General features: G+C 70.5%; 164 protein-coding genes and 1 tRNA gene (1 of these 165 running past the window's edge). 101 read left to right on the top strand and 64 right to left on the bottom strand.

Annotation, left to right across the window (positions count from 1 at the left end; genetic code table 11):
* The 3 genes from KZC52_RS13245 to KZC52_RS13255 form a co-directional block, all read left to right on the top strand.
* Positions 1-548: the 3' portion of a DUF1684 domain-containing protein gene (locus KZC52_RS13245; RefSeq protein WP_247624515.1), read on the top strand. The gene continues 190 nt to the left of window position 1, outside the view; only the last 548 of its 738 coding nucleotides appear in the window; the start codon falls outside the window, past its left edge; the stop codon is at positions 546-548.
* Positions 549-679: 131 nt separating this feature from the next.
* Positions 680-1,729, top strand: a complete 1,050-nt coding sequence (lplAB, locus tag KZC52_RS13250; RefSeq protein ID WP_247624516.1) for a lipoate-protein ligase LplAB — start codon at positions 680-682, stop codon at positions 1,727-1,729.
* Positions 1,730-1,800: 71 nt separating this feature from the next.
* A complete protein-coding gene (locus tag KZC52_RS13255; RefSeq protein ID WP_372491582.1) occupies positions 1,801-2,745 on the top strand; it encodes a DNA-methyltransferase in 945 nt (314 codons plus the stop codon).
* 19 nt (positions 2,746-2,764) lie between these two features.
* Here KZC52_RS13255 and KZC52_RS13260 read toward each other — a convergent pair whose 3' ends face one another.
* The 3 genes from KZC52_RS13260 to KZC52_RS13270 are packed head-to-tail and all read right to left on the bottom strand — an operon-like array spanning position 2,765 to position 5,092.
* On the bottom strand, positions 2,765-3,178 hold the full coding sequence (locus tag KZC52_RS13260) for a cupin domain-containing protein (RefSeq protein ID WP_247624517.1): 414 nt from the start codon (positions 3,176-3,178) through the stop codon (positions 2,765-2,767).
* Positions 3,175-4,578: an NAD(P)/FAD-dependent oxidoreductase gene (locus tag KZC52_RS13265; RefSeq protein ID WP_247624518.1), complete on the bottom strand. Its 1,404-nt coding sequence runs from the start codon at positions 4,576-4,578 to the stop codon at positions 3,175-3,177. Before KZC52_RS13265 ends, KZC52_RS13260 begins: the two co-directional genes overlap by 4 nt.
* A 49-nt stretch (positions 4,579-4,627) precedes the next feature.
* A complete protein-coding gene (locus KZC52_RS13270; RefSeq protein WP_247624519.1) occupies positions 4,628-5,092 on the bottom strand; it encodes an Lrp/AsnC family transcriptional regulator in 465 nt (154 codons plus the stop codon).
* A 99-nt stretch (positions 5,093-5,191) separates the two neighbouring features.
* Here KZC52_RS13270 and KZC52_RS13275 point away from each other — a divergent pair, with 99 nt between their 5' ends.
* From KZC52_RS13275 to KZC52_RS13290, 4 genes are all read left to right on the top strand, one after another.
* A complete protein-coding gene (locus KZC52_RS13275) occupies positions 5,192-6,625 on the top strand; it encodes a gamma-aminobutyraldehyde dehydrogenase (protein WP_247624520.1) in 1,434 nt (477 codons plus the stop codon).
* A 220-nt stretch (positions 6,626-6,845) separates the two neighbouring features.
* Complete coding sequence (locus KZC52_RS13280; protein ID WP_247624521.1) at positions 6,846-7,994, top strand: ROK family transcriptional regulator; 1,149 nt, start codon at positions 6,846-6,848, stop codon at positions 7,992-7,994.
* A 25-nt stretch (positions 7,995-8,019) separates the two neighbouring features.
* On the top strand, positions 8,020-8,946 hold the full coding sequence (locus KZC52_RS13285) for a polysaccharide deacetylase family protein (protein WP_247624522.1): 927 nt from the start codon (positions 8,020-8,022) through the stop codon (positions 8,944-8,946).
* Complete coding sequence (locus tag KZC52_RS13290; RefSeq protein WP_247624523.1) at positions 8,943-10,295, top strand: MFS transporter; 1,353 nt, start codon at positions 8,943-8,945, stop codon at positions 10,293-10,295. The genes KZC52_RS13285 and KZC52_RS13290 overlap by 4 nt, the downstream gene beginning before the upstream one ends.
* Positions 10,296-10,438: 143 nt before the next feature.
* Here the strand turns inward: KZC52_RS13290 and galE are convergent, their stop codons facing one another.
* From galE to galT, 3 genes are all read right to left on the bottom strand, one after another.
* Positions 10,439-11,416, bottom strand: coding sequence for a UDP-glucose 4-epimerase GalE (galE, locus tag KZC52_RS13295; protein WP_247624524.1), 978 nt, complete (start codon positions 11,414-11,416; stop codon positions 10,439-10,441).
* Positions 11,417-11,516: 100 nt separating this feature from the next.
* Positions 11,517-12,731 carry a galactokinase gene (galK, locus tag KZC52_RS13300; protein ID WP_247624525.1) on the bottom strand — a complete coding sequence of 405 codons (1,215 nt, stop codon included), beginning with the start codon at positions 12,729-12,731 and terminating at the stop codon, positions 11,517-11,519.
* Entirely contained in the window at positions 12,728-13,921 is a 1,194-nt protein-coding gene (gene galT, locus KZC52_RS13305) for a galactose-1-phosphate uridylyltransferase (protein WP_247624762.1), read from the bottom strand. The genes galK and galT overlap by 4 nt, the downstream gene beginning before the upstream one ends.
* Before the next feature lie 117 nt (positions 13,922-14,038).
* Here galT and KZC52_RS13310 point away from each other — a divergent pair, with 117 nt between their 5' ends.
* Positions 14,039-15,016, top strand: a complete 978-nt coding sequence (locus tag KZC52_RS13310) for a LacI family DNA-binding transcriptional regulator (protein WP_247624763.1) — start codon at positions 14,039-14,041, stop codon at positions 15,014-15,016.
* A 36-nt stretch (positions 15,017-15,052) separates the two neighbouring features.
* On the opposite strand, the gene KZC52_RS13315 is transcribed toward KZC52_RS13310, so the two are convergent.
* Positions 15,053-19,366, bottom strand: a complete 4,314-nt coding sequence (locus KZC52_RS13315; RefSeq protein ID WP_247624764.1) for a type VII secretion EssC family protein — start codon at positions 19,364-19,366, stop codon at positions 15,053-15,055.
* On the opposite strand from KZC52_RS13315, the gene KZC52_RS13320 reads away from it, so the two are divergent.
* The 8 genes from KZC52_RS13320 (at position 19,247) to KZC52_RS13355 (ending at position 24,609) form a co-directional block, all read left to right on the top strand.
* Positions 19,247-19,534 (top strand): hypothetical protein, encoded by a 288-nt coding sequence (locus KZC52_RS13320; RefSeq protein WP_247624768.1) that lies wholly within the window; start codon positions 19,247-19,249, stop codon positions 19,532-19,534. The genes KZC52_RS13315 and KZC52_RS13320 overlap by 120 nt on opposite strands.
* Positions 19,535-19,806: 272 nt before the next feature.
* On the top strand, positions 19,807-20,100 hold the full coding sequence (locus KZC52_RS13325) for a WXG100 family type VII secretion target (RefSeq protein ID WP_247624526.1): 294 nt from the start codon (positions 19,807-19,809) through the stop codon (positions 20,098-20,100).
* Positions 20,101-20,196: 96 nt separating this feature from the next.
* A complete protein-coding gene (locus tag KZC52_RS13330; protein WP_247624527.1) occupies positions 20,197-20,466 on the top strand; it encodes a hypothetical protein in 270 nt (89 codons plus the stop codon).
* 10 nt (positions 20,467-20,476) lie between these two features.
* Positions 20,477-22,450: a hypothetical protein gene (locus KZC52_RS13335; RefSeq protein ID WP_247624528.1), complete on the top strand. Its 1,974-nt coding sequence runs from the start codon at positions 20,477-20,479 to the stop codon at positions 22,448-22,450.
* Entirely contained in the window at positions 22,447-22,974 is a 528-nt protein-coding gene (locus tag KZC52_RS13340; protein ID WP_247624529.1) for a hypothetical protein, read from the top strand. The genes KZC52_RS13335 and KZC52_RS13340 overlap by 4 nt, the downstream gene beginning before the upstream one ends.
* 44 nt (positions 22,975-23,018) lie before the next feature.
* On the top strand, positions 23,019-23,513 hold the full coding sequence (locus KZC52_RS13345) for a hypothetical protein (RefSeq protein WP_247624530.1): 495 nt from the start codon (positions 23,019-23,021) through the stop codon (positions 23,511-23,513).
* 98 nt (positions 23,514-23,611) lie between these two features.
* Positions 23,612-24,058, top strand: a complete 447-nt coding sequence (locus KZC52_RS13350) for a hypothetical protein (RefSeq protein WP_247624531.1) — start codon at positions 23,612-23,614, stop codon at positions 24,056-24,058.
* Entirely contained in the window at positions 24,055-24,609 is a 555-nt protein-coding gene (locus tag KZC52_RS13355) for a hypothetical protein (protein WP_247624532.1), read from the top strand. The genes KZC52_RS13350 and KZC52_RS13355 overlap by 4 nt, the downstream gene beginning before the upstream one ends.
* Before the next feature lie 203 nt (positions 24,610-24,812).
* On the opposite strand, the gene pgm is transcribed toward KZC52_RS13355, so the two are convergent.
* Positions 24,813-26,462, bottom strand: a complete 1,650-nt coding sequence (gene pgm, locus KZC52_RS13360; protein WP_247624533.1) for a phosphoglucomutase (alpha-D-glucose-1,6-bisphosphate-dependent) — start codon at positions 26,460-26,462, stop codon at positions 24,813-24,815.
* Between the two features lie 68 nt (positions 26,463-26,530).
* Between pgm and pheA the strand changes: the two genes are divergently transcribed.
* The gene (gene pheA / locus KZC52_RS13365; RefSeq protein ID WP_247624534.1) at positions 26,531-27,481 is read left to right on the top strand and encodes a prephenate dehydratase; all 951 of its coding nucleotides are present in this window, start codon (positions 26,531-26,533) and stop codon (positions 27,479-27,481) included.
* Positions 27,482-27,545: 64 nt separating this feature from the next.
* Here the strand turns inward: pheA and KZC52_RS13370 are convergent, their stop codons facing one another.
* The 4 genes from KZC52_RS13370 to KZC52_RS13385 all read right to left on the bottom strand — a co-directional run bounded on the left by KZC52_RS13370 (position 27,546) and on the right by KZC52_RS13385 (position 29,692).
* Positions 27,546-27,755: a methyltransferase gene (locus tag KZC52_RS13370; RefSeq protein WP_247624535.1), complete on the bottom strand. Its 210-nt coding sequence runs from the start codon at positions 27,753-27,755 to the stop codon at positions 27,546-27,548.
* Between the two features lie 70 nt (positions 27,756-27,825).
* Positions 27,826-28,866 carry an LLM class flavin-dependent oxidoreductase gene (locus KZC52_RS13375; protein WP_247624536.1) on the bottom strand — a complete coding sequence of 347 codons (1,041 nt, stop codon included), beginning with the start codon at positions 28,864-28,866 and terminating at the stop codon, positions 27,826-27,828.
* A 105-nt stretch (positions 28,867-28,971) separates the two neighbouring features.
* A complete protein-coding gene (locus KZC52_RS13380; RefSeq protein ID WP_247624537.1) occupies positions 28,972-29,202 on the bottom strand; it encodes a DUF2795 domain-containing protein in 231 nt (76 codons plus the stop codon).
* Positions 29,203-29,269: 67 nt separating this feature from the next.
* A complete protein-coding gene (locus KZC52_RS13385) occupies positions 29,270-29,692 on the bottom strand; it encodes an Hsp20/alpha crystallin family protein (RefSeq protein WP_247624538.1) in 423 nt (140 codons plus the stop codon).
* Between the two features lie 129 nt (positions 29,693-29,821).
* Between KZC52_RS13385 and KZC52_RS13390 the strand changes: the two genes are divergently transcribed.
* Positions 29,822-30,121, top strand: a complete 300-nt coding sequence (locus KZC52_RS13390; protein WP_247624539.1) for a MerR family transcriptional regulator — start codon at positions 29,822-29,824, stop codon at positions 30,119-30,121.
* 28 nt (positions 30,122-30,149) lie between these two features.
* Positions 30,150-31,880 (top strand): cation:proton antiporter, encoded by a 1,731-nt coding sequence (locus tag KZC52_RS13395; RefSeq protein WP_247624540.1) that lies wholly within the window; start codon positions 30,150-30,152, stop codon positions 31,878-31,880.
* Positions 31,881-31,961: 81 nt separating this feature from the next.
* On the opposite strand, the gene KZC52_RS13400 is transcribed toward KZC52_RS13395, so the two are convergent.
* On the bottom strand, positions 31,962-33,389 hold the full coding sequence (locus tag KZC52_RS13400; protein ID WP_247624541.1) for a dicarboxylate/amino acid:cation symporter: 1,428 nt from the start codon (positions 33,387-33,389) through the stop codon (positions 31,962-31,964).
* Between the two features lie 165 nt (positions 33,390-33,554).
* Positions 33,555-33,902: a hypothetical protein gene (locus KZC52_RS13405; RefSeq protein ID WP_247624542.1), complete on the bottom strand. Its 348-nt coding sequence runs from the start codon at positions 33,900-33,902 to the stop codon at positions 33,555-33,557.
* Positions 33,903-33,965: 63 nt separating this feature from the next.
* Here KZC52_RS13405 and KZC52_RS13410 point away from each other — a divergent pair, with 63 nt between their 5' ends.
* The gene (locus KZC52_RS13410) at positions 33,966-34,361 is read left to right on the top strand and encodes a YbjQ family protein (protein WP_247624543.1); all 396 of its coding nucleotides are present in this window, start codon (positions 33,966-33,968) and stop codon (positions 34,359-34,361) included.
* On the opposite strand, the gene KZC52_RS13415 is transcribed toward KZC52_RS13410, so the two are convergent.
* Genes KZC52_RS13415 through KZC52_RS13425 form a run of 3 tightly spaced genes read right to left on the bottom strand, consistent with a single transcriptional unit; the run spans position 34,358 to position 35,867 of the window.
* On the bottom strand, positions 34,358-34,597 hold the full coding sequence (locus KZC52_RS13415; protein ID WP_247624544.1) for a helix-turn-helix domain-containing protein: 240 nt from the start codon (positions 34,595-34,597) through the stop codon (positions 34,358-34,360). The two genes, KZC52_RS13410 and KZC52_RS13415, sit on opposite strands and share 4 nt — an antisense overlap.
* Positions 34,594-35,229 carry a DUF2975 domain-containing protein gene (locus tag KZC52_RS13420; RefSeq protein WP_247624545.1) on the bottom strand — a complete coding sequence of 212 codons (636 nt, stop codon included), beginning with the start codon at positions 35,227-35,229 and terminating at the stop codon, positions 34,594-34,596. Before KZC52_RS13420 ends, KZC52_RS13415 begins: the two co-directional genes overlap by 4 nt.
* Entirely contained in the window at positions 35,229-35,867 is a 639-nt protein-coding gene (locus KZC52_RS13425; protein WP_247624546.1) for a hypothetical protein, read from the bottom strand. Before KZC52_RS13425 ends, KZC52_RS13420 begins: the two co-directional genes overlap by 1 nt.
* Positions 35,868-36,078: 211 nt before the next feature.
* Between KZC52_RS13425 and KZC52_RS13430 the strand changes: the two genes are divergently transcribed.
* The 4 genes from KZC52_RS13430 to KZC52_RS13445 all read left to right on the top strand — a co-directional run bounded on the left by KZC52_RS13430 (position 36,079) and on the right by KZC52_RS13445 (position 40,735).
* Positions 36,079-38,607, top strand: coding sequence for an ATP-dependent Clp protease ATP-binding subunit (locus tag KZC52_RS13430; RefSeq protein WP_247624547.1), 2,529 nt, complete (start codon positions 36,079-36,081; stop codon positions 38,605-38,607).
* A gap of 128 nt (positions 38,608-38,735) precedes the next feature.
* Positions 38,736-39,239: an amino-acid N-acetyltransferase gene (locus KZC52_RS13435; RefSeq protein ID WP_247624548.1), complete on the top strand. Its 504-nt coding sequence runs from the start codon at positions 38,736-38,738 to the stop codon at positions 39,237-39,239.
* Positions 39,240-39,249: 10 nt separating this feature from the next.
* Positions 39,250-39,945, top strand: coding sequence for a hypothetical protein (locus tag KZC52_RS13440; protein ID WP_247624549.1), 696 nt, complete (start codon positions 39,250-39,252; stop codon positions 39,943-39,945).
* A gap of 379 nt (positions 39,946-40,324) precedes the next feature.
* Positions 40,325-40,735 (top strand): dehydrogenase, encoded by a 411-nt coding sequence (locus KZC52_RS13445; RefSeq protein WP_247624550.1) that lies wholly within the window; start codon positions 40,325-40,327, stop codon positions 40,733-40,735.
* A gap of 55 nt (positions 40,736-40,790) precedes the next feature.
* Here KZC52_RS13445 and radA read toward each other — a convergent pair whose 3' ends face one another.
* Complete coding sequence (radA, locus tag KZC52_RS13450; RefSeq protein WP_247624551.1) at positions 40,791-42,164, bottom strand: DNA repair protein RadA; 1,374 nt, start codon at positions 42,162-42,164, stop codon at positions 40,791-40,793.
* A 149-nt stretch (positions 42,165-42,313) separates the two neighbouring features.
* Between radA and KZC52_RS13455 the strand changes: the two genes are divergently transcribed.
* The 5 genes from KZC52_RS13455 (at position 42,314) to cydC (ending at position 48,872) form a co-directional block, all read left to right on the top strand.
* Positions 42,314-42,940, top strand: coding sequence for a helix-turn-helix transcriptional regulator (locus KZC52_RS13455; RefSeq protein WP_247624552.1), 627 nt, complete (start codon positions 42,314-42,316; stop codon positions 42,938-42,940).
* Between the two features lie 91 nt (positions 42,941-43,031).
* Positions 43,032-44,447, top strand: coding sequence for a cytochrome ubiquinol oxidase subunit I (locus KZC52_RS13460; protein ID WP_247624553.1), 1,416 nt, complete (start codon positions 43,032-43,034; stop codon positions 44,445-44,447).
* 14 nt (positions 44,448-44,461) lie between these two features.
* Positions 44,462-45,490: a cytochrome d ubiquinol oxidase subunit II gene (gene cydB, locus KZC52_RS13465; protein ID WP_247624554.1), complete on the top strand. Its 1,029-nt coding sequence runs from the start codon at positions 44,462-44,464 to the stop codon at positions 45,488-45,490.
* Positions 45,487-47,163, top strand: coding sequence for a thiol reductant ABC exporter subunit CydD (gene cydD / locus KZC52_RS13470; RefSeq protein ID WP_247624555.1), 1,677 nt, complete (start codon positions 45,487-45,489; stop codon positions 47,161-47,163). The genes cydB and cydD overlap by 4 nt, the downstream gene beginning before the upstream one ends.
* Entirely contained in the window at positions 47,160-48,872 is a 1,713-nt protein-coding gene (gene cydC, locus KZC52_RS13475) for a thiol reductant ABC exporter subunit CydC (RefSeq protein ID WP_247624556.1), read from the top strand. The genes cydD and cydC overlap by 4 nt, the downstream gene beginning before the upstream one ends.
* A gap of 314 nt (positions 48,873-49,186) precedes the next feature.
* On the opposite strand, the gene KZC52_RS13480 is transcribed toward cydC, so the two are convergent.
* Positions 49,187-49,963: a hypothetical protein gene (locus KZC52_RS13480; protein WP_247624557.1), complete on the bottom strand. Its 777-nt coding sequence runs from the start codon at positions 49,961-49,963 to the stop codon at positions 49,187-49,189.
* A 121-nt stretch (positions 49,964-50,084) separates the two neighbouring features.
* Between KZC52_RS13480 and KZC52_RS13485 the strand changes: the two genes are divergently transcribed.
* The 4 genes from KZC52_RS13485 (at position 50,085) to KZC52_RS13500 (ending at position 53,166) form a co-directional block, all read left to right on the top strand.
* On the top strand, positions 50,085-51,131 hold the full coding sequence (locus KZC52_RS13485; RefSeq protein WP_247624558.1) for a uroporphyrinogen decarboxylase/cobalamine-independent methonine synthase family protein: 1,047 nt from the start codon (positions 50,085-50,087) through the stop codon (positions 51,129-51,131).
* 59 nt (positions 51,132-51,190) lie between these two features.
* Positions 51,191-51,281, top strand: a tRNA-Ser gene (locus KZC52_RS13490).
* A gap of 164 nt (positions 51,282-51,445) precedes the next feature.
* Positions 51,446-52,306 (top strand): CPBP family intramembrane glutamic endopeptidase, encoded by an 861-nt coding sequence (locus tag KZC52_RS13495; RefSeq protein ID WP_247624559.1) that lies wholly within the window; start codon positions 51,446-51,448, stop codon positions 52,304-52,306.
* The gene (locus KZC52_RS13500) at positions 52,303-53,166 is read left to right on the top strand and encodes a CPBP family intramembrane glutamic endopeptidase (RefSeq protein ID WP_247624560.1); all 864 of its coding nucleotides are present in this window, start codon (positions 52,303-52,305) and stop codon (positions 53,164-53,166) included. Before KZC52_RS13495 ends, KZC52_RS13500 begins: the two co-directional genes overlap by 4 nt.
* A gap of 8 nt (positions 53,167-53,174) precedes the next feature.
* Here the strand turns inward: KZC52_RS13500 and KZC52_RS13505 are convergent, their stop codons facing one another.
* Entirely contained in the window at positions 53,175-54,314 is a 1,140-nt protein-coding gene (locus KZC52_RS13505) for a zinc-binding alcohol dehydrogenase family protein (RefSeq protein ID WP_247624561.1), read from the bottom strand.
* Positions 54,315-54,392: 78 nt separating this feature from the next.
* On the opposite strand from KZC52_RS13505, the gene KZC52_RS13510 reads away from it, so the two are divergent.
* Together KZC52_RS13510 and KZC52_RS13515 are read left to right on the top strand one after the other, a co-directional pair.
* A complete protein-coding gene (locus KZC52_RS13510) occupies positions 54,393-54,956 on the top strand; it encodes a TetR/AcrR family transcriptional regulator (RefSeq protein ID WP_247624562.1) in 564 nt (187 codons plus the stop codon).
* Positions 54,957-55,042: 86 nt separating this feature from the next.
* Positions 55,043-56,089, top strand: a complete 1,047-nt coding sequence (locus KZC52_RS13515) for an NAD(P)-dependent alcohol dehydrogenase (protein WP_247624563.1) — start codon at positions 55,043-55,045, stop codon at positions 56,087-56,089.
* A gap of 73 nt (positions 56,090-56,162) precedes the next feature.
* Here KZC52_RS13515 and KZC52_RS13520 read toward each other — a convergent pair whose 3' ends face one another.
* From KZC52_RS13520 to KZC52_RS13540, 5 genes are all read right to left on the bottom strand, one after another.
* Positions 56,163-56,708, bottom strand: coding sequence for a pyridoxamine 5'-phosphate oxidase family protein (locus tag KZC52_RS13520; protein WP_247624564.1), 546 nt, complete (start codon positions 56,706-56,708; stop codon positions 56,163-56,165).
* Positions 56,709-56,799: 91 nt separating this feature from the next.
* Positions 56,800-57,627, bottom strand: coding sequence for a galactosyltransferase-related protein (locus tag KZC52_RS13525; protein WP_247624565.1), 828 nt, complete (start codon positions 57,625-57,627; stop codon positions 56,800-56,802).
* Positions 57,624-58,640, bottom strand: a complete 1,017-nt coding sequence (locus KZC52_RS13530; protein WP_247624566.1) for a hypothetical protein — start codon at positions 58,638-58,640, stop codon at positions 57,624-57,626. Before KZC52_RS13530 ends, KZC52_RS13525 begins: the two co-directional genes overlap by 4 nt.
* Positions 58,637-59,821 (bottom strand): glycosyltransferase, encoded by a 1,185-nt coding sequence (locus KZC52_RS13535; protein ID WP_247624567.1) that lies wholly within the window; start codon positions 59,819-59,821, stop codon positions 58,637-58,639. The genes KZC52_RS13530 and KZC52_RS13535 overlap by 4 nt, the downstream gene beginning before the upstream one ends.
* Positions 59,818-60,948, bottom strand: coding sequence for a glycosyltransferase family protein (locus tag KZC52_RS13540; protein WP_247624568.1), 1,131 nt, complete (start codon positions 60,946-60,948; stop codon positions 59,818-59,820). Before KZC52_RS13540 ends, KZC52_RS13535 begins: the two co-directional genes overlap by 4 nt.
* A 56-nt stretch (positions 60,949-61,004) precedes the next feature.
* Here KZC52_RS13540 and KZC52_RS13545 point away from each other — a divergent pair, with 56 nt between their 5' ends.
* From KZC52_RS13545 to KZC52_RS13575, 7 genes are all read left to right on the top strand, one after another.
* Positions 61,005-61,934 (top strand): WcbI family polysaccharide biosynthesis putative acetyltransferase, encoded by a 930-nt coding sequence (locus KZC52_RS13545; RefSeq protein WP_247624569.1) that lies wholly within the window; start codon positions 61,005-61,007, stop codon positions 61,932-61,934.
* Positions 61,931-62,911 (top strand): hypothetical protein, encoded by a 981-nt coding sequence (locus KZC52_RS13550; RefSeq protein WP_247624570.1) that lies wholly within the window; start codon positions 61,931-61,933, stop codon positions 62,909-62,911. The genes KZC52_RS13545 and KZC52_RS13550 overlap by 4 nt, the downstream gene beginning before the upstream one ends.
* Entirely contained in the window at positions 62,908-64,206 is a 1,299-nt protein-coding gene (locus KZC52_RS13555) for a glycosyltransferase family 2 protein (protein ID WP_247624571.1), read from the top strand. Before KZC52_RS13550 ends, KZC52_RS13555 begins: the two co-directional genes overlap by 4 nt.
* Before the next feature lie 76 nt (positions 64,207-64,282).
* Positions 64,283-65,182 (top strand): SDR family oxidoreductase, encoded by a 900-nt coding sequence (locus tag KZC52_RS13560; protein WP_247624572.1) that lies wholly within the window; start codon positions 64,283-64,285, stop codon positions 65,180-65,182.
* The gene (locus KZC52_RS13565; RefSeq protein WP_247624573.1) at positions 65,179-66,564 is read left to right on the top strand and encodes an alpha/beta fold hydrolase; all 1,386 of its coding nucleotides are present in this window, start codon (positions 65,179-65,181) and stop codon (positions 66,562-66,564) included. Before KZC52_RS13560 ends, KZC52_RS13565 begins: the two co-directional genes overlap by 4 nt.
* On the top strand, positions 66,561-68,108 hold the full coding sequence (locus tag KZC52_RS13570) for a GMC family oxidoreductase (protein ID WP_247624574.1): 1,548 nt from the start codon (positions 66,561-66,563) through the stop codon (positions 68,106-68,108). Before KZC52_RS13565 ends, KZC52_RS13570 begins: the two co-directional genes overlap by 4 nt.
* Before the next feature lie 33 nt (positions 68,109-68,141).
* On the top strand, positions 68,142-69,152 hold the full coding sequence (locus tag KZC52_RS13575; RefSeq protein WP_247624575.1) for an alpha/beta fold hydrolase: 1,011 nt from the start codon (positions 68,142-68,144) through the stop codon (positions 69,150-69,152).
* A 14-nt stretch (positions 69,153-69,166) separates the two neighbouring features.
* On the opposite strand, the gene KZC52_RS13580 is transcribed toward KZC52_RS13575, so the two are convergent.
* Positions 69,167-70,555 (bottom strand): helix-turn-helix domain-containing protein, encoded by a 1,389-nt coding sequence (locus tag KZC52_RS13580; protein ID WP_247624576.1) that lies wholly within the window; start codon positions 70,553-70,555, stop codon positions 69,167-69,169.
* Positions 70,556-70,671: 116 nt separating this feature from the next.
* Between KZC52_RS13580 and KZC52_RS13585 the strand changes: the two genes are divergently transcribed.
* Both KZC52_RS13585 and KZC52_RS13590 read left to right on the top strand, forming a co-directional pair.
* Positions 70,672-71,769, top strand: a complete 1,098-nt coding sequence (locus tag KZC52_RS13585) for an alcohol dehydrogenase catalytic domain-containing protein (protein ID WP_247624577.1) — start codon at positions 70,672-70,674, stop codon at positions 71,767-71,769.
* A gap of 133 nt (positions 71,770-71,902) precedes the next feature.
* The gene (locus tag KZC52_RS13590; RefSeq protein ID WP_281731597.1) at positions 71,903-73,276 is read left to right on the top strand and encodes an APC family permease; all 1,374 of its coding nucleotides are present in this window, start codon (positions 71,903-71,905) and stop codon (positions 73,274-73,276) included.
* Positions 73,277-73,358: 82 nt separating this feature from the next.
* Here KZC52_RS13590 and KZC52_RS13595 read toward each other — a convergent pair whose 3' ends face one another.
* Positions 73,359-74,300 (bottom strand): LysR family transcriptional regulator, encoded by a 942-nt coding sequence (locus KZC52_RS13595; RefSeq protein ID WP_247624579.1) that lies wholly within the window; start codon positions 74,298-74,300, stop codon positions 73,359-73,361.
* Positions 74,301-74,420: 120 nt separating this feature from the next.
* Here KZC52_RS13595 and KZC52_RS13600 point away from each other — a divergent pair, with 120 nt between their 5' ends.
* Together KZC52_RS13600 and KZC52_RS13605 are read left to right on the top strand one after the other, a co-directional pair.
* A complete protein-coding gene (locus tag KZC52_RS13600; protein WP_247624580.1) occupies positions 74,421-75,413 on the top strand; it encodes a DUF1852 domain-containing protein in 993 nt (330 codons plus the stop codon).
* Between the two features lie 20 nt (positions 75,414-75,433).
* Positions 75,434-76,471: a methionine synthase gene (locus KZC52_RS13605; protein ID WP_247624581.1), complete on the top strand. Its 1,038-nt coding sequence runs from the start codon at positions 75,434-75,436 to the stop codon at positions 76,469-76,471.
* Between the two features lie 25 nt (positions 76,472-76,496).
* On the opposite strand, the gene KZC52_RS13610 is transcribed toward KZC52_RS13605, so the two are convergent.
* Positions 76,497-77,363: a DUF2510 domain-containing protein gene (locus tag KZC52_RS13610; RefSeq protein WP_247624582.1), complete on the bottom strand. Its 867-nt coding sequence runs from the start codon at positions 77,361-77,363 to the stop codon at positions 76,497-76,499.
* Positions 77,364-77,698: 335 nt separating this feature from the next.
* Between KZC52_RS13610 and KZC52_RS13615 the strand changes: the two genes are divergently transcribed.
* Positions 77,699-79,051 carry an MFS transporter gene (locus tag KZC52_RS13615; protein ID WP_247624583.1) on the top strand — a complete coding sequence of 451 codons (1,353 nt, stop codon included), beginning with the start codon at positions 77,699-77,701 and terminating at the stop codon, positions 79,049-79,051.
* Positions 79,052-79,201: 150 nt separating this feature from the next.
* On the opposite strand, the gene KZC52_RS13620 is transcribed toward KZC52_RS13615, so the two are convergent.
* Positions 79,202-80,212: a LacI family DNA-binding transcriptional regulator gene (locus tag KZC52_RS13620; RefSeq protein ID WP_247624584.1), complete on the bottom strand. Its 1,011-nt coding sequence runs from the start codon at positions 80,210-80,212 to the stop codon at positions 79,202-79,204.
* Between the two features lie 198 nt (positions 80,213-80,410).
* Here KZC52_RS13620 and KZC52_RS13625 point away from each other — a divergent pair, with 198 nt between their 5' ends.
* The 16 genes from KZC52_RS13625 to KZC52_RS13700 all read left to right on the top strand — a co-directional run bounded on the left by KZC52_RS13625 (position 80,411) and on the right by KZC52_RS13700 (position 94,347).
* Complete coding sequence (locus tag KZC52_RS13625; protein ID WP_247624585.1) at positions 80,411-81,181, top strand: LamB/YcsF family protein; 771 nt, start codon at positions 80,411-80,413, stop codon at positions 81,179-81,181.
* Positions 81,178-81,900, top strand: a complete 723-nt coding sequence (locus tag KZC52_RS13630; RefSeq protein ID WP_247624586.1) for a 5-oxoprolinase subunit B family protein — start codon at positions 81,178-81,180, stop codon at positions 81,898-81,900. Before KZC52_RS13625 ends, KZC52_RS13630 begins: the two co-directional genes overlap by 4 nt.
* A gap of 26 nt (positions 81,901-81,926) precedes the next feature.
* Positions 81,927-82,925 carry a 5-oxoprolinase subunit C family protein gene (locus KZC52_RS13635; RefSeq protein ID WP_247624587.1) on the top strand — a complete coding sequence of 333 codons (999 nt, stop codon included), beginning with the start codon at positions 81,927-81,929 and terminating at the stop codon, positions 82,923-82,925.
* A complete protein-coding gene (locus KZC52_RS13640; RefSeq protein WP_247624588.1) occupies positions 82,922-83,713 on the top strand; it encodes an SDR family oxidoreductase in 792 nt (263 codons plus the stop codon). Before KZC52_RS13635 ends, KZC52_RS13640 begins: the two co-directional genes overlap by 4 nt.
* Positions 83,714-83,744: 31 nt before the next feature.
* A complete protein-coding gene (locus KZC52_RS13645) occupies positions 83,745-84,431 on the top strand; it encodes a 4-carboxy-4-hydroxy-2-oxoadipate aldolase/oxaloacetate decarboxylase (RefSeq protein WP_247624589.1) in 687 nt (228 codons plus the stop codon).
* Positions 84,428-85,660: an aspartate transaminase gene (locus KZC52_RS13650; RefSeq protein WP_247624590.1), complete on the top strand. Its 1,233-nt coding sequence runs from the start codon at positions 84,428-84,430 to the stop codon at positions 85,658-85,660. Before KZC52_RS13645 ends, KZC52_RS13650 begins: the two co-directional genes overlap by 4 nt.
* Positions 85,657-86,721, top strand: a complete 1,065-nt coding sequence (locus tag KZC52_RS13655) for a D-2-hydroxyacid dehydrogenase (protein WP_247624591.1) — start codon at positions 85,657-85,659, stop codon at positions 86,719-86,721. Before KZC52_RS13650 ends, KZC52_RS13655 begins: the two co-directional genes overlap by 4 nt.
* A 16-nt stretch (positions 86,722-86,737) precedes the next feature.
* Complete coding sequence (locus tag KZC52_RS13660) at positions 86,738-87,505, top strand: glucose 1-dehydrogenase (RefSeq protein WP_247624592.1); 768 nt, start codon at positions 86,738-86,740, stop codon at positions 87,503-87,505.
* Entirely contained in the window at positions 87,505-88,542 is a 1,038-nt protein-coding gene (locus KZC52_RS13665; RefSeq protein WP_247624593.1) for a zinc-binding dehydrogenase, read from the top strand. The genes KZC52_RS13660 and KZC52_RS13665 overlap by 1 nt, the downstream gene beginning before the upstream one ends.
* Positions 88,542-89,075, top strand: a complete 534-nt coding sequence (locus KZC52_RS13670; RefSeq protein WP_247624594.1) for a gluconokinase — start codon at positions 88,542-88,544, stop codon at positions 89,073-89,075. The genes KZC52_RS13665 and KZC52_RS13670 overlap by 1 nt, the downstream gene beginning before the upstream one ends.
* Positions 89,072-89,800, top strand: a complete 729-nt coding sequence (locus KZC52_RS13675; protein ID WP_247624595.1) for a hypothetical protein — start codon at positions 89,072-89,074, stop codon at positions 89,798-89,800. The genes KZC52_RS13670 and KZC52_RS13675 overlap by 4 nt, the downstream gene beginning before the upstream one ends.
* A gap of 57 nt (positions 89,801-89,857) precedes the next feature.
* Positions 89,858-91,636: a DHA2 family efflux MFS transporter permease subunit gene (locus tag KZC52_RS13680; protein WP_281731264.1), complete on the top strand. Its 1,779-nt coding sequence runs from the start codon at positions 89,858-89,860 to the stop codon at positions 91,634-91,636.
* Position 91,637: 1 nt separating this feature from the next.
* A complete protein-coding gene (locus tag KZC52_RS13685; protein ID WP_247624597.1) occupies positions 91,638-92,093 on the top strand; it encodes a MarR family winged helix-turn-helix transcriptional regulator in 456 nt (151 codons plus the stop codon).
* A gap of 66 nt (positions 92,094-92,159) precedes the next feature.
* Entirely contained in the window at positions 92,160-92,669 is a 510-nt protein-coding gene (locus KZC52_RS13690) for a MarR family winged helix-turn-helix transcriptional regulator (RefSeq protein WP_247624598.1), read from the top strand.
* Positions 92,670-92,775: 106 nt separating this feature from the next.
* Positions 92,776-93,402, top strand: coding sequence for an MSMEG_1061 family FMN-dependent PPOX-type flavoprotein (locus KZC52_RS13695; RefSeq protein WP_247624599.1), 627 nt, complete (start codon positions 92,776-92,778; stop codon positions 93,400-93,402).
* Positions 93,403-93,420: 18 nt separating this feature from the next.
* Entirely contained in the window at positions 93,421-94,347 is a 927-nt protein-coding gene (locus KZC52_RS13700) for a PDR/VanB family oxidoreductase (protein ID WP_247624600.1), read from the top strand.
* 127 nt (positions 94,348-94,474) lie between these two features.
* Here the strand turns inward: KZC52_RS13700 and KZC52_RS13705 are convergent, their stop codons facing one another.
* The gene (locus KZC52_RS13705; protein ID WP_247624601.1) at positions 94,475-94,681 is read right to left on the bottom strand and encodes a hypothetical protein; all 207 of its coding nucleotides are present in this window, start codon (positions 94,679-94,681) and stop codon (positions 94,475-94,477) included.
* Positions 94,682-94,757: 76 nt separating this feature from the next.
* Here KZC52_RS13705 and KZC52_RS13710 point away from each other — a divergent pair, with 76 nt between their 5' ends.
* The 5 genes from KZC52_RS13710 (at position 94,758) to KZC52_RS13730 (ending at position 99,129) form a co-directional block, all read left to right on the top strand.
* Positions 94,758-95,150: a thiol-disulfide oxidoreductase DCC family protein gene (locus KZC52_RS13710; RefSeq protein ID WP_247624602.1), complete on the top strand. Its 393-nt coding sequence runs from the start codon at positions 94,758-94,760 to the stop codon at positions 95,148-95,150.
* A gap of 72 nt (positions 95,151-95,222) precedes the next feature.
* Positions 95,223-96,179 carry an ABC transporter substrate-binding protein gene (locus KZC52_RS13715; protein ID WP_247624603.1) on the top strand — a complete coding sequence of 319 codons (957 nt, stop codon included), beginning with the start codon at positions 95,223-95,225 and terminating at the stop codon, positions 96,177-96,179.
* Positions 96,180-96,186: 7 nt separating this feature from the next.
* On the top strand, positions 96,187-97,290 hold the full coding sequence (locus KZC52_RS13720) for an iron chelate uptake ABC transporter family permease subunit (protein ID WP_247624604.1): 1,104 nt from the start codon (positions 96,187-96,189) through the stop codon (positions 97,288-97,290).
* 4 nt (positions 97,291-97,294) lie between these two features.
* Positions 97,295-98,347: a FecCD family ABC transporter permease gene (locus tag KZC52_RS13725; RefSeq protein ID WP_247624605.1), complete on the top strand. Its 1,053-nt coding sequence runs from the start codon at positions 97,295-97,297 to the stop codon at positions 98,345-98,347.
* The gene (locus KZC52_RS13730; RefSeq protein ID WP_247624606.1) at positions 98,344-99,129 is read left to right on the top strand and encodes an ABC transporter ATP-binding protein; all 786 of its coding nucleotides are present in this window, start codon (positions 98,344-98,346) and stop codon (positions 99,127-99,129) included. The genes KZC52_RS13725 and KZC52_RS13730 overlap by 4 nt, the downstream gene beginning before the upstream one ends.
* Before the next feature lie 79 nt (positions 99,130-99,208).
* Here KZC52_RS13730 and KZC52_RS13735 read toward each other — a convergent pair whose 3' ends face one another.
* A complete protein-coding gene (locus tag KZC52_RS13735; protein ID WP_247624607.1) occupies positions 99,209-100,237 on the bottom strand; it encodes a LacI family DNA-binding transcriptional regulator in 1,029 nt (342 codons plus the stop codon).
* 128 nt (positions 100,238-100,365) lie between these two features.
* Between KZC52_RS13735 and KZC52_RS13740 the strand changes: the two genes are divergently transcribed.
* The 11 genes from KZC52_RS13740 (at position 100,366) to KZC52_RS13790 (ending at position 116,456) form a co-directional block, all read left to right on the top strand.
* Positions 100,366-101,601, top strand: coding sequence for an amino acid ABC transporter substrate-binding protein (locus KZC52_RS13740; RefSeq protein WP_247624608.1), 1,236 nt, complete (start codon positions 100,366-100,368; stop codon positions 101,599-101,601).
* Positions 101,602-101,611: 10 nt separating this feature from the next.
* Positions 101,612-102,496, top strand: coding sequence for a branched-chain amino acid ABC transporter permease (locus KZC52_RS13745; RefSeq protein WP_247624609.1), 885 nt, complete (start codon positions 101,612-101,614; stop codon positions 102,494-102,496).
* Positions 102,480-103,598 carry a branched-chain amino acid ABC transporter permease gene (locus KZC52_RS13750; RefSeq protein ID WP_247624610.1) on the top strand — a complete coding sequence of 373 codons (1,119 nt, stop codon included), beginning with the start codon at positions 102,480-102,482 and terminating at the stop codon, positions 103,596-103,598. The genes KZC52_RS13745 and KZC52_RS13750 overlap by 17 nt, the downstream gene beginning before the upstream one ends.
* The gene (locus KZC52_RS13755) at positions 103,595-104,347 is read left to right on the top strand and encodes an ABC transporter ATP-binding protein (protein WP_247624611.1); all 753 of its coding nucleotides are present in this window, start codon (positions 103,595-103,597) and stop codon (positions 104,345-104,347) included. Before KZC52_RS13750 ends, KZC52_RS13755 begins: the two co-directional genes overlap by 4 nt.
* On the top strand, positions 104,337-105,086 hold the full coding sequence (locus KZC52_RS13760; protein ID WP_247624612.1) for an ABC transporter ATP-binding protein: 750 nt from the start codon (positions 104,337-104,339) through the stop codon (positions 105,084-105,086). Before KZC52_RS13755 ends, KZC52_RS13760 begins: the two co-directional genes overlap by 11 nt.
* A 38-nt stretch (positions 105,087-105,124) precedes the next feature.
* Positions 105,125-106,327, top strand: coding sequence for a Gfo/Idh/MocA family protein (locus tag KZC52_RS13765; protein ID WP_247624613.1), 1,203 nt, complete (start codon positions 105,125-105,127; stop codon positions 106,325-106,327).
* Between the two features lie 5 nt (positions 106,328-106,332).
* On the top strand, positions 106,333-107,535 hold the full coding sequence (locus KZC52_RS13770) for a dihydrodipicolinate synthase family protein (protein WP_247624614.1): 1,203 nt from the start codon (positions 106,333-106,335) through the stop codon (positions 107,533-107,535).
* A gap of 13 nt (positions 107,536-107,548) precedes the next feature.
* Complete coding sequence (locus KZC52_RS13775; RefSeq protein WP_247624615.1) at positions 107,549-108,481, top strand: sugar phosphate isomerase/epimerase family protein; 933 nt, start codon at positions 107,549-107,551, stop codon at positions 108,479-108,481.
* Between the two features lie 10 nt (positions 108,482-108,491).
* Entirely contained in the window at positions 108,492-109,619 is a 1,128-nt protein-coding gene (locus tag KZC52_RS13780; protein WP_247624616.1) for a glycerate kinase, read from the top strand.
* A gap of 310 nt (positions 109,620-109,929) precedes the next feature.
* Entirely contained in the window at positions 109,930-114,102 is a 4,173-nt protein-coding gene (locus KZC52_RS13785) for a PQQ-dependent sugar dehydrogenase (protein WP_247624617.1), read from the top strand.
* 155 nt (positions 114,103-114,257) lie between these two features.
* Complete coding sequence (locus KZC52_RS13790) at positions 114,258-116,456, top strand: hypothetical protein (protein ID WP_247624618.1); 2,199 nt, start codon at positions 114,258-114,260, stop codon at positions 116,454-116,456.
* Positions 116,457-116,474: 18 nt separating this feature from the next.
* Here KZC52_RS13790 and KZC52_RS13795 read toward each other — a convergent pair whose 3' ends face one another.
* The 3 genes from KZC52_RS13795 to KZC52_RS13805 are packed head-to-tail and all read right to left on the bottom strand — an operon-like array spanning position 116,475 to position 118,701.
* Positions 116,475-117,068, bottom strand: a complete 594-nt coding sequence (locus tag KZC52_RS13795) for a DUF2238 domain-containing protein (protein ID WP_247624619.1) — start codon at positions 117,066-117,068, stop codon at positions 116,475-116,477.
* Positions 117,065-117,925, bottom strand: coding sequence for an endonuclease/exonuclease/phosphatase family protein (locus tag KZC52_RS13800; protein WP_247624620.1), 861 nt, complete (start codon positions 117,923-117,925; stop codon positions 117,065-117,067). Before KZC52_RS13800 ends, KZC52_RS13795 begins: the two co-directional genes overlap by 4 nt.
* Positions 117,922-118,701 (bottom strand): glycosyltransferase, encoded by a 780-nt coding sequence (locus tag KZC52_RS13805; RefSeq protein WP_247624621.1) that lies wholly within the window; start codon positions 118,699-118,701, stop codon positions 117,922-117,924. Before KZC52_RS13805 ends, KZC52_RS13800 begins: the two co-directional genes overlap by 4 nt.
* Before the next feature lie 172 nt (positions 118,702-118,873).
* Between KZC52_RS13805 and KZC52_RS13810 the strand changes: the two genes are divergently transcribed.
* Positions 118,874-119,962: an alkene reductase gene (locus KZC52_RS13810; RefSeq protein ID WP_247624622.1), complete on the top strand. Its 1,089-nt coding sequence runs from the start codon at positions 118,874-118,876 to the stop codon at positions 119,960-119,962.
* A gap of 164 nt (positions 119,963-120,126) precedes the next feature.
* Here the strand turns inward: KZC52_RS13810 and hxlA are convergent, their stop codons facing one another.
* On the bottom strand, positions 120,127-120,750 hold the full coding sequence (gene hxlA, locus KZC52_RS13815) for a 3-hexulose-6-phosphate synthase (protein ID WP_247624623.1): 624 nt from the start codon (positions 120,748-120,750) through the stop codon (positions 120,127-120,129).
* A 50-nt stretch (positions 120,751-120,800) separates the two neighbouring features.
* Positions 120,801-121,382, bottom strand: a complete 582-nt coding sequence (gene hxlB / locus KZC52_RS13820; protein ID WP_247624624.1) for a 6-phospho-3-hexuloisomerase — start codon at positions 121,380-121,382, stop codon at positions 120,801-120,803.
* A gap of 94 nt (positions 121,383-121,476) precedes the next feature.
* Between hxlB and KZC52_RS17435 the strand changes: the two genes are divergently transcribed.
* The gene (locus tag KZC52_RS17435; RefSeq protein ID WP_281731266.1) at positions 121,477-122,313 is read left to right on the top strand and encodes a helix-turn-helix transcriptional regulator; all 837 of its coding nucleotides are present in this window, start codon (positions 121,477-121,479) and stop codon (positions 122,311-122,313) included.
* A gap of 115 nt (positions 122,314-122,428) precedes the next feature.
* The gene (locus tag KZC52_RS13830) at positions 122,429-122,746 is read left to right on the top strand and encodes a DUF2277 domain-containing protein (RefSeq protein WP_247624625.1); all 318 of its coding nucleotides are present in this window, start codon (positions 122,429-122,431) and stop codon (positions 122,744-122,746) included.
* Positions 122,747-122,846: 100 nt separating this feature from the next.
* Here the strand turns inward: KZC52_RS13830 and KZC52_RS13835 are convergent, their stop codons facing one another.
* Positions 122,847-123,536: a DedA family protein gene (locus KZC52_RS13835; protein WP_247624626.1), complete on the bottom strand. Its 690-nt coding sequence runs from the start codon at positions 123,534-123,536 to the stop codon at positions 122,847-122,849.
* A gap of 104 nt (positions 123,537-123,640) precedes the next feature.
* Positions 123,641-125,188 carry a helix-turn-helix transcriptional regulator gene (locus tag KZC52_RS13840; RefSeq protein WP_247624627.1) on the bottom strand — a complete coding sequence of 516 codons (1,548 nt, stop codon included), beginning with the start codon at positions 125,186-125,188 and terminating at the stop codon, positions 123,641-123,643.
* Between the two features lie 191 nt (positions 125,189-125,379).
* On the opposite strand from KZC52_RS13840, the gene KZC52_RS13845 reads away from it, so the two are divergent.
* From KZC52_RS13845 to arr, 3 genes are read left to right on the top strand one after another with little or no spacing between them, the layout of a single operon-like run.
* Positions 125,380-125,868, top strand: a complete 489-nt coding sequence (locus tag KZC52_RS13845; protein WP_247624628.1) for a pyridoxamine 5'-phosphate oxidase family protein — start codon at positions 125,380-125,382, stop codon at positions 125,866-125,868.
* A gap of 16 nt (positions 125,869-125,884) precedes the next feature.
* Positions 125,885-126,526, top strand: a complete 642-nt coding sequence (locus KZC52_RS13850; protein ID WP_247624629.1) for a hypothetical protein — start codon at positions 125,885-125,887, stop codon at positions 126,524-126,526.
* Positions 126,527-126,572: 46 nt separating this feature from the next.
* A complete protein-coding gene (gene arr, locus KZC52_RS13855) occupies positions 126,573-126,983 on the top strand; it encodes an NAD(+)--rifampin ADP-ribosyltransferase (RefSeq protein ID WP_247624630.1) in 411 nt (136 codons plus the stop codon).
* 2 nt (positions 126,984-126,985) lie between these two features.
* Here arr and KZC52_RS13860 read toward each other — a convergent pair whose 3' ends face one another.
* The gene (locus KZC52_RS13860) at positions 126,986-127,258 is read right to left on the bottom strand and encodes a hypothetical protein (protein WP_247624631.1); all 273 of its coding nucleotides are present in this window, start codon (positions 127,256-127,258) and stop codon (positions 126,986-126,988) included.
* 113 nt (positions 127,259-127,371) lie between these two features.
* Between KZC52_RS13860 and KZC52_RS13865 the strand changes: the two genes are divergently transcribed.
* The gene (locus tag KZC52_RS13865; RefSeq protein ID WP_247624632.1) at positions 127,372-127,722 is read left to right on the top strand and encodes a DUF7882 family protein; all 351 of its coding nucleotides are present in this window, start codon (positions 127,372-127,374) and stop codon (positions 127,720-127,722) included.
* Between the two features lie 25 nt (positions 127,723-127,747).
* Here the strand turns inward: KZC52_RS13865 and KZC52_RS13870 are convergent, their stop codons facing one another.
* The 5 genes from KZC52_RS13870 to KZC52_RS13890 all read right to left on the bottom strand — a co-directional run bounded on the left by KZC52_RS13870 (position 127,748) and on the right by KZC52_RS13890 (position 134,107).
* Positions 127,748-128,704: a sugar kinase gene (locus KZC52_RS13870; RefSeq protein WP_247624633.1), complete on the bottom strand. Its 957-nt coding sequence runs from the start codon at positions 128,702-128,704 to the stop codon at positions 127,748-127,750.
* Between the two features lie 28 nt (positions 128,705-128,732).
* A complete protein-coding gene (manD, locus tag KZC52_RS13875; RefSeq protein ID WP_247624634.1) occupies positions 128,733-129,959 on the bottom strand; it encodes a D-mannonate dehydratase ManD in 1,227 nt (408 codons plus the stop codon).
* A gap of 112 nt (positions 129,960-130,071) precedes the next feature.
* A complete protein-coding gene (locus tag KZC52_RS13880; protein WP_247624635.1) occupies positions 130,072-131,463 on the bottom strand; it encodes an MFS transporter in 1,392 nt (463 codons plus the stop codon).
* A 71-nt stretch (positions 131,464-131,534) separates the two neighbouring features.
* Complete coding sequence (locus tag KZC52_RS13885; protein ID WP_247624636.1) at positions 131,535-132,539, bottom strand: L-idonate 5-dehydrogenase; 1,005 nt, start codon at positions 132,537-132,539, stop codon at positions 131,535-131,537.
* Positions 132,536-134,107, bottom strand: coding sequence for a mannitol dehydrogenase family protein (locus tag KZC52_RS13890; protein ID WP_247624637.1), 1,572 nt, complete (start codon positions 134,105-134,107; stop codon positions 132,536-132,538). The genes KZC52_RS13885 and KZC52_RS13890 overlap by 4 nt, the downstream gene beginning before the upstream one ends.
* 91 nt (positions 134,108-134,198) lie before the next feature.
* On the opposite strand from KZC52_RS13890, the gene KZC52_RS13895 reads away from it, so the two are divergent.
* From KZC52_RS13895 to KZC52_RS13910, 4 genes are all read left to right on the top strand, one after another.
* Positions 134,199-135,164, top strand: coding sequence for a LacI family DNA-binding transcriptional regulator (locus KZC52_RS13895; protein ID WP_247624638.1), 966 nt, complete (start codon positions 134,199-134,201; stop codon positions 135,162-135,164).
* A gap of 99 nt (positions 135,165-135,263) precedes the next feature.
* Complete coding sequence (locus KZC52_RS13900) at positions 135,264-135,812, top strand: hypothetical protein (protein WP_247624639.1); 549 nt, start codon at positions 135,264-135,266, stop codon at positions 135,810-135,812.
* Between the two features lie 4 nt (positions 135,813-135,816).
* Complete coding sequence (locus KZC52_RS13905; RefSeq protein ID WP_247624640.1) at positions 135,817-136,410, top strand: TetR/AcrR family transcriptional regulator; 594 nt, start codon at positions 135,817-135,819, stop codon at positions 136,408-136,410.
* Positions 136,411-136,549: 139 nt separating this feature from the next.
* Positions 136,550-136,762 carry a DUF6458 family protein gene (locus tag KZC52_RS13910; RefSeq protein ID WP_247624641.1) on the top strand — a complete coding sequence of 71 codons (213 nt, stop codon included), beginning with the start codon at positions 136,550-136,552 and terminating at the stop codon, positions 136,760-136,762.
* Positions 136,763-136,918: 156 nt separating this feature from the next.
* On the opposite strand, the gene KZC52_RS13915 is transcribed toward KZC52_RS13910, so the two are convergent.
* From KZC52_RS13915 to KZC52_RS13925, 3 genes are all read right to left on the bottom strand, one after another.
* The gene (locus KZC52_RS13915; RefSeq protein WP_247624642.1) at positions 136,919-137,107 is read right to left on the bottom strand and encodes a hypothetical protein; all 189 of its coding nucleotides are present in this window, start codon (positions 137,105-137,107) and stop codon (positions 136,919-136,921) included.
* Between the two features lie 113 nt (positions 137,108-137,220).
* On the bottom strand, positions 137,221-138,177 hold the full coding sequence (locus tag KZC52_RS13920) for a hypothetical protein (protein ID WP_247624643.1): 957 nt from the start codon (positions 138,175-138,177) through the stop codon (positions 137,221-137,223).
* A 91-nt stretch (positions 138,178-138,268) separates the two neighbouring features.
* Positions 138,269-139,090 carry an endo alpha-1,4 polygalactosaminidase gene (locus KZC52_RS13925; protein WP_247624644.1) on the bottom strand — a complete coding sequence of 274 codons (822 nt, stop codon included), beginning with the start codon at positions 139,088-139,090 and terminating at the stop codon, positions 138,269-138,271.
* Between the two features lie 105 nt (positions 139,091-139,195).
* On the opposite strand from KZC52_RS13925, the gene KZC52_RS13930 reads away from it, so the two are divergent.
* Together KZC52_RS13930 and KZC52_RS13935 are read left to right on the top strand one after the other, a co-directional pair.
* Positions 139,196-139,765 carry an NADPH-dependent FMN reductase gene (locus tag KZC52_RS13930; protein ID WP_247624645.1) on the top strand — a complete coding sequence of 190 codons (570 nt, stop codon included), beginning with the start codon at positions 139,196-139,198 and terminating at the stop codon, positions 139,763-139,765.
* Between the two features lie 124 nt (positions 139,766-139,889).
* Positions 139,890-142,085: a glycoside hydrolase family 10-like protein gene (locus KZC52_RS13935; RefSeq protein WP_247624646.1), complete on the top strand. Its 2,196-nt coding sequence runs from the start codon at positions 139,890-139,892 to the stop codon at positions 142,083-142,085.
* 225 nt (positions 142,086-142,310) lie between these two features.
* On the opposite strand, the gene KZC52_RS13940 is transcribed toward KZC52_RS13935, so the two are convergent.
* The 3 genes from KZC52_RS13940 to KZC52_RS13950 are packed head-to-tail and all read right to left on the bottom strand — an operon-like array spanning position 142,311 to position 145,179.
* Complete coding sequence (locus KZC52_RS13940; protein ID WP_247624647.1) at positions 142,311-143,720, bottom strand: MFS transporter; 1,410 nt, start codon at positions 143,718-143,720, stop codon at positions 142,311-142,313.
* A 49-nt stretch (positions 143,721-143,769) separates the two neighbouring features.
* Positions 143,770-144,903 carry a carboxylate-amine ligase gene (locus KZC52_RS13945; protein WP_247624648.1) on the bottom strand — a complete coding sequence of 378 codons (1,134 nt, stop codon included), beginning with the start codon at positions 144,901-144,903 and terminating at the stop codon, positions 143,770-143,772.
* Positions 144,904-144,912: 9 nt separating this feature from the next.
* Entirely contained in the window at positions 144,913-145,179 is a 267-nt protein-coding gene (locus KZC52_RS13950) for a DUF7218 family protein (RefSeq protein WP_247624649.1), read from the bottom strand.
* A gap of 154 nt (positions 145,180-145,333) precedes the next feature.
* Here KZC52_RS13950 and KZC52_RS13955 point away from each other — a divergent pair, with 154 nt between their 5' ends.
* A complete protein-coding gene (locus KZC52_RS13955) occupies positions 145,334-145,498 on the top strand; it encodes a hypothetical protein (protein ID WP_247624650.1) in 165 nt (54 codons plus the stop codon).
* Positions 145,499-145,598: 100 nt separating this feature from the next.
* On the opposite strand, the gene KZC52_RS13960 is transcribed toward KZC52_RS13955, so the two are convergent.
* From KZC52_RS13960 to KZC52_RS13970, 3 genes are all read right to left on the bottom strand, one after another.
* On the bottom strand, positions 145,599-145,805 hold the full coding sequence (locus KZC52_RS13960) for a CsbD family protein (RefSeq protein WP_247624651.1): 207 nt from the start codon (positions 145,803-145,805) through the stop codon (positions 145,599-145,601).
* Positions 145,806-145,916: 111 nt separating this feature from the next.
* On the bottom strand, positions 145,917-147,581 hold the full coding sequence (locus KZC52_RS13965) for an HNH endonuclease signature motif containing protein (protein ID WP_247624652.1): 1,665 nt from the start codon (positions 147,579-147,581) through the stop codon (positions 145,917-145,919).
* Positions 147,582-148,105: 524 nt separating this feature from the next.
* Positions 148,106-148,990, bottom strand: a complete 885-nt coding sequence (locus KZC52_RS13970) for a LysR family transcriptional regulator (RefSeq protein WP_247624653.1) — start codon at positions 148,988-148,990, stop codon at positions 148,106-148,108.
* Positions 148,991-149,134: 144 nt separating this feature from the next.
* Here KZC52_RS13970 and KZC52_RS13975 point away from each other — a divergent pair, with 144 nt between their 5' ends.
* Both KZC52_RS13975 and KZC52_RS13980 read left to right on the top strand, forming a co-directional pair.
* Positions 149,135-152,641, top strand: coding sequence for a bifunctional proline dehydrogenase/L-glutamate gamma-semialdehyde dehydrogenase (locus KZC52_RS13975; RefSeq protein ID WP_247624654.1), 3,507 nt, complete (start codon positions 149,135-149,137; stop codon positions 152,639-152,641).
* A 284-nt stretch (positions 152,642-152,925) separates the two neighbouring features.
* The gene (locus KZC52_RS13980; protein WP_247624655.1) at positions 152,926-153,411 is read left to right on the top strand and encodes an FBP domain-containing protein; all 486 of its coding nucleotides are present in this window, start codon (positions 152,926-152,928) and stop codon (positions 153,409-153,411) included.
* Between the two features lie 85 nt (positions 153,412-153,496).
* Here the strand turns inward: KZC52_RS13980 and KZC52_RS13985 are convergent, their stop codons facing one another.
* Genes KZC52_RS13985 through KZC52_RS14000 form a run of 4 tightly spaced genes read right to left on the bottom strand, consistent with a single transcriptional unit; the run spans position 153,497 to position 158,999 of the window.
* Positions 153,497-155,857, bottom strand: a complete 2,361-nt coding sequence (locus KZC52_RS13985; RefSeq protein ID WP_504915101.1) for a beta-xylosidase/alpha-l-arabinosidase — start codon at positions 155,855-155,857, stop codon at positions 153,497-153,499.
* A 46-nt stretch (positions 155,858-155,903) separates the two neighbouring features.
* Positions 155,904-156,785, bottom strand: coding sequence for a carbohydrate ABC transporter permease (locus tag KZC52_RS13990; protein ID WP_247624656.1), 882 nt, complete (start codon positions 156,783-156,785; stop codon positions 155,904-155,906).
* Positions 156,782-157,723, bottom strand: coding sequence for a carbohydrate ABC transporter permease (locus KZC52_RS13995; RefSeq protein WP_247624657.1), 942 nt, complete (start codon positions 157,721-157,723; stop codon positions 156,782-156,784). Before KZC52_RS13995 ends, KZC52_RS13990 begins: the two co-directional genes overlap by 4 nt.
* Positions 157,704-158,999: an extracellular solute-binding protein gene (locus KZC52_RS14000; protein WP_247624658.1), complete on the bottom strand. Its 1,296-nt coding sequence runs from the start codon at positions 158,997-158,999 to the stop codon at positions 157,704-157,706. The genes KZC52_RS13995 and KZC52_RS14000 overlap by 20 nt, the downstream gene beginning before the upstream one ends.
* Positions 159,000-159,166: 167 nt before the next feature.
* On the opposite strand from KZC52_RS14000, the gene KZC52_RS14005 reads away from it, so the two are divergent.
* Positions 159,167-160,180 carry a LacI family DNA-binding transcriptional regulator gene (locus tag KZC52_RS14005; protein ID WP_247624659.1) on the top strand — a complete coding sequence of 338 codons (1,014 nt, stop codon included), beginning with the start codon at positions 159,167-159,169 and terminating at the stop codon, positions 160,178-160,180.
* 24 nt (positions 160,181-160,204) lie between these two features.
* On the opposite strand, the gene KZC52_RS14010 is transcribed toward KZC52_RS14005, so the two are convergent.
* The 4 genes from KZC52_RS14010 to KZC52_RS14025 are packed head-to-tail and all read right to left on the bottom strand — an operon-like array spanning position 160,205 to position 164,031.
* On the bottom strand, positions 160,205-161,038 hold the full coding sequence (locus KZC52_RS14010) for a PaaX family transcriptional regulator (RefSeq protein ID WP_247624660.1): 834 nt from the start codon (positions 161,036-161,038) through the stop codon (positions 160,205-160,207).
* Positions 161,035-162,279, bottom strand: coding sequence for a kynureninase (locus KZC52_RS14015; protein WP_247624661.1), 1,245 nt, complete (start codon positions 162,277-162,279; stop codon positions 161,035-161,037). The genes KZC52_RS14010 and KZC52_RS14015 overlap by 4 nt, the downstream gene beginning before the upstream one ends.
* A gap of 1 nt (position 162,280) precedes the next feature.
* Complete coding sequence (locus KZC52_RS14020) at positions 162,281-163,240, bottom strand: amidohydrolase family protein (protein WP_247624662.1); 960 nt, start codon at positions 163,238-163,240, stop codon at positions 162,281-162,283.
* Positions 163,240-164,031 (bottom strand): tryptophan 2,3-dioxygenase, encoded by a 792-nt coding sequence (locus KZC52_RS14025; protein WP_247624766.1) that lies wholly within the window; start codon positions 164,029-164,031, stop codon positions 163,240-163,242. The genes KZC52_RS14020 and KZC52_RS14025 overlap by 1 nt, the downstream gene beginning before the upstream one ends.
* 213 nt (positions 164,032-164,244) lie before the next feature.
* On the opposite strand from KZC52_RS14025, the gene KZC52_RS14030 reads away from it, so the two are divergent.
* Positions 164,245-165,738 (top strand): glutamate-cysteine ligase family protein, encoded by a 1,494-nt coding sequence (locus tag KZC52_RS14030; protein ID WP_247624663.1) that lies wholly within the window; start codon positions 164,245-164,247, stop codon positions 165,736-165,738.
* Positions 165,739-165,770: 32 nt separating this feature from the next.
* On the opposite strand, the gene KZC52_RS14035 is transcribed toward KZC52_RS14030, so the two are convergent.
* Both KZC52_RS14035 and KZC52_RS14040 read right to left on the bottom strand, forming a co-directional pair.
* Positions 165,771-167,504, bottom strand: coding sequence for an amidase (locus KZC52_RS14035; RefSeq protein ID WP_247624664.1), 1,734 nt, complete (start codon positions 167,502-167,504; stop codon positions 165,771-165,773).
* Positions 167,501-168,559 (bottom strand): agmatine deiminase family protein, encoded by a 1,059-nt coding sequence (locus KZC52_RS14040; protein WP_247624665.1) that lies wholly within the window; start codon positions 168,557-168,559, stop codon positions 167,501-167,503. Before KZC52_RS14040 ends, KZC52_RS14035 begins: the two co-directional genes overlap by 4 nt.
* 64 nt (positions 168,560-168,623) lie before the next feature.
* On the opposite strand from KZC52_RS14040, the gene KZC52_RS14045 reads away from it, so the two are divergent.
* On the top strand, positions 168,624-169,328 hold the full coding sequence (locus tag KZC52_RS14045; RefSeq protein WP_247624666.1) for a TetR/AcrR family transcriptional regulator: 705 nt from the start codon (positions 168,624-168,626) through the stop codon (positions 169,326-169,328).
* Between the two features lie 10 nt (positions 169,329-169,338).
* Complete coding sequence (locus KZC52_RS14050) at positions 169,339-170,712, top strand: pyridoxal phosphate-dependent decarboxylase family protein (RefSeq protein ID WP_247624667.1); 1,374 nt, start codon at positions 169,339-169,341, stop codon at positions 170,710-170,712.
* 9 nt (positions 170,713-170,721) lie between these two features.
* Here KZC52_RS14050 and KZC52_RS14055 read toward each other — a convergent pair whose 3' ends face one another.
* The gene (locus tag KZC52_RS14055) at positions 170,722-171,777 is read right to left on the bottom strand and encodes an alpha/beta hydrolase (RefSeq protein WP_247624668.1); all 1,056 of its coding nucleotides are present in this window, start codon (positions 171,775-171,777) and stop codon (positions 170,722-170,724) included.
* 231 nt (positions 171,778-172,008) lie between these two features.
* On the opposite strand from KZC52_RS14055, the gene KZC52_RS14060 reads away from it, so the two are divergent.
* Both KZC52_RS14060 and KZC52_RS14065 read left to right on the top strand, forming a co-directional pair.
* A complete protein-coding gene (locus KZC52_RS14060; protein WP_247624669.1) occupies positions 172,009-173,709 on the top strand; it encodes an ABC transporter transmembrane domain-containing protein in 1,701 nt (566 codons plus the stop codon).
* Complete coding sequence (locus KZC52_RS14065; RefSeq protein ID WP_247624670.1) at positions 173,706-175,439, top strand: ABC transporter ATP-binding protein; 1,734 nt, start codon at positions 173,706-173,708, stop codon at positions 175,437-175,439. Before KZC52_RS14060 ends, KZC52_RS14065 begins: the two co-directional genes overlap by 4 nt.
* Positions 175,440-175,816: the final 377 nt, after the last annotated feature.

The raw sequence follows: 175,816 nt of genomic DNA on the forward strand, positions 1-175,816 counted from the left end.
GGGCCACCGTCACCCTGCGCCGGGGCGAGGCGCTGCGCTTCGGGCGACGCGAACTGCGGGTGTTCCCGCGGCGCGAGACCGTGGCGCTGCGGGTGTTCAACCCGGCCCGCCCGCAGCGCGAGCGGTTCAGTGCGATCGACGCCTACCGTCCCGATCCCGCCTGGCGGTTGCCGGCGACGTTCGAGCCCGCCACCGACGAGTCGATCACGATCGTCGCGATCGACGGCGACCAGCACGAGGCTCTGATCGCCGGGCGGCTGCGGTTCGAGATCCGCGGGGTCGCGCACGAGCTCACCGTGACGCGCAACGTGCGCGGTGGCCTCGGCGCCGTGTTCGCCGACGGGACCAACGGCATCGAGACGTTCCCGTTCCGCTTCCTCGCGATCGACGAGCCCGATGACGACGGCACCGCGGTGGTCGACTTCAACCGGGCGTACCTGCCGCCGTGCGCGTTCTCCGACCAGTTCGTGTGCCCGCTCCCGCCCGCGGGCAACCGCTTCACGGCACCCATCCGCGCCGGCGAGCGCGCCATCGTCCTCGGCCGCTGACCCCGTTTCGCGTGCGGGGACGCTTCGACAGGCTCAGCGACCCAGTTTCTGGACCTGGGTCCCTGAGCTTGTCGAAGGGCCCCACAACTTCGACCGCGACCAACAACCCCCGTCGGCCGTAGGCTGGGGAGGTGCACGGTGAATACAAGGTCCCCGGAGGAAAGCTCGTCGTCGTCGACCTCGAGGTCGACGACGGGAGGATCGCGCAGTTCCGGCTCGCGGGCGACTTCTTCCTCGAGCCCGACACGGCGCTCGATGCGATCAACGACGCCGTGAACGGCCTGCCGGTCGAATCGGATGCCTCCGTGATCGCGGCGGCCGTGCGCGATGCGCTCCCCGAGGGGGCTCAGCTTCTCGGCTTCACGCCGGAGGCCGTCGGAACCGTCGTGCGCCGCGCGCTCGTCACCGCTCCGGGATGGCGTGATTTCGACTGGGAGATCGTGCACGACAAGGCGGTCTCGCCGGCCATGAACCTCGCGCTCGACGAGGTGCTCACCTCGCGCGTCGGCGAGGGACGACGTCGCCCGACGCTGCGCATCTGGGAGTGGGACGGCTCGGCGGTCGTCATCGGATCGTTCCAGTCGTACCGCAACGAGGTCGACCCCGAGGGCGCCGCGCGTCACGGCTTCGACGTCGTCCGCCGCATCTCGGGCGGCGGCGCGATGCTCATCCCCGAGGGGCAGATCATCACGTACTCGCTGTACGTTCCGGCATCCCTCGTCGCGGGCATGACGTTCGCCGACTCGTATGCGTTCCTCGACGACTTCGCCCTGCAGGCGCTGCGCTCGCTCGGCATCGATGCGGTCTACCGCCCCCTCAACGACATCGCGAGTTCGACCGGCAAGATCGGCGGGGCCGCACAGAAGCGTCTCGCCAACGGAGGCGTGCTCCACCACGCCTCGCTGTCGTACGACCTCGACGGCCAGGTCATGACCGAGGTGCTGCGCATCGGCCGCGAGAAGCTGAGCGACAAGGGCACCACGTCGGCGGCCAAGCGCGTCGACCCGCTGCGCAGCCAGACCGGGCTCAGCCGCGAGGAGATCATCGACCGCTTCATCGAGACCTTCCGCTCGCTCACCGCGGCCGAGGACGGCACGGTCGCGGACGACGAGTACGCTGCGGCCGAGGAGCTGGTCGAGACGAAGTTCTCGACCGACGCGTGGCTGCACCGGGTGCCGTGACCGACCCGGTACCCACTCCGCCCGTCCCGATCGAACAGGACGTCTCCATCGCACCGGTGCGGGTCGGGTCGGTGTCGATCCTCGAGGGCGACAACCTCGCCGCCGTGCGCGCGCTGCCCGATGCCTCGTTCACGCTGGTGTACCTCGATCCCCCCTTCAACACGGGCCGCGCGCGCGAACGGCAGATCGTCACCGCGACGCGGACGCGCACAATTCCGGAAGAATCGGATGCCGAGGGGCAGATCGACCCGGAATCGGCGGGTTCGGAGGCATCCGTCCTGAATTATGACCGGCCGGACGCCGAGACCCCGCCCGCCGAGACCGCGCCCGCCGAGATCCGCCACGGCTTCCACGGCCACCGCTACGAGCGGGTGCGCGGGATGCTGCGCACCTACGACGACCGCTTCGACGACTACGGCGACTTCCTCATGCCGCGTCTCGAGGAGGCGTGGCGACTGCTCGCCGACGACGGCACGCTCTACCTGCACCTCGACTACCGCGAGGCGCACTACGCGAAGGTGATGCTCGACGCGGTGTTCGGACGCGACTCGTTCCTCAACGAGCTGATCTGGGCCTACGACTACGGCGCGAAGTCGCGCAGCCGCTGGCCCACCAAGCACGACACGATCCTCGTGTACGTGAAGAATCCGCGCGCGTACTTCTTCGACTCCGATGAGGTCGACCGCGAGCCCTACATGGCCCCCGGCCTCGTCACGCCCGAGAAGGCGGCGCGCGGAAAGCTGCCGACCGATGTGTGGTGGCACACGATCGTGCCGACGACCGGGCGCGAGAAGACGGGGTATCCGACGCAGAAGCCCGAGGGCATCCTGCGACGCATCATCCGGGCGTCGAGCCGTCCCGGAGACCGGGTACTCGACCTCTTCGCCGGCAGCGGCACGACCGGCGCGGTCGCATCGGCGCTGGGGCGCGACAGCGTGCTGGTCGACGACAACCCCGAGGCGATCCGGGTGATGCGCGAGCGGATGCCGCACGCCGAGGTCACCCGCGTCGGCTGAGCCCGAGCATCGGCTCGTCTCAGGCGATGTAGATCTTGCGCAGGGTCTCGGTGACGGTCCAGACCGTGCGCTGGCCCTCGGCCAGGCGCACGACGGAGCCGGGGGAGACGTCGAGATCGGGCAGATCGGGGTCGTCGAAGGCGATGCGCGCCCGGCCCGAGAGCACGACGAAGACCTCGTCGGTCTCGGTGTCGGATGCCGTTCCCGGCGTCATCTCCCAGATGCCGATCTCGGTGCCCCCGAGCAGGGCGAGCGGGTGCACGGCGGTGGTCGGGTCGCCCGAGACGACGTCGGATGCCGGCAGCGGCACGTGCACGAGCGCGAGGGTCGCGGCATCCGCTCCCGTGCCGGGGGTGAGCCCCTCGGCCGGTTCGGGGGTGAGCCCCTCGGCCGGTTCGGGGGTGAGCCCCTCGTCGGGGATCGTGTCGCTCACGAGTCGAATCCCATGCCGAGCGCGTCGAGCGTCTTGAGGAAGAGATTGCGCTTGCCCCCGTTGTGATCGGCGCGATCCATCGCGGCGCGCACGAGGTTGATGCCCACCGCGGCGGCGGGTTCGGGCGGGAAGGGCACCGGGCGCTGCCGCACCATTTGCAGCGCGGTGCGTTCGGTCTCCTCGCCCGCGAGCTTGTCGAGCATGACGTCGGCGGCGAACCGCGCCGCGCCCACACCGAGTCCGGTGAACCCGGTGGCGTAGGTCACCCGGCCCTTGCGTGCGGTGCCGAAGAACGCGCAGAAGCGGCTCGACGAGTCGATCGCCCCGGCCCAGCGGTGCGTGAAGCGCAGCCCCTCGAGCTGGGGGAACGTGGTGAAGAAGTGCGAGGCCAGCCGCCGGTGGCTCTCCATCCGGTCTTCGTACTCGGGGCGCACCTTGCCGCCGTAGTGGTAGACCGCGTCGTAGCCGCCGAACAGGATGCGGTCGTCGGCGGTGAGCCGGTAGTAGTGGAACTGGTTGGCGCTGTCGGCGAGGCCCTGCCGGTTCCGCCACCCGATCGAGGAGAGCTGCTCGGTGCTCAGCGGCTCGGTCATCAGCACGTAGTCGTACACGGGCACCGTCATCAGACGGTTGCGCTTGAGCAGCGAGGGGAAGACGTTCGTGGCCAGCGCGACGGCATCCGCCACGACCCGGCCGTCGCGGGCCTCGACGGTGATCGCGCCCGATCCGTCGCCGAGGATGTCCTGCACGAGAGTGCGCTCGTAGATCTCCACGCCGAGGTCGGTCGCGACGCGGGCGAGCTCGAGCCCGAGCTTGGCGGGGTGCACGAGGGCGGTGGTGTCGCGCTCCCACGCGCCTGCGAGGAACGTGGGGGAGTGCACCTCGGCCTGCACGGCATCCTGGTCGAGGAATCCGTCCTCCTCGCGCAGCCACTCGACCTGGTGCGGTTCGACCGCGACGGCGAGCTGCCCGGTGCGTTCGAACTCGGCATCCATCCCGTAGCGCGCGACGGTGTCGGCGATGCCGTCGAGGTTCTCGAGCCCGAGCCGTTCGAGCTGCGCGATCTCGTCGGGCCAGCGGTTCACGCCGTTCTCGTGACCGTGGGTGATGCTCGCCTCGCAGAACCCGCCGTTGCGGCCGGAGGCCGCCCACGCGACGCGCGACGCCTCGACGAGCACGACCCGGCGATCGGGGTCGCGCTCCTTGGCGCGGATCGCGGTCCACAGCCCCGCGTACCCGCCGCCGACGATCGCGAGGTCGGCCTCGATCGCACCGGTCAGTGTCGGGTACTCGGTGCGCTGCACGTCGTCGAGCCAGAACACGGCGAACGAGGTGTCGCGCAGGGACTCGTCGATGACGGAGTCCTGCGGGCGGCGGCGTTCGAAGACGGTGGTTCCCATGCGCGCTCCCTTGTTCTCAGTTGGTTCTCTCAGTGGATGAGGTGCGCGGTCAGCGCGTTCCCCAGTTGTAGAGGTCCTTGTAGAGCCCGGCGTAGAGCAGGCTCTCGGTGTGCACGATGCCGGGGATGGTGCGGATGCGCGTCGCGATCAGTTCGAGCAGGTCGGCGTCGCTCTCGCACACGGCCTCGACGAGGATGTCGAAGCTGCCGAGGGTGACGACGACGTAGGCGAGTTCGGTGATCTCGGTGAGCTGCTCGGCGACCGCACGCGGGTCGCCGGTGACGCGGATGCCGATCATCGACATCCGGTGGAATCCGAGCTGCAGGGGGTCGGTGACCGCGACGATCTGGATCGTTCCGGCATCGGTCATGCGCTGCACGCGCTGGCGGGTGGCGGCCTCGCTGAGACCCACCTCCCGCCCGATCTCGGCGTAGGGGCGCCGGCCGTCCTCCTGGAGCAGCTCGATGATCCGCTTCGAGATGTCGTCCAGCACCGGCTGTGTCTTCGTGCCCATGCGTCGATATTGACAGGCGGATGCCGGTGGTGCAACCGATTCAGTCGTCGGTGGCTTCCGGGCCTTCCGATTCCGAAAGTGCCGCGCTACTGTGGCCGCATGCGCACTGAGAGCTTGCAGAACTTCATCGGCGGTCGGTTCGTCCCCGTGTCCGGCGCAGGCGACCTTCCGCTCATCGACCCCGCCACCGAGGAGGAGTACGGCCGGCTCCCGGTGTCGGATGCCGGTGACGTCGATGCCGCCTACGCCGCGGCATCCGCTGCCTTCCCGCTGTGGCGCGACACGACACCCGCCGACCGGCAGCTCGCCCTCTTCCGCATCGCCGACGACATGGCCGCGCGGGCCGAGGAGTTCGCCGATCTCGAGTCGCGCGACACCGGCAAGCCGCGCGCGAGCCTCGTCGAGGACGAGATCATGCAGTCGGTCGATCAGCTGCGGTTCTTCGCCGGTGCCGCGCGGTCGCTCGAGGGGCGCGCGGCGGGGGAGTACCTCGCCGGGCACACGTCGTTCGTGCGCCGCGAGCCGATCGGCGTGATCGGGCAGGTCACGCCCTGGAACTACCCGCTGAACATGGCCGTGTGGAAGATCGCGCCGGCGCTCGCCGCGGGCAACACCGTCGTGCTCAAGCCCGCCGAGACGACCCCGCTGTCGACGTTGCTGCTCGCCGAGATCGTGGCGCTGCACACCCCGGCCGGAACGTTGAACGTCGTGCTGGGCGACCGCGAGACCGGCGTCGCGCTGGTGGAGCATCCGACACCGCAGATGGTCGCGATCACCGGCTCGGTGCGCGCAGGCATGGCGGTGGCGCGGTCGGCGGCGAACGACGTCAAGCGCGTGCACCTCGAGCTCGGCGGCAAGGCCCCGGCGATCGTCTTCGCGGATGCCTCGGTGTCGAAGGCGGTCGAGGGGATCGTGACCGGTGCGTTCTTCAACGCCGGGCAGGACTGCACCGCGGCGACGCGCGTGCTCGTGCACGAGTCCCTGCACGACGAGCTCGTGGCGGCGCTGGTCGCGCGGGCGGAGTCGGATGCCCGCACCGGCGGACCACGCGAGGACGGCGTGCTCTACGGCCCGCTCAACAGTGCGGCGCAGCTGGAGCAGGTGTCGGGATTCGTGTCGAGGTTGCCCGCGCACGCCCGGGTGGAGACCGGGGGAGCGCGGCAGGGAGATCGCGGCTACTTCTGGCCCGCGACGATCGTGTCGGGGGTGCGGCAGGACGACGAGATCGTGCAGGGCGAGGTCTTCGGGCCGGTGCTCACGGTGCAGCCGTTCTCCACCGACGAGGAGGCGCTCGAGCTGGCGAACGACGTGCCGTACGCGCTCGCCGCGTCGGTCTGGACGAGCGATCACGCCCGGGCGATGCGGTTCTCGCGCGACCTCGACTTCGGGTGCGTGTGGATCAACACGCACATCCCCTTCGTCTCCGATATGCCGCACGGTGGGTTCAAGCACTCCGGCTACGGCAAGGACCTCTCGCAGTACGGCTTCGACGACTACACCCGCATCAAGCACGTGATGAGCGCGTTGGACTGAGCGCGCCCCCGTCGAGACACCATCTCCGGCGCGAGACATCACGCCTCTCGTGGTGTTTCGCGCTCGGAATGATGTCTCGGTGCTCGGCGCGCGCCGCACGTCCGAATGCGACACGAAGTGTCGACCCGTGGGCCTCCGGTATGCCATGCTCGATGAAGCCGATGGGGGATCGGCCACTCTCACCAATCGAACGTCTCACAGAAAGACCGACCGGAGCGCGATGAGCAGGCCCCTCGCCGGACCGCAGACACTGTTGCGCTCGATCAACGGGCGCGCGATCCTCGAGACGCTCGCCAGTGAAGGTCCGCAGACGCGCACCGATCTGATGGAGGCCACCGGGCTGTCGCGCACCGCCGTGACGCAGGTGCTGCGCATGCTCGAGAGCGCCGGCGCCGTCGCGCCCGACGGTGTCGACCGCAGCTCGCGCGGACCGGCCGCCGGCAAGGTCGGACTGCACCCGCACCTCGGATTCGCCGCCGCCGTGCACGTCGACCACCGCGCGGCGCACGTCGTGCTCGTCGACGCGACCGGGGCGGTGCGTGCCGAAGCGCACGGCGACTTCCCGCGGAAGGACGACAACGAGACCCGGGTCGCGCACATCGCCGCGCTCATCGACCGCTGCAATGCGACCGTCGCCGGACCGCTGCACCTCGCGCTGATCGGCGTGCCCGGCATCGTGACCGCCGACGGCAGCATCCGCAACGATCAGGGGCCCGACGGCGGCGCGTTCCGCTCGGCTCTCACCGACCGGCTCGGCTGCCCCGTGCGCATCGAGAACGACGTGAACCTCGCCGCCCTCGCCGAACTCACCGCCGGTGCAGGCGCCGAGCTGTCGAGCTTCTCGCTGCTGCTGCTCGACGAGGGTCTCGGCGCCGGAACCGTGATCGACGGCGCCCTGCACCGCGGGTTCTCCGGCGTGGCGGGCGAGGTCATGTACCTGCCGCAGACGCCCCTGCCCGTCGGCGCCCCCGTCGTGAACGACCAGGTCGTCGCCGACCTCGCGCTCATCAACGGCCGTGACCAGAACACGCCCCTCGAAGAGCACCTCGATGCCGCGGCCGCCGGCGACGAGGCGGCGATGCAGATGGCGATCGAGCTCGGCAAACGCCTCGCGCTCGTCGCCGGCAGCATCGGTCTCGTCCTCGACCCCGAAGCGTTCATCCTCAGTGGGCAGGCCGCGCACCCCGTGCTCGTCGACATCATCCATCAGGTCGCCGAGCAGTACTCCGCCCGCCTTCCGCTGCGGTTCGTCGTCTCCAGCTTCGGCCCGGAGGCGCCACTCGTCGGCGCGGTCGGCGAAGCGGCATCCGCCCTGCGTGCCACGCTCTTCGCCCGCGTTCTCACCACACCCGAAAAGCCCGGCCGGTGACCGGCACTCCCGACAGGACCCGACGATGACCGCACCCTCCGACCTGATCGAACGGCTGGGGCACGCCCCCGGAACCCGCGCCATCATCCTCAACGCCGATGACTTCGGCATGTGCCATGCGGCCAACGTCGCGATCGCCGAACTGCTGGATGCCGGCCACGTCGACTCCGCCACGATCATGGTGCCGTGCTCGTGGTCGCCCGAGGCCTTCGCGTTCGCGGCATCCCGCACCGACCTCGACGTCGGCGTGCATCTGGTGCTCACCAGCGAGTGGACCCGCTACCGCTGGCGCCCGCTCACGGCCGCTGCCTCACTCGTCGACGGTGACGGGTTCTTCCCCGTCGACGTCGTCGCGGTCGAGACCCGCGCGACGTACGACGAGGTCGCCGCCGAGATCGCCGCGCAGCTGCGCACCGCGCTCGACGCCGGCGTCGACGTCACGCACCTCGACAACCACATGGGCTCGGTCTACGGCCTCGCCACCGGCCGCGACTTCCTCGAGCAGGTGTTCGCGCTGGCCGCCGCCAACGGGCTCCCCTTCCGCCTCCCGCGCCGCATGGACGGCGCCGAAGCGGATGCCGAGCTGTGCGACAAGCTCGCGCGCGCCGCCGCCGCGGCCGACTCGCTCGGTGTGGAGATCATCGACCGGCTGTGGTCGCACCCCTTCGAACTCGTCGGCGAGGGCACTGCGGCGGAGGAGACCTACGAGCAGGTGCGCGACGGCTTCGTGACCTTGCTGCGCGCGGTGCCCGCGGGGGTCACCGAGATCTACCTGCATCCGATGGTCGACGGTGAGGAGCTGCGGGCCGCCGTGGACTTCGCCTCACCGAAGCGGGAGTTCGAGCGACGACTGCTCGCCGACCCCGTCGTGCTCCGGGTCATCGAAGACGAAGGACTCGTGCGCATCGGCTGGCGGGCGCTGCGCGATCTGCAGAGAGGCGCCACACGATGACCACCTTCACCGAGCGTCTGCGCGACCGGCGGCTCGACGCCGCCCCCACCCGGGCGCAGTCGATCGCGTTCGGTGCCTCCGGGTTCCCCACGCAGTTGATGGCGCAGACCTTCTCGGCGTTCATCGTCTACTTCTACGTCTCGCACCTCGCGGTGCCGGCGGGGTGGGTGGCCGCGGCGATGATCGCCCACGGCATCCTGAATGCGGTGCTCAACCCGTTCGTCGGCGCGATCTCCGATCGCCTGCGCACCCCGTGGGGGCGCCGCATCCCGTGGATCGGCCTCGGGATCGTGCCGCTGGTCGTGGCGTTCGCGCTGGTGTGGATGCCGCCGGAGCTGCCCACCGCGGGCATCATCGCCTGGTTCCTCGTGGTCGTGGCCGTGTACGACATCGCCTACGTGGTGGTCGTGCTCAACATCTCGGCCCTGTTCCCCGAGATCTTCCGCACCACCGACGAGCGTGCGCGGGGCAACGTCCCCCGGCAGATCTTCGCGATCCTCGGCATGATCCTCGGCACCGCCGGAGCACCGCTGCTCTACGCCTCGCCGATCGGCTGGCCCGGTATGGCGATCGTGCTCGGCACGGTCTGCCTCGCGTTCCTCGTCTGGTCGTTCGCGGGCGGGATGGTCGAGCGGCGCGTGCCCGAGGCATCCGTCGCGGCTCCGCTGCCGTTCGGCATGCAGATGCGGTACACGCTCGCGAACCGGGCCTTCGTGCCCTATGTGATCGGCTCGCTGTTCATCCAGACGGCGATCGCCGTGATCCTCGCCGCGCTCCCCTTCTACGTGCGCTACTCGCTGGGAGCCCCCGAGGGGGAGGGCAGCATCCTGCTGGGCGCGATCTTCGTGACCGCCATCCCGGCGATCGTGCTGTGGAGCGCGGTCGTTCGTCGCACCAGTCCGCGCACCGCACTGCTGTGGAGCGTGGCCGTCTTCGGACTCTCGGTGCTCGGGTTCCTCGCCCCGACGAGCATCCTCGCCGCAGCCCTCGTGGGCGTCGCGGTCGGCATCGGCGTCGGCGGTCTGCTGCAGCTTCTCGAAGTCGTGCTGGCGCAGATCATCGACGAGGATGCCATGCGCACCGGGCACCGTCGGGAGGGCGCCTACTTCGGGGTCAACGGTTTCATCGTGCGCGGCTCCGTGGTGCTGCAGGCGATCGTCGCCGCGTGGGTGCTCACGGCATCCGGGTTCGATGCCACGCTCGGCGACGCGCAGCCCGACGCGGTGGACGGCGGCATCCGTCTGATGCTCGCCGTCATCCCCGTCGGCTTCGTCGCCCTCGCCTGGATCTGCTTCTTCCTCTACCCCATCCGCACCCGCGACCTGGCCGCCGCTAACCCAGCAAGCTGAGAGCGCTCGTACCCGCCCCTACTGCCATGCCACTGGCGGGCGCAGGGATGCCGCCGGCGCGAGCATCGGGAGGGGACCCGCTTGCGGGGAGGGCGCCCGTTCTGCGAGTGACGGCGGCATCCCGGAGCTCGCCCCACAAGAAACTAAGAAGAAGAAACCCGAGCCTCCCAGCCCGTACGCACCATCTCGTCGACCGAATACCGCATCCGCCAGTCGAGGTCGCGGGCGGCGAGGGTGCCGTCGGCGACGATGCGGTCGGGGTCGCCGGGGCGGCGCGGGCCGATCTCGGGGGCGAACTCGACGCCGGTGACGCGCACCATCGCATCCATGATCTGCTTCACACTGAGGCCGTCGCCCGAGCCGAGGTTGTAGGCGGGCTCGATCGGCTCACCGGCGGCGAGACGCTGCGCGGCGGCGACGTGCGCGGCGGCGATGTCGCCCACGTGCACGTAGTCGCGCACGTTGGTGCCGTCTTCGGTGTCGTAGTCGTCGCCGTTGATGCGCGGGGTGCGCCCCTCGAGCAGCGCCTCGAACACGATCGGGAAAAGGTTGTGCGGGCTGACGTCGTAGACCGTCGGGTCGGCCGATCCGACGACGTTGAAGTAGCGCAGCGAGGTGTGCCGCAGCGGGGTCGCCGACTCGGCGGTGGCGACCGCCTGGTCGCGCAGCAGCCATTCGCCGATGAGCTTCGATTCGCCGTAGGGGCTCGCGGGCTTCTTGGCCGTGTCCTCGACGACGAGGGCGACGTCGGGGGTGCCGTAGACGGCGGCCGACGACGAGAAGACGATGTTCGCGACGCCCGCGGCCTCCATCGCCTCGAGGATCACGCGGGTGCCCTCGACGTTCTGCGCGTAGGTGTGCAGCGGGCGCTGCACCGAGACGCCGGCGTACTTGTAGCCGGCGACGTGGATGACGCCCTGGGCGTCGTGGTCGCGGAGCGCCTTCTCGACGAGGTCGCGGTCGAGGATGCTGCCCTGCACGAAGGGCACGCCCTCCGGAACGAACGAGGCGACACCGCTCGACAGGTCGTCGAGGACGACCGGGGTGAGCCCGGCATCCGCGAGGGCGCGGACGACGTGCGAGCCGATGTAGCCGGCGCCGCCGGTGACGATCCAGGACATTGCGTTCCTCTCCGGCCGCGCACGACCGCGCGACTCCGGGTTCGATTCTCTCAGGCGGATGCTGTGGACTGCGGCGCCGCCGTCACCGATACAGTGCCGGTCACGCGTCGCGGTGCGCGCCCGCCGACGGCACGACCGTGAACAGATGCGGGGCGGTGAAGCCCGCGTCGGCGAAGGCCGCGGTCACGGCATCCGACACGGCTGCGACGGCATCCTGTTCGATCAGCGCGATCGCCGCGCCGCCGAATCCGCCACCCGTCATGCGCGCGCCGAGCGCGCCGGCGGCCAGCGCGGCCTCGACGGCCGTGTCGAGCTCGGCCACCGAGATCTCGAAGTCATCGCGCATCGAGGCGTGCGAGGCGACCAGCAGGTCGCCGATCGCGCGGGCGCCCTGCTCGCGCAGCACGCGCACCGTGTCGAGTACGCGCTGGTTCTCGGTGACGATGTGCCGCACGCGGCGGAAGGTCACGTCGTCCATGAGCTCTTCGGCGCGGGGGAGGTCGGAGGTCGACACGTCGCGCAGGCTGGGCACGCCCATGATCTCGGCGCCGAGCTCGCACGAGGCGCGGCGCTCTCCGTAGCCGCCCGTGGAGTGGGCGTGCTTGACGCGCGTGTCCATGACGAGGATCGCGAGACCGGCCTCGGCGACGCCGACCGTGACGAGCTGCGCTTCGAGAGAGCGGCAGTCGAGGAAGATCGCGGCATCGGTCTCGCCGAGCATCGATGCCATCTGGTCCATGATGCCGGTGGGCGCGCCGACCGCCTCGTTCTCGGCGCGGCGGCCCACGCGGGCGAGCGCGGTGCGGTCGAGTCCGGTGTGCCAGAGGTCGTTCAGCGCGGTCGCGGTCGCACCCTCGATCGCCGCCGACGACGACAGCCCGGCGCCCACGGGCACGTCGGAGGCGATCGCGATGTCGACCCCGCGGAAGGCGCCCTCGGGAGCCGCGAGACGCAGCGCCCACGCGACGCCGAGCGGGTACGCGGCCCACTCCGGAACGGCCGGCGTCTCCTCACTGGGTCCCTGAGCCCGTCGAAGGGTCGGGAACAGCCCGTCGAGTTCGTCGATCCCGACCTCGACCGTCTCGTCGGAGAAGGTCGAGACGACGCGGATGCGGGCGTCGTCGCGCAGTCCGACGGCGGCGACCGTGCGGTGCGGGATCGCGAACGGCAGCACGAAGCCCTCGTTGTAGTCGGTGTGCTCGCCGATGAGGTTGACGCGCCCGGGTGCCGACCAGATGCCGTCCGGGGTGCGGTCGGTCAGCTCGGCGAACAGTGCGCGCGCGGCATCCTGAGCGGTGGTCTCCGTGACGGTCATGCGGGGGTCTCCTCGGAGGTCGGAGCGGATGCCGCGGCTGCGGCCTCGGCGGACGCGATCGCGTCGCGGATGCGGGCCGCCCCCTGCTCGGGGGTGACCTCGGCGGCCCAAGCCCACATCGCGGCCTCGGAGCCGGCGAGGAACTTGAGCTTGTCGGCGGCGCGGCGCGGGCTCGTGAGCTGCAGGTGAAGGCGCACGGTGTCGCGGCCGACGTTCACCGGTGCCTGGTGCCAGGCGGCGATGTACGGGGTGGGGGTGTCGTAGAGCGCGTCGACACCGCGCAGCAGACGCAGGTAGAGCGGGGCGAGTTCGTCGCGCTCGGCCTCGGCCGTGGCGGCGAAGTCGGGCACGTGGCGGTGCGGCATCAGGTGCACCTCGAGGGGCCAGCGGGCGGCGAAGGGCACGAAGGCGGTCCAGTGCTCGCCGTGGAAGACGACGCGCTCGGAGGCCTGCTCGAACTCCAGGATGCGGGCGAACAGGTCCGGCGCCGTGCGGTCGATCGAGTCGAGCAGTTTGGCCGTGCGCGGGGTGACGTACGGGTACGCGTAGATCTGCCCGTGCGGGTGCGGCAGGGTGACGCCGATCGCTTCGCCGCGGTTCTCGAACGGGAAGATCTGCTGGATGCCGGGCAGCTGCGAGAGCGCGGCGGTGCGGTCGGCCCAGGCCTCGATCACGGTGCGGGCGCGGGTGACCGACTGGGTGCCGAACGATCCCGAGTGCTCGGGGCTGAAGCACACGACCTCGCACCGGCCGACCGAGGTGCGGGTGCGGCCGAGCCCGAGGGCGTCGAGGTCGTCGAGGCCGCGGGGGGCGTCGCTCGCCGCGGGGGCGGTGCCGACCGCCTCGGCGAGGGCGGGGCCGAACGCGGGGGAGCGGTTTTCGAACACCGCGACGTCGTAGCGCGAGGGCACCTCCGACGGGTTGGTCGGGGTCTGCGGGGCGAGCGGGTCGGCGTCGGCGCTCGGCATCATGACGCGGTTCTGCCGGTTGGCCGCCACGGTGATCCAGTCACCGGTGAGCACGTCCTGCCGCATGGTCGCGGTGGCGGGCCGCGGATCGAGCGTGCGGGCGTCGACGGCGCGCTCGGCGCCGAGCGTCGTGTCGGGGTCGTCGTAGTAGATGATGTCGCGGCCGTCGGCGAGCAGCGTCGCGCGCTTGACGATGCCGGCGCTCAGGGTCGAGGTGCGCATCTCCGCAGATTCAGGCGTGTTCACGTAAACATGGTAGATCCGCGGCCGTGATTACGTCAACATGGAGGAGTGAACGACCCCACCCCCTCTCCGCGACCGACGTCGGGCCGCGTCTCGATGGCGATGGTCGCCGCTCGCGCCGGGGTGTCGGGGCAGACCGTCTCGCGCGTCGTCAACGACAGCCCGCGCGTCGATCCCGCCACCCGCGCCCGGGTCGAGCGGGCCATGTCCGACCTCGGCTACCGCCCGCACCGCGCCGCCCGCGCGCTGCGCACCGGGCGCTCGCAGACCATCGGCCTGGTCGTGACGACGCTCGCCACGGTCGGCAACTCGCGGATGCTGCAGGCCGCCGCCGAAGCCGCCGCCGACCGCGGTTACGCCCTCACGGTCGTCACGGCCGCCGCGGGATCCGCCGGGGTCGACGCGGCCTTCGACCGGCTGGCCGAGCAGGAGGTCGACGGCGCGATCGTGCTGAACGAAGCCTCCGCGCTCGTGCCTGCCGCCGCACGCCCCGCGGGGCTGCGTCTCGTGGTGGTCGATGCGATCGCCGATCACGGCCTTCGCGCTGTGCACAGCGATCACGCGGGAGGAGCAGCCGCCGCCACCCGGCACCTGCTCGACCTCGGCCACGAGACTGTGCACCACCTCGCCGGACCCGCCGACTCCTTCGCCGCCGCCGAGCGCGAACGCGGCTGGCGCGAGACGCTCGTCGCCCACGGCATCCGTCCGCCCGCCGTCGTGCGCGGCGACTGGTCGTCGGACTCGGGGCACGCCGCCGCCGGGTCGTTGGCCGCGGCATCCGCCGTCTTCTGCGCCAACGACCAGATGGCGCTCGGACTCGTGCGGGGCCTGGAGGACGCGGGCCGCCGGGTGCCGACCGATGTCGGGGTCGTCGGGTTCGACGACGTGCCGGATGCCGCGAACTACCGCCCGCCGCTCACCACGATCCGGCAGGACTTCGCGGCCCTCGCCGACCGCGCGGTCGCCGCGCTGGTCGCCGAGATCGAGGGGGGAACGGATGCCGAGGCCGAGGCGCCTGCGACGTCGGTCGTCCCGACGTCGCTGGTCGTGCGTTCGAGCACCACGGCCCGCTGACCCCGGGCCCGCTGACCCCGGGCCCTCAGCCCCCCGCTACGGCTGGGCGACATGGACGCCCGTCACCGCGCCGCCCCGCACCAGGAAGCCCCGACCGGGCGGGAAGTCCGCGCGCCGGGCGCGGGGGAAGTTCGCGGTGTAGACGCTGGGCATGTCGTTGGCATCCGGCTGGAGCGCGAGTCCCCATCGCGCGCCGCGGAGGGGGCTCGCGAGTTCCCAGACCGAGGTGAGCGTGGCGTTCTCGCCCTCGACGATCACGGTGAGGTCGCTGCGGCGCAGCAGTTTGAGCAGCGTCGCCAGGGCGGACTCGTCACCGCTGCCGTCGAAACCGCCGACGTCCTCGATGACCACGATGCCCTGATGCCCGGCACGAGGGAACGCGAGCTGCGCTCGGGCCGGTTCGGGCTCGTCGGCGGCAGCGCCGGTGCTGCCGATCAGCGGGATCGCCGAGAGCAGCGACGCCGTTGACGACCGCGGCGTCCCGCCGAGCGCCTCGATGAGCGCCGTGATGAGATCCGGGCGATCCTGCGCGGAGTCGCCGCGATGGCTCCACGCGACGTCGTGGGCCAGCGTCGACGCACGCGGTGAGAGCAGGGCGAGATCGAGCGAGATGCCGTGCTTCGCGGCGTGCGCGTGCCGGGCGGCCAGGATGCTGCGCACCGCAGTGGTGCGCCCTGATCCCGCCGGTCCCGTGACCAGCATCATGCCGGTGAGGGGCACGTCGACGGCGGTGAGGCGAGTGGTCTCGACGGCGAACGCCTGGGGGTTTGCGGCGCGGGGCAGCTCGTGTCGCGCGAGCGAGGTCGGGACTTCCGGGATGCCGGGTGCGTTCTCGATCCCGCGGGAGCGCAGTGTCTGCGCGATGTGTACGAGTGCGGTGTCGAGGGCCTCGTCGTCGGGTGCGGATGCGGGCATGGCGAACTGCACTTCCCGCTCGGACGAGAGATGCATGGCCCGTCCTGCCGGGGCGGTGCGCAGCATGTCGGCCGATGCGCCGACCATGCCGTAGTCGTGGTCGGCGAGCATGCGCAGCACGAACGTCTCGCCGATGCTCGCCGCGATGGCACTCGGCAGCGACATCGCGCGCTCGCTGGCGAGGACCACGTGCACGCCGACGTGCCGCCCCGCGCGGAGGATGTCGACGAGTGCGGTGAACATGCCGGTGTCGGGTCCGTGGTGCTCGTACAGATCGCGGAAGGCCCCGAATCCGTCGAGCAGGAGGATGACGGGCGAGGCCGGAGACCGATCGTTCTCGCGCTCGTCGATGAGGTCGCGGATCATTCCGAGCAGGCGCACGGCGCGATCGGTGTCGTCGGCCGGCACGATGTCGCCGGTGGCGGGCAGCCCGATGAGCGTGGCCAGTCGTCCGCTCGCGGCATCGATGCCGTAGATCCGCGTCCTCTCGTCGCGCAGGATCGCTGCGATCGCGAAGGTGATGAGTGCCGTGGTCTTCCCGGCGCCGGGCGCACCGAAGATCGCGACATTGCCGGCTGCCTTGAGGTCGACGATCTGATCGGTCTGACGCTGCTGCGTGGGGTCATCGACGCGACCGACCGATATGAGCAGATCGGAGTCGGTGGCGCTGCCCGCGGCTTCGCCGGGCAGGGCGATGAATGCGGGCAGCTGATCGACCCAGGGTTTGCGAGGGCGTTCGAGTCGCAGGGTGTCGGCGGCGACTTGGATGTTGCGCACCAGGCGCTCGATGTCACGAGCGGATGCCGCGGCCCCCGTGTCTCCGCCGGCGCGTTCCGGGGCGATGGCCCACGGTCGGGCGTGCCCGAACCTCAGGTCGCTCAGGTCGATGGCATCACGGCGCTGGCCGTCGGAGCGTCCGCCCAGGTAGGCGGTCTGGAAGTGCACGACCCGGCCGGCACCGATCTTGACCACGGCCCGCCCCGGCGTCTCCGGGGCGAAGTGCGCGGCATCCGCGATTCCGATGACGTCGTTGCTGTCGCTCGCATCGGCCATGCGCAGCGCGACGCGGAGGTTGGTGTTGGCGCGCAGGTTGTCGCCGATGACACCGGCGGGGCGCTGCGTCGCCATGATGAGATGCAGCCCGAGCGAGCGCCCGCGCTGGGCGATGTCGATGACGCCGTCGACGAACTCCGGGATCTCCTTCGCCAGGGCGGCGAACTCGTCGATGACGATGAGCAGGAGGGGCGGGGCGGCGACCTCGGAGCGCCGCTCGAGACCGGAGAGGTCCTTCGCTCCGTGCTCGTTGAGGAGCTCCTCCCGGTAACGCAGCTCGGCCCGCAGTGAGGTGAGCGCGCGGCGCACCAGGTGCTGGTCGAGGTCGGTGACGAGGCCGACGGTATGGGGCAGGGCCACGCAGTCGGCGAAGGCCGCCCCGCCCTTGTAGTCGACGAGCAGGAAGGTGACGCGGTCGGGGGAATACGCCGCGGCGAGCGACAGGATCCACGTCTGCAGGAACTCCGACTTGCCCGCGCCTGTCGTGCCGCCGACGAGGGCGTGAGGGCCGTGGGTGCGCAGGTCGATCTCGACGGTTCCGGCGTCGCTCTGGCCGATGCGGGCGGGAAGGGTGCCGGGGTCGCGCTCGGCGCCCGGCGTCCAACGGCTCGTGAGCGAGTCGGTGCTCTCCCAGCCGGCGATGACCTCGCGGGGGTCGTCGAGCAGGTTGCGCCGATCGATGTCGGCGAGCTTCACGCTCCGGGGCAGGTCGCTCTCGTCGAGGACTCGAGCGCCGGCGTCGACGACGGGAGTGAGACTGCGGGCGAAAGCCTCGGCCTCGGGCACGTCCACACGTTCGACGGTGTCGAGCGTCACGACGGTTCCCGAGCGTACGAAATGCGCGGTCGTCGGCGTCGTGGTCGCGTCGACGGTCGTGCGGCAGGCGGCCGGGACATCGGCCATCGAGCGTGCCGCCCAGATCACGTGCACGCCGACGTCGGGTCCGTCCTCGGCGAGGCCCACGAGGCGGGTGAGGTCCTGCTCCGCGTCGTCGTCGCCGGCGACGACGAGCACGATGATCGTGGGCAGCAGGGGTTGCTTCTGCACGGCGGCGAGTCGGGAGTCGGTGTCGGATGCCTGGGACTGGTCCCGCGATCGGATCGTGCGTGACGAGGCGGATGCCGTGCGGGTCGCGATGATCCCCTCGAGCTCCGTCAGCAGGAGCGCCCGGTCGCGCGCGGTCGCCGTGAGGTGCGGGGTGCGGATCGGGCTGTAGACCGAATCGGCGTGCGGCACCCATTTGAGCCAGTCCCAGTCGGCTTCCGTGTGCCTGCCCGTCGCGGCATCCGTGCCGGCGTGGGTCTGGGCGTTCGTCTCGGCGTCGGGCAGGAAGGCCGTGAAGACCACGTCCGCGGGGGAGTGCAGCCCGAAGAGCTGCACGAGCACCGAGCGCGTGATCGAATCGGCCCAGACGCCCTCTCCGGCGATGCCGAGCGACCCGCTCAGGTCGAGGCGTTCGAGAACCGGAACGTCGGCGATCGATGACAGCGCGGTGTGGGCGTCTTCGACCTGGGCCCAGTCCTCGGTGGTGGAGGATCCGCGGGAGGGGAGGTCGAGCACGGTGCGGCTGGGCAGCTCGCCGCTGCCGAGGCGGATCTCGAGGTAGGAGCGATGCTCCGACCGTCGCGTCCAGAGCACCGGAGTGCGGTCGCGAGCCGCGGCGAGCAGGTCGGCGAGCGGCACGCTCTCCTGCTGGCGAGCGGGACGCTCGACCTCGTGGCGTCGCGTCACCTCGTCGCGCACGGTCGCCAGCGTTTCGGTGAACTCGCGACGCTGCTTCTTCAGCCGACGGCGCTGTCCGACGCGGCCGTCGAGCCAGCTGCCGATCATGATGAGCGGCGACAGCGCGACGAAGGCGATGCTGAGGGCCGACTGGGTGACGGCGAAGAGAGCCGCACCCATGGCGAGAGGCGCCACCATCGCGACGAGCGGGAAGCGCGAGGGCTCGGCCGGGGTGGGCGGCGAGGGTAGTTCGAGCGGCGTCGGCGCATGCACGGGATCGACCCGGGGAGACCGCTGATGGCGCACGGTCGCGCGGGCCCGGGGAGCGTCCGGTCCACCGGTGGCGACGGGATGGATGCGCAGGTGCACGTCGCCCAGACGCAGCACGGTGGGGTGCGAGAGGTGGGTCGGGGCCGTCAGGCGATGCAGTTCGCCGGATGCCGTGACGAGGTCGGTGCCGTTCGCGGAACCGAGGTCTCGCACGCTGCGGATCGGTCCGAACGCGGTCATCTCGAGGTGGTGCCGGGAGACGCTGCGATCATGCAATTCGACGCGATTCGTGCGCTCGCGGCCGATACCGTTCTCACCCTGAATGATGGTATATCGCGCACCGGATTGCGCCCCGTCGAGAACGTCGATGTATCCCGCTGGCTCGACCATTCGCTCCGCATTTCCGGCGTCCTGCTCGCGAATTACCTCGATAACCGCTCCAGCCTGCACGCCCGATATACCAATCGGATCGGCGGGGTCGAGAACGACGGCCCTCCCGCCGCGACGGTGAACGAGGATCGTCAGCGACGCCGTCCGGTCGAGGGCATGCGGGAGTAGTCGTCCGTCGCCCGCTCCGGCGCGGATGACGGTGCGGGCGAGGTCGGCGACCGTCGCGGTGACGTCGGCCGTCACGACGATGTCGCGCGCGCGATTCTGACCGTCCTGCCCGGTTTCGAGCAGCGTGAACTTGAGCCTCACAGACCCCCCTGTCGGCCGCGTCCCGAATTGGTATATCGCCAGAATTGGCGATTTTGCGAACGCGTTCGGCTAATGTAACCGATCGGGGGCGCGAGAAATCATCTCGTGCCGAGAAATCGGAGGATGTTGTCATGGCGAATGTGAAGCTCAGCTACGACGAGATGGACGCGGCGGCGAAGGACCTCGACGCCGGCCGCGAAGAGATCACGCAGAAGCTGCAGGGTATGCAGACGAAGATCCAGGGGCTCGTGGCCTCGGGCTTCGTGACCGACCAGGCCTCGGGAAAGTTCAACGATGCCTACACGCGCTACACGCAGAGCGCGAACACCGTGATCGCCCAGCTGACCGAGATCTCGGCGTTCATCAGCGGCACGGCTAACGCGGGTCGCGAGTTCGACTCCCAGATCGCCTCGAAGATCAACTGATCGCGATCGAGCGCCGTCGATGACGAGGCGTGTCTCTCGGGTGTGCCCAGTGGTGCACCTCTGAGGCACGCCTCGCTCGAGTTGGGGGGATGAGCGATGAAGGTCGATTACGGATCGCTGGAGGCTGCGGCCTCTGCTTTGTCGACGGCTGCCTCGGTAGTGACGTCGGAGAAGGCGGTTCCGGGTGAACTCGGTTCGGGCGCATCCGGTCCGGATGGTGCGCATACCGGTGCGCATTCGGAGCGGAAGTCCGTGGCGCAGGCCATGAGTGAGGCGATGATCGGACAGAGCAAGGCGTGCACCGAGCTGGTGTCGCTGTTCAAGCTGCTGGACGCGCAGATCGCTTCCCAGGTGCCGGGCGTATAGGAGGGGTGAGATGACGGCAGGAGATGTGGCGCTCGCGGGTGACTCCGCGACCGTGCGGGACGTCGGGGCCGATCTGCGAGGGCGGACTTTCGGCGCGGATGTCGGAGCGAAACTGATCGAGGCGTCGTCCGGACTGGGCCTCCAGTCGGGCAACGCGGTGTCGATCGACCGACTCGTGGCGGTGATCCAGGCGGCGCTGGCGCCGGCGGGTCTGGTGCAGGCCGCGGACCTTTCGTGGGGTGACGCAGCGGAAAGCCTCGGCGTGCAGATGGAGGAGATCGCGACGCGAACGCGGAACGAGAGGATCACGCTGGCCGACGCCAAGGCGACGGTCGTCATGAAGCAGGAAGCACTCGACTCGTACGATGCGTCGAGTGGTGAGGCCGACGACTACATGCGTTCCAGCCGGGGGCTCCAGCGTGCCGTCGACCATGCGGAGGATACGGTCGCGGCATCCGAGCAGCGGCTGGTCGGGTTGGATGAGGAACGACGAGGGATCGACGCGACAGCGAGTTCGAGCATCGGCACCGTTCGCTCCGAGTACGTGTCGACCCGAAAGGCGATCCCGTCGGTGCCGCACGTGTCGGCCGGGGTGTCTGTATCGGTCAGGATGCCGGACGGCAGTGTGCAGTCGGTGTCGGCCGTGGATCTCGCGAAGCTGAAGGACCCGGCGGCGATCCGCGCCGTCTGGGACGCGATGACGCCGGAACAACGGGAGAAGTTGATCACGGACTTCCCGATGCTGATCGGCAACCTCGAGGGGATTCCACTGCGCGATCGCAATACGGCGAACGTGATCACCGCGAAGGCTCATCGTGCCGAGCTCGAGAAGAACATCAAGATGCTGAAGCTTCTCGAGAAGCTGGGCACGCGCGTCGACGTGATCGACTTCGTCGCAGACCGTCAGGCGGGTGATCTCCCAGGAATCATCGCCGACATGGAGGGCGAGGCGAAGAGCATCGACGCGATGCTCGGCGACCGGAACGAGAATTACACGACGAAGAAGGGCGACGACGGCCAAGACGACCAGGTCGAAGGTCAACCCTTCGGCGTGTATCTGGTGTTTGACGAGAACGGTCGGAGGATCTCTCAGAACGGCACCGTTCTGGTCGGGTTCAATCCTCTCCGAGACAGTTACATCACCTTCCAAGGGATACTCGACCCGGTAACAGGCGACGTGCCTGCCTGGATGGATCAGGTGGGCGTGGTCATTCCGGGCACGACGTCCCGACTGGCGGGCTTCACAACAGACCTCGACAAGGGGAAGAACCTCATGTTCAACTCCGGAGCGCGGTCAGGCTATTTCACGTGGCACGGTGCGCCGATGCCGCAGTACGATTCGAGTCACCTCAACGAGGCGGCGCAGCAGGGATTCGCCGACGTCGCTGCGGCCCGGCTGGCAACCTTTGTCAATAGCCTCGGTATCGAACGCGGAACGGATGTGGTGCCGATCGGGCATAGCTACGGCGCTGCAGTGTTGGGAGGCGCCGAATACCTGGGGCTGAAAGCGGATCGCGTGGTGTACGTCGCTCCGGCGGGACTTGGGCATCACGTCGACGGGATCGAAGACTTTCCAGAGACGAAGGACGTCCCGCATTTCGCTCTTCAATCGAGAAACGATGCGATCGTGGGCTGGAATCAAGGCTTCGTACTTGGCAATATCGGTCATGGCCTGACCAATCCATTGACCGCAGACGGAGTCGTTCGGCTGGAGACGGGGTACGTCATTGCAGGCGACCCGAGTAGCGGAACGATTGAGAGCACCGGAGGTGGCGAAAGTCATACCTCCGTCTTTGACCCTCTGAGTACATCAATGAGGAATATCACCCGGGCAGTGAAGGGGGAGTCGGTGTCGCTCTATCACCCAGATGACGTCGAGTTCCGAGGCGGCTTCGCGCCGGTGATGGTCGATGTTCCCGGTTCCGGTGCAGCAAAACCTGAGGAGCTTGTCTCATCCCGCACCTTGGAGGAGGTTGACGGATGACTATTCAGAGAATGCGCAGTGTCGCACTCGCCGCTTTGGGCCTGTGCGCGCTGTTGTTGACCGGGTGCATCGGGATGAGTGCGGAGGAGAAGGTAGCGGTGCAGGAAGTGCAGTTGCAGGATTTCACTGACCAAGCGAATGGGTGGGGTGGTGAGATCCTCGCACAGATCCCGGAAGCCGAACTCGAACCCGGCGCTGAGTACGTCAACTACGGTGGCGTACGCCAGGTAAGCGACTACAACGCCGAGTGGCCGAAGTACTACTACTGGGCGACGATCGTCGAACTACGAGCAGACGGACCCCGCACCCCCACGAACATGGCGAATGATCTGGAACCCTGGCTGGAAGAGCAGGGCTGGAAGCGAAACTCCGCCAGCGAATTCCCGCCCGGCGAGGAGAGCTTCACGCGCGATTATCACCGTGAGGGCTACCGTCTCGCTATCGAAGTGTTCACGGAGCCCCCTCCCCGGGTGCAGTCTCTGCGCCTCTCGATCGTTACGCCGTACACCGACCCCGATCGATGAGCATGGGGTTGACCGTTTCGAGTACTCGGACTGCAGCCACAGCCGTGAGTATCGTCCTGGTTGCCTCTGCACTGTCGGGGTGTGCCGGGATGAGTGCGGAGGAGAAGGTTGCGGTGCAGGAAGCGCAGTTGAAGGATTTTGTCGCGCAGGCTGATGTTTGGGGTGGTGAGATCGTCGCGCAGATTCCGGTGGCGGAGATCGAGCCGGCGGCGGAGTCGTACAACATCGGTGGCGTGCGCAAGGTGAGCGATTACGACGACTGGCCGAAGTACTACTACTGGGACCAGATCGTCGAGTTGAAGGCTGAGGGTGCACGTGCGCCGTCTGAGGTGGCTGATGATCTCGAGCCGTGGCTGGAGCGTGAGGGGTGGGAGCGGAACGAGGAGTCTGAGTTCCCTCCGGGCGAGCAGAGTTTCGAGCGTGATTATTACCGGGATGGATACCACCTTGTCGTCGAGGTGTATACCGTCCCGCCGCCTCATGCGCAGAAGCTCGCGTTCATGATCGTGACGCCGCAGACCGATCCGGATCGTCCGTGACGGCATCCGTCCCGTGCCCACGTCTTTGCGCGGGGCGTGCCCGTTCACTTGCGGCGGGCGTACTCGTCTCGCTGGTGGTGTTGACGGGGTGTGCTGGGATGAGCGCGGAAGAGAAGGTTGCGGTGCAGGAAGCGCAACTGAAAGCACTGATCGCGCAGGCGGATGATTGGGGCGGGGAGATCGTCGCTCAGATCCCTGTGTCGGAGGTGGAGGAGATCTACCCGAACATGGGGGGCTCCCGAGGAGCGGGCGATGATTACGAGCAGTGGCCGCGCTATTACTACTGGTTCCAGGGCGTTGACCTCTTGCCGGACGGACCGCGATCGCCAACGGCCGTCGCTGATGACCTCGAACCGTGGCTGCAGCGACAGGGCTGGCAGCGTAATGAAGAAGCTGAGTTTCCTGCAGGTCAAGAGAGTTTCGAGCGCGACTACTTCCGCGATGGATACCACCTCATCGTGGAGGTCTACACCGAAGAGCCGCCCATGGCGCAGGCGATCAACTTCAAGATCGTGACGCCGCAGACCGATCCGGATAGTCCGTGACGGCATCCGTTCGTTACCCGTGTCTCCTCTCTGGGCGTGCTCGTCTACTTGCGGCGGGCCTACTCGTCTCGCTGGTGGTGTTGACGGGGTGCGGTGGGATGAGTGCGGAGGAACAGGTAGTGGTTCAGGAACAACAACTGGACGAGTTCATCTCTCAGGCGGACCGATGGGGCGAGGAGATCCTTGAGCAGATCCCGGCGTCAGAGCTCGATCCCGAGTCGGAAGCGAGCCCCGGTGGTGGTGTTCGAGCGGCGAACGACGACTACGAGGAGTGGCCGAAGTACTACTACTGGAATCGGTACGTCGAGCTGAAGTCGGAGGGTGTCCGAACGCCTACCGAGATCGCGGACGACCTCGAGCCGTGGCTGGCAGAGCAGGGCTGGCAACGAGACAAAGAGAGTGAGTTCCCGGCCAGTGAAGAGAGCTTTGAGCGGGACTACTTCCGGGGTGGGTACCACCTCGTCGTGGAGGTATTCACGGAGCCGCCTCCTCGTGTTCAGTCCCTACGGTTCATGATCGTGACGCCGCGAACGGATCCAGACCGCACTTGAATCGTGTCCTAGGTGAACCATGTACATCTCTAGCCTGCGAGAGTTCGCAATGAGGTCGAACGCTACTTTGGAAACAACGCGAAGTACCTCGCCACCACCTCGAGTGAGGGTGATCCATCACGTGGGTACATGGGATTTCGCTCACCTTGTCGCCTCCCGGGCCACGAAGGCGACAAAGTGAGCGATTCGAAACCGATCGAAACCTACGCCCCCAGCGCCGCCGACACCACCGCGCGGGCCTCGGCCTGCACCTCGGCGAGGTGCTCGGGGCCGCGCAGGCTCTCGGCGTACAGCTTGTAGACGTCCTCGGTGCCCGAGGGGCGCGCGGCGAACCACGCGTGCTCGGTCTGCACCTTGAGGCCGCCGATCGCCGCGCCGTTGCCGGGAGCGTGCGAGAGCTTGGCGGTGATCTCCTCGCCGGCCAGCGTGGTCGCCGACACCGACTCGGGCGCCAGCTTCGCGAGCGTCGCCTTCTGCTCGGGCGTCGCCGGAGCATCCACCCGCTGGTAGGCCGACGAGCCGAACGCGGTCTCGAGCTCGGCATAGCGCTCCGACGGCGACTTGCCCGTCACGGCGATGATCTCGGCGGCCAGCAGGCACAGCAGGATGCCGTCCTTGTCGGTCGACCACACCGAGCCGTCGAAGCGCAGGAACGACGCACCGGCCGACTCCTCGCCGCCGAACGCGACCGAACCGTCGAGCAGACCGGGAACGAACCATTTGAACCCGACCGGAACCTCGAGCAGGCGACGGCCGAGCGACTCCGCGACGCGATCGATGATCATCGACGACACGAGCGTCTTGCCGATCGCGGCATCCCGCGGCCACTCCGTGCGGTGCGAGAACAGGTAGTCGATCGCGACGGCGAGGTAGTGGTTCGGGTTCATCAGACCGGCATCCGGGGTGACGATGCCGTGGCGGTCGGCATCCGCGTCGTTGCCGGTGAGCACGTCGAAGTCGCCCTTCTTGGCGACGAGCGAGGCCATGGCCGACGGCGACGACGGATCCATGCGGATCTTCTCGTCCCAGTCGAGCGTCATGAAGCGCCAGGTCGGGTCGACCTCGGGGTTCACGACGGTGAGGTCGAGGTCGAAGACCTCCTTGATGAGCGCCCAGTACTCCACGGATGCTCCGCCCAACGGGTCGGCCCCGATGCGCACACCCGCGCGGCGGATCGCTTCGACGTCGATGATCGACGCGAGGTCTCGCACGTAGGCGTCGCGGAAGTCGTAGCTCCCGAGGGTGTCGGCGTCGAGGTCCGCGAAGCGCACGCGCTTCACGCCCTCGAGGTTCGCCTCGATGAGCTGGTTCGCGCGGTCGGCGATCCAGCCGGTGGCGTCGGTGTCGGCCGGGCCGCCGTGCGGCGGGTTGTACTTGAAGCCGCCGTCGCGGGGCGGGTTGTGCGAGGGGGTGACGACGATGCCGTCGGCGCGGCCGGTGTTGCCCTCGGATGCCGCGAGGGCGCGGTTGTACGTGAGGATCGCGTGGCTGAGCGCCGGGGTCGGCACCCACGAGTCGCGGGAGTCGACGCGCACGTCGACGCCGTTCGCGACGAGCACCTCGATCGCGCTGCGCTCGGCCGGCAGCGACAGCGCATGCGTGTCGCGCCCGAGGAAGAGCGGGCCGGTGATGCCCTGGCCCGCGCGGTAGTCGACGATCGCCTGCGTGGTGGCGAGGATGTGCACCTCGTTGAAGCTGCCGCTCAGCGACGACCCGCGATGGCCGCTGGTGCCGAACGCGACGCGCTCGGCGGCGACATCCGGGCGCGGGATGCGGTCGTAGTAGGCGGCGATCAACTCGTCGACATCGATGAGGTCACTTTCCTCCGCGGGGAGGCCGGCACGGCTCGTCATGAGTTCAGTCTGCACCGATCCGGCCCGAGAGGAAACTTCGCGTCGGAGCCTTGACGCGGAGGGCTAAGGTGAAACGCGTGACCGAACGCCGTACCTACAGCTATCTGGGACCCGCCGGAACGTTCACGGAGGCGGCGCTCGACCAGGTCGCCGAAGCCCGAGGCCAGCAGTGGCGTGCCGTGCACAACGTCGGCGAAGCCCTCGCCGACGTGCTCGAGGGCCGCAGCGACGCCGCGATGATCGCGATCGAGAACTCGATCGAGGGCGGCGTCTCCACCACGCAGGACGCCCTCGCGACCCTGCCCGGTCTGCGCATCGTCGGCGAATACCTCGTGAAGGTGAACTTCGTGCTCGTCGCGCCGCGCGGCACGACGCTCGACGAGGTGTCGGTCATCGCCGCGCACCCCGTCGCCTACGCGCAGTGCCACGGATGGCTCGGCGCGAACATTCCCGCGCACTCGCACGTTCCGGCATCCAGCAACGTCGCCTCGGCGATCGGCGTGCTCGACGGCAGCCTGCCCGCCCAGGCCGCGATCGCCGCCCCCGGCATCGTCAACCACTACGACGTCGAGGTGCTCGCCTCCGGCATCGGCGACAACGCCAACGCCGTCACCCGCTTCGTGCTCGTCTCGCGCACGACCGCGCCGCCCGCGCCGACCGGTGCCGACAAGACCTCGCTCATCGTCGAGCTGCCCCACGACCACCCGGGATCGCTCCTCGAGATGCTCGAGCAGTTCTCGACCCGCGGCATCAACCTGTCGCTCATCGAGTCGCGCCCGATCGGCGACGAACTCGGCCGCTATCGTTTCGTCATCGACGCCGACGGCCACATCGAGCACGAACGCATGGCGGATGCGCTGCTCGGCATCCGTCGGTTCAGCCCGCGCGTGGTGTTCCTCGGGTCGTACCCGCGGGCCGACCGTCAGATCGTGCACTACCCGGATCGCTACGCCGACGACGTGTTCGTCGAGGCGCGCGACTGGCTGCGCGGCATCGTCTCGGGCGAACCCGAGGCCTGAGCCCCCTCCGGCGCGGATCGCGCCCACTCAGCCCCCTCGGCCCTCCGGCTCCGTCCGGCGCGGGTCAGTGCTCCCGGAAGTTCGGCCAGTCGCTGCCCGGCCGCATGCGCGCGTGGAGCGCGCTCTTGGCGACGGCGAGCGACGGGTAGGTTCCGGCCGAGGCATCCGCCCCCGCCATCGTCACCCGATAGCCCTCGTCGTCGTGACGGATGCTGCCGACGACGCCGTTCGGGCCGTAGGCCACCCAGAGGCCGAGTGTGGTGCTGGTGCTCATCATCGAACTCCTCTCCAGGGCTGAGGCTACGCCCGCCGGGCCCGGTGCGCCAGACCTCCGTCGCGCGCGTCTACAGCGCTGCGGCGACGAGCTCCAGGGTCTGGGCGCGGCCCGCGGCCGAGTCGGCGGGCTCGGACTCGTAGGCGCCGGCGACGGGGGAGAGCATGACCTCGTCGACGCCCCAGCGGCTCGCGAACTCGCGCACCTCGGCGGCGACGGACTCGCCCGTTCCGACGAACCAGCGCGAGCGGGCGGCCTGCACGACCTGATCGGTCGCGGCATCCGATTCGGCCGCCAGCGCTTCCTCCACCGTCTCGAGAGCGATGAGCGGCTTGTTGAGACGCAGCCGCGACATCATGCGCAGCTGCGGCAGGGCGCGCGCCTCGGCCTCCTCGACGGTGGGCGACGCCACGGCGTTGACCGTCAGGAAGGTGCGCGGCGTCGGGTGCTCCTCGCTCGGCTGGTAGTTCGTGCGATAGAGATCGAGCGCGCGCTCGAGGCCCTCGCCCGAGAAGTGGTTGGCGAACACGTACGGCAGGCCGTGGGATGCCGCGAGCTGAGCCGAGTAGTCGCTCGAGCCGAGCAGCCACACCTCGGGGGCGTCGGTCGCCGCGGGCGTCGCACGCACCGTGTACTCCCCGCCGGAGGTGAAGCGCACGGTCGCCCCCTCGTTCGAGACGAGCGCGGCGATGTCCTGCACGTGGCGGGGGAACTGTTCGACGTCGCTGGTGACGCCCGAGCCGCGCAGCAACTGCGTGATCACGGGGTCGCTGCCGGGTGCGCGCCCGAGGCCGAGGTCGATGCGCCCGGGGGCGATCGCGGCCAGGGCCGCGAACTGCTCGGCGACGATGAGCGGCGCGTGGTTCGGCAGCATGACGCCGCCGGAGCCGAGGCGGATGCTCGAGGTGCGGGTCGCGGCGGCGGCGATCAGCACCGGGGGAGTGGTGGATGCCACGGCCGGCATGTTGTGGTGCTCGGCGAACCAGTAACGGCGATAGCCGAGCCGGTCGGCGATCTCGGCGAGCGAGAGGGAGGCGCGGATGGCCTCGGCGCTGGTCTGACCGGTGCGCACGGGCACGAGGTCGAGGACGGAGAGTGCGACGTCATTCATCCCCTGCTGCAACCGGGGGGAGCGGCGGGGCATTCCCGGCGCCCCGGGCCCCGATCGCGCGGACGCGCGGGGAGGCGCGGGAAGCGCGCCGGAAACGCGCCGCCGTCAGGCCGCGATGGGCGTACTGCGGGGCGTGAGCGCCTCTTCCAGCGATCGGCGCGCGAGTCGGTAGCGGATGCTCCAGCCGGCGCTGTAGCTCTGCTCGGGGAGGTCGGCGAGGAGTGCGCGGTCGTCCGGGCCGAGGCCGTCGCGCGCGGCTTCGCGCAGCAGGTCGTCCTTCGTGGCCGGGTACTCCATCTCGGCCAGGAAGCGGTCGAGTGCGGGCGAGGTGGGCATGTGACATTCCTTTCCGTGTGAAGGGGAGGAGGACTCGGGGGCGCGCGATCGCGCGCCCCCGAGAGGATCAGGCGTCGATCGCCTGCCGCTGGTCGGCCGATTCGACGGTGATCTTGCGCGGCTTCGCGCGCTCGCTGACAGGGATGATGACCGACAGCACGCCGCTCTCGTAGGAGGCGCTGATGCCGTCGAGGTCGACACCCTCGCCGAGCGTGAACTGGCGCAGGAACGTGCCGGCGCCGCGCTCGCGAGCGAGCCAGCGCACGCCCTCCTGGCTGTCGGCGGTGCGCTGGGCGCGGATGGTCAGCTGCGCACCGTCGAGATCGACGTCGATCGAGCCGGGATCGGCGCCCGGCAGATCGGCGTGCAGGATGTAACGGTCGCCGTCGCGATAGAGGTCCACCGGCATGGACCGGGGGGCGCGAACGGAATCGAGCACGCTCGCGGCGAAGCGGTCGAGCTGACTGAACGGATCGAAGGTGAGTGCCATGGTGTCTCCTTTCGTACGGCCCTCTCGGGCTCGATGGCCGATGCAGAAGATCTGCATCACTTACTGTAGATTTTTTATAGAACAAATCCAGCCACTTCCGCAAGTCCCGACGTCTCGAAGGAGAACCGGATGCCGCATCGCGATTCGCGCACCCCGCTCTACGGCATCGCCGTCGCCGCGCAGCTCGTCGACCTGCCCGAGGCGACCCTCCGCCTGTTCGAGAGCAAAGGGCTGCTGACGCCCGCGCGGAGCGACGGCGGCACCCGGCGCTACAGCGACGACGACATCGATCGCCTGCGGAGGGCGGCGCAGTTGCGTGACGACGGCATCAACATCGCGGGCATCGCCCGGGTGCTCGACCTCCAGGACGAGAACGCCGATCTGCAGGACCGGAACGCCGACCTGCGCGACGCTCTCGACGAGCGGTGACGCCCGGCGCGGGCGCTAATCTGGCCGGATGGATGCCGAGATCTTCTACGTCCTCGTCGGCGCCGTCGTCGTGGCGGCCATCGCCCGCTGGCGCGGGTGGCCCGCCCCGCTGCTCGTCACGGTCGTCGCGCTCGCGGTGTCGTTCCTTCCGTTCGTGCCCGAGCTGCGTGCCGACGGGCACCTGCTGCTGAACCTCGTGCTGCCGCCGCTGCTGTACTCGGCGGCCCTCGACGTCTCGTTCGTCGGGTTCCGGCGCAGCCTGCCGCAGATCCGCCGCCTGGGCATCTGGCTGGTGCTGATCACGGCGATCGCCGTCGGTCTGATCGCGTGGTGGATCTTCCCCGATCTGGGCCTTCCCGGGGCGCTGCTGCTCGGCGCGATCGTCTCTCCGCCCGATGCGGTCTCGGCCGCCGCGATCGGCCGCAAGCTCGGCCTGCCGCGCCGCATCATGACGGTGCTGTCGGGTGAGAGCCTCATCAACGATGCGACCTCGCTGACTCTGTACCGGGTGTTCGCGGCGATCCTCGCGGGCGCGACCGTGAGCGTCTGGGGCGGCATCTGGCAGTTCGTCGTCGCGGTGGCGGTGGGTGTCGGCATCGGCCTGGTGTTCGGCGTCGCGCTGCACCAACTGCGCATGCGCATCTCCGACCCCGTCGTGATCGGTACGTTCGGCCTGCTCGCTCCCTTCGGCGCCTACGCCATCGCCGAGCACCTCAACGGCTCGGGTGTACTGGCGGTCGTCGCGATGGGCCTGTACGTCGGCTTCAACGCTCCGCGCACCGACTACACGACCCGTCAGCAGGAGAAGCCGATCTGGCTCTCGGCCGACTTCCTGCTCGAGAGCTTCGTGTTCGCGTACATCGGTCTGCAGCTGCCGCGCGTGGTCAGCGACCTCGGCGCCGAATCGATCGGCGAGATCCTGCTGCTCTCGGGCGCCGTGCTCGTGGTCGTGCTGATCGTGCGCCCGCTGTTCATCTTCCCGGCCAACGCCTGGGCGAACTTCCAGGACCGTCGGCGCCTCGCCCGCTGGGATCGGGGGGTCGAATCGGGAGAGTTCCAGAAGCGGCAGAAGCAGTCGCGGCGCTGGGGCCAGTACACCCCCGACGAGCTGCGCACGCAGATCGTGCGCGAGCGGATGGCGGGCCTCCAGCTCACCTGGAAGGACAACGCGGTCATCTCCTGGGCGGGCATGCGCGGCGTGGTCACGCTCGCGACGGCGCTCGCCGCGGCCGACCTCGCCACCCTCGACGAGCGGGCCTCGCACGCGATCGTCGTGGTCGCGTTCATCGTGACCGTCGGCACGCTGCTGCTGCAGGGGCTCACGCTGCCGATGCTGATCCGCCGGCTCGGCATCGCCAGCGACGTCGATCACGCCGAGGATGAGAAGGCCCTCGCCGCGGTGAAGGAGAAGAGTCGTCGGGCCGGCAAGGCGTTCCTCGCCGAGAAGCGCGTGGAGTGGGAGGAGAAGTACGGCGAGGTCGACCTCTCGATCTTCGACGCTTTCGCCAAGCGCATGAACCGCGTCGAGAAGGACACCGACGAGGCGCAGGAGGTCGAGGACTCGGTCGCCAAGCCGTCGTACGACGACCTCGTCGCCCTCTCGAAGGGCTGGTTGCAGGTGCGCCGCGAGATCCTCCTCGAGGAACGCGACAAGGGCAACCTCGACGAGGAGGTCATGCGCGAGCTGATCGCGGCGATGGATGCCGAGGAGCTCGCCATGGACACCCGCGGGGCGACCCGTCCGGGCGAGCGCGCGTAGCCGCGGCATCCCGCTGACGAACGAGAGTGCCCCGTCCTGGAAGAGGACGGGGCGCTCGTTCGGTGATGCGGCGGGTGGCGCTCAGCGCGTGGCGGCGGGCTCCGGTGCGGCGGTGGTGCCGGCATCCGCCTCGGGGGCGTCGTCGTCATCGTCCTCGGCGAAGGGGAGGCCCTCGCGCGGCGCGTTGTAGAGGCGCTCGTCGAGGATGCCTTCGCGCTTGGCGACGATCGTCGGGATGAGCGCCTGGCCCGCGACGTTGACCGCGGTGCGGCCCATGTCGAGGATCGGGTCGATCGCGAGCAGCAGTCCCACGCCCTCGAGCGGCAGGCCGAGCGTCGACAGCGTGAGCGTGAGCATGACGACCGCGCCCGTGGTGCCGGCGGTCGCGGCGGAACCGACGACCGAGACGATCACGATGAGCAGGTACTGCACGAAGTTGAGCTCGATGCCGAAGAACTGCGCGACGAAGATCGCGGCGATGGCCGGGTAGATCGCGGCGCAGCCGTCCATCTTGGTGGTGGCGCCGAACGGCACGGCGAACGAGGCGTACGAGCGGGGCACGCCGAGGTTGCGCTCGGTGACGCGCTCGGTGAGCGGCAGGGTGCCGATCGACGAGCGGCTGACGAAGGCCAGCTGCACGGCGGGCCAGACACCCGAGAAGTACTGCTTGATCGACAGGCCGTGGGTCTTCACCAGCACGGGGTAGACGACGAAGAGCACGAGCGCGAGACCGATGTAGATCGCGATCGCGAACCAGCCGAGCGAGGCGAGCTTCTCCCAGCCGTACTTGATGACGGCGGCGCCGATCAGGCCGAAGGTGCCGAGCGGGGCGATGCGGATGATCCACCACAGCACGCGCTGGATGACCTTGAGCAGCGACTCGGTGAAGACGAGGAACGGCTCGGCCTTCTTGCCCGCCTTGAGCGCGGCGATGCCGACGACGGCCGCGACGACGATGACCTGCAGGATGTTGAAGCTGACGCTCGACGAGACGGCGCCGGCTTCGGCGTCGAACGAGCTGCTCACTCCGATGCCGAGGAAGTTCTGCGGGATGAGGCCGAGCAGGAAGTTCCACCACGTGCCGACGGTGTAGGGCTCGCCGGGCTCGAGCCCCTCGCCCGCGCGGGCGCCGGGCTGGATGACGAGGCCGAGCACGATGCCGATGACGACGGCGATGAACGCGGTGATCGCGAACCACAGCAGCGTCTGGCCGGCGAGGCGGGCGGCGTTCTGCACGCGGCGCAGGTTCGAGATGCTCGCCACGATGGCGGTGAAGATGAGGGGCACGACGGCAGCGCGCAGCAGCGTCACGTACGAGCTGCCGATGGTGTCGAGGGTGGCCGAGAGGCCGTTCGGGTTCTCGGCGGTGGCGCCGAGCTGGCGGCCGATGAGGCCGGCGGCGATGCCGAGGACGAGGGCGGCGAGGATCTGGAAGCCGAACGACGTCAGCAGCTTCCGGATCGGTCCGCGGGTATCAGGCGCCTTCTGCGCGCGAGCGGTGGTACTCATTGCGGGGGAACTCCAGAACAGATTGCGGCATGCCGATATACACGCCAGAACGTTCAACGCTAGGTCTGTCTGAGAATTCCCTGGGCGGAAATGACGAAGGATGACGGATGCCGCAGCATCCGTCATCCTTCGATGTCGATCCGACCGGAGGTCAGACGGGGAGGATCACTCTCCCGCAGCGAGGCACTCCTCCATGTTGTCGGTGAGGACCTTCTGGACCAGGGTGTAGTCGTCCTGGTTGGCCTGCTTGTCCTCGCCGTTGGCGAGGTAGTTGAGGGTCTCGTTGCTGAGCTCCGAGTCGACGAGGTAACCGGCGAAGCAGTCGGCGGCCTTCTCATTGAGGATGTCGCCCTGGCCGGCGTCTTCGAAGTACTGGGTGAGGCCCGAAGCCACGTCGGCCTGAGACGGACGGCTCGCGCCACCGCAGGCGGCGAGCGAGAGGGCGAGGGCCGCGGCGGGCAGGGCCAGCAGCAGGCGGGAGCGGGTGCGCAGTTTCCGGTCGAAGTTCATCATGCGGCCAGGTTATCGGCTCTCAGCCCATTGATAGGAATATCTGGATGGGGATATATACCCATCATGATTTCTGGTAATGGCTCCGTGCTCTGGCACGATGGCCTCATGTTCATGGTGACGACGAACGATATTCCGGGTTACCGCATCACGCAGGTGCTCGGCGAGGTCATGGGCCTCACGGTGCGCTCGACCGACTTCGGTCAGGGGTTCGCCGCGGGCTTCCGTTCGCTCGGCGGCGGCGAGATCCCCGAGTACACCCAGGTCATGTACGAGGCCCGGCAGGTCGTCATGGGGCGCATGTGGGCCGAGGCCCAGCAGCGCGGCGGCAACGCGATCGTCGCGATGCGCTTCGACGCCGGGTCGATCCAGAACTTCACCGAGATCTGCGCGTACGGCACCGCGGTCGTCGTCGAGCCCCTCGCCCCGCAGCCCGCGCCGCCGCAGCCGCCCCGGTTCTAGGGGCGCTCGGCCAGCACCAGCAGCTCGCCGACCTCGCAGTCGAGCGCGTCGCAGATCGCCCGCAGCGTCGAGTAGCGGATGGCGCGGGCGCGGTCGTTCTTGAGCACCGACAGGTTCACGATGCTCACCCCCACGCGCGCGCTGAGCTCGGTGAGCGTCATGCCGCGGTCGGCGAGCAGTTCGTCGAGGCGGCAGTGGATGCCGGTGAGCTCGTCGTCGTTCTCCGCGGGGCTCATACGAGACCCTCGGTTTCCTTCTGCAAGGACTCGTTCTCGCGCTGGGTTCGGATCCCGCGACGGAAGGCCACAGCGATGAGTCCGACGGCCATCCCGATTCCGAAGATCGGGAGGATCGACCAGAACTCGAGCGGATGCGCGGGCTCGCCGGGCCCCGTGCCGATGGCGCTGAGCACTCCGTTGCGGCCCATCGTGTCGAAGAGCACGATCGCGATCGGGGCGATCACGAGGGTCCACCCGGTCGCCACGAGCGCCCGCACGTTCGCGTCGACGAAAAAGCGCCCGCGCAGGAAGTTTCCGGCCAGCAGGATCACCGAGCCGATGATCAGCAGTGCGGCGGCCGCCCACAGCGCGATCGAGGCGATGATCGCGGCGATCGAGACGGCGTTGACGTTTGGGGCGAAGACCACGACCTCTTCGGCGATGCCCGAGATCGAGATCGCTCCGGAGTCGCCCGTGGCGTCCACGGGCATCGCATCGATGGGAACGCTCCATGCGATGCCCTCCTCGCGGAACGTGGTCAGCACGCGCAGCCAGGTGGCGATACCGACGATCACGACGGCGGCCACCGCATAGAAGATGACGGTGACCGCATCGGCGGTCTCGGAACGGGGCGAGATGCGGGTGGCCATCAGATGAGTCCCTCCGTCTCCTTCTCGAGCGTCGCCTTGTCGCGCTGCAGGCGATCGCCCACGGTGAAGGCGGTCATGATCACGGCGACGATGAACGCGGCCAGGATCCACGTGAACGGCTCGACCGTGAGCACCGCGGTGTCGAGACGATTCTCGGTCATGAGCGAGACCGTGGCGTTCGCGAGCATGTTGTCGAAGAACCTCGCGGCTGCGGCACCGATCAGCCCGGTGAGACCGGTGGTCGCGACGAGAGCGGTGTTTCGGCGGCTGAATACGCGGCCGCCGATGATGCTGCGCGAGAGCAGCAGCAGGCATCCGACGATCGTCACGACCGTGACGATCAGTGCGAGCTGGCCCAGGATGCCGGGAACGATCGCGATCGGCGTGAGCTGCGGGGCGAGGAGAACGCCGCTGTCGATCTGCACCGGCACCGTGGCTGATCCGTCGGAGAGGGCGATGTCGGCCGCACCGTCGACGAACTCGATGCGAACCGGCACGTTCGTTCCGGTCGCGAGGACGATGATGCGCAGGACCGCAGTGACGGTGATCCACGCCGCGATCGCGAAGCCCACGATCGAGAAGGCGGCGATCGACCAGCGGTCGCCGCGCGACGGTCGGTTCTGATGCGAGATGCTCATGTCTACTCCTTATCGATGATCGTTGTTATCGATTCCCGTTAACATATCGACTCTCGATAAAGACGTCAACCCTTCCGTCCCATCGGCGCCGTAGCGGGGCGTCACCGCACTATGCCGACGGCGAACACGGGCATACACGGCATCCGCGGTCGTTACTCTCGGTATACAAGCGCTCGCACCCACAGGGAACGTGCGAACCAAGGAGTTGACAATGTTCGAGAGATTCACGGACCGAGCCCGTCGTGTGGTCGTCCTCGCCCAAGAAGAGGCGAAGATGCTCAACCACAACTACATCGGTACCGAGCACATCCTGCTCGGTCTCATCCACGAAGGCGAGGGCGTCGCCGCCAAGGCGCTGGAGTCCCTTGGCATCTCCCTCGACGCGGTGCGCGAGCAGGTGCAGGACATCATCGGCCAGGGTCAGCAGCAGCCGACCGGCCACATCCCCTTCACCCCCCGCGCCAAGAAGGTGCTCGAGCTCAGCCTCCGCGAGGCCCTGCAGCTCGGCCACAACTACATCGGCACCGAGCACATCCTGCTCGGTCTCATCCGCGAGGGTGAGGGCGTCGCCGCGCAGGTGCTCGTCAAGCTGGGCGCCGACCTCAACAAGGTGCGCCAGCAGGTCATCCAGCTGCTCTCGGGCGCCCCGGGCCGCGAGCCGGCCGCCGTCGGCGCGCAGAGCAACGACACCCCGAGCGCGCAGGGCGGCTCGCAGGTTCTCGACCAGTTCGGTCGTAACCTGACGCAGGCCGCGCGCGACAACAAGCTCGACCCGGTCATCGGGCGCGAGAAGGAGGCGGAGCGGGTCATGCAGATCCTCTCCCGCCGTTCCAAGAACAACCCCGTGCTGATCGGTGAGCCCGGCGTCGGCAAGACCGCCGTCGTCGAGGGCCTCGCGCAGGCCATCGTCAAGGGCGATGTGCCCGAGACGCTGAAGGACAAGCAGCTGTACTCGCTCGACCTCGGCTCGCTCATCGCCGGTTCCCGCTACCGCGGTGACTTCGAGGAGCGGCTGAAGAAGGTCACCAAGGAGATCCGCACGCGCGGCGACATCATCGTCTTCATCGACGAGATCCACACCCTCGTGGGTGCGGGTGCCGCCGAGGGCGCGATCGACGCGGCCAGCATCCTCAAGCCGCTGCTCGCCCGCGGTGAGCTCCAGACCATCGGCGCCACCACACTCGACGAGTACCGCAAGCACTTCGAGAAGGATGCCGCGCTCGAGCGCCGCTTCCAGCCGGTGCAGGTCAACGAGCCGAGCCTGCCGCACGCGATCAACATCCTCAAGGGTCTGCGCGACCGCTACGAGGCGCACCACAAGGTGCAGATCACGGACGGCGCGATCGTCGCGGCGGCGAACCTCGCCGACCGCTACGTCTCCGACCGCTTCCTGCCCGACAAGGCCATCGACCTGATCGACGAGGCCGGCGCACGCCTGCGTCTGTCGATCCTGTCGAGCCCGCCCGAGCTGCGCGAGTTCGACGAGAAGATCGCCAAGGTGCGCGAGCAGAAGGAAGTCGCCAGCGAAGAGCAGGACTTCGAGAAGGCCGCCGCCCTCCGCGACGAGGAGAAGAGCCTCCTCGCCGAGCGTCTGCGCCTCGAGAAGCAGTGGCGTGCGGGCGACGTCGCCACCTCCGCGGTGGTCGACGAGGGTCTGATCGCCGAGGTGCTCGCACAGGCCACCGGCATCCCCGTCTTCAAGCTGACGGAAGAGGAGTCCTCGCGACTCGTCTTCATGGAGAAGGCCCTGCACCAGCGCGTCATCGGTCAGGAAGAGGCCATCGCCGCCCTGTCGAAGACGATCCGTCGTCAGCGCGCCGGCCTCAAGGACCCGAAGCGTCCCTCGGGCTCGTTCATCTTCGCCGGCCCCACGGGTGTCGGAAAGACCGAGCTGGCCAAGGCGCTCGCCGAGTTCCTGTTCGACGACGAAGCCGCTCTCATCTCGCTCGACATGAGCGAGTTCGGCGAGAAGCACACCGTCTCGCGTCTGTTCGGTGCCCCTCCCGGGTTCGTCGGATTCGAAGAGGGTGGCCAGCTCACCGAGAAGGTGCGTCGCAAGCCGTTCAGCGTGGTGCTCTTCGACGAGATCGAGAAGGCCCACCCCGACATCTTCAACTCGCTGCTGCAGATCCTCGAAGAGGGTCGGCTCACCGACGGCCAGGGTCGCGTGGTGGACTTCAAGAACACCGTCATCATCATGACCACGAACCTCGGTGCGCGCGACATCGCCGGTGGTCCCGTCGGCTTCCAGATCGAGGGCAGCAACGCCACGACCTACGAGCGGATGAAGGGCAAGGTGAACGAAGAGCTCAAGCGGCACTTCAAGCCCGAGTTCCTCAACCGCGTCGACGACATCATCGTGTTCCCGCAGCTCAACAAGGAGGAGCTGGTGCAGATCGTCGATCTGTTCACCAAGCGCCTCAGCGAGCGGCTGCTCGACCGCGACATGACGATCGAGCTGTCGCAGGCCGCCAAGGAGCGTCTCATCGAGATCGGGTTCGACCCGTCGCTCGGTGCCCGCCCGCTGCGTCGCGCGATGCAGCACGAGGTCGAAGACCGCCTGTCGGAGAAGATCCTGCACGGCGAGCTCGACTCGGGCGACCACGTGAAGGTCGACGCGAAGGACGGGGAGTTCCTGTTCGAGCACGGCCCGCGCGAGGGTGGCCCGGTCTCGGTCGGCGTCAACACCGGCGGCGACATCTCCGGCACCCCCGACCTGGCGATCGCCAGCGGGGAGTGACCTGATCGTCGACCTCGGCTCCTGAGCGAGCGGAGCGAGACGAAGGAGGGGGCGGATGCTTCGGCATCCGCCCCCTTTCCTGTGCCCGCTTCAAGGTCGCGGGCGGGTGGCGGTTCTAGGCTGGAGGGGTGAGCGACTACATCGTCCGGCCGGCGCGGAGCGCCGACATCGTCGGCATCCGCAATCTGCTGCAGCCGATGGTCGAGCAGCGCATCCTCCTGGGCAAGGACCTCGCCGTGCTCTACGGCGCCGTGCAGGAGTTCGTCGTGGCCGAGGCCGACGGCGAGCTGATCGGCTGCGGCGCGCTCCACGTCTTCTGGGAAGACCTCGGCGAGGTGCGTACGCTGCTCGTCAGCGACGCCTGGCTGCACCACGGGGTGGGGCGAGCGATCGTCGACCGCCTCGAGCAGAACGCGGTCACGCTCGGACTCTCGCGGCTGTTCTGCCTGACGTTCGAGGTCGAGTTCTTCACGCGCCGCGGCTTCACGACCATCGGCGAGCAGGTCGTCGATCCCGACGTGTATTCGCAGCTCCTGCGCAGCGGCGACGCGGGTGTCGAGGAATTCCTCGATCTCGCGCACGTCAAGCCCAACACGCTCGGCAACACGCGGATGCTGAAGCACCTGAACTAGCCTGGAACCCATGCCCCGTCAGTCCGCAGCCGTCTATCGTCGTCGGCGCATCGTGTTGCTCGGCGGGCTGATCCTCGTGCTCGCGGCGATCGGTATCGGCGTGTGGCTGCTGCTCGCCCAGCCGTGGGCCTCGGCCGCGACCGAGAGCACCCCGAAGCCCACCCCGACGACCTCGTCGACCGCGTCGACCCCGACGCCCGGCACGGTCGCGAGTCCGGATGCCGAGGCGTCCAACCCGCAGCTTCCGCCGGACGAGGCTCCGGAGGACGTGCCGGACGCATCGCAGACGCCCGCGATCGTGGCGTGCCAGGCGAAGGACATCGAGGTGAAGGCCGTCGCCGACGCCGAATCGTACGCCGAGGGTGTGCTGCCGAAGCTGTCGATCTCGCTCACCAACAAAGGCTCGAGCGACTGCACGCTCGACGTCGGCTCGACCATGCAGTCGATCACGGTCTCGAGCGGCTCCGACGTGTGGTGGCGCTCGACCGACTGCCAGCAGAACCCGAGCAGCATGATCGCGACGCTCACCGCGGGAACGACCGTCACGAGCAAGGATCCGGTCACCTGGGATCGCACGCGATCGAGCGTCGAAACCTGCGAGCAGGAGAACCGCCAGCGGGCTCCGGGCGGCGGCGCGTCGTATCACGTGGCCGTGTCGATCGGTGGATTCGCCAGCGTATCCACGCAGCAGATCCTGCTCTACTGAGTCGATTCCGACCGTCTTCGGCTCGGAACGCTTCGAAAAGCGTATAAGTCCCGGTTTATTGTTCCGAAAAGCTCTGATGCATCGGTAACGGCTGACAGGGCTGGTTCTTTGGGATACCATTGAAGTCGATTCTCTGATTCATGCGGCACCATGCCATCCCCAGTGGCGTCGACTTACAGCGTCCCCAGCGCTTCGACACCGCCGCTCGAGAATCCGAGGGCCCTCTCGAGTACCCCAGTCCCCAATGTGGGACTCGAGAGGGCCCCAATCGTTTCCGCAGGCTTTCGCACGCGTCGAGACGTCGCTTTCGCCGCGAGACACCACGCCAGACGTGATGGTTCGCGGCGAACGTGGTTTCTCGCGCGCCTAGGCTGGAGGCATGGCAGCGAAGAAGGCGAAGAGCGCGAAGCAGAAGCCGGCACCCGAGGACTTCCGATCGGATGCCCTGGCACTGGCGCTCGAGAAGCAGGACGTCGCGGCGGTCGCCCTCGCGCTGCGCAACGGCACGACGGTCGTGCCGCTGGTGAAGCCCGGCGCACGCGACAACCCGCTCGACACCGGCGAGGTGTGGACCTACCGCGACCCGAACAGCGGCGACCTCGCCCTGCTGCTGTTCAGCGACGCGAAGAACAAGCCCGACAACCTGCCTCCCGGCGTCGGCATCTACACGGCAGAGTGGCTCCGGAAGTTCCTCGGCACGCATCCGATCACGACCGTGTTCCTCGACATCGCCGGTCCTCACCCGATGCAGGCCTCGCCGCAGGAGCTGCTCAAGGCGCTCGAGGCCTGAGCCGCCCGACGCCGCGCTCTCGACGGCTTCCCGCCGCTTCCCGCCCTCACTGTCCTCAGAACGGCGGAATATCACGCTCGTCGCGTCGAGCGCCTCCGCCGCTGCGCGCCTTCACATCAGTGAGGGCGGCGCGCAGCGTCTTCGACCGGTCGTCGACGACCTGCTCGTAGCCCAGGCGCGCGGCCTCGGATCGCCGCTGCGCCGACTGGGTCACGGGGCGGATCTCACCGGCCAGACTGAGCTCGCCGACGGCCGCGACCGTGCGCGGCACCGAGATCTGACGGATCGACCCGGCCACCGCGATCGCGATCGCCAGGTCGGCGGCCGGCTCGGTGAAGCGCACTCCGCCCACGGTCGAGACGTACACGTCGAGATTGCTGGTCGGTACTCCCGCGCGCCGCTCGAGGATCGCGAGCACCATCGCGACCCGCGCCGCATCGACGCCCTGCACGACGCGCCGCGGGTTCGGGGCCTGCGTGGGCACGGTGAGGGCCTGCACCTCGACGGGGAGGGCGCGGCGCCCCTCGAGCGAGATGGCCACGCACGTGCCGGGCTCGGTCGCCCCCTGCGAGAGGAACAGCCCGGAGGGGTCGGGAACCTCGGCGATGCCGTCGCCGGTCATCTCGAAGCAGCCGACCTCGTCGGTGGGGCCGAACCGGTTCTTGAGCGCGCGGATGAAGCGGAGCGACGTCTGCCGGTCGCCCTCGAAGTGGCACACGACATCGACCAGGTGCTCGAGCACACGGGGCCCGGCGACCTGGCCGTCTTTCGTGACATGCCCGACGATGATGATCGGCAGTCCACGGTCCTTCGCGACGCGGATGAGCGTCGAGGCCACCTCGCGCACCTGGCTGGGCTGCCCGGCCGCGCCGTCGATCATCGCCGAGGAGACGGTCTGCACCGAGTCGACGATCACCAGCTGCGGCTGCACCTCGTCGATGTGGCCCAGGATCGTGGCGAGATCGGTCTCGCTCGCCAGGTACAGCTCGTCGTGCAGCGCCCCGGTGCGCTCGGCGCGCAGACGCACCTGCGCGGGCGACTCCTCGGCGCTCGCGTAGAGCACCCGCCGCCCGGCGTGCGCGGCCTTCGCCGCGACCTCGAGCAGCAGCGTGGACTTGCCCACTCCCGGCTCGCCGCTGAGCAGGATCGCCGCCCCGGGCACGATGCCGCCGCCGAGCACGCGGTCGAACTCGCCGACCCCGCTCGTGCGGCGAGGGGCATCGGTCGTGGTGATCTGCGTGATCGGACGCGCGGCCTTCGCCGCCAGGGGAGCCTGCGCGCTCACGCGCTGCACGATGCCGGTCTGCGTCGCCTGCTCCTGCACCGTTCCCCACTGCTGGCACTCGCCGCAGCGGCCCACCCACTTGGCGGTCGTCCACCCGCACTCGGTGCAGACGTACGCGGGCGGGGCGGGACGACGGGTGGCCATTCAGCCAGGCTAGCCGCGGCATCCGACATCGCGGCGCACGCGCCGGTCGCGAGGGCCTCGGACACCCATGCGAACGGGCTATCGCGGGCATCCGACATCCCTATCGCGAACGGCTTCATCCGCCGATCCCCGCGGGCCATACTGGAGTCATGGCCAGCGCCGGGCCCATTTGCGGGCCGATCTCCACGTACTCGCGAGTGCAGCTCCTGCACCTCGTGCAGACGCGTGCGCAGCGCACGATCGGTGAGCTGTGCGAGGCCACGGGCCTGCACCCCAACACCGTGCGCGAGCACCTGCAGCGCCTCATCGAGGGCGGATACGTGATCGCCGCCACCGAGCACCGCACCACCCGTGGACGCCCCCGCACCCTCTACAGCGCCGCGACCGGGATGGCGGATGCCTCCAGCCCCATCGCGCGCGACAAGGTCAGCGCCGCGGCCCGCCGTGGAGACCTCCTGCGCCGGGTCATGCCATCCGCGGCATCCGATCTCGGTCGCGACGCGACCTATCAGCTCGATGCACTCATCGAACACCTGGAAGAGAGCGGCTTCGAGCCCGTCGTCGACGACGTGCAGCTCACCGTCGATCTCAGCCCGTGCCCGCATGCCGCGGGCCGCGCGGAAGACCGTCCGATGCTCTGCAGCGTGCACCTCGGCCTCATGCAGGGGGTGCTCACCGAAGCGGGTGGGCCGATCTCTGCGGATGCCGTGCGCACGTCCGCCCTCCCGGCGGACTGCACCGTGCAGCTGCGTCTGACGGAGATGTCCGCCGCCTAGGCGAGCATCCGTTTTATTCACGGCCCGCAGCCCCACGAGGGCGGCAGGCCCGTCGTTAGCGTGGCAGCAGGCTGAGAAAGAGGAGTGCTCCATGGAATGGCTCGACCCCCTGGTCCTGTCACGATGGCAGTTCGGATTGACGACCGTCTACCACTACCTGTTCGTGCCGCTCACGATCGGCATGGCGCTGGTGGCGGCGATCTTCCAGACCGCATGGGTGCGCACCGGCAAGGTGCAGTACCTGCACCTCACGCGGTTCTTCGGCAAGATCTTCCTCATCAACTTCGCCATGGGCGTCGTCACCGGCATCGTGCAGGAGTTCCAGTTCGGCATGAACTGGTCGGACTACTCCCGCTTCGTCGGCGACGTCTTCGGCGCACCGCTCGCCTTCGAGGGTCTGCTCGCCTTCTTCTTCGAGGCGACGTTCATCGGCCTCTGGATCTTCGGGTGGGACAAGCTCCCGCAGAAGCTGCACCTCGCGACCATCTGGTGCGTCTCGATCGGCAGCATCCTCTCGGCGTACTTCATCATCGCCGCCAACGCGTTCATGCAGAACCCGGTCGGCTACGTCTACAACCCCGAGACGAACCGCGCCGAGCTCACCGACTTCTGGGCGCTGCTGACCAACCCGGTCGCGCTCGCGGCCTTCCCGCACACGATCTTCGGCGCTCTCATGTTCGCCGCCGGCGTCGTCATCTCGGTCTCGGCCTGGCACCTCGCCCGTCGCCAGCACTTCGACACCATGCGCATCTCGCTGAAGTTCGGCCTCTGGGCGATGATCGTCTCGACCGCCGGCGTCGTGCTCACCGGTGACCAGCTCGGCCTCGCGATGTACGCGGCGCAACCCATGAAGATGGCCGCGGCGGAGGCGACGTTCAACACCGTCTGCGGCTACGACGCCTCGTTCAGCATCTTCACGCTCGGCACACCCGACGGCAGCTCGGAGCTGTTCTCCATCCGCGTGCCGTACCTGCTGTCGCTGCTGTCGACGCACTCCTTCGACGCGTGCGTGCACGGCATCAACGACCTGAACGCCGAGTACCTGACGACGTTCGCCGACACCGGCATCACCGACTTCGCCCCGATCCTCTGGGTCACCTACTGGGCGTTCCGCTGGATGATCGGTCTCGGCATCGCCGCCGCCCTCGTCGCGCTCGTCGGCCTCTGGATCACCCGCAAGAACGCCAAGCGCGAGCCCGCGCCGTGGATGTGGAAGATCGCGATCTGGTCGTTCCCGCTCGCCCTCGCCGCCAACATCATGGGCTGGGTCTTCACCGAGATGGGGCGCCAACCCTGGATCGTGTTCGGGCTCATGACCACGCAGGACGGCGTCTCGCCGGGCGTGAGCGGACTCGAGGTGCTCATCTCGCTCATCGCCTTCACCGCGATCTACGCCTCGCTGGCGGTCGTCGAGATCCGCCTCATCATCCGGGCCGCCCAGAAGGGGCCCGACACCACCGAGGAACCCCACGAGGAGACGGCCCAGCTGCCGTCGGTCGTGTACTGAGAGGAAGGAACACCATGGATCTCGCAACGCTCTGGTTCTTCATCGTCGCCTTCTTCTTCGTCGGCTACTTCGTGCTCGACGGCTTCGACTTCGGCGTCGGCATGTCGCTGCCCTTCCTCGGCAAGGACGACGTCTCGCGCCGTCAGGTCATCAACACCATCGGTCCGGTCTGGGACCTCAACGAGACCTGGGTGATCGTCGCCGGCGCCGTGCTGTTCGCGTCGTTCCCCGAGTGGTACGCGACGTTGTTCAGCGGGTTCTACCTGCCGCTGCTGCTCATCCTGCTCGCGCTCATCCTGCGCGGCGTCTCGTTCGAGTACCGCCACCAGCGCGAGAGCAAGAAGTGGAAGCAGGGCTTCGACCGGATGATCGTGATCGGCTCGGTCGTGCCGGCCCTGCTCTGGGGCGTCGCGTTCGGCAACATCGTGCAGGGCGTCGCGCTCGACGAGAACCACATCTTCGTGGGCGGCTTCTTCTCGCTGCTCAACCCGTACGCGCTGATGGTCGGTGTGACCACGCTGCTGCTGTTCTTCCTGCACGGCGTGCTGTTCGTCGCCCTCAAGACCGACGGCCCCGTGCACGAGGACGCCCACCGACTCGCGAAGCTCGCCGCCGGACCCACGATCCTCGCCGCCGCGGCGACCGTGGTGTGGACCGTGCTGATCGCGATGAACCGCGAGGCACCGCTGCTGTGGCTCGTGATCGGTGCGGGTGCGCTCGCCGCCGTGACCCTGATCGCCGCCGTCGGATTCTCGCTCGTGCGCCGCGACGGCTGGGCGTTCATCGGCGGCATGCTGACGGTGCTGTTCGCGGTGGTCATGCTGTTCTCCGCGCTGTTCCCGTTCGTGATGCCCTCGACGATCGACCCGGCCTACAGCCTGACGATCGCGAACGCCTCGAGCACGCAATATACGCTGGAGATCATGAGCTGGACGGCGCTGATCGCCACCCCGCTCGTCATCGCCTATCAGGCCTGGACGTACTGGGTCTTCCGCAAGCGCGTCACGCGCTCGTCCATCGAGGGGGCTCCGGCGCACGCGTGAAACCCGTCGACCCGAGACTGCTGCGTTACGCGGGTGCCGCGAGGGGATTCCTCGCGGCATCCGCGCTGATCGGCGTCGTCCAGACGGCGGTCGTGATCGTCTTCGCCTGGCTGCTGACGGATGCCGTCACCGGGGCCATCGCGGGCCGTGACGTCTCGGCATCCCTCCTCGCCCTGCTCGGCACCGCCCTGCTGCGCGGGCTGCTGATCGCCGCCTCGGACGCCGCGGGCACGCGGGCCGCGGCGAAGACCGGGATGCAGCTGCGCGGCGCCCTCATCCGCGCCGTCGGGAAGCTCGGGCCGTCGTGGCTCGCGCAGCGCAACCAGGCCGGGCTCGCGGTGACCGCGGGGCACGGACTCGAAGCGCTCGACTCGTACTTCGCGCGGTACATCCCGCAGCTGGTGATGACCGCGATCGCGACGCCTGTGCTGCTCGCGATCATGTGGTGGTTCGACTGGGAGAGCGGGCTGATCGCCACCGTCACCCTGCCGCTGATCCCGCTGTTCCTCATCCTCATCGGCATCGCGACGCGCACCGTGCAGCAGAAGCAGTGGCAGACGCTGCAGCGGCTCGCCGTGCGGTTCGCCGACACCGTGCAGGGGCTGTCGACGCTGCGGCTGTTCGGGCGCGAGCGCCGCGCCGCCGACCGCATCGAGTCCACGGCCGACGACTACCGCCGCGAGACCATGAAGGTGCTGCGGTTCTCGTTCCTGTCTGGTTTCGCGATGGAGCTGCTGGCCTCGCTCGCGGTCGCGCTGATCGCGGTGGCGGTCGGATTCCGGTTGCTTTCGGGCGACCTGTCGCTCGAGATCGGGCTGTTCGTGCTGCTGCTGGCGCCCGAGGCGTTCCTGCCGATCCGGCAGGTCGGGGTGCAGTTCCACGCCGCATCCGAGGGGGTCGCGGCGACCGAGGACATCTTCGCGGTGCTCGACGAGGCGGGGGCTCGGGCGGGGGCTCGGGCGGGGGCCGTACCCAACTCAGGAACAACGGAGCGGCGCAGCGCCGATTCCGGGGTTTCGGGGCCCGTTTCCGGCATTCTTCCTGAATTGGGTACGGACGCCGCGCCCGGCCTGACCGTCGAGAACCTGCGCGTGCGCGATCTGCCGTCGGTGTCGTTCGCCGCCGAACCCGGCACGATCACTCTGATCGAGGGGCCGAGCGGGTCGGGCAAGACCAGTCTGCTCGCGGCGCTGCGCGGAGCAGCGGCGTTCGAGGGCGCGGCGGCGCTCGGCGGGGTGGACGTACGGGAGCTGTCGCCGGCGGATTGGACGGCGTGGGCCGGCCAGACACCCGGTCTGATGCAGGGCACGATCGCCGCGAACGTGTCGCTCGGCGATGCCGAGCCCGATGAGGCCCGCGTGCGCGGCGCGCTCGACGCGGCGTGCGCCGACCTCGATCCGGAACTCGAGCTCGGCGTGCAGGGCAACGGTCTCTCGGGCGGACAGGCGCAGCGCGTCGCCGTCGCGCGCGCTCTCTACCGGCAGGCCGGCGACCCGCGTCGGGTGCTCCTGCTCGACGAGCCGTCCAGCGCCCTCGATTCCGAGACCGAGCAGCGCCTGTGGTCGTCGCTGCGCGAGCGGGCGGATGCCGGGGCCACGATCCTCCTCGTCTCGCACCGTCGCACGGCCCGCGAGATCGCCGACCACGTCGTCGCACTGGGGGTGCACGCATGAGCGCCGCCGTTCACCCCGACACGAGTCGCCCGGATGTCGGCCGCCCGGATGCCGGCCGCGCCGCGCGCATCCGCGAGGTGCTGCGTCTTGCGCAGCCGCCGCTCGGCCACTTCACCCCCGGTCTGGTCTGGGGCATGCTGTCGGCCGCCGCGGCCGTGAGCCTGCTCGCCGTGAGCGGGTGGCTGATCGTGAGCGCCTCGATCGTCGACTCGCTCGTTCCGCTGTCGATCGCGGTGGTCGGGGTGCGGTTCTTCGCGGTCTCGCGTGCCGTCACCCGCTACCTCGAGCGGCTCAGCGGGCACGACGCCGCGCTCCGCCAGCTCGCCACCACTCGCGCCGACATGGTGCGCCGCCTCATCCCGCTCTCGCCCGCGGGACTCGGCCGCACCGACCGCGGCAAGGTGCTCTCGGCGCTCGTCGACGACGTCGAGAACCTGCAGAACCTGCCCCTGCGCGTCGTGCAGCCGCTGGGCGTTTCCGGGCTCGTGGCCGTCGGCGCGGTCGTGTTCATCGCGTTCGTCTCGCCGATCGCCGCCCTCACCCTGCTCGCCTGCCTGATCGTCGCGGGCGCCGCCGCGATCGGGATGGGGTGGCTGTTCGGCTCGCGCGCCGAGGCCCTCGTCTCGGATCGTCGCGCCGACCTCTCGGCCGCGCTCGTCGACTACTTCGGCAGCCTCGACGTGCTCCTCGCCTACGGGGCCGAGCCGCAGGCGCGCGAACGGGTGACGGCAGCGGATGCCGCGCTCCGCCGCGTCGTGACCCGCGCCTCGCTCGCGCAGGCCACCGCCGCCGGTGTGGTCTCGGCGGTTGCGGGCGCGGCATCCGTCTGGGCCGTCGCCGCCGCCTCGCCGGGCCTGGCGACCGGTGCGATCGACGGCCCCTGGTTGGCCGTCGTCGTGCTCGTGCCGATGGTCGTCTTCGAGGTGTTCGGGGCGGTGCCGATCGCCGCGGCATCCTGGCGGAGCGTGCGGTCGAGCGCCGCGCGCATCGTCGACGTGCTGCCCGAGCGGATGCCGGTCGAGCTGCGCTCCGACGCGGGAGACGACGCGGCGCCGACGGGCGTTCCCGCGCTGCGGCTGCGCGATGTGACGGCATCCTGGCCCGGCGGTACTCCGGCGCTGCGCGGGGTGTCTCTCGACCTGGAGCCGGGGGAGCGCGTGCTCGTCGCGGGCCCCAGCGGCGCGGGCAAGAGCTCGCTCGCCGCGGTGCTGGTGGGTTTCCTGCGGGCGGAGGGTTCGTACCTCATTGGCGATGTCGATGCGTCGTCGCTCGCGGGGCCCGCGCTGCGGAGCGTGGTCGGACTGTGCGAGCAGAGCCCGCAGCTGTTCGACGAGGACATCCGCCAGAATCTCCTGTTCGCCCGCGACACCGCGACCGACGACGAACTGCTCGCCGTGCTCGCACGGGTCGGGCTGGCGGAGTGGGTGCAGGAGCGCGGAGGACTCGATGCCCGCGTCGGCGACCGCGGTGCGCTCGTGTCGGGCGGGCAGGCGCAGCGGCTGGCGTTGGCGCGCGCGCTGCTGCGGGGATTCCCGGTGCTCGTGCTCGACGAGCCGACCGCCGGTGTCGATCCCGATGCCTCCGACGCCCTGCTGCGCGATCTGCTCGGCGCCGCGGGCGAGCAGTCGGTGCTGCTCATCTCGCACATCGCCCCGCCGGACGGCTCGGTCGACCGCATCGTGCGGCTCGAGGGTGGGCGCACGGTCTGAGGGGTCGCGCGTACGGGGGCGCCGCGGCATCCGTCCGTCGACCGGTCGGGCCGGCCACCTGCAGGGAGAAGTGACATGTGCAGGGCGAATCGGCCGATCTTCCTGCACGTGTCATTTCTCCCTGCGGATGCGGGGGATGCCGCGATGAGCGGGGGCGAGCGGATGCCGCGCTCACGTGCACGGAGTGATCACGTCTGCAGGGCGAGATGCGGCATACGGTCGTGCAGACGGGGCCTGTCCGTGCAGATGAGCGGATGGGCGGCCCTTCGTCTCGCTGCGCTCGCTCAGGAACCGAGGTGACGAAGGGCGCAGCGTCAGATGTGCAGAGGCGTCGGGGGTTCCATGACGATGCCCTGCGCCTCGAACGCGCGGCGGCGCTCCTCGATGCGGCGGTGCAGTTCGACCTGCGCGGCGTCCACGAAGGCGGGATCGAGGTCGACGGTCGCGGGGTGCGGATCGCCGTGGTTCGCGGCGATGTAGGCGTCGAGTTCGGGACCCGAGGTCCACGAGGTGATGAGGGCGTAGCGCGGGGCGGTGCCGCGGTGCCACACCGCGTGCCAGAAGCGCTGGGTGTCGACGATGATGCGCGAGCCCGCACCGAGGGGCAGCCGGATCTCGGTGGCCGGGTCGAAGCGGTCGCTGCGCAGGATGAGCATCGAGTCGGGGTCGTCGGTGAGGTTGTAGTACCCGCGAACGACCCAGCCGGTGCCCTCGTCGTTGAGGCGGTTGTTGTCGTCCTGGTGGAGGTTGTAGACCGCGTCGGCGTACTCGTTGGGCTGCAGCTCGATCACGCGGCAGCGGCCGACCGCGGCACCGGGCTCGAGCGCCCGCGCCTGCAGGGTCGGGGCGAGCGCGACCTGCGGCTCGACCCACACGCCGTGCTTGTCGGTGCGCGGGGGAGTGTGGTTCCAGAAGCCGTTGCACTCGAGGTCGCCGGCGTAGCTGGCCAGCGGGGCGAAGCGGGTGATGCCGGAGGACCGCCAGGGGATGAACTCGAGGTCGAGCCACTCGGCGGGGTCCGCGGCCTGATCGTGGTCGTCGAGCACGACGTATCCGGTCTCGGCCAGAGCATCGGAGGTGATGAATGCCATGGTGCATCCTTCCTTCGGTTTCCCTGAGGCCATCCTAACTTGGCGGTCCGGCGCCCGCCGGGGACGTCACCGTGCTTAACCGGACGGGCCCGATGTCGGATGCCGCGGCTACCCTGAGGTCATGACGCAGCCACAGGGCGCCCTTCTCGTGGGCAGTGTGAACTTCGACGACGCCGAGACGACGATGCGCACGGCATCGGAGCTGCTCGGGGATCGCCTCCGACGCATTCCCGACGGCGAGGTCGGCAAGCGGTTCCACTGGATCATGTTCCAGCCCGACGTGCTCGGCGAGGCCGAGGGCATCGAGCGTGTGGGTGACGAGCCGATCCCGTTCGGTGCGGGGATCGACGCTCGCGGGCTGCGCCTCGCCGAGGGCGTGGACCCGTCGACCATCGCGATCCCTCCGCTCGGCTATGCGTCGGCGGCGATCGAGTCGTACGAGGTGTTCCGCCGTCTGCGCGAGGAGGGCGTGATCGCCGAGGGCACGCGCTTCGAGGTCGCGCTGCCGACGCCGCTCGCGGTCATCTCGTCGTTCTTCCAGGGCGCCGATCGCGAGGCGTTCGAGGTCTACTACACCGCCGCGATGCTGCGCGAGCTCGACGAGATCGCCGAGGCCATCCCGCACGACGACCTCGCGATCCAGTGGGACGTCGCGAGCGAGATGGGAATCATCGAGGGTGCGTCCGGCTACGGCGCTCTGATGGATGCCTGGTGGGACGGCGACGTCTTCACCGGACTCGTCGCGCGGCTGGCGACGCTCGTCGACGCCGTGCCGGCCGACGTCGAGGTGGGCGTGCACCTCTGTTACGGCGATGCGGGCGAGCACCACTTCTTCGAGCCGACCGACACCTCGCACCTCGTGGCGTATGCGAACGCGGTGGCCGAGGCATCCGATCGCGCGTTCACGTGGCTGCACCTGCCGGTGCCGATCGACCGAGACGACGAGGCGTACTTCGCCCCGCTCGCCGACCTGCTGCCGGTGAACGAGCTGTACCTCGGACTCGTGCACCGTGAAGACGGCGCCGAGGGCGCGGAGCGCCGCATCGCCGCGGCCCGGACGTACGTTCCGACGTTCGGCGTCGCGACCGAGTGCGGCATCGGCCGCGCCCCGGCCGGATCGACCGAGGGCATCCTGCGCACGCACGCGGAGGTCGCCGCCGCCTGGTGAGGGCGCTGGTGAGCCGTCTCGATTCGCGCGCGGGCGCGCGGTGTCGTAAGCTTGTCCGCGGTGACGTGTCCGAGCGGCCGAAGGTGCAACTCTCGAAAAGTTGTGTAGGGTAACCCCCTACCGTGGGTTCAAATCCCACCGTCACCGCCATGGAAGCCCCCTCCTCGTGAGGGGGTTTTTCCGTTGGGTGGTACGAGGCGCTCCGCCCGGTGCGCGGGGGCTGCTGATCGCCCCCGAGCGTTGACACCGATATTCCGCCGCCGGGATGATGAGAGCGACTCGCCGATCGGGCGCGAGCGATCCCCGGGGGACTCATGACGGATTTCTGGCAGACGCGCGAAGGCTTCTGGAATCGCGGCGGATGGTGGAAGGCCCTGCTGGTCACCGTCGCCTACCTCGCGGTGTTCCTCGGGATCAGCCAGCTGGTCGGGCTGACCCTCGGCCACCTCATCGACGACGGCGGCCCGCTCGCGAGCGCGACCAACGTGCTGCTCGAGCTGGTGCTGCCGATCGGTCTGGGTGCCCTCGTGATCGTCCTGTTCCTCGCGGCGATCGGGTGGCTGAAGCCCGTCCTCGGCCGCCAGCCGATCGGCGGACGCCCGTGGATGTGGATCGCGGTCGCCGTGGTCGCCTACCCGATCATCCTGCGTCTGATCGGTCTCGACTACGGCTCCTTCCCCGCGGGGGTCGTGCTCGTCACACTGCTCGCGGGCCTGGTCATCGGCATCGCCGAGGAGCTCGTGACCCGCGGTGCCGGCGTCGCCCTGCTGCGCAAGGGCGGCTACTCCGAGCGCATGGTCGCGGTGCTCTCGTCGGTGCTGTTCGCCATGATGCACCTGATCAACGCGATCGGCACCGGGATCTCGCTCACGATCATCGTGCTGCTCGTCTACACGTTCTTCTTCGGCATCTGCATGTATCTGATCATGCGCGTCACCGGCAGCATCGTCTGGGCGATCCTCGCGCACGCGCTCACCGACCCGATGACCATCCTCTCGACCGGGGGCGTCGACACCGCGGTCGAGGGTGCGCAGAACGTCTGGCTCACCGTGGCGAGCACCGGCAACTACGCGGTGATCATCTTCGGCATCGTGGCGCTGTTCCTCATCCGCGGTCGCGTGAACGAGGCCGGTGCCGCTGCTCCGGCGACGACGACCGACCCCGCCACCGCATGACGGCCACAGGTGACGGAGCTCGCGTCTCCACGACGGGACGGCCGCGCAGCGTGTGGCTCGCCCTGGCCGCGGTGGTCGTCTACATCGCCCTCGCCGCCGGCCTCGGCAACCTGCTGAGCGGGCTGGTGCGCGACGACGAGAGCACGGCCCAGTTCGCCCTCGGGCACTTCATCCCCCTGGCGATCGCGATCGCCCTCCTGCTGCTGTTCCTGCGCTGGGCCGGATGGGGAAGCGACGTGTGGCGGGAACGACCGACCCCCACGCTGATCCCGCGGCGCTGGTGGCTGCTGTCGATCCCGGTGCTCGTCGTCCTCGGTCCCATCGGTCAACTCGGTGACGTCCCCTGGGCGTCGCGGTCGATCGGCACGATCCTCGTCATCGCGGCGGGCACGCTCATGGTCGGCTTCGGCGAGGAGCTCGTCATGCGGGGCATCCTCCTCACCGCGGTCCGGGCGCGCCACGGCGAGCTGGCGACACTGCTCGTCACGAGTTTCGTGTTCGCCCTCGCGCACATCCCGTCCAGCCTCATCGCCGGTGTCTCGGTCGGAGCGATCGCCTTCCAGGTCGCGGCTCTCGCCTCGGTGGGTGCCGCGTACTACTGGGTCCGGCGCGTGACCGGCCGGCTCTGGGTCGGGATGCTCGTGCACGCCTTCACCGATTGGGTGCTCTACCTGGCCTCCGGGGCGGGCGCCCCCGCCGCCTCGATGCCGCAGGGGCACTCCGGATCGCCGGAGGTCTTCCCGGCGATCGTGCAGAGTCTGCTGCTGCTCGCCACCGCGATCGGCGTCATCAGCGTGATGCGGGAGGACCGGCGCAACAGGCGCGCCGCATCGGATGCCGCCTCTTCGGCGGCGACCTGACCTGCCGGTCAGGACCCGGTGGTCGTCGGATCGAGGGAGACGACGAGCTTCTTCGCGGACACTCCGAGGCGAAGCGCATCGATCGCTCCCTGGATCGCGGACAGGTCGTCCCCGGCGATGCGAGCCTCCGGGTAGGGGGGATGAGCGCCCGACGCGAGAGCCGTGGGCAGATAGGCGCCCCACACCGCCGGTCCGACGGGGGAGGCGGCGATGGCGCTTCCCCAGATGAACGTGGCTCTGATCCCGCTCAAGCGGCTCCGCAACTGCAGGAGAGCCGTGCGCGTTCCCAGGCGCGCGAACAGGCGGATCCGCACCACTGAGAGGCCGCCTCTGCGCGGTTGTTCGTAGAACGAGACCGGCGGGCTCGCCATCGCGATCCTCCGGGCACCGGTCGCGCGCGCGATCCTCAGGCAGGGTTCGGCCGACCCCACGGCGATCGCGAGGACACCCGCCACGACCGACCCGTTCACGGCTTCGATGATCCGATCGACGGCATCCGGGTCTCGATAGTCGAAGACCGCCTCCGCACCCAGCCGCTTCATCCGGTCGTGGTTATGGGCGGATGCCGTCGTGATGACGCGGTAGCCGGCCGCTCGGGCGAGTTGGATCGCGTTGCCGCCGACGGCGGTCGCGCCGCCCCACACCACGACGACCTCCTCGCGGGGGACGGCGTCGCCGAGGTGCGAGTGGTCCAGCGCGAGCTGGCCGGCCTCGAAGAGACCCGCCGCCGCCGTGGACAGCGCCAACGGGAGAACGGCCGCCTCCGCGAAGGCCATCGCATTCGGCAGGGCGGCGGCGAGGCTCGCGTCGACGGCGACGTACTTCTGGAACCCGCTCTCGGATACGGCGTCTCGTCCCTTCTCCAAGCCCATCGCGTACGCCACGACGCGATCGCCGGGGGCGAAGCCGTCGACCTTCGCTCCGGTCTCGACGACGATGCCCGCGACGTCTTCGCCGAGGATCACCGGGTACTGCAGCCAGCCGTACATCACGGTCCCGTTGGACTGGATGATCGCGTCCAGGGGGTTCACCGCCAGCGCACGCACCTCGATCAGCAACTGGTCCGGCCCGGGTGCGGGCATCGGGGCCTCTCGAATCGTCAGATCCGCATACGGGGAATCGATCCACGCCGCCGTGTTCTTGCTCATACCCATCCGCTCTCCGCGATTGATGACATCTCGTGTCATCACAGTACACCTGATGGCATGGCATGACATCATGGGGGCATGCCCCGATGGTCACCGGATGCTGCGCTGCGGCTCGAAGCCGCCGCGATGTCGCTGTTCGAGCGTCAGGGTTTCGCGGGAACCACGGTCCCGCAGATCGCCGCCGCAGCGGGGCTGACCACTCGTACCTTCTTCCGCCACTTCGCCGACAAGCGCGATGTCCTGTTCCTCCGGGATCGTGAGCTTCCCCAGGCCGTGAGCGACTTCATGGAGTCCGTCCCGGCGGAGAGCAGCGGTGCGGCCATGGTGCGGGCGGGGCTGACGGCGGCGTGCCGCGGCATCCACGGCTGGCGGGAGCCGATCGCGCGTCGGCGCAACATCGTCCGCAGCGAACCCGCGCTGCGCGAGCGCGACCTCCTGCGGAGCCACTACCTCGGGCGGGCGATCGAAGAGTCCCTGACCGCGCGCGGCATCGACGCTCAGCAGTCGCACACGTTGGCGGCCGTCGCCGTGACCTGCTTCGACCTCGCGATGGACAGATGGCTCGAGGGGCCGGAGGACATCCCGCTCGAGGATGCTCTGACGTCGGTGTGGAGCGACATGCGCGACTGGATCGACGCGTAACGGGCGGATACTGGAAGGGACGGTTTCGAGAGCCCACGCCTCCGCACCGCGCGGCAGACCTCTCGGATGCCAGGAAGAAGAAGTACATGAAAGCCCTCCGTTACGTCGAGATCGGCAAGCCCCCGGTGGTCGTCGACATCCCGATTCCGAAGCCCGGCCCCGGTCAGGTGCTGCTCAAGATCACCGCGGGTGGCGTCTGCCACTCCGACGACTACGTCATGGGACTCCCCGAGAAGGACTACCTCGAGCAGGGCTACCCGCTGCCGCTGACGCTCGGCCACGAGGGCGCCGGCATCGTGCACGAGATCGGCGAGGGTGTCGACTCGACGCTCAAGGTCGGGGATGCCGTCGCCGTCTACGGGCCCTGGGGCTGCGGTCGCTGCCACAACTGCTCGATGGGCAAGGAGAACTACTGCACGAACGCCGCCGCCGAAGGCATCCGTCCTCCGGGTCTCGGCAGCCAGGGATCGATGGCCGAGTACATGATCGTCGACGACGCCCGCCATCTCGTGCCGCTGGGTGACCTCGACCCCGTGCAGAACGTCTCGCTGACGGATGCCGGGCTCACCCCGTACCACGCGATCAAGAACTCGCTCCCGAAGCTCGGCGCCGGCACCTTCGCGGTCGTCATCGGCACGGGCGGGCTCGGCCACGTCGGCATCCAGATCCTGAAGTCCGTCTCGGGTGCCACCGTCATCGCCCTCGACGTGAACGACGAGAAGCTGCGCCTCGCCACCGAGGTCGGCGCGGATCACGTGCTGATCAGCGACGCCTCCGCCGCCGAGAAGATCCGCGAGATCACCGGTGGCCTCGGCGCCAACGCCGTGTTCGACTTCGTCGGAGCGAACCCGACGATCGCCCTCGCGCAGAGCGTCGCCGCGCTCGAGGCCGACATCACGATCGTCGGTATCGGTGGCGGGAACATGACGCTCGGCTTCGGCTCGATCGCCTACGACGCCGCCGTACGAGTGCCGTACTGGGGTTCGCGCTCCGAGCTGATCGAGGTGCTCGACCTCGCCCGCGCCGGCAAGATCCACGTGCAGACCGAGTCGTACTCGCTCGACGACGGCCCGAAGGCCTACGAGGATCTCGCCTCGAACAGCATCCGGGGTCGCGCGGTCATCGTGCCCTGAGACCCGTCACCGGAAGGCCCTCGAGAGATCGGGGGCCTTCTGCGTCTCCGGACGACCGGGGATCACGCCCCGCTCACGACGCCGGCGGCTCGAAATGCGGGATGGGGGAGGGGCGCTCGCCGCGCTCGGTGCGATGCTGCGCCCGGGCCGCATCCGTGAGGGGCACGGCGTAGACGGGGAGCGAGACGCGGGGTCGCTTCGGGAACACGCGTCCGGTCACCGTCGCGGCGACGATCTTGACGACGAACTGCTTCGGCGTCGGCGTCCACGAGGCGAGGTGCTCGACCCCGACGTGGTGCAGCTCCGCCTCGCTGGTCACCTGCTCGGCCTCGCCACGCACCACGACGCTCCAATACGCGTCATCGCTCTCGCCGTCGACCTCGAGAGCGACCGCGGAGCGCGCCGTGATCGCCAGGAACTTCGCATCGAAGGCCGAGCGGACGTAGATGCTGCGGCCCGTGGCGAGGTGGTTGACGGGGCGGATGTCGGGACGCCCGTCGGGGGCGACGAAGGCCAGCCGGCACAGTTCGGTCGCTTCGAGAAGCCCCCAGCACTCGGCCTCGTCGAGGTCGGCGAGCAGTGCGTCGGGTGCGGGTGGGTGCGGTGCTGCGGTGGCCATGGCGTCCTCTCCTCGGTTCCGGGTATCTCCTTCTTCGATACTGCGCTTCGGATGCGCCGTGCACCAGCCCGGGTGACGCCGTCCTGGAGGATCAGGCCCGCGACGTGCGACGGTATCCGCCCGCGTGCTCCTCGACGGCCCCCGCCCGTACGAACTCCTCGATCCACCCGCGCATGGGCCACTCGCCCCAGCGCTCGGCGAACAGCGCCCCGTTGCGGAGGATGTCGTCGAGGTGCCGCCACGGCGGGGTGCCCGCCGGGTGCCACTGGTGGTAGGCATCGGCCCCGCCGACCCAGTGCAGCGCGATGCCGCCCTCGCGGGCGCGCCGACCGAGGTCGGTGTCCTCGGCGCCGTAGCCCTCGTACCGTTCGTCGAAGCCGCCCAGCCGACGCCAGGTCGCCGGCGTCACCGCGAACGACAGCGACCAGAACAGGTCGTATTCCGCGGGGTGGGCGGTGGCGATCTCCCCTGGCGGCGGGGCGGGACGGCCGGGGTGCGGACGCGTGTGCGCGGCCAGCTCGTCGGGCTCGCGCGGGCGCTCGACGCTGCGCAGGTAGGTGACGGGGCCGCACAGGATGCCGTCCGGAAGGGAAGCGGCGGCCTCGGCGTACCGGTGCAGCAGGCCCGGCGAGGGCAGGCAGTCGACGTCGAGGAAGACCAGCAGCTCGGCCCCGCGGGCGAGGGCCTCCTCCGCCGCGGCGTTGCGCGCGGCGCCGACGCGCAGGCCGTGACGCCCCGGGGGCACGTGCACCTGCACGGCGCCGTCGTACCGTCCCGGCGCCTCGGGATCCAACCCGACCTCGATGGGCAGCAACTCGATGCCGGGCGCGACCGCGTCGCGCAGGAACCGTCGCAGTCGGTGCAGATGGGCGAGGCGGTTGACGGATGCCGGGGTGATCACGGCCACGAGGATGCTCACGCGCGTGCCTCCTCGATCACGGCGGCTGCCCGTGCCGCCGCTCCGTCCACCTGCCAGGCGCCCCAGTCCGGCGTCGATGCGAGCGCGCGGCGGACGAGCTCGACGAGGTGCTCCGGCGCGGCATCGTGGCCGGCGACCTGGGCGAGCCCCCGGGAGCGCAGGGTGCGGCCGGTGTGCTCCTGCTCCGCGAACGGACGCTCCTGCACGACGACCACGGCGCGCGCAACCGCCGCCGCGAGGTCGGCGACCCCGTTCTGTCCGGCGGCGCTCACGACGACGGACGCGCGCGAGAGCGGCGGCCAGACGTCGTCGACCCGGTCGTCCTCGCGCGCTCCGGCGGTTTCGACCCGCCATCCGTCCGCGACGAGGAGATCGATCACCGTGCGCAGGCGCTCGTCGTCGAGCGTGCGGCTGAGGAACAGCACGCGTCGCTCCCCGCTCGGCGCCGTACCCGTGGGCCGCGAGCGACCCTCATGACGGGAGATGCCGCCCACCCGGCGCACCCGTTCCTCATGAGGGACGAGCCCCGGCGCCGGGATCGTGCCCGCGGCCCACGGCGCCACGATGCGATCGGCGAGGTCGTAGGCGAGTCGGTGCGGAGCATCCGTCCGATCGCCCGGCTGGGCGAAGACCACGGTCGGCACACCGAGCAGCCGCACGAGGGCGGTCACCTCGGCGCTGACGTCGACCACGAATGCGGCCACGTCGGTGCGCGCGATCCAGTCGGCGATGATCGCGAGGCGCTGCCGATGCCCCGGATGCCCCACCGGGGCCCAGTGCAGCGCTCCGCCCGCGGTGACGTCGCCGAGTTCGTGCGCCGGACGCTCGACACCATCGGCGTCGACGACCGGATCGGCGTCGAAGGGGAGCTGCACCCAGTTGGTGCGATCGTCGAGCGACGCGGGCCGCGGCATGCTCGAGAACACGGTGACCGGATCGGCGAGGTGCGGACGCACGGCGAGGAGACGGGCCACGTGCCCCCAGCCGTGGTGATGCACGTACCAACCGATCATGCGCCCACCGCCTCGACGGCAGCGCCGACGGTGCCGAGCCCGAGCGCCGCCGGCGCACTCGGCAGGACTGCGGGGACGGGACTGCTGTGCGCGGCGACCGAGATCGCCCGCTCCACCTCGCGATGCCGCCGCGCGAGGGAGTGGCGGTCGGTCGCCGCCTCGCGCACACGACGGCGCACGGTGTCCCGGCGCGAGCTCCGTGCGAGAGCCGAGGCCGCGTCGGACAGGGCGTCGACGTCACCGGCCGGCACGACCGCCGTGCCGGGCAGGCCGGCGAGCACCTCGCTCGCCCCGCCCGAGTCGAAAGCCGCCACGGGGGTACCGGTCACGAGGGCCTCGGCCATGACGAGGCCGAACGGTTCCGACCACATCGGGGTGACCAGGGCGACCGCCGCCGAACCGACCAGATCGCACAGCTCCTGCTGCCGCAGCGCACCCACGAAGAGCGCATCCGCGCCGAGCAGCGGCTCGACCTCGCGGGCGAAGTAGCCCTCGTCGCCGATGCGGCCGGCCAGTCGGATGCGCGCACCCGCCCGGCGGGCGGCGAGGATCGCGAGGTGCGGCGCCTTCTCGGGAACGATCCGACCGAACCACACCCAGTCCTCGCCACCCGGTCCGAGTCGCCACTGGGTCGTGTCGACCCCGTTGGGGAACACGAAGGCGTCGACGCCCTCGCTCGACCAGGAGCGCGCGGTGTACTGACTCACGGCCAGGAAGCGGTGCGGAGCGGATGCCGGCAGCGCATTCGCCGCGATCACCATCTCGGGCAGCGGGGGAGTGTGCAGCGTGGTCACCACCGGTACGCCCGGGGCGTGGCTCCACAGGATCGGAGCGCCGTGCAGGCTGTGGTTGTCGACGACGTCGACCCGCGTCATCGCGTGCTCGAGTCGCACGCGGATCCTGTCGAACGCCTCGGCCATCCGCCGCCGGTGGCCTTCGGGGTAGTCGGTGTCGGAGACGTCGGACTCGCGTCGCCAGCGCGGGGTCGGCAGCTGTAGCTCCGGGACGCCGTCGAGGAAGTCCGACCCCGCAGCCGCGCAGAGTTCGACCCGGTGTCCGCGGCGCCGCAGCCAGCGCACGCGATTCCAGACCGCCGCCTCGAGACCGCCGGGATGGGGTTGGCGCAGCGCGTGGCGCTCGGGCGCGACGACCAGGATGCGCAGGGGGCTCACCGGCGTCATGCCGAGACCTCCGCGATGGCGGACGCGTAGAGCGCGGCGTGCGCCGCGCGCACGGCGTCGCGCTCTGCCAGGCGCTCGCGGCGGCGTGTACGCAGGAGAGCCTCCCGTTCGTGACCGCGTGTGAGCGGGGTGTTCCGCACGGCATCCGCCAGCGTGAGCGGGTCGTCGAGATCGATGACCGAGAAACCGGCCGGATGCTGTGCTCCGACGTGTCCGACATCGGTGCCGGCGACGCGCACGCCCAGGTCGTGGCAGAGTTCCACCCACCCCGAGTGCGTGCCGTGCCGATAGGGCAGCACGAACACGTCGAGGCCGCGCAGCCACTGCTCGATCCCGGCATCCGGCAGCCGCGGCGTGCGCCGCAGGTCGACGCGGGGAGCGTCGATCGCGGCGGCGATCCGCAAGGCGGTCGCCTCGTTGCGGACCCTCTCGTTGAGCAACACGTCGACGTGCACGGCGCGGTGGTCACCGAGCAGGCGCACCGCGCGCACCGCGGCGTGGACGGCCCTCTCGGCGTCGATGTTGGGACGCAGATCGCGCAGGTGCATGCCGACGCGGACGGCATCGGCGAGCGAGTCGGAGGCTGCGGCGCTCGCCGCGGGGATGCCGGTGAGCAGGGTCGGGTGGGGGAGTACCGTGCTGGCGCGGCCCCACCGGTGCTCGATCTCGGACGCAGCCGGCACCGTGAGCGTGAGGAGGCGGTCGGCTGCCGGGACGATCACGTCGAGCAGTGCTCGGTGATGCCCCTGCGCCTCGAGCTGCGGGTTGTCGAGGTCGTGCACGGTGTACACCACCGCGCGCCCGGCCCGGCGGGCGGCGTCGAGCGCCGCGCTCAGTTCGGCGGGAGAGAAGGACTCGAGGCCGAAGTGCACGTGCAGCACATCGAAGGCATCGGCGTTGTCGTCGATCCAGTCGGGTGTCATCGCGACCGGCGGCCACCACTGACCGGAGGGGACTCCGGGCACCGGAGGGTCCGGGAGGACCTGAACGCGGAGCGGGTCGCTGATGGCGTGCACGTAGGGGTGGGCGGCGGGGATCGATGCGACGCGGATGCGCTCGGTCGTGGTGGCGATGGAGGTCTTCCTCGGGGGGTGCGGATGCTCCGGACCGAGGTGTCTCACACGCACGGAGACCGTGAGAGCCGCGGGGAGGAAGCAGGGGGGCGAAGGTATACGTTCGTATGATGATCGACTTCGCCGAGAAGGGCACGCCCGTTGCGCCCGCCGGGTCCGCGGTGCTAGCGCGTCGCCGGCACTACGCGGAGTTCTTCGGCCTCGAGCCGCTGCCCGAGGCGTTCGGGGTCGTCGTGGGCAACTGCCAGGCAGAGTCCCTGCGCTGGGTGATGGACGCGCCGGGTCGTCGATTCGTGCGCGTCCCACCCGTGCACGACCTGAGCGGCGACGAGCCCGAGCGCCTGCACACGCTGGTGGCCGCCGCGCACACGGTGGTCACTCAGCCGATCCGCGACGACTATCGCGGCCTGCCCCTCGGGACGCGTCAGATCGCCGCGGCCACCACTGCTCGCGTGGTCACCCTGCCGCCCGTGCGGTTCGCCGGTCTGCATCCGTTCCAGGCCGCGATCCGGGTGCCCGGGATCGAAGAGGATCCGCCGCTCGTGCCGTATCACGACATCCGCACCCTGGCGGGAGCCGCGGGCATCCCGGTCGCTGCCGCGCTGCCGCCGACGAAGGTGCGCGCCGTCGGAGAGACCTCGATCGACGTCCTGCGCACCCGCGAGACGAGCTGCGATGTCCCGGTCTCCGATCTGTTCGACGATGTCACCGCCGATCACATGCGCACCGTCAACCATCCCGGGAACGCCGTCTGGCTCCCGCTCGGCGAACGCGTGCTGCGCGTCCTGGGCGTCGCCGGCGGACCGACCGACCCGGGGCGTCCGCTGCTCGCGGCCGTGCGCGCCCCCCTCGAGCCCGAGGTCGTCGAGGCGTGGTCGCTCCCCGAGGAGCCGCGCGCGAACTGGATCGTCGACGGGGCGGACCTCGACGCCGACGAGGTGGAGGCCGCGCACCGCGAGTGGTACGCCGCCCGCCCGGAGTTCGTGCGGGCGGCCGTCGAACGGCTCGCTCCGCTTCTCGCCGTCTGGCGCGCCGCGTGAGCGCGGTACCGCTCCTGCTCGCGCATCCGGGAACCCACGGCGTCGCCGTGTACTCGCGGGACCTCGCCGTCGCGGTCACCGCCGCGCACCCCGAGGTCGAGGTCGTCGAACCCGCCGACCTCCTCCGACTCGATCCGGGCACGACGGTGCACGCCCAGTTCACCGATCGCCTGTGGGCGGACTCGCCGGAGGAGGCCTCCCGGCTCTTCACCGAACTCGCCGCGCGGTTGCGGATCAGCGTGACGCTGCACGACGTGCCGCAGGAGTCGGATGGTCCGCGCAACCGCGTCCGGCGCCGCGACGCCTACGCGCTCGTCGCGCGCTCGGCCCGGGGAGTCGTCGTCAACAGCGCGCACGAGAGCGCGCTGCTGCGGGAGGAGCACGTCTGGGCGGGGCCGGTCGCGCGGGTGCCGCTGCCCGTCGAGGTGCTCGCCGCGCCGACCGAGGAACGCGCCGAGCTCGACGGCACGGTGGGCGTGCTCGGGTACTTCTACCCCGGTAAGGGGCACGACGAGGCGGCGAGCGCGGCCGCCGCGGCGGGGCTGCAGCGGATGACGGTGCTCGGCCGCGCCTCGGAGGGGCACGCCGAGGATCTCGCCGCGTTCGTCCGCCGTGCCCGTTCGCAGGGCGTCGCCGTCGACGTGACCGGGTGGCTCGACGACGCCGAGATCGCACGGCGCGGGCGGGCGGTCTCGGTGCCGCTGATCGCACATCGGCACGTCTCGGCCTCCGGCTCTCTGGCCTCGTGGATCGGGTGGGGGCGTCGCCCCGTGGCGATGCGCAACCGGTACATCGACGAGATGGCGGCGCTGCGCCCGGGAACCCTCACGGTCGCCGACGAGAGCGATCTCGCCACTGCGGTGCGCCGAGCGGCTGCGGACCCGGCGTCGACCCGGCACGGTCGCGATCGGGTGCCGGGGTCGTGGGACGACGCGGTCGACGCGTACACGCGCTGGTGGGCGGAGCGGGGCGCATGAGGGCGCCGTACGTGGTCGGCAACCGGTGGCACGAGCGCGACGGCGTGCATCCCGATCCGCTTCCCCGCGTCTCGGTGATCGTCGCGCACTACGACCAGCCGGACGAACTCGCCCGCACCCTGCACGCGCTGGGCGCGCAGGACTACCCGCCGGAGCTGCTCGAGATCGTCGTCGCCGACGACGGGTCTCCACGCCCCGTCGATGTGCCGGAGGGCGTGACCGTGGTCCGCCAGGACGACCGGGGCTTCCGCCTCTCAGCCGTGCGCAATCTCGGTGCGCGGGCGAGCAGCGGCGACATCCTCTGCTTCCTCGATGCCGACACGTCGCCGGAACCGGGGTACGTTCGGGCGCTCACCCGTCTCCCGGCGCTGCTGCCCGAGGCGGTCACGGTGGGGCGGCGGCGCCACGCCGACTTCTCCGGCATCCCGGCCACGGTCGCCGTCGCCGAGGCCGCCGTCGGTCGTGAGCTGTCGGAGCCGTCCTGGCTCGCTGAGGAGTACGCCCGCACCGCCGATCTTCGTGACGCCGACGACCGGTCGTACCGCTTCGTGATCGGGGCGGTGATCGCCTGCTCGCGGATGCTGTACGACGAGGTGGGCGGGTTCGACGAGTCGTTCACCGCCTACGGCGGGGAGGACTGGGAATGGGCGCATCGGATGTGGCGGGCCGGTGCTCTCCTCGCGCATGTTCCCGAGGCCGTGGCGTGGCACGACGGGCCGGAATGGGCCGAGCGCGATGGAGCCGGCCTCGAACGAGCGAACGCTCAGACGCTGCGTCTGGTTTCGGCCATTCCCGTGCCGGGCTCCGCGCCACGGGCGCTGTGGGCGGCGGCGGCCGATGTCGTGCTGCGGCTGCGCGGATCGCATGCGCCGGCCGCGCTCTTCATCGCGGTGGATTCGCTGCTCGCGGCGTTGCCGCGCAGCCGGGTGGTGCTCGATCCCGGTGCCGCCGGCGCGATCGACGATCCGCGCGTGGGTGTCGATGGAGCGGATGCCGACGCCCGGGTGACCTGGGAGGTCGATGCGCCGCTGGTGGTCCTCGACCCGCGGGGGATCACGGATCTCCTCGCTCGTTGCGGGGTCGGCGACGTGGGGACGGTGGAGCTCGTGGACGTCGGCGGCGAACCGCTCGGCGTTCTGCGCTCCCGACGCGCGGAGCGTCGCGCGCAGCGCTGGGGCACGGAGGTCGCCTTCGCCACCGAGCGCAGGGTGGTCGACGGCGTGCACCGGATGCGCTCGGATCCGCGCGTCGAGGCATGGGTCGGCGGCTGGGGTGGACCGTCTGCCTTCGTCTGACCCGTCGCCCTGGCCTATCGGAGGGGTCGAGCGCAAGCCCTCCTCACGAGAGAGCCGGTTCGCCTAACGTGGCGGCATGCCTGAATCGGATGAGCACTCCCCGACGAACCCCGTGACCCGCTACGCCCGCGTCGAGCCGCCGTTGCAGCACCAGCCCGAGCCCGGCATCCAGGCGCGCATGACCCCCGTCCCCGATCTCGGCGAGGAGTCGTATCGCGGCACCGCCCGGTTGACCGGCCGGCGGGCGCTCATCACCGGCGGGGATTCGGGCATCGGAGCGGCGACGGCCATCGCCTTCGCCCGCGAGGGTGCCGACGTCGTGATCGCGCACCTGCCCGGTGAGGAGGAGGACGCCGAGCACGTGCTCGCGCTCATCGCCGACGCCGGGCGCCGCGGACGCGCCGTGGTCGCCGACATCTCGGAGGCCGCGGAGTGCCGCCGGCTGGTCGCGGAGGCGGTGGACTTCCTCGGGGGCCTCGACGTCGTCGTCAACAACGCCGGTCGACAGATCGCGGTCGAGCGGGTCGAGGACCTCAGTGACGAGCAGTTCGAGGCCACCTTCCGCACGAACGTGTTCGCCAACTTCTGGATCACGAAGGCGGCTCTCGCGCACCTCGGACCCGGCGCCAGCATCATCAGCACGGCATCCCTCGAGGCGTACAAGCCCTCGCCCGACCGGCTCGACTACGCCGCGACGAAGGCCGCCGTCAACAACCTCGCGAAGGGGCTCGCGCTGCAGCTCGCCGAGCGCGGCATCCGCGTGAACGTCGTGGCGCCCGGCCCCGTCTGGACGGCTCTGCAGGTGTCGGACGGCGTCTCCGACGATCAGATGCTGCACTTCGACGACGAGAACACGTATCAGCGCGCGGGGCAGCCCGCGGAGCTCGCGCCCGCCTACGTCTTCCTCGCTTCGGAGGAGTCGGGCTACGTGTCGGGCGCGACGCTGAACGTCAACGGCGGCATGGTCACCCCGTGACCGCCGAGAGGTGCACGGTGTTCGTGCTGCCCGGCCTGGGGCTCGACGCCCGTTCCGCCCTGCCGCTGCAGGCCGAGTTGGACGAGCGTTTCCGCGTGGTCGCGGTGGAGCTCCCGGGTCAGGGATCCGCTCCGGATGCGTCCGAGGGATCGGTCGCCGCCCAGGTCGACGCCGCCCTCGCCATGATCCGGGAAGCCGCCGACGGGGGGCCCTGGATGCTGTGCGGGCACAGCATGGGAGGCAAGGTCGCCGCGGCCGTCGCCGCCCGGATCCGCGACGGCGAGCCCGGGATCTTCGGCCTGCTCGGCACGGTCCTGCTGGCGCCGTCCCCGCCGTCCCCCGAGCCGATGCCCGCCGAGAAGAGGCGGCAGATGCTCTCCTGGGTCGCCGAGGACGGCATCTCCGAGAGCGACGCGCAGACGTTCGTCGACGACAACGTCGGCGCTGTGCTTCCGCCCGAGCGGCAGCGCGAGACCGTCGACGCGGTGGCCCGGATGTCGCCCCTCGCCTGGCGGCGGTGGCTCGAGGAGGGGAGCGTCGAGGACATCACGGCCTCCGTCGGGACGCTCGACCTCCCCTGCCGCGTGCTCGCCGGCGTCGAAGACGAGGCACTCGGCGCTGACGCGCAGCCGGACCTGCTCGCCGACGTGTATCCGCGCGCCCGGTTCATCGCCCTGCCCGGAGCGGGGCACCTGCTCCTGCAGGAGCGCCCCGGCGAGGTGGCGGCGGCGATCACCGAGCTGTGGGAGGAGATCGCGGAGCACAGCGTGCGAGTGCCCGCGGAATGGGGGACTCTGCTCGCCTCGCCGCGGGTCTCGGCGCGCGTGCGGAGCACGCTCGCGCGCCGAGCACTGCCCGACGATCCCGCGTACCGCCCGCGGGTGCTCTCCTCGGGACAGCTGGAACTCCTGCGCGCCGTCGCCGCCCGCGTGGTGCCTCAGCCGCCCGGCGGGAGCATCGATCTGGCGGCGCGCGTCGACGCCGATCTCGCCGCCGGCGGCGGAGACGGCTGGCGTCCGGCCGGAGCGTTGCCGGACGACGAGGCGTATCGCGCCGGCCTCGACCAGCTCGCCCGGGTGTGGCCCGAGGGGGCCGAGGCGCGGGACGGGGTGCTCCGAGAGGTGATCGCCGGCACCGCGATTCCGGGCATCACCGCGGACGCCGACGACCTGCGCCGCTGGTTCGAAGACGTGCGCGTCGACCTCGTGCGCGAGTGGCTGTGTCATCCCGCCTCCCTCGCCCGGGTCGGCTACGACGGGTTCGCCACGGGTGCGGAGGAAGTCTCCTTCGCCGGGTATCTCGCCCTGGGAGCCGGCCTGCGCGACGGGTGGGAGCCCTCCGACCTCGGTGCGGTCGTGGACGAAACGGAAGGGGCGGCATGAACCTCGACGGCATGCGCACGTACGACCGCGACGAGATCGTGGACGTCGTGGTGGTCGGCACCGGCGCGGGGGGCGCGCCGCTGCTGGCGAGACTGGCGGAGCGGGGGCTGCGCGTGGTCGCGCTCGAAGCCGGGCCGAATCACGATCCCGCCGACTACACCCCCGACGAGGTCGAGGCGACCGCGATCAACTGGATGTCGAGCCGATTCAGCGGCGGAGACGCTCCGACCGCGTTCGGCCCGAACAACAGCGGGTTCGGTGTCGGCGGAGGAACCGTGCACTGGGGAGCGTTCACTCCCCGTCCGGATGCCCGCGATCTGCGGCTGCGGACCGAGACCGGTGAGGGCGCGGACTGGCCGATCGACCACGACGAACTCATCCGCTACGTCGCGCAGGTCGAGGCCGACATCGGGGTATCGGGTCCCACGCCGTACCCGTGGGACCCGTCGCGCACCTACCTGTACCCTCCGCCCCGACGCAACGCCCCGGCAGACCTCATGCTCGCGGGTGCGGCGGTTCTCGGCATCCGCGCGGCCGACGCCCCGGCGGCGATCCTCACGCGGGACCGTCTGCAGCCCCACCACGGTCTGCGGCACGCCACCACCGACGTCGGATCGATCCACCAGGGTGAACGCCACGGCGCCAAAGCGACCACCGCGATCACCTACCTTCCGGCCGCGGTCGCCGCAGGCGCCGAGATCCGCCCGGATGCGGTCGTGCACACGATCGAGCGCGATGCGCGCGGGCGGGTGACCGGTGTCGTGTACCGCGAGGACGGCGAGGATCAGCGGCAGCGGTGCGCCGCGCTCGTGCTCGCGGGCGGCGGCGTGGAGACTCCCCGGCTGCTGCTGCACAACGGGATCGCGAACTCGAGCGGACAGGTCGGGCGCAATTTCCTCGCCCACGGCGCCGTGCAGGTCTGGGGGCGTTTCGACGAGCAGATCCGCGGATACCGCGGCTACCCCTCGGCGGTCATCACCGAGGACTTCGTGCGCCCCGCCGGCGCGGACTTCGCCGGCGGCTACCTGCTGCAGAGTCTCGGGGTCATGCCCTTCACGTACGCCACCTCGCTCGTGCGCGGGGGAGGGGCCTGGGGCACCGATCTCGTCGATGAGCTGGAGGCCGCGAGGTACAGCGCCGGCATCGGGATGAACGCGGAGTGCCTGCCATCCGACGAGAACCGCATCGAGCTCTCGTCGGAGACGGACGAGTGGGGGCTGCCGCGGGCGACGATCACGTTCTCGCCGGGAGCCAACGAGAAGGCCATCGACGATCACGCGATCGCGACCATGACCGATCTGCTGACGGCGGCGGGCGCGTGCAGCACCCGCGTGCTCGCGCGGTCGGCGCACACCCTCGGCACCTGCCGGATGAGCGACGATCCCGCGGAGGGCGTGGTCGACGGTTCGGGTCGTTCGCACGACATCGACAACCTCTGGGTGTGCGACAACTCGACCTACCCGAGCGCGCTGACGGCGAATCCGGGGTTGACGCAGATGGCCCTGTCGCTGCGCACGGCCGACCGGATGCTGGCGGGCCTGTGATCGATCGGCGGCGGAGGAGACGAGAATGGATCGATGCCCGCTAGCGACGCCCGGCACGACGCCGACGACCCGATCGACCTCTCGGTCGATCACGTCTCCTGCGACGGCGTCGTCACCCGGGTGACGCGCGTCGAGGCCGCCGATCCCGCGTCGTCGCGCGCATTCGTGCTCGTCGCCGGCCTCGGGGTGGCGGCCAGCTACTTCGAGTTCCTCGCGCCGACCCTCGCGGAGAGGGGCGACGTCTACGCCCTCGATCTCCCCGGCTTCGCCGGGATGTCGGCCGCGCCCGGGCGCACCCCCGACGTCGCGTTCTTCGCGGATCAGGTCGAGGCGGTGCTCGACCACTACCGGCTCGACGACCCCGTGCTGATCGGGCACTCGATGGGCGCCCAGATCGTCACCGAGGTGCTGGGACGCAGGTCGGGGCTCTCGCACGCGGTGCTCGTGAGCCCGGTCGTCAACGAGGCCGAGGCGACCGTCTTCCGGCAGGCCGTGCGATTCGCGCAGTCGGCGACGCGGGAGTCGGTGCACCTCGCGATGATCGCGGTGTCGGCGTATCTTCTGTGCGGACCGGTCTATTTCGTGCGTGTGCTCCCGCACGTGCTGCGCTACCGGATCACCGAGCGGATCGCGGATGCCGACGCTGCCCTGCTGCTGATCCGCGGCGAGTTCGACACGACCTCGCCGCGCCGGTTCCACTCCCGTCTCGTCGCAGCGGCGGCGTCGGCGCGACGCTGGGAGATCGAGGGCGCCTCGCACTCCATCATCAACGGCCACGCGGTGGGGGTCGCCCAGCTCACGCTCGCGCACGTCGACGACCGGCTGCGGCGGAGGGGGCGTCTCGACGACGAGGATGCGGTGACCCCGCCGCCCCTGCACGTCGATGCGCGGCTGGTCTGGGGAGCGTTCACGGCGCGCGTGTCGGAATGGGTGAGCGCGCTGCGCCGCGACGAGGCGGGCGTCGAACGCGCCAAGGAACGCCACGCGCGGATCCTGCGTCGGGCATACGGTCGCCTGCGCCGCCGCCGCCGCTCGGACGGCTGAGGGGTCGCGTTCCTTCAGCGGCGTGCGCGCAGCGCCAGCCAGGCCGCGGCACGGTCGTCGGCGCTCGACATCGACAGCCCGGTGACGTGCTCGATCCGTCGCACCCGTGCCGCCAGGGTCTGGCGATGGACGCCCAGGCGTGCGGCCGCGGCTCCCCAGGCGCCGTTCTCGGCGAGGAACGTGTGCAGGGTGTCGACGAGGTCGTCGTCGAGCGGATCGACCAGTGCGGCCAGCGTGCGTGCGTCACCGGGTGCGAGGCGGTCGAGCACGAGGTCGACGGTCGGCATCGCGCGGTAGTGCACGACGGAGCGCCCCTCGGTCGCCGCGACGCGGTGTGCGCGACGCGCCTCCTCGACGGACCGCGCGAGGGCGTCGAGTGCCGACGGGGAGCCGAGCCCCAGATGCAGGGGGACGGAGAACGTCGTCGCTCGATCCGCGATCTCGTCGATGTGCTCCGCGCGCACGAAGCCCGTCACCACCCCCTGCGCGGCGGTCAGCAGATGCGGCGCGCCGAGGTCTTCGAGCCAGTGGATCACGGCGCGCTCGGCGTCGACGCTCGATGAGCGGGCCGAGAGGGTGAACGCGGCCAGGGCGCGGTCGCGCACGCCCCACTCCTTCGCCAGCGCGACGGCGTTCGGTCCGCCGTCCTCCAGCACGCGCATCATCGTGGCGCGTCCGAGGCGTTCGGTCCGGCTGCCGTCGTGCGTGCGCAGGAGCAGATCGAGCAGCGCCGCCGCCTGGGAGCTCAGGTCGCGGGCGCGGCTGGTCGAGCCGCTGCGGGCGGTCACCACGAGGAACGCGGACATGTCCTCGTCGGTGCCGACGGGATGCACCTGCAGCGCCCGACTGCGCACGCGGACCGGGCGATTGAAGGCCACGGCGACCGCATCCCCGATGTGCAGCGCGCCGGCACCCGCCGAGGCGATCGGCTGCGCGTCGCGGTCGAGCAGCACGGCCCACCCGTCGAGACGTCGGGCCAGCTCGGCGACCACCCCCGCCACTCCGCTGCGGCGGGCGGCGAGCGCGAGCACCTTCGTCGCGGCGAGAACGGCGCGGTCCTCGGCCGCGGCATCCGTCGCGAGCACCGCCTGCAGCGTGGGCAGAACGACGGACGGGTCGAGCGTGGGCGCGATCAGCGCGGTGACACCGTCCGGCACGGCGGCGAGAGGGCCGGTCGCCACGACCACGGCGAGCCGCAGCAGATCGCCGCGCTCCGGATCGTCGAGTCCGTGCGCGATCTCGTCGGGGCTGCCGACCACGAGCGTCGCGAACTGCGGATGCGGCACGACGGCGAAGTCGCCCACCGGCACGGCGCTCGCCACGGTGGCCTTCGGGCCGAGCGCACCGCCGGCGACGAGCGTCGCGCCGAGGAGCCGAGCGATCGATGCCAGGTCTCGTGCCATATCCGAAGTATAAGGAATGTCGATTCGGACGCTTGCTCCTCATCATTTTTGTGAATGACACCGCTGCGCCGCTGTTCCTACGATGAGGCGCGACCCACACGAACGAAAGGGGCCCCATGCAGGCCATCGTCTTCCGCGACAGCGACAGCCCGATCGAGCACACCGAGGTGCAGCTCGCTCCTCCGTCTGCCGGAGAGGTGCGGGTGAAGATCGCCGCCGCCGGGGTCTGCCACTCCGACCTGCACGTCAAGCGGGGCGAGTGGGCCGCCCCGGCGCCGATGGTGATGGGCCACGAAGGCTCCGGCATCGTCACCGAGCTCGGCGAGGGCGTCACCTCGCTCGCCGTCGGCGACCACGTGGTGCTCAGCTGGGTGCCGCCGTGCGGCGAGTGCCGGTACTGCCGCTCGGGCCACGAGGCGCGGTGCCAGAAGGTCGCCACGGTCGTCGCTCCGCTCGGCGTGCTGTTCGACGGCACCTCCCGTCTCAGCAAGGACGGCGAGACGGTGCACCACTACCTGGGCGTCTCGTCGTTCGCCGAGGAGGTTGTGGTTCCGGCATCCGGCGCGATCAAGGTGCGCGATGACGCACCGCTCGACGTCATCGCCGTCGTCGGATGCGCGGTCGCGACCGGCGTCGGCGCGGTGATGAACACCGCGGGCGTCGAACCCGGAGCACTCGTCGCCGTGATCGGATGCGGCGGCGTGGGCCTCAACGTCATCCAGGGTGCGCGGCTCGCCGGGGCCGAGCGCATCGTCGCGATCGACGTGCGCGAGGACAAGACCCGCCTCGCGGCGCAGTTCGGCGCCACCGACCAGATCGTCGCCCCCGCCGGCGACGCCGTCGCCCAGCTGCGCGCGCTGCTTCCCGACGGCGTCGACTACGCCTTCGACGCGATCGGTCGCACCGTCACCACCGAGCAGTCCATCGAGATGCTCGGCCTCGGCGGAGCCGCGGTGATCGTGGGGCTTCCCCCGACCGGTGCGCGCGCCTCGTTCGAGCCGCTGGTACTGGCCGAGGCCGACCAGCGCATCCTGGGCTCGAACTACGGCTCGGTGCGCCCGGCCATCGACATCCCCGCGCTCGTCGACCGGTACATGGACGGTCAGCTGATCCTCGATCCGCTCATCTCCTCGCGCCGACCGCTCGCCGAAGCCGCCGAGGCGTTCGAAGAGCTCGAGTCCGGCCAGGCCCTGCGCACGCTCCTCATCCCCTGACCTCTTCCCTTCCCTCCCCGCACTACTCCGCCGACCCCGATACGAAGGAGACCCCGTGACCACGACCACCCCCCAGAGCCCGCCCGGCCCCGCCGCCAGCGTCCCGATCGATGCCGGGCTGCGCCGCGGCGTGATGAGCGGACCGGAGCTCGCCGCCCAGGCGATCGCCAACATCGCTCCCAGCGCGGTCATCGCGTTCACCGCCGCCGCGATCTTCCTCGGCGCCGGCAACGGCACCATCTACGCCTTCGCGCTCGCCACGATCGTGATCCTCTGCGTCGGCTACTGCGTCGTGGTGTTCGCGCGCAAGCACGCCTCGGCCGGATCGCTCTACACCTACGTGTCGAAGGGCCTCGGTCCGGCCGGCGCGTACCTCGCCGGCGCAACCCTGCTGATCGGATGCTTCGGCATCGCCGCCGCCTCCCTCATGGGTTCGGTGTCGTACATGAGTCAGTTCCTCACCCTCCTCGGCATCCCCGCCTCGGGCCTGGGCTGGAGCATCGGGCTCGCCGTCGTGCTCGGCGGGCTCGCGACGCTGTTCACGATCCGCGGCATCCGACTGTCGGCACGCGTCTCGCTGGTGCTGGAGCTGCTGTCGGTCGCGATCATCCTCGTACTGCTGATCTCGGCGCTCGTGTGGGCCGGGCCCGCGGCCTGGGATCCGGCCCAGCTGATTGCGGAGGGCTCGTCGTTCCAGGGCATCGCGGCCGGCATGGTGCTCGGCATCCTCGGGTTCGTCGGGTTCTCGTCCGCCGATGCGCTCGGTCGTGAGGCGAAGAACCCCTACAAGGCGATTCCCCGCGCGATCATGTGGAGCGCGCTGACCGTCGGCATCCTCTACGTCTTCGCGGCGTACACGCAGATCGCCGTCCTCGGCGACGACCTGGCCACCGCGGCGAGCCCGCTCGAGAGCATGTCGGAGCTCATCGGCATGCCGCTGTGGTTCGCGCCGGTGCTGACCTTCGGCGTCGCGGCGTCGTTCTTCGCCGTCGTCGTCGCGCCGCTGAACGTGATCGGGCGCATCGTCTACGTGATGGGCAAGGAGGGCGTGGTGCACGAGCGGTTCGGTCGCACGCACGACCGCCACCTGACGCCGCACCGGGTGCTGCTGGCCGCGGGGGCGCTCGCCGTCGTCGTGGACATCGTGTTCCTCGTCGCGGGAGCCGACCCCATGGAGATCCTCGTGTGGGTCAACACCTGGGGCACCTACGGCTACATGGTCGCGTACGCGCTCGTCGCGATCGCCTGCGTCGTCTACACGCAGCGCGCCGGCATGCGCAACGGCCTCGTCTGGGTCTGCGCCACGATCGCCGTGGTCACGATGGCCTACGTGTTCTTCGCGAACGTGTTCCCCGTGCCCGCTTTCCCGTTCAACGTCATCCCGTACGTGTTCGTTGTCTGCGTGCTCGCCGCCCTCAGCCGCTACTGGTTCCTCCAGGCGCGTCGCCCCGAGGTGATCGCCCGCATCGGCAACACCGAGACGTCGGCGATGGACGGCGTTGGCTGATAGACCCCCCGGGCGACGGTGGCCAGGAACCCGATGAGGGTCCTGGCCATCGTCGTGTCCGGGCGGCCCCGTCTTCGAGCGCCTAGTCGATCAACTCCACCCCGAAGTCCGAGACCACGGCGCGCAGTTCATCCAGATACCGTTGCGCCTGCTCGGTGAGGGGGATCGCCGACTGGCCGATCCACCCGATCTCGATGCGCTCGTCGACGTCGAGGGGGATCGCGGCGATGGAGGGGTCGAGGTCGTCGCTGATGATTCCGGTCGAGATCGTGTAGCCGTCGAGGCCGATCATGAGGTTGAAGATGGTGGCGCGATCCGAGACGCGGATCTCTTGCGGGGTCGACAGGGTGGAGAGGATCTCCTCCGCGAAGTAGAACGAGTTGTTCGCGCCCTGGTCGAAGGTGAGCCGCGGGAAACCGGCGAGGTCGTCGAGCGTGACGCGCTCGCGGGCGGCCAGCGGGTTCTTGCGCGAGATGAAGATGTGCGGGTCGGCGAGGAAGAGCGGGCGGAACGCGAGCCCCGAGTCGCGCAGCAGCTTGTCGATGACGCTGCGGTTGAAGTCGTTGCGATACAGGATGCCGATCTCGCTGCGCAGCGTGCGGACATCTTCGATGATGTCCCACGTGCGCGTCTCGCGCAGCGAGAACTCGTACTCCGCGGCGCCGCTGGTCTTGACCATCCGCACGAACGCGTCGATCACGAACGAGTAGTGCTGCGCCGAGACGCCGAGCAGGCGCCGGGACGGCGGTCGGCCGAGGTAGCGCTGCTCGAGCAGTTCCACCTGCTCGGTGACCTGCCGTGCGTAACCGAGGAACTCCGCGCCGTCGGTGGTGAGCGTCACGCCGCGCGCCGATCGCAGCAGGAGCGTGCGCCCCGCCCGTGACTCGAGGTCTTTCATCGCGGCCGACATGGTGGGCTGCGAAACGTAGAGCAGGTCGGCGGCCGCACTGATCGAGCCCTCCGCCGCGACCTCGACGAAGTACTGGAGCTGCTGGAGGGTGATTCCGCTGGACGAGCGAGCCATAGGGAGAGCCTATATGGATGCATAGGCCAGGCAAGTTACCTGATAACCGGTGTCTGGTTGCACGATGGAGCTACAGACTTCCCCGGCCTCTCGGCCGATCATCCAGCAGATGGGCGTCCCATGGCGAACGACTTCACGTTCCACATCACCACCACGCGCTTCGACGAGGACTACTCGCCGTCGGAAGACTCGCGCATCACGACGAACTTCGCGAACCTCGCGCGCGGCGAGCACCGTCAGCAGAACCTGCGCAACGCGCTCACGATGATCGACCGGCGTTTCAATGACCTCGCCCACTGGGACAACCCGGCCCGCGACCGCTACACGCTCGAGCTCGAGATCATCTCGGCCGGGCTGGAGTTCGAGGCCGAGGGAGAGGACCAGCGGTTCCCGCTGCTCGAGGTGCTCGACATCCAGATCGTCGATCGCCTCACCGGCCGCCGTCACCACGGGATCGTGGGCAACAACTTCTCGTCCTACGTGCGCGACTACGACTTCAGCGTGCTGCTGCCGGCCGTGACCGAGGCGGCGGGAACCTTCGCGCTGCCCGACGACTTCGGCGGTCTGCACGGCAAGCTCTTCCGTCGCTTCCTCGCCTCGGATGCCTACCGCGAGCGCTTCACGACCTCCCCGGTCATCTGCATCAGCGTCTCGACGAGCAAGGAGTACCGTCGCTCCGAGAACCACCACCCGGTGCTCGGCGTCGAATACCTGCAGGACGACCACTCCCTGACCGACGAGTACTTCGGGCGGATGGGTCTGCAGGTGCGGTACTTCATGCCTCCCGGAAGCGTGGCGCCGCTGGCGTTCTACTTCGAGGGCGACCTGCTGAACGACTACACGAACCTTCAGTTGAGCGGCACCATCGCGACCATGGAGACGTTCCAGAAGATCTACCGTCCCGAGATCTACAACGCGAACTCGGCGGCGGCCAGCATCTATCGGCCGAGCCTCGGTCAGAACGACTACTCGTCGACGCAGATCGCCTACGACCGCGAGGAGCGCAGCCAGCTCGCGCTCGCGCAGGGCAAGCACACCGAGGAGCACTTCATGAAGCCGCACGGCGAGGTGCTCGCTCAGTGGGCGGCCGGTTACCCGGTCGCGGCCGCGTGAGCCGCGGAGCATCACCCGATATGAACACGCTTCTCCCCACCTCGATCGTCGGCAGCCTTCCGAAGCCCTCCTGGCTCGCGCAGCCCGAAACCCTCTGGTCGCCCTGGAAGCTCGAGGGCGATGCCCTGGCCGAGGGCAAGCAGGACGCCCTGCGCAGCGCCGTGCAGGAACAAGCCCGACGCGGCATCGACGTGATCAGCGACGGCGAGCAGACCCGCCAGCACTTCGTCACGACGTTCATCGAGCACCTCAGCGGCGTCGACTTCGATCAGCGCGAGACGGTCCGCATCCGCGATCGCTACGACGCGAGCGTGCCGACCGTCGTCGGTGCCGTGAGCCGCGAGAAGCCGGTGTTCGTCGACGACGCGCGCTTCCTCCGCCAGCAGACCGATCGGCCGATCAAGTGGGCCCTGCCCGGCCCGATGACGATGATCGACACGCTCTCGGACCGCCACTACCGGAGCCGCGAGAAGCTGGCCTGGGAGTTCGCGACGATCCTCAACCAGGAGGCGCGGGAGCTCGAGGCCGCCGGTGTCGACGTCATCCAGTTCGACGAGCCCGCCTTCAACGTGTTCTTCGACGAGCTCAAGGACTGGGGCGTCGCGACGCTCGAGCGGGCCGCCGAGGGACTGCGCGCCGAGACCGTCGTGCACATCTGCTACGGCTACGGCATCAAGGCCAACAACGACTGGAAGGCCACGCTCGGATCGGAGTGGCGCCAGTACGAGGAGTCGTTCCCGCTGCTGCAGCAGTCGATCATCGACACGGTGTCGCTCGAGCGGGCGAACTCGCACGTGCCGCTCGACCTCATCGAGCTCATCCGCGGCAAGAAGGTCATGCTCGGCGCGATCGACGTGTCGAGCACGACGGTCGAGACGCCCGAGCAGGTCGCCGACACGCTGCGCGACGCGCTCGCGTTCGTCGACGCCGACAAGCTCGTGCCGAGCACGAACTGCGGCATGGCGCCCCTGCCGCGAGACGTCGCCCTCGGCAAGCTCAGCGCGCTCAGCGCGGGTGCGGCGCTGCTCCGCGACGAGCTGTCCGCGAACGCACGGTGACCGCGCCCGGCGTCGCGGGTGGGGGTCACACCCGAGGCGGCTCGCTCGGCGGGAAGAGCAGGCGCGTCTGGTAGCGGGTCATCGCGAAGACGACGGCCCCGAGACCGGCGAAGACCACGGCACCGACCGCTGTGACCCAGCCGATGACCGACGACGCATAGTCGGACGGATCGTGCGCCCCGACGATGATGAAGAACACCCCGATGATGAGAGCGATCGCCGCGAGGGCGAACACCCCGATGCCGACCCAGCGCAGGGCGGCTTGAGCCTGCGGAGCGTGGAAGGTCGGGCGGATGCCGAACTTCGAGTTCGTGTACTGACTCCATCGCGCGCCGGTCCACCAGCGACCGGTGGTGCCGGTGATCGGGTACCAGCCGGCCCCGGGGCCCTCCTGCTCGCCGGGAAGCGGGCGGAACGCCTCGGCCATCAGCGGGGCGGAGGTCGGCACCGGGATGCGCAGTACGGCGGTCGTCTGGATCGCGATGCCGAACCACAGGGCGGCCACGAGCAGCATCGGGATTCCGGCGAACGAGACACCGGGAGCGAGCGTGCCGAGCACGAACTGCACGGCGCCCAGCGAGGCGAAGACCGCCCCCAACGCCCAGGCGAAACCCACCTGCTCGGTGCTCGCCCAGTCCGTGCCGTGCGAGCCGTCGCTCTTCGTGCGCATCGCCGTCCACTTCTTCCCGTCCCACCAGCGGGCGGGGCCCGCGGGGGTGACGTACCAGCCGGGCAGGGGGCCGGCAGCGGTCGCCGACGTCTGGCCGACGGGCGGTGCGGATGCCGCGACCGCAGCCGGAGCATCCGCCTCGTGCGCCGTCCACTGCGTGCCGTCCCACCAGCGCACACGCCCCGGCGTGCCCGCGTCGTACCATCCCGGTGCTGCGTTCATGAAGCGACCCTCCCCGTCGGCTGTAGCGGTTCGAGCGTAACGTCTCGGCTCGCGCGGCCGCCTCTGATGCGGGGCCGAGAGCGGGCAATCCTTGGCAAATCTCGTGGCAAGTTCGTGACGATCACATGACGCACCCATCGAAAAAGCGCGGTATCACAAGGGTCGCGTGGCACATCTGTGGCACATCGCTTGTCTTGCCGGATCGGCGATCCATACAGTTCCCTCAAGCGAGCGAAAGCGCCGCCCATGAATCAGCTAGCGGACCCGCGCACCCCCGACATCGGCGCCTGACGCTCGATCGTGGTACCTGTTGAGAGTCCGCCAATGGAGGCGAAATGACGAATACTGCAATTCCCAAGAAGACGCCCGCGAAGGCGGCCATCGCTTCCTGGGTCGGCACGACCCTGGAGTACTACGACTTCGCCGTCTACGGCACGGCCGCAGCGCTCGTGCTCAATCAGCTGTTCTTCCCCCCTGAGCTCCCCGAGGGTGTGCGCGTGCTGCTCAGCATGATGACGCTCGCGGTCGGCTACGTGGTCCGCCCGCTCGGCGCCTTCATCCTCGGCCCGCTCGGCGACCGCTTCGGCCGCAAGTTCGTCATGATGCTGACGCTGTTCGGCATCGGCATCTGCACGTTCATCATCGGCTGCCTGCCGACCTTCGAGCAGATCGGCGTCCTCGCCCCGATCCTGCTGGTGGTCATCCGCATCATCCAGGGCCTGTCGGTCTCGGGCGAGCAGGCCAGCGCGATCTCGATGAGCCTCGAGCACGCCTCCGACAACCGCCGCGGCTTCACGACGAGCTTCGTCACGAGCGGTTCCGCCTCGGGTGGCCTGCTCGCGACCGCCGTCTTCATCCCCTTCGCGGCACTGCCGACCGAGGACCTGCTCGGCTGGGCCTGGCGCATCCCGTTCTGGCTCTCGGCCGTCGTCGTCGTGGTCGCGTACCTCATCCGCCGCAACCTCGAAGAGCCGCCGTCGTTCGTCGAGACCCAGGCGATCAAGGCGCAGCTGCCGCCGATCAAGCAGGTGCTGCGCTTCCACTGGCGCACGATCATCCGCGTCGCCGCCTGCGCCATGATCGCCGGCGTCAGCTACCTGTTCGCCACGTTCTCGGTCGCCTTCGCGACCACCGGATACGGCCTCGACAAGTCGACCATGCTCTGGGTGCCCGTGCTCGCCAGCCTGCTCGCCCTGCTCTACACGCCGTTCGCCGGGTACATCTCCGACCTCATCGGCCGCAAGACGGTCTTCATCATCGGAGCCGTGGGCGCCGGTGTCACGACCATGCCGTACCTGTGGGCGATCAGCGAGGGCAACTGGCCGCTGATCTTCACCCTCGGCATCCTCTGCAACGGGTTCTTCTACTCCACGGCCAACGCCGCGTGGCCCGCGTTCTTCGCCGAGATGTTCCCGAATCGCGTTCGCGTCTCGGGTCTCGCGGTCGGCACGCAGATCGGCTTCGCGATCGCCGGTGCCATCGGCCCGGTGGCGTCGACGGCGCTCGCCGGAGAAGACCTGCAGAACTGGTTCGGACCGGCCCTCCTCGGGCTGGGACTCATGGCGATCGCCGTGATCGCGGCGCTCACCGCGAAGGAGACCCGTCGCTACTCGCTCGACGAGGTCGACGACGTGCAGCAGACCCAGAAGGAGAAGGACGCGGTCACCGCGTCGATCCTCGTCCCCTGACGACGGATGCCTCGAAGGGCCCGGGATGCTTCGGCATCCCGGGCCCTTCGTGCGCCCGGGAAGCCGTGAGTGGTCAAGACACGCCGCGCGGCGGCATCCGCTCAGGGCGTGTCTTGACCCCTCACGGAGAAACGACGGAGGGAGCGGGCGTCAGGCTTTGCGGGGGCCGGTGGATGCCCGCACCGTGAGGTGCGCCGAGATGTGATCGATGCGGTCGGAGCGATCGCGGGTCGCGAAGCGGCCGATCAACATGTCGACCGCGGCGCGACCGGCGCTCTCACCCGGCGAGGTGACGGTGGTCAGCGGCGGATGCGAGAACGACGAGCCGAAGATGTCGTCGCAGCCGACCACGCTGAGGTCGTCGGGGATCGAGACGCCGAGCTGGCGGAATCGGTCGAGCGCCCCGATCGCGAGCACGTCGTTGAAGAAGATGCAGGCGGTCGCGCGGGTGAGCACGACGGCATCCGCTGCGGCCGCCCCGTTCGCGAGGGTCACGTGGTAGCGGCCGACGGCGACGAGGTCGACGCCGTCCTCCTCGGCGGCAGCCGTGATCGCGTCGAAGCGCGTGCCGTCGGTCCAGGAGCCGTGCGGGCCGCGCACGTAGGCGATGCGGGTGTGTCCGAGCGAGTGCAGGTAGTGCACCGCCTGCGCGAGGCCGGCGGGGGTGTCGATCACGACGCCGGAGAGCCCGGGGGACTGGCGGTTGATCACCACGGTCGGCGCGATCTGCGCGACCGCGCGCAGGGCCTCGTCATCGATGCGCGGCGACGACACGACGATGCCGTCGACGGTGCGGGCGAGCTCGCGCAGCCACTGCTCCTCCATCGGCAGCGACTCCTCGGTGCTGACGAGAAGGTGCAGGTAGCTCGCCGCCCGGATCTGCGCCTGAGCGCCCCGGGTCACGTCGAGGTTGAACGGGTTGGTGAGGTTCGGGAGCACGAGCGCGATCGTGCCGCGCGCGAGGCGGTTCTCGGTGGCGGGCAGGAGCGCCGAGGTGTAGCCCATCTCCTGCGCCTTGCTGGTGATGCGCTCGTACATCGCCGGGCTCACGCGGTTGGGGTTCGAGAGGGCGCGCGAGACCGTCGAGGGGGCGACGCCGAGCGCCTCGGCGATCTCGGTGAGGGTGACGCGGCGCTGCACGCGGCGGGCGGGAACGGCCATGGCTCGATGGTAGCGAAGCGGCGCCGTCATCGGTACCCGTTAGTGGCACGGATTTTGCCAATGGACCGAACCGAATGCCCGAGAAACACGGGATTCGAGCGAGGTATCCGGCACGGAAGCGGCACGATCCTGCACCCTCCGGTGCCGACCGTCCTAGCCTTTTCCCGACGGCGGAATCGACGACGAGAGGAGCTGGCGATGACCCGCAGGATCGACCTGGTCGCTGACCTGGGTGAGGGCTTCGGCCCGTGGCGGATGGGCGACGACGCCGCCCTCCTCGACGTGCTCACCTCGGCCAACATCGCGTGCGGCTTCCACGCCGGCGACTCGCAGATCATGGACGAGACCGTCCGCGCCTGCGTGCAGCGCGGCGTCGGCATCGGCGCCCACCCCTCCTTCCCGGATCTGCAGGGCTTCGGGCGTCGCGACATGGGCCTCACGGCCGACGAGGTGCGCACCGACGTGCTCTACCAGTTCGGCGCGCTGCAGGCGATCGCCGCCTTCAACGGCACACAGGTCACCCACCTCGCCCCGCACGGCCGGCTCGGCAACCTCGTCGCGGTGCGCGAGGACTACGCGGATGCCGTCGCCACCGCCGCCGCGCGCCTCAACCCCGAGCTCATCGTGCTCGCCCAGGACGGCAAGCTCGCCGACGCCGCCCGGGCCGCGGGTCTGCGCGTGGGCATCGTCGGCATCGCCGACCGCGCCTACGAGGACGACGGCACCCTGGTGCGCCGCACCGAGCCCGGTGCCGTGATCCACGATGCCGAGGAGATCCGTCGGCGCACCGTGCGGATGGTCGTCGACGGCGTGATCGAGAGCCGTAACGGCGTGCTCATCCCCGTCGCCTGCGACACGGTGCTCGTGCACGGAGACACCGACGGCGCGGTGGAGCTCGCCCGCCAGATCCGCGCGGGCCTCGAATCGGCGGGCGTCGAGATCGCCCCGCTCGCGCACTGGCTGGAGTGAGCGACCCCATGTCATCGGCATCCGTCGTCATCTCGCCCAGCGGCAACTCCGCGCTGCGCGTCGCCAGCACCCTCGCCGACCGCGAAGCGGGCTGGCGCCTCGTGCACCACCTGGCCCGTTTCGTCGACGCGGCCCACGTGCCCGGCGTCGAGTGCGTCATCCCCACCTACGACGCGGCGCTGATCGAGATCGATCCCGCCGAGGTGTCGCTCGAGCGCCTCGGCGAGTACCTCGCGCACGTGGTCGACGGCCTCGATCACGACCGCCCGCTCACCGACAGCCCGCGCACCTTCGACGTGCCGGTGCTCTACGACATCGACGGCGAGCTCGACCTCCGCACCGTCGCCGATGCCCAGGGCCTCAGCGTCGCCGACGTCATCCGCCTGCACTCCGAACCGACCTACGTGGTGCGCTGCCTCGGTGCTCCCGGCGGCTCGCCCATGCTCGACGGCCCGCCGTTCCCCCTACCCGTTCCGCGTCTCGCGAGCCCGCGGGCGCACGTGCCGCAGGGCGTGGTGTCGGTCGCCGGACGCCAGGCGACGATCACCCCGGCCGCGGCCCCCGGCGGCTGGCCGCTCATCGGGCGCACGCCGCTCGTCGTGCTCGACCTCGCGGCCGAACCGTTCGTGCCCTACGAGCCCGGCGACCTGATCCGCTTCCGCGCGATCGATCAGGCGGAGTACGACGCCCTGCTCGGCACCCGGATGGTGGCGCTGTGAACGCCGGGGCGGGGAACGCGCATGCGGTGAACGCTGGGGCGCTGACGGTCATCGAGGCCGGATCCACCCAGGTCACCGACCTCGGGCGGCGCCGGGGTCCCCGCTTCGGCGTGCCGGTCAACGGCGCCCTCGATCAGCGCTCGGCCCGGATCGCGAACATCCTCGTCGGCAACCCCGAGACCGCCCCGGTGCTCGAGATCACCGCCCTCGACGCCGAGTTCGTCGCCGACATCGACATCCTCATCGCGGTCTCCGGCGCCGACGGGCACCTCACCGTCGACGGCGTCGGCCGGCCCACGAACCAGCCGGTCTCGGTGCGCGCGGGCGAGGCGATCGCCCTGCGGCAGATCCAGGGCGGGTTGCGCTCCTACCTCGCGGTGCGCGGGTCGTTCGACGTGCCGCAGCTGCTCGGCAGCTGCGCTCCCGACTCGGTGCTCGGCTTCGGCGGGCGCCTCGTGGTCGGCGAGCGGATCGCGTTGCGCACCGCCACGGCACCGGTCTTCAACGCGCACTTCACGGCCGAGCTCTACGACCTCGACGTGCCGCGACTGCCCACGGGCTTCATCGTCGACGTCACCGACGGCCCCGACCTCGACGACTTCGCGGGTACCGCCGACCGACTGTTCGCCCAGCCCTATCTCGTCACCCCGAAGAGCAACCACATCGGGCTGCGCATGACGGGGCCGCTGCCCGAGCGGCGGACGCAGGGCGAGGTGCTCTCGCGCGGCGTTCCCGTGGGGGCGGTCGAGGTTCCGCCGGGCGATGAACTGCTCGTGCTGCACCGCGGGCGGGGCGTCACCGCCGGGTACCCGGTGCTCGCGGTCGTCACCTCCGGCTCGCTCGATGTGCTCGCCCAGGTGCGCCCGGGGCAGCACCTCCGCTTTCGGCGCCTCTCGGCATCCGATGCCGCGGCCCGTGCCCGCGCCGAGCTCGTCGAGCTCGAAGCGCTCCGCCTTCGCGTCCGCTCCGTCTTCGACGCGCTGGACGCCCTCTCCACAGCCACCACCGGAAGGACCCTCCTATGACTTTCTCCGACTACCGCACCGCCGTCGTCACCGGCGCGACGAGCGGCGTGGGCCGCGGCGCGATCGACCTCTTCCTCGCGAAGGGTCTCACCGTGCACGCGATCGCCCGCGACGAGCAGAGGCTGGCGGCCCTCGCCGAGAAGGGCGTGATCACCCACGCGCTCGACGTGCGCGACACCGCCGCCCTCACGCGCGCGCTCGACGGGGTCGAAGCCGACATCGTGCTCAACAGCGCCGGTGTCAGCCGCGCGGGCAACATCCTCGACGCCTCGGCCGACGACCTCGACGACCTCGTCGAGGTCAACCTCACGGCGGTCATGCAGATCCTGCGCCTGCTCTACCCGGGCATGGTCGAGCGCGACCGCGGCCACGTGCTCAACATCTCGTCGATCGCCGGGCACTACAACTTCTTCGGCCACACGGCCTATCACGCGACCAAGGCCGCCGTGCACCAGCTGTCGCGCCAGCTGCGCAACGACGCCCTCGGCAAGCGGGTGCGCGTCACCGAGCTGAGCCCGGGCCGCATCGAGACCGAGATCTTCTCGCGCAACCTGGGCGGCACGCCCGAGACGGATGCCGCCGCCTGGGCGACCTACTACGAGGGCTTCGAGTCGCTCACGGTCAACGACATCGTCGCGGCCATCGACTACGCGGTCGACGCCCCCTCGCACGTGAACATCGGGCTCATCGAGCTCATGCCCACCTTCCAGGTGCCCGGAGGACTCACCTTCGACCGCCGCGACGCCGAGCTCGTGCAGTCCGCAGCGACCGCCGCGAGCGCCGAGTAAACGAGAACGCAGAGTAAAGAGGAACGAGACCATGGTTCACGTCACCACCAAGATCGAGCGCGCCGAGGCATCCGACATCGCCCGTCTGGGCGAATTCACCGCCGCGACCATCCACGAGGCCCAGGGTCGCCGCGGCGCACTGAACTCGAACATCACGCCCATCGACCGCGACATGTCGTTCGTCGGCTCGGCGTTCACGGTCGTCTGCGCCCCGCGCGACAACCTCATGCTGCAGGTCGCCATCCACTACGCGCAGCCCGGCGACGTGCTCATCGTCTCGGCGGGCGAGTTCGCCGAGGCCGGCATGTTCGGCGACGTGCTCGGCAACGCCTGCAAGGCCAAGGGCATCGCGGCGCTGGTGACCGACGCCGGTGTGCGCGACACGCAGGAGCTGCGCGAGCTGGGCCTGCCCGTCTTCTCGGGCAGCGTCTCGATCAAGGGCACGGTCAAGGAGACCCTCGGGGCGCTCAACCAGCCCGTCGTCTTCGCGGGCGAGCTGATCCGCCCCGGCGACATCGTCAAGGGCGACGCCGACGGCATCGTCGTCGTGCGCCGCGAAGAGGTGCGCGAGGCGGCCGAGCTGTCGGCGGCGCGCGACGCGCACGAGGCCGAGCTCATCACGAAGTACTGGGCCGGCGGCACGACCATCGAGCTGTGCAACCTCACCGAGGTGCTCAAGGCCAAGGGCCTCACCTCCGACGTCGAGGACGCATCGTGACCGCCAGCACCGAGACCCCCGCGTCGTCGTTCCGCGCCGCCGAGCGCCTCGGACGCATCAAGCCCTCGCCCAGCACGGCGGCCGCGGCACGCGTGCGCGAGCTGAAGGGTCAGGGGCGCAGCATCCTCGACCTCACCGTCGGCGAGCCCGACTTCGACACCCCCGCGCACATCAAGCAGGCCGCGATCGCGGCCATCGAGGCCGGCGAGACCAAGTACACGCCCGTGAACGGCACGCCCCGGCTGCGCCAGGCGATCCGCGGCGCGCTGCAGCGCACGCACGGCATCGAGTACTCGGATGCCGAGATCACGGTCGGCGGCGGAGGCAAGCAGGTCATCTTCCTCGCGCTCATGGCGACGGTGGATGCCGGCGACGAGGTGCTCATCCCCGCGCCGTACTGGGTGTCGTACCCCGACATGGTGCGCGCGAACGAGGGAACCCCCGTGATCGTGCCGACGTCGGCCGAGAACGGCTACAAGGTCACGGCCGCGCAGCTCGAGGCCTCGATCACCGACCGCACGACCTGGCTGATCCTGAACAGCCCGGGCAACCCGAGCGGTGCGATCCACACCGAGGAGGAGCTGTCGGCCCTCGCCGAGGTGCTGCGCCGCCACCCCGCGGTGTCGGTGCTCTCCGACGAGATCTACAGCGAGATCTCGTTCACGGGCACCCCCGCCCCGAGCCTCGCCGCGGTCGCCCCCGACCTGCGCCACCGCGTGCTCGTGGTGTCGGGCGTCTCGAAGTCGTACGCGATGACGGGCTGGCGCCTCGGCTATGCGGCGGGCGACCCCGCCCTCGTCGGTGCCATCAACACGCTGCAGTCGCAGACCTCCTCGTGCCCGTCGTCGATCAGCCAGGCCGCCGCGGCCGCGGCGCTCGAGGGGCCGCAGGACTTCATCGCCGAGTCGGTGCCGGTGTACCGCGAGCGTCGCGACGCCGCGGTGGCGGGTCTCCGCGCGATCGACGGACTCACCCCGCTCGTGCCCGACGGCGCGTTCTACCTCTACGTCGACTGCGTAGGACTCATCGGGCGCACCTCGCCGGAGGGAAAGGTGCTCGCCGACGACCAGGACGTGACGTTCTACCTGCTCGATCAGGCCGGCGTCGCCGTGATCCAGGGTTCCGCCTACGGCAGCTCGCCCTTCTTCCGCATCTCGTTCGCGACCGACCTCGGCACCATCACCGCCGCGGTCGAGAAGATCGCCGAAGCCGTGGCGGCGCTGCGATGAGCGACGCCACGGCCAGCGACCGCCTGCGCGTCGTCGTCGCCGCGCCCCTCGCCCCCGAACTGTGCGACCTGCTGGTCGCCCGCGAGCCTCGCATCGACCTCGTCGTCGATCAGACGCTGCTGCCGCCGATGCGGCATCCCGCCGACTTCTCCGGCGACCCGTCGTTCCGTCGCACGCCCGAGCAGCAGGCCGCCTACGAGGCGCTGATCGACTCGGCCGAGGCGCTGTACGGCATCCCCGACGTCGACCCCGCCGCCCTCGCCCGCACGGTGCGCGCCAACCCGGCACTGCGCTGGGTGCACACGATGGCCGCCGGTGGTGGCGGTCAGGTGCGCGCCGCGCAGCTCACCGACGACGAGCTGCGGCGGGTGACCTTCACGACCTCGGCCGGTGTGCACGGCGATGCGCTCGCCGAGTTCGCGGTGTTCGGCGTCTTCGCCGGCGCCAAGCACCTGCCCCGGCTCCAGCGCCAGCAGCGCGAGCGCGAGTGGAGCGGCCGCTGGGTCATGTCGCAGGTCGCCGACCAGACGGTGCTCGTGCTCGGTCTCGGCGGCATCGGGCAGGCCGTCGCACGACAGCTCGCCGCCCTCGGCACGACGGTGATCGGCACCTCGCGCAGTGGGGCATCCGTTCCGGGCGTCTCGCGCGTCATCCACCCGGACGACGTCGCCGAGGTGCTGCCCGAGGTCGACGCGGTCGTGGCGACCCTGCCCGGCACCGACGCCACGCACCACCTCGTCGGCCGCGACTTCTTCGCCGCGCTCCGCCCGGGCGCGACGCTCGTCAACGTCGGACGCGGCACCGTCATCGACGAGGCCGCCCTGCTCGAGGCGCTCGACGCCGGAACCGTGGGTTTCGCCGCGCTCGACGTGTTCGAGGTCGAGCCGTTGCCGTCGGACAGCCCCCTGTGGTCGCACCCCGACGTGCTGGTGAGCCCGCACACCGCGGCGCTCGACGCCCGAGAAGACGGGCGCATCGCCGAGCTGTTCGCCGACAACGCCACCCGCCTCCTCGACGGCACGCCGCAGCGCAACGTCGTCGACACCATCGAGTTCTACTGATCGGGACGGAGCATCCATGAGCACCCCCTTCGACCTCACCGGGCGTCGCGCCCTGGTCACCGGTTCCAGCCGCGGAATCGGGCTCGCGATCGCGCGCTCGCTGCTCGAGGCCGGCGCCCACGTCGTCGTGCACGGGCGCGACACTTCCACGGTGGGCGAGACGGCGGACGCCCTCGCCCGGGACTTCGGAGCGGATGCCGTCTCCACGGCGGTCTTCGACGTCACCTCCGAGGAGGCCGTGATCGACGGCATCCGTGGGATCGAGGCCACCGGCCCCCTCGACATCCTCGTCAACAACGCGGGCCTCCAGCACCGCGAGCCGCTGCTGGAGGTGAGCCTCGAGAACTGGGAGCGCGTCATCCGCACCGACCTCACCAGCGCCTTCCTCGTCGGGCGCACGGCCGCCCGTGCGATGGTGGCGCGGGGGAGCGGTGCGATCGTCAACATCTGCTCGGTGCAGACCGACCTCGCTCGCCCGACGATCGGGGCGTACACCGCCGCGAAGGGCGGGCTGCGCAACCTCACCAAGGCGATGACGGCGGAGTGGGCGGGCAGCGGCGTGCGCGTCAACGGCGTGGCCCCCGGGTACATCCGCACCGAGCTCACGCAGGCGCTCGTCGACGACCCCGCGTTCAACTCCTGGGTGCTCGGACGCACCCCGGTCGGGCGCTGGGGCGAGCCGGAGGACATCGGCGGTGCCGTGGTGTGGCTCTCGTCGGACGCCTCGCGCTTCGTTTCGGGCCAGGTCGTCTTCGTCGACGGCGGAATGACGGCGGTCGTCTGATGGCCGCCGCGCTCCACGCCGTCGTGATCCACGAGGCCGGCGACCTGCGCATCGACCCGATCGCCGAGCCCGTGCCCGCCCCCGACGAGGCCGTGATCGACATCGTCTACGGCGGCATCTGCGGGTCCGACCTGCACTACTGGAAGCACGGAGCCGCGGGGGAGTCGATCCTGCGCGCGCCGATGGTGCTCGGGCACGAGGTGGTCGGCGTGGTCCGGCGGGCCGCCGCCGACGGCAGCGGCCCGTGGGAGGGTGCGCGCGTCGCCGTGCACCCCGCGACTCCGGCGCAGGAGCACGTCCGGCATCCGATCGACCGCCCCAACATCGCGGGCGGCGGGTACCTCGGCTCGGCCGCGCGCTTCCCGCACCGCGACGGCGCGTTCGCGCACCGGGTCGCGATGCCCACGCGGATGCTGCGCACCCTCCCCGAGGGGATCGACCTGCAGGAGGCGGCGCTCATCGAGCCCGCCAGCGTCGCCTGGCACGCCGTCAACCGGATCGGCGACGTCTCCGACCTCTCGGCGCTCGTCGTCGGATGCGGCCCGATCGGACTGCTCGCGGTCGCGGTGCTCCAGGCCCGCGGTGCGCGGCACATCACCGCCGTCGATCTGCACGAGCGCCCGTTGCGCATTGCTCGAGAGCTCGGAGCCGATATCGTGCTGCAACAGCCCGATGCCGCCGACGTCGCGGCGATCGACGCCGACGTGGTGATCGAGTCGTCCGGCAGTCCGCAGGGACTCGACACCGCGATCCGTGGCGCCGCCCGTGGCGGCGTGGTCGCGATGGTGGGGCTGTTGCCCAGCGGTCCGCAGCCCGTGCAGGTCGCGCTCGCGATCGCCCGCGAGCTCGATCTGCTCGGCTCGTTCCGCTTCAACGACGAGATCGACGAGGTGATCGCGGCGCTCGCCGACGGCACGCTGCGCATCGCGCCCGTGATCAGTCACGTCAAGCGCTGGCGGTCCGCCGCCGACGCCTTCGCGACCGCCGCCGATCCGACGGTGTCGAGCAAGGTGCTGCTGCAGTTCGGGAAGGCGTGATGACCGTGCTGACCGCCTCCCGTCCGCTCGTCGTGGTGATGGGCGTCGCCGGCTCCGGCAAGTCGACCGTCGGTGCCGCCCTGGCCGACCGGCTGCGGCTGCCGTTCGGAGACGCCGACGACCTGCATCCGTCTGCCAACGTCGAGAAGATGTCGCAAGGCATCCCGCTCACCGACGAGGATCGCGCCCCCTGGCTCGACGCCGTCGGCGAGGAGATCGCCCGGCATCGCGTACCGGGGCTCGTGATCGCCTGCTCCGCGCTCAAGGTCGCCTACCGCGACGTGCTGCGCGCGCATGCGCCCGAGGTGTTCTTCCTGCACCTCGAGACCACCAAGCGCGTGCTCGCCCAGCGGATGCTGGTGCGCTCCGAGCACTTCATGCCGCTAGCGCTCCTCGACTCGCAGCTCGACACCCTCGAGCCTCTCGCGGGCGATGAGAACGGATTCGCGATCGACGCGCGGCGCAGCGTCGACGAGATCATCGGTGCGGCAGAACGGGTGCTCCGAGCCGAACCGGCCGCCCGACGGTCATGAGCGGGCGCACGGTCTGGGTATCGGCGCCGCACGGCAGCGTCGCCGGTTACGAGGCGGGATGCCGCACCCGGGCGATGTGCCCGATGGGGCCCGACTCCGACATCCTCACGTGCGCCGAGGCGGCGCTGCGGCGGCGCGGCGACTACCGGTTGGCGCGCATGCCGCTCGATCAGCCCGTGCCGCGCTCGGGCGACGTCGGCGAGGTCGTCGTCTCGCCGAGCGGTGTGCGCGAGGTGCACGGCACGCCCTGGGGCTATGCCCGCGGATGCCGCGACCCGCAGTCGTGCCCGAACCGGCGTCTGGGCGCGGTGACCTGCGCAGAGTCGCGTCGTCGCTACGTGCACGACTACGTCTCGCGCCGGGCGGCGGGGGAGGGGGCGCCGATCGATCACGGCACCCCGAACGGTTACTTCATGGGGTGCCGCGACCGGCGGCTGTGCCCGCGCGGCGATGACGGCGTCTCGTGCGCCGAGGCCCGGGCCGAGCATCGACGCAGCCTCGCCCGCGCGGCCGGAGTCGCGCCGCGGGCCGAGACCCTCGACTCCGGGGCGGCGGCCGCGCGCATCCGCGACCTGCGCTCGCGCGGCTGGTCGTTGCGGCGGATCGCGGCGGCGACGGGGTGCGGACGCACGACGATCGCGGAGCTCGCCGTGGAGGACGGCCCGGTACGGCGTCGGGTCACCGCCGACACCCTGGAGCGGATCCTGGGGGTGGCCGCGGGGTAGATCGCAGGGCGGGTGGTTGCATCCCGTCAATAGTTGCACTTTTGCAACTAACGGCGTATGGTTGACACTTATCAACTTTCTACGCTGGAGCGTTCCCCTGTGACAACCATCTCTTCACCCGCGCACGACACCGTGCGCTCACCGCGCGAGGTCTTCACCGCGATCTCCGGGCTCGTCGTCGGCATGTTCGTCGCCGTGCTCTCGGGCACCGTCGTGTCGACCTCGATGCCGGTCATCATCGCCGACCTCGGCGGCACGCAGTCCCAGTACACCTGGGTCATCACCGCGAGCCTGCTCGCCACCGCCGTCTCCACCCCGATCTGGGGCAAGCTGGCCGACCTCGTCGACCGCAAGATCCTCGTGCAGATCTCGCTCATCCTCTTCACGGCCGGCACCGTGATCGCCGGATTCTCGACCGACACGAACATGCTCATCGCGGTGCGCGTCATCCAGGGCATCGGCGTCGGCGGCCTCATGTCGCTCGTCATGATCGCGGTCGCCCTCATCATCTCGCCGCGTGAGCGCGGCAAGTACATGGGCGTCGTCGGCGGCATCATGGCCCTCGGCACCATCGGCGGCCCGCTGCTCGGCGGACTCCTCACCGACGTGTGGGGCTGGCGCTCGAACTTCTTCGTCGGCGTGCCGTTCGCCCTCCTCGCCCTCGTGCTCCTGCAGTTCACGCTGCACCTGCCCAAGCCGCAGCGAGACAGCAAGGTCTCGATCGACTACTTCGGGATCGTGCTGCTCGCGGTCGGCGTCTCGACCCTCCTCATCTGGGTCTCGATGGGCGGCAGCCAGTTCGAGTGGGACTCGTCGACCAGCATCATGCTCGCCGTCATCGCCGGCGTCGCGATCGCCGCGTTCATCACCGTCGAGTTCTTCGTCAAGGAACCGATCGTGCCGATGTCGCTCTTCCGCAACCGCACCTTCACGCTCTCGGTCATCGCGTCGATCGCGATCGGCGTCTCCATGTTCGCCACCTCGGTGTTCCTCGCCCAGTACTTCCAGCTGGCCCGTGGCGCCACGCCGACCGAGTCGGGTCTCATGACGATCCCGATGATCATCGGCCAGATGGGCGCGTCGATCATCATCGGCCAGCTCGTCAGCCGCTTCGGCAAGTGGAAGGGATGGATGCTCACGGGCTCCGTGCTCACCACGATCGGCGTGAGCCTGATGTCGACGCTGCGCTACGACACCCCGTTCCCGCTGGTGGCCGTGTACATGTTCGTGCTCGGCGCGGGTCTCGGCATGGTCATGCAGAACCTCACGCTCATCGTGCAGAACGACACCGCCCCGCAGCAGCTGGGTGCGGCCTCGTCGAACGTGAACTTCTTCCGCACGATCGCCGGCACCATCGGCGTCACCGTCATGGGCTCGCTGCTCTCGACGAGCGTCGCCGGGTACATGACCGACTCGCTGAAGGACTTCGTGCCGTCGACGCAGGACGAGATCGACGCGCTGCAGCACCTCGCCTCGGGTGACGTGCCGAAGGTCGGTCAGCTGCCCGACACGATCCGCGCGATCGTCGAGGGGGCCTACGGCCACGGCATCGCGGATGCCTTCATCATCGCCATCCCGCTCGCGGTCATCGCCGTCATCGCGATCGCGTTCCTCAAGAACAAGCCGCTGTCGACCAAGAATGCCGCCGAGCAGCTGCGCGAGCAGGCCGAGGAGTCGGTGCTCGAGGTCTCCGAGGCCGAGGTCGGTGCGACGATGTCGACCGGTGCGATCCGCATCGCGGGCACGGCATCCGCTTCTCCCTCCTCTCCGTCTGCTCCGTCGACCGGTTCGGTGACGACCGTTCTCGAACGCGACGGCCGGGAGTCGAGGGGCTGAGATGATCGGCTCGGATGCCGTCGCATCGCCCGACGCGGAGACCGCGCTGGGTGACCTGCAGACGCACCTCAACCTCATCTTCGCCCGCACGCGGACGCTGTGGCGGGAGTCCGCCGCCCGCATCTCGCCCGAGCTGCAGGTGGGTGGCTACAAGCTGCTGACCTTCATCGATCGAGCCGGCTCCGTCAGCGCGCACGAGTTGGCGGAGCGGTTCGAGATGGACAAGTCGGTGGTGAGCCGCCAGGTGCGGATGCTCGAGGATCTCGGTCTGATCGAGTCCCGTCCCGACGAGCGCGACGGGCGCCTGCGGGTGCTGACGGCGACGCCGTCGGCCTGTGCGGCGCTCGCCGAGCTGCGCCGCGACCACGGTGTGCGGCTGCGCGCGGTGGTCGCCGAGCTCACGCCCGAGGAGATCCACGCGGCATCCAAGGTCTTCCGGCTGCTGTCGGAGGTGTGACGCACGAAGCCCCGCCGGGCGGTCGACGGCGGGGCTTCGTTGTGCGCCGCCGTTAGGCTGGCGATCATGAGCGCCTCGACCGACGAACCCGCCCGCGAGGGCGCGCCCGCCGCGCAGTCCGCCGCGCAGTCCGGCACGCAGCCCGGCAGTGTCGACATCGACCAGGCGGTCTCGCGCGTCGAGCACGAGCTGGGTCGGCTGTTCGCGCGCATCCGGGTGAGCTGGCGCGAGGCGGCGACCACCGTGCATCCGGATCTGCAGCCCCTCGGCTACCAGGTGCTCACGTCGATCGCGACGGGCAAGGCGACCTCGGCCGGCGCGATCATCGAGCGCCTGCAGACCGACAAGTCGGCGGTCAGCCGTCACGTGCGCCAGCTCGAGCAGCTGGGACTGGTCGAGAGCGTTCCCGACCCCGACGATCGCCGGGCCCGTGTGCTGGTCGCCACCGATCTCGCGCAGGAGCGGGTCGCGCTCGCCCGCTCTCGCTACGAGGCGCGCCTCGCCGAGCGGTTGAGCCGCTGGTCGGCCGAAGACCTCGATCGCTTCTCGGAACTGCTGGCCGCCTTCGGCGACTGAGGCCCGTCTCCTCCGCTATTGGGGTGGGCGCTCAGCACAGCCGGTGGGGGCGACGCTGTGGCGTCGCGACGGTGACGACCGGCATCCGCCTGGCTAGCCTGGAGGAATGGAGAGCTTCGACTTCCCCTCCGTCGATCTGGCGTACCTCAGGTCGACGCTCGGTGAACCCGAGGCGCCGACCACGCAGAAGATCACGAATTTCCTCGATGAGAACTGCCTGACCTTCCTCGCGCACTCGCCGTTCTGCAGCCTGGCGACCGCGGATGCCGCGGGCAACTGCGACAGCTCGCCGCGTGGCGACTATCCCGGTTTCGTGCGGGCGCTCGATCCGCGCACCCTGGTGATCCCCGACCGGCTCGGCAACAAGATCGCCGACTCGATGACCAACATCATCGACAACGGGCACATCGGACTGCTGTGCTTCGTGCCGGGCATGACCGAGACGCTCCGCATCAACGGCACGGCGACCGTCACGAACGACCCCTCGCTGCTGGCGATGCTCGAGCAGGACCACGCGGTTCCCGATCTCGCGATCGTCGTGCGCACCGAGCAGGTGTACCTGCACTGCGGGCGCGCGCTCGTGCGGGCGGGTCTCTGGGACGCCGAGATGCAGGACCTCGCCGAGGAGGTGCCGACCTCGGGCACGATCTGGGCGAGCATGTCGGGCTTCGATCCCTCGGTCGGCGACGTGATCGACGACGCGATGGCCGGCGCCTACCGGAACCTGTACTGAATGCGGTCCCGTGCGGGGATGCTCCCCCTCGTCGTGAGCGAGATCGTCCGTGAGACGCCCTCGATCGTCAGCATCCGTCTCGCCGCGCCCGACGGCACCGCGCTGCCGCCGTGGCAGCCGGGGGCGCACGTCGACGTGCAGCTCATCACGCGGCACGAGCGCCAGTACTCGCTGTGCGGCGACCCCGCCGATGCGCACGGCTATCGAATCGCCGTGCTGCGCGAGGAGTTCTCGCGCGGGGGCTCGCACTACATCCACTCGTTCCTGCGGGCGGGGAGCCGGGTGTGGGTGCGCCCGCCCCGCAACCTCTTCACCCTGTCGGATGCCCCGGCTTACCACCTGCTCGCGGCGGGCATCGGCATCACGCCGATCCTCGCGATGGCGCGGCATCTGGCCGCCGAGGATGCCGACTGGCGGATGACGTATCTGGTGCGTCGGCGCGAGGACGTGGCCTTCGCTGACGATCTCGCTGCCCTCGGCGATCGCGTCACGATCCATGTCGGCGCCGAGGCCGGGCGGATGGATCTGGCCGAGCTCTACGCCGGCCTCGCGCCCGGCACCGCGGTCTACGCCTGCGGACCGCAGCGCTTCGTCGACGCGCTCGACGACCTCGCGGGTGCCCTGCCCGGCGGTGCGAGTCTGCACGTGGAGCGCTTCGAGCCGAAGCCGCGCGAGTTCCGGCCGAACGAGGCGTTCACCGTGGTCTGCGCGGGCAGTGACACCACGGTCGAGGTGCCGGCCGAGCGTTCGATGCTCGCCGCGCTGCAGAGTGCGGGCGTGCCCGTCGAGGGCTCGTGTCTGCGGGGCATCTGCGGCTCCTGCGCGGTGACCGTGCTCGACGGCATCCCCGAGCATCGCGACTCGCTCACCGGTGACGACGCGTCGATGACGATGTACCCGTGCATCTCGCGGGCGCTGTCGCCGACGCTCGTGATCGACGCCTGAGGCAGAGCTGCTCGCCTCCGCGCCGCCTCAGCCCCGCCTCCCCGTTGGGCGGAGAACTCCGTGTCGGGCGGAGATTCCGGGAACAAACATCCGCCCGACGCCGAGAACTCCGCCCATCGCGGGGGTCTCAGCGCGAGGTCGGCGGCAGTTTGTCGACGCCGTGCCGGTTCGGTTTGCCGGGCTCGGCGGCCGTGTCGGGCGACACGCTCCCGTGCTCGGCGGGCTCGCTCGAAGTCGGGTAGCTGGGCTCGTCGATCTCGACGGCCTTATCGCGCTCATCGAGCGGGGGCAGATGGTCGAGGGGCTGCTTGATGTCATCGGGGTTGTGGCTCATACCTCACCATCCGCTGCCCGGTGGTTCGCAGGCCAGGGGGTTGAGAACCCGCGGGGGCTGTGATGGGGTCGGAGGCATGCGCTCGCGACCCCTGCTCGTCTTCGACGGCGACTGCGGGTTCTGCACGACCGCGGTGAGCGTGCTCGAGAAACGGCTCGCGCGTTTCCCCGACGCCGAGCCCTGGCAGTGGCTCGACCTCGATGCGCTCCGCCTGAGCAACCACGACGTCACGCGCTACGTCTGGCTGGTCGTGGGGGAGCAGCGGTTCCGCGGGCACGCGGCCTTCGCTGCACTGCTGCGGATGCAGCCCGGCCGGTGGATGCGATTCCTCGGACGGATGCTGGTGACCCCGCCGTTCGCGTGGGCGGCGGCGCTCGGCTACGCCCTCGTCGCCCGCTTCCGGCACCGCCTGCCGGGCGGGACGGCCGCCTGCGCGATGCCGAGGGGACACGCCCGAGGCTCTAGTTAGGATTACCTACCCTAACTAAATTCTTGTTACGGTCGAAGGGCTCCCCCTTCCACCGACAGATTGGTCTTCGCCGTGCTCCGCCGGTCCTCTCTCGCTGCCCTCGTCGCCGCCTCCGCCCTGCTCCTCGCCTCCTGCGCCTCGACCGGAGACACCGCGGAACAACCGGAATCGGGGGAGGGCGTCACGCTCGAACACCCCTCGCTCCAGGGGCTGTCGATCGACTTCGCCGCGCAGCCCGAGAGCATCGTGATGGACTGCTACGCCTACAGCTCGCTGCACGAGTACGGCATCGAGCCCGTCGCCCTCTTCGGCTACGAGTGCGACAACCCCTTCGTGATGGGCGATGCCGACATCTCCGACATCCCGAAGATTGGCACCGACGGCGAGATCGACGTCGAGAAGCTCGCCGAGCTGCGCCCCGACGCGATCATCGGTCAGGGCACCGCCGACGGCTGGCAGTGGTTCGATGAGGACGTGAACGCGCAGATCACCCGCGTCGCCCCGTTCGTGCCGCTGCCCGGCAGTGAGACGATCGACGGTCGCATCGCCGACACCCGCACGATCGCCGCGTTCTTCGGTGCCGACGTCACCTCCGACGCCATCGTGCAGTCCGACGCCGACCTGGAAGACGCGAAGGAGGCCTTCAGCGCGGCGATCACCGGCAGCGGTCTGAACATCATGCTCACCAGCCCCGCGAAGGAGATGCTGTACACCGGCGTCGGCTTCGCCCAGGCCGAACTGCTCGAAGAACTCGGCGCGACCATCGTCGGCGCCGACGCCCCCGAGACCGGCAACCCGTGGGGGCAGGTCGCCTGGGAGGATGCCTCGACCTACCCGGCCGACATCCTGCTCATCGAGGGCTACGGCGACGACTTCTCCTTCACCGCCGACCTCTGGGACGCGCTGCCCGCCGTGCAGGCCGACCAGCTCGGCGCCTGGAGCTCGAAGGGCGCCATGACGGCCACGACGTACGCGGCCTGGCTGAACGACGTCGCCGACCTCGTCTCGTCGTCGACGAAGGTCTCCTGACCGTCGGATGAACCCGCAGCCCGCGGCATCCGGGCCCGCCCCGAACACCCTCGTGTCCGGGGCGGACCCGCGCCCGCCCTCGCCCCGCTCCTCGCCCGTCTCCGCCACCCGCTCCTCCGCCGGGCGGCGGTGGGTCGGGCTCGTACCGCTCGCGATCCTCTGCGTCGCAGCCCTCGCCGCCAGCATGCTCGTCGGCTCTCGTGCCGTTCCGCCGGCCGAGGTGATCCAGGCCCTCCTGCATCCCGACCCCGCCGACGCGATCTCGCAGACCGTCTGGTTCTCGCGCGTTCCGCGCACCGTGCTCATCCTCGTCGCCGGTGCCGCGCTCGGCGTCGCCGGGGCGCTCATGCAGGCCGTCACCCGCAACCCCATGACCGACCCCGGCATCCTGGGTGTGAACGCGGGGGCGTCGCTCGCCGTCGTCGTGGGACTCGCGTTCTTCGGCACGACCGACATCTCGCAGTACATGTGGTGGTCGTTCGCGGGGGCGATGATCACCTCGGTGCTCGTCTTCGTGATCGGCAACACCGGCACCGCCCGCGGCAACCCCGTGCGCATGACCCTGTCGGGCGTCGCGCTCGGCGCGGTGCTCATGGGGTTCTCATCGGCCGTGCTGCTGACGCACTCCGAGATCCTCGAGAAGATGCGCGGGTGGTCGGCGGGCACCACGGCCTCGCAGCCGCTCGAGGCGACGCTCGCGATCGTGCCGTTCATCGTCGTGGGCCTCGTCATCGCCCTGCTCAGCTCGCGCTCCCTCGACGTGCTGTCGTTGGGTGAGGCATCCGCCGTGGCGATGGGGGCGCATCCGAACCGCATCCGTCTCGTCGTGCTCGTCGCGATCGCCCTGCTCGCGGGCGGCGCGACGGCCGCGGCCGGGCCCATCGGGTTCCTGGGGTTGCTCGCCCCGCATCTCGCGCGCATGATCGTCGGCCCGCACCAGGGGTGGATCCTCGCGTACTCGGTGCTCATCGCGCCGACCGTCATGGGGTTCGCCGATGTGCTCGGCCGCGTCATCACCGCGGGTGAGGTGCCGGTGGGTGTGGTGACCGCGTTCATCGGAGCGCCCGTGCTCATCTACATGGTGCGGCGCTTCCGCGTGTCGGAGGTGTGAGGCGATGACCGACCTCGACTTCGGCCGACGCGTGCACCGCATCGGTCCGCGCTCCCGCCCGTTCCTGCTCGTCGACGCGCGCTCGGCCCGCATCTGCGCAGGGCTCTGGATCGCGATCGTGCTGCTCGCCGTCTTCGCCGTGTTCTCGGGCTCCGCGCAGATCACCCCCATCGAGGCGCTCACGGCGCTCGTCGGCCAGGGCGATGCCTACACCTCGATGGTCGTGCTCGAGTGGCGCGCGCCGCGCATTCTCATGGCGGTGCTGCTCGGCGCGTGCCTGGCGATGAGCGGCGCGATCTTCCAGAACCTCACCGGCAACCCGCTGGGCTCGCCGGACGTGATCGGATTCCAGACCGGGTCGTACACCGGCGCGATCGTCGTGATGCTGCTGCTCGGCGGCGGCTCGGTCGATACCATGGCCGGGGCGCTCGCCGGGGGTGTGGCGACCGCGTTCCTCGTGTTCCTGCTCTCGTCGAAGCGTGGGGCGGTGCGCGGGGTGCGGCTCATCATCGTGGGGATCGCGGTCAGCGCGATGCTCGCCTCGGTGAACGTGTGGATCCTGCTGACGGCGACCGTCGAAGACGCGATCATGGCGAGCCTGTGGGGTGCCGGCAACCTGTCGGGCGTCTCGTGGGCGACGTTCCTGGGAGCGTTCGGCGGATCGGCGGTCTTCCTGATCGCCGCGATGGCGTTGAGCAGACCGATGCGATTGATGCAGATCGGGATGCCGTTCGCCACCGCCCTCGGCCAGAACGTGCGCGCGGTGCAGGTGGCGGCGATCGTGATCGGCGTCGGACTCACCGCCCTCGCCACCGCGACCGTCGGACCGATCTCGTTCATCGCGCTCGCGGCCCCGCAGATCGCGCGCCGCGTGGTGCGCTCCGACGGGCTCGCGCTCGGCCCGACCGCCGCCGTGGGGGCGCTGCTGCTGCTCCTCGCCGACGTCGTGGCGCAGCGCATCCATCCCGATTCCCCGCTGCCCGTCGGCATCGTCACGGTGTCGATCGGCGGACTGTACTTCCTGTGGCTTCTCCTGCGAGAGGGAAAGAAGAGATGACCCGACTGATGGTCGACGGGGCCGCGCTCGGCTACGCCGACAAGCTCGTGTGCGCCGATGTGTCCGTCGAGATCCCCGACGGCGCGTTCACCGTGATCGTGGGGCCGAACGCCTGCGGCAAGTCGACGCTGCTCAAGAGCCTGACCCGGCTCCTGCCCCCTACCCGGGGGAGCGTGCTGCTCGACGGCAAGAGCCTGCACGACCTGCCCACCAAGCACGTGGCGCGCGAGGTCGGCCTCCTCCCGCAGGGGCCGGTGGCGCCGGACGGCATCCGCGTCGTCGATCTGGTCACGCGGGGGCGGTACCCGCACCAGCGTCTGTTCGCGCCGTGGTCGCCCGAGGACGAGGCCGCCGTCGCCGAGGCGATGGACGCCACCGGCATCCGTCATCTGTCGGGTCGGATGGTCGACGAGCTCTCGGGCGGGCAGCGGCAGCGCGTGTGGATGGCGGTGGCGCTGGCGCAGCAGACGCCGATCCTGCTGCTCGACGAGCCGACGACCTATCTCGACGTCAGTCATCAGATCGAGCTGCTCGAACTGTGCCGCACGCTCAACCGCACGCAGGGGCACACGCTCGTCGCCGTGCTGCACGACCTCAACCAGGCCGCGCGCTACGCCGATCACGTGATCGCGATGAAGGACGGCGAAGTGGTCGCGACCGGCGCCCCCGGTGAGGTGATCACCGAGGCGCTGGTGGCCGACGTGTTCGGGCTCGACGCGCGGGTGATCGCCGATCCCGAGTCGGGGAGCCCGCTGGTCGTGCCGCGCTGGCCGCACGGCTGAGTTCCGGGGCGCGAGGGGTCACGACACGCCGCGAACGGATGCCGAGGCGCGGCGTGTCGTGACTCCTCGGCGAGGGGCGTCAGCCGCGCGGCGGCGCCGTCGACGCGCGCACGATCAGCTCGTGCGAGGTGCTGACGGTGCGGGCCTCGTCGCTCGCGGGCCGCAGGATCAGCGCGACGGCGTGCTGCCCCATCTCGAACATCGGGATGCGGGCGGTGGTGAGCGCGGGAGCGACGTCGGCGGCGACCGCGATGTCGTCGAAGCCGACGACCGACAGATCGTCGGGAACGCGGATGCCCTGCTGGCGCAGTTCGCTCAGGATGCCGATGGCCATGGCGTCGTTGAGGCCGACGATCGCGGTGAGGTCGCGGCCCCGGAATTCGCCGTCGACGAGTTCGCGGGCGCCGGCGATACCGCCCTCGCGCGTGAACTCCTTCGACACCACGGTGAGTTCGACCTCGGCATCCGCGATGCCCTCGCGGAGCCCGGCGATGCGATCGGCGACGGTGTTGAGCTCGAGCGGGCCGGCGACGACGCCGATGCGGCGGTGCCCGAGGGCGGCGAGGTGCGCGCCGACCGAGACGCCGGCGCGGTGGTTGTCGGGCAGCACGGCGTCGATCGGCAGGTAGTGGCGGCCGATGACGGCGGCGCGCCCGCCGGCGAGCGCGAACTCGGCGAGGGCGGCGGTCATCTTCTGCTCGTGCTCGGGGTCGGCGTACCCGGAGCCGGCGATGATGATCGACCCCACTCTCTGCCGGAGCAGCGCCTGCACCTGGGCGAGCTCGCTCTCGGGGGTGCGGTCGGCCTGGGCGATCTGCACGGAGCGGTTCTCGAGGGTGGCGCTGCGGATGACGCCGCTGGCGATCTCGGAGAAGTAGGGGTCGCCGATCTCGTGCACCAGCAGACCGATGGTCGGCACGAGCCCGCCCGCGAGGCCGCGAGCGTGCAGGTTGGGTTCGTAGCCGAGCTCCTGCGCGACGCGTCGCACGTGGGCGGCGACCTCGGGAGAGATGCCCGAACCCCCGCTCATGGCGCGGGAGGCGCTCGCCAGGGAGACCCCGGCCGCCTCGGCGACGTCCACGAGTCGCGGCGTACCTGTACGCTTCACGAAAACCTCCCCCTGGAGCAAAATCGACGCTGATCGCGCTGTGGGTTGCTCTCGTTCTTCCACGCAAGTATAGTGGCGGAAGCGCTTACGAAAGCGCTTTCGCTTACGATGACGTAGGAGACACCCGCATGACTGCACGCCGCCAAGGTCGACGGATTGCCGCAGCGATCGGATCGTTGACGATCGCCGCCCTCACGGTTTCGGCCTGTTCCGGAACCGGTGACCAGTCGGAAGGGGGTGGATCGGACGACCCCATCGTCATCGGCATCTCGCTGCCGCTCACCGGCGACTTCTCGGAGCCGGGCAAGGGCGTCGAGCGGGGCTACGAGGCCTGGCGAGACATCATCAACGAGAACGGCGGACTGCTCGGTCGCCAGGTCGAGCTGAAGATCCTCGACGACCAGTCCAACGCCGACCGCGTCGTCTCGGACTACGAGTCGCTCATCGCCCAGGACGGCGTCGACCTGGTCTTCGGCCCGTTCTCGACCCGCCTGGTCGTGCCCTCGGCGCGTGTCGCGCAGGAGTACGGCATGCTCTTCGTCGAGCCGGCGGGAGCCGCGGCCGAGGTGTTCGAGCAGGGCTTCGACAACCTCTTCTACGCCGCCCCCGCGATCGCGAACGATCACTACAACAACCTCGCCGACTACCTGCTCGCCCTTCCCGAGGACCAGCGTCCCGAGACCGCGGCCGTCGCTGCGATGGACGACCCCTTCGCGCAGGGCACCGCTTACGGTCTTCGCGACAAGCTCGAAGAGGCCGGGGTTGAGATCCTCGTCGACGAGGTCTACCCGCCCAACACGACCGACTTCTCGACGATCGCGGCGAAGATCGCGCAGTCGGATGCCGACATCGTGATCGGCGGCACCCAGTACCAGGACGCGGTCAACCTGATCATCGCGCTGCAGCAGCTGAACTACCAGCCCGAGCTCGCCGCGTTCTCGACCGCCCCGACCAACCCCGAGTTCGCCGCGGCGATCGGCGGGGCGACCGAGGGCATCCTCGCTCCCACCGGCTACTCGCCCGACTCGCAGTTCCCCAGCAACATCGAGTTCGTCGAGAAGTACACCGAGATGCACGGCAACCCGCCGGCCGAGGACGAGGCGAACGCCTACACGACCGGCCAGGTCGTGGCCGCGGCCGTCGAGGCCGTCGGCTGCGCCGAACAGGGCGAGTGCCAGCAGCAGCTCATCGACTGGCTCCGTGACAACGAGGTGGAGACCGTGGTCGGCCCCCTGAGCTGGGACGAGACGGGCAAGCCGACCGGCGCCCACCTCATCCAGCAGTGGGTCGGCGGCGAGATCCGCATCGTCCTCCCCGAGGACGTCAAGGAGACCGACTTCCTCTTCCCGAAGCCGACGTGGTGATCCGCACATCGTGAGTGGAGCACTGCTACTTCAAAGCCTGATCCTCGGCGTGCTGCTGGGAGGGCTCTACGCCCTCCTGGCCGCAGGCCTCACCCTCTACTTCGGCATCATGCGCGTCGTGATGATCGCGCACTCCGCGTTCCTCATCCTCGCCGCGTACCTCGCCTGGTGGTTCAACCGCGAGACCGGGCTCGACCCGCTCATCTCGCTGGTCGTCACCGTGCCGCTGTTCTTCGTGACCGGCGTCGTGATGCAGCGTCTGCTGGTGTCGCGGCTCAAGCCGCTGACGCTCACCATGATGTCGGTGCTGCTCACCTTCGCGGTGGCGCTGATCATCGAGGGGGCGCTCGGGTTCTTCTTCTCGGGCACCCAGCGGCGCATCCCGCTGCCGTACGCCAGCGCGAGCCTCGACTTCTTCGGCGCCCAGGTGCCGGTCGTCAAGCTCATCGCGTTCGGTCTCGCGGCCGTGGCGCTCGCCGGCCTCTTCGTGCTGCTGAAGTACACGCGGTTCGGGCAGGCGCTGCGCGCCACGATCCAGCACCCGGAGGCGGCGCGGCTGGTCGGCATCAACACCGACCGCGTCGCGGGCTACGGCTTCGGCCTCGGCCTCGCGACCGCCGCGATCGGCGGCACGGCGCTCTCGCTCGACGCCACGATCTACCCGTCGCTGCACTGGCACTGGATCGGACCGCTCATGGCGATCATCGTCGTCGGCGGTCTCGGCAGCATCCCGGGCGCGGCCATCGCGGCGCTCGTCCTCGGAGTCGCGCAGAGCCTGCTGCAGCTCCCCCTCGGACCCACGTGGGCGCAGACGATCTTCTACGTCGCCCTGTTCGCCACGCTGATGTTCCGCCCGCAAGGATTCTTCGGAGGTCGTCTTGCCCAGCGTTTCTAGCCGCGAACCGATCGCGACCGAGACGGTCGTCATCGCTCCGCCCGCTCCCACCCGTCGTCGTTCGACGACGTGGATCAAGCTCGCCGCTCTCGTCATCGGCGCGGCGCTCATCCTCTCGTTCCCGACCATCGCCCCGAACCCGTACATCCTGTCGGCCGGCGTCGTCATCCTCAACTACGCCGTGCTGTCGACGGGGTGGAACTTCATGGGCGGGTTCACGGGGTACATCTCCCTGGGGCACGCCGCGTACTTCGGGCTCGGGGCCTACGGCACCGCGCTCCTGATCAAGTACCTGGCGCTGCCGGGCTTCGTCGCCTGGATCCTCGCCGCTCTGCTCGTCGCGGTCATCGCGATCCCGATCGGCATCGCCGCCCTCCGGGTGCGCGGAGCGTCGTTCGTGATCGTCTCGATCGCCTTCGTGCTCATCATGCTGCTGGTCTTCCAGAGCTGGCGCGAGGTGACCGGCGGCTCCGAGGGACTCAACGTCCCCCGTCCGTTCCCCGGCATGCTGCGCCCCGAGCACCACCGCGTGTTCTTCTACCTGTTCGTCGCCCTGCTCGCGTTCGCGCTGCTGGTGTGGTGGATCATCGACCGGTCGAAGTTCGGCACCGCGCTCAAGTCCATCCGCGAGGACGAGGACAAGGCGCAGTCGCTGGGCGTGCCGACCACCCGCTACAAGCTCATCGCCTACATCCTCTCGGCGCTGTTCGTGTCGCTGGGCGGCGGGCTCTACGCCCTGTGGTTCGGCGACCTCGACCCGATCTTCCAGTTCTCGATCCTCATCGGTTCGTACATGGTGCTCATGGCGCTGCTCGGCGGGGTGCGCAACCTCTTCGGCCCGCTCCTCGGAGCCGTCGTCGTGGGTGTCGCCCTCGAGTACTTCAAGCTCGAGTTCGGTGACACGCAGTTCCACCTCATCGCCACCGGCATCCTGCTCGGCATCGTCGTGCTCTTCATGCCCGACGGCGTCATCCCCGCGGTGCGCAACCTCGTCACCCGCAGATCCGACCAGGCCTCGATCCGCGAGGTGACCGCCGGCGAACTCCTCGAGCAGAACGAGAAGCGAACAGCGGATGCCGCGGCGAAGGAGACGTCAGCATGAACGCCGCCACCACCACGCTCGACAGCCTCAGCACCGTCGAGATGACCAAGAGGTTCGGCGGCGTGACCGCGGTCGACGCCGCCACGGTCACCTTCCAGGAGGGCAAGGTCAACGGGCTGATCGGGCCGAACGGCTCGGGCAAGACGACCTTCTTCAACTGCGTGACCGGCATGATCAAGCCGGACTCCGGCGAGGTGCGGTACCGGGGGCAGGCGATCACCCGCAAGTCGCCCGACCGCATCGCCCGTGCGGGCATCGGCCGCAGCTTCCAGCTGTGCCGGGTGTTCCCGCGCATGACGGTGATGGAGAACCTGCTGGTCGCGGTGCGCAGCACGAGCATCCGCCAGCAGCTGCGCTCGGCGCACGATCCGGAGGAGCTGGAGCGGGCCCGCGGTTGGCTACGGCGCGTCGGCATCGATCACCTCGAGCACGCCGAGGCCCGCAACCTCAGCTACGGCCAGCAGAAGCTGTTGGAGCTGGCGGGAGTGCTCATGGGCGAGCCCGACACGATCATGCTCGACGAGCCCGCCGGTGGCGTGAACCCCGCCCTCATCGGGCGCATCGCGACCCTCGTGCGCGAGCTCAACGAGGAGGGCAAGACCTTCATCATCGTCGAGCACAACATGGAGATGGTCATGAGCCTGTGCGACCACGTGATCGTGTTCGACCGCGGGCGTCCGATCGCCGCGGGCACCCCCGAGATCATCCAGCAAGACCCGCGAGTCCTGGAGGCCTACCTTGGAGTCTGAAGCGAAGAACCTGCTCGAGCTGCGCGACATCGAGGCCGGGTACGGCCGGGCGGCGCTCGTGCTGCGCGGTCTGACCGTCGAGGTGCCGCCGGGATCGGTGGTCTGCCTCGTGGGGCCGAACGGCGCCGGCAAGTCGACCGTGCTGAAGGTCGCGAGCGGCATGCTCAAGCCGCGCTCGGGGAAGATCGAGGTCGACGGCCGCGACATCACCGGCGAGGGCCCGCAGTCGATGCTGCGCCACGGCCTCGCTCACGTGCTGCAAGGCCACAGCGTCTTCCGCGAGATGACGGTCGGCGAGAACGTGATGCTCGGCGCCTTCACCCTCAAGGACCAGAAGGTGATCCACGAGCGCGTGGAGTTCGTGCAGAACCTCTTCCCCATCGTGGGGGAGCGGTGGAAGCAGCTCGCCGGGCTCCTCTCGGGCGGCCAGCAGAAGCAGGTCGAGTTCGCCCGGTCGCTCATGGTGAGCCCCAAGGTCGTGCTCCTCGACGAGCCGTCGATGGGCCTCGACCCCAAGACCACCGAGAAGGTGTTCGAGCAGATCGTGCGCATGCGCGATGCCGGAACCGCGGTGCTGCTCGTCGAGCAGAACGCGCGACGGGCGCTCGAGACCGCCGACATCGGCTGTGTGCTCGACCTCGGTCGCGTGCACATCTCTGGCCCGGCATCCGAACTGCTCGCCGACCCCACTCTCGCCGCGCTCTACCTCGGCGGCAAGCCCGCCGCGGCCGGCAACTGACTCGCATGAACAGCACCCTGACGGAAGAACGGAACGAGATGTCACTCACCACCACCGCCTCTCCCGAGGCTCCCGCATCCACTCCCGCGAAGACGCGCGAGATCGGCATCATCATGAACGGCGTCTCGGGACGCATGGGCTACCGCCAGCACCTCGTGCGCTCGATCCTCGCGATCCGCGACGAGGGCGGCATCGAACTCTCCGACGGCACGAGGGTGACGGTGCGGCCGCTCCTCGTCGGCCGCAGCGAGACGAAGCTCGCCGAGCTCGCGGAGCGCCACGGCATCGCCGACTACACGACGGATCTCGATGCGGCGCTCGCCGATCCGCAGTGGGAGATCTACGCCGACTTCCTCGTGACGAAGGCGCGGGCCACGGCGCTGCGCAAGGCGATCGCGGCCGGCAAGACGATCTACACCGAGAAGCCGACCGCCGAGTCGCTCGAGGAGTCGCTCGAACTCGCCCGCCTCGCCCGCGAGGCCGGCGTCAAGACCGGTGTCGTGCACGACAAGCTCTACCTCCCCGGTCTGCAGAAGCTCAAGCGACTGATCGACTCGGGCTTCTTCGGGCGCATCCTCTCGGTGCGCGGCGAGTTCGGCTACTGGGTCTTCGAGGGCGACTGGCAGCCCGCGCAGCGCCCGAGCTGGAACTACCGCACCGAGGACGGCGGCGGCATCATCGTCGACATGTTCCCGCACTGGAACTACGTGCTCGAGAACCTGTTCGGTACGGTCGAGAGCGTCTACGCGCAGGCGGCCGTGCACATCCCCGACCGCTGGGACGAGCACGGCGAGCGCTACATCGCCACCGCGGAGGACGCGGCGTACGGCATCTTCGAGCTCGAGGGCGGGGCGATCGCGCAGATCAACTCCTCGTGGACCGTGCGCGTCAACCGCGACGAGCTCGTCGAGTTCCACGTCGACGGCACGCTCGGCTCGGCGGTCGTCGGGCTCTTCGGTGCCAAGATCCAGCACCGCAACGCCACCCCGAAGCCGGTGTGGAACCCCGACCTCGCCGACGACCACGACTACGCGGCCGACTGGGCCGGCGTGCCGACGAACGAGGTCTTCCAGAACGGTTTCCGGCAGCAGTGGGAGGAGTTCCTGGAGTCGTACGTTCTCGGCACCGACTACGCGTTCGACCTGCTCGCGGGTGCCCGCGGCGTGCAGCTGGCCGAGGCCGGACTCGCGTCGTCGCGCGAGGGGCGCAAGATCGAACTGACCCCGCTCACCGAGGGGTGACGACCATGGGCGCGCTCACCCTGCTCGCCCCGGACGGCTCGACCTCGCAGGTCGAGCTGTCCGAGGCGCCCGCCTACACCCGCCCCGACGGCCCGTTGCGGAGCCGCGTGGCCTACGCCGCGGCGCACGTCGTGCCGAAGGTCGCGGGAGACAACACCCCGGGGCGTCCCGCCGAGATCGACTGGGATGCGACGCTCGCCTTCCGCCGCCACGCCTACGCGTGGGGGCTGGGCGTGGCCGACGCGATGGACACCGCCCAGCGCAACATGGGATTGGATGCCGCGGCCACCCGCGAGCTGATCTCGCGCTCGGCCGCGGTCGCCCGAGAGGAGGGTGGCGCGGTCGTCGTCGGGGTCAACACCGACCACGTCGATGAGGAGCAGATCACGGTGGATGCCGTGATCGACGCCTACAAGACGCAGCTGCACTTCACCGAGGAGCAGGGCGCCGGCCCCGTGATCATGGCGTCGCGCCACCTGGCCCGTGCCGCCCGGTCGGCCGACGACTACCGCCGGGTGTACCGCGAGGTGCTGGGGGCGGCGACGACCCCGGTCGTGCTGCACTGGCTCGGCACCGCCTTCGACCCCGTGCTGCAGGGGTATTTCGGCTCGGACGACTGGCGCGCGGCAGCCGATGTGCTGATCGAGATCATCGGCGAGAACCCCGACAAGGTGTCGGGCGTCAAGATGAGCCTGCTCGACGCGGCATCCGAGGTCGCCGTGCGCGACCGCCTGCCGGACGGCGTGCGCATGTTCACCGGCGACGACTTCAACTACGTCGGCCTCATCGGCGGAGCGGACGTGCCGGATGCCGCGCAGCCCGTGAGCGAGGCGGCCGAGCCGCGTCGGCACTCCGACGCGCTGCTCGGAGCCTTCGCGGCGCTGACGACGTCGGCCTCGGCGGCGATCCAGGCGCTGGATGCCGGCGACCCCGGCCGCTACCTCGAGATCCTCGGCCCGACCGAGGCGCTGAGCCGGCAGATCTTCGCCGCACCCACCTTCTACTACAAGACGGGCGTCGCGTTCGTGTCGTGGTTGAACGGTCACCAGTCCGCGTTCCAGATGGTCGGCGGCCTGCACTCGGCGCGCAGCCTGCCGCACCTGTCGCGCATCGTCGAGCTCGCGAACGAGGCGCGCGCGCTGGAGAACCCCGACCTCGCGGCCGGGCGCTGGCAAGCGCTGCTGAAGCTGAACGGTGTTCTCGCATGAATGGAGTGCTCGCATGACCGCGCCCGATCCCCGTCTGTCGATCAACCAGGCCACCATCAAGCACGCCGACCTCCGCACCGCTCTCGACGTCACGCGCGACGCCGGCATCGAGGCGATCGGTCTGTGGCGCGAGCCCGTGCAGGCCGTGGGGCTCGAGACCGCGGCGGCGATGCTCGCCGACTCGGGACTGCGCTTCACGACGCACTGCCGCGGCGGGTTCTTCACGGTGCCCGATGGCGACGCCCGGCGTGCTTCGCTCGACGACAACCGCGTCGCGATCGACGAGACCGCGGCGCTCGCCGCCGCCGGTGCTGCCGGATCGACCGCCGTGCTGGTGCTCGTCGCCGGCGGGCTGCCCGAGGGCTCGCGCGACATCGCGGGAGCCCGCGAGCGGGTGCGCGACGCGATCGGCGATCTCGCGCCCTACGCCGCAGAAGCGGGGGTGACGCTCGCGATCGAGCCGCTGCATCCGATGTACGCGACCGACCGCTGCGTGGTCTCGACGCTCGGACTGGCGCTGGACATCGCCGCCGACTTCGACGCGCAGGTGGTGGGTGCCGCCGTCGACACGTTCCACATCTTCTGGGACCCCGACGTGCTCGCGCAGATCGCCCGCGCCGGACGCGAGGGGCGCATCGCGACCTATCAGGTGTGCGACTGGAAGACCCCTCTGCCCGCCGACGTGCTGCTCAGCCGGCACTATCCGGGCGAGGGCGTGATCGACCTGCGCACCCTCACCGAGGCCGTGGTCGCCACCGGGTACGACCGCGACATCGAGGTCGAGATCTTCCACGCCGACATCTGGGCCGACGATCCGGCCGTCGTCGTGCGGCGCACGGCCGAGACCTTCGGGCGCAGCGTCTCGCCGTTCCTCGCGCCGGCGGACTCTCGCGCCGCCCCTTCTCGACCGGCCCCTTCTCGACCGGCCCCTTCTCGACCGGCATAGGGTCGAGAGCGTGCACACCGTCGTCCTCGCCCCCGACAGCTTCAAGGGCACGATCGGTGCCGCCGACGTCGCCGCCGCGCTCGTGGCGGGGTGGGGCTCGGTGCGCCCCAACGATCGTGTGGTGCTGCGGCCGATGGCCGACGGGGGAGAGGGCACGGTCGATGCCTTCGCCGCCGCGGTCGATGGCGCTGTGCGCGTGCCGGTACGGGTGACGGGTCCGGACGGTGCGCCCACGGATGCCGCGTGGCTGAGGCTGCCGGCGACGCCCGACGCCCCGGGCGGCACGGGTGTCGTCGAGCTCGCCTCCACGAGCGGCATCGAACTGCTCGGCGAGCGGCGCATCGGGGAGGAGGCGCACACGCTCGGATTCGGACAGGCGATCGCCGCCGCCCTCGACGCCGGGGTCTCGCGCCTCGTGCTCGGGATCGGGTCGAGTGCGTCGACCGACGGCGGGACCGGGATGCTGACGGCGCTGGGCGCGCGGTTCCTGGACGCGTCCGGGGCGCCGATCGCGGTCGGTGCCCGCGGGCTCGCCGAGCTCGCGTCCGTCGATCCGACCGGGCTGCACGCTCTGCCCCCGGGTGGCGTTCTCGTGCTCAGCGACGTGACGAATCCACTGGTGGGTCCGCTCGGGGCGGCGGCGGTGTTCGGCCCGCAGAAGGGGCTCACGGGCGACGCGATCGCGCGCGCCGATGCGGGGCTCGCGCGACTCGCCTCCCTGCTGCCCGTTGATCCCGAAACCCCGGGTGCCGGCGCGGCCGGAGGCACCGGCTTCGGCCTGCTGGCCTGGGGTGCGCGACTCGTGGCCGGTTCGGCCGAGGTCGGCGAACTCGTGGGCCTCCCGGGTGCGCTGGCCGAGGCATCCGCTGTCGGTCCCACCGTCGTGATCACCGGCGAGGGCGCGTTCGACGGGCAGTCGGGCGCCGGCAAGGTGCCCTCGTACGTCGCGGCCACTGCGCTCGGCGCCGGGGCCGATGCTCTCCTCGTGGCCGGGCGGATCGACGCGGATGCCGACACCTCGGTGTTCGCCGCGCACGCCTCGCTGACCGAGCTCGCGGGGTCGGGGGAGGCCGCGATGCAGGACCCGGCGCGCTGGCTGCACACCGCCGGGGCGTTGCTCGCGCGCTCGCTGGGCTGACCGCGGGGTGGGGCCCTTCGACAGGCTCAGGGACCCAGTAGGTGCGTCGGGGTGGGGCCCTTCGACAGGCTCAGGGACCCAGTGGCGTGAAGCCGGGTCGCTGAGCCTGTCGAAGCGTCCCCGCCCTCGGCACAGATGACCCTTGCCTCCCCCACTCCTCCACGCTAGCCTCGACGAAAGCGGTTGCGAAAGCGCTTACGCATGCGCTTCCGTACCGCTGATCGCCCTCCCCTCTGCAGTGCCGCCCCGGGGAGGAGCGCGACACCACACCGGCACGACACCACACGACGATGACGTTGAGAGGTCTCTGATGCAGAAGCGAAACACACGGTCGACGAGCGCGCACCGGCGAACGGATGCCGTGCCACCGGGCGGGAGGCGCCACCGCAGAGCCGGGGCGGCCGCCATCGCCGCGGCCATGATCGGCACCCTGCTCGCCGCCGCCCCCGCGACGGCCGATGCCACGTTCCCCGAGGTGATCGACTTCGAGGGCTACGAGCGCACGGCGCTGAACGGGCAGGACGGGTGGACGGCATCCGCTGCTCCCCGCGTCGTGGCCGATCCGCTCAACGGCAACAACCAGGTCGTCGAGTCGGTCGGCGGCGGGCAGCAGGCCTTCCGCGAGATCCCGGCGATCGCCGAGGGAACGACCGGCACGCTGTTCTTCCGCTTCCTGCGCACGGGCAGCGTCGACACCTCGTTCGGCCTGACCGACGTCGACGCCCCGAACGATTACACGCACAGCCGCGCATACGTGAACAACCAGAACGACGACGTGCTGCGCGTCCGCGACGGCAACGCGTTCAAGTCCGCCGGCGTCTGGTCGCGTGACGCCTGGCAGTGCGTCTGGATCGTCGCCGACAACGCCACCGACAAGGTCGCCGTCTACAGCCAGGGCGGGGCCTACGACGAGATCACCCGCCTGCCCGAGGGCACCGAGCAGCAGTTCGGCTTCCGTCAGGCCGTGAACGGCGACCTCGACCGCTTCTTCTGGAAGAACGGCGCCACCAGCACCGGGCGTCTGCTGCTCGACGACGTCGCGGTCGACACGACGGGCGAGAACCTCGCGATCGCCACCGGCAACGAGGGCGACTGTGCTCCCGGGGAGACCCCCGCCGAGCCGCTGCTGAACCCGCTGCCCGACCCCGAGCTCTCGAGCCTGGGCATCGAGGTCACCGAGCTCGCCCAGCTGCCCGAGTCGACGACGACCCCGGCCACACAGGACCCGCGTCTGGTGCGGCACAACCGCATCACGCACCTCGACGAGGTCCCCGACGACTCGGGCCGCCTGATGGTGCCCGACAACAACGCGATCCTGTACCTCGTCGACAAGGCGTCGGGCGAGTACGTGCCGTACCTCAATGTGCGCGACGAGTTCGTCGACAACTTCCACAACAGCGCAGGACTGGGCACCGGACTCGGCGCGGCCGAGTTCCACCCGGACTTCGCCGAGAACGGGCTCTTCTACACCGTGCACACCGAGGGCGGCACGGCACTCACCGAGGACACCCCGGACTTCCCGGCCTACGGCAACACGCAGTTCCACAGCGTGATCACCGAGTGGACGGCATCCGACCCCTCGGCGGAGACGTTCTCCGGCACGCACCGCGAGGTCATGCGCATCCCCTTCGGCGGACGCGTGCACACGGTGCAGCAGATCGCGTTCAACCCGACGGCTGCCGAAGGCACCGCCGAGCACGGCATCCTGTACATCCTCGTCGGCGACGGCGGTAACGGTGTCGGCAACGGCAACCCGCAGGATCTCGCCACCCCGCAGGGCAAGGTGCTGCGCATCGACCCGACCGGTGACGACAGCGAGAACGGCGCGTACGGCATCCCCGCCGACAATCCGTTCCTCGACGACGCGGACGCGCTGCCCGAGATCTACGCGGTGGGTCTGCGCGACCCGCACCGCATCAGCTGGGATCCCGAGGGCGACCACACCATGTACCTCGCCCACATCGGCGAGTGGCAGGTCGAGTCGATCTACGCCGTCGAGCCGGGCGACAACTTCGGCTGGTCGGTGCGCGAGGGCTCGTTCCTCGCCGAGAACCGGCAGATCTTTCCGCTGCCCGAAAACGACGCCGAGTTCGGCTTCACCTACCCGGTCGCCGCCTACGACCACAACCGCGACCCCGGCCAGACCGGTGACGCGGGCGTGGCCGTGAACGGCGGCTTCGTCTACCGCGGTGACATCGAGGCGCTGCAGGGCCGGTACCTGTTCACCGATCTGGTGCGCGGATGGGTGCTCTCGACGCAGGCCGACGAGATGGTCCGCAACGCGGGCGACATCGACGATCTCGCCACGATCGAGCAGCTGCGCGTGTTCGAGGACGGCGAGGAGACCACCTTCCAGGAGCTGGTGGGCGACACGCGCGTCGACCTGCGCTTCGGATCGGATGCCGACGGCGAGCTGTACCTCGTCTCGAAGGCGAACGGCAAGATCTGGAAGGTGACGGGCGCCCGCGAGGCGGGCCCGTCGTCGCCGTTCGTGCTGCCGGAGCTGGCGCCGAACGTCGTCACCCACCACGACTTCGACCACCCGGGCGCCGACCCGACGGTCGAGGTCGACCAGGGGCGCTCGGGCACCGACATCGCGCTGATCAACGGCGGCGTCGAGCAGCGGGTCGCCGACCGGGCGTACCCGGGGGCGGGCAAGGCGCTGCAGACGCAGCAGATGAGCCCGACCACGGCCTCGAACGACGACTGGAAGGCCGGGGTCTACGACGCCGCGGGCGTCGACACGCTCGGTGACTTCGCCGGTGCCGAGGAGATCTCGGTGATGGGCTGGTTCAAGCCCACCGGCGATCATCCGGCGCTGAACTCCGGCACCGCCAACCCCGACGACGTCTACAACGCGATCGGTCTCGCGGGCGTGCTCACCGGCACTTCCGACGGCCATGCGGTGCGTGCGCTGCTCGAGGTCATCACGGTCGACGGCGAGCTCAAGCTCGTCGCCCTCGGTCGTCGGGTCGACGGGGCGGGGTCGTGGACGTTCGCGGCCGACCTGCCGTGGGACGAGATCCTGAAGAAGGGGCAGTGGGTGCATCTCGCCGCCACCTTCGACTTCGCCGGCGGCGAGATGAAGCTGTACATGAACGGCGAGGAACTCGCCGGGCGGTACACCGCGGCGAACCCGTGGGGTGGGGGCGCGACGAGCGACACCACGCCCGCGGGCATCAAGATCGGCGGCAGCTTCCCGCAGAACACGCGCGAGGCCAACCCGTTCCACGGTCGCATGGACGACGTGATGCTGCTCGACACGGTGCCGACCGCCGAGCAGATCGCGGCGCAGTACGCGCTCTACGCGGTTCCGCCCGTCGAGCCGCCGGCACCCGCCGCCTGCACGCCGGACGGGCAGGTGATCACCGACGTGATGGGTGAGGAGAACTGGGCACCGCGCACGCCGGCGAAGTGGGACTTCCCCGGCGATCAGATCGTGCTCACCGAGGCGGGCGCGAACCCGAACGACGGCATCCGTCGTCCCTTCGAGTACGCCGTGCTGAACGAGGGGCCCGAGCTCGGATCGTTCGACCTCTCGGCCCAGGTGCGCATCGACGAGAAGGCGTCGGTCAACAACCGCGACGTCATCATCGTGTTCGGGTGGAAGTCCGACACGGAGTACTCGTACGTGCACCTGTCGAAGGACAACACGATCTACCCGCACAACGGCATCTTCACCGTGAACAACGCCGACCGCGTGCGGGTCGACGATCAGTGGGACGGTACGGTCGGCGCCCCGCCGGCGATCACCGACGAGGAGTGGCACGACGTGCGCGTGGTGCGCTGCGACACGGGTGAGGTGGCCGTCTATCTCGACGGACTCGACACCCCGCTGCTCACCGCGACCGACACCACGTTCCCCGAGGGACGGGTGGGCTTCGGCTCGTTCGACAACTTCGGGCGCCTGCGCGACCTGACGGTCACGGCGGCTGCGACCGACGCCACGGCTCCGGCCGTGACGGTCAAGACGGATGTCGGGGCGACGGTGGGCCGTGACGGCGTCTACTCGAAGGTCTCGTTCAAGCTGCACGACGAGGGGCTGGTCGCAGGCCTCGCGCTCAACGGCGTCGAGAAGGACGTGACGGATGCCGTCTGGTCCGACCTCAACGGTGTGAAGCCCGGGGTGTTCGGCGCGGTGGAGGGCGCGAACACCCTGGTCGTGCGCGACGCGGCGGGCAACGAGACGACCGTGCGGTTCACGCTCGACGTCACGCCGCCCACCGTCACGGCCAAGACCGGCTCCGCGTTCACGATCGGCGCCGACGGCGTCTTCTCGAAGGTGTCGTTCAAACTGAACGACGCCTTCAAGATCGACCGCGTGACGGTGAACGACACCGGCACCGACCTGAGCGACAACGTCTGGTCGGATCTGAACAACGTGAAGCCCGGGTCGTTCGGAGCGGTGCTCGGCGAGAACGTGCTCACCGTGCACGACGTGGCGGGCAACGCGACGGAGGTGAGGTTCACGCTCGTGCCGTAGCCGCGGCATCCGTTCGGGAGGCCTCCTGGATCTTCCGGAGGCCTCCCGAATCCTCCGGCGTATGGGCATTCCTCTCCATCGCGCGGGAATCGGCCCGCCGATACGGTTCTCGGAGGCTCGCCCGACGCGGTGAGCGGTGACGAAGCGGGGGCGACATGCAGGACTCATCGACGACGAGGCGGATGTTCGGGCCCGCGCGGGCGGTGTCTCTCGCGTTCGGAGATCCCTCTCCGCTGCTCGCATACGCCGTGCCGTCGGCACTGGCCGCCGCGGTCGCCGGAGGCGTCGCGACGACGGTGGCGGCCGATGACCTGTCGATCGTGAACCACGCTCCCGCCCTCGTGGCCGCGAGCCCGAGTGCGTTCGTGGGCGCTGCCGCGTTCACCGTCGTCCTGGCTCTCGCCCAGGCCTTCGGCCTCACCGCCGCGACCTCCGCGCTTCTCGCCCGCGTCGACGGTCGCCGTCTCCCGGCGCGAGCGGCGTGGGCTCGCGCCGCTCGGCGTCCGGGCGCCGTGGCGATCGCAGCGGCGGTCTCCCTCGTCGCGGCGAGCGTGCTCCTGCTGGTCTCGATCCTCCTGAGCGTCCAGCCCGTGCTGGGCATCGTCGCCGCGATCGTGCTGCTCATCGCCGTCATCGTGCTCGCCCCGCTGGCGCTCGCGTGGCCGCTGCTCGTCGCGGGCACGCATCCGATCGGCGCCGCCCTCGCGGCAGGATGGCGGTCACCGCGGGCGTTCCAGGGGCGCGCGGCCGAGCCGCTCGGCAGTCCGCGCTTCGCCCTCGTCTTCACCGCCGTGTCGACCGGGATCATCGTGCTGGTCATCGGGTGGCTGGCGTCGACGCTCCCGCCCGGCTGGTGGACTCCGGTCGTGACCGCGGGGCTGGCGCTGGTCTCCACCGCCGTGGTCCAGGTGCTCCTGTCTGCGGTCGCGGTGCGCGGGGCCGCGCTGCGCTCCGACGCGCCGCTCACCCCGGACGAGGGGGCGGTGGGTGCGGAGCGGTCACCCGCGCGCACCGGCCGCGGCGGGATGCTGCCCGGCGTGGCCGTCCTCCTGGCTCCCGCGGTCCTCGCGGGTGCGCTGGTCGCGCTGAATCCGTGGCAGGTCCCGGCGTTCGCCGCCGCCGACGTGCACCGTGTGTGGACGTCGCCGCAGATCGTCGGGTGGCAGGGCGGCAGCGTCCTGATCTCGCGTCTCGGCGGCGAGGACGCGACGGTGCGTGCGTGCGACGACGACGCGTGCGGTCCCGTTCGGGAGATGGCGTCGATCCTCCCGTCCGCGATCGCGAGCGCCGACGACGGCGGGGTGCTCTCGGCGTCATGGATACCGGTCGAGGGGGCCGACGATTCCTCCGGCAGCTTCGAACTGCGCGTGACCCACAGCTCCACGGAGCAACTCGCGGAATGGTCGACGATGTCCGAGGCGAGCGGATCGCACGACGCACCGGAGCGCGGTCTGCCGGGTGAGGTGCGGACGCTCTCGAGCGTCGAGGCCGTGTTCGAGGGTGGGAACTCCGTCTTCGCGCGCAGCAACGAGTCCCGCATGGCGGTGGCCGTCGACTCTCGCGGTGCGCTGCCCGTGATCGCCTCGGTCATCCGCCCGCCGGGGAGTGGCGACGACGCCACGCTGGCGCTGGACTTCTGCGCGGATGCCGAATGCTCGAGCAGTGCCCGTACCGAGCTCTCGGTCGAGTGGGCCCTGAGCACGACGAATGCGACCACGCTCGACGTCGTGGCCGCGGAGGACGGCGGATCCGCCGCCATGACGCTCGTGCAGCGCGAGGCCGACGGATACGGGAGTCCGCTCCGTCTCCTGACCGCGACGGTCGACGGCGCGTGGACCGTCGAGACGCTGGATGCGTCGGGTGGGGATGCGACGGCGGACCAGGCCCAGAACGACCTCGACTTCGCCTACGGCGCCCAGGTGGAGCGGGGAGCCGATGGATCCCCCGTGATCCTGTCGCGTGCCCGGGGGAGTGACGTGTTGCGGCTCTTCTCGTGCGCAGACGAAGTGTGCGCCGATGCCGTGGTCACGGAAGTCGCGCAGCACCTCGCCTTCCTGCACATTCCCGCCTTCGTGATCGACACGAGCGGGCGCCCGCTCATCGGCACGATCGACCGCGACGCGAACGTCGCGCTCGTCTCGTGCGACGACGAGGCGTGCCGCGATCGCACGGCGGTCCCGCTCACGGGCCTCGGTCCCTCGGGTGCCGGATCCACCGGCGGATTCGCTCTCTCCGTCGACGACCGGGATCGTCCGCTCCTCGCGGTCGGTGCGCGTCGGTCGGCGTCGACCGCGCCGAGCTCGTTCGAGGGGACGATCCTCACGTGCGCAGCGGCGCGGTGCGGGGGGTCCTGAGGACGCTGCGGTGGTTCCTCACGCTGCGACGGTCGGCGCGCCCCTCCGCTCCACCCGAGTCCAGGCGAGAAGCGCACCGGCGAGGACGCCGCCGACTCCGCCGAGGACCATGTCGCCGATCGTGTCCTGGTAGGTGACGAAGATGTCATCGCTGAGGAAGGCCCATCCCACCCACTCGATCATCTCCCACACCGCGCTGATGGCGAGGGCGAGCAGGGGCAGCATCACGAGCGGCGTGCGCGGTCGCACCCCGGCGTCGCGGGTGAGTGCGGCGACCCCGGTGCGCTCGATCACGACGGCCAGCACGATCGCGAGCACGCCGGTGCACACGCCATGCAGGAGCAGATCCCACCCCGTGATCGTGCGGTAGAGGTCGAGGACGTTGCTCCACGCGGCGACCAGCACCACGACGCACGTCACGACGTCGAACCAGGGCCGCAGTCCGAGCATCCGCGGCAGCATGAGGGCGGGCAGCGCGAGGGCGGCGATGCCCGCATCGGTGGGCTTCAGCCACACCGCCGCGGCGATCACCGCCAGCACCCCCACGACGCGCAGGCCGTCGGCCGCCCATTCCGCCGCGGTGCGCGGCGGGCGCAGGAAGTCTTCTTTCATCGTGTCGTTCTCCTCGCACTGCTCGCGTCGACGGCGCCGACGCGGATCACCGCCTGCACCGCGAGGTGGTCGGACGGATGCACCCCGTCGAAGGTGCGCGCATTCGCCCCCACCGCGCGCACCTGCACGCCGGGAGTGACCGCGATCGCGTCGATGCAGCGGCCCCCGACCCGGGGGCGTCGGTAATGCGTGTAGGTCCCCCACTGCGGGGAGAGGTGCACGTCGGCGACGGCCCGGGCATCGGTCAGCCGTTCTCCGTCGAACAGCGCGCGCACCGAGGCCGAGCGGACATCGGCGTTGAGATCACCCGTTACGACGGCGGGGATGCCCCGCTCCCGGACGAAGGCGGCGATGTCCGCGGCCGATCGGCGCCGCGATCGCCGCGAGAACGGGTCGAGGTGCGTGTTCACGGCGAGCAGGCGCGCCCCGGTCGAGCGGTCGACGAACTCGGCCCACACGGCGATGCGCGGGATGGCGTTGCCCCACCCGGTCGACCCCGGCACGTCGGGGCGGTCGGACAGCGCCCGCTGGCCGCCGTCGACGAGCTGCAGGCGCGTGCCGTCGTAGAGCAGCGGAGTGCCCTCTCCCGTGCCCCCGCGTCCGCGTCCGCGTCCCAGCGACCGGTAGCCGTCGCCGAGCGCTCTCCGGATCGACGGCATCACGCGGGGCAGCGCCTCCTGCAGCCCCAGCAGCGTCGGGCGCTCCGAGGCGAGGAGCGCATGCACGGCGGGAGCACGCGTGCTCCAGCGATCGGCGCGCGCGATCAGCGGCCCCTCCATCGCGCGGCGCACGTTCAGTGTCATCACGTGCAGCTCCGGCGGGGCGGTCGGGCCGATGAGCGTCGCGTCGGCGTTCATCGGCGGCTCCCGCGGGGCGATGACGTGCGTCGGCGGGTGCGATGGGCGAGCATCCGTCCCCACCGCAGCGGCGGGAAGTCGTGCGGCCAGTGCACGAGCACGCTGCGCATGCCGCGGTGCACGCGCCGGCCGAAGTGGCCGCCGGTGAACGGGCGCATCGACATGCCCATCGACAGTCCGGGGAGCGCGCGGATGCGGTGTCTCTCGCCGAGGTGGAAGGCGAGGTCGAGGTCATCGTGCACCTCGGGGTCCTGGCGGTGCACCTCGTCGCGCACCGCGAGCCAGGCGTCGCGGCGGAATGCGAGGTTCGAACCGAACAGGGGACGGTGTCCGAGCGCCAGCCCGGTCACGGCCGCGTAGGCGCCGAGGTACAGCGCAGCCAGGGGAGCGCGGAGAGCGCTCGGGCCGTCGGTGAAGTGCGCCCGACCGGTGAACGCGGCGACGTCGTGCGCGGCGGCGAAAGCGCGCGAGACCTCGTCCACCCATCCCGCGCCCGGGACGCAGTCGGCATCCAGGCGAAGGATCAGATCGCCGTGCGCCGCATCGTACCCGGCGGCCGCGGCGGCGCCGATGCCGGGGTCGGCGCAGGTGATCACGCGGGCACCGGCCGCGCGGGCGACGACGGCGGATGCGTCGCTGGATGCGTTGTCGACCACGACGATCTCGTCCGCCTGCGTCGTCTGACCGGCGAGCGCGGCGAGGCAGAGGGCGAGGAGATCCGCGTCGTCCTTCACCGGGATCACGATCGAGGTGGTCAGCGTGCGCGGCGGATGCATCGGTTCCCGTCTCCCGTGGTGCCGATCGTCGTCGAGATCCTCGGCGTGATCGTCTCGTCCCACGGTAGGCGGGCGGCGCGGAGTGGCGCATCGGGTTGACGCCCGTCGATCCCGCCGCTATCGGGCACCGCTATCGGGAATACGGAGGGGCCGGCGTCTCTTGACTCCCGGTGTGAGTCTTTTCGATCCCGCCGTCTTCGGTGCCCTGAACCTGTCCAACCGCGTCGTCATGGCGCCGCTGACCCGCACGCGCGCAGATGACGCCGGCGTGCCCACCGACACGATGGTGGAGTACTACCGCCAGCGCGCGGGCCAGGGCCTGATCATCAGTGAGGGTGTGTGGCCCGCGGCCGAGGGCAAGTCGTACCCCGGTCAGCCGGGCATCGTCACCCCCGCCCAGATCGAGGGCTGGCGTCGGGTCGCCGACGCCGTGCACGCGGCCGGGGGAACGATCGTCATGCAGCTCATGCACGGCGGACGCGTCTCGCACCCGCTCATCTCGGGTGAGGACCGTGTCGTCGGCCCCAGTTCGCTCGCCGCTCCGGGCCAGACCCGCACGCCCGAGGGCAAGGTCGACCTGCCCGTCGCGCACGCGCTGACCCTCGACGAGATCCCCGTGGTGATCGAGCAGTTCGCCCAGGCGGCGCGCAACGCGATCGCGGCCGGCTTCGACGGGGTCGAGGTGCACGGCGCCAACGGCTACCTCGTGCACGAGTTCCTCTCGCCGGTGTCGAACGTCCGCGACGACTCCTACGGTGGATCCCCCGAGAACCGTGCTCGCTTCGCCGTCGAGGTGACCCGCGCCGTCGCCGCGGCGGTGGGCGCGGAGCGCACCGGCATCCGTCTCTCTCCCCAGCACAACATCCAGGGCGTGCTCGAAGAGGACGACGCCGACGTGCGGGCGACCTACACCGCCGTCGCGAACGGTCTCGCCGCCCTCGGACTCGCGTTCGTCGACGTGCTCAACGCCGACCCGCGCGCCGATCTTGTGCAGGCGATCCGGGCGGCGTCGAAGGCCCCGCTCATCGTCAACTCCGGTTTCGCGACCCCGACCACCCGTGAGGAGGCCGTGGAACTCGTCGACGAGGGTTGGGCGGATGCCGTCGCCGCCGGGCGCCCCGTGATCGCCAACCCCGACCTCGTCGAGCGCTGGCGCACGCGGGCCGAGCTCAACGAGCCCCGTCCCGAGCTGTTCTACGGTTCGACCGCCGAGGGCTACACCGACTACCCGTCGCTCGAGGAGTCGCGCTCGGAGGCCTGACGCGCGCACGTCGAGGCCCGGCGGCATCCCGCCCGCTGTTTCGAGGCCCGACGGCATCCGGAAATGCATCGATCGGTGCGAAACGTCGATTCTGGGGACTGGAAGTCGACATTTCGCACCGATCGATGCGCTCGGAAGAGGGCGCGCGAGGGGTGGGGAGACCGTCAGACGATCGCCGCGCGCAGCGCTGCCGCCGCGTCGCCGACGTTGTCGGCACTGTAGATCGCGCTGCCGGCGACGGCGACCTGCGCACCGGATGCCTGCACCGCGGCGATGCTCGACGCATTCACGCCACCCGCGACCGAGAACGCGACGCCGGATGCCGCGCCGTCGGTGAGGAGGCTGTCGAGGGAGTAGCCCTCCTGCGCCTGCTCGTCGAGGCCGGCGTGCATCTCGACGAACTCCGCGCCGAGGCCGATGACCTGCTGGGCGCGGGCGGCCTTGTCGGCGACGCCGATCAGGTCGACGACGATGCCCTTTCCGTGCTTCTTCGCGGCCTTCACGGCGCCGGCGATGGTGCTGTCGTCGGCGGCGCCGAGCACGGTCACGAGGTCGGCGCCCGCGCCGAAAGCGATGTCGGCCTCGAGCTCACCGGCATCCATCGTCTTGAGGTCGGCGAAGATCACCTTGTCGGGGTGCGCCTCCTTGAGCGCGGTGATCGCCGACAGCCCCTCGCTCTTGATGAGGGGCGTGCCGAGCTCGAGGATGTCGACGTGAGCCGCGGCGGCCGCGGCCAGCTCCAGGGCCTTCTCGGTGCTGAGGGTGTCGATGGCGAACTGCAGTTTCATGGGTGTTCCGTTCTTCTGGGGATGGTGCGAGGGGTGAGGGGCGGTGCGGGTCACTCGAGGTTCGCGTGCCGCGGCCACAGCTCGTCGGCGCTCGATCCCTGGCGCTGCCAGAGCGCGTGGAAGAGCCCGTCGCCGATCACGACGACGATCTGCTCGAACAGGCCGCCCGCGTACTGAGCGGACGCCTCGGCGCTGCGGTCGAGCTTCTGCGCCGCGGGCACCCGCACGCGCACGTCGGCGAGGTCGGAGAGGGGCGACGACTCGGCGGTGGTGATCACGCCGACGCGTGCGCCGATCTCGGAGGCGCGGGTGGCCGCGCGCACGATGGACTCCGTGGTGCCCGAGCCGCTCGCGGTGAGCAGCACGTCGCCCGCCGCGATGGCCGGCGTGGTGGTGTCGCCGACCACGTGCACCTCGAGGCCCAGGTGCATGAGGCGCATCGCCGTCATGCGCAGAGCGAGTCCCGAGCGGCCCGCGCCCATCACGAAGACGCGGTCGGCGTCGGTGAGGAGGGCGGCGAGGTCGTCGAGCTGTCGTGCGTTCGCGACGCTCGTGCGCTCGGCGGCGTGCAGGAGCTCGTTGGCGACGAGGGAGATCGCCGCTCCCGGGGAGATGGTGGCGGTGAGGGGCATGTACCCAGCCTCGCCAGCATCCGACCGTGGGGCGCTCCTGCCTCGGGACCGTTCCCCCTACCCGAAAGGAGGGGGCGGGATAGAGTGGGTGCCCATGAGCGCCACCGACCACACCGACCGCACCGCGCAGACCACGTCGCGCCGCCTGACCGCCGACCACTCCCGCGCGCTCGCCGAGCAGCGCGATCGGTACGCGCTCACGCTGGAGTCCCTGCTCGCGACGCTCCGCTCGACCCGCCTCGACGACCGGGCGGCGCGCACGATCGCTGTCGACGTCGCCGCCGGTGCCCTCGTGGGGCTGCGCACCCTGAACGACGAGCAGGGTGCGGGCCTCGAGCCGGTGACCGGGGCGTTCGAACGGTTGCGTGGAGACCTGCGCCCGCTCGTGCGGTACAGCGAGCTCGACGTGCAGTTCGTCGAGCCGCCCGCCAACGGGCGTGCTCTCCCCGGCGACATCGCGCACTCCGCACGAGCCATCGTGCGCAGCACCGTGCTGGCGATCGTCGACCGCGGCGACACCCGGCGCGTGCGTATCCAGTGGGACTGCGACGGCCTCAACCTGCTCATCGGCATCCGTGACGACGGCCGCGGCGACCTCACCACCCACGACGACACGCTGCGCTCGATCGGCGAGCAGGTGTCGGCCCTCGCCGGCGATTTCTCGGTGTCGGCGACCCCGGGCTGGGGGTCGGAGGTCGGCATCCGCCTGCCCCTCGACCCACCCGCGGATGCCGGCGACCTGCCCGCCGCGATCGACGCCAGTCCCCGTGAGCGCGACGTTCTGCGGCTGATCGCCGCCGGTCGACGCAACCGCGAGATCGCTCACACGCTCAGCGTCAGCGAGAACACCGTGAAGTTCCACGTCTCGAACCTGCTGCGCAAGTCCGGGGCCACCTCGCGGGTCGAGCTCGCGGCGATCGCGCGCGGCTGACCACCCGTTCGGAGGGGCGGACCCGTGCGAACGGGTGGGCGCGTCGGATGCGCGGGATGCCGTGGCCGCGCCGCCACCCCTTGACTCCGCCGCTCAGCGATCTAGCCTGGCTGGCATGTGCCGCAACATCATCCCCCTGAACAACCTCGAGCCCCCGGCATCCGACGACGAATGCCACGACGCCGCCCTGCAGTTCGTGCGCAAGATCTCGGGGACGAACGCTCCGTCGCGAGCCAACCAGGAGGTGTTCGACCGGGCGATCGCCGAGATCGAGCGGTCGGTGCGGAGTCTGCTCGACGGACTCGTCACCTCGGCGCCACCGAAGAACCGTCAGGAGCAGGCCGCCAAGCGCCAGGCGCGCTCGGCGGAGCGCTACGAGGCGATCCGGGTGTTCCAGGACGCGAAGCGCGCCGCCCGCGCCGCCGAGGCCTGACCCGTCGTGCATCGATCGGTGCGAAACGTCGGCGAAGAGGCGCCATGACCGACATTTCGCACCGATCGATGCACGCGGGGAGGGTGCGCTCGGGGAGGGGTCACTCGGCGTCGGGCTGCGGCATCCGTCGCGTCGAGCCCTCGCGCAGCCGCCGCCGGATGCGCACGGCGATGAAGGCCAGCACCAGCAGCGCGATCGCCCCGACCGCGATGTTCGAGATGAGGCCGCTCCACTCCTCGAGCACCGGCTTGATGGCCGGGCCGAAAGCGAAGCCGAGACCGATCCAGATCGCGTTCCAGATGCCCGAGCCGATCAGCGTGTAGAGCGTGAACTTCCACAGCGGCATGCGCTCGATGCCCGCGGGGATCGAGATGAACGACCGCACGAGCGGCACGCAGCGTCCGAAGAGCACCGCCCCGCCGCCCCAGCGGGCGAAGAACGCCTCGGCCTTGTCGAAGTCGTCGTAGTCGAGCAGCGGGATGCGCCCGACGATCCGACGCGTGCGGTCGCGCCCGACCGCGGCGCCGATCGCGTACCAGATCAGTGCGCCGACGAGCACGCCGAGAGTGGCCGCCGCCCACGCGCCCCACGCGCTCATCCGGCCCTCGTAGGCGAGGAAACCGGCGACCGGCAGGATCGCCTCCGAGGGGATTGGTGGCACGAACGTCTCGATGAGGATCGCGATGCCGACGCCCACCTCCCCGAGCGATTCGATGAGGCTCAGCACCCACCCGACGAAACCGTCGTAGGCGGGGGCGGATGCTTCCAGGGCGGGGGCGATGCGGCTCATCGTGTCCTCAGGTGTCGGGGATCGCGGTGGTCGTACCCGTCGACGCTATCCCGTGCACCTGAGTCCCGGCTCAGCGTCTGCCCCGGCTCAGCGTCCGTCCCGGCTCAGCGTCCGAGCTGGAACAGCTCGATCAGCTCCTGACGGCTCGAGACCTCGAGCTTGCGGAACGCGCCGCGCAGCTGCGACTTGACCGTGTTGACGCTCACGTGCTGCTTCGCGGCGATCTCGGTGTTCGAGAGCCCGGCCAGCGCCGACGCCACGACCGCGGCTTCACGACGGGTGAGGGCCTCGGTCCCGGCGACGGCCGTCGTCTCCGACAGCCCGCGCAGGAGGTCGGCGATCCCGGGCTCGCCGCGCTCCTCGATCAGGTCGGCGAGCGTCCGGCGTGCGGCGGTCGACGCCGAAGGGAAGGCGGAGTAGAGGCCGTTCCAGGTGGCGAGCGCCGCGGCGCGCTGCAACAGGTCGTCGCGCTGCGAGGGCGAGCCCGTCTCGGCGGCGATGACGAGGGCCGGGATGATCACACGAGGCCGAGCGCTCGACGCCTGCAGGAGCGGAGCGATCAGGCGGCGTGCGGCGGCGGGCTGTTCGCGCTGCAGCAGACGGCGCGCGAGCAGAGCGGTACCGGTCTGCGCCACGACGCTCGCATCGGCATCGGGCGCGGTGCTCCCGAGTTCCCGGGCCGCGCGGTCGGGCTGGTGCAGCAGCAGAAGCAGCAGATAGCGCACCATGGCCGTGTACTCGGCGTTCACGGGAACCTGGGCGTACTCCGGGGCGAGGCCGGAGACGAAGGAGTCGAACTCCGACATCAGCACCTGGGCCTCGTCGCGCCGATCCGGCGGGGTGCTGTAGGCGCGCAGTGCGAAGTACGGGCCCCAGAAATCGAGCGACAGCGTGATGTCGATCCCGTCGAGGATGCCGCGCGCGGCGTCCATCTCGAGACGATCCATGTGCAGCACGGCATCGGCCATGCGGCCGGCGGCCGGGGCATCCGCGGCCCACCAGGCATCGGCGGGAACCTCCGGAAGCCGGCTGAGCCAGCGAGCCGCGTCGCGCCCGCGACCGTGCAGCGCGTGGATGAGGGCGCTGGCGCCCCCGGACGTCGTGCGCACGAGACGGTTGTCGACCGACTCGGCCCAGTCGTAGCTGCGCGCGAACTGCTCGAGCGCATCGTCGAACCGACTGGCGAGGAAGTACGTCACGGCCCAGTGGTAGTGGAGCTCGGGAAGGGCGTTCGCGAAGCTGGGCACCATCTCGACGGGGACGGCGCGCAGGGTCTCGACGGCCTGGTCGGCGGACGCGGCGGCGTCGGCCAGGCGTCCGTCGCCGCGCGCGGTCGCGATGCGGCCGGTGAGGGCGGCGAGCCGGTCGAGCGGCGGTGCATCCGGGTCGTCCGAGAGGATGTCGGGGTAGGCGCGCCGCTCGGGAATCCGGTTCGACCGTCGGCGTAGGTGCTCCTCGGCGAAGCGCAGGCGCGGGTGCGCCTCGAGAACGGCCGGGGGCAGGGACTCGATCGTGCGGATCAGCAGCTGCGGATGGTCCTGATAGAGGTCGCTCCAGCGCGAGCCCAGGATGCCGATCACCCCGGTCCAGTCGTCGTCGTCCCGCGCGGAGGCGAGTGACCGTTCGAGGTCTTCGGCGGCTCCTGCAGTCATCGAATCGATCTCTCCCTCGTCGTTCCCCTCGACCATCCCAGTCTGGCAGAAGCGACGCGCGCTGATTGCGCAACCATCGCGCGTCGCGGTATGCCCTCCCGGTCGGAATCGCAACCCCCTCGGCGCCGGCATCCGCTCGTCGCAGGATGGCCGGGACGCCGCGCGAATCGTGGCGCAGAAGGGACACTCTCATGACCGACACCACACCCGTCCAGCGGGTCGCCGAGCTCCTCAAGGACTTCCGCTTCGCGATGTTCACCACGCGCAACGCCGAGGGACGACTCGTCTCGCATCCGCTCACCGTGCAGGAGGCCGAGTTCGACGGCGACCTGTGGTTCCTCGTGTCGAAGAGCGCCACGCTCGTACTCGACGCGCAGGCCGACGAGCGGGTGGGCGTCTCGCTCAGCTCGAACGACTCGTGGGTGTCGCTCTCGGGCACCGCGGAGCTGGTCGACGACCCGGCGAAGGTGCGCGAGCTCTGGAGCCCCACGGTCGAAGCCTGGTTCACGAACGGGCCGGACGACCCCGAGGTGGGCCTGCTGAAGTTCACCGCCGAATCCGCCGAGTACTGGGACAGCCCGGGCGGGAAGATCGCCTCGCTGTTCAGCTTCGTGAAGTCCAAGATCACCGGCGAGCCCTACGAGGGCGAGAACGAGACGGTCGAGCTGCCGCAGCGATGAGTGCGGGGCATCCGTCATGCTGGTGAGGACGGATGCCTCGGCGATCGGGTCGTCCGCAGAGAGGACGGTGCCCGTGTCGGTGCTGGCTGGTCGTGTCTTCCTCGCGATCACGGGGGCGGTGTGCGTCGCCGCGCTCGTCGGGGCAGGTGTGGCGTGGCGGAGCACGGGATCGGATGCCGGTGGGCTGGGCATCCTTCTGGCGATCGGCGGCATCGCCGCCGTGCTGTGGGTCGTCGGTGCCGTCCTCACCGTGCCCTTCGTCGAAGCGACGGTCGATGCGCACGGCCTCGTGATCCGGCGGGTGTGGGGTCGTCGCAGGGTCGTGGAGATCGCGGACGTGGACGAGGTCGTGGTGCTCGCCGACCTGATCCTGCCGTCACGCGTGGCGACGGCGCCGAAACCACGGGTCGTCCTGCGGAGGGAGGGTGCGGTGGTCGCGACGTTCACCCCGCGTGATGCGGCCGTCGTCGCGGACCTCGCAAGGTGCGGATGGGCTCCCGTCACGATCGCGGATCCGCTCACCCCATCCGAGGCGACGCGTCGTTATCCGGGCTCGGTCGGGCGCGGCGAGAGGTTCTCGCACGTCCTCCCCCTCGGCGCGGTCGTCGTCGGCGCGGCCGTCGCGATCGGAGCCGTCATCGTCGCCGTCGGGCGCTGACGGTTGTCACGATCGGTGGCCGAGAGCTCCGGCATAGGCTGTCGGCGTGAGCGACGCACTCGACGACGGACCGTTCTTCCACGGCACGAAGGCCGATCTGCGGCCGGGCGATCTGCTGACCGCGGGGTTCCCCTCGAACTATCGCCCCGAGATCGTCATGAACCACATCTACTTCACGGCGATGCCGAACGGCGCGGGTCTTGCAGCCGAGCTCGCCCCCGGCGACCGTGCTCCCCGTGTGTACGAGGTCGAGCCGACCGGGGAGTTCGAGAACGACCCCAACGTCACCGACAAGAAGTTCCCGGGCAACCCCACTCGCTCCTATCGCAGCGCCGCCCCGTTGCGGGTCGTGCGCGAGGTCGACGACTGGGTGCGGTCGGCGCCCGAGGCGCTCGCCGAGTGGCGGCGCAAGCTCGCGGCGCTGCAGGGCGAGGAGCGCGCCGAGATCATCAACTGATCTCAGAGATCCCAGTCGGCGATCGGGTGCACGGGAGCCTCTTCCACGAGCGCGACCGAGCTCACGTGCTCGACCGAGATGACGACGCGAGCGCCCGGCGAGACCAGCACGCTCACCAGCCCGTTGCGGTCGGAGATGTCGACGAACGTGGGCTCCGATCGGGCCGCGGCTTCGATACGCCCCATGAGTTCCAACAGGTCGCGGTCGCCGTCCAGGAGGAACTCGCGGCCATCGATGTCGATGCGTGCTCTCGTGTTCGTCCTCGGCTCGTCCATGCGCTCGACGGTAGACCCGATCCCGGCCGATCCTGAGGGGGTTGCGCGACTCGGATGCCGTTGGTAGCCGTCGCTCCGGCCGACGTCGTGCGACCGCGACTATCGTTTCGACCATGGGTTCATTGCACTACGGCGGCTCCGATTCCCCGATCCGCATCGAGGACCGCGCGCTCGCGCACCTCAAGGTGGCGATCGCCACGAAGCTGCGCCGCAACGAGAGCTTCACGCTGTCGTGGCGGCACAGCGACGGCGACGAGAACGGGCGGTCGACGATCTGGCTGCACCCCTCGATTCCGCTGCGCTTCACGTTCGACGACCCCGAGGCGCCGCAGCTGAACCTGAAGTGGATCGAGCAGCTGATGATGTCGGCGAACTCCTCGGGCGGCATCAGCCTCGTCGACGAGATGCTCGAGACGCCCGAGACGCCCGAGACGCCCGAGACGCCCGAGACGCCGCAGAACTGAGAGACGCTCGCGGGCGGAGGTCCGCTCAGCGACGTACCGGGTCGCCCCCGCCGTCGAGGAATCGCGCGAGGTCGCGCATCGTGGGAGCGGCCTCCCAGTCGCCCGGCACGAGGCAGGCGATCGCACCGCAGGCGTTGGCGCGCCGGAGGCTGTCGGCGATGCCCTGCCCCTCGAGTCGCGCGCTGAGGTAGCCCGCCACGAACGCGTCACCCGCGCCGACCGTGTCGACCACGTCGATCGCGAAGCCGGGAGCGGCGGTGACGCCGTCGACCGTGAAGACGGTCGCCCCGTCCGGACCCTGCTTCACCACGACCTGACCGACGCCCGCGGCGTGCAGCAGCGCCGCCGCCTCGGTCGCGGATGCCCCGGGGTACAGCACCGCGAACTCCTCGGCACCGCCGAACACGAGATCGGCGCGCTCCGCGAGCTCCCGCAGGATGGGCCCGGCGACGGCGACCGGGGCCAGCGTCGAGCGGTAGTTGATGTCGACGCTCACCGTCACCCCGGCGGCCGTCGCGCGATCGACCGCGACCAGCAGCGCCTCGCGCGCCGAGGTCGACAGCAGCGGCGTGATGCCGGTGACGTGCAGGATCGCCGCGCGCTCGATCCACTCCGCGGGGAGGTCGTCGGGCCGCAGCCGAGATCCGGCCGAGCCCGCGCGGTAGTAGTGCACGGCCGTGGATGCCGCGGACGGCCGTTCCTTCACCATGAGCCCGGTCGGGGCATCCGCATCGACGATGCCGTGCACGTCGACGCCCTCGGCGCGGATCTCGCGCAGCACCCGTTCGCCGAGCGAGTCGTCGCCGACCCGGCCGAGCCACGAGACGGATGCCCCGAGTCGGCGCATCCCGATGGCCACGTTGCTCTCGGCCCCTCCGACACCGAGCGCCATCGCGCTCGCGTGCCGGAGGGAGCCGATCTCGGTGGTGCGCATCAGCGCCATGCTCTCGCCGAGAGTGATCACCCCGCCGGGCGTGATCATCCCGCGATCGTCACCCGTCATGAACGCGTCACCAGTCGTGGACGGTGCCGTCGAGCAGACGGTTCACCGGCAGGTACGCCTTGGTGTACTCGTGGCCCGCCGCGGCATCCTCGTCGAGCTCGACGCCCAGGCCGGGGTTGTCGCCCGGGTGCAGGAAGCCCTTGTCGAAGGTGAACGAGGTCTGGAAGACCTCGAGTGTCTGGGCGTTGTGCGGCATGTACTCCTGGATCCCGAAGTTGTGGATCGCGAGGTCGAGGTGCAGCGCTGCGGCCATGCCGACCGGCGAGATGTCGGTCGGGCCATGGATGCCGGACTTGATGCCGTAGATCGCGGCGAAGTCGAGGAGCTTCTTCATGGCGGTGATGCCGCCGGTGTGGGTGACGGCCGAGCGCACGTAGTCGATCAGACGCTCGGTGATGAGCGTCTGGTAGTCGTAGACCGAGTTGAAGACCTCGCCGATCGCGAGCGGCGTCGTGGAGTGCTGGCGCACCAGGCGCAGCGCCGTCTGGTCCTCGCCGGGGGTGCAGTCCTCGAGCCAGAACAGGTCGTAGGGCTCGATGTCCTTCGCGAAGCGCGCCGCCTCGATCGGGGTCATGCGGTGGTGCCCGTCGTGCAGGATGCGCAGGTCGGAGCCGAAGTCCTCGCGGATGCTGGCGAAGACGCCGGGCATGTGGTTCAGGTAGTTGCGGGTGTCCCACCGCTCCTCGCTGGGGCGGTCGCCCGAGCGCTTGGCGGGCTCGTAGTCGTAGCGCACGCCCGGGCCCGACGACGAGACGCCGTAGATCTGGCCGAGACCGGGGACGCCGGTCTGCACCCGCACGGCCGTGTAGCCGAGCTCCTCGTAGCCGGTGATCGCGTTCTTGAGGGCGGCGTAGTCGGTGCCGGAGGCGTGGGCGTAGACGCGCACGCCCTCGCGGCTGGCTCCGCCGAGCAGCTGGTACAGGGGCATGCCGGCCTTCTTGGCCTTGATGTCCCACAGGGCCATGTCGACCGCGGCGATCGCCGCCATCGTGACCGGGCCGCGGCGCCAGTACGGGCCGCGGTAGAGGTACTGCCAGGTGTCCTCGATGCGATCCTCGTCGCGGCCGACGAGCATCGAGGCGACGTGGTCGGCGAGGTACGAGGCGACCGCGAGCTCACGTCCGTTGAGGGTCGCGTCACCGAGGCCGGTGATGCCGTCGGAGGTCGTGATCTTGAGCGTGACGAAGTTGCGTCCGGGGCTGGTGATGTTGACGTCGACGAGCTCGATGGTCATGGCGTTCTCGGTTCTCCTGGTGAAGCGGGGTGTCGTGCGGGGGCGTGATGGGTGTGGTGCGGGGTGCGGCCGAAGGTCTCGGCCGCACCCCGGGTCATGGTGCGCGGTGCGATCAGATCGCGTCGCGCGGATCGGTCAGATCGCGACCGGCGACCTCGGGCATCCAGATCGACGCGACGAGCGCGCAAAGCGTGAAGAACACGAGCATGATGATGATCGGGATGAACGAACCGGTGACGGCCGAGACCCACGCGGCGGCGATGACGGGGCCGGCGCCGGTCGCGATGATCGCCGCGATCTCACGGGCCATCGCGGTGTAGGTGTAGCGGTTGCGGGCTCCGAACAGCTCGGGGAGCGTGAGGTTCTCGAGCGAGGCGAAGCTCATCACCGCGAGGTTGTGCAGCACCACGTAGCCGATGAAGACCTGCGTGGTGTCCTTGCTGCTGATCATGAGCATCGTCGGAACGATGACGATCAGGGCGATGATCGCCCACACCATGTACATGCGCTTGCGGCCGAAGCGGTCACCGAGCCAGCCCGACAGCGGCACCGTGATGAAGGCGACGAGCGACGAGACGATCACGGCGTTGACGCCGATCGAGCGGTCGAGCAGCAGCACGACGGTGATGTAGCTGATGAGGTACGTCTGGATCATGCCGGAGTTACCGGCCTGACCGAAGCGCAGCAGCAGGGCGATCGAGAAGGCCTTCCACGGCTTGCGCTGCATCGCCTCGAGCGTGCGGATGTCTCCGGTCTCGGTGGCGAGCTGGATCGTCTCCTCGCGGGACAGGGCCTTGCCGTCGACGACGTCGTCGCGCTCCTCGAAGACCGGAGTCTCCTTGAGGTTGAAGCGCACCCAGATGGCGAACAGCATGATGACCGCGCTGGCGATGAAGGGGATGCGCCAGGCCCAGTCGATGACCTCGTCCTCGCTGTAGGCGACGAGCAGGATCGCCCAGATGCCCGACGCGAGCAGAGTGCCGCAGTTCGTGCCGAGGGCGACGAGCGAGGCGATGATGCCGCGGCGCTTGGCCGGGGCGTACTCGGCGAGCATGACGCCGGCGCCGGAGATCTCGGCTCCCGCACCGAAGCCCTGGGCGATGCGCAGGAGCACGAGCAGGATCGGCGCGAGCACGCCCACCTGCGAGTACGTCGGCAGGAAACCGATGAGCGTCGTCGCGAGACCCATGAGCAGGATCGTGTAGAAGAGCACCTTGGTGCGGCCGGTCTTGTCGCCGAGGCGGGCGAAGAAGAACGCGCCGACGGGGCGGGCGACGTAGCCGACGCCGTAGGTGGCCATCGCGGCGACGACCGCGACGGCGGGGTTCTCGGACGAGAAGAACAGATCGGCGAAGACGAGCGCAGCTGCCAGCGAGTACAGCTGGTAGTCCATGAACTCGAGCGCGGTGCCGAGCCACCCCGAGATGGCGGCGCGGACGAGGTCGCGCACCGACCTCTTCGCGGTGGGATCGGCGGCCGGGGCCGTCGTGGTGGCGTCTGACATGGGAGGTACTCCTTCGGACCAGAAAGGGGGGGTGTCGGATGCGGCGGGGCCGCGGGTAACGGGAGTGAGCGCTAGAGGGCGAGCAGCACCTTCGCGGAGGCGGAGGAGTCGCGCGCGATCGTGAACGCGTTCACGGCATCGGATGCCGGGAGCACGTGCGAGATCACGGGGTCGAGAGCATCCGACTCCGCGAGCATGCGCACGGCGTCGTCGATCTCGGTCGAGAAGCGGAACGCGCCGCGGATCGTGAGCTCCTTGGCGAGCAGCGGCGCGAGGTTCACGCCGATGTCGGAGTTCGGGAGCATGCCGACCTGCACGATCGTGCCGGTGCGACGGGTGGCGCGCACGGCCTGGGTGAGGGCGACGCCCACGCCCGAGCACTCGAAGACGATGTCGTACGACTCGTTCTCGATCGTGTCGCGGCCGACGAGGGCGACCTCGGTCGCGCCGAGCGCCTGCGCGCGGTCGAGGGGCTCGGTGCGCACGTCGCTCGCGCCGACGACGCCGGCACCGGCGTGCACGGCCGCGGCGACCACCAGCAGCCCGATGGGCCCGGCACCGATCACGAGCACGCGCTTGCCGCTGACATCGCCCGCGAGACCCACGGCGTGCAGCGCGACGGCCAGGGGCTCGGCGAGTGCGGCGCGCTCGAGCGGCAGGCCGTCGGGCAGCACGCGGATCATGTGCTCCTCGACGATCAGGTACTCGGACGCCCCGCCCTGACGGTGCGGGTTCGCCGCGGCGCTGCCGAGGTAGTCGCCGCCGGGGCGCAGGTGCGGGCGGTCCTCGAGGCCGGGGACGGACGCTCCGTAGCGGGCCGGGTGCACTGTCACAGGAGTGCCCGCGGCGAGGCGGCCGGAGGGGTCGAGGTCGACGACGCCGGACAGCTCGTGTCCGGGCACCAGGGGCTCGCGGATCGTGTACTCGCCGTTGGCGCCGTGGAAGTAGTAGTGCAGGTCGGATCCGCAGATGCCCACGAAGCCGACGCGCAGTCGCACCTCGCCCGCACCGGGCTCCGGGATCTCCCGGTCGTCCCAGCGGATGTCTTCCTTGCCGTGGATGACGAGCGACTTCATCGGCGGGCCTCCTTCGTGGCGTTCGTGGCGTTCGTGGCGTTCGGATCGGTCGGGTCGTTCTCGAGCATGCCCTCTTCCGTGGCGGAGAGGGCGTCGGCGATCGCAGCGTCGACGCCGCTGCGACGGATCGTGTCGACCAGTTCGCCGACGCGTGCGGCGAAGGAGTCCTGGTGGGCGAGCTCGCTGCCGAACAGACGGTGGTCGATGATCACGCGGCGCGCGAGGTCGACGCCGTCGCGTGCGCCCGACGCCAGCACGGCGAGGCGCTCGCGGGCGGGGTCGGTCATCGCGGCCGCGTGCACGCCGGGGTCGAAACCGCCGAGCGGGGCGTGGCACGACAGGTAGCCGGCGACCGTGAGGGCGATCAGATGCGGCATCCGCCCCTGTCCGAGCGCGAGGAGCGCGGGCTCCGGGATGCGCTGGCGCAGCTTCACCGAGCCGTCCGATCCCACCTGGCGGGTCTGGTGCCCGAGGGCGCTGTTGCCCCAGCGCTCGAACAGCTCGGCCTCGTAGGCGCGGATGTCGACACCGGTGGGCACGTCGACCGACGGCTCGTATTCGCTGCGCATGACGCCGCGCGCGGCATCCGCGATCCGGTCGATGCCGATCGCCTCGGGGATCGTGCCGACCCCGCGCAGTGCGCCGAGGTAGGCGATGAGCGAGTGCGTGCCGTTGAGGAGGCGCACCTTCATCTGCTCGTAGCGGGCGACCTCCGAAGTGAAGACGGCGCCGCCGGCCTCCCAGGCCGGGCGTCCGCCGGCGAATGCGTCTTCGATGGCCCACATCGTGAACGGCTCGCCCGGCACCGGGATGGCGTCGAGCGCGCCGAGGAGGCCGGTGACCTCGTCGCGCAGTCGTGCGGTCGTCGACGGCACGATGCGGTCGACCATGCTCGAGGGGAAGGTGACGGCGCGGTCGAGGTAGCCGAGGGCGTCGGATGCTTCGCCGCCGGGCAGAGCCTGCAGGAACTCGCGCACGAGCTTCTCGGTGTGCTTGCCGTTCGCGGCGAGGTTGTCGCAGCTGAGGATCGAGATCGGTTCGCCGCCGGCGCGGGCGCGGGCCTGGAGTCCGCGGGCGAGCTGGCCGATCGTCGACCGCGGCGCGCCGCCCTGCAGGTCGGCGCGCACGGTCTCGTCGTCGAGGTCGAGGTGCTCGGTGGCGGGGGAGTAGCTGTAGCCGTTCTCGGTGACGGTGAGCGTGACGATGCGGATGCCGGCGTCGGCGATGTGGGCCACCACGCGCTCGGGCTCGTCGCCGGCGACGAAGGCGTCGGTGTGCACGCCGGGGATCGCGAGGCTGGTGCCGGCGGGGGAGATGGTGGCGACCGAGTAGAGGAAGTCCTGCGCGTGCATCGCGTCGACGACGGTGCGCGAGCGGGAGGCGGCGCCGATGATGCCCCAGTCCCCGCCGTCCTGGGCGATGGCGGCGGCGGTGTACATCGCCTGGTGCGCCCGGTGGAAGCTGCCGAGACCCAGGTGCAGGATGCCGGTGCCGGTGGGGGTGACCAGCGGAGCGGTGGCCGCGGGGGTGGCGCGGCTCAGGATCCGGAGATCGGCGTTGATCGTCATGTAAAGCAGTGTGTATGAGTTGTACAAACTTGTCAAGCCCGTTTCATGGTGGGGAACGTGCCATAGGATTACGGCAACCGGAGGGGTGGACGTGGCAGCGACATTGACGGACGTGGCGAAGCGCGCAGGCGTATCGATCGCCACGGCATCACGCGCCTTCGGAGAACCCGACCGCCTCGCCCCCACCACCCGCGAGCGCGTGCTCGAAGCCGCCGCCGACCTGGGCTACGCGAACCCCCAGGCGGGCACCGCCACCCGCACCTTCGGCGTGATCGTGCCCGACGTCGCCAACCCCGTCTACGGCAAGCTCCTGAAGGCCATCCAGGGCCAGGCGTGGCACGGGCGCCATCGCATCGTGCTGTTCGACGCCGACGAGGACCTGCGCCGCGAGCGCGAGCAGATCGAGCAGGCCCGCAAGCTCGACGGCATCCTGCTCTGCTCTCCGCGCCTGCCCGATGCCGACGTCACAGCCCTCATCGGCGGCACGCCCTCGGTCGTCGTCAACCGACAGATCGACGGCATCCCCAGCGTGCTCATGGATGCCGAGCACGGCCCGGCGCAGGCGATCGAGCACCTCTTCGCGCTCGGGCACGAGCACATCGCCTACGCCTCCGGTCCCCGCGGTTCGTGGGCGGACGCCCGTCGATACGACACCATCGAGCGCGCGTGCGATCGCCACGGCATCCGCCTCACCCGGCTCAGCCACCACGAGGCGTCGATCCAGGGAGGCCGAGCCGCCGCCGCGCTCGCCGCGGCCAGCGGAGCGACCGCCGTCGTCGCCTACAACGACCTCGTCGCGATCGGCCTCGAGGCGGGGCTCCTCGACCTCGGGCTCACCTGCCCCGACGACGTGAGCCTGGTCGGCATCGACGACATCGATCTCGCCGGCGCCGTGACCCCGGGCCTCACCACCGTGCAGATGCCGATCGAGCGCAGCGGCGCTCTCGGTGTCGACCTGCTGCTGCAGGCGATCGCCGGCGCCGTGGTCGGAGAGGCCGCGACGCTCAGCTCGCAGCTCATCGTGCGGGCCTCCACCGCCGCGCCCCGCCGAGCCTAGGCGTCAGGCGTCGATGCGGTGACGGCACCCGCCCGCCGACGTTTTAGTACGACTGTGCTAACTTAACGCCATGACTACACGCACCCCGGGTCCGCGCCGATGATCCTCGTCGCCATCATCGCCTGCGAGATCGCGTTCTGGGTCGCGATCGTCGCCGGCCTCGTCGCGCGGTACCCGCTCCGCCGGCCGAGGCTCGGCGTCGGATTCCTCGTCGCCGCACCGCTCATCGATCTCGTGCTCCTGACACTCGTCGCGGTCGACCTCCTCGGCGGGGCGACGGCATCCTGGCACCACGGTCTCGCCGCCCTCTACATCGGCATCTCGATCGCCTACGGGCATCGGATGATCGCGTGGTTGGACGCGAGGTTCGCGACGCGGTTCCGCGGGGCGCCGCGCCGTGCTCCGCTCACGGGGGCGGCGTACACGGTGGCCTGCTGGAAGGACGTGGCGCGCACCGTGCTCGCGGTCGCCATCGCGGCCGCGATCCTCGGGGGACTCATCGCCATCGTGGCGGCTCCCGACCGCACGGCCGAGTTGCTCGGGTTCTTCCGGATCCTCGGGATCGTCTTGGCGGTCGACGTGATCTGGGCCGTCAGCTACACGCTCTGGCCGAAGAAGGCGCCCGCGGAGGCCGCCCCGGTACGGTGAGGACATGCCCAAGCTGATCGACCACGCGCAGCGCGACCGTGAGATCGGCGAGGCGGCGATGCGCGTCCTCGCGCGGGACGGCCTCGTCGCGCTCTCGGTGCGGAAGGTCGCCGAGGAGGCGGGGCTCGCGACGGCATCCCTCCGCCGCGCCTTCCCGACGCAGGCGGCCCTGCGGTCGTTCTGCCTGGACGGGATCCGCTCCGCTGTCGCCGATCGCCTGCGGCGCCTCGACGGCGACGGTGGGTGCCTCGTGATCGCGATGCTCGAGGAACTCCTCCCTCTCGACGAGGTGCGGCGCACCGAGCTGATGGTCCAGCTCCAGCTGGGCAGCCTGGCGCTGACCGACGGCTCGCTGGCTCCCTCGGTGCGCGAGCTCGGCGGCGGGGTGCGGCGGGTGTGCGACGCCGCCATCGCAGAACTCGTGCGCGCGGGCGAGGTGCCCGCGTCGGTCGACGCCGCCTTCGAGGGCGACCGTCTCCACGCGCTGCTCGACGGGCTCGCGCTGCGTCTGCTGTGGAGCACGGACTCCGATGCGGGTGCTCGCGCGCGGGCCATGCTGGAACGGCACTTCCGGATGCTCGGACGCGAAGACGGGTGAGCCGCGGTCTCCGTGGATCGGGCGCCGTCGTCGCGGGGCGCCCCGACGCCTGCGCCGAAGTCAAGCCCTTTCCGGAGCCCGGGGTATTCCGGGAGCATGAGGCGCGACGGCATCGTCGGATGCCGGAAGGAGCACTCTCATGAGCATCGGAACCGGAATCGTCCTCTTCGTGATCGGCGCGATCCTCGCGTTCGCACTGAACGTGCAGCTGGACTGGGTGAACCTCGACCTCGTCGGCTACATCCTCATGGCCGCCGGAGCGATCACGGCCATCATCGGAATCATCGTCATGGTCTCCCGACGCGGTCGCACCCGCGGCACGACGACGGTCGTCGAGGACGACCGTATCTGACCCTCGGCACCCCGCGGTGCCGCTCGGGCACGTCGAGACCCCCCGTCGTCGAGACCCACCGCCCCGCGCGTTGCGAGCGGTGGGTCTCGTCGCGCTCGGTGAGTCTCGACGCGGCGCGGGACTCAGCGCGGCGCGGGTCTCGACGAGATGCGCGTCTCAGCGCTCGAGGCTGTCGCTCTGATCGAGCGGATCCTGCTCCCCGTCGTGCGGGCTGTCGTGATCGGAGCCCTCGTCGGCCGTGAAGACCTTGCCGTCGTCGGCGGGTTCGGCGGCGGCATCGGCGGCGGCATCCGCGGCGGCGTCGTAGGGGCCGCTGTCGTCGGGGTACGCTTTCGGGTCGCTCATGGGGTGTCCTCTCGTTGACGGGCCGCCGGTCGATCCGGGCGGATGCCCAGCCTCGCGCATCGTCTCGATCGGTACCCGCCCGTTGACAGGCGGACGAAAGGGTGTCGCTCGCCTCAGTCGCGCGGTGCCGCGAACTCGATCACCCGTGTCGATCGCCCGTCCGGGGTCCAGACACCCGCGGCGATGCGGCCGGGGGCGAGAGGGGTGAGCGATTCGATCTCCGCGTCGTCGCCGAGCATCTGCGACAGGTCGACCCGCACGGCGGAGTCGAGCGCCGGACCGGTGAGCACGAGCGCGTCCTCCGGTGCGACGAGCGCCGCCCGGTCGTCGTCGATCCAGCAGGCGGCGAGCCCGAAACCGTACTCCGCATCGATGTCGGCGGCCGACACCTGACCGACCTCGTCGAGAGACGGCCACGCGAACACCCGGGCGGTCTCGGGATCGCTCGGGTGCGGAGCCATCAGCAGCCGGTCCCCGGCGGGGCGGAACCCGGCGATCACCGGGTCGTGTCCTGAGAGGATCTCGGTCAGCCGCAGCTGCGCCCCCGCCGGACGGGAGGCATCGACATCGACATCGACGCGGAGGGCGAGGCATCCGTCCTGCCCCATTGCGAGCTCGATCACGGCGACCGGATCGATCGGATGCCGGTGCACGACGGCCATCGCATCGTCGGCGTCGACGGCCTGCTCATCGAGCAGCGCCCCCGTCGCGTGGTCGAGCAGCAGCACCCGATGCCCGCCGTCGTCACCCGGCGCGGTGGCGACGACGAGATCGCCGACGAACGCGGCGGCGTCGATCGAGAGGCCCGCGACCGTGACGGTGTCGTCGCCGACGAGGACGGTGTCGCCGCCGGCGGTGAGCACCAGGCGATCGAGGGCGGATGCCGCGCGCACACGCACCTCGTCGGTGAGCGCGAGAGCCCGGCCGTTCACCTCGCTCAGCTGATCGTCGAGCAGCCGAACCGCCCCCTCGTTCCAGCGGGCGAACCACCGGCGTCCGTCCTGTTCGCCGGCGTCTGCGAGGTCGGGCAGTTCTTCGAGGATCGCGATCACGCGTGCATCCGTGGTCATGCCCCCACCGTATCGGCGCGGCCCGCACCCCAGAGGTCGGCCGCGCAGAGCGATCAGCCAGCGTCGAAGAGATCAGCCGGCACCGAAGAGGTCAGCCGGCGCAGGTCTCGAACACGTATGCCTCGTCGTCGGGGGTCACGAGGTTGCGGTCGCGCAGCACCATCGAGGCGGGCGACTCGTCGTCGGCGCACATCTCCGCGAAGGTGCGGGGCAGCTCGTCGCTGTACTCGATGTCGATCACGGCCTCGCCGTAGACATCGGTGTACGCCGAGCACTCCTCGTAGGCGGCGCACTCCTCGGTCACGGCGAAGTCGAATCCCGCCTCGTCGTGCAGCACCGCGGCATCCTCGGCAGCGTTCTTCTGCCCGGCGGCGAGACCGGCACCGTGCGCGGCGTCGACGAGCAGCGTCGCGAGGGCGAGGTTCCCCTCGAGGGTGAGGGCACCGTCGGACCGGGTGTACGAGTCGAGGTTGTCGAACTCGACCGCGTCGAACCCGGCATCCGCGCATCCCTCGATCCACGGGGTGACCAGGGCGGCGATGCGCTCGCGCTGCGCGGGCGTCGAGGTGTCGACGAGAGCCTCGTCGGGCCAGTCCGGGTCGAAGACCGGCGCGCCGTCGCGCTGCAGCAGCAGGTCGTCGTCCCAGAGGTCGAGTTCGCCGGGCTGCGTCTGGAATCCGTTGACGTAGCAGATCGAGTACACGCCGTCGGCGGGCTCGGCCGCGCGATCGCGCCCGACGATCCCGACCCCGGATGCCGGTGCGTAGGCGCCGCCCAGCTGGTAGTCGGGCGCGGCGCCGGCGGGTGGCGCGCTGAAGGATCCGGATGCCGGGGCGTCCGTGGTGGCGCACCCCGTGAGCGCGGCGACCGTCAGCACAGCGATCGTGAGAGCGGAGGTGGGGCGGGCGCGCATGTGAGCAAATCTACTGGGCGATTCTGTTCGGACGATTCGGGAATGCGGATGCCGCGGACGTGGTTTCATGTTCATGCAATTGCATGTAATTGGGAAGGACCCCTCATGACCACCACGTACGACGTCGGCTTCCTCGTCGGCAGCATCTCCTCGACCTCGATCAACCGCCGCCTGTCGAAGGCGCTCGTGAAGCTCGCGCCGCAGGCGGGCCTGAACCTCACCGAGATCCCGCTCGTCGACCTGCCCTTCTACTCGGCCGACAACGACGGTGCGATCCCGGCCGAGGCCGCGTCGTTCAAGAAGGCGATCGAGGCCTCCGACGCGATCATCGTCATCACACCCGAGTACAACCGCTCGGTGCCGGGCGTGCTGAAGAACGCGCTCGACACCGCGAGCCGCCCGTGGGGCCAGAACAGCTTCGCGGGCAAGCCGTCCGCCGTGATCGGCGCCTCGGTCGGTGCGATCGGTACCGCCGTCGCGCAGCAGCACCTGCGCTCGATCCTCTCCTTCCTGGCGTCGCCGGAACTCGCGCAGCCGGAGGCCTACGTGCACATGCGCGAGGGGCTCATCACCGACGACGGCGAGGTCACCGACGAGTCGACGACCGAGTTCCTCCTCTCGTGGCTCACCGCCGTGCACACGCACATCGCGAAGACGCTCAGCCCCGTCAGCTGATCGCTCGTCTCGAAGGGGCTCGCGGCCATCGGCTGCGGGCCCCGTCTGCGTGAGCGGGGGTGGTGATCGGGCGGATGCTGTGGCACGCTGTTAGTAAGTTCCACTAACAATGCTGAGAGTGGAAATGGTTATCACCGTGAACGCCGAAGTGAACGAGGACTCGATGTTGAGAAGATCCACCGCCGCCGCGACCGCCGCCCTGCTGATGCTCGCCCTCCCGGCCGCGGCCGTCGCCGCCGCCCCCGACGAGGAGCCTCTGTACAAGTTCGTGAAGGACGCCTCGGGCGCCTACGGCTACGGCACGGATCCGGTCGAGACCTTCCCGGGCTCCGGGGAACAGGTCGCCATCCCCAGCGCGCTCCAGCCCGAGAATCGACGCTTCTCGAGCGCCTGGGTGGGCACGATCGGCAACCTCAACTTCGGCAAGCCCGCGGATGCCGCCGACTTCGACGCGAAGTACGCCACCGTGCTCGACGACTTCGCGTCGTGGAACATGAATGCCGTGATCTTCCAGGTGCGTCCGCTGCTCGACGCGTACTACCCCTCGGAGCTCAACCCGTGGTCGGAGTTCCTCGGCGGCCCGCAGGGCACCGACCCCGGCTACGACCCGTTGCAGAAGATGGTCGACGCGACCCACGCCCGCGGCATGGAGTTCCACGCGTGGCTCAACCCCTACCGGGTCACCAACACCAAGATGACCGCGCCCGCGATCCTCACGGCCCTCGGCCTCACCGCCGACGAGGTGAAGGCCCTCACGATCCCGGAGTACATCGCCGCGCTCAACGGCGCCGGCATCCTCGCCGACGACAACTTCGCGGTGCAGCATCCCGACTGGGTGCTGTCCTTCGAGGAGAAGCTCTTCCTCGACCCGGGGCAGCCCGAGGTGCCCGCGTACGTCGCGGCATCCGTCGCCGAGATCGTCGAGAACTACGACGTCGACGCGATCCACTTCGATGACTACTTCTACCCGTACCGGATCACCGTCGACGGCGTGAACGTCTTCTTCGGCGCCCAGGGCGAGGATCGCGCGACCTTCGAGGAATTCGGGCTCACGGCCGGCTACCCCGACACGCAGGACGGGATCGAGGCCTGGCGTCGCGACAACATCACCGGTCTCGTCACGCAGGTGGCTGGCGCGATCGACGGGCACAACGCGGATGCCGGCACCGCCGTGCAGCTGGGCATCAGCCCCTTCGGCATCTGGGAGCACAAGGCCCTCGACCCCGCCGGGTCGAACACTCCGGTCGGGTCGTCGCAGACCTACAGCAACGCCGTCTTCGCCGACACCCGCGGCTGGGTGCAGGACGAGCTCATCGACTACCTCACCCCGCAGATCTACTGGAGCTTCGACCAGGCGGCAGCCCCTTACGGGGAGCTCGCGCAGTGGTGGAGCGATGTCGCGGCCGAGAGCCGCACCCAGATCTACGTCGGGCACGCGCTCTACAAGCACGTCAACAACGGCGGCTGGGAGGCCGCGTGGATGAACCCCGAAGAGGTTCCGAACCAGATCCGCTTCAACCAGAAGCTCGAGGGCATCGACGGCAGCGTGCTGTTCAGCTACAACGACATGAAGCCGAGTGACATCGCCGCGTTGCCCGCCGACCAGCAGCCCCGGAACCAGGCGAAGAACACCGCGATCGAGCTGTTGAAGGGCGAGGCGTTCGCGCACCCGACGATCGTGCCGGCGAAGCCGTGGCTGTCCGACGGTTCGGTCGCGTCGCCCTCGGATGTGGCGGTCGACGATGGCGCCCTCGTCTGGGCGGCCGGTGATGCGGCGGAGGCCCGGCAGTACGCGATCTACCGCGGCACGGGGACGGCCGAGGAGATCGTGGCCGCTCCGGGGACGCTGGTCGACACCGTGTGGGCCGGGGGTGCGGCGGAGTTCGCGTATCCGCTGCCCACGGGTGCCGGTGATGCGGATGCCGGTGCGGATGCCGGTGGTGCGGGTGCTGGCGATGCGGATGCCGCGGCTCGCGCGGCGGGCGAGAGCTGGGTGGTGACCGCACTGGACGCGGCGGCCGTCGAGAGCGCGCCGGTCGCGGTCGTGGATGCCGTGGACCCGGTCGATCCGGTGGATCCGGTGGACCCGGTGGACCCGGTGGATCCTGTCGACCCTGTGGATCCGGGCACCCCCGGAAACGGCTCGGGCTCCGGCTCCGGAACGGGGTCGGGCGGGGCATCCGATGCAGGCGCCCAGGACGATCTGGCGACGACCGGCGGGGACGTGCCGGCCGCCGCCCTCTTCCTGGCCGGCGGGTTGCTCGCCGCCGGTGCCGCGACGACGGGCGCAGCTGCACTGCGCCGCCGTCGCCGCGCCTGAGCGTCGCCCCCGCTCGCGGGATCGACGGGTCGCCGCCCCGGTTCTCCGGGCCGACCTGTCGATCCCGACGTGCGGAAGAGGCGGTGGCGTCGTCTCGGAGATTCGCGCAATCCCGCAGGGAATCGGCCGCGTTCGTGCGAGATGGGTGCAGATCTCCGAGATCCTGCGCAGGCGGGCAAGCCTGATTCAGGCAGCAGAGCGTGGTCCAGGCGGGCCGGGCCTTATTCAGGCCGCGGGTGCTGCCGGGGACGGGGCGGATGTCGGGGTCACGGCGTCTTCGACCTCGGCGGGATTGCGGCGGATGCCGATCCACGACACGATCGCGCCGAGCACGAGGAGCGCGGCGGTGACCCAGGCCGCGCTGTGGAACCCGTCGAGGTCGAGCATGCCGCCGACGATCGTCGACAGCATCGCGACGACGAGGAGGCCGGCGACGCGCGAGACGGCGTTGTTGACGGCCGAGGCGATGCCGGAGTGCTCCTGATCGATCGCGCCGAGGATCGCGGCGGTCAGCGGGGCGACCGTGAGTGCGAGGCCGAGACCCGTCACGATCATGGCCGGCAGCACCTGCCACCAGTAGTCGAAGTCCTCGGCGACGAGCAGCAGCATGAGGGCGCCGACGGCCATGATCGCGGGGCCGACCGTCATGAAGATGCGCGGACCGAATCGCCCGGCCCAGGCGCCCGCCCGCGAGCTGATGAGGATCATCAGGATCGTCATGGGCAGGCTCGCGAGACCGGCGGCGGTGGCGCTGAGCCCCGCGCCCTGCTGCAGGTAGACGCCCACGACGAATCCGTTGAGCGAGAGCGCGGCGTAGACGAAGAAGGTGGCGAGGTTGCCCCAGCCGAAGTCGCGCACGCGGAAGAGCCACAGCGGCATGAGCGGTGAGGCCGAGCCCCGCTGCCGCAGCAGGAACCACGCGAACAGGGCGGCCCCCACGATGCCCGGGATCCAGATGGCGGGGGAGCCCCAGCCGTAGTTGGGCTGCTCGATGAGCGCGAACACCACGGCGCCGAGGCCGATCGCGCACAGCGCCCCGCTGACCCAGTCGACGCGGCGACCGCTCGGCTTCTCGGCCAGCTTCAGCCGCGACAGCAGGATCAGGTTCAGGGCGATCGGCAGCACGTTGATGAGGAACACGAAGCGCCACGACAGGTAGTCGACGAAGAGTCCGCCCATGAGCGGGCCGACCAGCTGAGCGGCTGTCGTGAACGCCGTCCACACCCCGATCGCGCGCGCCTGCACATCGGAGCGCATGGTCGCGGTGATCAGGGCGAGCGAGCTCGGAACCAGCAGTGCGCCCGCCGCGCCCTGCGCCGCGCGGGCGATGATGAGCACCAGCGGGTCAGGGGCCGCGGCGACCGCGATCGAGGCGATTCCGAAAGCGATGAGCCCCACGCGCATCACCAGCACGCGGCCGTAGGCGTCGGAGACCGACCCCGCCAGCAGGATCAGCGCGCTCAACGTGATGAGGTACGCATCGACCACCCACTGCTGGGTCGTGATGCCGCCGCCCAGCTCGCGGCTGATCGCGGGCAGCGCGACGTTCACGACGGTGCCGTCGAGGAACGTCACGAAAGACGCGAGGACCGCGATCGAGATGACCAGGCGCTGGACGCCGGAGAAGGATGCCACAGGCGAAGGCTACTCCCGGCCACGGACGTGGAGGGCGGATGCCGGGAACTCACTCCTCTTCGGTGGATCCTGCGGCGGACTCCGTGGCGGACTCCGTGGGGAAGTCTCCGGCGAACTCTTCGGTGTCGCTCCCCGCGAGGTGCAGCCGTCGGAGGCCTCGCAGGCCGTCGTGCGCGTGGGCGCGGAGCTGGCGCTCGGAGCCCGTTCCCTCCCTCCGGAGGCGGCCGATGTGGGCGTTGACGAACTCCGCGTCGCCGAGCTGCTCGAGCGCGTGCCGTACGACGTCGAGCAGGCGGTGCGTCGCGGCCCAGGCATCCGTCGTCTCGCCCGTCGTGGGATCGGTGATCGTCGCCGCCATGCCGTGCCGCGCGGCCACCCAGAGCCCGGCGTCGAGCTGCTCGACCGGGGCCGCCGACGCCGGGCCGTCGTGGGCCACCACGATCGCGCGGGTGAGAGCGGCCGCGAAGAGCGTGTCGTCGATCGAGAGCTGCGCGTCGCACACGCGCGACTCGACCGTGGGGAAGCGGTCCGAGAGCCGTGCCGCCCACGACAGTGACGACCGTTCGGGGATCGCGGAGAGCGCGATCAGCCGATCCACCTGACCCTCGTAGTCGGTGAGGTCGTGGAACCAGGGCGGCGTCCACGTCGCGGGCAGGCGACGGATCAGGATGCTGCGCCAGCTCGCGAAACCGGTCGCCGCCCCCTCGGCGAAGGGGCTGTTGCCGGTGAGGGCGAGCAGCACCGGCAACCAGCCGCGCACCCGGTTGAGCGCCCGCACGCGCTCCTCGGCATCCGCGACCTCGACGTGCACGTGCAGCCCGTTCACCTCGTGGCCGCGCGAGATCGCGCCGAGCTGCGCCGAGACGCGGTCGTAGTGCGGCGACGCGGAGATCGTCGCGCGTCCCGTGGTGTTGAACGGCGTGCCGGATGCGGCGATCACGGCGTCCAGCGGGGCGGCGTGCGCCGCGAGTGCAGCGCGCAGGTTCCGCAGTTGCGCCGCAGCATCCGCCATCGACGAGAGGGGATCGGTGACGCACTCGAACTGCGAGGTGAGGAACTCGGGCAGGATCCGCCCGTCGCCCTCGGGTGCGAGACGTTCCCGGGTGCCGTCGGCCATGGCCAGCGGCACGAGCGTGCTCCGGTCGACCAGCAGGAACTCCTCCTCGATGCCGAAGCGCGTCACCGAGGCCGCCTAGTGGTTCCGCAGCATCGAGATGAGCTCGGCCTTGCGCTTGCCGCTGTAGCCGGTGATTCCGAGCTCCTTCGCCCGGGCGCGCAGTTCGGACACCGTCCAGTCCTCGTAGTCGCCGCTCTCCCCGCCGCGTCTGCCGACGGCTTTGCGGCCGTCGCGGGCGGCCGCGTTCGAGATGCGGGCGGCCTTCTCCTTCGAGGCACCGTCGTCGCGGAGCTCCTCGTAGAGTTCCGGATCCTTCAGTGAACTGTTGCGTCGTCCGGGCATGATGCCGTCCTCTTTTCTGTTTCCCTTGGCATTTCGGATTCCCTTGGCATTCCGGGGGTGTCCGCGTCAACCCCCTCGGCCCCGGCGGGCGTCGACCCCTAGCGTGAGGGTTACAGCAATTCGGGGCGCCCGCCTCGAACAGAAGGGAAGAACGATGAACATCCTCCTCATCATCGTCATCGTCATCGCCGTGATTCTCGCGATCACCGGAGGACTCGTGCAGTCTCTGCAGTTCCTCCTGTGGGTGGGCCTCGTGCTCCTCGCTATCGCCGTGATCGCATGGCTCATCCGATCGATCACCGGCAGTCGCCGCAGCTAGACCAGAAAGAGGAGGCCCGCCCGAGTGGCGGGCCTCCTCTGTGTCCGGACGTCGTGCCGGAGGGCCGGAACCCCGCTCCGAGGAGCGGGGTTCTTCGGTCTCAGCGGTCGAACGCGTCCTTGACGTTCTCGCCGGCCTTCTGCGCGGCGTCCTTGACGTTCTCGCCCGCCTGCTTGGCAGAGGCCTTCGTCTGGTCTGCGCGACCTTCGGCTTCGAGGCGCTCGTTGTCGGTGAGCTTGCCCGCGCCCTCCTTGGCCTTTCCGGCCAGCTTCTCGGCGTTGTTCTTGATGTCGTCTCCCGCGCTCATGGCGTCTTCCTCTCCTTGTGGGGATCGTTGGAATGGCCACCCTCGCACCGCCCGCGCGAGGCGACCACGGGATTGACAACCGGTCGGGCGCGTGACAGGTCGCGCGCTCGTTCATGCGCGCATCGGTGGCCGGGTTCGCTGTCTCGCAGCGGTGGCGGTGGCCGTGGTGGTGGCGGTCGCGGTGGTGGCGGTGGCAGTCACAGTCCGCGGTGCGGTCCGGGGTGCGGGTCGGCGTGTTCGCCATTTTTGGTGGGGGTCCCACCAGGCGGGTCCGCGGACGTGGGGTGTGCCGTTGTGCATGCGTATCTCCCAGCCGGAGGTGTCGAGGGTGCGGTGGTCGTGCCAACAGAGGGTGACGCCGTTGTCGGTGGTGGTGGGTCCGCCGCGGGAGTGTTCGGTGACGTGGTGGATTTCACACCAGGCGGCGGGGACGTGGCAGCCGGGGATGAGGCATTCGCGGTCGCGGAGGGTGATCGCGCGGCGTTGGTGGGCGGTGAATACCCGGTCGGTGGTGTCGATGCCGATGATGCGCCCGGTGGGGTCGGAGGTGACGCGTTGGATGCTGCCACCGCACGCTGTGTGTCGGGCGGTGGCGAGGGAGACCGGGGTGTCGGTGCCGTCGACGTGCGCCCACCCGCGGCCGGTCGCGTAGTCCTCCGCGGTCACGGAGACGACGAGGGTCGGGGCGGCACCGCCGAGGGAGGGCATGTCGCTGTGGCGGGCGGCGATCCCGAGGACGGCGGCGAGGGCATCGTGTTGCTTCTGCGCGCGGGACCGGCCATCGACCATCCCACCGCGATCACCCGACGGGAGCACATCACCATCGAGGAAGTCGTTCATTCCATTCAGCGCAGTGCCGTCGGTGGAGGGGACGAACCGCACCCCACTGGCCCTGCCCGCATCCGGGAGCGGGGTCGCGGGGACGGGTGGCCCGTCGACTTTCGGGTTCAGGTACGCATCCCAGATGCGTTGCAATTGCCCCGCTGTTTCCGGGAGGAGTGACCCGCGGATCGGGATCACCCCGTCCTTCACCCGCCCGAGCACGATCCCCCGGGCGCGCATTGCCCGCTCTTCCGCGGGTTCCGCACCGTCGGGGTCGAGGTAGGTCACGATCACCCGCGACAACAACCGGAGGTCCTCGGGAGTCGCCGGCGGCGCGGAGTCCCCACGGTGCTCCGTTCCCGGGTCGCCGCCGGAGTCTGCGCCCTCTCCGGCATCTACCTCACCGTCGCCTTTCATACTCCCGCCACCGTCGCCCTCGACGGCAACGAGCCCCCGCGCGTACTCCGCCAGCTCGACATCCGCCCTCAACCGGTCCGCCGCACCGATCCGCGGCCCCGCCTGCTCCACGGGGCCGGTCGCGGCGAGCAGCCCCGCGACCCCGACCGCCCCATCCAGCAGCGCTTCCCGCATAGCGGGCCACCGGGCGGGAAGCAGCGCACCGGAGGAGAAGTCCAGGTCCCGTCGGACGATCTTCCCGGCTTTCACGACCCGTGCCGCCCCGGCCGCGTCGGTGCGGAGTACGCGTTGGACGAGTTCGTTCATCGTCCGGCATCCGAACCTTCCGCAGAACGCCAATTCTCCCGATCCCGCCGGGCGTTGATCGACCGATCCGACCGTCTCCACCACGACGGCGTCGACGAGACGGGCGAGCTCACCCGCGGCGCGGAGCACCTGCATCTTCTCGGCATCCGACAACCCCGCCAGCGCGTCTGCGCGCAGCACCGCGGCCAGGTCGGCGGCGACCCGATCCAGAAACTCGGCGGTGCTGTTCATACGCCCCAGTCCACCAGTAGCCACCGACATTCCGATACGAAAACACCAGGCCACAGCCAGTATCGACGCGATCGGTGGAGAACTCGGAACAACACGGCAGCGGTGCAGAACGAGTGCATGCGGGGTGGGGCCCTTCGACAAGCTCAGGGACCCAGCGGCGACAGGGGCGGGGCAGGGCCCTTCGACGAGCTCAGGGACCCAGTAGCGACAAGGACGCGGCCCTTCGTCTCGCTGCGCTCGCTCAGGAACCGGGTGATGAGCCGGGGTCCTTCATCTCGCTGCGCTCGCTCAGGAACCGGAGCGTGAACGGCACGGGTCGCCTCGAAAAGTGCACGGGCCCGGCGTCGAGCACGGCGCTCCATCTCGCTGCTCGCTCGCGTCGTGGGAGCCAAGCCCGCCCGCCAGCCGAGTGCCCGCCAGCCCAGTGCCCGCCAGCCCACCGCCCGCCAACGCCCGCCCCCGCCGCGCCCGCCCAGCAACCGGGCCCAGCAACCGGGCGCAGCCCCCGCCGTCAGCCCCCGCCGTCAGCGCGGTTCGTGGGCGGCCAGCGCATCGGCCAGCGCGTCGCGCACCGCCGTGATCGCCGCATCGTCGCGCGACGACGCGCGGGTGGCGGCGAAGATCTCGCGCACGGGCGACCCGGGCAGCTCCCGCAGGCTCACGGTCGTCCGCCCTCCGGTCCACACGAGATCGGGCAGCATCGCGACGGCATGACCGGCGGCGACGAGCCGGGCGTGCGACACGAGATCGGTGGCCTCGAAGCGCACGTCGGGCTCGAACCCCGCGGCCCGGCACTGCTGCACGGCCCATCGCCGCACCGCGGCGCCCTGAGGCTCGAGCACCCACGCCCGATCGCGCAGGTCCTCCAGCCCGTGCGCGGCATCCCCGCGGGGCACGGCCAGTCGGATCGGATCGACGCCGAGCAAGGTACGGTCGATCCCCTCGGCGATCTCCCGCGTGTGGCCGGGGTACTGCTCGGCGACGACCAGGTCGAACGCCCGGGCCTGCAACTCGAAGAGCGCGATCTCGGGCGGCAGCTCCACCATCTCGAGGCGGAGCCCCGGCATCCGTTCGGCCAGCAGCGAGAGCGCCGGGGGCACGAGAGCCTCCGCGGCCGTGGGCATGACGGCGATGCGCACCTGCGCCGGCGCCTCCTCCGACAGTTCGGCGCGGGCGGCCTCGTCGAGTTCGAGCGCGCGCGCGGCGTGCGCGGCGAGCAGGCGGCCACGCGCGGTGAGGCGCACCCGCCGGCCGTCGGGTTCGAGCAGAGCGACCCCGGCCTCGCGCTCGAGCTGCGCGAGCTGCTGAGAGACCGTTGAGGGGCTGAACGACAGAGCCGCGGCGACATCGGCGATCGTGCCGCGCAGGTGCAACTCGTGCAGCAGGCGCAGGCGGCGCAGCTCGAACACGGAGACCTCCCGAAAGCATCGAAGACATCGAATAGTACCCATCGTAAACGATCGCTTTTCATAACGGATGCCGCGCCCCACACTGAGAGTCGCACCCACCCGCGCGCGTGCTCGGCGTACGAGCTCAGACGAAGAGGACCCCCGATGACGCAGACCACTCCCGAGACGGCCACTCCCGAGACGGCCACTCCCGAGACGGCTCCGGCCAAGACGGCCCCGGCCGAGACCGCCCCGACCGGCAGCGCAGAGCTCGCCGCCCTCGCCGATGACGCGGTCGCACTCGTCCAGCGCTGGCTCGTCGAGAGCCGCGAGGTGCCGGCCGACACCGCCGCCAAGCGCCTCGCCGGGGTTCTGAGCGACCCGAACGGCCTCGACTTCACGGTCGGCTTCGTCGACGGCGTCGTGCGCCCCGAAGACCTCAGGGTCGCAGCCGCCAACCTCCGCGACCTCGTGCCGCTCACCCCGGCGTTCCTGCCCGGCGCGCTGCGCGGGCTCATCAAGCTCGGCGGCGCGCTCGCCCCCGCGTTCCCCGGCATCGTCGTGCCGATCAGCCGCCGGGTGCTGCGCGGCATGGTGCGCCACCTCATCGTCGACGCCACCGACGCGAAGCTCGGCAAGGCCATCACGCGCATCAAGTCGACCGACGGCGTGCACCTCAACGTCAACCTGCTCGGCGAGGCGATCCTCGGCGAGGAGGAGGCCGCGCGCCGCCTCGACGGCACCCGTCGCCTGCTCGAGCGCAGCGACGTCGACTACGTCTCGATCAAGGTCTCCTCCACCGTCGCCCCGCACAGCCCCTGGGCCTTCGACGACGCGGTCGCGCACGCCGTCGACGCCCTCGCCCCGCTGTACCGCATCGCCGTGAAGCGCGGCAAGTTCATCAACCTCGACATGGAGGAGTTCAAGGACCTCGACCTCACGATCGCGGTCTTCACGACGATCCTCGAGCGCGAGGAGTTCCGCTCGCTCGAGGCCGGCATCGTGCTGCAGGCCTACCTGCCCGACGCCCTCGGTGCGATGATCCGCCTGCAGGAGTGGTCGGCGGCCCGCACGGCCTCCGGCGGTGCGCCGATCAAGGTGCGCGTCGTCAAGGGCGCGAACCTGCCCATGGAGCGCGTCGACGCCGAGTCGCACGACTGGCCGCTCGCCACCTGGCACAGCAAGGAGGCATCGGATGCCTCGTACAAGGCCGTGCTCGACTACGCCCTGCACCCCGACCGCATCGGCAACGTGCGCATCGGCATCGCCGGTCACAACCTCTTCGACATCGCCCTCGCCTGGCTGCTCGCGAACCGGCGCGGCGCCACCGACGGGATCGAGTTCGAGATGCTTCTCGGCATGGCATCCGCGCAGGCCACCGTCGTGCGCCGCACCGTCGGCTCGCTGCTGCTCTACACGCCGGTCGTGCACCCGGCCGAGTTCGACGTCGCGATCGCGTACCTGATCCGCCGCCTCGAAGAGGGCGCGTCGACCGACAACTTCATGTCGGCCGTGTTCGACCTCGACGAGCAGCCCGCGCTCTTCGCCCGTGAGCGCGACCGCTTCCTGGCCTCGATCGCGTCGATGCCGACCGAGGTCCCCGGCTCGAACCGCGTGCAGGACCGCACGCAGGCAGCGCCCGCCGCCCCGCGCGACGGCTTCGAGAACACCCCCGACACCGACCCGAGCCTCGCCGCGAACCGCGCGTGGGGCGACGGCATCCGCTCGCGCATGGAGTCGTCGACGCTTGGCGCCGAGACCGTGCGCACGCACACGCTGTCGGATGCCGCGGCCCTCGACACCGTGATCTCCGAGGCCGTCGCCGCCGGAGAAGCCTGGCGTGCGCTCGGCGCCGCCGGTCGTGCCGAGATCCTGCACCGTGCGGGCGATGTGCTCGAAGCCCGTCGCGCCGATCTGCTCGAGGTCATGGGCTCGGAGGCCGGCAAGGTGCTCGAGCAGGGCGACCCCGAGGTGTCGGAGGCCATCGACTTCGCGCACTACTACGCCGAGAGCGCGAAGCGCGCCGAGAACATCGCGGGCGCGGAGCACCGTCCCGTCGGGCTGACCGTGGTCACCCCGCCGTGGAACTTCCCCGTCGCGATCCCCGCCGGATCGACGCTCGCCGCGCTCGCGGCCGGCTCCCCGGTCGTGATCAAGCCCGCCGCCCAGGCCGCCCGATCCGGCGCGGTCATGGTCGAGGCGCTGTGGGAGGCCGGCGTGCCCCGCGAGGTGCTGCAGTACGTGCAGCTCGAGGAGCGCGAACTCGGCACGCAGCTGATCAGCCACCCCGCCGTCGAGCGCGTCATCCTCACCGGCGGATACGAGACGGCCGAGCTGTTCCGCAGCTTCCGCCCCGACCTGCCCCTGCTCGCCGAGACCAGCGGCAAGAACGCGATCATCGTCACCCCCAGCGCCGACCTCGACCTCGCCGCGAAGGACGTCGCCTACTCGGCATTCGGTCACGCGGGCCAGAAGTGCTCGGCCGCCTCGCTCGTGATCCTCGTGGGCACGGTCGCCGAGAGCGAGCGATTCCGCCGCCAGCTCGTCGACGCCGTCGGCTCCTACAAGGTCGGCGCCCCCAGCGACGGCTCCAGCCGCATCGGACCGCTCATCGCACCCGCCGAGGGCAAGCTGCTCCACGCCCTCACCACGCTCGAGCCCGGGGAGAACTGGGTGATGAAGCCCCAGAAGCTCGACGACGAGGGGCAGTACTGGCGCCCCGGCATCCGTTCGGGTGTCGCGGCCGGCAGCCCGTTCCACCTCACGGAGTACTTCGGACCGGTGCTCGGCATCATGACGGCGAAGACGCTCGAGGAGGCCACCGCTCTCGTCAACGCGATCGACTACGGCCTCACCTCGGGTCTGCACTCGCTCGACGAGGACGAGGTCGCCCAGTGGCTCGCGACCGTGCAGGCCGGAAACCTCTACGTCAACCGCGGCACCACCGGCGCCATCGTGCAGCGTCAGCCCTTCGGCGGCTGGAAGAAGGCCGCCGTCGGCGCCGGCACCAAGGCGGGTGGCCCGAGCTACCTCATCGGCCTGTCCGACTGGGTCGACGCCCCGATCGCTGCGGATGCCCCCACCGATGCCCTGTCGAAGGCCGCGCTCGTCGCCGCCGGCGACCTCTCGGGCGAGGATGCGGCCTGGCTCGCCGGCGCGCTGTCGACCGACGTGGCCGCATGGGCCGCGGAGTTCGGCGCCGTGGTCGACGCGACCGGCCTCGAGACCGAGCAGAACGCCCTGCGCTACGACGCCGTGCCCGTCACGGTGCGCATCGAGGACGCGACGACCGTGCACGCGATCCGCGCCCTCGCGGCCGGACTCCGCACGGGAGCGGCGCTCACGGTGAGCGCGGCGGCCGACCTGCCGGCATCGGTCTCGTCGTGGCTGCGCGCCGCCGGCGTCACGATCGCGGTCGAGAACGGCACCGCCTGGACCGCCCGCGCCGCTCGCCTCGCGCAGACCGGTGGACGCATCCGTCTCGTCGGAGGCAGCATGGCCGACACCGCGGCCCGCACCGGCGGCTCCCCGGCCGTCGCCGTCTACGGCCAGCCGGTCCTCACCGCCGGTCGCATCGAGATGCTCCCGTACCTGCGCGAGCAGGCCGTGTCGGTCTCGGCGCACCGCTTCGGCACCCCGCGCCGCTACGAGATCCCCACGCTCACGGCCTGACCCGCGCACGTTCGAAGGCCCGCCCCGTCACGACGGGGCGGGCCTTCGTCGCGTTCCCCCGCGTTCCCGGCCCACGCCGCCGGGGCGGGTGTAGGCTCGCCGGGTGATGTTGTCGAGGAGCGCCCGGGTGGCGCAGGCAGGAGCCGCAGGCGCGCACAGCGCCGCGGGCAGAGGCTGACGATCGGCCGGAGGCGGATGCCGTCTCCGGTGCTTCATCGTTCCCTCCACCTCGACCTCTCGACTCGTCCTTCCGCGGCGAGCATCAGACGAAAGCATCCACTCCCATGCGTCCCATCGACGAGCGCGCCATCCGCGCCTCCTTCCGCAACGCCTCCCGCAAAGAGGTCTCCGACCTGAACCTGCCCGCCGGTTTCGCCGACATCGATTTCGACCGGATCGACTATCTCGGCTGGGTCGACCCCAAGGCGCCGCGTCGCGCCTACGTGATCACCGAGGTGGACGGCGAGTTCACCGGCGCCCTGCTGCAGCAGGCCGAGCAGCGCGTGATCGCCCGCGCCCAGTGCTCGTGGTGCGAGGACGTCACGCTCCGCAACGACGTGCAGCTGTTCACCGCGCGCAAGGCCGGGCCGGCCGGTCGCAAGGGCGACACGATCGGCACCCTGGTGTGCGCGAACTTCGGATGCTCCGAGAACGTGCGCCGGCTGCCCCCGCTCGCCTACGAGGGCTTCGACCGCGAGCTCGCCCGCGATCTGCGCATCGTGAAGCTGGGCGAGCACGTGCGCGCCTTCCTCGCCGGCCTCGACGCCTGAGGGAGTCTCGTGCGGGGACGCTTCGACAGGCTCAGCGACCCACTGTCCGAGCTGGGTCCCTGAGCCTGTCGAAGGGCACCCCCGCTCAGGGGGCCGTGACGATCTCGATGGTCGTCACGGCCTCCTCGTGGTCGCACGCCTCGCCGACCCAGAGACGGATCCGCCCGGGCTCGACCCGGCGCACGCCGTCGCGCCCGGTGAAGGCGAGGCGCTCGGTGGGCACGTCGAACGTGACGCGCCTGCTCTCACCGGCGGCCAGCCCGATCCGCTCGAATCCGATCAGCTGAGCCACGGGGCGCACGACGCTCGCGACCTCGTCGTGCGCGTAGAGCTGCACGACGTCGACGCCGTCACGCCCACCGACGTTGTTCACCTCGACCGCGACGCGGAACGAGGCGCCGGCGACGACCGTCGCATCGGCCTCGATCGCCGTGTGCGTGAACGACGTGTAGCCGAGTCCGAACCCGAAGGGGCGAACGGGTGTGGGGTCGACGCTCGTGATGTCGGTGCGTCCGCCGAGCACGGGGTGCAGGTACGAGTACGGCTGCGCTCCGGCGGAACGCGGCAGGGAGACGGGCAGACGCCCCGACGGGTCGACACGTCCGGTGAGCAGGCGTGCGAGAGCGGGGGCGCCCTCCTCACCGGGGAAGAACGTCTGCAGCACCGCAGCCGGCCGGCGCGCGGCCGGAGCCTCCTCCGAGACGCGGGCCGCCGCGGGGGAGTTCACGGCGCCGAGACCCGCGGATGCTCCGCCCGGCGTCGCACGCGGCGGCAGCGCCCAGTCCAGGGCGTAGGGGCGACCCGTCATGGCGACGAGCACCACGGGCGTGCCGGTCTCGACGATCGCCTCGACGAGTTCCCGCTGCACGCCCGGCAGATCGAGGGTGTCGACGTCGTTGCCCTCGCCGACCGTTCCGCGGCCGAACAGCCCCGCGCGGTCGCCCACGACGACCACGGCGAGATCCGCGGCTCGCGCGGTGGCGACGGCATCCGCGATCCCGCTGCGGTCGTCGCCTTCGGCGGCGCAGCCGACCGCGTGCGTCACGGTCGCGTCCGGCAGCTCGGCGCGCAGGGCCTCCAGCACCGTCGGCAGGGCGATGCCGGCGGGCGTCGAGGGGTGGTGGGCGAGCACGTGGTTGACGAAGGAGTAACAGCCCATCAGCGCCTCGGTGCTGTCGGCATTGGGGCCGATCACGGCGATGCGCCTGGTGGCGTCCGCGACCAGGGGCAGGATGCCGTCGTTGCTCAGCAGCACGACCGACTCCTCCGCGAGCTCGCGGGCGAGAGCGCGGTGCGCGGGGGAGTCGAGATCGACGGCCGTCGGCGGAGCGGTGGTGAAGTCGGCGTCGAGCAGCCCGAGCTCCTCCTTCTGCGCGAGCACACGACCGACCGCTCGATCGAGCAGCTCTTCGGCGAGCGTGCCCTGGCGCACCTGCGCCGCGAGCGTGGTGTACGCGTCGGGCGAGGGGAGCTCGACGTCGATGCCGGCGGTGAGGGCCAGAGCCGCGGCCTCGGACGAGTCGGCGGCGATGCGGTGCATCGAGCGCAGGAAGTCGACGGCGAAGTAGTCCGACACCACCACGCCGTCGAAACCCCACCGCTCGCGCAGGATGTCGTCGAGGTAGTGCGCGTTGGCCGCCACCGGGATGCCGTCGATGTCGGTGTACGAGTTCATGACGCTGCGCACTCCGCCCTCGCGCACGGCCATCTCGAACGGCGGCAGCAGCACGTCCTCGATCTCGCGCCCACCGGCGTGCACCGGAGCGTGGTTGCGCCCGGCGCGCGACGCCGAGTACCCCACGAAGTGCTTGAGCGTCGCGTGCACGCCCTGCGACTGCATGCCGCGCACGTAGGCGGTGCCGTTCACGCCGACGACCAGGGGGTCCTCGGCGATGCACTCGTCGACGCGCCCCCACCGCGGATCGCGCACGACGTCGAGCACGGGGGCCAGCCCCTGGTGGATGCCGAGCGTGCGCATCGACGAGCCGATCGCCGCGCCCACCCGCTCCACGAGCGCCGGGTCGAACGACGCTCCCCACGCGAGCGGCGTCGGATACGTCGCCGCCTGCCATGCCGCGAGGCCGGTCAGGCACTCCTCGTGCACGAGCGCGGGAATGCCGAGGCGGGTCTCGCGCTGCAGGCGGGCCTGCTCCGACCACAGCCATGCGGCGCGCTCGCCGGGGTCGACGGGTCGGGTGCCGTAGACGCGCGTGAGGTGGCCGATGCCGTGAGCGGTGGCCTCTTCGTAGCGCGTCGAGGTCTTCTTCTCGCCCGCCATCGGGGCGACGACCTCGTCTCCCTGGTCGACCCAGAACCCGACCAGCTGCGCCTGCTTCTCATCGAGGGTCATCTCGGCGAGGAGCGCGGCGACGCGCGGCGAGAGGGGCGGGCGCGGGGTCTGCGTCGACGCGGTGGGCGTCGAGCGCGCAGTGGTGTCGTGTGACACGATGATCTCTTTCCGTACGGAGTGCGATGGGGCGCCGAGGGCGCGTTCAGCCCTTGACGGCACCGGTCAGCCCGCCCACGATGCGCCGCTCGAACAGGCTGAAGAAGATGAGCGCGGGGATCATCGACAGCGACGTGAACGCGAGCACTTTGGCCGTGTCGACCGAATACTGCGACGAGAACGACTGCACGCCGAGCGGGAGGGTGAACGCCGAGGCGTCGTTGAGGATGAACAGCGGCAGCAGGTAGCCGTTCCAGCTGCCGATGAACGCCAGGATGCCCGTGGTGATGACCCCCGGCAGAGACAGCGGCAGCACCATGCGCCAGAAGAAGCCGATGCGGCTGCAGCCGTCGATGAAGGCGGCCTCCTGGATCTCGTCGGGGATCGCCCGGAGGAACGGCACGAGGATGATGATCGTGGTGGGCAGGGCGAAGGCGATCTGCGGGAGGATCACGCCCCCGAGGGAGTTCATCAGGCCGAGGTTGCGCACCACGATGTACAACGGCGTGATCGCGACCGTCAGCGGGAACATGAGCCCCGCCGCGAAGAAGGCGTAGAGCACGCCGCGACCGGCGAACCGGTAGCGGGCCAGCACGTAGGCGGCCATGAGTCCCAGCGCGACCACCCCGGCGGTGGTGGCGACCGCGACGATCGTCGAGTTCAGCACCTGACGCCAGAAGATCCCTCCGGTGATCACGTCGAGGTAGTTCGAGAACACCCACGGCTGCGGGAGACCGGAGGGGTCGGTCGTGATCTGCGCGTTCGTACGGAAGCCGCCGATGACGATGTACGCGATCGGGGCGAGCATGAGGCCGACGACGATCAGCGCCACGAAGTACACGGTCGGGTGCGCCCAGGGCAGGCGGGGACGGGCGGAGCGCCCGGTGCGCCCGGGACGCTGCGTCACGAGCAGCGAGGTGGCGGTCATCGGTTCTTCCTCTTCTTCTTCGCGGAGGCGGGCCCGGTGAGGGCGCCCTCGGTGTCGCGCTTGAGCACGGCGCGCTGATAGATGAGGGCGACCACGAGCGAGATCAGGAACAGCACGACGGCGACGGCGTTGCCGTAGCCGAAATTGCCGGCGTTGCGGCCCTCGCCGACCATGTATGTGGCCATGGTCGAGGTGCCGGCGGTCGAGGCGATGTACTGCCCCCAGATGATGTAGACGAGATCGAACAGCTGCAGCGAGCCGATGATCGACAGGAAGGCCCAGATGCGCAGCGTCGGGGCGAGCAGCGGCAGCGTGATGCGCCACTGGATCTGCCAGTACGAGGCCCCGTCGATCGCGGCCGCCTCGTGCAGCTCCTCGGGAATCCCCTGGAGGCCCGCGAGGAAGAGGATCACGGCGAACCCCACGTACTTCCAGGTGATGATGACCATCAGCGTCCAGATCGCGATGTCGGGATTCGACAGCCAGTCCGCCGCCAGCCACCCCAGACCCGCGTTCTCGAGCAGGGCGTTGAACGCGCCGCTGGTCTGGAGCATCAGGCTCCACCCGGTGCCGACGACGACCTCGGAGATCACGTAGGGGATGAAGATGAGCACCCGGATCAGCGACTGCCCGCGCATGCGCCGGTTGAGCAGCAGCGCGAGCAGGATGGCGGCCGGGCCCTGCAGCACGAGCGACATCACCAGGATGAAGCCGTTGTGCGCCAGGGCGTCGTGGAACAGCGGGTCCTGCAGGATCGTCAGATAGTTCTTCAGACCCACGAAGTCGGTGGGAGCCCCGTATCCCTGCCAGCTGAAGAAGCCGTAGTAGGCGGCCATCAGCACGGGGAAGATGACGAAGGCGAGGAAGACGACCAGGGCGGGCCCGGCCAGAAGGATCACTTCCAGCCGGGCGGCCGCCTCACGCCTTCGCAGCGGCATCCTGGACAGCCTTGACGATGTCTTCCGGTGATCCCTGACCCGCGAGCATGTCGACGACGGCGACGTTGAGGGCGTTGCCGACGTTCTGGCCGTAGACGGTGTCCAGCCACTGCGACGCGTACGGCGCGGCGTTGTAAGCCTCGAGGATCGACTGCAGGTACGGCTCGGTCACGGCCTCCTGCGCCACCGTGTTCACGGGCGGGGCGTTGAACGCGGTGTAGTAGGCGGTCTGCACCTCGGCCGACCCGAGGTAGTTCAGGAAATCGACGCAGGCGTCCGGAGCATCGACCGAGCACGAGTACCCGTCGACGCCGCCCATCATCGAACCGGGCTCGCCCTCGCCACCCTCGATCTCGGGGAACGGGAACCAGGCGAGGTCGGCGAGCGGCTGCTGGTCGGGAGTCAGGGAGCCGATGACACCGGGGTTCCAGGCACCCATCAGCTCCATGCCGGCCTGGTGGTTCGCGATGAGTCCGGCCGAGCTACCCGCACCCTGCTGGGCCGTGGTCGTGAGGAATCCGGAGTTGAACGGCTCGGTCGCGGCGAAGGCCTCGAGATCCTCGCCCGCGCGCACCCAGCAGTCGTCGTCGAAGTTCATCTCGTCGGCGGCCTTCGCCAGCGTGTCGGCGCTGCACTCGCGCAGGGCCATCCAGTAGTACCAGTGCGCGGCGGGCCAGGCGTCCTTCGCGCCGAGCGCGATGGGTTCGATGCCGGCGGTGCGCAGCGCGGCCGTCGCGTCCTCGAGCTCGGACAGCGTCGTGGGGTTCTCGGTGATGCCGGCCTCGTCGAAGAGGTCCTGGCTGTAGAACAGCCCGCCGGGCAGCACGGCGACGGGCATCGCGTAGATCTTGTCGTCGAGGCTGCTGGCCGAGAACGCGGCGGCGGGGATCTCGTCGGTCACGGCATCCGACAGCGAACCGGTGAGGTCCTTGAGCTGACCGGCCTTGACCATCGCGGCCATCTTGCCGCCTCCGCGCTGCAGGAAGATGTCGGGGGCATCGCCGGAGTTGAGCGCGGTCTGGAGCTTGCCGTCGAGATCTTCGTTCTGGATCGACTGGACGGTGATCGAGACGCCGGGGTTGGCCTCCTCGAAGTCGGCGACCGTCTTCTCCCAGAACTCGACGCCGGGGCCGGTGGTCGAGTTGTGCCACAGGGTCATCGACGAGCCGTCGCCGTCGCCGCCGTCGGGGGTGCCGCCGGTGCATCCGCTCAGGACGAGCGCGCCGACGGCGGTCAGTGCCGCCGCGGCGGCGAGGGAGTGCCTTCTGCTGTTCATGTGATCGTTCTCCTCATCGAGAGTGTGTGCATCCGCACCGATGCGGACGCTCGCGGCAGCAGGGTGAGACCGCGTCGCAGAGCAGTCTCTTGCCGGAGATGACGGGCGTCAAACGTTTTCGAAAACAGTTTCGGAAAGCCCGACCTGTGCGGATACGATGGGCGCTCATGAGCGGGCGGACCACGATCCACGACGTCGCGAAGGCGGCGGGAGTCTCGGTCTCGACCGTGTCGAAGGCCGTGAACGGCCGGTACGGCATCGCCGACGCCACGGTGCGTCGTGTGCTCGACGCGGTGCGCGAGCTCGGCTACGAATCGAGCCTCGTGGCCAGCAGCATGCGCGCGCGGCGCACCGGCGTGATCGGGGTGCTGCTCGCCGACTTCGAGCCCTTCAGCGCCGAGATCCTCAAGGGCGTCGGCGCCGCGGTGCACGACACAGCGTTCGACCTGCTCGCCTACAGCGGGTCGCATCAGGGAGCGGGGGAGGGGTGGGAGCGCCGATCGCTGAGCCGCCTCTCCGGCACCCTCATCGACGCCGCGATCATGGTGACGCCGACGATCGTGAACGCCGCCACGGAGATCCCGGTGGTCGCCGTCGACCCGCATACCGGCCGCGCCGATCTGCCGACGGTCGAGTCCGACAGCTTCGGCGGCGCACTGACCGCGACGCGTCATCTGCTCGAGCTCGGTCACCGTCGCATCAGCTTCCTCGGCGGGCGTCCCGACCTGCGCTCCGCGGGCCTGCGCGACGCCGGCTATCGACGCGCGCTTCGCGATGCCGGCCTGCCCGTCGACCCCGACCTCATCCGTCCCGGCCTCTACGAGTGGCAGACCACCCGGGACTCGGCGCGCGTGCTGCTCGCCGGCCCGGACCGCCCGACGGCCGTGTTCGCCGCGAACGACCTCTCGGCGATCGCCGTGATCGACGTCGCCCGCGAGATGGGCATCCGGGTGCCCGAGGACCTCTCCGTGATCGGTTTCGACGACGTGCCCGAGGCGTCACGACGCGCACAGCCGCTGACGACGATCCAGCAGCCGATGCGCCGACTCGGCTCGGTCGCGGCCGAGATGGTGTTCTCGCTGCTCGCCGGCGAGCAGCTCGACGAGCTCCACGTGACCCTGCCGACCCGACTGGTCGTGCGCGGGACGACGGCCCCGCCGCCGGAGTCGCCAGGGCGCTGAGCCCGTCTCGTGCGAGACCCTCCGTCAGCCCCCGGTGACCGCGCGCACGTGCGCCATGGCCGGGCCCTCGAGCGTGTCCGACAGCCAGGCGAACTCGGCGAAGCTGCGGGTGCCCGGCCAGTCGGCGGGCAGCATCGACGGGGGCAGACCCGGGTCGAGGTAGGGGAGTGTGCGCCAGCGATCGAGCAGGTGGACGTACGCGGCGAACGGCTCGGCGGGCAGCGTCGTGAGCGACTCCTGGAACCGGCGGTGCTCGTCGGCGAGCGCGTCGAGATCCCACCAGGACGCCGCCGACTCGGCGGGCGTGCGATCGGTCACCGGCATCCCGGCGGGGAAGAGTGTGACCCACGCCCGCGCCCCGACCTCGTCGACGATCTGCCGCACCTCGTCCTGCAGGTGCCCGGGGCAGATCCACAGGGCGGAGGACACGACCCCCGCGCCGATCCAGTGCAGGCGCCGGCGCAGCTGATGCCGCACCGCCCTCTCGGTCTCGGGGATCGAGAACGACACGAGGCACCAGGGATCGGCATCCGTCATCTGCCGCATCGCGAAGATGCGCCGATCGCCGCGCTGCAGCATCGCCAGAGCGGCCGGGTTCAGGCGGTACCCGACGGCGTCGCGCCGCTCGGCCAGCAGCAGGCCCTTCTGCTTGAGGCGCGCGATGCCGGTGCGGGCCTGCGCGGCTTCGATCCCGAGATCACCGGCGAGCGAGACGAGATCGGCCGTCGAGATCCAGCCGAGCGGGCGCAGGAACAGGCCCACGACCGTGCGCAGCAGCGACGCCGTGCTGCCGGGGCGCGCGTCGATGTCGTCGACGACGGATGCCGCCGCCCCCGCGCCCTCCGCCGTCACCGTCATGCGCGCAGCGCGTCGCGCACCGCCAGCACGCCGGTCACGGTCTCGACGTGCGAGGTGCTCAGCGGGGACAGGCCCAGGCGGATGCCGTCGGGGAACCGAAAGTCGGGGATGACGCCCTCGGCCCAGAGCTTCTGCGTGACCTCCCGGAAGTCGGGGTGCCCGATCGTGACGTGCCCGCCGCGCAGGTCGGCGTCGCGCGGGCTGAGCAGCCGCACGCCGAGCGGGGCGAGCTGCTCGTCGAACGCGCGCACCGCGAGGTCGGTCAGCGAGCGGGACTTCGCGCGCACCGCATCGATGCCGGACTCCTCGATCAGGTCGAGCATTCCCTGCATCGCCAGCATCGAGGTGACCGGTGGCGTGCCGCTGAGCAGCTGCCGGATGTCGCCGGCGGGCACGTACTCCGGCCCCATGGCGAAGATGTCGGCGGCGCTCCACCACCCCTGGATCGGCTGGCGCAGCGTGCCCTGGTGCGCACGGTTGAGATAGGCGAATGCCGGGGATCCGGGGCCGCCGTTCAGGTACTTGTAGGTGCAGCCGACCGCCATGTCGACGCCCCACGCGTCGAGGTGCATCGGAACGACGCCCGCCGAGTGGCAGAGGTCCCACATCATGAGCGCGCCCGAGGCGTGCACGGCATCCGTGATCGCGGGCATGTCGGCCAGCGCGCCGGAGCGGTAGTCGACGTGGCTGAGCGAGACGAGCGCGGTGCGCTCCGACACGACGGCGGTGACGTCGGCGACGCTCACGCCGAGCACGGGGTCGGGCTCGATCCAGCGCAGCGTCATGCCGGTCTCGGCGGCGACGCCCTCGGCGAGGAATCGGTCGGTGGGGAAGTTGCCCGCCTCGATCACGAGCTCGGTGCGGGTCGGGTCGGCGGCGGCCGCGGCGCGCATCAGCTTGTAGATGAGCACGCTGGTCGAGTCGGCGACGACGGTCTGACCGGATGCCGCGCCCAACGCGACGCGGCCGATGCGGTCGCCGAGCTCCATCGGCAGCGCCATCCACTGCTCGTCCCACGACCGGATGAGGCGCGTGCCCCAGTCCTCGCGCACGAAGGCCGCGAGCCGCTCCGGGATGTCGCGCAGGGGGCGGCCGAGCGAGTTCCCGTCGAGGTAGGCGTCGACGCCCGGGGCATCGGCGAAGGCGTCGAGGTGCGCCGCGAGCGGATCGGCGGCGTCGAGGGCGCGGGCGTGCTCGAGAAGGGCGGAGTCGAGAACGGCGGAGTCGTGGAGGTCGGTCATGTCACACCTTCAGGTCTTCGGGGAGGAGGGGGCGGGCGCGGAGCGGGTCGGGGGAGGTGCCGGGCGCTCCGGGGATGACGAGCGGTCGCGCGCCGGGGTCGCGCGGGTCGAGCGGTGCCAGCGCCCGCAGCAGGGCGTCGTCGTCGAGACCGGCGTCGCGGAGCGCCGCGATCTCGCCCGGGTTCAGACCGACGGGTGTCGGGCCGTTGCCCATGTCGGTGCCGTAGAGCACCGTGCCCCCGGCGGCGTGGAAGCGTCGCACGTTCCCGACCGCGACCGCGCGGTTCGCGTCGTCGTGCACGGCGAGCGTCGAGATCCAGGCGACGGATGCCGCCTGCGCGGCGATCTCGTCGTCGTCGAGCACCTCGGTGAAGGGAGCATGCGCGAGGCGCGCGACACCGAGTCGCGCGAGGCGCTGCGCCTCGCCCGGTCCCTCCGCGTGAGCGGTGACCGTGAGGCCGTGGGCGGCGGCCAGGTCGACGATCGTGCGGATGAGCTCATCGCCGAACACCGGTCCCGCGGTCGTGTTGCTGGCGATCTTGAGGCACCGGGCACCGGCATCCGCCATCTCGTCCACCGCCTCGGCGGCCTGCGCCGCGTCGTTGATCTCGCGCACCGAACCCGCCGGGGCCCACGCGCGGTCGGAGGGGTAGCCGCCCGGGGCGGTGAGGAAGGCACCGGCGTATTCGAGGCGGACGGGGGCGAGCGTCTCGCCGAGCCGTGCGATCTCCGTCACGTTCGCCCCGAGGTCGATGACGCGGCCGAGGGTCGAGGCGGCGAGGCCCGTCGTGTCGACGAGCTGCAGGTGCACGTGGTGGTCGGTGAACCCGCCCGTCACGACGCCGTCGAGGCGGGGGAGCTGATCGGCCGGGGTCGCATCGCGCACGATCATCCGTCCGTCGAGCACGTCGATCACGCCCTCGCGCCATTCCTCGCCGTCGAAGAAGGTCGCCGCCCTCATCAGCTGCCGATCTCGGTGCGCACGGCGTAGAGCTCGGGGAAGAAGGTCAGATCGAGCGCGCGCTGCAGGAATCCGACGCCGCTGGAGCCGCCGGTGCCGACCTTCATGCCGATCGTGCGGGCCACGGTCTTGAGGTGGCGGAAGCGCCAGAACTGGAAGTTGTCCTCGAGGTCGACGAGGTCTTCGCACGCCTCGTAGAGGTCCCAGTACCGGCTCGGGTCCTGGTAGATCTCGCGGATCGCGGGCACGAGCTCGGTCGTCATCCGGTAGGGCTCCCGCACGTCGCGGTCGAGGATCTCAGCGGGGATCGGCAGCCCACGGCGGGCGGCGAAGCGCAGGAACTCGTCGTACAGGGTCGGCTTCTCCCACTCGGCGGTGAGCAGTGCGAGGTTGGCGGGGTGATCGCGGAAGACACCGAGCATCTTCTCGTTCTTGTTGCCGAGGGCGAACTCGACCGCACGGTACTGCACCGACTGGAAGCCCGACGAGTTGCCCAACGCGCCGCGGAACTGCGCGTACTCGGTGGGGGTGAGGGTCGCGAGCACCGCCCACTGCTGGGTCATGACGTCCTGGATGCGCTTGACCCGGGCGATGCGCTTGAGGGCCTCGCGCAGGTCGTCGCGGGCGAGGAGCTCCCGCGCCGAGGAGAGCTCGTGCAGCAGCTGCTTGAGCCACAGCTCGGTGGTCTGGTGCTGGATGATGAACAGCATCTCGTCGTGGTGCTCGGGGCTGCTCACCGGACGCTGCGCCGTGAGCAGCTGGTCGAGCCCGAGGTACGACCCGTAGGTCATCTTGCCTTCGAGGTCGGTCACGATCCCGCCCTCGAGCGCACGCGTGTTCTCGGCGGTGGTGTTCTCGGCGGGGGTGGCCTGCGTGGCCGGGGTGCTCTCGGGATTCGGGCTCTCGACACTCATGGGGCAAACATATAACGAATGTGCCGTTCGTCACAATGATGAAATGTCAAGGGGTCGGGGTGATTCGCGTACGACCGCTACCGTCGAGGGATGGGTGACCGCATCGACGCGCGCAGTTTCACGCGCCAGGACCGCACGAAGTTCCGCGCCAAGACCGAGCAGTGCCTCGACGCGCTCGCCGAGATGCTCGCCGATGGACGCTTCGACGGAGCGCTGCCTCAGCTCGGCCTCGAGATCGAGCTCAACCTCGTCGACCCCGCCGGGGATCCGGCCATGGCCAACGAAGCGGCGCTGGAAGCGATCGCCAGCCCCGCGTTCCAGACCGAACTCGGCCGGTTCAACATCGAGGTCAACGTCGCGCCGCGCCCGATCGGCGGAGGGCGCACGCGCGATCTCGAGACGTCGCTGCGCAACGCCATCGACGAGGCGGATGCCCGGGTGCAGGCGGCGACCGGCAATGCGATCGCGATGATCGGGATGCTGCCCACCCTCGACGAGCACCACTTCACCGAGCGCTGGATCTCGGAGGATCCGCGCTACAGCCTGCTCGGCCAGCAGGTGCTCGCCGCGCGCGGGGAGGACATCGAGCTGAAGCTTGACGGCGTACCGCTGCCGGGCAGCCCCCGCGAGAGCCTCGACATCGTGACCGACACGATCCTTCCCGAGGCCGCCTGCACCTCGGTGCAGTTGCACCTGCAGGTCGAGCCGGACTCCTTCGCGCCGCACTGGAACGCGGCGCAGGCCATGGCCGGGGTGCAGGTCGCGCTCGCCGCCAACTCCCCGTTCTTCGCGGGACGCGCCCTGTGGCACGAGACCCGCATCCCGATGTTCGAGCAGGCCACCGACACCCGCTCGCAGGAGCTGAAGAATCAGGGGGTGCGTCCGCGCGTGTGGTTCGGGGAGCGCTGGGTCACCTCGATCTTCGACCTCTTCGAGGAGAACTCGCGGTACTTCCCGGCGCTGCTGCCGGCCGTCACCGACGAGGACCCCTTCGCGGAACTCGCCGCCGGCCGCGCGCCCTCCCTCGCCGAGCTGCGCATGCACAACGGCACGGTGTACCGCTGGAACCGACCCATCTACGACACGGTCGACGGCACCGCCCACCTGCGCGTCGAGAACCGCGTGCTGCCCGCGGGGCCGACGGTCGTGGACGTGCTCGCCGACACGGCCTTCTACTACGGTCTCGTGCGCACCCTCGCCGAGGCGGATCGTCCGCTGTGGACGCAGATGAGCTTCGATGCCGCGGCCGAGAACCTGCGGGCGGGCGCGCGCGACGGGATCGAGGCGCGACTCTACTGGCCCGAGGTGGGCTGGGTCGGCGCGCGCGAGCTCGTGCTGCGGCGACTGCTGCCGATGGCCGCCGAGGGGCTCGACGCGTACGGTGTCGACCCGGCGGCACGCGATCGGTACCTCGGCATCATCGAGCAGCGCTGCGTGACCGGGCGCAACGGGGCGACCTGGCAGCGGGGCAGCGTCGCGGCGCGGGAGCGCGCGGGGCAGACCCGGGCGGAGGCGCTGCACGGCATGCTCCGCGACTACCTCGATCTCGCCCGGGCCGGGGAGCCGGTGCACACCTGGGAGTGAGGGGTCCCCTAGCTCCTGCGGTGGCCCGCCGTTCAGAGTGCGGGCGTGCGGGGCGGGGGCGTGCGGCGCTCGCCGGGTGATCCGGATGCCTCGAACGCCGCCGCGAGCCGCAGCAGGCGCGCGTCGTCGTAGGCGCGGCCGGCGAAGGTGAGTCCGATCGGCATACCGATGTCGTCGAGGAGCCCCATCGGCACCGTGACGGTCGGGATGCCGAGGTGACGGATGGCGAGGTTGCCGTTCGCGATCCAGGTGCCGTTGCGCCAGCCGAGGTCGGCGGATGCCGGATCGATGTCCATGTCGGCGGGGCCGAGGTCGCCGACGGCGGGAAAGACGACGGCGTCGAGGCCGAGGCCGTCCATCCACTGCTCGAGATCGCGGCGCCGGGTCTCCTCCAGCCCGCGGAGACCCTCGGGCAGTTCGGGCATGTCGTCGGGGCCGGTGTCGGGATGCGCCCGCACCCAGTCGGGGTACTCGGCGATGTCGTCGTCGAAGCCGGTGTAGCGGTCGGGCAGCGCGCCGTGCGGGTGCGGGAAGATCGTGGATCCGTCGATGCCGGTCAGTGAGTCGAGGGCGGGGTCGCCGTTGGCCCGCACGAAGTCCTCCCACGCCCACGCCGAGAGATCGACGATCTCGCGGTGCAGGTAGGCGGGCGAGACGAGCCCGCGCGTCGCGATCGTCGGGGCGCCGGGGCGGTCGCCCTCGTAGTTCGACACCACGGGGAAGTCGACCTCGACCACGGTCGCCCCCGCCGCCTCGAGGTCGCGGCGCGCTGCCGCCCAGCGAGTGAGGACCGAGGGGCGGGTGTCGATGCGTCGACCGGTCGGCCCGCCGATCCCGGGGTGTGCGGCGGTGCCCGCCTCGGGATCGGCGTCGATGTACATGCGGGGGATGCCGATCCGGATGCCGGCGAGGGTGCTCGCGCGGACGGAAGGGGGCGTGCCGGTCGCGGCGAGCGCCGGATAGGAGGCGGGACGCACCGCGGAGGCGGCCGGGATCGGCACCCACGGCTGCGTGCGCCAGAAGTCTCCGCGCGTCTCGGCGTCGTCGGCGACGATGACGTCGAGCACCTCGAGCAGATCGGCCATCGTGCGAGCGTGCGGCACGACGACGTCCATGGTGGGCACGAGGGGCCAGTTGCCGCGCACCGAGATCACGCCGCGCGAGGGCGTGTACGCGCAGAGGGCGTTGTTCGTCGCCGGGCCTCGACCGCTCGACCAGGTCTCCTCGGCCAGACCGAAGGCGGCGAAGCTCGCGGCGGTCGCGGTGCCCGAGCCGTTCGACGATCCGGAGGCGAAGGGCGCGGTGAGCCATTGCGCGCTGTACGGACTCTCGGCGCGTCCGTAGACCCCGCGCTGCATGCCGCCGTTCGCCATCGGCGGCATGTTGGTGAGTCCGAGGCAGATGGCCCCGCCGGCCCGCAGCCGCTCGATGGTGAACGCGTCGCGCTGGGCGACGAGCCGCGCGAAGGCCGGACTGCCGGCGGCGGCGGTGAGCCCGCGCACGAGGTAGCTGTCCTTGGCCGTGTAGGGGATGCCGTCGAGCGGGCCGAGGGTCTCGCCGCGCGCCCGACGCTCGTCGGATGCCGCCGCCTCGGCACGGGCCTCCGGGTTGCGCACGACGACCGCGTTCAGTGCGGTGGGCGTGCCCGGGCCGTCATAGGCGTCGATACGGGCGAGATAGGCGTCGACGAGGTCGACCGCCGTCGCCGCTCCCGCGTCGAGGGCGCGCCGCAGGTCGGCGATCGACGCCTCGACGACATCGATCATGCGAGTGCGCCCGTGGGTGAGGACTGCCCGAGCGCCGGCTGCTGCTGCGTGATGCAGTGGATGCCGCCCCCGCGGTCGAACAGCGGTCGTGCATCGACGGTCACGACGCGTCGGCCGGGATAAGCCTCGGCGAGGATCTCGCGCGCCACGGCGTCCGCCCGTTCGTCTCCGAACCCGCAGGCGACCACGCCGTCGTTCGTCACGAGATGGTTGACGTAGCTCCAGTCCACGAAGCCCTCGTCATCGCGCAGCGTGGAGGGCGCGGGGAGATCGATCACCTCGAAGCTGCGGCCGGCGGCATCCGTCTGCTCGGCGAGGTGCGCCCGCAGCTCGCGCGTCACCGCGTGGTCGGGGTGCGCGGGATCGTTCTGCGCGTGCAGCAGCAGGCGCCCGGGCGAGACGATCGTCGCCACGATGTCGACATGCCCGTTGGTGCCGAAGTCGTCGTAGTCGCGAGTGAGGCCGCGCGGCAGCCAGACCGCCTTGGTCGCCCCGATCGTGCGCAGCATCTCGGCCTCGACGCGCTGCCGGTCGGCGTAGGGATTGCGGCGCGGGTCGAGCTGCACGGTCTCGGTGAGCAGCACGGTGCCCTGGCCGTCGACGTGGATCCCGCCGCCCTCGTTCACGAGGGTCGAGCTCACGAGCTCGGCGTCGACGCCGCGTGCGATGATGCGGGCGTGCTGCGCGGCCGCCGCCCAGTCGGCCCACTCCGGGTCGCCCCAGCCGTTGAAGATCCAGTCGACCGCGCCGAGCGCCTCGGGGCGGTCGTCGTCGATCACGAAGGTCGGCCCGGAGTCGCGCATCCAGAACTCGTCGACCGGTGCCTCCACGATCTCGACACCCGCTCCCAGCATCCGTCTCGCCCGCGCGAGCTCGCGCGGATCGACCAGCATCGTGACCGGCTCGAACTCGGCGACCGCGTGCGCCACCGCCGTCCACGTCGCATACCCCTCGTCGCGTTCGGCCGCGCTCTCGCCGAGCGTCTGGCCCTCGACGGGGAAGGCCATCCAGGTGCGATCGTGGCGTGCGGTCTCTGCGGGCATGCGCCAGGCCATCGGTGTCTCCTCGCGGTGGAGTGGTTATTGAACATGCGATCAACAGGTGCTACGGTAACCCGTGATGAACACGACGTCAAGAGTCTCCGGCCCCCGGCGCCTCCCTCCCGAAGAGCGCGACCGCTCGATCCTCGAGGGGGCCGTCGGGCTCGCCCGCGAGAGCGGGCTGGAGGCTCTCACCCTGCGTGCCGTCGCCGCCCGCGTGGGTGTCACCCCGGCTCTCGTCGCGCACTACCGCCCGGGCATGGACGCCTTCCTCGCCGATGTCTTCGGCGAGATCGTGGCGGCCGAGCGCGACGAGGTGATGGCGTCGTTCGACCCCGGCGCGACCGTGCGCGACAACCTGCTGCACATGACCGAGACGCTCCTCGACGGCCGTCGCGACGACGTGACCCTCGTGTGGGTGCAGGCATGGGCACTGGGGGCGCGCAACGAGGCGCTCGCCGCGCGCGTGCGCTCCGAGATGGACCTCTGGCAGAGCGCCCTCGAGGCGCATCTCTCCCGTGCCGTCGCCTCGGGCGAGATCTCGGCGACCCGCACCGAGACCGCCGCCTGGCTGCTGCTCGCGATGATCGACGGCATGAACGCGCACTCGTTGGTGAAGTGGGCGCCGCACGATCGCGCCGCCCTCGCCCGGCGCACGCTCGCCGTCGTGCTCGATCCGCGCGACGATGCACCGAATCCCCTCACCCCGAACCCGCTCACACCGAACACGCTCACCCCGACACCGCTCGACGCCCCGGCGTCCGCTCCCTCCTCCGCGAAGTAAGGAACGCCCCATGGATGCTGTGCGCATGCACGCCGCCTCGGCCGAGTCGACGGCCATCGTCGACGCGGTGCTCGACTACTCCCGACGGCGGATGCTGGCGGCCGACGTGCCGCTCGACAAGCCGCAGAGCGAGGCCGAGCTCAACCGGCTCGTCGGGGCCACGATCACCGACGCGGGACTGGGGGCCAACCGGGCGCTCAGCGTGTTCGAGCACATCCTCGCGCCGGCGTGCCTGACCACGAGTCATCCGCTGTACCTGTCGTTCATCCCCACCGCGCCGACCATGGCGGCGATCGCGTTCGACCTGGTGGTGTCGGCATCCGGTCTCTACGGCGGCAGTTGGCTCGAGGGAGCGGGCGCCGTGCACGCCGAGAACGAGGTGCTCTCGTTCCTGGCGAAGGAGTTCGGGCTTCCCGACACCGCGGGTGGGGTCTTCGTGCAGGGCGGCACGATCGGCAACCTGTCGGCGCTGGTCGCCGCGCGCGAGGCCGCCAAGGCGCGGCTCCTCGATGCGGGCAAGCAGCTCCCGTCGCGTTGGAAGATCGTCTGCAGCGTCGAGGCCCACTCCTCGAACAAATCGGCCGCGCGGGTGATGGATGCCGACGTGCTGCTCGTGCCGGCGGGCGACGACGGCGTTCTCCGCGCGGATGCCGTGCGCGACGCCCTCGCCGAACACGGTGACGAGATCTGCGCGGTCGTCGCGACCGGGGGATCGACGAACTTCGGCATCGTCGACGACATCGCCGGCATCGCTGCTCTGAAGGACGAATTCGAGTTCTGGCTGCACATCGACGGCGCGTACGGACTCACCGCGATGCTGTCGCCCGAGGCGCGGCACATCTTCGCCGGGGTGGAGCGCGCGGACTCGGTGATCGTCGATCCGCACAAGTGGCTGTTCGCGCCGTTCGACTGCTGCGCCCTGATCTACCGCGATCCCGAGGCGGGACGCCGCGCGCACACCCAGCACGCCGAGTACCTCGATACGCTCACCGACGGCGACGACTTCAGCCCGTCCGACTACTCGATCCAGCTCACGCGGCGCCCCCGCGGCCTGCCGCTCTGGTTCTCGCTCGCGACGTACGGCGTCACGTCCTATCGCGACGCGGTCGGGGCGACGATGGCGCTCACCCGCCGCATCGCCGACGAGATCGCGGCACGCCCCGGGCTCCGGCTCGTGCGCGATCCGCAGCTGTCGGTCGTCGTGTTCGAGCGTGACGGGTGGGAACGCGCCGACTACGACCGCTGGTCGGCCGCCCTGCTCGACTCGCAGCGCGCCTTCGTCGTTCCGAGCTCGCACAAGGGCCGCCCGAACACGCGCTTCGCGATCCTCAACCCGCTCACGACCTTCGAAGACCTCGTCGGCATCCTCGACACCATGGCCTGACAGCGCGCCTCATCTACTCGTGTGCGCGTCCAGGAAGTCGATGGTCTTCTGCAGGGCGGTCCGGGCATCCGGCAGGTCGAGGTGGAACTGGTACTCGTGGGGGAGCGCCGGTTCGTGCGGTGCCGGCCAGAAGAGCGTCGTGACCTCGACCCCCACCTCGTCGAGGCGCTTCGCCATCGGGATCGACTGCAGCCAGGTGAGGCCGTCACCGTTGCCGCCCGAGATGTAGGTCGCGGGGAAGTCCGCGGTCACCCAGTCCACGGTCGACATCGTCGCGCCCGTCGAGTCCTCGGCCCAGGTCTTTGTGCCGGAGTACGCCCACATCGCCGACTTGAAGCCCCAGCCGGCGATCCCGTCGAGCTGCGCGAGCGCCGACAGATCGTAGACGCCGCAGTTGAGCACGGTCGCGACCAGTTGCGAGGCCTCGATCGACGGAGTGATGTCCATGATCTCGGCGTAGTCGGGGCTCGTGATGAGCGTGGCCATCTGGCTGGCGAGCTGGGCACCGGCGGAGTCCCCGGCGAGCACGATCCGCGTGGGATCGACGCCCAGCTCGGCGGCATGCTCGTCGATGTAGGCGAGCGCCTCGTTGAGCTGGTTCACCGCGAGCGGGTACACGCCCTCGGGGCCGATCGTGTAGTTCACGCCGATCGTCGTGTAGCCCTCGGCGGCGAGGATGCGCAGGTACGGATCGACGTTCTCCTTCGCGCCCGAGATCCAGGCGCCGCCGTGGATCCAGACGACCGTGGGCAGCGGGCCGGTGGCGGATGCCGGGGAGAAGACGTCCAGGGTCGTGTCGGCACCCCGGTCCCCGTAGGCGACGTCGAGCTGCTCGGTGAGCTCGACGTCGGGCACGTGCTTCTCCATCTCCGCCGCTGTCTCGTCACCGCCCTTGGTGAACACGGCGCGGATGATCATGGCCGACGGCCACGGGGTGAGCGAGCCGACGATCGCCACGACCGCGGCCACCCCGACGACGCAGGCGACGGCGATCTTCGTCCGCCGCCACGGACGACGCGACTTCGCGGGTCGTGCCGGTTCTGGTTCGTGGTCGTGCGCGCTCATGGGACTCCCTCTCCGCGCACCAGTGTGGCAGTACTCCGCGCGGCGACGCACGCCCGGATCGACGCCGTGACCGAGGCGGGAATCCCCGGCCCCGCGAACCGGTCCGGTGGTCGACAGCACTTGTCCGCTGGGCGACACCCGCCCTCGCTAGCGTGAAGAGGGCCCCCGATTCCTGGAGTCCCGATGCCCCGCCCTGCGCCGAACCTCGCGCCGAATCCTACTCCGACGACCGTGGGACGGGCGTTCCGCGAGGGAGTGTGGGGGCGTGGGCGTCGGCTGCGCGCGGCGCTGTCGATCGCGGGTTTCTGCGGGCATCAACTCGCCGAGGTCATGGTGCCCGTCGCGGTGGGCGTCGTGATCGACAGCGCCATCGCTCCGCACGACCCGGTCGCGCTCGGGTGGGCGCTGGCGTTCCTCGTCGCCGTGTTCGCGGTACTGATCTGCGCGTGGCAGGTGGGTGATCGCTCCGCCACCGTCGTCTACGCGCGCGGCGAGCACGCGCTGCGGCAGGGGGTGCTCGGGCTCGCGCTGCGCCGTCGCGTGCGCCGTCCGGCCGGCGAGGTGCTGACGATCTCCTCGTCGGATGCCGGGCAGACGGCCGGGTTCTTCTGGGTGATCGCCGAGCAGGCGGCCGCGGCGACGGCGGTGCTCGTCGCGTGCATCACGCTGCTCGTCATCGCCTGGCCGCTCGCGATCGCCGTCGTGATCGGCACGCTCGTGCAGGCGTTCGTCGTGCACGCCATGAGCGGGGGCCTGCGCCGTCGCGGATACGCGGCGCAGAAGCAGGCCGCGCGGCTCGACGCGGTGAGCACCGACTTCGCGACCGGCCTGCGCGTGCTCGGCGCCCTGGGCGGAGCGCCCCGAGCGGCCGAACGCTACGTCGCCGAGAGCGCGGTCGCGGCCGAGGCCGCCTATCGCGCCGAGAAGGCGACGGCCGGGCTCACCGCACTGAACCTGCTGGTGAGCGGTCTCGCCTTCACCGGCATCGCGATGCTCGGCGGCTGGCTCGCGCTGGAGGGCGCGATCACGGTCGGCGGATTCGTCACGGCGATGGGGCTCGCGCAGACGATCCGCGGACCTCTGCAGGCGCTCGGCTATCTGCCGGCGCAGATCGCGAGCAAGCACGGGTCGGCGACGCGCATCGCCGAGTTCACCGCCGAAGCGGGAATGGATGCCGTCGAGGCGGGAGCGGATGCCGCCGACGCGGGAGCGGATGCCGTCGAGCGGATGCCGGTGACGGATACCGTCGCCGCGGCTGCAGGTGGAGTGGCCGCAGGTGGAGTGGTCGCGGGCGGAGTGGTCGCGCGCCTCGATGTCGACGGGCGGCCGATCGAGATCCGCGCGGGCGAGCTCACGGGGATTCGTGCAGACCCCGCGCGGATCGCCGATCTCGCGCGTCTGTTCGGCGGACAGCGCGAGCCCGAGGTCGGCGAGCTGCTGCTGACCGGAACGGATGCCGCCCGCCTCGATGCCGAGGGTCTCCGATCCCGGGTGTTCGCCCCGCCGCACGACGCCGCGGTGTTCAGCGGCACGGCGGCCGCGAACATCGCCGATCCGATCGACGCCGCGCACCTCGAGGCATCCGCGTTCGACGAGGTGCTGCGCCGGCTGCCCGACGGTCTCGACGAGCGCGTGGGCGAGCGCGGTCTGCGGCTCTCGGGCGGTCAGCGTCAGCGCCTTCTTCTCGCCAGGGCCCTGCACCAACCGCAACCCCTGCTCGTGCTGCACGAGCCGACCACCGCGATCGATCCCATCACCGAGGCGCAGGTCGCCGAGGGTCTCGCCCGTGACGGGCGCACGATTCTGCTGCTCACCGACCGCGCCTCGCTGCTCGCGGCGTGCGCGCGCGTGCACGATCTGAGGGACGACCCCGATCTGCGCGACGACCGCGACCGGAGGCGGGACGACCCCGATCAGAGGGACGACGTATGAGCGACGAGAAGCTGCCGGTCGCGAGCCGCCGCGACACCGCGCGCGGACTCCTCACGGCGCTCGGGCATCGACGGGGGCTCGTGCTGCTCGCGCTCGTGACCCTGTTCGCCGGCGTCGGGGCAGCGCTCGTCGCCCCGTGGGTGATCGGGCTCATGGTCGACGACATCGTGGCGGGCGGCACAGGGCTGCTGCCCTTCGGACTGGTGCTCGCGGCATCCGTGGTGTCGGCGGCCGTGCTCACGTGGGTGGGGCGCGTGCTGCTGGCCCGGCTGGGGCAGGGCACGATCCGGGAGGTGCGCGAGTCGGCGTTCCGCACGGCTCTCGCCCAACCGACGTCGCGGATCGAGGCGGCGGGGACCGGTGACCTGGTGGCGCGTCTCTCGGGCGACGTGCGTGCGGTGGGCGAGGTCGTCGAGGGCGCGTTGCCCGCCTTCCTGACCGCGGTCTTCGGGATCGTGCTGAGCCTGATCGGCATGGGGGCGCTCGACGCGCGCTTCGCACTGGCGGCCCTGTGCGCCGCCCCGGTGCAGTTCTTCGCACTGCGCTGGTTCCTGCGCCGGTCCGCTCCGATCTATCGCGCGCATCGCACGGTGGTGGCCGAGCGGGGGCAGCGCACGCTCGAGGCGGTGCGCGGGGTCGACACCGTCGTCGCGCTGCGCACCGAGGAGAGGCACCTGGCCGGGATCGCCGAGGCCAGCGAGCAGGCGATCGGGCTCGAGGTGCGCGCGACGCGGGTGCGCAACGACTTCAACGTCTTCCTCAACGGGGCCGAGTTCCTGGGGCTCGCGGCCGTTCTGGTGACGGGGTACTTCCTCGTCGCGGGCGGTCTGGTCGAGCTGGGCGCCGCGACCGCCGCCGCGCTCTACTTCCTCGGGCTCTTCGGGCCGATGAGCAGCCTGCTCTACCGGATCGACGACCTGCAGGATGCCGGCGCCAGCCTCGCGCGCCTGTTCGGAGTGATCGGCCTCCCCTCTCCCGCGCCGCGTACGCAGGAGAGGCCCGCCCGTCGCGGCGCGATCGACGTCGAGGGGCTGCGCTTCGGACATCGTCCCGATCGTGACGACCTCGCCGGTGTCTCACTGCGCGCATCGGCGGGCGAGAGGATCGCGGTGGTCGGGGCGAGCGGTGCGGGCAAGACGACGCTCGCCCGCGTGCTCGCGGGTGCGCTCCCCGTGGGCGGGGGAGACGTCCGCCACGATGGCCGCGCGATCGGGGAGTGGCACCCGCACGACCTGCAGGATGCCGTGATCATGCTGAGCCAGGAGCCCCATGTGTTCGCGGGCACGGTGCGTGATGACCTGGGGCTGTTCGCGGATGCCGACGAGGAGCGGATGCTCGCGGTCATCGACGCGCTGGACGCGCACTGGGTCCACCGCCTGCCCGAGGGGCTCGACACTCCGGTGGGGGAGTCGGGGCATCCGCTCACCCCGGGGCAGGCGCAGCACCTGGCGCTGGTGCGGGTGGCGCTGTCGGATGCCTCGGTCGTGATCCTCGATGAGGCGACGGCGGAGGCGGGGTCGGCGGACGCCGAGATCCTCGACGACGCGGCGGCCCGGGCGATCGGTGCGCGCACGGGGATCGTGATCGCGCACCGGCTCACCCAGGCGGTGACGGCCGACCGCATCCTGGTGATGGAGGACGGGCGGATCGTGCAGTCGGGAACGCACGCCGACCTCGTCGAGACGCCGGGACCCTATGCGCGGCTCTGGGCGGCGTGGACCGCCTGGTGACCGCCGTTCCGCGGAAAATCGGGGCGACACGCCCGGCGGACGGGCCGGATTTGCCCGACCCCCGGAATCCACGTAAGTTATTACCTGTTCGCCCCACAGGGAAGCGGAAAGGCCGAGAGCCTCACCCCCCTCAAGCGGAGAACCACCCCCCCGAATCCACATCAACTCTTCTGAGTGTTCTGGATGAAGGAACTGCTTCATTCCGATGAGCGAGTCGCCGAAACGCGATTTGACAACAGGAACGAGATCAGTAAGATAGAGAAGTTGCCCTTCGGGCCTGGTTGTGATGACTGGGTCGTGGGAGCATCCGATCCTTGAGAACTCAACAGCGTGCACTTGTCAAATGCCAAATAACCTCGATTCAGCTTCGGCTGGAT

Source organism: Microbacterium galbinum (assembly GCF_023091225.1).
Lineage (GTDB): Bacteria > Actinomycetota > Actinomycetes > Actinomycetales > Microbacteriaceae > Microbacterium > Microbacterium galbinum.

Excerpts from the sequence above, each read along its gene's own strand:
- KZC52_RS13390 (WP_247624539.1), top strand. The coding sequence starts at position 29,822 with ATGCCGCATCGCGATTCGCGCACCCCGCTCTACGGCATCGCCGTCGCC.
- KZC52_RS13410 (WP_247624543.1), top strand. The coding sequence starts at position 33,966 with ATGATTTCTGGTAATGGCTCCGTGCTCTGGCACGATGGCCTCATGTTC.
- KZC52_RS13600 (WP_247624580.1), top strand. The coding sequence starts at position 74,421 with ATGGCGAACGACTTCACGTTCCACATCACCACCACGCGCTTCGACGAG.
- KZC52_RS13915 (WP_247624642.1), bottom strand. The coding sequence starts at position 137,107 with ATGAGCGACCCGAAAGCGTACCCCGACGACAGCGGCCCCTACGACGCC.
- KZC52_RS14025 (WP_247624766.1), bottom strand. The coding sequence starts at position 164,031 with ATGACCTACGGGTCGTACCTCGGGCTCGACCAGCTGCTCACGGCGCAG.
- KZC52_RS13445 (WP_247624550.1), top strand. The coding sequence starts at position 40,325 with ATGGCAGCGAAGAAGGCGAAGAGCGCGAAGCAGAAGCCGGCACCCGAG.
- KZC52_RS13975 (WP_247624654.1), top strand. The coding sequence starts at position 149,135 with ATGACGCAGACCACTCCCGAGACGGCCACTCCCGAGACGGCCACTCCC.
- KZC52_RS13890 (WP_247624637.1), bottom strand. The coding sequence starts at position 134,107 with ATGACGATCAACGCCGATCTCCGGATCCTGAGCCGCGCCACCCCCGCG.
- KZC52_RS13480 (WP_247624557.1), bottom strand. The coding sequence starts at position 49,963 with ATGGCATTCATCACCTCCGATGCTCTGGCCGAGACCGGATACGTCGTG.
- KZC52_RS14055 (WP_247624668.1), bottom strand. The coding sequence starts at position 171,777 with ATGAGCGCGCACGACCACGAACCAGAACCGGCACGACCCGCGAAGTCG.
- KZC52_RS13605 (WP_247624581.1), top strand. The coding sequence starts at position 75,434 with ATGAACACGCTTCTCCCCACCTCGATCGTCGGCAGCCTTCCGAAGCCC.
- KZC52_RS13425 (WP_247624546.1), bottom strand. The coding sequence starts at position 35,867 with ATGAGCATCTCGCATCAGAACCGACCGTCGCGCGGCGACCGCTGGTCG.
- KZC52_RS13695 (WP_247624599.1), top strand. The coding sequence starts at position 92,776 with ATGGAGAGCTTCGACTTCCCCTCCGTCGATCTGGCGTACCTCAGGTCG.
- KZC52_RS13595 (WP_247624579.1), bottom strand. The coding sequence starts at position 74,300 with ATGGCTCGCTCGTCCAGCGGAATCACCCTCCAGCAGCTCCAGTACTTC.
- KZC52_RS13725 (WP_247624605.1), top strand. The coding sequence starts at position 97,295 with ATGACCGACCTCGACTTCGGCCGACGCGTGCACCGCATCGGTCCGCGC.
- KZC52_RS13585 (WP_247624577.1), top strand. The coding sequence starts at position 70,672 with ATGCAGGCCATCGTCTTCCGCGACAGCGACAGCCCGATCGAGCACACC.
- KZC52_RS13730 (WP_247624606.1), top strand. The coding sequence starts at position 98,344 with ATGACCCGACTGATGGTCGACGGGGCCGCGCTCGGCTACGCCGACAAG.
- KZC52_RS13375 (WP_247624536.1), bottom strand. The coding sequence starts at position 28,866 with ATGAATGACGTCGCACTCTCCGTCCTCGACCTCGTGCCCGTGCGCACC.
- KZC52_RS14005 (WP_247624659.1), top strand. The coding sequence starts at position 159,167 with ATGAGCGGGCGGACCACGATCCACGACGTCGCGAAGGCGGCGGGAGTC.
- KZC52_RS13405 (WP_247624542.1), bottom strand. The coding sequence starts at position 33,902 with ATGATGAACTTCGACCGGAAACTGCGCACCCGCTCCCGCCTGCTGCTG.
- KZC52_RS14045 (WP_247624666.1), top strand. The coding sequence starts at position 168,624 with ATGAACACGACGTCAAGAGTCTCCGGCCCCCGGCGCCTCCCTCCCGAA.
- KZC52_RS13645 (WP_247624589.1), top strand. The coding sequence starts at position 83,745 with ATGGTTCACGTCACCACCAAGATCGAGCGCGCCGAGGCATCCGACATC.
- KZC52_RS13610 (WP_247624582.1), bottom strand. The coding sequence starts at position 77,363 with ATGAACGCAGCACCGGGATGGTACGACGCGGGCACGCCGGGGCGTGTG.
- KZC52_RS13590 (WP_281731597.1), top strand. The coding sequence starts at position 71,903 with ATGAGCGGACCGGAGCTCGCCGCCCAGGCGATCGCCAACATCGCTCCC.
- KZC52_RS13665 (WP_247624593.1), top strand. The coding sequence starts at position 87,505 with ATGGCCGCCGCGCTCCACGCCGTCGTGATCCACGAGGCCGGCGACCTG.
- KZC52_RS13385 (WP_247624538.1), bottom strand. The coding sequence starts at position 29,692 with ATGGCACTCACCTTCGATCCGTTCAGTCAGCTCGACCGCTTCGCCGCG.
- KZC52_RS13800 (WP_247624620.1), bottom strand. The coding sequence starts at position 117,925 with ATGAACGCCGACGCGACGCTCATCGGCCCGACCGCCCCGCCGGAGCTG.
- galE (WP_247624524.1), bottom strand. The coding sequence starts at position 11,416 with ATGTCCTGGATCGTCACCGGCGGCGCCGGCTACATCGGCTCGCACGTC.
- KZC52_RS13950 (WP_247624649.1), bottom strand. The coding sequence starts at position 145,179 with ATGCCCGGACGACGCAACAGTTCACTGAAGGATCCGGAACTCTACGAG.
- KZC52_RS13700 (WP_247624600.1), top strand. The coding sequence starts at position 93,421 with ATGCTCCCCCTCGTCGTGAGCGAGATCGTCCGTGAGACGCCCTCGATC.
- KZC52_RS13515 (WP_247624563.1), top strand. The coding sequence starts at position 55,043 with ATGAAAGCCCTCCGTTACGTCGAGATCGGCAAGCCCCCGGTGGTCGTC.
- radA (WP_247624551.1), bottom strand. The coding sequence starts at position 42,164 with ATGGCCACCCGTCGTCCCGCCCCGCCCGCGTACGTCTGCACCGAGTGC.
- KZC52_RS13505 (WP_247624561.1), bottom strand. The coding sequence starts at position 54,314 with ATGAGCAAGAACACGGCGGCGTGGATCGATTCCCCGTATGCGGATCTG.
- KZC52_RS13740 (WP_247624608.1), top strand. The coding sequence starts at position 100,366 with ATGACTGCACGCCGCCAAGGTCGACGGATTGCCGCAGCGATCGGATCG.
- KZC52_RS13790 (WP_247624618.1), top strand. The coding sequence starts at position 114,258 with ATGCAGGACTCATCGACGACGAGGCGGATGTTCGGGCCCGCGCGGGCG.
- hxlA (WP_247624623.1), bottom strand. The coding sequence starts at position 120,750 with ATGAAACTGCAGTTCGCCATCGACACCCTCAGCACCGAGAAGGCCCTG.
- KZC52_RS13905 (WP_247624640.1), top strand. The coding sequence starts at position 135,817 with ATGCCCAAGCTGATCGACCACGCGCAGCGCGACCGTGAGATCGGCGAG.
- galT (WP_247624762.1), bottom strand. The coding sequence starts at position 13,921 with ATGCGCACCTCGACCCTGAGCGCCGGCATCGTCAAGCGCGCGACGCTG.
- KZC52_RS13885 (WP_247624636.1), bottom strand. The coding sequence starts at position 132,539 with ATGAAGTCGCTCGTCATCCACGGCAAGGAAGACATCCGCTGGGACGAC.
- hxlB (WP_247624624.1), bottom strand. The coding sequence starts at position 121,382 with ATGCCCCTCACCGCCACCATCTCCCCGGGAGCGGCGATCTCCCTCGTC.
- KZC52_RS13520 (WP_247624564.1), bottom strand. The coding sequence starts at position 56,708 with ATGGCCACCGCAGCACCGCACCCACCCGCACCCGACGCACTGCTCGCC.
- KZC52_RS13865 (WP_247624632.1), top strand. The coding sequence starts at position 127,372 with ATGGGTTCATTGCACTACGGCGGCTCCGATTCCCCGATCCGCATCGAG.
- KZC52_RS13535 (WP_247624567.1), bottom strand. The coding sequence starts at position 59,821 with ATGACGCCGGTGAGCCCCCTGCGCATCCTGGTCGTCGCGCCCGAGCGC.
- KZC52_RS13850 (WP_247624629.1), top strand. The coding sequence starts at position 125,885 with ATGCTGGTGAGGACGGATGCCTCGGCGATCGGGTCGTCCGCAGAGAGG.
- manD (WP_247624634.1), bottom strand. The coding sequence starts at position 129,959 with ATGACCATCGAGCTCGTCGACGTCAACATCACCAGCCCCGGACGCAAC.
- KZC52_RS13995 (WP_247624657.1), bottom strand. The coding sequence starts at position 157,723 with ATGCCGCTGCGAAGGCGTGAGGCGGCCGCCCGGCTGGAAGTGATCCTT.
- KZC52_RS13805 (WP_247624621.1), bottom strand. The coding sequence starts at position 118,701 with ATGCATCCGCCGCGCACGCTGACCACCTCGATCGTGATCCCGGTGAAG.
- KZC52_RS13265 (WP_247624518.1), bottom strand. The coding sequence starts at position 4,578 with ATGGGAACCACCGTCTTCGAACGCCGCCGCCCGCAGGACTCCGTCATC.
- KZC52_RS13430 (WP_247624547.1), top strand. The coding sequence starts at position 36,079 with ATGTTCGAGAGATTCACGGACCGAGCCCGTCGTGTGGTCGTCCTCGCC.
- KZC52_RS13880 (WP_247624635.1), bottom strand. The coding sequence starts at position 131,463 with ATGTCAGACGCCACCACGACGGCCCCGGCCGCCGATCCCACCGCGAAG.
- KZC52_RS13415 (WP_247624544.1), bottom strand. The coding sequence starts at position 34,597 with ATGAGCCCCGCGGAGAACGACGACGAGCTCACCGGCATCCACTGCCGC.
- cydB (WP_247624554.1), top strand. The coding sequence starts at position 44,462 with ATGGATCTCGCAACGCTCTGGTTCTTCATCGTCGCCTTCTTCTTCGTC.
- KZC52_RS13270 (WP_247624519.1), bottom strand. The coding sequence starts at position 5,092 with ATGGGCACGAAGACACAGCCGGTGCTGGACGACATCTCGAAGCGGATC.
- KZC52_RS14000 (WP_247624658.1), bottom strand. The coding sequence starts at position 158,999 with ATGAACAGCAGAAGGCACTCCCTCGCCGCCGCGGCGGCACTGACCGCC.
- KZC52_RS13690 (WP_247624598.1), top strand. The coding sequence starts at position 92,160 with ATGAGCGCCTCGACCGACGAACCCGCCCGCGAGGGCGCGCCCGCCGCG.
- KZC52_RS13680 (WP_281731264.1), top strand. The coding sequence starts at position 89,858 with ATGGTTGACACTTATCAACTTTCTACGCTGGAGCGTTCCCCTGTGACA.
- KZC52_RS13615 (WP_247624583.1), top strand. The coding sequence starts at position 77,699 with ATGACGAATACTGCAATTCCCAAGAAGACGCCCGCGAAGGCGGCCATC.
- KZC52_RS13485 (WP_247624558.1), top strand. The coding sequence starts at position 50,085 with ATGACGCAGCCACAGGGCGCCCTTCTCGTGGGCAGTGTGAACTTCGAC.
- KZC52_RS13685 (WP_247624597.1), top strand. The coding sequence starts at position 91,638 with ATGATCGGCTCGGATGCCGTCGCATCGCCCGACGCGGAGACCGCGCTG.
- KZC52_RS13510 (WP_247624562.1), top strand. The coding sequence starts at position 54,393 with ATGCCCCGATGGTCACCGGATGCTGCGCTGCGGCTCGAAGCCGCCGCG.
- KZC52_RS13625 (WP_247624585.1), top strand. The coding sequence starts at position 80,411 with ATGACCCGCAGGATCGACCTGGTCGCTGACCTGGGTGAGGGCTTCGGC.
- KZC52_RS13965 (WP_247624652.1), bottom strand. The coding sequence starts at position 147,581 with ATGAACAGCACCGCCGAGTTTCTGGATCGGGTCGCCGCCGACCTGGCC.
- KZC52_RS13420 (WP_247624545.1), bottom strand. The coding sequence starts at position 35,229 with ATGGCCACCCGCATCTCGCCCCGTTCCGAGACCGCCGATGCGGTCACC.
- KZC52_RS14030 (WP_247624663.1), top strand. The coding sequence starts at position 164,245 with ATGGGTGACCGCATCGACGCGCGCAGTTTCACGCGCCAGGACCGCACG.
- KZC52_RS13285 (WP_247624522.1), top strand. The coding sequence starts at position 8,020 with ATGACCGCACCCTCCGACCTGATCGAACGGCTGGGGCACGCCCCCGGA.
- KZC52_RS13960 (WP_247624651.1), bottom strand. The coding sequence starts at position 145,805 with ATGAGCGCGGGAGACGACATCAAGAACAACGCCGAGAAGCTGGCCGGA.
- galK (WP_247624525.1), bottom strand. The coding sequence starts at position 12,731 with ATGACCGTCACGGAGACCACCGCTCAGGATGCCGCGCGCGCACTGTTC.
- KZC52_RS13655 (WP_247624591.1), top strand. The coding sequence starts at position 85,657 with ATGAGCGACGCCACGGCCAGCGACCGCCTGCGCGTCGTCGTCGCCGCG.
- KZC52_RS13500 (WP_247624560.1), top strand. The coding sequence starts at position 52,303 with ATGACGGCCACAGGTGACGGAGCTCGCGTCTCCACGACGGGACGGCCG.
- KZC52_RS13275 (WP_247624520.1), top strand. The coding sequence starts at position 5,192 with ATGCGCACTGAGAGCTTGCAGAACTTCATCGGCGGTCGGTTCGTCCCC.
- pgm (WP_247624533.1), bottom strand. The coding sequence starts at position 26,462 with ATGACGAGCCGTGCCGGCCTCCCCGCGGAGGAAAGTGACCTCATCGAT.
- KZC52_RS13580 (WP_247624576.1), bottom strand. The coding sequence starts at position 70,555 with ATGGCACGAGACCTGGCATCGATCGCTCGGCTCCTCGGCGCGACGCTC.
- KZC52_RS13870 (WP_247624633.1), bottom strand. The coding sequence starts at position 128,704 with ATGATCACGCCCGGCGGGGTGATCACTCTCGGCGAGAGCATGGCGCTG.
- KZC52_RS13330 (WP_247624527.1), top strand. The coding sequence starts at position 20,197 with ATGAAGGTCGATTACGGATCGCTGGAGGCTGCGGCCTCTGCTTTGTCG.
- KZC52_RS13310 (WP_247624763.1), top strand. The coding sequence starts at position 14,039 with ATGGCGATGGTCGCCGCTCGCGCCGGGGTGTCGGGGCAGACCGTCTCG.
- KZC52_RS13280 (WP_247624521.1), top strand. The coding sequence starts at position 6,846 with ATGAGCAGGCCCCTCGCCGGACCGCAGACACTGTTGCGCTCGATCAAC.
- KZC52_RS13840 (WP_247624627.1), bottom strand. The coding sequence starts at position 125,188 with ATGACTGCAGGAGCCGCCGAAGACCTCGAACGGTCACTCGCCTCCGCG.
- KZC52_RS13900 (WP_247624639.1), top strand. The coding sequence starts at position 135,264 with ATGATCCTCGTCGCCATCATCGCCTGCGAGATCGCGTTCTGGGTCGCG.
- KZC52_RS13980 (WP_247624655.1), top strand. The coding sequence starts at position 152,926 with ATGCGTCCCATCGACGAGCGCGCCATCCGCGCCTCCTTCCGCAACGCC.
- KZC52_RS13400 (WP_247624541.1), bottom strand. The coding sequence starts at position 33,389 with ATGAGTACCACCGCTCGCGCGCAGAAGGCGCCTGATACCCGCGGACCG.
- KZC52_RS13785 (WP_247624617.1), top strand. The coding sequence starts at position 109,930 with ATGCAGAAGCGAAACACACGGTCGACGAGCGCGCACCGGCGAACGGAT.
- KZC52_RS13440 (WP_247624549.1), top strand. The coding sequence starts at position 39,250 with ATGCCCCGTCAGTCCGCAGCCGTCTATCGTCGTCGGCGCATCGTGTTG.
- KZC52_RS14040 (WP_247624665.1), bottom strand. The coding sequence starts at position 168,559 with ATGGCCTGGCGCATGCCCGCAGAGACCGCACGCCACGATCGCACCTGG.
- KZC52_RS13620 (WP_247624584.1), bottom strand. The coding sequence starts at position 80,212 with ATGGCCGTTCCCGCCCGCCGCGTGCAGCGCCGCGTCACCCTCACCGAG.
- KZC52_RS13495 (WP_247624559.1), top strand. The coding sequence starts at position 51,446 with ATGACGGATTTCTGGCAGACGCGCGAAGGCTTCTGGAATCGCGGCGGA.
- KZC52_RS14020 (WP_247624662.1), bottom strand. The coding sequence starts at position 163,240 with ATGAGGGCGGCGACCTTCTTCGACGGCGAGGAATGGCGCGAGGGCGTG.
- KZC52_RS13930 (WP_247624645.1), top strand. The coding sequence starts at position 139,196 with ATGACCACCACGTACGACGTCGGCTTCCTCGTCGGCAGCATCTCCTCG.
- KZC52_RS13335 (WP_247624528.1), top strand. The coding sequence starts at position 20,477 with ATGACGGCAGGAGATGTGGCGCTCGCGGGTGACTCCGCGACCGTGCGG.
- KZC52_RS13570 (WP_247624574.1), top strand. The coding sequence starts at position 66,561 with ATGAACCTCGACGGCATGCGCACGTACGACCGCGACGAGATCGTGGAC.
- KZC52_RS13955 (WP_247624650.1), top strand. The coding sequence starts at position 145,334 with ATGAACATCCTCCTCATCATCGTCATCGTCATCGCCGTGATTCTCGCG.
- KZC52_RS14010 (WP_247624660.1), bottom strand. The coding sequence starts at position 161,038 with ATGACGGTGACGGCGGAGGGCGCGGGGGCGGCGGCATCCGTCGTCGAC.
- KZC52_RS13545 (WP_247624569.1), top strand. The coding sequence starts at position 61,005 with ATGATCGACTTCGCCGAGAAGGGCACGCCCGTTGCGCCCGCCGGGTCC.
- KZC52_RS13755 (WP_247624611.1), top strand. The coding sequence starts at position 103,595 with ATGAACGCCGCCACCACCACGCTCGACAGCCTCAGCACCGTCGAGATG.
- KZC52_RS13910 (WP_247624641.1), top strand. The coding sequence starts at position 136,550 with ATGAGCATCGGAACCGGAATCGTCCTCTTCGTGATCGGCGCGATCCTC.
- KZC52_RS13935 (WP_247624646.1), top strand. The coding sequence starts at position 139,890 with ATGGTTATCACCGTGAACGCCGAAGTGAACGAGGACTCGATGTTGAGA.
- KZC52_RS13795 (WP_247624619.1), bottom strand. The coding sequence starts at position 117,068 with ATGAAAGAAGACTTCCTGCGCCCGCCGCGCACCGCGGCGGAATGGGCG.
- KZC52_RS13640 (WP_247624588.1), top strand. The coding sequence starts at position 82,922 with ATGACTTTCTCCGACTACCGCACCGCCGTCGTCACCGGCGCGACGAGC.
- KZC52_RS13920 (WP_247624643.1), bottom strand. The coding sequence starts at position 138,177 with ATGACCACGGATGCACGCGTGATCGCGATCCTCGAAGAACTGCCCGAC.
- KZC52_RS13455 (WP_247624552.1), top strand. The coding sequence starts at position 42,314 with ATGGCCAGCGCCGGGCCCATTTGCGGGCCGATCTCCACGTACTCGCGA.
- KZC52_RS13845 (WP_247624628.1), top strand. The coding sequence starts at position 125,380 with ATGACCGACACCACACCCGTCCAGCGGGTCGCCGAGCTCCTCAAGGAC.
- KZC52_RS13860 (WP_247624631.1), bottom strand. The coding sequence starts at position 127,258 with ATGGACGAGCCGAGGACGAACACGAGAGCACGCATCGACATCGATGGC.
- KZC52_RS13990 (WP_247624656.1), bottom strand. The coding sequence starts at position 156,785 with ATGACCGCCACCTCGCTGCTCGTGACGCAGCGTCCCGGGCGCACCGGG.
- KZC52_RS13555 (WP_247624571.1), top strand. The coding sequence starts at position 62,908 with ATGAGGGCGCCGTACGTGGTCGGCAACCGGTGGCACGAGCGCGACGGC.
- KZC52_RS13830 (WP_247624625.1), top strand. The coding sequence starts at position 122,429 with ATGTGCCGCAACATCATCCCCCTGAACAACCTCGAGCCCCCGGCATCC.
- KZC52_RS13530 (WP_247624566.1), bottom strand. The coding sequence starts at position 58,640 with ATGATCGGTTGGTACGTGCATCACCACGGCTGGGGGCACGTGGCCCGT.
- KZC52_RS13380 (WP_247624537.1), bottom strand. The coding sequence starts at position 29,202 with ATGCCCACCTCGCCCGCACTCGACCGCTTCCTGGCCGAGATGGAGTAC.
- KZC52_RS13720 (WP_247624604.1), top strand. The coding sequence starts at position 96,187 with ATGAACCCGCAGCCCGCGGCATCCGGGCCCGCCCCGAACACCCTCGTG.
- KZC52_RS13925 (WP_247624644.1), bottom strand. The coding sequence starts at position 139,090 with ATGCGCGCCCGCCCCACCTCCGCTCTCACGATCGCTGTGCTGACGGTC.
- KZC52_RS14050 (WP_247624667.1), top strand. The coding sequence starts at position 169,339 with ATGGATGCTGTGCGCATGCACGCCGCCTCGGCCGAGTCGACGGCCATC.
- KZC52_RS13705 (WP_247624601.1), bottom strand. The coding sequence starts at position 94,681 with ATGAGCCACAACCCCGATGACATCAAGCAGCCCCTCGACCATCTGCCC.
- KZC52_RS13765 (WP_247624613.1), top strand. The coding sequence starts at position 105,125 with ATGTCACTCACCACCACCGCCTCTCCCGAGGCTCCCGCATCCACTCCC.
- KZC52_RS13660 (WP_247624592.1), top strand. The coding sequence starts at position 86,738 with ATGAGCACCCCCTTCGACCTCACCGGGCGTCGCGCCCTGGTCACCGGT.
- KZC52_RS14065 (WP_247624670.1), top strand. The coding sequence starts at position 173,706 with ATGAGCGACGAGAAGCTGCCGGTCGCGAGCCGCCGCGACACCGCGCGC.
- KZC52_RS13460 (WP_247624553.1), top strand. The coding sequence starts at position 43,032 with ATGGAATGGCTCGACCCCCTGGTCCTGTCACGATGGCAGTTCGGATTG.
- KZC52_RS13835 (WP_247624626.1), bottom strand. The coding sequence starts at position 123,536 with ATGAGCCGCATCGCCCCCGCCCTGGAAGCATCCGCCCCCGCCTACGAC.
- KZC52_RS13710 (WP_247624602.1), top strand. The coding sequence starts at position 94,758 with ATGCGCTCGCGACCCCTGCTCGTCTTCGACGGCGACTGCGGGTTCTGC.
- KZC52_RS17435 (WP_281731266.1), top strand. The coding sequence starts at position 121,477 with ATGAGCGCCACCGACCACACCGACCGCACCGCGCAGACCACGTCGCGC.
- KZC52_RS13340 (WP_247624529.1), top strand. The coding sequence starts at position 22,447 with ATGACTATTCAGAGAATGCGCAGTGTCGCACTCGCCGCTTTGGGCCTG.
- KZC52_RS13775 (WP_247624615.1), top strand. The coding sequence starts at position 107,549 with ATGACCGCGCCCGATCCCCGTCTGTCGATCAACCAGGCCACCATCAAG.
- KZC52_RS13350 (WP_247624531.1), top strand. The coding sequence starts at position 23,612 with ATGAGCGCGGAAGAGAAGGTTGCGGTGCAGGAAGCGCAACTGAAAGCA.
- KZC52_RS13325 (WP_247624526.1), top strand. The coding sequence starts at position 19,807 with ATGGCGAATGTGAAGCTCAGCTACGACGAGATGGACGCGGCGGCGAAG.
- KZC52_RS13575 (WP_247624575.1), top strand. The coding sequence starts at position 68,142 with ATGCCCGCTAGCGACGCCCGGCACGACGCCGACGACCCGATCGACCTC.
- KZC52_RS13370 (WP_247624535.1), bottom strand. The coding sequence starts at position 27,755 with ATGAGCACCAGCACCACACTCGGCCTCTGGGTGGCCTACGGCCCGAAC.
- KZC52_RS13315 (WP_247624764.1), bottom strand. The coding sequence starts at position 19,366 with ATGGTCGAGCCAGCGGGATACATCGACGTTCTCGACGGGGCGCAATCC.
- KZC52_RS13290 (WP_247624523.1), top strand. The coding sequence starts at position 8,943 with ATGACCACCTTCACCGAGCGTCTGCGCGACCGGCGGCTCGACGCCGCC.
- KZC52_RS14035 (WP_247624664.1), bottom strand. The coding sequence starts at position 167,504 with ATGATCGATGTCGTCGAGGCGTCGATCGCCGACCTGCGGCGCGCCCTC.
- KZC52_RS14015 (WP_247624661.1), bottom strand. The coding sequence starts at position 162,279 with ATGACCGACCTCCACGACTCCGCCGTTCTCGACTCCGCCCTTCTCGAG.
- KZC52_RS13395 (WP_247624540.1), top strand. The coding sequence starts at position 30,150 with ATGGATGCCGAGATCTTCTACGTCCTCGTCGGCGCCGTCGTCGTGGCG.
- KZC52_RS13670 (WP_247624594.1), top strand. The coding sequence starts at position 88,542 with ATGACCGTGCTGACCGCCTCCCGTCCGCTCGTCGTGGTGATGGGCGTC.
- KZC52_RS13675 (WP_247624595.1), top strand. The coding sequence starts at position 89,072 with ATGAGCGGGCGCACGGTCTGGGTATCGGCGCCGCACGGCAGCGTCGCC.
- KZC52_RS13560 (WP_247624572.1), top strand. The coding sequence starts at position 64,283 with ATGCCTGAATCGGATGAGCACTCCCCGACGAACCCCGTGACCCGCTAC.
- KZC52_RS13770 (WP_247624614.1), top strand. The coding sequence starts at position 106,333 with ATGGGCGCGCTCACCCTGCTCGCCCCGGACGGCTCGACCTCGCAGGTC.
- cydC (WP_247624556.1), top strand. The coding sequence starts at position 47,160 with ATGAGCGCCGCCGTTCACCCCGACACGAGTCGCCCGGATGTCGGCCGC.
- KZC52_RS13320 (WP_247624768.1), top strand. The coding sequence starts at position 19,247 with ATGCAATTCGACGCGATTCGTGCGCTCGCGGCCGATACCGTTCTCACC.